The 195,078-nt window shown below is 50.5% G+C and carries 128 protein-coding genes and 4 pseudogenes; 107 read left to right on the forward strand and 25 right to left on the reverse strand.

What is annotated here, in order from left to right; genetic code table 11:
• Together ELY33_RS14235 and ELY33_RS14240 are read left to right on the forward strand one after the other, a co-directional pair.
• Positions 1–3,879, forward strand: a 3,879-nt coding sequence (locus ELY33_RS14235; protein WP_126948574.1) for a DUF5801 repeats-in-toxin domain-containing protein, incomplete at its 5' end; no start/stop codon positions are given.
• A 101-nt stretch (positions 3,880–3,980) separates the two neighbouring features.
• Entirely contained in the window at positions 3,981–4,301 is a 321-nt protein-coding gene (locus ELY33_RS14240; protein WP_126948575.1) for a tryptophan synthase subunit beta like protein, read from the forward strand.
• A gap of 25 nt (positions 4,302–4,326) precedes the next feature.
• On the opposite strand, the gene ELY33_RS14245 is transcribed toward ELY33_RS14240, so the two are convergent.
• From ELY33_RS14245 to ELY33_RS14255, 3 genes are all read right to left on the reverse strand, one after another.
• Positions 4,327–6,231, reverse strand: coding sequence for an EAL domain-containing protein (locus tag ELY33_RS14245; protein WP_126948576.1), 1,905 nt, complete (start codon positions 6,229–6,231; stop codon positions 4,327–4,329).
• 14 nt (positions 6,232–6,245) lie between these two features.
• A complete protein-coding gene (locus ELY33_RS14250) occupies positions 6,246–6,959 on the reverse strand; it encodes a transglutaminase-like cysteine peptidase (RefSeq protein WP_126948577.1) in 714 nt (237 codons plus the stop codon).
• Between the two features lie 120 nt (positions 6,960–7,079).
• A complete protein-coding gene (locus ELY33_RS14255) occupies positions 7,080–7,751 on the reverse strand; it encodes an arylesterase (RefSeq protein ID WP_126948578.1) in 672 nt (223 codons plus the stop codon).
• Here ELY33_RS14255 and ELY33_RS14260 point away from each other — a divergent pair.
• The 4 genes from ELY33_RS14260 (at position 7,750) to glyA (ending at position 14,005) form a co-directional block, all read left to right on the forward strand.
• Positions 7,750–8,583 carry an ABC transporter ATP-binding protein gene (locus ELY33_RS14260; protein WP_126948579.1) on the forward strand — a complete coding sequence of 278 codons (834 nt, stop codon included), beginning with the start codon at positions 7,750–7,752 and terminating at the stop codon, positions 8,581–8,583. The two genes, ELY33_RS14255 and ELY33_RS14260, sit on opposite strands and share 2 nt — an antisense overlap.
• Positions 8,576–11,140 (forward strand): ABC transporter permease, encoded by a 2,565-nt coding sequence (locus ELY33_RS14265; RefSeq protein ID WP_126948580.1) that lies wholly within the window; start codon positions 8,576–8,578, stop codon positions 11,138–11,140. The genes ELY33_RS14260 and ELY33_RS14265 overlap by 8 nt, the downstream gene beginning before the upstream one ends.
• Before the next feature lie 51 nt (positions 11,141–11,191).
• Complete coding sequence (locus ELY33_RS14270) at positions 11,192–12,583, forward strand: hypothetical protein (RefSeq protein WP_126948581.1); 1,392 nt, start codon at positions 11,192–11,194, stop codon at positions 12,581–12,583.
• 156 nt (positions 12,584–12,739) lie between these two features.
• Complete coding sequence (gene glyA, locus ELY33_RS14275; protein ID WP_126948582.1) at positions 12,740–14,005, forward strand: serine hydroxymethyltransferase; 1,266 nt, start codon at positions 12,740–12,742, stop codon at positions 14,003–14,005.
• A gap of 162 nt (positions 14,006–14,167) precedes the next feature.
• On the opposite strand, the gene ELY33_RS14280 is transcribed toward glyA, so the two are convergent.
• Positions 14,168–14,761, reverse strand: a complete 594-nt coding sequence (locus tag ELY33_RS14280) for a FlgO family outer membrane protein (RefSeq protein ID WP_126948583.1) — start codon at positions 14,759–14,761, stop codon at positions 14,168–14,170.
• 4 nt (positions 14,762–14,765) lie between these two features.
• Positions 14,766–15,476: a hypothetical protein gene (locus ELY33_RS14285; protein ID WP_126948688.1), complete on the reverse strand. Its 711-nt coding sequence runs from the start codon at positions 15,474–15,476 to the stop codon at positions 14,766–14,768.
• Positions 15,477–15,651: 175 nt separating this feature from the next.
• Between ELY33_RS14285 and ELY33_RS14290 the strand changes: the two genes are divergently transcribed.
• From ELY33_RS14290 to ELY33_RS14340, 11 genes are all read left to right on the forward strand, one after another.
• A complete protein-coding gene (locus ELY33_RS14290) occupies positions 15,652–16,671 on the forward strand; it encodes an OmpA family protein (RefSeq protein ID WP_126948584.1) in 1,020 nt (339 codons plus the stop codon).
• 348 nt (positions 16,672–17,019) lie between these two features.
• Complete coding sequence (locus ELY33_RS14295; protein ID WP_126948585.1) at positions 17,020–17,979, forward strand: HAD-IIB family hydrolase; 960 nt, start codon at positions 17,020–17,022, stop codon at positions 17,977–17,979.
• Positions 17,976–19,196, forward strand: coding sequence for a glycosyltransferase family protein (locus ELY33_RS14300; RefSeq protein ID WP_126948586.1), 1,221 nt, complete (start codon positions 17,976–17,978; stop codon positions 19,194–19,196). The genes ELY33_RS14295 and ELY33_RS14300 overlap by 4 nt, the downstream gene beginning before the upstream one ends.
• 280 nt (positions 19,197–19,476) lie before the next feature.
• Positions 19,477–20,343 (forward strand): MBL fold metallo-hydrolase, encoded by an 867-nt coding sequence (locus ELY33_RS14305; protein WP_126948587.1) that lies wholly within the window; start codon positions 19,477–19,479, stop codon positions 20,341–20,343.
• Between the two features lie 51 nt (positions 20,344–20,394).
• A complete protein-coding gene (locus tag ELY33_RS14310) occupies positions 20,395–20,586 on the forward strand; it encodes a YgaP family membrane protein (protein ID WP_126948588.1) in 192 nt (63 codons plus the stop codon).
• A gap of 18 nt (positions 20,587–20,604) precedes the next feature.
• Complete coding sequence (locus ELY33_RS14315; RefSeq protein ID WP_126948589.1) at positions 20,605–21,066, forward strand: YeeE/YedE family protein; 462 nt, start codon at positions 20,605–20,607, stop codon at positions 21,064–21,066.
• 10 nt (positions 21,067–21,076) lie between these two features.
• Entirely contained in the window at positions 21,077–21,499 is a 423-nt protein-coding gene (locus ELY33_RS14320) for a DUF6691 family protein (RefSeq protein WP_126948590.1), read from the forward strand.
• Positions 21,500–21,640: 141 nt separating this feature from the next.
• Positions 21,641–22,342, forward strand: coding sequence for a response regulator (locus ELY33_RS14325; protein ID WP_126948591.1), 702 nt, complete (start codon positions 21,641–21,643; stop codon positions 22,340–22,342).
• Positions 22,339–23,682 carry an ATP-binding protein gene (locus ELY33_RS14330; protein WP_126948592.1) on the forward strand — a complete coding sequence of 448 codons (1,344 nt, stop codon included), beginning with the start codon at positions 22,339–22,341 and terminating at the stop codon, positions 23,680–23,682. The genes ELY33_RS14325 and ELY33_RS14330 overlap by 4 nt, the downstream gene beginning before the upstream one ends.
• A 112-nt stretch (positions 23,683–23,794) precedes the next feature.
• On the forward strand, positions 23,795–24,490 hold the full coding sequence (locus tag ELY33_RS14335) for a c-type cytochrome (protein WP_126948593.1): 696 nt from the start codon (positions 23,795–23,797) through the stop codon (positions 24,488–24,490).
• Positions 24,487–25,542, forward strand: a complete 1,056-nt coding sequence (locus ELY33_RS14340) for a c-type cytochrome (protein ID WP_208644256.1) — start codon at positions 24,487–24,489, stop codon at positions 25,540–25,542. Before ELY33_RS14335 ends, ELY33_RS14340 begins: the two co-directional genes overlap by 4 nt.
• A gap of 110 nt (positions 25,543–25,652) precedes the next feature.
• Here ELY33_RS14340 and dsbG read toward each other — a convergent pair whose 3' ends face one another.
• The 3 genes from dsbG to ELY33_RS14355 all read right to left on the reverse strand — a co-directional run bounded on the left by dsbG (position 25,653) and on the right by ELY33_RS14355 (position 29,193).
• Positions 25,653–26,432 carry a thiol:disulfide interchange protein DsbG gene (dsbG, locus tag ELY33_RS14345; protein WP_126948594.1) on the reverse strand — a complete coding sequence of 260 codons (780 nt, stop codon included), beginning with the start codon at positions 26,430–26,432 and terminating at the stop codon, positions 25,653–25,655.
• Positions 26,433–26,501: 69 nt separating this feature from the next.
• On the reverse strand, positions 26,502–27,317 hold the full coding sequence (locus ELY33_RS14350; RefSeq protein WP_126948595.1) for a TlpA family protein disulfide reductase: 816 nt from the start codon (positions 27,315–27,317) through the stop codon (positions 26,502–26,504).
• 106 nt (positions 27,318–27,423) lie between these two features.
• On the reverse strand, positions 27,424–29,193 hold the full coding sequence (locus ELY33_RS14355) for a sugar phosphorylase (protein ID WP_126948596.1): 1,770 nt from the start codon (positions 29,191–29,193) through the stop codon (positions 27,424–27,426).
• 242 nt (positions 29,194–29,435) lie between these two features.
• Between ELY33_RS14355 and nrdR the strand changes: the two genes are divergently transcribed.
• The 12 genes from nrdR to ELY33_RS14415 all read left to right on the forward strand — a co-directional run bounded on the left by nrdR (position 29,436) and on the right by ELY33_RS14415 (position 44,383).
• Entirely contained in the window at positions 29,436–29,918 is a 483-nt protein-coding gene (nrdR, locus tag ELY33_RS14360; RefSeq protein ID WP_126948597.1) for a transcriptional regulator NrdR, read from the forward strand.
• A complete protein-coding gene (ribD, locus tag ELY33_RS14365; RefSeq protein WP_244208616.1) occupies positions 29,915–31,081 on the forward strand; it encodes a bifunctional diaminohydroxyphosphoribosylaminopyrimidine deaminase/5-amino-6-(5-phosphoribosylamino)uracil reductase RibD in 1,167 nt (388 codons plus the stop codon). Before nrdR ends, ribD begins: the two co-directional genes overlap by 4 nt.
• Before the next feature lie 73 nt (positions 31,082–31,154).
• On the forward strand, positions 31,155–32,321 hold the full coding sequence (ribBA, locus tag ELY33_RS14370) for a bifunctional 3,4-dihydroxy-2-butanone-4-phosphate synthase/GTP cyclohydrolase II (protein ID WP_126948598.1): 1,167 nt from the start codon (positions 31,155–31,157) through the stop codon (positions 32,319–32,321).
• 4 nt (positions 32,322–32,325) lie between these two features.
• Positions 32,326–32,814 carry a 6,7-dimethyl-8-ribityllumazine synthase gene (ribH, locus tag ELY33_RS14375; protein ID WP_126948599.1) on the forward strand — a complete coding sequence of 163 codons (489 nt, stop codon included), beginning with the start codon at positions 32,326–32,328 and terminating at the stop codon, positions 32,812–32,814.
• Complete coding sequence (gene nusB / locus ELY33_RS14380; RefSeq protein ID WP_126948600.1) at positions 32,811–33,314, forward strand: transcription antitermination factor NusB; 504 nt, start codon at positions 32,811–32,813, stop codon at positions 33,312–33,314. Before ribH ends, nusB begins: the two co-directional genes overlap by 4 nt.
• Before the next feature lie 35 nt (positions 33,315–33,349).
• Positions 33,350–34,327, forward strand: coding sequence for a thiamine-phosphate kinase (gene thiL, locus ELY33_RS14385; protein ID WP_126948601.1), 978 nt, complete (start codon positions 33,350–33,352; stop codon positions 34,325–34,327).
• The gene (locus tag ELY33_RS14390; protein WP_126948602.1) at positions 34,324–34,797 is read left to right on the forward strand and encodes a phosphatidylglycerophosphatase A family protein; all 474 of its coding nucleotides are present in this window, start codon (positions 34,324–34,326) and stop codon (positions 34,795–34,797) included. Before thiL ends, ELY33_RS14390 begins: the two co-directional genes overlap by 4 nt.
• Before the next feature lie 155 nt (positions 34,798–34,952).
• The gene (locus ELY33_RS14395; protein ID WP_126948603.1) at positions 34,953–36,206 is read left to right on the forward strand and encodes a DUF945 family protein; all 1,254 of its coding nucleotides are present in this window, start codon (positions 34,953–34,955) and stop codon (positions 36,204–36,206) included.
• 260 nt (positions 36,207–36,466) lie between these two features.
• Positions 36,467–38,926, forward strand: coding sequence for an endopeptidase La (gene lon, locus ELY33_RS14400; RefSeq protein ID WP_126948604.1), 2,460 nt, complete (start codon positions 36,467–36,469; stop codon positions 38,924–38,926).
• Between the two features lie 151 nt (positions 38,927–39,077).
• A complete protein-coding gene (locus ELY33_RS14405) occupies positions 39,078–41,240 on the forward strand; it encodes a methyl-accepting chemotaxis protein (protein ID WP_126948605.1) in 2,163 nt (720 codons plus the stop codon).
• Between the two features lie 136 nt (positions 41,241–41,376).
• Positions 41,377–43,221 carry a dihydroxy-acid dehydratase gene (ilvD, locus tag ELY33_RS14410; RefSeq protein ID WP_126948606.1) on the forward strand — a complete coding sequence of 615 codons (1,845 nt, stop codon included), beginning with the start codon at positions 41,377–41,379 and terminating at the stop codon, positions 43,219–43,221.
• 109 nt (positions 43,222–43,330) lie between these two features.
• On the forward strand, positions 43,331–44,383 hold the full coding sequence (locus tag ELY33_RS14415; protein WP_126948607.1) for an oxidoreductase: 1,053 nt from the start codon (positions 43,331–43,333) through the stop codon (positions 44,381–44,383).
• Positions 44,384–44,485: 102 nt separating this feature from the next.
• On the opposite strand, the gene nudE is transcribed toward ELY33_RS14415, so the two are convergent.
• Entirely contained in the window at positions 44,486–45,100 is a 615-nt protein-coding gene (gene nudE / locus ELY33_RS14420) for an ADP compounds hydrolase NudE (RefSeq protein WP_126948608.1), read from the reverse strand.
• A 70-nt stretch (positions 45,101–45,170) separates the two neighbouring features.
• Between nudE and yrfG the strand changes: the two genes are divergently transcribed.
• The 9 genes from yrfG (at position 45,171) to rsd (ending at position 55,058) form a co-directional block, all read left to right on the forward strand.
• A complete protein-coding gene (gene yrfG, locus ELY33_RS14425; RefSeq protein ID WP_126948609.1) occupies positions 45,171–45,848 on the forward strand; it encodes a GMP/IMP nucleotidase in 678 nt (225 codons plus the stop codon).
• Complete coding sequence (hslR, locus tag ELY33_RS14430) at positions 45,848–46,237, forward strand: ribosome-associated heat shock protein Hsp15 (protein WP_126948610.1); 390 nt, start codon at positions 45,848–45,850, stop codon at positions 46,235–46,237. The genes yrfG and hslR overlap by 1 nt, the downstream gene beginning before the upstream one ends.
• A gap of 58 nt (positions 46,238–46,295) precedes the next feature.
• A complete protein-coding gene (gene hslO / locus ELY33_RS14435; protein ID WP_126948611.1) occupies positions 46,296–47,171 on the forward strand; it encodes an Hsp33 family molecular chaperone HslO in 876 nt (291 codons plus the stop codon).
• 329 nt (positions 47,172–47,500) lie between these two features.
• Positions 47,501–49,057 carry a phosphoenolpyruvate carboxykinase gene (locus tag ELY33_RS14440; RefSeq protein WP_126948612.1) on the forward strand — a complete coding sequence of 519 codons (1,557 nt, stop codon included), beginning with the start codon at positions 47,501–47,503 and terminating at the stop codon, positions 49,055–49,057.
• Between the two features lie 136 nt (positions 49,058–49,193).
• Positions 49,194–49,691, forward strand: a complete 498-nt coding sequence (msrB, locus tag ELY33_RS14445; protein WP_126948613.1) for a peptide-methionine (R)-S-oxide reductase MsrB — start codon at positions 49,194–49,196, stop codon at positions 49,689–49,691.
• Positions 49,692–49,757: 66 nt separating this feature from the next.
• Positions 49,758–52,157, forward strand: a complete 2,400-nt coding sequence (locus tag ELY33_RS14450) for a Tex family protein (protein ID WP_126948614.1) — start codon at positions 49,758–49,760, stop codon at positions 52,155–52,157.
• 141 nt (positions 52,158–52,298) lie between these two features.
• Positions 52,299–53,939 carry a glutamate--cysteine ligase gene (gene gshA, locus ELY33_RS14455; protein WP_126948615.1) on the forward strand — a complete coding sequence of 547 codons (1,641 nt, stop codon included), beginning with the start codon at positions 52,299–52,301 and terminating at the stop codon, positions 53,937–53,939.
• Positions 53,936–54,436, forward strand: a complete 501-nt coding sequence (locus tag ELY33_RS14460; RefSeq protein WP_126948616.1) for a disulfide bond formation protein B — start codon at positions 53,936–53,938, stop codon at positions 54,434–54,436. Before gshA ends, ELY33_RS14460 begins: the two co-directional genes overlap by 4 nt.
• 133 nt (positions 54,437–54,569) lie before the next feature.
• On the forward strand, positions 54,570–55,058 hold the full coding sequence (gene rsd, locus ELY33_RS14465; RefSeq protein ID WP_126948617.1) for a sigma D regulator: 489 nt from the start codon (positions 54,570–54,572) through the stop codon (positions 55,056–55,058).
• Between the two features lie 93 nt (positions 55,059–55,151).
• Here the strand turns inward: rsd and ELY33_RS14470 are convergent, their stop codons facing one another.
• Positions 55,152–58,226: an efflux RND transporter permease subunit gene (locus ELY33_RS14470; protein ID WP_126948618.1), complete on the reverse strand. Its 3,075-nt coding sequence runs from the start codon at positions 58,224–58,226 to the stop codon at positions 55,152–55,154.
• On the reverse strand, positions 58,210–59,319 hold the full coding sequence (locus ELY33_RS14475; RefSeq protein ID WP_126948619.1) for an efflux RND transporter periplasmic adaptor subunit: 1,110 nt from the start codon (positions 59,317–59,319) through the stop codon (positions 58,210–58,212). Before ELY33_RS14475 ends, ELY33_RS14470 begins: the two co-directional genes overlap by 17 nt.
• Before the next feature lie 269 nt (positions 59,320–59,588).
• Between ELY33_RS14475 and ELY33_RS14480 the strand changes: the two genes are divergently transcribed.
• Entirely contained in the window at positions 59,589–60,563 is a 975-nt protein-coding gene (locus ELY33_RS14480; RefSeq protein ID WP_126948620.1) for a malate dehydrogenase, read from the forward strand.
• 115 nt (positions 60,564–60,678) lie between these two features.
• Here ELY33_RS14480 and ELY33_RS14485 read toward each other — a convergent pair whose 3' ends face one another.
• A complete protein-coding gene (locus tag ELY33_RS14485; RefSeq protein ID WP_126948621.1) occupies positions 60,679–61,335 on the reverse strand; it encodes a histidinol-phosphatase in 657 nt (218 codons plus the stop codon).
• Between the two features lie 237 nt (positions 61,336–61,572).
• Here ELY33_RS14485 and ELY33_RS14490 point away from each other — a divergent pair, with 237 nt between their 5' ends.
• Both ELY33_RS14490 and ptsP read left to right on the forward strand, forming a co-directional pair.
• On the forward strand, positions 61,573–62,070 hold the full coding sequence (locus ELY33_RS14490) for an RNA pyrophosphohydrolase (protein WP_126948622.1): 498 nt from the start codon (positions 61,573–61,575) through the stop codon (positions 62,068–62,070).
• 197 nt (positions 62,071–62,267) lie between these two features.
• Positions 62,268–64,529, forward strand: coding sequence for a phosphoenolpyruvate--protein phosphotransferase (gene ptsP, locus ELY33_RS14495; protein WP_126948691.1), 2,262 nt, complete (start codon positions 62,268–62,270; stop codon positions 64,527–64,529).
• 55 nt (positions 64,530–64,584) lie between these two features.
• Here ptsP and ELY33_RS14500 read toward each other — a convergent pair whose 3' ends face one another.
• Positions 64,585–65,352 (reverse strand): NRDE family protein, encoded by a 768-nt coding sequence (locus tag ELY33_RS14500; protein WP_126948623.1) that lies wholly within the window; start codon positions 65,350–65,352, stop codon positions 64,585–64,587.
• 164 nt (positions 65,353–65,516) lie between these two features.
• Here ELY33_RS14500 and ELY33_RS14505 point away from each other — a divergent pair, with 164 nt between their 5' ends.
• From ELY33_RS14505 to ELY33_RS14540, 8 genes and pseudogenes are all read left to right on the forward strand, one after another.
• On the forward strand, positions 65,517–66,686 hold the full coding sequence (locus ELY33_RS14505) for a response regulator (protein WP_126948624.1): 1,170 nt from the start codon (positions 65,517–65,519) through the stop codon (positions 66,684–66,686).
• Positions 66,683–67,480 carry a sulfite exporter TauE/SafE family protein gene (locus ELY33_RS14510; RefSeq protein WP_126948625.1) on the forward strand — a complete coding sequence of 266 codons (798 nt, stop codon included), beginning with the start codon at positions 66,683–66,685 and terminating at the stop codon, positions 67,478–67,480. Before ELY33_RS14505 ends, ELY33_RS14510 begins: the two co-directional genes overlap by 4 nt.
• Positions 67,481–67,531: 51 nt before the next feature.
• Entirely contained in the window at positions 67,532–68,320 is a 789-nt protein-coding gene (lgt, locus tag ELY33_RS14515) for a prolipoprotein diacylglyceryl transferase (protein ID WP_126948626.1), read from the forward strand.
• Positions 68,321–68,450: 130 nt separating this feature from the next.
• Complete coding sequence (locus ELY33_RS14520; RefSeq protein ID WP_126948627.1) at positions 68,451–69,281, forward strand: thymidylate synthase; 831 nt, start codon at positions 68,451–68,453, stop codon at positions 69,279–69,281.
• Positions 69,278–69,817 carry a dihydrofolate reductase gene (locus ELY33_RS14525; RefSeq protein WP_126948628.1) on the forward strand — a complete coding sequence of 180 codons (540 nt, stop codon included), beginning with the start codon at positions 69,278–69,280 and terminating at the stop codon, positions 69,815–69,817. The genes ELY33_RS14520 and ELY33_RS14525 overlap by 4 nt, the downstream gene beginning before the upstream one ends.
• 22 nt (positions 69,818–69,839) lie before the next feature.
• Positions 69,840–70,598, forward strand: coding sequence for a ProQ/FINO family protein (locus tag ELY33_RS14530; protein WP_126948629.1), 759 nt, complete (start codon positions 69,840–69,842; stop codon positions 70,596–70,598).
• A 263-nt stretch (positions 70,599–70,861) separates the two neighbouring features.
• Entirely contained in the window at positions 70,862–71,929 is a 1,068-nt protein-coding gene (locus ELY33_RS14535; protein WP_126948630.1) for a porin, read from the forward strand.
• 481 nt (positions 71,930–72,410) lie between these two features.
• Positions 72,411–73,523: pseudogene (locus ELY33_RS14540) on the forward strand (RNA-guided endonuclease InsQ/TnpB family protein).
• Positions 73,524–73,650: 127 nt separating this feature from the next.
• Here ELY33_RS14540 and ELY33_RS14545 read toward each other — a convergent pair.
• A complete protein-coding gene (locus ELY33_RS14545; RefSeq protein ID WP_126948631.1) occupies positions 73,651–75,033 on the reverse strand; it encodes an ATP-binding protein in 1,383 nt (460 codons plus the stop codon).
• Positions 75,034–75,222: 189 nt separating this feature from the next.
• Entirely contained in the window at positions 75,223–76,140 is a 918-nt protein-coding gene (locus ELY33_RS14550) for a hypothetical protein (protein WP_126948632.1), read from the reverse strand.
• A 1,100-nt stretch (positions 76,141–77,240) separates the two neighbouring features.
• Between ELY33_RS14550 and ELY33_RS18150 the strand changes: the two genes are divergently transcribed.
• The 11 genes and pseudogenes from ELY33_RS18150 to ELY33_RS14600 all read left to right on the forward strand — a co-directional run bounded on the left by ELY33_RS18150 (position 77,241) and on the right by ELY33_RS14600 (position 90,724).
• Positions 77,241–77,816 (forward strand): RNA-guided endonuclease InsQ/TnpB family protein, encoded by a 576-nt coding sequence (locus tag ELY33_RS18150; RefSeq protein ID WP_244208617.1) that lies wholly within the window; start codon positions 77,241–77,243, stop codon positions 77,814–77,816.
• Positions 77,817–78,568: 752 nt separating this feature from the next.
• The gene (locus tag ELY33_RS18330; protein WP_340148136.1) at positions 78,569–78,787 is read left to right on the forward strand and encodes a hypothetical protein; all 219 of its coding nucleotides are present in this window, start codon (positions 78,569–78,571) and stop codon (positions 78,785–78,787) included.
• Positions 78,787–79,029, forward strand: coding sequence for a transposase (locus tag ELY33_RS18335; RefSeq protein ID WP_340148137.1), 243 nt, complete (start codon positions 78,787–78,789; stop codon positions 79,027–79,029). Before ELY33_RS18330 ends, ELY33_RS18335 begins: the two co-directional genes overlap by 1 nt.
• A gap of 123 nt (positions 79,030–79,152) precedes the next feature.
• Positions 79,153–79,356 (forward strand): annotated as a pseudogene (locus tag ELY33_RS18340) (zinc ribbon domain-containing protein); the annotation flags it as partial.
• A 503-nt stretch (positions 79,357–79,859) separates the two neighbouring features.
• Complete coding sequence (locus ELY33_RS14570) at positions 79,860–82,733, forward strand: glycosyltransferase (protein WP_126948633.1); 2,874 nt, start codon at positions 79,860–79,862, stop codon at positions 82,731–82,733.
• A gap of 76 nt (positions 82,734–82,809) precedes the next feature.
• Positions 82,810–83,556 (forward strand): class I SAM-dependent methyltransferase, encoded by a 747-nt coding sequence (locus ELY33_RS14575; RefSeq protein ID WP_167470097.1) that lies wholly within the window; start codon positions 82,810–82,812, stop codon positions 83,554–83,556.
• Between the two features lie 137 nt (positions 83,557–83,693).
• Positions 83,694–85,430: a hypothetical protein gene (locus ELY33_RS14580; RefSeq protein WP_126948635.1), complete on the forward strand. Its 1,737-nt coding sequence runs from the start codon at positions 83,694–83,696 to the stop codon at positions 85,428–85,430.
• Positions 85,423–86,664: a glycosyltransferase family 4 protein gene (locus ELY33_RS14585; RefSeq protein WP_126948636.1), complete on the forward strand. Its 1,242-nt coding sequence runs from the start codon at positions 85,423–85,425 to the stop codon at positions 86,662–86,664. Before ELY33_RS14580 ends, ELY33_RS14585 begins: the two co-directional genes overlap by 8 nt.
• On the forward strand, positions 86,664–87,902 hold the full coding sequence (locus ELY33_RS14590) for a glycosyltransferase family 4 protein (protein WP_208644257.1): 1,239 nt from the start codon (positions 86,664–86,666) through the stop codon (positions 87,900–87,902). Before ELY33_RS14585 ends, ELY33_RS14590 begins: the two co-directional genes overlap by 1 nt.
• Before the next feature lie 45 nt (positions 87,903–87,947).
• Positions 87,948–89,330, forward strand: coding sequence for an undecaprenyl-phosphate glucose phosphotransferase (locus tag ELY33_RS14595; RefSeq protein ID WP_126948637.1), 1,383 nt, complete (start codon positions 87,948–87,950; stop codon positions 89,328–89,330).
• A 152-nt stretch (positions 89,331–89,482) separates the two neighbouring features.
• Entirely contained in the window at positions 89,483–90,724 is a 1,242-nt protein-coding gene (locus ELY33_RS14600; RefSeq protein WP_126948638.1) for an O-antigen ligase family protein, read from the forward strand.
• A 102-nt stretch (positions 90,725–90,826) separates the two neighbouring features.
• On the opposite strand, the gene ELY33_RS14605 is transcribed toward ELY33_RS14600, so the two are convergent.
• A complete protein-coding gene (locus ELY33_RS14605; protein WP_126948639.1) occupies positions 90,827–91,813 on the reverse strand; it encodes a site-specific integrase in 987 nt (328 codons plus the stop codon).
• Between the two features lie 346 nt (positions 91,814–92,159).
• On the opposite strand from ELY33_RS14605, the gene ELY33_RS14610 reads away from it, so the two are divergent.
• A protein-coding gene (locus ELY33_RS14610) for an IS3 family transposase (RefSeq protein WP_126948640.1) occupies positions 92,160–93,340 on the forward strand; the annotation gives its coding sequence in 2 pieces (ribosomal slippage) (positions 92,160–92,427 and positions 92,427–93,340; 1,182 coding nt in all).
• A 3-nt stretch (positions 93,341–93,343) separates the two neighbouring features.
• Here ELY33_RS14610 and ELY33_RS14615 read toward each other — a convergent pair.
• The 6 genes from ELY33_RS14615 to ELY33_RS14640 form a co-directional block, all read right to left on the reverse strand.
• Positions 93,344–94,636: a DEAD/DEAH box helicase gene (locus ELY33_RS14615; RefSeq protein WP_167470098.1), complete on the reverse strand. Its 1,293-nt coding sequence runs from the start codon at positions 94,634–94,636 to the stop codon at positions 93,344–93,346.
• Complete coding sequence (locus ELY33_RS14620; RefSeq protein ID WP_126948641.1) at positions 94,633–95,238, reverse strand: hypothetical protein; 606 nt, start codon at positions 95,236–95,238, stop codon at positions 94,633–94,635. Before ELY33_RS14620 ends, ELY33_RS14615 begins: the two co-directional genes overlap by 4 nt.
• A complete protein-coding gene (locus tag ELY33_RS14625) occupies positions 95,235–95,417 on the reverse strand; it encodes a hypothetical protein (RefSeq protein WP_126948642.1) in 183 nt (60 codons plus the stop codon). Before ELY33_RS14625 ends, ELY33_RS14620 begins: the two co-directional genes overlap by 4 nt.
• 376 nt (positions 95,418–95,793) lie before the next feature.
• Complete coding sequence (locus ELY33_RS14630; protein WP_126948643.1) at positions 95,794–98,130, reverse strand: site-specific integrase; 2,337 nt, start codon at positions 98,128–98,130, stop codon at positions 95,794–95,796.
• The gene (locus ELY33_RS14635) at positions 98,121–100,481 is read right to left on the reverse strand and encodes a hypothetical protein (protein ID WP_126948644.1); all 2,361 of its coding nucleotides are present in this window, start codon (positions 100,479–100,481) and stop codon (positions 98,121–98,123) included. The genes ELY33_RS14630 and ELY33_RS14635 overlap by 10 nt, the downstream gene beginning before the upstream one ends.
• A 3-nt stretch (positions 100,482–100,484) precedes the next feature.
• Entirely contained in the window at positions 100,485–101,258 is a 774-nt protein-coding gene (locus ELY33_RS14640; RefSeq protein WP_126948645.1) for a hypothetical protein, read from the reverse strand.
• A 1,020-nt stretch (positions 101,259–102,278) separates the two neighbouring features.
• Between ELY33_RS14640 and ELY33_RS14645 the strand changes: the two genes are divergently transcribed.
• Together ELY33_RS14645 and ELY33_RS17900 are read left to right on the forward strand one after the other, a co-directional pair.
• Complete coding sequence (locus ELY33_RS14645) at positions 102,279–102,782, forward strand: transposase (RefSeq protein ID WP_126948646.1); 504 nt, start codon at positions 102,279–102,281, stop codon at positions 102,780–102,782.
• Positions 102,783–102,944: 162 nt separating this feature from the next.
• Positions 102,945–103,289 (forward strand): hypothetical protein, encoded by a 345-nt coding sequence (locus ELY33_RS17900; RefSeq protein ID WP_167470099.1) that lies wholly within the window; start codon positions 102,945–102,947, stop codon positions 103,287–103,289.
• Between the two features lie 153 nt (positions 103,290–103,442).
• Here the strand turns inward: ELY33_RS17900 and ELY33_RS18410 are convergent.
• Positions 103,443–103,547, reverse strand: a pseudogene (locus tag ELY33_RS18410) (IS110 family transposase); the annotation flags it as partial.
• Positions 103,548–104,289: 742 nt separating this feature from the next.
• On the opposite strand from ELY33_RS18410, the gene ELY33_RS14660 reads away from it, so the two are divergent.
• The 26 genes from ELY33_RS14660 (at position 104,290) to ELY33_RS14785 (ending at position 140,766) form a co-directional block, all read left to right on the forward strand.
• On the forward strand, positions 104,290–104,715 hold the full coding sequence (locus ELY33_RS14660) for a DVU3141 family protein (RefSeq protein WP_126948648.1): 426 nt from the start codon (positions 104,290–104,292) through the stop codon (positions 104,713–104,715).
• Positions 104,715–106,439: a polysaccharide biosynthesis/export family protein gene (locus ELY33_RS14665; RefSeq protein WP_126948649.1), complete on the forward strand. Its 1,725-nt coding sequence runs from the start codon at positions 104,715–104,717 to the stop codon at positions 106,437–106,439. The genes ELY33_RS14660 and ELY33_RS14665 overlap by 1 nt, the downstream gene beginning before the upstream one ends.
• Positions 106,440–106,523: 84 nt before the next feature.
• The gene (locus ELY33_RS14670) at positions 106,524–107,333 is read left to right on the forward strand and encodes an ABC transporter permease (protein ID WP_126948650.1); all 810 of its coding nucleotides are present in this window, start codon (positions 106,524–106,526) and stop codon (positions 107,331–107,333) included.
• A 3-nt stretch (positions 107,334–107,336) separates the two neighbouring features.
• Positions 107,337–108,431 carry a KpsE/RkpR family capsule polysaccharide export protein gene (locus ELY33_RS14675; protein WP_126948651.1) on the forward strand — a complete coding sequence of 365 codons (1,095 nt, stop codon included), beginning with the start codon at positions 107,337–107,339 and terminating at the stop codon, positions 108,429–108,431.
• Positions 108,432–108,522: 91 nt separating this feature from the next.
• Positions 108,523–108,708, forward strand: coding sequence for a DUF2283 domain-containing protein (locus ELY33_RS14680; RefSeq protein ID WP_279629883.1), 186 nt, complete (start codon positions 108,523–108,525; stop codon positions 108,706–108,708).
• A 259-nt stretch (positions 108,709–108,967) separates the two neighbouring features.
• Positions 108,968–109,849 carry an ABC transporter ATP-binding protein gene (locus tag ELY33_RS14685; RefSeq protein ID WP_126948652.1) on the forward strand — a complete coding sequence of 294 codons (882 nt, stop codon included), beginning with the start codon at positions 108,968–108,970 and terminating at the stop codon, positions 109,847–109,849.
• A gap of 36 nt (positions 109,850–109,885) precedes the next feature.
• Positions 109,886–111,037: a dTDP-glucose 4,6-dehydratase gene (gene rfbB, locus ELY33_RS14690; protein WP_126948653.1), complete on the forward strand. Its 1,152-nt coding sequence runs from the start codon at positions 109,886–109,888 to the stop codon at positions 111,035–111,037.
• A gap of 189 nt (positions 111,038–111,226) precedes the next feature.
• Positions 111,227–112,120 carry a dTDP-4-dehydrorhamnose reductase gene (rfbD, locus tag ELY33_RS14695; RefSeq protein WP_126948654.1) on the forward strand — a complete coding sequence of 298 codons (894 nt, stop codon included), beginning with the start codon at positions 111,227–111,229 and terminating at the stop codon, positions 112,118–112,120.
• 126 nt (positions 112,121–112,246) lie between these two features.
• The gene (gene rfbA / locus ELY33_RS14700; protein ID WP_126948655.1) at positions 112,247–113,137 is read left to right on the forward strand and encodes a glucose-1-phosphate thymidylyltransferase RfbA; all 891 of its coding nucleotides are present in this window, start codon (positions 112,247–112,249) and stop codon (positions 113,135–113,137) included.
• Positions 113,138–113,302: 165 nt separating this feature from the next.
• A complete protein-coding gene (gene rfbC / locus ELY33_RS14705) occupies positions 113,303–113,851 on the forward strand; it encodes a dTDP-4-dehydrorhamnose 3,5-epimerase (protein ID WP_126948656.1) in 549 nt (182 codons plus the stop codon).
• 41 nt (positions 113,852–113,892) lie between these two features.
• Positions 113,893–115,467, forward strand: a complete 1,575-nt coding sequence (locus ELY33_RS14710; RefSeq protein ID WP_126948657.1) for a coiled-coil domain-containing protein — start codon at positions 113,893–113,895, stop codon at positions 115,465–115,467.
• Positions 115,464–116,993 (forward strand): hypothetical protein, encoded by a 1,530-nt coding sequence (locus ELY33_RS14715; RefSeq protein WP_126948658.1) that lies wholly within the window; start codon positions 115,464–115,466, stop codon positions 116,991–116,993. The genes ELY33_RS14710 and ELY33_RS14715 overlap by 4 nt, the downstream gene beginning before the upstream one ends.
• 79 nt (positions 116,994–117,072) lie before the next feature.
• Positions 117,073–117,363, forward strand: coding sequence for a hypothetical protein (locus tag ELY33_RS14720; RefSeq protein ID WP_126948659.1), 291 nt, complete (start codon positions 117,073–117,075; stop codon positions 117,361–117,363).
• Positions 117,364–117,465: 102 nt separating this feature from the next.
• Positions 117,466–118,581, forward strand: a complete 1,116-nt coding sequence (gene wecB / locus ELY33_RS14725; RefSeq protein WP_126948660.1) for a non-hydrolyzing UDP-N-acetylglucosamine 2-epimerase — start codon at positions 117,466–117,468, stop codon at positions 118,579–118,581.
• A 137-nt stretch (positions 118,582–118,718) separates the two neighbouring features.
• Positions 118,719–119,999, forward strand: coding sequence for a UDP-N-acetyl-D-mannosamine dehydrogenase (wecC, locus tag ELY33_RS14730; protein WP_126948661.1), 1,281 nt, complete (start codon positions 118,719–118,721; stop codon positions 119,997–119,999).
• 106 nt (positions 120,000–120,105) lie between these two features.
• A complete protein-coding gene (locus ELY33_RS14735) occupies positions 120,106–124,068 on the forward strand; it encodes a glycosyltransferase (protein WP_126948662.1) in 3,963 nt (1,320 codons plus the stop codon).
• Positions 124,061–124,846: a hypothetical protein gene (locus ELY33_RS14740; RefSeq protein WP_126948663.1), complete on the forward strand. Its 786-nt coding sequence runs from the start codon at positions 124,061–124,063 to the stop codon at positions 124,844–124,846. Before ELY33_RS14735 ends, ELY33_RS14740 begins: the two co-directional genes overlap by 8 nt.
• Before the next feature lie 2 nt (positions 124,847–124,848).
• The gene (locus ELY33_RS14745) at positions 124,849–126,450 is read left to right on the forward strand and encodes an aldolase catalytic domain-containing protein (RefSeq protein ID WP_126948664.1); all 1,602 of its coding nucleotides are present in this window, start codon (positions 124,849–124,851) and stop codon (positions 126,448–126,450) included.
• A gap of 57 nt (positions 126,451–126,507) precedes the next feature.
• A complete protein-coding gene (locus ELY33_RS14750) occupies positions 126,508–127,245 on the forward strand; it encodes a 3-deoxy-manno-octulosonate cytidylyltransferase (protein ID WP_126948665.1) in 738 nt (245 codons plus the stop codon).
• A gap of 12 nt (positions 127,246–127,257) precedes the next feature.
• Positions 127,258–128,076 carry a hypothetical protein gene (locus ELY33_RS14755; RefSeq protein WP_126948666.1) on the forward strand — a complete coding sequence of 273 codons (819 nt, stop codon included), beginning with the start codon at positions 127,258–127,260 and terminating at the stop codon, positions 128,074–128,076.
• A 1-nt stretch (position 128,077) separates the two neighbouring features.
• Positions 128,078–128,740 carry an HAD family hydrolase gene (locus tag ELY33_RS14760; protein ID WP_244208619.1) on the forward strand — a complete coding sequence of 221 codons (663 nt, stop codon included), beginning with the start codon at positions 128,078–128,080 and terminating at the stop codon, positions 128,738–128,740.
• A 15-nt stretch (positions 128,741–128,755) separates the two neighbouring features.
• The gene (locus ELY33_RS14765; RefSeq protein ID WP_244208625.1) at positions 128,756–129,664 is read left to right on the forward strand and encodes a sulfotransferase family 2 domain-containing protein; all 909 of its coding nucleotides are present in this window, start codon (positions 128,756–128,758) and stop codon (positions 129,662–129,664) included.
• 119 nt (positions 129,665–129,783) lie between these two features.
• On the forward strand, positions 129,784–135,096 hold the full coding sequence (locus ELY33_RS14770; RefSeq protein ID WP_244208620.1) for a glycosyltransferase: 5,313 nt from the start codon (positions 129,784–129,786) through the stop codon (positions 135,094–135,096).
• Between the two features lie 53 nt (positions 135,097–135,149).
• Positions 135,150–137,474, forward strand: a complete 2,325-nt coding sequence (locus tag ELY33_RS14775; protein ID WP_126948669.1) for a hypothetical protein — start codon at positions 135,150–135,152, stop codon at positions 137,472–137,474.
• Between the two features lie 57 nt (positions 137,475–137,531).
• The gene (locus tag ELY33_RS14780; RefSeq protein ID WP_126948670.1) at positions 137,532–138,212 is read left to right on the forward strand and encodes a hypothetical protein; all 681 of its coding nucleotides are present in this window, start codon (positions 137,532–137,534) and stop codon (positions 138,210–138,212) included.
• A 421-nt stretch (positions 138,213–138,633) separates the two neighbouring features.
• A complete protein-coding gene (locus ELY33_RS14785) occupies positions 138,634–140,766 on the forward strand; it encodes a heparinase II/III family protein (protein WP_167470101.1) in 2,133 nt (710 codons plus the stop codon).
• Between the two features lie 21 nt (positions 140,767–140,787).
• Here the strand turns inward: ELY33_RS14785 and ELY33_RS14790 are convergent, their stop codons facing one another.
• Positions 140,788–142,515, reverse strand: coding sequence for an SLC13 family permease (locus ELY33_RS14790; RefSeq protein ID WP_126948672.1), 1,728 nt, complete (start codon positions 142,513–142,515; stop codon positions 140,788–140,790).
• Positions 142,516–142,654: 139 nt separating this feature from the next.
• Between ELY33_RS14790 and ELY33_RS14795 the strand changes: the two genes are divergently transcribed.
• The 14 genes and pseudogenes from ELY33_RS14795 (at position 142,655) to ELY33_RS14850 (ending at position 163,410) form a co-directional block, all read left to right on the forward strand.
• On the forward strand, positions 142,655–143,437 hold the full coding sequence (locus ELY33_RS14795) for a helix-turn-helix domain-containing protein (RefSeq protein ID WP_167470102.1): 783 nt from the start codon (positions 142,655–142,657) through the stop codon (positions 143,435–143,437).
• Between the two features lie 113 nt (positions 143,438–143,550).
• Positions 143,551–144,453: a sulfate adenylyltransferase subunit CysD gene (gene cysD / locus ELY33_RS14800; protein WP_126948674.1), complete on the forward strand. Its 903-nt coding sequence runs from the start codon at positions 143,551–143,553 to the stop codon at positions 144,451–144,453.
• Positions 144,453–146,357 carry a sulfate adenylyltransferase subunit CysN gene (gene cysN / locus ELY33_RS14805; RefSeq protein ID WP_126948675.1) on the forward strand — a complete coding sequence of 635 codons (1,905 nt, stop codon included), beginning with the start codon at positions 144,453–144,455 and terminating at the stop codon, positions 146,355–146,357. The genes cysD and cysN overlap by 1 nt, the downstream gene beginning before the upstream one ends.
• Before the next feature lie 135 nt (positions 146,358–146,492).
• Positions 146,493–147,263, forward strand: coding sequence for a 3'(2'),5'-bisphosphate nucleotidase CysQ (gene cysQ, locus ELY33_RS14810; protein ID WP_126948676.1), 771 nt, complete (start codon positions 146,493–146,495; stop codon positions 147,261–147,263).
• Positions 147,264–147,481: 218 nt separating this feature from the next.
• Entirely contained in the window at positions 147,482–149,329 is a 1,848-nt protein-coding gene (gene glmS, locus ELY33_RS14815) for a glutamine--fructose-6-phosphate transaminase (isomerizing) (protein ID WP_126948677.1), read from the forward strand.
• 46 nt (positions 149,330–149,375) lie between these two features.
• Positions 149,376–150,719, forward strand: coding sequence for a phosphoglucosamine mutase (gene glmM, locus ELY33_RS14820; protein ID WP_126948678.1), 1,344 nt, complete (start codon positions 149,376–149,378; stop codon positions 150,717–150,719).
• An 89-nt stretch (positions 150,720–150,808) separates the two neighbouring features.
• A complete protein-coding gene (locus tag ELY33_RS14825) occupies positions 150,809–151,975 on the forward strand; it encodes a nucleotide sugar dehydrogenase (protein WP_126948679.1) in 1,167 nt (388 codons plus the stop codon).
• Positions 151,976–152,096: 121 nt separating this feature from the next.
• Positions 152,097–155,099 carry a glycosyltransferase gene (locus tag ELY33_RS14830; protein ID WP_244208621.1) on the forward strand — a complete coding sequence of 1,001 codons (3,003 nt, stop codon included), beginning with the start codon at positions 152,097–152,099 and terminating at the stop codon, positions 155,097–155,099.
• Between the two features lie 25 nt (positions 155,100–155,124).
• A complete protein-coding gene (locus ELY33_RS18155) occupies positions 155,125–155,502 on the forward strand; it encodes a glycosyltransferase family 2 protein (RefSeq protein WP_244208622.1) in 378 nt (125 codons plus the stop codon).
• Between the two features lie 25 nt (positions 155,503–155,527).
• A complete protein-coding gene (locus tag ELY33_RS14835) occupies positions 155,528–157,423 on the forward strand; it encodes an alginate O-acetyltransferase AlgX-related protein (protein ID WP_244208623.1) in 1,896 nt (631 codons plus the stop codon).
• 36 nt (positions 157,424–157,459) lie between these two features.
• The gene (locus tag ELY33_RS14840; protein WP_126948681.1) at positions 157,460–159,772 is read left to right on the forward strand and encodes a glycosyltransferase family 2 protein; all 2,313 of its coding nucleotides are present in this window, start codon (positions 157,460–157,462) and stop codon (positions 159,770–159,772) included.
• Positions 159,773–160,435: 663 nt separating this feature from the next.
• Positions 160,436–160,777: pseudogene (locus ELY33_RS18160) on the forward strand (glycosyltransferase); the annotation flags it as partial.
• The gene (gene pgm / locus ELY33_RS17905; RefSeq protein ID WP_167470103.1) at positions 160,769–162,475 is read left to right on the forward strand and encodes a phosphoglucomutase (alpha-D-glucose-1,6-bisphosphate-dependent); all 1,707 of its coding nucleotides are present in this window, start codon (positions 160,769–160,771) and stop codon (positions 162,473–162,475) included. The pseudogene ELY33_RS18160 and the gene pgm, both read left to right, overlap by 9 nt.
• 80 nt (positions 162,476–162,555) lie before the next feature.
• A complete protein-coding gene (locus ELY33_RS14850) occupies positions 162,556–163,410 on the forward strand; it encodes a UTP--glucose-1-phosphate uridylyltransferase (protein WP_126948683.1) in 855 nt (284 codons plus the stop codon).
• A 128-nt stretch (positions 163,411–163,538) separates the two neighbouring features.
• Here the strand turns inward: ELY33_RS14850 and ELY33_RS14855 are convergent, their stop codons facing one another.
• Entirely contained in the window at positions 163,539–164,513 is a 975-nt protein-coding gene (locus ELY33_RS14855) for an AraC family transcriptional regulator (RefSeq protein ID WP_126948684.1), read from the reverse strand.
• A 518-nt stretch (positions 164,514–165,031) separates the two neighbouring features.
• Between ELY33_RS14855 and ELY33_RS14860 the strand changes: the two genes are divergently transcribed.
• The 4 genes from ELY33_RS14860 to ELY33_RS14875 form a co-directional block, all read left to right on the forward strand.
• Positions 165,032–166,417, forward strand: a complete 1,386-nt coding sequence (locus ELY33_RS14860) for a TolC family outer membrane protein (RefSeq protein WP_126948685.1) — start codon at positions 165,032–165,034, stop codon at positions 166,415–166,417.
• Entirely contained in the window at positions 166,389–167,336 is a 948-nt protein-coding gene (locus tag ELY33_RS14865) for a hypothetical protein (RefSeq protein WP_126948686.1), read from the forward strand. The genes ELY33_RS14860 and ELY33_RS14865 overlap by 29 nt, the downstream gene beginning before the upstream one ends.
• Before the next feature lie 79 nt (positions 167,337–167,415).
• Positions 167,416–168,213, forward strand: a complete 798-nt coding sequence (locus ELY33_RS14870) for a SapC family protein (protein ID WP_126948687.1) — start codon at positions 167,416–167,418, stop codon at positions 168,211–168,213.
• 143 nt (positions 168,214–168,356) lie between these two features.
• The coding region (locus tag ELY33_RS14875) for a calcium-binding protein (RefSeq protein WP_136624670.1) at positions 168,357–195,078 on the forward strand (26,722 nt) is incomplete at its 3' end.

Genomic DNA, 195,078 nt, shown 5'->3' on the forward strand with positions numbered 1-195,078 from the left:
GTCAACACCATGCGCATCATCAGTGATGACGACACGGTGGATGGTCTGAATGGTAATCCTGGCGGTGTGGGTGACAGTCAAGAATACAACCAGAGTGGCACCTTGCAGTTCTCAGCGGGTGCGGACGGTGGCACGGTTGCCTGGGATCTGGTCAACACCTCGGTTGACGATGACACCGCCGGAATCAGCTTCAGCGTTAATGACGATGGCACGCTGATTCTGACCCAACAGCAAGGTGATCAAGCTGTTGATATTGCTAAAGTCACGCTGAATGAGACCACGGGCGACTATGTATATACGCAGACAGCGAACCTGCTGCATGTCGATGATGGCAAAAACGACGAGAATAACGCCGACTTTAAGCTTGGCTTTACCGTGACCGATGGTGATGGTGATACAGCCGATGGCAAACTGACGTTGCGGATTGATGACGACACACCGGTAATTACCAGCCAGCAACTCAACCTGCTGAGCGAGTCGTTTGAAAACTTTGCCCCTAACCTGTCAGGTAATAACTGGACGGTTGTCGGTGAAGGCGGCGGCACCATCATTGGTAACAACGGTACCGAATGGTCTGTCAACGGCGCAGGTATCGAAATTCAGTCCGGTAGCGTTGGTGGTGCCAGAGCCTCAGATGGCAATGTGCATGCTGAACTGGATGCCCATGACAGTAATCGTGACGGTGGTTTAACACTGACCGTTTTGTCGACAGACGTTGATTTACCGACTTCAGAAGCGACCTTGACCTTTGATTTCCAACCTCGCCCGAGTGATGTGGATGGTAGTGATATGGCGGTTTCGCTGGGTGGACAGACTGTTAACGTCAATGTTGATGGGGATGGTAATATCGATTTTGGCACTCTGCCAGACGGTGTTTCCGCGACGCAGTCTAGCGGCTCTGATGGTTGGACATCCATCACCCTGACTTTCACTGGTCTGGATACTAGCAGTGCGCAAACACTGAGTTTTGAAGGAATTGGCTCTGCAAACACGCTGGGTGCTTACATCGATAATATCAATCTGAACGCTGTTTCCAGCCTGACGGTTGATGAATCTGCTCTGGCGGATGGCAACGGTGAAACCGGAGCTTCTACTGCAGCAAGCTTTGACTTCAGTGGCTTCTTCACTGGTGAGTTCGGTGCTGATGGTCCTGCTGGTGAAGCCAGTGAAAGCTACAGTCTGAGCCTCAGTGGTGAAGATGTCGCTTCTGGTCTCTTTACAGTAGACAATACTGATACTGATTCAGGCGATGGTGATGGCTACGGTCAGGGCACAGAAATTGTACTTAACGAAGTCAATGGTGAAATTGTCGGCTCAGCCGGTGGTGACAATTACTTTACTATTAGCGTTAATGACGACGGTGAAGTGACGCTGACGCAGTTGGATAACGTCTGGCATGCCGATAACACAAACCCTGACGATAGCCAGGGTATGGTGTTGGATGCTGAGCTTTTGAGCCTGGTTAAAACTATCACAGATGCTGACGGCGACAGCACCAGCGCCACCATCGACCTGGGGGCGGGTGTGTTCAGCTTCCGTGATGACGCGCCAACCGCCCAAGACGACACCATCACCGTCAACATGAAAGGCAATGTCTTTAAGGATGGAGAGGTTAAAGATGTCACCGCTAACGATGACTTTGGTGCTGATGGCAAAGGCGGTGTCGTCGGGGTAGATGCTTCTGGAAATGTTACAGGTCAGTCGGCTGCAATAAACTCGGGTGTGGGTGACACGATTACAGGTGAGCATGGCTCGCTTGTTCTGAGATCTGATGGCACCTATACCTATACGCCGAATAATGATATCGCACCAACTACCGAAGGCTTGGTTGATACCTTCTTCTATACCATTGTTGATGGTGATGGTGATTTCAGTACCGCCAAGCTGGCGATCAATATTGATACCGCCCCTATCGCTGATCCTGTCAAGTCTTCAGCAAGTGTAGGTGAAGTGTCGTTTGAGTATTTTGATGGCAACGACACGACAATAATCAACCCGCTGCTTTCTCGTACGTTGAAGGTTGAAGGTCGCGTAGACCGTCTGGGTAACGGTGATTTTGAGACCACTCCAGAAGTTGCCGAACCCAATGGAGACCAGTCAACCCCGTCTCTAGGTGGTGAAGACAATAATACGTCTGAAGAAAACCTGACCTTTACCCTCACGTCTTTGCCAAGCTACGGCACCTTGTATATTGATGTAGATGGTAATGGAACGTTTGAAGTTGCTGAGGAGGACAATACATTCAGCACACAGTCGGATTTCTTCTGGGCATTCGATAGCAACGGTGTTGATGCGCTGGATTCGAAAACTATTACTTTCACATCTGAATCATACGACACCACTGGTTCCGTCAAACTTCATGCCTATGATTACGGTTTTGTCGCTGGAGATTTGACCTTCCAGACTAGTGGGGTTGGGGTTGAAGCAGATTCTGGTTTTCAAAAAGAGGTACCAGATCAACTCGGCTATCGTGAGGGGCAAACTCAAACCATCATCATGGACTTTGAGAACACGTCAACGGCTGCCAAGATTTTTGTTAACAACCTTGTTGCTGGAAAAGAAAGAGAAATCGGCAAGGTTGAAGCCTATCTTGATGGTAAATCGGTTGATAGCTGGACGTTCAGCGGCTTCGGCAAGGACGCAGCAGACTTACCAGTGAGCAACGGAAGCTTCTCGCTGCCGGAAGGCATTGTCTTCGATCAGCTACGCTTTACGGGAACAGGGCTTGCAGAGGGAGGCAAGGGAGCCTCTGATTCAGATGCAAGTGACTACTTCATTAAATCGATTGAGTTCAAGGAATTGCCAGCCTCTGAGTTCACTTACTCTGTTACCGATCAAGCAGGTAATGAAAGTGATAAGGTTATTGTCGAAGTAAGTCTAGAATCACAAACAAATGTGCCAAGTGATCTAATAACTTCACCAACAATCGACACTATTATCGCCGGTGTTGCAGCTCATACTAGCGGTAATGGAAATACCGGAAACTATGCCAATAATGGCAATGGTGGCCGACTTAAAGATGGTGCCATGGAAGGTAGCAGTTCGACTAAAGGCGTGAATATTGATTCAGAGGGTTATTATGGTGTCGAGCATAATGGCAATGGCAACGACAATATCTATAAAATTGATGGTAAAGAGGCTTTGTTGATTCAGACGGCAAAACCTCTGACAAGCATTACCTTTGCGATCAAGGGGGAGCTGAACGGTGCAACCTACTCACTCTTTGATAGCGACGATAAACGCATTGGCGACCCGGCGGAGGTCGACAGCGTAAATGGCCGCGTAAAGATCAGCAGTCAGGACTCTCCCTTTACTTACATCGCTTTCGATGGCAGTTCGAGTGACAAATCAGAATTTTCAGTTAAACCTATCGGTTACGAAACAGCGTTAGGTGATCAGTGGATAGAGGGAACGGATAATGATGATGAACTGCCTGGCGGACTTGAAGATGACATTCTGATCGAAGGCAACGACACTCTCATCGGTGGTGAAGGCAACGATCTGCTCTTCGGTGGCCTCGGCGCTGACACCTTTAAGTGGGAGTTTGGTGACCAAGATACAGCTAACAATGAGGTGGCAGTCGATAAAGTGATGGACTTCAACCTTGGTGTGTTTGGTACTGATTCTGACGCAGATAGATTGGATATTGCTGACCTCCTTCAAGGTGAAGAGAATGCGGATTTAGATCAGTACATTTTTGCTGAGCAAGATGGAGATAATACTGTGCTGCATATCAAGTCAGATGGTGGAATATCTGAAAATGGTGGTAACGCAGATCAGCAGATTGTCCTGCAAAATGTGCAAATGCCAGAAGGCGTGAATTCATCGGAGTTTATCCAGTCGCTGCTGGAAAATGATCAACTGAAAATCGACCAATAACCTCTACCCACTCAAATAGGCCGCCTACGGGCGGCCTTGTTGTATCCAAGGTCGAGTTACGTTCAGCGACACGTAAGTTTTTATTTACAGAGGAAGCCGCGATGCTTTACATCAAACGCAATACCCAAGGTGAGATCGTGATGCTCAGCAAGGAACCAACGTCTGAGTGCAGCGAAACGATCGCCCCTGATGCTCCTGAGGTGTTAGCGTTTCTTGCTGACCAACCCGGGTCTTCATCGCACTTTATTGCGTCTGACTTAGCGTTTGTCAGGGTCGTCGAGGATATTTTGGAGGTGTTGCTGGACAAAGGAATCATCACGTTTACTGACCTGCCGGAAGCTGCGCAGGCCAAAGTAATGGAGCGTAAGTCGTTGCGTTCAAAAAATGATGTGGGTTTACTAGGGGACGACGACACAATTTAAGTTCGCCGTCATTGGCGCCTATACGTTAGAGATGCACGCCTGGGCCGGTGGCTCCGTCAACGCCTACGTTGAAAAGGCTTTCCAATTCGGCCTGCTCAGTAACGCCTTCCGCAATCACTTGAATGCCTAAGGAGTGGCATAAGGTGGCCATTCCTCGCACGATGGTTTGCTGTTCATGAGAGGTATGAATCCCACCAATCAAGCTGCCGTCTATTTTTAGGTAGGCAAGCCCAATGTCGTGTAAATCGGCAAGCTTGGTAAATTCTGCCCCTACATGTTCAATCCCAAACTGACAACCTAACGGCCTTAGCGCACTACATAACCCGCGAAGGCTGCCGATAGCGTGCGTGTTCAACAGGGCGGGCACTTCAAAGCATAGCTGTTTGGCAAGTTGGGGTTGTTTTTCGAGCAGCATTCTTAACTCAATCACAAATTGGGCGTTGGTAATTGATGCAATCGAAAGGTTGATGCCAATGATGTGTGCTGGGTTGCCAGCGAGTTGTTCAAGCGCTTTCTTAACCACGGCAATATCTAATGCTGGTTCTAAGTGGAAACGCGAGATCCAGGGAATAAACATGCCCGCGGTTTGCCAGTGATTGGCAAGTTCCAAGCGCGCTGGGCATTCGTAGTGGAGTACGTTGTTATGGGCATCGACAACCGGAAAATAAGCGAGCTGAGGCCCTAGCGTAATGGCGCTATTCAGCGCTGAACGCCAGTCGGCATGGTTGCCAAACAGAGAGTTATGTCGGTGCTCGCGAGCAACGATCGTGGTGTGGGCGCTCGCGCTTTCGGCTTCCGCCAGAGCGTCATCTAGGGTAGCCATTAATTCGCCACGATTATCTTGAGGCGTGTAGGCAACCACGGCGGCTGGTAAGCGAATGCCTGTACCCGGCGCTTTCAGCACGATTGTTTCCAGTGCTTGGCGAAGGCGAGGTATCAGTGCTTGAGTATCCTCTTCTAACGGCAACATGAGTATAAAATCGCTGCCGTTCAAGCGCCCAACCAATGCTTCTTGTTGCGTGGGGGCTAGCTGAGAGAGTTGTGCGACTAACTCACTTAGTAGCTGATCGGTAGCTTGATGGCCTAGCTGTTCATTAAGTGTTTCAAGTGACTCGACTCGGGTCATTATCATCAGCCCTGTGGCGCGGGCGTCTTCACTACCCAGTAATGATGACAAGCGGCCCATAAACACGTCGCGATTGAGTGCCCCAGTGACGCGATCATGCTGCAGATGGCGACGTAACTCATCCAGCTTTTGGCTTTCCTGGCTGAGCATTTGGCGCACATTCGCCGACAAAACGTTCATTGCCTGGGCTACTTCACGTAGCTCTAATGTGCGGGGTTCTTTAATGGTGGTAAACCGCCGGGCACTGATGTCTTTTGCTTGGGCGACAACCCGCACCAGCGGATGCTTGATACCGCGCACAACCACCGTCGCGATGGCAAGGCTGATAGCGCCGGCTAGCAAGAACCAGCCGGCAAGCTCAAGCATAATGCGCCACAACGAGGCATAGGCGAAGCTGTGCTGGCTTTCGAGTTCAAGCGTGCCGAATTGACGCCAGCCGTCTTGAATAGTGGCCATGCCGACCGGAACATCGAAGTGAATAATATTGCGGAACCACGCGGGCACGTCGCCACGGTATTCGCTGGCTGAACGCTCAAGGAGTACTTGGCCTTCGGTGTCTCGTAGGGTAATGCGGCGATAATAGCCGGTATCAAACTGCGCTGAAATTAACAGCTCCAGCGTTACCACATCTTTTTCGAGCTGGCTCATGGAAAGTGCCAGTGCGGTGGCATTGTCTTCATTTTTAATGCGCACTTCCTGCTCGATATAGTCGCGGCCCGAGGTGATGCTGATCGCAAGGCTGCCGATAAACGAAAGCAATAACAGCGCAATAATGACCAGCCAGAGCTGTTTAATCAGCGACATAGTGCCTAATCCTCTTAAATAAAACCTTGTGATTGCATACGTTCAACGACATTGCGCCAGCGTGATAGCCGCGCTAGCGGGTCGGCGCGTGATTGCGTTGTGCCACCAGCCCAAAGGCCTTCGCTATTAAAACTGAAAACCGGGTCTAGGTCGGTGCGTTGAGAAGCCGGGGAAATAGAAGGGGCAATGTTATCAAGTACCAACGGCTCGGCGCTGGGCGTTGAATAGTAGCCAAGCACCATGTGTGCCTGGGTAATTTGGCTGCGGCCAATGCGCGCGCGAACATAGATCATTCGCAGACGTTCACCAGGAACATCGAGCTGCTTCAACGTGATGTACTTAGCGATAGAGTAATCTTCACAATCGCCTTGTGCTTTACCCATGGCTTCAAGAGGTGTCGCCCAGAAGTCCTCTTGTCCCCAGACACGAATATCGTCAACCCAGCGTATTCGACGGTTAAAGAAGTCGTTTACCTCGCGCAGTTGCGTTTGCACCTCTTGCCCACGCAAGCGTTCCAACATGGCAAACCACTCGTCTAAAACAGCAAGCCCACGTTGGCCATACTGTTGTTGCATGCTTTGCCGTAAACGTTGGGGGTTAAAGGCGGTTGCGGGTAAGGCGTGAAAGCCTAGTCCTGCGCCCAGCACAGTCGCGCCGACAGCCGTTAAAAACTGTCGACGCGAAAGGTGTTTATGTGGGGAGCGGGAAGAGGCAGGCATAAGCGCCATGAGCAATAGTTAATAAGCGTTAAGCCTACAAGCTACTACACAGAAGTGCTATCTCTGCTTAGTAATATCTCATCATTAAAACGTACCAGCAGTAAGCGACAAAGTAGGGTTGTCGTCGTCTTATTTAAGGGATGCTTGAAATACGTTGTCGAGCAGTGGCTCTAGAGCTGGCCAGACGTTGTCTAAAATGATCGGCTGTGCCTCGGCGGTAGGGTGAATGCCGTCGTTTTGCATCAGCTGCTCATTCAGCGCTATGTCTTCCAACAAGAAAGGGACGAGAGGAACGTCATACTCATCCGCCAGCGAATGGAACACGCCTGTGAAGGCGTCACGGTAGGCTTGGCCGTAGTTGGGTGGAATATCAATGCCGAGAAGCAGTACATCTGCGCCTGCCTGTTGGCTTTGCTCAATCATGTTGGCTAGATTGGAGCGCATTTGCGTAGGCGGGAGACCGCGTAATCCATCGTTGCCGCCGAGTTCTAACAGAACGATATCAGGCTGTCGCTGTCCGATAATGTTAGCTAATCGTTGTGCGCCGCCGGACGTCGTTTCACCGCTGATACTGGCATTGATAACCTGGGCTTCATTTTCTAACCGCTCAGCCAATAGCGTGACCCAGCCCAATTCCTGCTCTATGCCATAAGCGGCACTGAGACTATCGCCCATGACTAAAAGAGTGGGCCGTTGGTCTGCGTTGAGTGAAGACGCGCTAAAGATGACTACCAGTGCCAGCAACCCTCCGGTTACCATGCGGTTCAGTCTTTGCCACGTTACAGGGATGCCTTGCTTCATGTCTTACTCCTCTGATCCAAAAGCCAATTTGGACCCAACAGCTAATTTGCCTACCGATGATGCTTCTTTGCATCAGCCCACCACCGACACCATTACTGCCAGTAAGGTTCCTCACAAGCAAGCTCACCAGCCAGTACTACATGCTGAAAAGCTATCAAAGCAGGTGAGAAGCGGAGAGCGTTCGCTGACTATCTTACACGACCTTTCGCTCAGCGTGGCAGCGGGAGAAAGTGTTGCCATTCTTGGTAAAAGTGGGGCTGGTAAATCGACCCTGTTGGGGCTGCTGGCCGGATTGGATACGCCCAGTGATGGTGAACTCATGCTGTTTGGCCAGTCGTTAAGTCAAATGGATGAAGATGGGCGTGCCGCTTTACGTGCTGGCAGAGTCGGTTTTGTATTTCAAAACTTTCAGCTGCTACCGACCTTGAGCGCACTTGAAAATGTGCTGTTGCCGCTTGAGCTTTCACCCAGGGCAGGAGAGACACAAACGGCAGCGAAATGGCTGGAGCGAGTAGGGCTTGGTGAGCGTACAGAGCATCTGCCTAAGCAGCTTTCGGGAGGCGAGCAGCAGCGTGTTGCCATTGCACGGGCGTTTGTTACCGACCCTGAATTGGTTTTTGCTGACGAACCAACGGGGAATCTTGACCCTGATACAGGTGCACAGATTATCGACCTGCTTTTCACATTGAATCGTGAAGCGGGCACCACGCTTATCCTTGTTACTCATGATCACGCACTGGCGCGCCGCTGCGACCGATGCTTACGCCTTACTAATGGGCAGTTGGTGCCCTTTGAACCATCAGCTGCGGTCAGCGGGGGTGGCGATGAGTGATATAAACTGGCGGCTTGCTGCACGCAGTCTTAAACGCGATTTGCGTGCTGCTGATGTTCGCGCACTGTTTATTGCATTGGTACTCGCTGTTGCCGCTTCTACCATGATCGCTTTTTTTCTAGACCGCCTGGAACGTGGTTTAGAGCGCCAGGCTGGCCAAATGCTTGGCGGAGATTTAGTCCTTGAACAGCGTGAGCCGTTCTCTGAGGAGCTTCGCACGACCTTAGAGCAGGCAGGCTTTACGCTGAGTGATCAGGTTGATCTTGTATCAATGATTAGTCGTGGTGAGCGCTTTCAACCGGCTAGTCTGAAAGCGGTTGATGATGTGTATCCTCACTATGGCGTTTCCCATGTGGATCGCGGAAATGGGGTGGAGCAGGTTGCATCCGGGCCGCCGCCAGGAGAAGCCTGGGCAGATCCGCGCTTGGCGCAACTGATTGAGATTGCGATAGGCGATCGTGTTCAGGTCGGCCAAACTGAACTTCTGATTAGTGGAATTATTGAGCGAGAGGCGGACCAGTCTGCCGGTTTCGGTAATTTCAACCCACGTTTGATGCTAAACACTGCGGACCTGGAGGCAACGGGACTTGTGCAACTGGGGTCGCGACTCGAGTTCGAACTGCTTGCTGCAGGGCCTCCTGCGGCACTGGAGCAGGTGCAGAGCTTGCTGGCCGAACTACGCCGCGATGGGGTGGACGTACGTGATGTGCGTGTTGACCGTCCTCAGTTAGGCAATGCGCTTCAACGTGCTGAGAGTTACCTGGGGCTTGCCGGTTTGGCCGCCGTATTACTGGCGGGCGTGGCGGTGGCTATGTCGACTCGCCGCTACGTTGAACGCCACCTGGATACCGCTGCGTTGTTGCGCTGCTTCGGTGCTAGCCAATATCAACTGGTGACTATTTTTACCCTGCAGCTCCTGGGCTTGGCGTTGATGGCCGCGGTTATTGGTGCGCTGTTGGGGTTAATTGGTCAGGCCGTGTTGCTATGGTTGTTAACCAGTTTCCTGCCCATGACATTACCGCCCCCTGGCATCATGCCGCTCTGGCTGGGTATTTTTACTGCCCTTGCGGTGCTAGTCGGTTTTGCAGGGCCCACGCTTTTGCGTATTAAACGTGTTAGTGCGTTGAAAGTACTCCGCCGTGAACTTGATCCGTTGCCGCCTTCTGCTTTGTTAGTGATGGGGGTTGCGAGTTTAGTGTTTGGTGGCCTTTTATGGCTGTACTCAGGCAGCTTTTCGCTTGCTTTGGCGCTCCTCATTGGTGGCGCGGCCCTGTTAGGGCTTTTATGGATGGCTAGCACGCTGTTGCTAAATGGCCTGTTGAAAGCCGTTCAGCGGCTTTCCGGTGGAAGTGAATGGGGCCAGGCTTTTCGCTTGGGCGGAAGGCAGCTGGCCCGCCGGAAGCAGGCAGGGCTTGGCCAGCTACTGGCGTTTTCGGTCACGTTTTTTGCGATGGCAATGATTGTACTGGTGCGGGGTGATTTACTGACCACCTGGCAAGATCAGCTGCCGGAAAATACCCCCAATTACTTTGCTATCAACATTCAGCCCAGTGAACGGGATGCCTTTGAAGATGCCGTTGCCCCACGGGTGGAGACCCAAAGCACGCTGTACCCGATGGTGCGTGGAAGGATCAGCGCTATTAATGGTCAGCCGCCGATGGACGCCGTTCCGCCCGACGCCAGGGGCGATAACTCGCTACGTCGTGAACTGAACCTTACCTGGCAATCAGCGTTGCCTGAAGGTAACCAGGTTGTCGCAGGGCAGTGGTTTTCTCAATCGAGTGAGCCAAAGGGGTGGTTGAGCGAGGTGGAAGCCACGCCTCAGGCGGCGTCTAACGTTGTGCCGATCTCAGTGGAAGATGGCTTAGCGGGGCGCCTTGGCCTTGGGTTAGGCGACGAGCTAACGTTCTCAGTAGGGGGAGACACAATTACCACCCGCATTGAGAGCCTGCGCAGCCTTAATTGGGATAGCTTTAACCCAAACTTTTTCGTCATTTTCCCGCCGGGAGTGCTTGAAGCGTTTGGGCATAGCTTCATCACCGCATTTCATCTTCCAGAAGAAGAGCAGGGCTTAATCCGACAATTAGTCGATGATTTTCCGGGGGTTTCCCTACTCAATGTGGACGCTATTTTAGGCCAGGTGCGTGAGGTGCTTACCCAGGTTACCCGAGCAGTAGAGTTGGTGCTTATTCTGGTGCTAATGGCGGGTGTCAGCGTGTTATACGCAGCACTAACGGCCAGTCGGCCGGTACGCGCCCATGAAAGCGGCTTGTTGCGGGTGTTTGGTGCAGGTAGCCGAATGATTTCACGGGTACAAGGAGCGGAATATGCATTGCTTGGTTTTGCCAGTGGTTTAATGGGGGCTTTCCTTGCGGAGTTTGCCACCGCAGCGCTGTATCTCTACTGGCTTGATTTAACACCGCGCCTGCATGTGGGGTTATGGCTTGTTCTGCCCTTTGGGGGAGCATTGCTGATCGGCATTATCGGACATGCGCTTTCCTACAGCCTGCGGCGTCAAGCGCCTGCGGCAAGCCTGGGGTTGCTTGGTGAGGCTTAACAGCACGTTGCAAAGTGCTATGCTTGGCGCTTCTTACAAGGAGGTTATGAAATGTCTGTGTCTTTAGGTCATCGCCAGCTCACTGCTGGGCTTTCGCTGCTGTTTCTTTCCGGCGCGGTAAGTGCTTCACCCCAGCAGCTTGAAGCAGATCTTCGCGAGCGGCTGAGTGATGAAGCAAGCACCTTCACGGTTGCCCAAGTGTATGAGCAGTCTGAAACGTTTATCGCTGAAGACCTTGCTATCACCTATGCCAATGGCGATGTGTTGACTATCGAGCGCTACCTTGTGGAAGGTGACTATCATCGTCCTGACAATGTGCTAATTAACGGTATGGCTGTTAGCGAGACCGGTAGCTCGTTGCCTTTTTTCAGTATTAGCGCCATTGAATTGCCTAGTGCTGCACAAGCAGTGCCGTCTATTGATGAAATGAGCGCTGCTTTTGTCGTGTTGAATGCAATGAAGCCTCGTGATGTTGCGCTCAGCCGACAAGGAGAGGTGGCGGATGAGTTTTTTAGTGAGCTAGATTCCCCACCGTTTGAAGGGCAGCTGCATATTGAGGCGCTCACGCTCGAGGATGTCAGTAGTAACGCCATTGGTTTGTTCGATATGCAGGGTGTCAGCGCCGAGCTTAACGATGTAGAACGTGGTATTAGCTCGGTGTTTTCGCTTGCTAACCTGCGTATTGAGCAGTTAACCGGGATCGACACGCCTGGGGAGGAGCGTGTTGAACACGCCGCATTGAGTGGCCTCAACCTATCCGGCGATGGCTGGAGCATAGCGTTGGATAATGCCTGGGTAGAAGGCAATTCCTATGTGGGTAATGCAGGCTTCGAAGGGGCACTTTTTGATATTGGTGGGTTGCTGCCTTTGCTACCACTCGAGGAGCGACAAGAGTTCGAAACCTTTAATCAGATACTCACAGGGGGAAGTGGTCAGTTCCAAGCTGAAGGGCGCAGCCACTCCCGCTGGGAAGAAGAGAAAGAAACCGACCGTTTGGTCTCTGATGGTTACTTGCGCTTAAGTGGTGCCGCGGGAATTGAATACACGCTTGATATACCAATTACGTTGCCAAAAAATGTGTCTATCGAACAGGCAATGCAACAACCTGCGCTGTTTGAATCAGCAACATTGCATGGTGGTGACGTGGTAGTGGCCTATTCCGATGAGGGGTTGCTACCACGATTAGCCACCGAGATGGCGGCCAAAGAGAACATTACCGAAGCGCAGGCAATTTCCAGAGCCCTGGGGCAGGCCCGCGAACTTGAGCCGCTGCTAGGCGCACAAATCACCAAATTAATGACAGGATTGGTCGATATCATGGCTGGCCATTCCCATGCCTTAACGGTCAATGTGGCATTGCCTAATCCGTTTACTTTTAACCAATTCATGATCAATCCCATGGGGCATACCGAACGGTTTACGTTCACCTTTGAGCTAAAGTAGCGTGGTTGACTAGTTAGTCAGCTTTTTACTCGCCGCTACAACATGAAATACGCTCATGCAAGACCTGACGCGGATGCGATGAAAGTCGCGTCAGGCTGCGTTATGATAGTGGCCTAATTTCTCCATGATGATCCTTTTGTAACGAGGTTCCTGCCGATGTTCAGCCGCGATATGACAATTGCCGGATTCGATGATGTGCTTTTTGACGCGATGCAGAAAGAAGTTGCTCGCCAAGAAGCCCACATTGAATTGATTGCTTCTGAAAACTACGCTAGCCCCCGCGTACTGGAAGCGCAAGGCAGCCAGCTGACCAATAAATACGCCGAAGGCTATCCAGGCAAGCGCTACTATGGCGGCTGTGAGTTTGTTGATATCGCTGAAAATCTTGCGATCGACTATGCCAAGCAGCTATTCGGCGCCACCTACGTGAATGTTCAGCCTCACTCGGGTTCCCAGGCCAACAGCGCGGTTTTCCAGGCGCTAGTAAAACCGGGCGACACCATTTTGGGGATGAGCCTGGATGCAGGCGGCCACCTAACTCATGGTGCTAAGCCTAACTTCTCTGGTAAGCATTACAATGCTATTCAGTACGGTCTGAACGAGCAGGGCTTTATTGATTATGATCAAGTGGCTGAGCTTGCTCGCGAGCATAAGCCCAAAATGATCATTGCTGGCTTCTCGGCCTATTCGCAAATTGTTGATTGGGCGAAGTTTCGGGAAATCGCTGACGAAGTCGGTGCCTATTTGTTAGTAGATATGGCACACGTCTCTGGCTTGGTGGCAGCAGGTGTTTACCCAAGCCCGCTGCCCCATGCTCACGTGGTGACATCAACGACGCATAAAACGCTGCGCGGCCCACGCAGCGGCGTTATTCTCTCCGCTGAAAACGATGCGGATATTGAGAAAAAGCTGCAGTCGGCTGTCTTCCCGGGTGGCCAGGGCGGCCCGTTGATGCATGTAATCGCTGCCAAAGCGATCTGCTTTAAAGAAGCCATGGCACCTGAATTCAAAACGTATCAACAGCAGGTGGTCAAAAACGCCCAGGCGATGGCCAAGGTATTTATCGACCGTGGTTACGATATCGTTTCTGGGGGCACCGAAGATCACTTGTTCTTGCTCTCTTTGATCAAGCAGGGTGTGACCGGTAAAGATGCTGACGCTGCCCTGGGCCGTGCGCACATTACCGTGAATAAAAATGCGGTGCCTAACGATCCGCAAAGCCCGTTCGTGACCTCTGGTTTACGCATTGGTACGCCTGCTGTGACAACCCGTGGTTTTGGTGAAGATGAGTGCAGTCAGCTGGCCGTTTGGATTTGTGACATCTTAGACGTGCTTGCTACGGGCGATGACACCAGCTCAATCGAAGCCCAAGTGCTTGATAAAGTGGCACAGGTGTGTGGCCGTTTCCCAGTTTACAAGTAACGGTTTACAAGTAACGGTTTACAAATAACACGTGCCTGCGTTGTTGCCATGCCTAACAGCAGCGGCATGGCAACGTGAAAAGACATAACCAAACGTGCTAAAGAAAAAGCGCTAACCACCGAGAGGTTAGCGCTTTTTTATCGTGTGTCGCCGCGTTATTTTTTACCAGCCGCCTTGGCCTTCCAATAAGCTTCGAGTGTTATTGTCTAGCGGGAGTTTAAAGTCAGCGCTGCCAAGCACCATCGCGTCTCCGGTACGTACTACGCGGGCGCTAACATAGAGGTAGTCCTGGCCTTGTGCGTAGGTACCCATCAGTATAGAGCGTGCATCGTGCTGGGCACTAAGGCGTTGGACTTGGCGAGACAAAATTAATTCGCCAACCGTCTCTTCGATAAACATGCTGTCGCGCATTTTGACTTCGCGCACCTGCATGCCATGCCTTGCAAGGGCGGAAGCCATAATTTCAGAACTAATGCGACCAAACGTCGACGATTGACTTAAATTATCAATGCTCACAAAGGTAGCCGCAATCATGGGGCTACTGCGCGTAATATCTGGGTTGCTGGCAACCATTTGCGCTGCGGCTTCGTGCGCTAGTTCGGAAAGGTCTGGCTGAGGTTCGGCATTGCGCACGCTATTGTTATTGCCAAGTGCGGTGCAGCCAGCCAAAAACAGCATAAATAACGCAACGACAAATAAACGAGCACTAACGGCTAACCCGCGCAGCTGTAACAAGGGGGAAGAGTGTGAAAGCATATAATTACCAAGTATCGGTGATAGAAACAGTTGGGGTTGCAGGTGCTTGAGGGACGCGATGCGGCGCATAATGACGTCGGTCACCCGCGTTAATGTAATAAATGTTAGAAGAGGAATAGAGGATACGGTCATTATCAACGATCTGGGTGGTGATGATAACCTCTTCTTTGCCTTCATAGGTCCAACTGCCGCTGGTCGTATCCGCGACCAGCGCCGCAGGAATTAATGCCAGCGCAGGTTCGCTCCAGTTACCCAGTGCCATGCGAGCGACGGTAACTCCGCCTGCAAGGGCGGTATAAGCGCCAAACGGTGGGCGTATATAACCGCGGTCACGGTGTTCAACGACTTCCACATCGACATGAACGATGGCGCTGCCAGTGTTGGGTTGCGTTACCACGCTTCCACCACTCGACACCAGTTCGCTGGTTAATAGCGTACGAAAGCCGCGCTCAAACTCGCCGCCATGGTAGGTATTAACAGAAGCGTGCTCTTGCGCCGGGATATGTAGATCCCTAAAGCGAACTCGTTCACTGCGCAGAATTCCCGATGCTTCGTGTTGGGCTAGCACTTCCCAGTGCTGAGCCGCTTGCATACGTTGCTGCTCACTATAGGGGTAGGTAGTCGCAATGGGGGCCTGTGATGTGTTGGCATAGAAGCAGCCGCTTAGCATCAGGCTCGCCAGTCCAATACAGGCAGGGCGCAATAGTTGAACCATGGAGAATGGCATTGTCAGTGATGACTCTGTCGATAATGAAACAGTTCTTGATGACATAGGTCGGGTGCGCACCTGATAGTTCCTTCTCGCTACGAAACGGCTTTTGATAGACTAGTTTGTCACGCTTACCTTAAATCGGCCACGAGGTTAAAAACTTGAATGAGTGAGCACCCCCATGCTTGAAGACCACCGCGCTGGTCCGCGTCATGATTCATTGTTAACCGCTTATCCAGAAGACGATAGTAATAGTGGTTGGATGATTAGCTACATTGACGTCATGACGCTGCTAGTAGCGCTATTTGTCATTATTATTGCGGCGGCTAATGTGACAACCCCGTCTTTTTTCCAGCAAGAAGCGCGTGATGAGTACCGCTATGAGTTTTCGCCCGCTAGAGAAATACCACTGCCCGACGCGCTGGCTGATTTCCGCCAGCAGCGCACGGTACCTAACGTATTACCTATGCTTAGTAGTGATACGCTCAGTCCGTTCGCGATTAGCGCTGCGTTAGGCGTAGCGGGGTTACCTAAGGCTCGTTCTGTTGCTGTGGGCGTGCCGCCCTTGCTGGCGCGTATTGAAGAAGCGCCGGCGGATAACGAGCTATCGACTGTTGACATTAGGCTTCCGCAGTTGCTGTTGCCGACAAATGAGCGCCACTCTGTTTCTCCCTTGGCGAATTACATGGTTGTGCTTACCGATCGACCGCCAGTCAATGTACAAGAAGTGTCTGATGCGGCGATCAACATCGCATTAGCGCTCGATGAGAGAATGACTGAGCGGGTGGAGGCATCAACGTATTTACCTAACCTGGAAGGCGTTGAAGTTTCCCGTGTTGCAGAAGGTATCAGTCTGCGCGTACAAGATCGGTTGTTATTTCCGTCTGCCGATGCCGATTTAACCGAGGGCGGCTCATCGCTAGTGGGGTCGCTGATGGATACTATCCAACGCTTCGAAGGTGAAGTATGGGTGGAAGGACACTCCGATAGTCAATCTATCAATACCCCCGAGTTTTCGTCCAACTGGGCGCTTTCTAGTGCGCGTGCGATTGCAATTGTTGAAGCACTGGAAGCTGCCGGCGTCGCCCCCGAGCGTTTACGAGCAGTTGGTTTAGCAGCTACCCAGCCGCTAGAAGATAACGTTACGCCCGAAGGACGAGCCCGGAACCGTCGTGTCGAAGTTGTTATTCACGTGGACTAATGCACTGAACAAAAAAAACCCGCCGGGGGAGGCGGGCATGAAAGGGCTTGGCTCACTGCAGCCCACTGACATCAGGTGAGGGGTGTACAAGGTTGTCAGTGGGTACAGGGTTAGTATAGCTATTTGTGAGCTTTTGCCAAGGCCTTGTCGAATTTTTTTCAATTTGTTTGCGCGCTACTTTGGTGCGTCAAGATTGCTTTGTTTTGGTGCCTGTATGGAGGTGTTCGCTTTTTATAAGTTAAGCTGCTGATTATTAATAATAAAACTGTATTGGCATACAAACTGCTTTGTTGCTTATCTAAAAGTAGACGTGCGTGACGACTTTTAAGATTGCAAAAAGGTGGTGCTATGACCGAACACAATCGTACTGCGTTGCCCAGTGGTGCCCAGTCACCCAGTGACGTTGATCAAGCGCTTCAACCGCGTTTGGTCGTCACCGACTTAGACGGTTCATTGTTAGATCACCACAGTTACGATTTTTCACCTGCCAAGCCTTGGCTTGCCCGCCTAAAACAGCTGGGTGTTCCGGTTATTCCGGTCACCAGTAAAACCCGCGCTGAGCTAATCCCTCTGCGAGAAGCCCTTGGGTTAACAGCGACGCCCTTTATTGCCGAAAATGGTGCCGTTATCGGCTTGCCACCAGGCTGGTGTCATGCGCGCTTAGATCGTCCAGGCGATGGTCGGGATGGCGTTGTTATTAAACATACTGGTGTTGATAGTGGTTTTATCAGAGCGCGGTTAAATGTTTGGCGCAAGCGCCTGGGGGTTCGGTTTACTCGAATGGGGGACTTAAGCCTTCAACAGGTGATGGTGTTAACTGGCCTAGATGAAGCTCGCGCCAAAGCAGCGAGGCAGCGGGAGGGAAGCGAACCGCTTATCTGGGAAGACAATGCGGCCGCACTTGAAACGTTCCGTATTGCGCTTGAAGGCGATGGCCTTGAGCTCACTCAAGGGGGCCGCTTTTGGCACGTCATTGGTCGCTTATCTGATAAAGGCGGTGCCGTAGAGTGGCTAATTAAACGATTTACTGCGTTACGAGGCAGTCAGCCACTTTCATTGGGCCTGGGCGATGGCCCAAACGATATCACGATGCTGGAAACCGTTGATCAAGCTGTGGTGATTCGAGGTTGTCACGCACTCAATGTTGAGCCGCAAAACAGCGCGCTATATCGAACAAATGCCACTGGGCCAACTGGCTGGGCTGAGGGGGTGGCCCACTGGTGGGGGCGAGTTGATGGGCGTCTAAGCATGACGCCTGCAAATGAAGCCGCTGCATCGGTTAACAAGCCCCAGGAGGCAAGCGTATGAGTGATTTTCACCAAAATGGTGTGATTACTGATTTTCACAACTTAACGCGTCGGCCGGTCGAGGCTCTTGAACAAGAGCTTTGTCAGTTTGCTAAGCGTCGCCCAATGGGGCTGATTTTACCCTCGCTTTTTTCTGAACTGGAAGGGCCAGCACTGTCAGCGATTGTCGATGAGCTGGTGAAAGTGCCTTATCTCAATGAAATTGTTGTTGGTTTGGATAGGGCAGACCGTGACCAATTTTTATACGCGAGAGAGTTCTTTTCACGCTTGCCTCAGCACACCCGAATTCTATGGAACGACGGCCCGCGCTTACGCGCGATCGATAAGGAACTAGAAAGCCACGGTTTGGGGGCATTAGAGCCAGGTAAAGGAAGAAATGTATGGTACTGCGCTGGTTATGTGCTTAGTTCAGGTCGCTCCACCACTGTCGGTCTTCATGATTGCGATATTCTTACCTACGACCGAAGTCTTTTAGCACGCCTTATGTATCCCGTTGCGAATCCCCGTTTCAATTACAGTTTTTGTAAAGGATATTACCCGCGTATCGCCGAGGGAAAGCTTAACGGGCGAGTCTCTAGGCTGATGGTGACGCCGCTGCTGCGGGCTTTGAAAACCGTTTGCGGCCCGTCTCCTTATTTGGATTATTTAGACAGCTTCCGCTACCCCTTATCCGGCGAATTTGCCATGCGCAGCGATGTGCTTGAGGGCATCCGAATTCCTGCGGATTGGGGGTTAGAAATTGGCGTGCTGTCGGAGTTGCAGCGTAACTACTCCCACCGTCAGCTATGCCAGGTGGATATTGCCGATGCCTATGATCATAAGCATCAGCCTGTTAGTGAAGAGGATGCCAACAGTGGCTTGAACCGAATGAGCCTGGATATCGCTAAAGCGCTATATCGAAAGCTGGCTACCCAAGGGGTTAGTTTTAGCAGCGAGGATTTTCGGACACTCAAAGCGACCTACTACCGTTTAGCCTTAGACCTTATTGAAGCCTATGATCACGACGCGACGATGAACGGGCTAAGTTTAGATCGCCATTGTGAAGAGCAAGCAGTGGAGTTGTTTGCCAGCAATTTACTAGAAGCTGGCAATCTGTTTTTAGATAACCCTCGCGAGCGCCCCTTTATTCCCAGTTGGAACCGTGTACAAGCGGCGATGCCAGACGTGTTGGCCCGCATGCATGAAGCGGTAGCGCTTGATAACCAAGGTAAGGTTTAGCACCTCAACCCCTTGTTTTTCTGTAGAGTCTTTTGCCCCCCATTTAACCACTAGCGCCACACGTAATTACAGCACCGCGCAGGCAGCGTGGTGCTGTTTTTTTCTGCGAAACCCTATCTCTCGATACCTTTTTTTGTCTTAGAGGCTGTTTGTTACTGAGCAATATTGATCGTGCTCAAGAAATGGCTTTAAATTCCAAATAAGTATAAACATATAACCAATTATGGTCTATGATAGTGGCATAGCAGCATCACTACTTGCCATTGGCTGGAGGCATAGAATGCAACGCCCGATTGTTACTCATTTCTTTGATGAACCTACGAACACCTTTAGTTATGTCGTGCAGGATCCGGACAGTAACGCCTGCGCAATTCTAGATTCGGTGCTGGATTTCGACTATGCCGCAGGGCATACGGATGTTCGGTCTGCGGATGAAATTATTGACTTTATTCGCGATAACCAGCTTGAAGTGGCATGGATTTTAGAAACGCACGTACATGCTGATCATTTGTCGGCAGCGCCGTACTTACACGAGCAGTTAGGCGGTAAAACGGGGATAGGCGCACACATTGTCGATGTGCAGGAAATTTTTGGTAAAGCATTTAATGCGGGAACCGAGTTTGCTCGGGACGGCAGCCAATTTGATGCCCTGTTTAACGAAGGCGATACGTTCACCATTGGAAATATCCAGGGGAACGTGCTTCATACGCCAGGCCATACGCCTGCCTGCCTAACGTATGTAATCGGTGACGCGGCCTTCGTTGGCGACACACTGTTTATGCCGGATTACGGCACTGCACGCTGTGATTTCCCTGGTGGCGATGCGCGAACGCTGTACCGCTCCATTCAAAAGGTATTGGCACTGCCGACGCAAACGCGGCTGTTTTTATGTCATGACTATAAAGCGCCAGGGCGAGACGTCTATCAGCATGAAACCAGCGTGGCAGAACAACGTGACGCGAATGTTCATGTGCATGAAGGCATCACAGAAGATGAGTTCGTGAAAATGCGCACAGAACGCGATGCCACGTTAGGCATGCCTAAGCTCATTATTCCTTCTGTACAGGTCAATATGCGCGCGGGCGAAATGCCGCCTGCTGACGACAACGGCGTGGTGTATCTGAAAGTCCCTATCAATCATTTTTAACTGGTTTCTCAGCTGGTTTCTCAACTGATTTTGAAAATTAAGGAACAGAAAATGAAAGCAAACGTCGGCGGTATCGATAAAGTAGCGCGCATCGTTGTTGGTCTAATTCTAATCGTGCTGGCACTTACCGGCACCATTGGCGTATGGGGTTGGATCGGTGTCATACCGCTTGCCACTGGGCTGTTTAATGTTTGTCCGTTGTATTCTCTGCTGGGTATCTCAACCTGCAAAAACAAGCATTAATACAGTAAGGAGATCCCCATGGACTGGATAGCAAGCCTGCAAGGGCTCATTGGTGGTGTGTTAATTGGCTTATCCGCTGTGTGGTTGATGGGAGCTTTAGGGCGCATCGCTGGCATTAGCGGCATTATCGGAAACTTGATTACCCTGCGACCTAAAGGCGACAGCGCTTGGCGCTTGGCCTTTTTGGTCGGGCTGGTGAGTGGTCCGTTAGTGATCATGGCAATGGGAGGCGGGCTAGGCAACGTTGTCGATGCTCCCGGTGCGGTGATCGGTGCGCCAGCCGGTGGTGTGCCGCTCATGCTGATAGCAGGTCTGTTAGTGGGTTTAGGTACTGGGCTTGGCAGTGGTTGTACCAGCGGTCATGGTGTCTGTGGCTTAGCACGCTTGTCGACCCGTTCGATGGCCGCCACAGGCGTGTTTCTCATCACAGCGATAGTGACGGTGTACGTGACGCGACACATGATCGGAGGTGGCGTATGAGGTGTATGACATGAATAGCACAACCGTAAAAACCGCTGCTGGCTATATCGCTGGATTGCTCTTCGGATTAGGGCTGGCTATCTCTGGTATGACGGATCCGGCCCGTGTGCTTGGCTTTTTAGATGTGGCTGGCGCTTGGGACCCGACACTGATGTTCGTGCTAGGCAGTGCGGTAGGCACGACGTTTGTCGGCTATCGATTGGTATTTGCCCGAGGTGAGCCACTGTTTAGCGGTAATTTCCAGCTCCCGACTAAGCAATCGTTAGACGGAAAACTGCTGGGTGGCGCTGCGCTGTTTGGAATTGGGTGGGGGCTTTCTGGTTATTGCCCTGGCCCTGCTATTGCGTCTATAGGAGGGCTCTCGTTACCGCTAATAGCGTTATTGGTCGCGATGGTGGCTGGCTGGTTTATCGCAAGAAAAATTAGTTCGTAACGTATGCCAACCGAATGCTATCGCCCTTGCTTACATAAGCAAGGGCGTTTTTTTTTGATCAGGCTCATGTAACCCATTCGCTAAATTAACGCTGAGTTAATGTGCTCTTGTCATGCTAGTAGCACTAAAAGGAAAACCGCTATGCACGTCTTGCTCATTGAAGATGATCCACTTGTCGCATCAGGGATACGCTCCGGTCTAATGATGTATGACTTCGTTGTCGATCATGTTTCTACGATTCAAGCTGCGCGACAAACCCTTCAATCAGTCGCTAGTGACGTTGTCATACTGGATCGTGGCTTGCCGGATGGCGATGGCTTGCAGCTGCTGCAGTCATGGCGTGAACAAGGTATTGCTACCCCGGTGTTAATACTGACAGCGCGCGACGCGGTGCGTGACCGTGTTGATGGCCTGCAGTGCGGGGCCGATGATTATTTGGTGAAGCCCTTCGATCTTGACGAGTTAATCGCTCGTCTTCACGCGTTACTTCGGCGAGTATCTGGCCGTAGCCAGGGTCAGACGATACACGGCGCCTTGACGCTGGATCCCAATGCTCGTGAAGTGAAAGTTTCCGGGCAACTGGTGGCGCTGTCGCGCCGAGAGTTGGTGCTCTTGGAAACTTTTTTGCATTCGCCGCGCAGTGTGCTTTCTGCCGACCAGCTTAAAGATAGCCTTTATGGTTTGAGTGATGATGTCGAAAGCAATGCCTTGAACGTGCATATCCATCATTTACGAAAAAAGCTAGGCAGTGGGGTCATTGAAACGGTTCGCGGGTTGGGTTATCGGCTAGGCAAGCCTGAGGCTGTTCACATCCCCGGCACGCCTCATAAGGGGCAGCAATGAGTTTACGCGCCCGCTTATTGCTCACCTTAGGGGTGACGTTGGTGTTGCTATGGGGCATTGCGGCGGCCTGGTTGCTGAATGATTTAGAAAAAAAGTTCGTTGAAACGTTGGATCAACGTCTTGCTCAGTCAGCGCGCATGGTGGCAGGGCTTGTACTTCAACTCCCGGAAGATGTCTGGGAGCAACGTCAGACTCGCGCTTTGTCCATTCCTCCTATTGAGGGTCTGGCTTGTCAGGTTCATTCCCCGCGTGGCGATATTATTGCCCGCACCCATGCCAACATGGAGACCATACTGGCTCCGGGCGAGCGTGGTCACGCATACCGGCAAGAGGGTGATACTACCTGGCGCGTATTTACTTATGAACGGGGCAATCTTGTTATTACCACCGCTGACCGGATGGATGAGCGGGACATGTTGCTTAGTGACGTGGTTCGCGTCGCTGTCGTGCCGTTTGTGGTGGCATTGTCAGGAAGTTTGCTGGCGCTTTGGCTGGTTGTCTGGCGTGGTTTGGCACCGCTGTCACGGCTACGCGCATCGCTCGCCAGTCGTCATCCTGAAGCGCTGGCACCTGTGTCTACTTATGGTGTGCCGAAAGAGATCAAACCGTTGATTGATACACTTAATGGTTTACTGGTGCGAATTCAGCAAACCATTGTCCGCGAACAGCGGTTTACCAACGATGCTGCTCATGAGCTGCGCACTCCCTTAACCGCGATTAAAACCCATCTTCAGGTAGCGCAACGAGCCAACGGTGAAACGGCTAAAGAAGCCCTTGGTTACGCCGAAGCGGGAGTGATTCGGCTGGCGCATACGTTAGATCAACTACTAATATTAGCAAGGGTTGAAGGGCGAATGCGCTTTGACGATGGCGAACTAAGCCAAGTGGCTGAGATTGTCGAGGTCGCGGTCGCCGACAGCGTTGCCGCCGCAGGGCAGTGTCTGACCCCTGCGCATTTACCCCACGTATGCGTGGCCATGCCGAGAGAACTGGCAATTACCGCACTGCGCAATTTATTGGATAACGCGCTGCACCATGGGGCAAGCGATTTGCCTGTCGCGTTAACCGTGCAGTCTGCACCTGATCAGCGCCACGTAACGTTTACTGTTCATGACCAGGGCGGCGGCGTTGATGACGCGATATTGAAACAATTAACCCAACGCTTCTGGCGCGTAAGCAAGCAGCAGGGCAGTGGTTTGGGATTAGCGATTGTGGCGGCAATTGTTGAGCGGTTTGGTGGCTGGGTGAGTTTTGAAAATGTCGAAGCTGGCGGGTTCAGTGCTCACTTAACCATTCCCACTGTAGGCGATAACCAAGGGGAGATTGCAAAGGCTATTTGATAGCACTCACTAAGCCATCGCATAGCTGCAAGTGTGTAACGACGAAGATATCGAACGGTTAAGCGATAACGAATATAGATAAGCGAATAACGACCAGCAGTCAGGGGGAAATATGAACAAAAAACAGTGGGTTAAGTTTAGCTTGCTGATGGGGGTTAGCCTTGTAGGCGCTAGCTCTGTCGCAGGCACAGCCTTTGCAGAAACGGGTAATGCCGAGCGTGGTCAAATCGCTGCGGCGACCTGTACGGCATGCCATCAAGCAAATGGCAGCGGAATGAATATACCGGGAGGCGAATCTTGGCCGCGTTTGGCGGGACTTAATGCCGACTACATCGTCAAGCAGCTACACGATTTCAAACAGGGTCGTCGCCAAAACGCCACCATGATGCCCTTCGCTAGCATGCTCAACGATCAGCAAATCGTTGACGTAGCGGCTTACTACAGCCAAATGCCGGTGACTCCCGCGCAAGGCGGCGATGACGCGGATGCCGTGCTATTGCAGCGAGGTGAACAGCTGGCAGAGCGTGGCGATTGGGATGCCTACATTGTGTCGTGTAAGAGCTGCCATGGCCCAGGTGGAACTGGCGTTGGTGGGCAGTTCCCTGGTATTGCAAGCCAGCACGCAGGCTACATAAGCGCTCAGCTGCATGCCTGGCAAGATGATGAACGCAGTAATGACCCCCAACATTTGATGGGAGCCATTGCCAAGCGTATGAGCGATGAGGATATCCAGGCGGTGTCAGCGTGGTATGCCGCCCAAGATGTTAGTGACCAAACCGGTAGCGCAGAAGAGGAGACCACACAATGAGCTTGTCTAGAAAACATCTCGTGATAGCGCTAGCTGGCTGTTCGTTAGCTACCGGCATTGTGGTCAGCGCCTTCGCGGCTAATGATAGTGGCGCGCCAAGTGAAGCGCCTTACCAAGGGCTAGTGGAACTTGGCTTCCCTGCACCGCAAGAGGGTGAGCTGGTTCATGTTCCGCCGACCATGGCAGACCTTGAAGATGCCGACATTCATCCAGAGCTGAAAAAAGTCATTCGTTATGGTTATGACCTATTTACCAACACCCAGCAGCTACGTGGTGAATATGTTAATAACGATATGAACTGCTCCAGTTGCCATTTAGGCGAAGGGCGTCAGCCGTTTAGTGCGCCGGTTTGGGCGGCGGCGGTTACGCTTCCCGACTTTCGGGGTAAAAACCAGCACGTTAATAATCTTGAAGAGCGTATCGCCGGTTGCTTTGCATACTCGATGAATGGCACACCGCCTCAGTACGGCAGCGATGAGATGCTGGCACTGAGCGCTTATCACCAGTGGCTGGCTACGGGCGCGCCGATGTACCCAAGCCAACCTATTTATGGTCGTGGTTTTCCTGCGCCAGATGAGCCAGCAGAATCCCCTGATTACGCTCGCGGTGAAGCGGCATACCAGGAAAATTGTGCCATTTGTCACCAAGATGACGGCGCTGGGCATTATGAGAATGGCGAGTATGTGTTTCCCGCACTCTGGGGTGATGGCTCCAATAATTGGGGCGCAGGCATCGTCAGGGTTGATACAGCCGCAGGGTTTATTTACAACAATATGCCCCTAGGTCAGCCGCGTTCGTTAAGTGATCAAGATGCTTGGGATATTGCGTATTACATGAGTAGCCAAGAGCGTCCCCAAGACCCCCGTTACACGGGTGATGTTGCTGAGACACTTGAACGCTTTGGGCCTACTTTCCATAAGCGTTCGCTTTATGGCCAAACCCGCGAGCATGACGGCCACGTGCTTGGTGATCATGCTAACTTTGGTGAAAAAGGCAACGTAGAACCGTGGAATGTAGGAGTGCCACGTTTTGAGAGCTTGTCTAGCGAGTAAGCTTTCTAGCAAGTAACCCTCTAGCAAGTAACCCTTCTAGCAATTACTTGTAGTGACATTAGCCTGCGGTGGTATTCGCACCGCAGGCTAACTACTGGTAGTTGACTGCGCTAAGGTGATTCGTTGCCCATCATTTCAATTAAGCGCTCGTCGCTTGGTAGGCCCTGAATCCGGTCGATGCGTAAATTGCCACTCTCGGTTTCGCGCTGGAAGGCGCTGGTAGGCGTAGCGTACAGGCCTAGTTCCTCGAAAAGTTGGTTATTGGCGTACACTTGCTCTTCAATATCTCTTGGCTGGGCGCTCGCTGCAAGCATATCGCCTTTGCTGTGGTCATGTAGCGCGGCAGAAGGGTCCTCCGCACCTAGCAGAGTGGCCGCCAGGGCAGGGCTATTCGGCGCTAATATTCCCACCATAATATGGCGCAGCTGCACCTCACCTGCTTCTACCCAGGGGCGGCTTTGTTGCCATAGCTGACGACAGTAGGGACAGTTGGCATCGGTAAAGGTATAAATCACCCGAGGTGCATTCTCGTCGCCATCCTGAATCCAGTGGCTTTCTTCCAGTAATTCCCAGGTTTGCGCTTCCAGCGGTACTCGGACATGTTCATCTAGCTGTGCTTCGGTGAGATCGTTGCCCTGACCATCCATCAACGTGCCGATAATGGCATGCTCGCCATCAGGGGTTAAATAAATCGCCATATCCCGGCCCTGCACGCTAGCACCGTAACCGCGCATGCCCCCCGGTGCCTCAAATTGGTCGTGAATCGTCAGCCCCTGGTTAGCTAGCGCTTGAACCGGCGCAGGCAGTTCTTCGGCATAGCCCGCCGATGCAGTGCCAAGGCTCGTTAAGAGTAATAAACTGCTTACCCGAGATAGGGAAAAATATTTCATGGGTATGTCCTTATATAAAAGATACGCAAAGTTAACCACTGGTTTTATGAGCCAGGATAAGAGGCTGACTTAACGTAAACGTTCCAAGCCTTGTTGAAGGGTTGCTTTGGAAAGTTCGCCAAAATGCGTGTTAACGAGCTTTCCTTCCATGTTGTAAAAAAGGGTTGTTGGCATTGCGTGAGCGCCCGTCGCTTTACCCAATGCATTGCGTTGGTCAAGCCACACGTTAACCAGTGAAAGGTCGTACTGGTTCATAAATGTTTCAATATGTTGAGCGCTTTCCCCTTGGTTAACGAACACAAATGTGATGCCTTGTTCGGCGTTTTGAGCTTCCTCAAAAACAGGCATTTCTCGAATGCAGGGTGGGCACCAGCTCGCCCAGAGGTTCACAACCATAGGTTGCTGCTGCTGTTCAGAGAGCTGGGGCAAGCTAATAGGATTGCCGCTGCGGTCTGTGAGAATCATGCCTGGGAGGGGACGCGCCTGCTGGTCGATAAATATAGCGCTGCCAGCGATCAGCCCCCAAGTGAGGGAGCCTGCCAGCAACGCACCGCTTAAAGGCCAGCGTTGGCGAGAAGAACGCCATAGCACCCAGCTTGCATAGCCAAGTCCAGCAATGACACCGCCCGCTAAATCAAAGCCACCATCACGAATATCTAACCGTGAAATAATACCGTCATACGCACCCCAATAGCGCACTACAAACATGGCCCTAGCGGCGATGAAGGAAATGAAAAGTATCGTTATAAGCGTATCGCTAACTGCCGTATTGTATCGCCGCCCCAGTAGCGCACCCACCAGAAGCGCCATCAAAAAAGCCAGTACAATAACAAGTTGATGAACGCTAAAGCCCATGGGGCCAATCGCAATGCTTTGCTGTAGCATGATTAATGACTATCTCAGTCAGTGATTAGTCTTTTTAGTATCTCTGCCGAAGATTATTTGACGATTATATTGCCTGTTACTGAGACGTTATGCCGCAACGCATGCTTCATGCTTCTGTCACCATCCATCTTATTGCATAGGGTGGGAGCGCGGTTTCTTCCTCGGAATTTTGTAGATCTAAATCACGCCATGCGTGTTGGCTAAGTGCCTGCTCAAGGGCTGCTCCTACGTTATCTAATGGCAGCAGCGTATCGGTGACATTAAATAGGGCAAGTAGACGGCGTCCATCATGAAGTGGTCCTCGCTCAATGGCGAGCAGTTCAGGCGGCGTAGGCAGTACGCGTTGCGCGGCATTGGGGTGAAAGCAGGGTTCCGCACGTCTTAATTCAAGCAGCCGGCTGAGTGCACGAAACACATCGTGAGTTGGCGTTGAAGGGCTGTCAAGTAACACGGCTAACTCGTCACGTTGCCAGCGGCGACGATTGATTGAGCGTAAGCGACCGCTTCGTTCTACTCCTTCAACATCGTTTAAAGTACCCGTCAGGGTATGGATATAGAGGGCGGGAATGCCTTGTAGAGTGAGCATGATGGCTTGGCTACAAAGGAAACGGGCAATTTGCCAGGGATCTGGCCCTCTTCGTGTGCCACGCATGGCCTCAAACCACGTAATATTGATTTCGTAAGGCGAGTCACTGCCATCAGGGTTGCTTCGCATGCTGACAAAGCCCCCAAAGCGATGCATCAGTTCTAACAGTGCATCTCGCTCATGGTCGGGGAGTAATCCTTCCAAAGGGCGCACGCCAATACCATCATGGCTCGCGGTGAAGTTTAAATAGGTGCAGTGCTTGGGGAGTATTGGCAAGCTGGCCAGCCATGTCTGAAGAGTGGTGGCTTCACCGCGGGTAAGCGTATGCAATAACAGCGGAGGCAGGGCGAACTGATAGACCATATGAGCTTCGTCGGGTGCTCCTTGCGCTAGCCGTTCTAGGCCAAAGTAGCTGATGTTTTCTGCATGAGGGACATTGGTCTCGGTAATGATTAGCGTGCCGGGGGATATCTCATCCACAATGGCGCGCAGTAAACGGACAACTGTATGGGTTTCAGGAAGGTGGATACAGGGCGTTCCCAAACGCTTCCATAAAAACGCCACCGCATCCAAGCGAATAATGCGCACGCCCTGTTGGAGGTAAAACAGCAAAATGCCAACAAATTCTAGCAATACATCGGGGTTTTCAAAGTTTAAATCAATTTGATCTTCCGAGAAGGTCGCCCATACATGGCGAGTGCCTCGGCGGGTAGAAATGGGCACTAGCAATGGACTGCTGCGTGGCCGAATAACCTCTGAAACATCGGTTTCTGGGTCAACTTCAATAAAGTAATCGCGGCCTGGCAGGCTGCCGGTTAAATAATCCACAAACCACAATGACTCGCGAGACACGTGGTTAAGCACTAGATCTGCCATTACGTCATAATGGCTTGCCAGCTCGCGAATGTGCTCCCACTCGCCTAACTCTGGATTAACTTCTCGGTAGTGAATAACTGAGAAACCGTCATCGCTACTCCAAGGAAAAAAGGGCAGTACATGTACGCCGCTAATGCGCTCGCCCAGATAGCGTTGAAGAAATTCATTAAGCACCGCAAGAGGAGGCGCGTCCTCTGCCACAATCGAATCACCGTAACTAATGACCCATTGATCTTTTTCGCTCCACATTGGTGCGTTACCGCCTTCAGCCGTTGTGTTTTCTGTGCTGGCTGGCGCTTGTGACGCGTGGCGAAAGTGCTTTATGTGTTGTCCAAGGCGGCGCTGTACCTCGCTGGCGCGGGGGCCATAAAGGTGCGAAAGGAATTGCTGGACCGTCTGCTCAAATGGGGTCATAGGGGTGTCCTCTTAAACAACCTACGACAAACGCTGCAGCTTGTGTGCCAAATCGTTACAATGCTAGGTTAGCGCTGCGTTTAATGAAGCGACGATTTTTGTTTTTTGTTTGCAAGCGCCCATAAACTGCATGTCGTTGTAGCGTGTGTACTTCGCTGCTAATAATAGTTCACAACATGCTTATATGTGCCGTTATCCGCACAGACTGACACGCTGCACGTACTGACAACAGGTTGACTGCCATGCATTGCCCTTTTTGTGGTGCTAATGATACTAGAGTGACCGACTCGCGGCTGGTAGCCGACGGTGACCAAGTGCGCCGTCGCCGCCAATGCGTTAGCTGCAATGAACGCTTCACCACCTATGAAACTGCAGAACTTATTATGCCGAGGGTCGTTAAATCCGACGGTTCTCGCGAGACGTTTAACGAGAGCAAGTTGCGGGCAGGCATGTTGCGAGCGCTTGAAAAGCGTCCGGTAAGTGCCGAGGCAATTGAAGCTGCTGTCGAGCGCATCCGCCAATCGCTACGTGCCCGTGGGGATCGCGAAGTTAATGCGCGCGATATTGGTGAAGCCGTTATGAAAGCGTTGAGCAAACTTGATCAAGTCGCTTATATCCGTTTTGCGTCGGTATACCGGAAGTTTCAGGATTTAGACGAATTTCGCGCTGAGATAGATCGTCTTTCTCAAGACCCCGGCGATCAGCATCGCGGAGAAGGTTCATGAAAGAGTCGATGGAGAAGCGTTTTACTAGCGCTGATTATCACTTCATGGCGCGTGCCCTACAGTTGGCGGCAAAGGGGCTTTATACGGCAGACCCTAACCCCCGAGTAGGCTGTGTGATTGTTCGTTACGATCAGCATACTGAAGGGCAGGTGGTTGGCGAGGGCTTTCATCTTCGCGCAGGTGAACCTCATGCAGAAATTCACGCGCTTAACGCGGCTGGCGCAGCGGCTGAAGGCGCAACGGCTTATGTCACGCTGGAACCTTGTTCTCATACAGGTCGCACTGGCCCTTGTGCGGTTGCGTTAGCAGATGCCAACGTTGCTCGCGTGGTCATCGCAATGGTTGATCCTAACCCCTGCGTTAGTGGAGGCGGTATCAAGCGGCTACAAGAAGCAGGCATTCAGGTAAATGTTGGTTTGCTAGAGCAAGATGCACGTGCGTTGAACCCTGGGTTTATTTCCCGTATGCAGCGTAACCGGCCCTTTGTACGCTTGAAAATGGCCATGAGCCTGGATGGCCGCACTGCCATGGGCTCGGGGGAGTCGCAATGGATTACTGGCCCGGAAGCCCGTAGTCAAGTACAGCGCTTACGGGCTCGTTCAAACGCTATTTTAAGCGGCGTTGAGTCCGTTATCATGGATGATTCTCGGCTGACAGTGCGGGCTGATCAGCTGGCGCTTGATAATGCGGAGGTGATCACTCAGCAGCAGCCGTTGCGCGTTATTTTGGACTCGCGCTTGCGGTTACCGTTAGCAGCTGCTTGCCTTCGTGAGCCAGGTCGCACACTAATTATCACTACTGAACACCACAGTGAAGAAAAACGCCAAAAGTTGGAAGCCGCAGGGGCTGATATAAAGGTGTTGCCTGCGGATCAACAAGGTCGAATCGATCTTGTGAACATGCTGAGTTGGCTGGCTGAGCATGAGCAAATAAATGAGCTGCTTGTTGAAACCGGCGCAACTCTGGCAGGCGCGTTGTTAGATGCAAATATGGTGGATGAGCTGCAGCTATTTGTTGCCCCTACGCTTTTAGGAGGCGAGGCCAGACCACTGTTTGCGTTGCCTGGCATGACCCGCATGGCCGACCAAAAACGGGTGACTATTAAAGAAATTCGAGCCGTTGGGAGTGATTGGCGAATAATCGCTGAACCGCGTACCGACTAGCGCGCGAGGCCAGAGCAAGGTACCCTGACGCGCGAAATCGCATCTATTTGCGACCACTTATTTAGGAGATTCCATGGCGCATTCCTCTTCAGAAGGTTTGTCCCCTATCGCTGAGCTGGTGGAAGATATTCGCCAGGGCAAAATGGTGATTCTCATGGATGATGAGGATCGCGAAAACGAAGGCGATATCATCATGGCGGCCGAAAAAGTTCAGGCCGAGCATATCAACTTCATGGCGCGCTATGCCTGCGGACTCATCTGCATGCCAATGACCCGCGAGCGTTGTGAGCAGCTAAACCTGCCGCTTATGGTGCGTGACAATGGCTCTGGGTTCGGCACTAAGTTTACGCTCTCCATTGAAGCGACCGAAGGGGTGACCACCGGCATCTCAGCCGCTGATCGTGCGCGTACTGTTCAAGCGGCAGTCGCGACGAATGCCAAGCCGTCGGATATCGTACAGCCTGGGCATATTTTTCCGCTGATGGCTGAACCGGGCGGCGTTCTGCGTCGTGCTGGACATACGGAAGCCGCTTGTGATTTGGCCTCATTAGCGGGCTGCGATCCCAGCGGCGTCATCTGCGAAATTATGAACGACGATGGCAGCATGGCGCGTCGTCCTGAGCTTGAAGTATTTGCGAAAAAACATGGTATTAAAATTGGCACGATTGCTGATTTAATTCACTACCGAATCGTCAATGAACAAACGATTGATCCGGTTGAAACGACCAGCGTGATGACGACCCATGGGGAACTGGCACTGCATGTATTCCGTGACCGCATACAAGGTGCCCACCACTTAGCGTTAGTAAAGGGTCAGCCGACGCCTGAGCAGGCGACGACTGTACGTGTTCACTTAGCGGATACACTGCGTGATATCGTAGGGTTGATGAAAGGCGAACAGTGCCGCTGGGATTCACATCGTGCGTTGGAAGAAATCGCTAATGCATCTGCGGGTGTCTTTGTGCTGATTGATGATGGTCGTCCTCACCAAGACCTAAAAGATCAGCTCGATATTTTTCTGGATCGCGTGCGTCAACCGCGTACCAGTGATTCAGATGGGTCAGGTAACTACTTAACGATTGGTACTGGCTCGCAAATCCTACGCCGTTTAGGGGTAGGCAAAATGCGGCTACTCAGCTCACCGTGGAAATTTTCAGCGCTCTCTGGTTTTGATCTCGAAGTTGTCGAGCGTTTGGGGCCAAATGACACGGCGTATGAGCCAACTTCTCAGCAGGAATAAATTGATGCAATCCCTTTCGCAAGTTGAAGGCACTTTTGTGGATGTTGATGGCCGTTATGTCATCGTTGTAGGTCGTTTTAACCACCATGTGGTGGACAGTTTGGTGGAAGGCGCTATCGATAGCCTGACACGCCACGGCGTTGATGCGGATAATATTCACCTTGTCCACGTCCCGGGTGCTTGGGAACTGCCGCTGGCAGTAAAACGTGTACTCAAGGTCATGAAGCCCGATGCGGTTATCGCACTGGGTGCTGTCATTCGTGGTGGTACGCCGCACTTTGAATATGTGGCTGGTGGCTGCAACACCGCCATTAATCATCTCCAGCTTGAGTTCGATACGCCGATCGCAAACGGTGTATTAACCGTTGAATCTATCGAGCAGGCAATTGAGCGCGCAGGCACCAAAGCCGGTAATAAAGGCACAGAAGCTGCAATGGCAGCGATGGAGATGGTGTCGCTGCTACGTGCATTGCCGTTAGGAGATAACCAATGAGCGAACGTCGTGAGCGTAAGCCCTCTGCCGCGCAGCAAGGGCGTCACGCTGCGCGTGAGCTGGCGGTTCAGGGGATTTACCAGTGGCAAATGACAGGTAAATCAATCACCACTATCGAAGCTGAGTTTCGCAGCCAAGTAGCGGATGATGACCTGGAAGATTACGAAAACTGGGTGAAGGTAATGGAAATCGCCGATAAGGCGCTTTTTCATGAGCTGCTGCATAACACGGTCAGGTTCAAAGCAGAATTAGACCGGGAAATTTCGCCGTTGCTCGACCGTCGCCTAGAGGACCTTGATGCTGTCGAGTTAGCCATTCTTCGCTTGGGTGCCTACGAGCTATCTCGGCGGATGGAAGTACCTTACCGAGTAGTGATTAACGAAGGCGTTGAGTTGGCCAAATCTTTTGGTGCCACCGACGGCCATAAATACGTGAACGGCATTCTCGATAAGCTAGCAAACCGCTTACGTAGTGCCGAAGTCAGCGCTCGCCGTCTGTAAAGCGAGCCTCCTGATAATGCGTTTAAGGGGCCTTTGTGCTTGGCGAATTTGAACTGATTCAGCGTTACTTCATGCCGCTGCAGGAGGCGCACGCGACTGCTGGCATAGCGCTTGAAAATGGCGACGATGCAGCGCTTTTGGTGCCTCAAGCAGGTCAACAGCTTGTGGTCAGCGTTGATACATCGGTGAGTAACGTCCACTTCCCCCACGATGCCCCGGCACACGCGATAGGACATCGCGCACTGGCGGTGGCACTCAGTGATTTAGCGGCTATGGGGGCGACGTCTCGTTGGTGTCTGATGGCAATGACGCTGGATAAGCGTATCTTTAGCGGTCGTGCCACTGCTGAGCAGTGGTTATCAGGTTACGCTGAAGGGTTCCACGCGCTTTGCCAACAGCACGCCACTGCGTTGGTGGGTGGCGATGTCACTTCTGGGGCACTGACCATCGGTATCACGGTAATGGGCGAAGTGCCCACCGGCCAAGCGCTAACCCGAGCAGGCGCAAAAATTGGTGATGTTATTGCGGTGACGGGTACGCTGGGTGGCGCCGCGGGTGGCTTAGCGCTCTGGCGTCAAGGCGAGCGCGAGCTATCGCATCCGCTGTTAGCTCGCTATTTGTTACCTCAACCTCGTTTGGCTGCTGGTGTTGCATTGCGTGGCGTTGCGACAGCGGCATTAGATATTTCAGATGGCTTGTTAGCAGATTTAGCGCACTTGCGTAAGGCATCTAACGTCGGCTGTGCACTGGAGGCTGACGCGTTACCGCTAGCAGTTGGATTGCAAGAGACATTGGGCCATGATGGTGCGATTAAAGCCGCGTTGTCCGGTGGTGATGACTATGAACTGCTGGTGACCCTTACACCTAAGAATCTCGCTATTGCTCAGCAGCGGCTTGCCAATTTAGGCCTCTCGCTGACCGCGATAGGCCACTGTACGGAAACGCTAGGTGTCACTGGCGTCGCCGTTAGTGACTACGAAGGATGGCAGCATTTTAGCGGGGAAGCGCCATGAACCGAGCACCAGCGAGCGTTTGGCGTCGGCCAACCCATTTTTTTGCATTTGGCCTAGGCAGTGGTGCGGTGCCCTGGGCGCCAGGCACCTTCGGTACGTTGGCAGCCATTCCCTTTTACTGGATGATGGCCGACCTGCCATTGAACTGGTACCTGGGCATTGTTTTTGTTGCGTTTGTTGTTGGGGTTTGGTTGTGCGATAAAACCTCTCATGACTTAGGCGTACACGATCACTCCGGTATTGTTTGGGATGAGTTTGTTGGTTACTGGATAACCATGGCCGCAGTGCCTTTTTCATGGGAAGCGGCACTATGGGGGTTCATCGTTTTTCGTATTTTCGATGTCTTCAAGCCGTGGCCCATTCGCTGGGCAGACCGACGTGTTGCCGGCGGATTTGGCATTATGATTGATGACGTAATGGCGGGCATTTACGCGTGGAGTACGATGCATTTATGGTTTTGGCTTCACTAATAAGCTTTTCGTTCAGGTCTGTCGGCAGTAATAGCCAGAAATAGGCAGATGAGCTACCGAATACAATAAAGAATGGATCTAAATAATCATTAAAAACTGATCATGCAACGTCGGTGGCGAATGTCTCCAATCATGGGGGTGTTCAAGGAGATCGCATGCGCAAGGAACGACTGATCGTCCCTATTCTCGCGGCCTTAGCGGTGGCCTGGGTGGTGGCGCAACTGTTATCAAGCATTTTGTTTGAACGCAGCCTTCGCCAAGCATTAGAAGATTTGGAAGCGCGAGGGGAGTGGCGAGTTAGTCGGACAGAGAGCCGCCAAGGATGGTTAACGTCTCAAGGAAAATTACTGTTATCGCCTTTGCTAGGTCGGCCGTGGCGGTTGGAACTAACTTACCGTGCGCGTCATGGTGCGTTAAGTACCGACGTTGAAGGAACATTACTGCCTCGCTTAGATAGCGTGTTGCAAAAAGCAGTGGGCGAAGTTTCTGCACCCTCCATCCCGCGTTGGCAAGGGCGCTACCGTACGCTGAGTGGCCACAGTGAATTGCGTCTGGCACTTGCCCCTTTTGTGATTCAGCAAAATGGCCGTGAGTTATCTGTTCGTGGGGCCAGGATGCGGCTTGAAGGCGTGTTTGGTGATTGGCGATCGCGCGTACTGATCGACCAGCTCACGCTGACGGATGGCTTCGCTCAGTTGACGCTGGGGCCTTCGTCCCTTGAAAGCCGTTATACCTACATTGACGATGCTTATCACTTTGCGCAACGCGATCACCTGCATGTTGAGTCGCTATCGCTTCACTATCCCGCCTATGATATTAATCTTTCACCGCTTGATGTTCATAGCCACATGGTGCTTGACGAGCAAGAGCTGCGCCTAAACGGTGAACTGATCGTTGGTGAGGTGAGGATTCCTAGTGAAGCACCTGATACTGCTCTGTTAAGTGGTCGGATTGAAGCCGAGCTTTCGCGTTTGAATGCTGATGCAGTGCGCGCAACGATCTTAAGGCTGCGTCAAGAAGCCTCTTGGGGTGACGCTAGCCTACCGATGGCGGAAGGGCTGTTGGTTCGTTTAGCCCCTGATTTAATGGGTGTGTTAAGTGACTCACCCCGTTTAGACGTTACGACCATTGCGATTGAAAGCCCACTGCTTGGTATTAATGTTAATGCGGATGGTGCGCTATTTTTTGATGCTCGAAAGCTTGATGAACTGGCGATGACGGGGCTGGATAAACCAGAAGAGCGCGCTCGCTGGTTGAGTCGTGTTGATGGTGATTTCACTTGGTACGATGCGCCAACCGTCGCCGCGCTTTGGCTAGGCCTGCCTCTGGGCACTCGGGAGTTGGAGTTTGATGTTATTCGCGGCGAATTGCGTATTAACGGGCGACCCATGCCTCAGCTTTGGCCTTAATTGGGGTGAGCTTGATCTTTCTTTGATTAATTTTATTAGCGTAACCTTTCTGAACTAAGCCTCTCTAAGCTAATCCACTCTAAGTTAATCCTTTCTAAGTTAATTCTCTCTCAGCTTGCAGCGACGAGTTATTAAAACGTTACAAACCTTCGAATGAACTGCTACAAATCGTGCCAAGGGTTGAAGTTCCCCTTCTGTGCCCACATCCCCTAGTCATTGCTAAGCGGATTAATCCGCTAGCCACTGTTATGGGAGGGCGCATGAGCGACCAGGATTACGACAGCGATCACGAACACCTCGATTGGCAGATGGACGATGAGTCCGACGCACGGCAAGACGACACCGCGAACAGTGAAGAGCACCGTTCAGACGGCGAGAAAGTAAATTCGCTAGTGCCCGCCAGCGATATGCTCCCCGAGCGTATCTATCTTTTGCCGATCCATAATCGGCCATTTTTTCCTGCCCAAGTACAACCGCTGGTCATCAACCGCGAGCGTTGGGAAGAAACCATGCGTCGGGTAGGCAATACACCCCACCACACCATCGGTGTTGCCTTTGTTGGTGAACAAGGTGTTGAGGCGTTGGCCCATGACGATTTTCCCGAGATTGGTACTGCGGTCAAAGTACATAAACTCCAGAGTGAAGATCAGCAGATTCAGTTTATCGCTCAAGGGGTAAAGCGTTTTAAAATTCAGCGTTGGCTGTCTAAAGAGCCGCCTTACCTGGTCGAAGTAAGCTATCCCAAAGAGCCAGTAGACGCAGAAAATGAAGAAACCCGCGCCTATGCGATGGCCATTATTAACGGCATCAAAGAGTTGCTGCCGATTAATCCGCTTTATGGCGAAGAGTTAAAACACTACCTCAATCGCTTCAGCCCGCATGAGCCCGGCCCACTATCTGATTTTGCGGCCGCTATCACGTCTGCGAAGGGCCACGAACTGCAGGATGTGCTCGACACGTTGCCGGTAGCTGAGCGTATGCACAAAGTTCTGCCACTTCTACGCAAAGAAATCGAAGTGGCTCAATTGCAAAGCGAAATTAGTGAGCAGGTCAATGCTCAAATGCAGGAGCGACAGCGAGAATTTTTCTTGCGTGAGCAACTTAAAGTTATTCAGCGTGAGCTGGGTATTTCTAAAGACGACCGTGAAAACGATGTCGATACTTTCAGGAACCGCCTAGAGTCGCTGGTGGTGCCAGAGCGCGTTCAAGCGCGTATTGATGATGAGCTCAACAAACTCAGTGTGCTAGAAACCGGCTCACCGGAGTACGGCACTACCCGTAACTATCTTGATTGGCTCACCTCGTTGCCTTGGGGCGTCACCAGTCAGGATAAGCTCGACTTGGCGCATGCCAGGGAAGTGCTTAACCGCGACCACGACGGCCTACATGACGTGAAAGAGCGGATTATTGAGTTTCTTGCCGAAGGTACCTTTAAAGGCGATGTGGGTGGTTCGATTGTGCTGTTGGTAGGCCCCCCTGGCGTTGGTAAGACCTCTATCGGGCGCTCTATTGCTGAAGCACTAGGCCGTGAGTTTTATCGCTTCTCTGTGGGCGGTATGCGCGATGAGGCCGAAATTAAAGGTCATCGCCGCACTTACGTGGGGGCAATGCCCGGCAAACTGGTGCAGGCCTTCAAAGAAGTTGAGGTCGAAAATCCAGTGATCATGCTCGATGAGATTGATAAGTTGGGCCAATCGTTCCAGGGCGATCCCGCGTCAGCACTGCTTGAAGTGCTGGACCCAGAGCAAAATGTCGACTTCCTGGATCACTATCTCGATGTGCGGATGGATCTATCCAAAGTGCTATTCCTGTGCACCGCGAATACCTTGGATTCTATCCCCGGCCCGCTGCTTGACCGTATGGAGCAGATCCGCCTTTCAGGTTATATCGCGGAAGAAAAGCTACTGATCGCTAAGCACCATCTATGGCCCAAGCTGCTGAAACGCGACAACCTGCCTAAAAAACGTATTAACTTGACAGATGCCGCGCTCAAGCAGGTTATTGATGGCTATGCCCGTGAAGCGGGCGTACGTCAACTTGAAAAGCAGCTGCATCGCATTGTTCGTAAGGCAGCGGTGAAGCTTCTGGAAGAGCAGCTAGAGACGGTAAAGATTTCGGTCAAAAATCTGGAAGCGTTCCTGGGAGCGCCGCTATTCCGTAAGGAGAAAGTGCTGAAAGGCGAAGGTGTTGTTACTGGGCTTGCTTGGACGTCGATGGGGGGCGCAACGCTGCCTATTGAAGCAGGTAAAGTTCATGCGCTGGATCGCGGCTTCAAGCTCACCGGCAAGCTTGGCGATGTGATGAAAGAGTCTGCCAATATTGCTTACAGCTACACGCTGGGGCATTTGCAAGAGTACGGTGCTGATGCCGACTTTTTTGACTCAGCCTTTGTGCATCTTCACGTGCCAGAAGGGGCAACACCCAAAGATGGCCCATCAGCAGGTGTCACGATGACGACAGCGCTCCTCTCACTTGCTAAACATCAGGCGATCAATCGCCCCTTGGCGATGACGGGTGAATTGACGCTAACTGGCCAAGTTTTACCGGTAGGTGGTATCCGAGAGAAGATTATTGCCGCGCGTCGTAGCGATATTTTTGAAGTGATACTGCCAGAGGCTAATAAACGCGATTACGAAGAGCTACCTGATTATTTGAAGGAGGGCATGACGGTACATTTTGCAAACCGCTATCGTGACGTGGCCAACGTCGTCTTCACGTAGGCGTCTTATTCGAGCGTATAAAAAATCCGTTTAGTTAAAGCGCCGCACTGAAGAGTGCGGCGTTTTTGTATAGTTATTCAGAGGTTAAATTTCTTTGAAGCGCGTGATAATGGGAGCAAACCAAAATTAAAATCCCCTGGGGAGCTTCTGCATGCGCGATAACCAACCCGTCACTCAGCGTGAATACATGCTCGATGATGAGACAGTGCTGATTTCACGTTCAGACTTGAAGGGAAACGTGACCTACGCCAATGCGGCGTTCGTCGAAGTAAGCGGTTATACCCGCGATGAATTGATGGGAGCTCCCCATAACTTAATTCGTCACCCGGATATGCCGGAAGCGGCTTATGCAGATTTCTGGAAGACCATTCAGTCAGGCGCGACCTGGCAGGGTACAGTTAAAAATCGTCGTAAAAACGGCGATCACTATTGGGTCAGTGCCACGGTGGCCCCACTCCGAGATGGCGACCGCATCGTAGGATATACATCGGTACGTCGTAAGGCGCCAGCCCACAGCATTGCGCTGGCAGAAACTGTTTACAAAGAGGTGAGCCAAAAAGGCAAATCCCGCCGCTACACGCTGTCGCAAGGTGTGCTTAAACGCCGCGGGATGGGGGGCTTTTTTGCTCGTTTTAAATTTAACAGCTTAAAAGCAAAATTAACCGGCATGGTGGCGGCATCGCTTATTTTGCTGGCGCTAGCGGGCGGCTTGGGGGTGTATGGTTTGATGGTTTCTGGTGAGCGTCTGGAAACATTAAATCGCTCAGGGCTAGAAGCAGTCACCAATCTACAGCGAATAGAGCGTCAAATCGGTCAGGTAGTTACCCAATTGGAACCTGCTGTACGCAATCCACGTCGGGTTGATATTGAAGCTGTTTCTGCATCAGTTAACGAATACTCTCAGTCAATACAAACGCTTTGGAACGAGTACCTTACCGACAGCAATGCCAGTGCTGAGCGCCTAGAAGCTTTTGGTGCGGGATTAGTAACCTGGGGAAGCAGCGTTGATACCACTATTGCAGCAATCAGCGATGCAAACGGCTTTGCCGCTTTTGAAGCTTTTAACGACGGCGTACAACCCACCACTGAACAGCTAAGAGAGGGAAGTAGTCAATTAGTCAGCGATGAGCGGGCAAGTGCCGAAGCTCTGGTCGGTCTGGCGCAGCAGGGGCGTCAGCAAATGTTGATTGCTCAAGTCGTGTTATTGATTACTGGCTTGTTGATCATGGTCGGTCTTAGCAGCGTAATTTTAAGATCAGTGCTGCGCAGTGTGGAAGGGGCGCGGCATATTACCTTCCAAATTGCCGCAGGTAATCTGGCGGCACGCGAGCGCCGTGAAACCAACGACGAGCTGGGTCAACTGCTTTATTCGTTGGATACCATGCGCTTTAGCCTCGCAAGCATTGTGGGTGATGTCGAGCATCGTGTGTCGGTAGTCACACCTGCTGTTCAGCAAATTGCTGCTGAAAATGAAGAGCTTGCTTCACGTACCGAGCAGCAGGCATCTTCACTGCAACAAACGGCCTCAAGTATGGAAGAGATGACGTCCACGGTGCAGCAAAATACCGAGAATGCACGCCAGGCGACGGAACTAGCAGTGAAGAATGCCTCAAGCACCCGGGATACCCGAGAGCAAATGCATCAGCTGGTCGCCAGAATGCAGCGTATTGCCCAAAGCGCAGAAAAAATGACGGAAATGATTGGCGTTATTGATGGGATCGCGTTTCAAACGAATATTCTGGCACTCAATGCGTCGGTAGAAGCCGCCCGTGCCGGTGAGCATGGCCGAGGTTTCGCGGTTGTTGCTAGTGAAGTACGCAACTTGGCAAGCCGCAGTGCCGATGCGGCTCAAGAAATTCGCAAGATGATTGATAGTACGACGCAAGAAGTTAGCGGTGGACGCGGCGCGGTCGAGCAAGCTGAGCAAGCTATCGACAATGTGATGCAACAGGTCAGTCGTGTCAGCGAATTAATGGAATCCATTAGCAGCGCCTCAAGCGAGCAAAGCAGCGGCATTGGCCAAATAAATTCAGCGATTGCTGAAATGGACAATGTGACGCAGCAAAATGCTACCAAGGTTCAAAGCATCGCTGCCTCTGCAGATAATTTAGCGTTAGAAACGTTTGAGTTGGCGAATGTGGTTGATGCCTTCCGTCTGGAAGGTGCCCAGGAGGAAAATGTCCACGCTGCCCGGGAAAAACTACAGCAGGTTAATCATGCACAGCATAAGGCGTCACTGAGCTTGCCTTCAAAGAGAGACACTGGACGGGAGATGGCTAACCACGACCACTCAGAGCAGTGGGAGACGTTTTAACACCGGCGAATAAGGCACGGCTGTTGCTTCCACCATCTAGTCTCTACGATGCGCTCATGCCACAATCTAAGGCCGCTGGATTCATTTGCCTGTCGCCAAGAATGCGTCAGGCCACGATAAAGATGAAGAGGACACCATGCCTGAGTATCGCTCTCGAACGACCACCGCTGGCCGCAATATGGCCGGTGCCCGCGCCCTTTGGCGCGCCACTGGGATGAAAGATGACGATTTTCACAAACCCATTATTGCGGTTGCGAACTCGTTTACCCAGTTTGTGCCCGGCCATGTTCACTTAAAAGACATGGGCCAGCTGGTCGCGCGTGAAATTGAAAAAGCAGGCGGTGTTGCTAAAGAATTCAACACAATAGCGGTAGATGATGGTATTGCGATGGGGCACGACGGTATGCTCTATTCGCTGCCCAGCCGCGATATCATCGCTGATAGCGTTGAGTACATGTGTAATGCCCACTGTGCCGACGCGCTGGTGTGTATTTCCAACTGCGACAAAATTACCCCTGGGATGCTGATGGCCGCTATGCGACTCAATATTCCGGTGATTTTTGTCTCAGGTGGGCCCATGGAGGCGGGCAAAACCAAGCTGCTAGATCATGGCCTCGACTTGGTTGACGCTATGGTCATGGCGGCCGATGACAGTGTTAATGATGAAACCCTGGCAGAAGTTGAGCGTAGTGCTTGCCCCACCTGCGGCAGTTGCTCGGGTATGTTTACCGCCAACTCGATGAACTGCCTCATGGAAGCATTGGGTCTAGCGCTTCCTGGCAACGGCACCGTGCTGGCAACCCACTCAGATCGTCGTCGCCTGTTTGAAAATGCCGGTCACCGCATCGTCGAACTGGCCAAGCGCTACTACGAAGGCGAAGAAGCCCACCTGTTGCCCCGTGCCATTGGCAACAAAGCCGCCTTTAAAAATGCCATGACGTTAGATATCGCCATGGGCGGCTCGACCAATACGATTTTGCATTTGCTGGCAGCCGCCCAGGAAGCGGAAATCGACTTCTCAATGGCGGATATTGATCGGCTTTCCCGGGAAGTGCCGCAACTATGTAAAGTGGCCCCCAATACCCAGAAATACCATATCGAAGACGTTCATCGTGCAGGTGGCATTATGGCCATTTTAGGTGAGTTGGATCGCGCTGGTGTATTGGACACGTCAGTACCGACTGTCTACGGTGATAGCCTTAAAGCGGCGCTGGAAGAGTGGGATATTATGCGTTCGCCGAGCGCTGCGGTAGTTGAATTCTTCAAAGCTGGCCCGGGCGGTGTGCCGACTCAAACCGCTTTCTCTCAAAGCGCCCGCTGGCCAAGCCTGGACGGTGATCGTGCCACTGGTTGTATTCGTGACTTGGCGCACGCGTTCTCAACAGAAGGCGGCCTAGCCGTGCTTTATGGCAACATCGCGCTCAATGGTTGCGTTGTCAAAACAGCGGGCGTTGATGACTCGATTTTAGTGTTCGAAGGCAACGCCCACGTGGTTGAATCCCAAGACCAAGCAGTGGCCAATGTGTTGGATGGTAAGGTCAAAGAGGGCGATGTGGTGGTCATTCGCTACGAAGGCCCTAAAGGCGGCCCTGGTATGCAGGAAATGCTCTATCCCACTTCGTACTTAAAATCTAAAGGGCTGGGTAAAGCCTGTGCACTGTTGACGGATGGCCGTTTCTCCGGCGGTACCTCAGGGCTCTCCATTGGCCACGTTTCCCCCGAAGCGGCGGCAGGCGGCGCGATTGGTTTGGTCGAGCAGGGTGATACCATTCTGATTGATATTCCCAACCGCACGATTAACGTGCAACTGCCTGATGCCGTGTTGGCGAAGCGTCGCGAAGCGATGGAAGCCAAAGGCAAAGACGCCTGGAAGCCCGTTGAACAGCGTCCGCGTAAGGTAACTCCCGCCTTAAAAGCCTACGCATTACTTGCCACGTCTGCAGATAAAGGCGCGGTTCGTGATCTTTCCAAGCTTGACTAGGGTTTAGGACACTTTAAAACGGCTCGTGTAAAACGGGCTGTTTTATGTGCCCTTTTTTCTGCGAACTGTTTATGCCCAATGCAAACCGTCAAAACGACTAAGGAATGAAATGAAGGCGATTATCAACGTTGGCCTCGTTGGCTATGGATTTGCGAGTAAAACGTTTCATGCGCCACTCATTCAGGCAACGGACGGCCTAGATTTGGTCGCAGTTTCCTCTAGCGATGCCGCCAAAGTGCAGGCTGATGTAGATGTTGAGGTTGAAAGACAGGCGTTGGCGCTATGTCAGCGTAGCGATATTGACCTTATCGTTATTCCAACGCCCAACAATACGCACTTTTCGCTCGCTAAGGCAGCGTTGATGGCGGGTAAGCACGTGGTGGTCGACAAGCCATTTACCGTCACGCCCTCAGAAGCAAAGCAGCTGAAAGCGTTGGCGATTGATAAAGAGCGTCTAGTGTCGGTGTTTCACAACCGCCGCTGGGACAGTGATTTCCTGACCATTAAAGCGCTGTTAGAAGCCGGCACGTTAGGTCGTGTTAGCGGATTTGAATCGCGGTTTGATCGTTTTCGACCAGAGGTGCGCGACCGCTGGCGCGAAAAAGCCACGCCGGGTGGTGGCATTTGGTATGACTTAGGCCCGCACTTACTCGACCAGGCTTGTGAGCTGTTCGGAATGCCGAATGCCATACTGCTGGATTTGGGTGTGCGCCGAGACGATGCAAAAGCAGACGATGATTTTCTAGCGCTGTTGGAGTACGACGGCTGCAGAGTCAGCTTAAGTGCCGGCACGCTAATTGCTGAATCAACACCGCGTTTTCGCATTAATGGAACGAAAGGCAGCTACCTGAAATACGGCCTAGACCCCCAAGAGGATCGCTTAAAAGCGGGTGAAGCGCCTACGCCACACTGGGGCAATGACACTCCGGGAACGCTGACCCTTCGCGAGGGTGACGGAGACGATGCACCGTTGGTTCGCCGCGAGCACGCCACCCAGGCGGGTAACTACCACGCCTATTATCAAGGCGTGGCCGCCTCTATTCGCGATAAAACACCACTGCCTGTTGATATTGACGATGCGCTACGCAGTATGGTGCTGTTAGAAGCTGGCTTAGACAGCCACCGCCAACGGCGCTGGATACCGCTTAAACACCATTTGTGAGCAAAACCAGGGCGGCTTTGCAGCCATTGAGTTTAATGGATTGTAGGGTGTGGTCAGCGAAGCGCATCGGCGGCCGTGCTGCGGGCGGTGGTCGTTAACGTTTTATAGTAAATTCATGGCGTTATTACGCTTTTCTTCGCGCAGCTTGTCTCGAGCGATATAGAGCGCGGCGATAGCGCGGGCTTCGTGGAAGTCTTCCCGTAATAGCAGTGCCGGTAATTCTTCAATGGCGTGGGTTTCGACTATCAACGGCTCTGGCTCGTCGCCTGGCAGGCGTTTGGGATAAAGGTCGGTGGCCATTAGTACTTGCATACGGTGACGCATATAGTTAGGCGCAAGCGACAGCTCTACCAGCGGCTCAATACGATGCGCGCCAAAGCCACACTCTTCCATTAGCTCACGGTTGGCAGCGGTGACAATATCTTCGCCAGGGTCTACCAGTCCTTTGGGTAACGTCAGTACATAATCTTCAAAGCCGGCGGCATATTCTCGAATCAGAAGGACGTGCTCTGGGTCGGGCATGGCAATAATCATGACCGCACCGCGGTCTGCGCCGGTTAGGCGTTCAAACTGTCGCTCTTCACCGTTAGAAAAGCGCAAATCAAGCGACTCAATATGAAATAGACGACTCCTGGCGACGCTCTCCCGTGCCAAGATTTGCGGCTTTCGTGGGTAGCCGGTAGACGTGTCGTTGGGTGACGATTCGTGGTTAGACATCATGCCTCCGTGGCTGCAAAAAACGGGTTACGCTACAATAGCATGCTTACTCATTCAGACTGGAGCGGCAATGATTGATTGGCGCGAGATCGATACTGTCCTACTTGATATGGATGGAACGCTGCTGGACCTGCACTTCGACAGTCATTTCTGGCTAGAGCATCTACCGAAACGCTATGTCGAGCTTCACCAACTGGATATAGCGAGCCAAGACGCGCTGCGCGCGCGCATTATCGGTGAGCAGGGTACGTTGAACTGGTACAGCCTTGCGTACTGGAGCCGCGAACTCGGTGTGGATATCGTGGCACTAAAACGCGAAGTACAGCACTTGATTGGCCTGCGTAGCGATGCGCTAGACTTTTTAATCTGGCTGAAGCAAGCCCATCCCCGTGTCATTTTAGCGACCAACGCCGACCGTGCCAGTCTCGCGCTAAAATTACCGCTGACAGGGTTGGAAAACTACCTCGATGCCATCATTTCATCAGAAGACGTCGGTGCTGCTAAAGAGGAGCAGGCTTTTTGGTTTGCGCTTCAAGAGCGAGAGCCGTTTGACGCAGCGCGCACTCTGTTCATCGATGATAACGCGCGCGTACTTGAGAGCGCCCGTGAGTTTGGTATCAAACACTTGCTAGGCATTAAGCAACCGAACAGCCAGCGGCCTGAAAAAGAATTACAAGCGTTTATCGCCCTAGACCGATTTGCCCAACTGCTGCCAGACAATTTGCCAGGGCAGCGAGGAGAGCGTTAATGAGCGACAGTGTTCGCTTAGATAAATGGCTGTGGGCCGCGCGGTTTTTTAAAACCCGCGCCTTGGCTAAAAAAGCGATAGAAGGCGGCAAAGTTCACTATGACGGTGCCCGTGTAAAAACCAGCAAAAATGTCGAACTTGGGGCGCTTGTTCGTGTGCCTCAGGGGTGGGATATTTTTGAGGTTGAAGTGGTCTCGCTATCGGATCAGCGTCGTGGTGCGCCAGAAGCGCGCAAGCTTTACGCTGAAACTGAAGAAAGTACGCAGCGTCGGGCAAAAGAAGCTGAAGCTCGTCGTCTCACTAATGAAGCCATGCAGCACCCGCTCAAACGCCCTGATAAAAAGCAGCGGCGTGATATCCAGCGTTTCCAGCGCCAACAGGGCGATTAAGCACGCGTTTATTCGTCATGGCGGTAAGCCTTCTCTCTATTTCTCTGGCGGTTCCCTTATGTCTGATCAAATTCAACGTTTTATGTTTGACCAAACCAATGTGCGAGGTGAGATCGTCACGCTCAGCACTGCCTATCATGAGGTGCTAGACCGTCACGCCTACCCACCAGCGGTTAATGAATTGTTGGGTGAGCTGTTGGCCGCGGTTGCTTTGCTAACCGACACTGTGAAGCTAGATGGCACGTTAAGCATTGAAGTGCGCGGGCAAGGCATGCTTTCACTACTAATGGCGGAGTCCAATCCTGGTGGTGAACTGCGTGCCATCGCGCGCATTGCGGAAGATGCGGTGCTTCCCAGCGAGCATGCTAGTTTTCGCGAGCTGGTGGGCGAAGGCCAAATTGTGATTACCCTAGACCCACGGGAAGGGCATCGTTATCAGGGTATTGTTGCGCTTGACCACGATACATTAAGCGGCTGCCTGGAAGCCTACTTCGGCCAATCAGAACAGCTGCCGACCCGCCTTTGGCTAGCGGCAAATGGTGAACGAGCAGGGGGGCTGTTGCTTCAGCGCCTGCCTGATGCCTCGCAAAATCAAGACGTTGATGCCTGGGAGCGCAGCGTTCATCTCGCTGACACGATTAAAACAGAAGAGCTTCTGGGGTTAGAGCAGCGTGAAGTACTTTATCGGCTCTATCACGAAGAGACCGTTAGGGTGTTCGAACCAAAAGCACTACGTTTTGGCTGCACCTGCTCACGGGAGCGAATGAGCCATGCGCTTTACACGCTTGGCGAAGCGGAGCTGCGTGACATTTTGCGTGAAGAAGGCGCAATTGATACGCAGTGCCACTTTTGCCACACGAAATATCACTACACAGCCGCAGATATTGAAATTTTATTAGAAAATCCGGACGCGCCACCCCCTGTGATTCATTGATTGTGTAGTCGGGGCCGATGATATGGGCGCTAACGTTCTTTATGTACCACGCTAGCCATAGCAAAGCCCATAGGCTGCCTGTCGAACGATTGTTTAAAAAATTACTGCGCTGCAACGCAAAATGTAGTGCCATTGTAGTAGTATAACTACAAGATATTTGATCAAAGCCCCCGTTTCGCAGGGGCTTTCTTTTTGCCATAATGCCCCCCACTTCAGCGCACTCAGCCCCCGGCTATTGGAAATAACCATGGCCATCGAAACTTCAAAGGGCTGAGATGATTTCTCAAGGCGTCGGTGACGCCCGGTAAATTCGAGACCCAGGAATCGACATGACCACGACTCAAGCCGCTCCCCAAACCCACGTTAATCTTAGCAGCGCCGAACTGATCGAGCGCGCCGTGGCCCGTGGTGAAGGCCGCCTGTCGGCTAACGGTGCGCTGGTGGTAGACACCGGTCTACGCACAGGGCGTTCACCGAAAGATCGCTATATCGTTGACGAGCTTTCCACTCGCGATAGCATCGACTGGGGTAGCGTGAACCAGCCATTTGATGCTGAAAAATTCTCAGCGCTTTGGGCACGAGTAGAAGATTATCTAGGTAGTGGTGAGCAGTTCGTGGCTGAGCTGCATGTTGGCAGTGACAACGCACATTACCTGCCCGTTCGTGTAAAAACAGAGACTGCTTGGCAAAACCTATTTGGTCGCACCATGTTTGTCCGCCCGCAGGCTTATAACACAGCGGCCAGAGATGAGTGGACGATTCTGAACGCCGCGGGTTTCGTGTGTGACCCAAGCCGCGACGGCACCAACTCTGACGGCTGTGTCATCATTAATTTTGCCGAACGCAAAGTGTTGATTGCTGGTATGCGCTATGCCGGTGAAATGAAGAAAGCAATGTTTTCGGTGCAGAACTACCTGCTGCCAGATGCTGACGTTTTGCCGATGCACTGCTCTGCAAATGTCGGCGAAGACGGCGAAACCTGCTTGTTCTTCGGTCTTTCAGGCACGGGTAAAACTACCCTATCCGCTGACCCAGCACGTTATCTGATCGGTGATGATGAGCACGCGTGGGGTGATGGCATTGTCTTTAATATGGAAGGCGGCTGCTACGCCAAGTGCATTGATCTTTCTGAAAAGAATGAGCCGGTTATTTGGAATGCGATTAAGTTCGGCACGGTGCTAGAGAATGTTGTTCTTGATGACCGTCGCGAGCCGGATTATGCCGACGACAGCCTGACCCAAAACTCGCGTGCCGCCTACCCGCTAGAACATGTTGAAAAGCGTGTACTGGAAAACTTAGCAGGCGAGCCTAACGCGATTGTCTTCCTGACCTGTGATATGTCTGGCGTTCTACCGCCTGTATCAATTCTTTCTAAAGAAGCCGCCGCGTATCATTTCCTATCGGGTTACACGGCTAAAGTGGGCTCTACCGAAATGGGTTCTTCTGAAGGCTTAGCAGCTACATTCTCTACTTGTTTTGGTGCGCCGTTCTTCCCGCGTCCTGCGCGTGAATACGCTGACCTGCTAATCAAGCGGGTAGACAAGCAAGATGCCCAGGTTTACTTGGTCAACACCGGTTGGACAGGCGGTGCTTACGGTGAAGGCGGCTCGCGTTTCTCTATTCCGACCACCCGCGCGATTATCAGTGCCATCCAGTCTGGCGTACTGCGCGATGTTGAAACTAAGCACATCGACGGCTTGAACCTGGACGTACCCGTAGCGGTACCAAGCGTAGATTCCAGCCTGCTCAATCCTCGCGAAACGTGGGCTGACAAAGAGGCGTATGATCGTCATGTGCAAGATCTAGCCACCAAATTCGTCGATAACTTCAAAAAGTTCGAAGGCGTCAACGCGGCAATTACTAAAGCCGGCCCACAGTTAGCCTGATATGCACAACAGGGTGTAAGTGGTCGAACATTTAGACCGTTAAGTAGTCAGAATGGGGCAGCGCAAAGGCGCTGCCCCATTTTTGTGTGTATGTAATTAACAATCATGTTCTTAACGTGTTGAAGGGGATACGCAAATGAAGCGTCGTCATTTTTTGGGCCTTGCTGGGCTAACAGGGTTGGCCAGCGCTATTCCTGGTGTCTCATTTGGTTTTCCACGTCTAGACCTTAAACCAGCCCCCAACCTTGAAAAGCTTGAACTAAGCAAAGATGAATGGCGGGAACGTTTGTCTGACGAAGCATTCAACGTGCTGCGTGAAGAAGGGACTGAGCGTGCATTTTCAAGCCCCCTAGACGGTGAGACTGGAGAAGGTGAGTACCGCTGTGCAGGATGCGATCTGTTGCTGTTCACCAGTGCAATGAAGTACGACTCAGGCACCGGATGGCCCAGTTTTTTCGAGCACGTCGAAGGTCATATGTTAACTAAGCTAGATTTTAAGCTCGTATGGCCACGTACCGAATACCACTGCGCTCGTTGTGGTGGCCATCAAGGCCATGTGTTTGAAGACGGCCCCGATCCTAGCGGCCTTCGTTGGTGCAATAATGGCGTCGCATTGCGGTTTGTGCCCGCCTAGGGCGTTCATGCAGCGATTGTGGTACCTTGTCGGCACCTTGAATGCTGCATGAGTTAGTTGCACGTTATGGATGTCAAACAACGCATTATTTTACGCTTAGCCACTGAGCTAAACGTACGACCTGAACAGGTCTCCGCAACGGTAGAACTTCTGGATGGTGGTGCTACCGTGCCGTTTATTGCCCGTTACCGTAAAGAAGTAACGGGTGCCCTTGATGATATTCAGCTGCGTCAGCTTGATGAGCGCCTGCGCTATTTGCGCGAGTTGGAAGAGCGCCGGGAAGCCGTGCTGGCGGCTATCGATGAGCAGGGTAAGCTAGATGCTGCGCTGAAAACGAGCATTGATGCTGCTGAAACTAAGCAGCGCCTAGAAGACTTATACCTACCGTTTAAGAAAAAACGCCGTACGAAAGCACAAATCGCCCGTGAGGCGGGACTAGAGCCACTGGCTGACGCCTTATTGGCCAATCCGACGCTGACCCCTGAAAGCGAAGCGGCGCAGTATCTACGTCCCGCAGAAGGCGATATTCCCGCGATTGAAGACGCCAAAGCCGCGCTCGATGGTGCTAAGCAAATTCTCATGGAGCGCTTTGCCGAAGACCCCGAGCTAATTGGCCGACTACGTGAACGGTTATGGCAAGAGGGCGAATTAAGCGCCCGCCTGCTAGACGGAAAGCAGCAGGAAGGCGCGAAGTTCTCTGATTACTTTGAGCACGATGAAAAGCTGGCCAACGTGCCTTCCCATCGGGCTCTGGCGATGTTCCGTGGTCGAAACGAAGGCATTCTAAGTCTGGCGATTCGCTTGCCTGGTGAAGAAGACGCGCCGATTCATCCAGCCCAGGTCGCGATTGCCAAACAAGTGGGTATTAGCGATCAAGGCCGTGCCGCTGACAAATGGCTGGGTGAAGTCGTTCGCTGGACGTGGCGTGTAAAGCTCTACACTGCGCTTGAAACCGAGTTATTGGGTCGCCTTCGCGAACAGGCAGAGCTTACCGCTATCGAGGTGTTTGCCGCCAATCTGAAAGACCTTTTGTTGGCAGCACCTGCTGGGCAAAAAGTGACACTTGCGATTGACCCAGGTTTGAGAACTGGCAGTAAGGTGGCGGTGGTGGATGCGACGGGTCAATTCATCGATCAAGCGACAATTTACCCCCATGCACCGCAAAACCGCTGGGACGAATCGCTCAATGTGCTCGCCAAGCTGGTTAAACAGCATGGTGTTCAGCTAATTGCCGTCGGCAACGGTACTGCCAGTCGAGAAACCGACAAGCTGGCAGGCGAATTACTTAAGGCGTTAGCACCCGAACATCATTTGAGTAAAGTGATGGTATCTGAGGCAGGTGCTTCGGTTTACTCTGCGTCGGAATACGCCTCCCGCGAGTTGCCAGATCTTGATGTCACTGTGCGCGGCGCTGTTTCTATTGCCCGTCGCCTGCAAGATCCGCTCGCGGAGCTGGTGAAAATCGAGCCGAAATCCATTGGTGTTGGCCAATATCAACACGATGTTTCCCAGTTGCAGCTCTCAAGAAGTCTTGAAGTTGTCATAGAAGACTGTGTTAATGCGGTTGGCGTCGACCTCAACACCGCGTCTAGTGCGTTGCTTTCACGCGTTGCTGGGTTGAGCGCTGCTATTGCGGAAAACATTGTTGCCCAACGCAACGTTCAAGGGGCGTTTAAAAGCCGTAAAGAGTTATTAGAAGTTAGCCGCCTTGGGCCAAAAACGTTTGAGCAGTGTGCTGGCTTCTTACGCATCAGCAACGCCGAAAACCCGCTAGATGCCAGCGCTGTTCACCCCGAGGCTTACACCCTGGTAGAGCGTATTGCCAAGCAGAATAGCCGAGATATTAAAGGGTTGATTGGTGATAGTGCGACGCTTAAAGCGCTTAAGCCAGCTGATTTCGCCGATGAGCGTTTTGGTGTGCCCACCGTTAGCGATATTCTTAAAGAGCTGGATAAGCCTGGACGTGACCCGCGCCCCGAGTTTAAAGCCGCTGAATTCCGTGAAGGGGTCGAAACGCTTAAAGACCTAAAGCTGGGTATGGTGCTGGAAGGCACCGTCACTAATGTGACCCACTTCGGTGCTTTTGTGGACGTCGGCGTCCATCAAGACGGGCTTGTGCATATTTCAGCGCTTTCCGACCGCTTCATTGATGACCCGCGTACTGTGGTGAAAGCAGGTGATATCGTCACCGTTAAGGTGATGAGTGTTGATATACCCCGCAAGCGGGTTGGGCTTTCGATGCGTTTGGACGATGAGCCAGAACAAGCGCAAGCAGCATCCAGTGCCACCAACGACCAGCCCCGCAAACCTGCGCGCAGTCAGCGTTCGTCTAGCGCTGGGCAGAACAGTCGTGGAGAGGGTGGTCGTGGAGAGAGCGGTCAACGCCAAGGCAGAAAGTCTAACGAAGCAGCCGCACCAATGGGGGCGCTCGGCGCAGCACTGCTTAAAGCAAAGCAGGGCAAATAGTCGCGTGTCTTGAATATTTAGCGGTTGCCGCCATATCCTGCCATCTGTTCTCGGTAAAAGACGTGATGATCCCTATGGCGATGCCAACTGATTTCAACAAAGCCTGCTTCAAGCAGGCTTTACTAACAAGGAGTGTTCACCTTGTCTGAACCTCTCACTGTGCCATCCACGCTAACCACCCAGGTAGAGCGTTTACTTCCTAGTGCGCGCTTAGGACGCCTAGGACGCCTGCGTCGTGGGTTGGAAAAAGAGGGCTTACGCGTTGACGCAAACGGCCATATTGCTCAAACGCATCATCCGTATGCGTTAGGTTCAAAGCTTACCCATCCGCATATCACTACTGACTACTCCGAAGCGTTATTAGAATACATCACGCCGGTGTATTCAGAGCCTAAGGAGGCGTTAGCATTTTTATCCGATTTGCATACGTTTACCTATCATCACCTAGAAAATGAGTGGATCTGGCCGGGCAGCATGCCGTCGCGGCTTTCCGGTAACGATAGCGTGCCGATTGCCGACTACGGCAGCTCCAATGTTGGCACCATGAAGCATGTTTATCGTAAAGGGCTGGATGTGCGCTACGGGCGCATTATGCAGGCCATCGCCGGGGTGCATTACAACGTATCGTTGCCAGATGATATGTGGCACGCCCTGCGTGAACTTGAAAAAGCCACCAATATCCCTTTTAACGATTACCGCTCAACGCGCTACTTTGGCATGATTCGGCATTTTCGTCGTCATAGCTGGTTGCTGCTCTACCTATTTGGCGCGTCACCGGCCATCGACAAAAGCTTCCTGCCGACTGGTAAAGTGCCTGAAAAGCTACAGTCACTAAGCGATGACACTTATTACGCCCCTTATGCGACCACACTTCGCATGTCGGATTTGGGCTATCAGAACAAAGTGCAGTCGCAGCTTAAAATCTGCTTTAACTCATTGTCTAACTACGTCAACACCCTGCGTCATGCTATTTCAAGCCCTTGGCCCGATTACGAAAAACTGGGCGTGAAGAACGGCGATAACTGGCAGCAGTTAAACGCCAATATTTTGCAGATTGAAAACGAATACTACAGCGATATTCGCCCTAAACGAGTCGCCAAGCACAACGAAACGCCTAGTCAGGCGCTTGAGGCGCGTGGGGTGGAGTACATCGAAGTGCGCTGTTTGGATCTTAATCCATTCGATCCGCTAGGCGTCACCGAAGACCAGATGCGTTTTGTTGATACCTTCTTAATGTGGTGTTTGTTAAGCGACAGCCCGTGGATTTCAGACGAAGAGTGTGATCGCTTAGATGATAATCGCCGCCTGGTTGTGGAGCGTGGGCGCGACCCAGCGTTGAGCCTGATCAACAACGGCCAAACGACGACTGTGCGGGAGTGGGGTGAGCAGATTTTTGCGGAAATGGCTGAAGTAGCACGCCTGCTGGATGCGGTAGAAGAGGGTACTCCTCATGCAGCGGCACTTGCTGAGTTGGCACCGCGGTTACAAGACCCTTCTCTAACACCCTCTGCTCAGCTGCTAGCCCGCCTGGAGGCTGGGAATGGCTCGCTCAGCGATACGTTGTTGCAATTGGCTCAGGAACAGGCTGACAAGCTTAAATCCACGCCTATGCTGCGCTCTCGTGAAGCACTGCTTGCTCAGTTGATCGAAACCTCACATCAGCAACAGCATGATATTGAAGCGGCCGATCAAGAGAGCTTTAGCGAGTTTTTAAACACTTATTTTGCCAAAGCGCGTGAGTCTAGGGCACTGTCTGCTATTTCACCAGAGGATGGTCAATGACGTCACTAGCCGTTCGCCCCATGGCGTTAGCAGGCTTCGCCTTTTGTGTACTGATGATGGCGGTAGCCTTGGGTCTTGAGCATATTATGGGTCTTGAACCCTGCCCACTGTGTATCTTTCAGCGGGTGGCGGTGATTGCCGCAGGGTTAGTGTTGGGTGTTGCGGCCCTGCATAATCCCAGTGGTAAGGCAGGCAACATTATTTACGGTTTGCTGGGGTTAGCTGCAGTAGGTATCGGGGCTTTTATTGCAGGAAGGCATGTATGGCTTCAAGGCTTGCCCGCTGACGAAGTGCCGAGTTGCGGCCCTGGCCTTGAGTACATGATGGATATTTTGCCGATGCAAGAGGTGGTTGCCATGGTGCTTACAGGTTCAGGGGAGTGTGCTGAAATCGATTTTATGTTCTTGGGCTTATCCTTGCCTGCGTGGACCCTGATCGGTTTTTTATTGCTCGCGATCGCACCTCTGCGTATTCTGTGGCTTGTAAAAAATAGTTAAATAAGTGATAAGGTTTACGCTAATTGATTGCTCTAATTTAATTAAGTAAACCGTACCCACTAGGATTGACAGGTGTTTACGGACGCGCGAGTCTAGTTTGGTTGGAAACGGCTATCTGTAAGGAGAAAGCCCCATGCTCGAAGATTGCAAAAATGCCCTGGAGCGCTGGGGGGGCGTGCATAGCTTAATTGATCGCTGGCTTGATCAGCGCCGCTCGCTGTTAATCAGCTTTATTGAGCTGAAAGAGGCCTGTGATGCTGAGCTGGAGGAAATTAGCAAAACGCGCGTTGATACGTTTAGTGAGTTACTGATGGACTACATCAGTGCTGGGCACTTCGAGATTTACCCCCAGCTTGCTGAAGAAGCAAAGGCCTTCGACGATGACAGCGCGCTGAACATCGCGGCAAAGCTTTTTGAACGTTTAGAAATGTCGACGGCCATGGTGCTGGAGTTTGATGAAGACTTTGCTTCGCCGGTGCGTTGCCAACAGAATCTAGTGCGTTTACCCGCTTGGATCGACCGCTTATCGAAAGGATTAGCAGAGCGCTTTGCCCTCGAAGATAAGCTGATCGCCCGTCTGCACGCCGCCCACAGCCCTCAGCAAATGAAGTCTCCTGCGTAATCTATCCGTCCTCCATCGCAGGTTGTGCTGTAGAGCTGCAGAGAAGGAGCTTCAACTCGCGATGATTGAAGCTCTCATCTCGAAGCTCTCACCTCATGCCTCATGCCTTAGCTTCCCGCCTATCACTAACATGCAGGGGGTGAGCAAGAGTGTTAGGGCGGTGGCGAAGGTGAGGCCACCAGCAATCGCGCTGGACATTTGTGTCCACCACTGAGCGGAAGGGGCGTTAAATCCTAACGCGGGAGCAAACAGGTTAACGTTGATGCCTAATACCATCGGCATTAGCCCCAGTACGGTGGTAATAGCGGTAAGCAATACGGGGCGCAGGCGCAGGGTGCCCGCTTCTAGTGCTGCTTCTGCCGGGGCCATACCTTGGCGACGCAATTCGTTGTAGGTATCGATCAAGACAATATTGTTGTTTACCACAATACCCGCCAGGGCGATAACGCCCATGCCCACCATGACAATACCAAACGCTTGGCCCGTAATCAGCAGCCCCATCAAAACGCCCGCAGTGGAAAATACGATAGCCGATAGCACTAACGCTGCTTGGTAGTAGCTATTGAACTGTGTCACCAGAATCAGTGCCATTAAGCCAATGGCGATCAAGAAAGCGCTGATCAAAAACCGCATCGATTCTTGTTGATCTTCTTGCTCGCCTGCCACGTTAACCATCAAGCCATCGGCTAGCTGGCCTTGGCCTGCATCCAGTAGCGCCCGCAACCGCTCATCGGCTAAATAGCCTGGTGCTAAATCAGCCTCAATGGTGATAGCGCGGCGTCCATCGATTCGGTTCAGGGTGCCTACTTTGGGGGCGGGCGTAATGTCTACGAAGTGAGCAATAGGCACTTGGCCCCGGTTGGTGTTGATCGTCAGTCGTTCGAGTTGGTCGAGAGTTCGCCAGTGCTTTGGTAACCGCACGCGAATATCGACCTCGTCGGTAACAGTGGGCGGGCGGTAGTTAGCAACTTGAAGGCCGGTGGTGAGTAGCTGTACGGCACTGCCAATGGTGGTGACATCGGTGCCCATGCGGGCAGCTGCCTCTCGGTCAACTTTTATCTGCCACTCAACCCCTGGCAAGCTGCGGTTATCCTGTACATCGGTAAAGCCGCCTAGCTCGCGCATTAGTGCTGTAATTTGGTCAACACCGGTATTAGCGATGTCTGGATCGGTGGCGCTAACTTCCAGCACAATCGGCTTACCGCCACCAGGCCCCATTTCCTGTTCGCGAAACTCGAGCGTGATGCCGGGTAGTTCTTGGGTGCGCTCGGCCATGTCAGCCAAAATCGTGTTGGCAGGACGGCGCTGATACCAGTCTACAAATTGAAACTGCAGCATCCCGATCACATCATTGCCCATTTGCTGGTTAGGCACAGCAAAAGAGCGCGCATAAAGGGCTTCGACTTCGGCCATGTTGCCCAAGCGGCTCTCTACCCGCTGTAGAATGGCATCGGTTTCGTCAGCGGAAAAATCGCCTCGTGCACGCACCAGAACCTGCGCGCTGTCGGGTTCTACACTGGGAAAGAAATCAACGCCATGGTTAAAGCGCGCATAGCCAGTGTACAGCAGTGCAATTAACAGCACCGCAAACACCAGTACCCAGGCAGGATGCTGCAGCAAGCGCCCTAGTACGCGGCGATAGCCACGTCCCAGGGACGTGCTTTCATCGATAGGGCCAGCGCCAGCAGTCGCTGTATGGGATGTGCGGGTAAACAGTCGACCCAGGGTGGGCAGAAACACCAACGCCATGGCGAGCGACGCAAGAAGGCATAGGATGACGGTGGCAGGCAGGTACTTCATAAACTGGCCAACCACGCCAGGCCAAAACAGCAGCGGCAGAAATACCGCAAGCGTTGTCGCGGTAGACGCAATAACCGGCCAGCTCATGCGTGTTGCCGCATTCAGCCACGCCTGATGGGGTGTTTGCCCTTCATGCAAGTGGCGGTCAGCAAGTTCACTGACCACAATTGCACCATCCACTAGCATGCCAGCCACTAAAATCAGCGCGAATAGCACCACAACATTGAGTGTAAAGCCAAACGCCCAAACGAGTAGAATGCCGGTTAAAAACGCGCCAGGTATGGTTAGGCCTACCAGCAGGGCCATGCGCCAGCCCATGACCGCCACCACGACAATCAATACCAGTACCACGGCGGTTAGCACGTTATTTAATAGCTCAGAGAGCATGTTTTGAACCGTTACCGACTCATCCAAAATCGTAGTGATGCGCAGTTGTTCCGGCAGCAGGTCGTCTGCCTGGGCAAAGCGATCTTTTACCGCGTCAATGGTGGCGATGATATTCGCCCCAGCGCGTTTGGAAATTTCCAGCACGACCGCAGGCTGGCCATCGATACGGGCAAACCCTTCAGGGTCTTTGTAGGTCGGCAAAATCCACGCAACATCGCCGAACGTGACCACTTGATCACCGTCAACTTTGACTGGCATGTCCATGACATCGTCTAACGATTCGATAATGCCCGGCACTTTTAGCGCCAACCGCCCGGCTCCTGTATCCAAACTGCCAGCAGCTACTAAGCGATTATTGCGTGAGATTTGATTAAACAGCATATCGAAATCAACGCCGTAGCTTTCCAATACCAGCGGGTCGACGATGATCTCAAGTAAGTCCTCGCGGTCACCGGCAATGTCGACCTCTAGAACGTCGGCAATGCCTTCTATTTCCTCTTTCAAGCGACGTGCAATGGTGACACGTTCGCGGGTATCCAGTTCGCCAGATAGGCCGATGCTTAGCACCGGAAACTCGGAGACGTTAACTTCCATGACTCGCGGTTCATCCGCTTCATCCGGTAAGCTGCTGCGTGCAATATCCACGCGTTCACGCACATCGGAGAGCGCTGTGTCCGGGTCAAAACCAGGGTCAAACTCCAACGTTACCGAACCATGCCCTTCGCTGGACTGGGCGGTAAACTTGCGCAGTCCTTCTATACCGCGCAGTTCCTGTTCCATTGGCCGGATCAGCAGGCGCTCTCCATCTTCCGGGCTGACCCCTTCCAGCGAAAGTGCGACATAAATAATCGGGATGGTGACGTCTGGGTTGGCTTCTTTCGGAATCATCTGCCAAGCGGTTGTACCCGCCAGAAACAGGCCAACCAGCAGTAGCAGGGTGGTTCGTGTATGGGTTAGCGCCGCATTAATTAACTGACGCATGACCACCTTCCTGAGTAGCCCTGCCTTCCTCGGTAAACACAGGTGTTACGGTTTCGCCAGGGCTGACTAAGCCTGCGCCCAGGGTGATCAACTGCACCGGGTTGGGCAAGCCGGTAACATAAGCGCGCTCGGTATCAGCACTCACCAGTTCAATAGCCGTTTGGGCGACGCGGTTATTATCAACCACGTGTTTGATGGATAATTGTCCCTGCTCATCTAGGCTAAAAAGGGCAGGTGACAAGGTATGCACCAGACGAGGTTGCAACGTTACGGTGAATTCAGCGCTACCGCCTGCTAAACGTTGTCTTTCAGGGTTGTCGAGGGTTACTTCGAGATAGAACGTGCGGGTGGCTTCCTCTGCACGGTTGCTAATATAAGATACTTCGCCAGATAGTGACTGGCCATTTAGCAGTCGCGCGCTAACCGGTAAACCAACGCTTAATTTGCCGATTTGTTGTTGAGGCACCCACGCTGTTCCGGTTAAACGCCGGTCGTCGATCAGTCGTGCCCACTCTTCACCCGGCTGCAGTAAGTCGCCTAGTTCTACTTGAACGCGGTCCAGCACTCCCTCAAAGGGCGCGGTGGGGCGCGTGTTGCTTAACTGCTTTTCTAATTGAGCAACCTGGGCAGCGCTGGCGCTTAACGCACTTTGTCGGCGCAGCAATTCGGGTTGAGAAATCAGCTCGCGACGACGTAGGTTTTGAGCGCCTGCGTATTCCGCTTGAGCAAGCGCTAATTCATCACGTGCCTGCTGTAAACGTTGCGGCAGGGCGTCGTTATCCAAAACCAGCAGGGTGTCTCCTTGGCGAACCGATTCTCCCTGAGCCACTGGCTTTTCTGTGACATAACCTGTCACGTTGGCGCGCAGTAGAGCTTCTCTTTGCGCCGTTAACTGGCCTTGCAGCACGTATTTGGGAATATAGGGTGTGCTCTGTTGGGTAACCACTTCTACACGGGGTGTTGCGTCGCGTTCAGTGGTATTTGCTTCAGGCGGCGTGCTTTGGAACCGCTGGAAATCGCCAACGGCTAGCCATATCACAAGCGCCAGAACCAGCAGGCTAGCAAGCGCGTAAGAGTAGGGAATTCGTCGCATGGGGTGTTTATATCCGTATTAACCCAAAAAAAATCACACAAGATAAGATATGCTGAGAGGATAGATATGCTAAGAGCCAAGGCTTAGCGACCCACACACCTTAGCGCAACTGGTGTCTGGCAGCGAGTCCCCTGCCGCTGTGAGGGCGGGTAGTAGCCTCATGTATGATTGAGTTTTTGTACATCTGGGCATACCATCTTTGCATCTTGAGTTCCGTCGACTCACTTTCAGGCGAGAACTCTTCCTAGGCGAACCATCAAGGAGCAATGATGAAAGATCCTGTACGTATTGCGATTACCGGCGGTGCCGGCCAGATTAGCTATTCTCTTATTTTCCGCATCGCCGCTGGCGATATGCTGGGGCCGGATCAGCCCGTCATTCTCCAGCTTCTCGAAATTCCCCAAGCCATGGACGCCCTGAATGGCGTTGTCATGGAAGTTAACGACTGTGCCTTCCCGCTGGTACAAGAAATTGTTGCCACTGATGATCCGAACGTTGCATTTAAAGATGCCGATTTTGCCTTACTGGTAGGTGCACGTCCGCGTGGTCCGGGTATGGAGCGTAAAGATCTGCTGGAAGCTAACGCCGCGATCTTCTCTGTGCAAGGTAAAGCAATGAACGATCACGCTAGCCGTGATGTGAAAGTGCTGGTTGTTGGTAACCCGGCTAACACCAACGCCTTGATTGCTTCTTGCAATGCACCGGATCTTGACGCAGGTCAGTTCACTGCGATGACGCGCTTGGACCACAACCGTGCGCTGACGCAGCTGGCTCAGAAAACCGGCAAGCACGTCACCGACGTTGACAGCATGATTATCTGGGGCAACCACAGTGCTACCCAGTACCCGGATCTGGCGCAGTGCAAGGTCGACGGCAAAGCCGCCTTTGATCTGGTTGAGCGTGACTGGTACGAAAACGACTTTATTCCAACGGTACAGCAGCGCGGTGCGGCGATCATCAAAGCACGCGGCGCGTCTTCTGCGGCATCTGCAGCGTCTTCAGCCATTGACCACATGCGTGATTGGGCGCTAGGTTGCGATGGTATCGTCAGCATGGCGATTCCGTCTGACGGCAGCTACGGCATTGAAGAAGGCATCATCTACTCCTACCCGGTTCGTTGCCAAGGTGGCAAATATGAAATCGTTCAGGGCTTCGAGCTAGACGCCTTCAGCAAAGAGAAGATGCAGGCTACCGAGAAAGAACTGCGTGAAGAGCGCGCGGCTGTTGAGCACCTGCTCGGCTAATGACGCTGGCTAGCGTTCTTTGAGCAGTTTTAAGAACAATGCCCAGTAATACGAAACCCCGGAAGCTTAATGCTTGCGGGGTTTTTTAGTTGGCGGTTAGCGCAACAAAATGAAGTCAATCCCGCAGGCTCATAATCCGCCACTGCCGCTCTTCGGCCACTTGGCGCAGAGTCTCGTCGGGGTCGACGGCAACCGGGTGTTCTACTTGTTCAAGCAAGGGGAGGTCATTGTGAGAATCGCTGTAAAACCATGCGCCATCCAGCGTGAACTCCTGGCCCTCAAGCCACTGCTTTAAGCGGGTCACCTTTCCTTCACGGTAGCTTGGGATGCCAGCCACACGGCCGGTATAGCGGCCATCTACTCGCTCTGGGTCAACGGCAATCAAGTCATCCACGCCCAAACGCTCGGCGATGGGAGCGGTGATAAAGTGATTAGTTGCGGTAATGATTAGCAGCGTATCGCCTCTGGTGCGATGACGAGCCAGCAGTTCCTCTGCTTTAGGCAAAATATTCGGCTCGATTTTGCTGGCCATAAACTGCTGATGCCAAGAAGCTAACTGCTCTGGTGTGTTGTCAGCCAATGGCTTCAACGCCATTTCCAGAAAAGCCGCCATGTCTAACGTGCCCGCGTTGTAGTCCGCCATAAAGCGCTCATTGGCCTCGCGGTAGGCAATGGGATCAACGGCTCCCTGTTCGAGCAAAAACTCGCCCCAGGCATGATCGCTGTCGATGGATATCAGCGTATTATCCAAATCGAAAATAGCCAGACTCACGGCGCTCCCCTTATCATTATGTTGGTCTTAAATACAATTAACTTGGTCTTAAATACAGTTATTTGGTCGTTGATGCAGCTAATTTGGTTGTGAATATTGCTCGTTAGCGATGTTTCGCGAAGCGCCGGATTATCGCAGAGTCACCTTGGTTTAACCACTTAGCGTTATATTGTATTGATACGCTTGTCTCCCTTGTGGAAAAATGGGGACAACTAAAAATTTATTAAGGTGATGTCCGTGATCGACGCTGACGGCTTTCGCCCCAATGTTGGCATTATTATTGCCAATAGCCAGGGGCAGCTGCTTTGGGCGCGTCGTGTAGGGCAAAACGCGTGGCAGTTTCCCCAGGGAGGCATCAAGGCAAACGAAACACCACAACAAGCGCTTTTTCGTGAGCTTTTTGAGGAGATCGGCTTAACCGCCGACGATGTTGATATTGTCGCCTGTACCCGGGGATGGCTGCGCTACCGTCTGCCACGACGCATGATACGCACCCACTCGTGGCCGGTTTGTATCGGCCAAAAGCAGAAGTGGTTTTTACTCAAGATTCGCTGCCATGAAAATCGAATCTGTATGACGGCAACGCCTAGCCCCGAGTTTGATGGTTGGCGCTGGGTAAGTTACTGGTACCCACTGGGGCAAGTGGTGCCGTTTAAACGTGAGGTATATCGGCGTGCGCTGCGGGAGCTTTCTCCTCGCGTTCAGCGCTTGGCGCAACAAGGTAACGATGGATAACGTGCATTCCACTGATTTGAGTAGCTGTTCTGGGGAACTGTTCTAAGCAAGATTTGCTAAGCAAGCTGTTCTAAGCAAATTGTTCTAAGAAAAACGTGCTAATGAAACGGTTCAAAGTAGACAGCTCCCAGCAAACAGTGAAAGGGTGGCCGAAAAATCCCTCAGCGAGGCTAATAATAGTGAATAGTAAAACGTCCATGCTTGAGGTGCTGCGACGCGTTATTCAAGAAGTGAATGGCGCACGAAACCTCGACGCCGCGCTGTCAACGATGGTACGACGCATACGCAAGGCTATGCAGACTGACGTGTGCTCTTTCTATTTATATGACAAGGAGCTTGAGTCACTTGTATTAATGGAAACGATTGGCCTTCGCACCCAAGCGGTAGGTCGCGTCGTGCTTCCGCTAGGCGAAGGTCTGGTAGGTTTAGTGGCAAAACGCAGTGAACCGCTTAATTTAGAAGATGCCCAGTCTCACTCCCACTTCCGCTATTTTGAAGCAACCGGTGAGGAGCGCTACTCAAGCTTCTTGGGAGTGCCAATCATTCATCAGCGCCTCATGTTGGGCGTGTTGGTCGTACAGCAAGCTGAAAAACGCCAGTATGACGACGAAGACGAAGCATTTCTTGTCACTATGGCTGCTCAGTTGGCCGGTGTGCTGGCCCATGCTCTTGCCACTGGTAACCTTGCTAGGCCTGCGCTTCCAGGTGGGCAGGCCATGTTCAAAGGTGTGGCGGCTTCCCCAGGTATGGCAATGGGAGAGGCGGTAGTGATAACACCGCCCGCTGACCTGAACAGCGTACCCGATCTTATTCCTAGAGACCAAGACTACGAAGTCGCACGGTTAAAAGAGGCCATTGGTAAAACACGTGATGAAATCCGCGCAGCGGCAGAGCGCTTGGTTAACCGTATTTCTGCTCAGGAGCTGGCGCTATTTGACGTTTATCAGCAAATGCTTGGCGAAGCGGCGCTCTCTGAAGAAGTGGAAAAGCGTATTCGTGAGGGGCAGTGGGCGCCCGGCGCGTTGGCCGATGTCGTCCGCCGCCATGTGCAATACCTTGAGCGCGTAGACGACGACTATTTGCGTGAACGGGCGGCCGATATCCGCGATCTTGGTCGCCGTGTGCTGTCGCACCTTCAAGAAGACACGCCTTCCACCCCGGAAACCTACCCAGACAATGCCATTTTGGTAGGCGATGAAATTAGCGTTGCTATGTTGGGTGAAGTACCCAGAGACAAGCTCAAAGGACTGGTGTCAGTCCGCGGCTCGAGTACGTCGCATGTTGCTATTGTCGCTCGTGCCATGGGTATCCCTACGGTACTTGGGATGGTAGATCTGCCTTTGCCGCGCTTAAACGGCGCCCCCGTAGTGCTTGATGGCCACCGAGGGCGGCTATTTGTACGTCCAGCTGCAGAACTAAGAACACGCTATGAAAGCCTGATTGCTGAAGAAGCAGCGCTGAGCGAGCTGCTAGAGCACGAGCAAGACCTGCCCAGTGAAACGCCGGATGGCCATACTATACCGCTAATGGTTAACACGGGGTTGGCGGTAGATGCATCGGCATTGCTTAAAAGTCGTATTGGCGGTGTAGGGTTATATCGTACCGAAGTGCCGTTTATGATTACCGAGCGCTTCCCTGGTGAAAAAGAACAAATGCGCATGTATCGCGAGCAGCTGCAAGGCTTTGCGCCACTGCCAGTCGTTATGCGAACGCTGGATATTGGCGGCGATAAAGACCTTCCCTATTTTCCTATTGAAGAAGCAAATCCGTTTTTGGGTTGGCGAGGAATGCGAGTAACCCTCGATCATCCCGAAGTATTGATGGTGCAACTGCGTGCCATGCTGAAAGCATCGCACGATTTGAATAATCTCTACGTGCTGTTCCCGATGATTACCAATGTGGAAGAGGTCGACGAAGCAATTCGTCTGCTGGATCGCGCCATTCTTGAGCTAGGCGAAGAGGGTATTGATGTCGAACGGCCTAAAGTGGGCGTGATGATTGAAGTGCCTGCCACTATTTATCAAATGGATGCACTGGCGAAGCGGGTCGATTTTTTCTCAGTGGGCAGTAACGATCTTACGCAATATTTACTGGCAGTGGATCGCAACAATCCGCGCGTGTCTAGCCTGTACGACGCGCTACACCCAGCGCTATTGGGCGCGCTGCAAGAGCTTTCTCAGGATGCCATTCGCTTAGAAAAGCCGATATCGCTTTGCGGCGAATTAGCGGGTGACCCCGCGGGTGCACTGCTATTGATGGCCATGGGATTTAACAGCCTATCAATGAATGCCCCTAGTTTGCCTAGAGTGCGGGCTGCTATCCGCCGCGTGCCAATGCAAGATGCGCAAACACTGCTTAAAGAGATCATGACGCTGGATACCCCTGCATTGGTACATGAGCATCTTAATCATCGTATGGATGACTGGCAGCTTTCGCACTTAATGCCGCCACGGGATTAAATAGCGGTGCTACTTGTGCCAGTACCAGTTGTCGGTATCAGTTTCTAGTACCAATTCAGTGCCTGGGCGTCGTCAATATAGTTTCTCCTTCAAAACGACCGAGTGGCCCGAATCGCTGCTCGGTTATTTCTACTTGCCCTTGATGGTTGAGCGTTAACCACGTGGTTGCTCGGGTGCCGTACTGTTCACCAATAATAAACGCTGAAGAAAGCTGGCGCTCTAGCGTTAACCCTACCCCCGTATCCGGTAGCTGCTCATCCGGTGCGGTATGCGAGCTGTGCAGCGCATGTTGCGTCGCGGACTGCCACTGTTCGTGGGCGCTGTTTAACAAGGCGTCGCGAACCAGGTTCAATTTTGGCCAGGGGGTATTAAGGGTGGCGTTTGATAAGCCGTGTACCCCTGGTGGCACGTTAGAAAGGACTACCCCATGGCGGCCGCGGTGCAAGTGCCACATGCATTGTGGGGTGGCAACCAGTAGGTTAAACCCCGCATAGCGTTGGGCGGTCGTGCTTTCTTGTGCGTTAAGCCATGCTTCTACATCGTCGCTTTGTAAGACACTAGCAACAAGTTCACCTCGGCTGGGTGCATTGGCAGGTGTTGCCAATAAGGGGTCGCGCACATTGGTCAACGCTGCGATAACGCCTTGGTCGTTGGCGGCCAACCACGTCCCCCCGGCTTCCAAGTCGCGTCCTCCCAGCATGGTGGGGTGCTCTTCCCAGTAAGCCAGAGGCGCAGTTGGCCGCTGATGGAATTCATCTCGGTTACCTGCCAAGCGTAAAGGGATAGAAGAGCCTGGGGCCCACGAAAAGGTGATTAAACACATAATGATGGCTCACGAATAGTGACAGGAATTTAATCAGCCAGCTTGGCATGACAGTATTGAGGCGTAGACATACGCTTAACATTAATATAAACATGCCTAGCCATGCTATGGCTGCCAACATGTTAAGGCGCAACATTTAAGAAGCCACTTTGGAAGCGCACACTATGCAACGCAATCAGCGAGAGCACTTCTGGAATGCGATTGTCTGGCCAACTCTGTGGCCTCTTTTACTCATTCAGGCGGCCTTGGTAGTGCTTGGCATGTTGGTAGGGCTGGTAGTGTGGGGGCTTTCTCCTAGTCAAGCGACGTGGAGTACTACCCTCTGGCTGACCCTTGCGTTGCTACTCGGCAGTGGTTTGAACGTTAGCGTTTTTTTGATGCTAGTAAAAAGTCGTGCAAAGCAAAAAGACGCCCATTTCATACAAGAGCTGGCTGAGTTAGAACGCCAAGTCAACACGTTGACTAATCGGCAACCGGAGCCGGCTCATACGCAGGTAAATAAAACGGGTGAAGAATTGCCACTTACCCGTTTAGTAATGGTCAATAAGCGGTTGACGGATGTCATATTCGCGGAAGAGGATGCACAGCACCTCGTTTCTTCAAGCGAGCTAGTCAGGCCCGATCAAAACTTGCTTGATGACCTCCATCATCAGCAAAAACAATTACAGCACCTTGTCGCTGGTCGTGACCGAGCGCGGGAAGAGTCACGTTTGAAATCTGGGTACCTCACGTTACTTCAGGGTGAAGCCGACGGTCTATTCGACTATTTAGGTAATATGTTGAAAGCAGATAATTCAGAAACCTGTCATCAACATATTAACCACGTGCGGGAACGACTCGCAGATATACGCGCGTTGCTTACTAATTTTGTCCAGCAAAGTGCCAATGAAACGGATGCTTATGAACAATCGCTGCCTGTTTCTTCTGATCGCAAGCTGCGCATTCTGGTGGTAGATGATGGTCCCGTTAATTTAATGCTGGCGCGTCAAATGCTAGAAACCCAGGGGCTTCAAGTAGATGGCGTCAGCAGTGGCGAGGAGGCCTTAGAGTGCCAGCAAACAGTCTTTTATGATCTGGTGTTTATGGATATTTTTATGCCGACTTTAGATGGATTAGAAACGGCTCGCCGTTGGCGAACGTCTGAGCGTCTTAATGGTGGTCAGCGACGCAGTGTCTTGATTGCTCTTACTGCGAATGTTGATAACGCAGGCCATGGCGCTTATAACGCTGCTGGTATGGATGACGTGCTAGCCAAGCCCTACAAACCCGAAACACTGCTCAGCATGATTACTCAATGGGTACCCGGTGCGAATAATCAGGTGCAAAATAAATGACAGTATTGAGTATTTTGGCAGGGTATTTGTTGCTAGGGGCAGTGGCAGGCACCATGGCGGGTTTGTTTGGAGTAGGGGGTGGTTTAATCATTGTGCCTGCGCTTGTCTTTGCGTTTGGCTTACAAGAGGTGGCTCCTGAAATCACCATGCACCTTGCAGTAGGTACCTCCCTTGCCACCATCGTCGTTACGGGGGCTTCGTCAGCCTTAGGGCACTTCCGAAAAGGCAGTATTCATAAACCATGGTTCATGGCGCTGCTGCCCGGGCTTATGTTGGGGGCGATAGGAGGGGTGTTTATCGCAGACAACCTTTCGGGCACCGTTTTAGGAACATTATTCGGGGTGTTTGTATTGCTGCTGGCAGTCAAAATGGTGTTTGGACTTTCGCCAAAGCCCGGTAGTGCACCACCGGGGAGTGTGGCAATGGCCATTGCTGGCGGCGTCGTGGGTGCCATTTCTGCACTGTTTGGAATCGGCGGAGGGGCTATGACAGTGCCCTGGCTTTCACGCTGTGGGGCGAGCATAACCCAAGCGGTGGGAACCTCTGCTGCTTGCGGCTTACCAATAGCCACGGTGGGGGCGATAACGTTCATTGTTGTGGGGTGGGGTAATCCGCTTCTCCCCCAATGGGCGACTGGCTTTGTCATGTGGCCAGCCTTTATCGGCATTGTGCTAACCAGCGTACCGTTTGCACGGGTTGGCGTTCGTCTGGCGCATATCCTTCCAGCCACTGTGCTGAGGTTTTCATTTGCAACGCTGTTGGCCGTGGTGGGCATGCGCTTCATATTGGCGTAATTCACGTCTGCCACGCTGCTATTTTCTTCCTGTTTGCTTTAGAGATTCTCGATGATTAATTACCCAACGATTGACCCTGTAGCGATTTCACTTGGCCCGCTGCAGGTTCATTGGTACGGCTTGATGTATGTGGTGGGGTTTGTTGCGGCATGGTGGCTAGGGTGTAAGCGGGCGCCACGTATTGGGCTTACAAAAGACGATATCGGTGATTTGCTGTTTTACTGCGCCATTGGTGTGGTGGTGGGCGGGCGGTTAGGTTATGCACTGTTTTACGGCTTAGGGCAGTGGGCGGCTGACCCGCTATGGGTGTTCCGCGTATGGGATGGCGGCATGAGTTTCCACGGTGGCTTATTGGGAGTGCTACTTGCCGCATGGTTATTTGCACGTCGCAAGAAACTGGCATTTATCACCCTTGCCGACTTTATTGCCCCGCTGGCACCTATCGGTTTAGGCGCAGGCAGGATTGGTAATTTCATCAACCATGAGCTGCCGGGACGTGTAACGTCGTTACCGTGGGGCATGCCATTTCCTGGTATGGGGCCAGAGCCACGCCATCCTTCAGCGCTTTACGAAGCCTTTCTGGAAGGTATCGTACTGTTTGTCATTTTGTGGTGGGTGTCTGCCCAGCCACGCGCCAGGGGTTTTTTATCAGGCTTGTTCCTATTAGGTTACGGTGTCTTCCGCTTTTTGGTTGAGTTTGTGCGTATGCCGGATGCCCACATTGGCTATCTCGCTTTTGGTTGGTTCACCATGGGCATGTTGCTTACCCTCCCGATGATTGCGCTAGGCCTTGTATTTATCGCCTGGTCACGTAATCAGCCAATCGATGCCAAGATTTAAAGGGTGAGGAGTGATTGAGTGAGGAGTGATGAGTTGGGCCAGGGGCAAATAGTGAAAAGAATGCTTCTGGTCGACCGATGCTTACGCGTATAGACTATGTGCCCAAATTGATTTTTAATCTGGAATTTCTGTGACTGCAATAACGCCCACGCCGAAAGACGCGCTTGAACAGCCGTACCTAGACCTAATGCGCACCGTGCTAGAGCAGGGCGTTGACCGGAATGACCGCACTGGCGTTGGTACGCGCTCAGTGTTTGGTCATCAAATGCGTTTTGACCTTTCTCGTGGTTTTCCGCTGCTAACCACTAAAAAGCTGCACTTGCGTTCTATCATTCATGAGCTGCTGTGGTTTCTCAAAGGTGATACCAATATCGGGTATCTCAAGGAGAACGGCGTACGCATTTGGGACGATTGGGCCGATGAACACGGTAACCTTGGGCCTGTTTACGGTTACCAGTGGCGCAGTTGGCCAAGCCCCAATGGTGGTAGCGTCGACCAGATTTCTAATGTATTAGAGCAAATTCGTACCACGCCCCAATCGCGGCGACTGATTGTTTCTGCCTGGAATCCAGGTCAAGTTGATGAAATGAAACTGCCGCCTTGCCACTGCTTATTTCAATTTTATGTGGCCAATGGGCGTCTCTCATGTCAGCTTTACCAACGTAGTGCCGATATCTTTTTGGGTGTGCCGTTCAATATTGCAAGTTATGCGTTGTTGCTCAGTATGGTGGCCCAGGTAACCGGCCTGGAACCCGGCGAGTTTGTCCATACGCTGGGTGATGCTCATCTTTACAGCAATCACCTAGAGCAGGCTCAGGAGCAGTTAAGCCGCACGCCTAAAGCGCCGCCACGTCTGGTGCTTAACTCCCGGGTAACTAATTTGTTTGATTTCACTTTTGACGACATCCACATCGAAGATTATGAATCGCACCCCCACATCAAAGCGGAGGTAGCCGTATGAGTCAGCAGCAACATGTGTATGACCCTTTGGTACCAATAGCGATGATTGTGGCGATGGCCAAAAATCGAGTGATCGGTGTAAACGGTAAGTTGCCTTGGTACCTGCCGGAAGATTTAAAATTCTTCAAGCGTATGACGCAGGCTAAGCCCCTTGTCATGGGGCGCAAAACCTTTGCATCCATAGGTAAGCCGCTACCTAATCGTCTCAATATTGTGGTAACTCGTGATGCAGGCTTTACCGCCGAAGGCGTGCGGATATGTCATGAGCTACCCGCAGCATTGGCATTGGCTGATCAACAGGCCACGATTGAGGCCGCCGAAGAAATTATGGTGATGGGAGGAGGCGAGATTTATCGACAAGCGCTTCCCCATGCTCAACGCCTTTACATCACTGAAGTGGATATAGATGTTGATGGCGATGCCGTTTTCCCCGAATTCTCTATGGAAGAGTGGCAGGAAGTTCAGCGTGTGGCGGGCAAGCCGGCAGAAGGGCAGCCCCAGTACGACTTTGTAGTTTATGAGCGGATCGCCGACTGATCAGCGCAAAGGAGGAGGGGTTATGGCCGCAACAGTATTGGCTCTGTTAGAGACATTAGAAACGCACCTTGAGCAGACCAAGGCCGAACTGAACGCGTTGCGTGAAGAGAATGAAATGCTCAAACGGCAGTTGGCTGACCAAGCACAAAATCCCCAGCCGTCTTCGCCGCCGATACAAAATCCAGTTCAGCCTGAGCCATCTGTTGCTGAAACGTCTGCAGATGATGCAAAGCCTTCATCAGGCGTGCCTGACACTCAAACAACACCGCAGCCGCCTTCTCCTCAAGCACTTTTGAACCAATGGTACAAACGCTACCCGCAAGCGTTTTTCACAGGTCATACGAAACCCTTAAAGGTGGGCATTCACCAAGACCTAGCTCAGCAGGAACCCTGGTCAGGGAAGTTGATTCGCAGAGCGCTAGCTAACTATGTGAATTTACCTCGCTATGTGAAATCCATGCGAGAAGGCGCTGAGCGAATCGACTTAGATGGAAAGCCAGCAGGCAACGTCGATAAAGAAGCGGCGCGACACGCTAGTGAGCGGCGAAAAGATAAGCAGGATAGTGATGCACCAAAGCAAACGCAGTCTTCAGAAAATAGAAAGCCGCAACAGGCACCCAAACAAGCCGCTTTAAAATCACCCAAAAAAGCTGCCCCTACACCTGTGAAGCCACCTGTGCAGGTCGATAGAGAAGAAGCGACTAAAAAAACAGAAACAGCGAAACCGCTTAGCTTGGAAGATAAACTAAGGGGGCTTCAGCAAAAATTTACCGGCCGCTGAGACCCGTCAGTTGCCCATGGGTTCCTTAAAAAAACGCAAATCGTAAAAAAACACTGTTTTTTTCTATTGCGTTCACTTGAATCCCGGTATAGAGTTTGACCTGCGAGCATTGGACTATAACAAGGCTTAGCTGAGGACATGCCGCATACCACCGGGAAAAACCGGAGGATGGCACAAAGAGCATGGCCCGCAAGCCAACTGTAAACTTAATAATAAGTTTGCAGAAACGATCGAAACAGTAAGTTAGTTAAGGAACCTACATCATGAAAAAGACACTTTTAGCGACTGCTATTATCGGCGCCCTCGGTGCCTCTGCTGCCGCTCAAGCAGCTACCGTCTACGACCAAGACGGCACCAAGCTTGACGTCTATGGCCGTATCGCCATGGGTATCGCTGGTGGCGGCCCCGAGTACAACTCAAATGACGAACTGATCGACAACAGCGAAGAGTTCGTTGACGTCTATTCTCGTCTTGGCCTGCGCATGAGCCATGAAGTCAACTCTGACCTGACCGCTTTCGGTCGTTTAGAGTGGCGCTTCTCCGGTGACGAGCGCACCGGACCTTCAGGTAACGGTAAGACTGGTTTCAACGAAGTTCGTCAGAGCTACCTGGGCGTTCAAAGTAAGCAGTACGGTACGTTCCAAGCTGGTAACTTCGACAGCTTCTACAACCAGTTTGTTTCTCTGCCGTTCGATGTCTACATCGATCGTGGTCTAGAGTTCTCAGGTCACCCGAAACAGTCTCGTGGCGACTCAATCGGTTACTACACGCCTAACCTAGAAGGCTGGACTGCATTCCTGCAGCTGAAGCACTACAGCGAACGTGGCGAACTTGAGCCGGTTCGTGATGAAGGCAACGTTGTTGCTGCTCAGGGTGGCGTTCAGTACGAGCAAGGTCCGATCACTGTAGGTCTGGGTTTTGTTGACGACGTAGTACGCGGCGGCGGTAACGGTGAGATGATGGGCGGTCTGATCGGTTCTTACGCCGTCAACGATCAGTTCTCAGTTCGTTTAGGCTACGAAGGCCGTGAGCACAGCGATACTCTGGGCGGCGGTTACGATACTGTTGGCCTAGGTGGTACTTACACCACTGGTCCTTGGGCATTCGCTGCCGACGTCTACAATGTAGAAAATGATGGCGAAGACGACAGCCGTACTGCTTGGTCTCTGGGCTCTTACTACAAAGTTTCCAGCAACTTCGACGTATTTGTCGAGTTGAACCAAGCTGACCAGCAGTCTATCAGTGTGAATCTTGATGGTCTGGATTCCAGCGTCGAGAATGCTGACGGCGACGACGTATACTACCTGACAGGCGCACGTTACCACTTCTAAGCCTGGCCTTATCGCCATGTTTAGCAGGTAACCCCTGTAGGTAAAAATAGAACCGGCCCCAAGGGGTCGGTTTTTTTGATTTATTGATTTCATAATAAACAGTTTTCGATAAGCGATGGTTATCGTAAATCGTTTAAAATCAAAGAGTTATGTTTTTAGGGTTAGTAATTTTGCAGGTGAGTATTGCAAAATTGCAGGGCTTTTTATGAAATGCTTTTTCTTGCAAAATTGCATACTTCCGTGGCTACACGCTTTTCATAGAATGCATTTTTGCACGTCTGCTCTGCAAAAATGCAGGAGCTGAATCGCGCGGCATGTCGTGTAAAATTGCAGGTATTAATATGCTTGCTAACTACTTGGTTTGTCGAACAGCGCGGAATACTCCACCCAAGCCACCGCATTGTGTGGCGATGGTTAGCGCAGCGTCCGCAGTACGCTTTGTGCCTTGACCTCTTACGTAAAGCCGAATGAAATGTAAGCAATGAAAACCGAACGCGCCTACAACTACCGCTTCTACCCAACGTCTGAGCAAGCCACCCTGTTGGCGCGGACGTTAGGGTGCGTGCGATATGTTTGGAATGCGCTATCGCGCTACCGCACCGATGCGTTCTACGAGCGTCAGGAAAAGATTGGTTACAACGACGCCAGCGCGTTCTTAACGCAGTTGAAAAAAACAGCCGGATACCGCGTTTTTGGCTGAAGTCAGTTTGGTGCCGTTGCAACAGTGCTTGCGCCATCAACAACGCGCGTTTAAGCATTTCTTTGCCAAGCGGGCGCGCTATCCCAGTTTCAAATCCAAAAAGCACCGCCAGTCAGCGACGTTTGCCAGATCGGCATTTGCGGACTGTGACGGTCAGATTACGCTAGCCAAGTGCAGCGAGCCGCTTAACATTCGCTGGAGCCGTGACCTGCCATCGGCACCTAGCTCCGTGACGATATTCCAAGACCGTGCCGGCCGGTACTTCATCAGCTGCCTGTGCAAGGTCGAGCCCGAGGCGCTGCCGATCACGCCTAAAATGGTTGGTATTGACCTGGGGCTGAAAGATTTGTTCGTGATCAGTGATGGTCAATGGGTCAACAACCCGCGTCATACAGCCCGCTATGCCCGCAAGCTGGCAAGGGCGCAGCGCCAACTCAGTCGTAAGCAGAAAGGTTCGAACAATCGTGCAAAAGCACGGTTAAAGGTCGCTCGCTGTCACGCCAAGATCGCTGAGACGCGACGCGACTATCTCCGCAAACTCACCTGCTAGATCGTTAACGAGAACCAAGTGATCGCAGCGGTGAGTTTGCAGGTTAAGAACATGGTCAAAAATCGTCATCTTTCCAAAGCCATCAGTGATGTTGGTTGGGGAGAGTTGGTGCTACAAAGCGGGCTGGGCTGGGATGGCAGTTCGTCCAGATCGACCGCGGGTATCCGAGCAGCAAGCGCTGCCAAGGCTGCGGCTTTGTGATGGAATCGCTGCCGTTGAATGTCCGCACCTGGCCCTGTCCTGGCTGCGGCACCCAAGGCATCGACCGCGATGTACGTGATGTAAATGCTGCGCGTAATATCTTGCAAGCAGGCACCGCGCTGTTAGCCGGTGCTGAGAGTTGAAGCAACTAACGAAGGGCATTCGGGACGTTACGCCTGTGGAGTTTGTGTAAGGCCGACAATGCTAAGGCATTGAAGGCAGCGAACACTGAAGCAGGAACCAGGAAGGCAACGGCCTGGGAATCCGCCACTATAATCTCTGTTTTAATGGTCGGAGCATGTCAATGGGGCCGAGTAGGGACTCGCTAACGCTCTCCAACCCGATCCTCAGCGGTAAAAACTGAGTAAAGTACAGGGGCATGACAATATTAGTTTGTTCTAGGGCCGAGGAACCCTGCGTGCCCGTTAGCTTAAATGTTTTGTTTGGTGAGCATTTTTCAATGTAGGACGTCAGTGATTTTGCTCGCGTGCGTTTTCCACTTTTGACTTCGACTGGGACAATACTCCCTTCGTCCGTTGCTAAAATAAACTCAATTTCGGCGCGTGCATCATTCCACGAATAGCTTGGATCGACGCCAATTGCCGTGAGCTCTTGTTGTACAAAATTTTCTGCCACATACCCTTTGTACTCATAGTGTTGTTGTTTGATCTCTTTGTAACTGCTACCCAGCATGTGGTTGAGCAGCCCGACATCAAACAGAAAGAGTTTCACCATATTTGCTTTTTTATAAGCCGCCAGAGGTGATCTTGGTTGCCCTTCAATGGGATAGTTCGCCAAGGCCAGGCGGCAGCATGTTAACCAGTGGATTGCGGTCTCAAAATCGCTATAACGTGATTTGCGCTCATGAACATGTTTAAATTTAAAGCGTTTAACTGACGCATCGGCAACCTGAGACAGCTGTGACGGTATGCTATTGAACACTGATTCAATTAGCGTTGCATCGACTTTGCCCGCATATTTGCCAAAATCGCGACGATAGCCTTCGACTAAATCAGCATGAATTTTAGACACCTTTTCAATGCGTTCTAAAATGCTCGATTCTTTATATTGATACCAAGTAGCTACCGCTTCCGGCATGCCACCAGTAAAAAAGTAGTCTGTCAGTTTATCCATCAATTTAGTGTGGACGGCAGGTGTGTTTGCTTGGCTATCAAAGGCTTTGATCAGCGCCTGTTCCTTTGATGCATAAATAAATTCTTGGAAGCTTAGTGGGCGTAAATTGTATTGTTCTACCTTGCCAACAGGAAAGGTGTTGAGCAAACCAATGTTAGAGCCACTGGCCGCGATAAAATAAGACGGCGCTTTTTCGGCAAAATACTTCAGTGCTGTAACGGCACGTTCACATTCACCAATCTCATCTAAGATCAGTAGGTCAGTTTTTGGGTTGAATGTTTGGTTGGTCAGTAGCTCAATGTTCATCAGTAGATCGTCAGGTGACAGTGAGCCATCAAACGCTTCTTTATAAGCGGGGTTTTCCAGGAAGTCGATACGGAGGACGTTGATAAAGGTGTTGCCAAATAATTCCTGCAGCAAGAAAGTTTTACCCGTTTGCCTCGCGCCATCAATCAGTAATGGCTTACGCATAGGTTGATTTTTCCATGCTACTAGGGTGCTGAGTAAAGTACGCTGCATAGTATTGTCCTGCTAATAAGACTGTTTGCGGGTATATACTATAGGTTAGGTAACACTTTTATGCGCATAAAGAAGTTGAATAAAACACTTTTATGCGCATAAAAGTGTTTTATTTTCGCTTTATCGAACAGCGCGGAAGTGGTGTAGGAGGACGGGGGCTAGCTCCCCTCCGACCCGATAAGCCATACACTAGAAGCCTGGGAGTGTCCCCGGCACTGCCATCCGTTGATTAATGACTTGATCTTTACTGTTGCTCTGTAAGCTATACACGCCACCGTTGTAAATAAACTGACTTGGGAAAACGTCGGCGTTACCGTAAAAAGAATAGGGTGTGCTATGGAAAGCGTGCTTCAGAGCAATACCAAAATGGGTGTCTTCGATCTTTTTGCGGACGGCGGGATAGTAATAATTGTGCTCTTCTTGATAATTGAAGACGAGCTTTCCCGACTCGTCATAAAGAGGGTCGGTGTAAAACATGGTAGCAAAGGTATTCCCTTCATCGGTTTTCCACGTAGGCTGGAAGCCGAGAAACGCACCGATCGGGTCGGAAGGATCAACGGGGGTGATATGTGAAACCTGAACACGCATCACCACCTCATCGGGTGAGTAGATGTAGGGATACGAAAGCGGTGCATCGCCAGGATTGCGCAACACATAAATGACGTTGGTACTTCCAGGCTCACAGCCAAACTCGCATACTGCTTCCCATCCTAACGATGCCGCAATGGCGTCGGCACGTGAGGTAATGAGCTCATGGAAGGCCTCACGCACCTTTGCTTCGTTGGCGTCATCGCTAGCCATCTCCGGCGTGAGAAAGGCTTGGCTTACTCGGTCCATGCTGCCATCAAACATTTCACCAATAAGCAAGCCAGCGCCGAATACAGCGAGCCCGGCATCACGGCCCAGCACTGATCCCAGCTGCTGCTGGTGTAGATCCGCTCCCATCGAAGCGAGCGTACTCATGTCGGATGCCAGCCAACGTTTTACATGTGGGGAGTCACCAATAGAGGCTTCTAGCGATCGACGGTTGTCACTTTCTGCCATGTAGCGAGCCAGATAGCTGACCTGAAGCCGTAGCTCGTTATCAGTCAGCGGTGATCGCTCCAATGATGTAAATCTGTCCTTTACATAGGGATCGCTACTTGTGGTGGCGCATCCTGAAAGCATCATCAGGGCCGTCAGACCGCTTGTTAACAATAGCCGTGAATTCATTGCTGCAGTTTCCTTCGTTTAGTCGTTTGGAGCGGATTTTTAAACTTTCGACGCCATTTACATGAAGTAGCAGTGCTACCGAGCAGTATCCGCCAGGCTAGACGTCAGTGGAGGAGTCGTAAGAACACTGATAGGCGGGGTAATGTCTTTGGCCTTTCGTATAAATTTGGCGTAAGGCTTCGCTTGATACGTACCGCACTCACTTAAGGTGGTCCTTTGTTTTATTCTGCATTGTCAGAATGGGCCGTTTGCGGCTTAGCTTAGTAAAGCCGCAGCTTAAAAATATATTACTAATTTTTCTTTTGCTAATATTTTAATAGGATAAAAAGCTATAGGTGGGTTTTGATTCGTCTAATCCTAGGATGCTTTGTTTAGGGATTGATCTGGACTCTGGCTGATACTTTCCATGTCTATACCTCTTCTTTGGTTCAATCGTACGTCACCCTGTTTGCAGCCAATTAGTTGTAAGCGTCCTCACGTCGACCGCGTGACCTAGCTTTATTTCGGTTAATTTTTTGCGACAGGCGCCAATTCACACGACAAGGCAGCAACGTTTCCAATGCCTATAGGGAATGAACGGTGGCGATACTTTTTAGCACTTAGTGAATATAGGAAGCAGATTCCAAGCTGCTGGCTTTAGCCATTTCGATGAGTGAGTAGCAGGGGACACTAGCGCTCCTGGAGAGATATCAGCGAACAACAAGGCTTTTCGGCTAATGGCGAACGAACAGCGTTTTCTGGCAGTACGTTACTGATGTGCAGGGTCGCCGCGCTTGCAATCGACGATGAGGAAGTCTGATTGGTCAGCCTATACTCCATCGCCTGTCGCGACAGAGAACTTACTTTGACTTCCTCACTGCCCTGAGACGGTGATTCGTGCATGTCGCCTTTCAGGTTCCTGCTTCACCGACCGTTGCCCTTGGTGATGGCCCCGCAGGTCTTAGGTAGGCTCCACAGGCTTAACCTCCCGAAAGTCCCTCGGAAGTTGTCATTCCATGTTGGCGCAGCTTGTCAGCGCACGCCAGTATCGCCTTGCCCGACTGCAATATGTTGCAGGCGGCGTTTACGTCGCGGTCGATGCCATCCATAAAGTGACACGCACACTCGTTAGAAACCAAGTCATCTGCGTCGAGTCGCTGAACATCACCGGCATGACTCAGGACCGTCATCTCGCCAACGCCATTAGTAATGCGGGTTGGGGCGAGTTTGTCCGCCAGTTCACCTATAAGGCTGAATGGGCGGGACGCCAGGTGGTCAAAGTGAGCCAGTGGTTCCCCAGCAGTAAGGTGTGCCATGGTTGTGGGCACAGGGTCGAGACGTTGCCGTTATCGCAGCGCCATTGGCACTGCGACGGCTGTGGCGAACCGATAGATCGGGACATTAACGCGGCAAAGAATATTCAAACCACCGGACTGGCGGGGTTAGCCATTGGAGCGAAGGGAGTGGGGCAGCGGCCTAGTGAAAGCGTGCCGAAGCATGAAGGTTGTGGGGGTGACTCAGGAACACTCGCCCAACGGGTGGGAAGTGTCAGACAGCGAATAATATTCGAAACGCTGGGCGACACTGTGTAGATGCCAAGCCAGATAGTTTTTTTAAGTGTCATAACGTAAAATGTTTCTGCTAATAAAACTTTGTCTTAAGTAAAAAGAGCTTATTGCTGCCTTGTTTAAAAGCGTCCCGGCGCATTCAGTCTCCTTAGGACACGGGAATGCGTCCGTAACCCCCGTGCGGTAGCGTGTCTAAAAAGTCGCTCGTCTGTGTTCTAGAAATGGGGACGAACCACTTAAAGGTCTTCTTACGTTACCTTCGAGGTGCTCGAGGATTGCCTTTGGAGTGATGACTGCTGGTAGTGCCTGCCCCCTGTTAAGCTGAGTATCCCATTCATTTACCTACTAGCGCGTAACGCATCGCACTCGGGCGGTGATACAAGCGCGCGCCTCGCAGCGGTGTTGTATTGATGTTGGTGTAAACTTCTGCCCCTAATATTTTTCCAGTATTAAAAAAACGTGCTTAAAAAGAACGCTTTCATCCCTCTCCCCAACAGGCTGAGCTGATGCCGCCGTCGCTCGTTTTGTCTGGAGCAATACGCTCGCGTACCGCACCGACCCCTACCAGCAGCACGGCGAGTGGGTGTCGCATCCCACAGCGGAAAAGCGCTTGGTTGCATTGAAGACTGAGTTTCCGTGGTTAAAAGAGGGATCAAGCGTCATCCTGTAGCAAACCCTGCGGAATCAAAAAGCCGCCTTCGACAATTTTTTTCAATCCGAAACTCAAAGCGCGCTATCCGCGTTTCAAGAAAAAGGACGGCCGCCAGTCAATCCGCTTGACCAAAGCCTCGTTCCGTTTTCATGACGGCGAGATAACTATTGCCAAGTCCAAGGTGCCGCTGCCAATCCGCTGGAGCCGTCCGCTGTCTAGTGAACCTTCCAGCATCACGATGACGCTAGACCGCGCTGGCCGCTATTTCATCAATTGGCTGTGTGAGTTCACGCCGAATACGCTGCTGACCACACCGCTAACGGTGGGGTTGATCTTGGGCTAATGAATCTATTTATCACCAGTGACGGCGCAAAATTTGACAATCTGCGCCACCAGAAGCGCTACGAAGCCACGCTGGCGTACCTGCAACGTCGGTTGGCGAAAAAGCAAAAAAGCTCAAATAATCGGGCAAAAGCGAAGCAGAATGTGGCGCGACTGGATGCCAAAATCGCCGACTGCCGCCGCGATGCTATCCACAAAGCGACACGCACCCTCGTTAACGAAAACCAAGTGATGTGTGACTAGACGCTGAACATCATCGGCATGGTTAAGAACCGTCATCTTGCCAAGGCTATCAGTGATGCGTGATGGGGCGAATTTGTCCGCCAACTCACTTATAAAGCCGACTGGGAAGGACTCCAAGTTGTCAAGGTAAACCAATGGTTTCCCAGCATTAAAACGTGCTACGGCAGCGTGCACAAGGTTGAAAAGCTACCGCTGTCGCAGCGCCACTGGCACTGTAAAAGCTGTGGCGCACCGATAGACCGAGACGTTAACGCGGCAAAGAATATACGAACCGACGGGCTGGCGGGGTTAGCCTGTGGAGTGACTGGAGCAGGGATAGCGGCCTAGCCGCTATCTAGTGAAGGCGTGGTGAAGCAGGAAGGTTCTGGGGTGACCTAAGAACCCTCACCTAAAGCGCGAAGCGCGGCGGGCGTGGAATGTCAGAAGCTGATTGCACAGGTCTGACTAACTATGTGTTTTCCTGTTAAGTACGCTAGAATAAAATCTGATTTTGAACGTCAATATTGCGTACTAGTTTGGCCTACTCCTCATCGTCAGCGAGTATTCGCTTTTCAAATACCACTCACCGTCTATAGATAGATGGATAATTCATTATAATTATTTTCACGGATAGTGATGAGGCAGCGTTAGGTTTAGTATGTAGCATTTATAATTAAGCACACTATGATGCTAATTTATGAATAGTGCTGATGGTTTGTTAATAAATATGAACCATTGAGGTGTGACTTTTTTAAGTACGAAATGAGTATAATGCCTGAACTAAATTTTTACTGTTATCAAAATTTTTTAAGTAAATGAGCTCTAGTTAAATAACATATTTGAGAAAATTTATGATAGGACCAGGAAATCAAAATGATGTTGATGAATATAAAAAAACTGATTTTATTTATAAGAAATTAGTGGAAGAAAGAAAGCTGAATAGTGAGCTTCGCGAAAAAATAAGCCACTTAGAAGCTCAAGTCTCCTCGTTGCAAGCTAGCCTCTCTGGCTTGAGAGAATCGACTACATATAAAGTTGGTTTGGCTATTTCGAATTCACGCTCTCTACGTTCTTTTATAGATTTGCCAATAGAGTTGTATAAGATATTTCGTTCTTATAAGAAAAAAACTAAAACGCTAAAAAATCATGTTAAAGAAAACGAGTTGGCGGTGGCGAATGCCAATGTTGTAACGGATAATAGAAAAGATTCTGATAAGATTTGGATCGTACCAGCCAATTTTTCAAAATTTGATAATAATTACAACTTCGAAGTGCAGGGAAGTGGTAGCTCAGTGCTACATGCTGAAATTCCAGTTATAAGTGCTACAAGAATTGTTTTGGTTACCAATAAAATTACAGAGTGGGGGTTAAGACACTTAGCTTCAGATATTTCTATTGTGATTGAACAGATGTCTGGAGAGGGAGCGTGTATCTGGACTAAAACTCTTAAAGCTCCAGTGTGTGAGATGTATGATGACGGCGCGCTTGATGAACACTCTTTGGCCTTTTCGCTTATTACAAAAGATACGGCCGAGTATGTTTCCATAACGCTTTATGATGAGCTCGGGCTGTGTATTAATTTAATCGATAGCTTGAATGTTATGAGTTTGGCGTCAGGTGTCAGCGTAGTTGTTCCTACTTATAAGGGAGAGGAGCACCTAGGGGAATGTTTGACCTCTTTAGCTCGACAAACGTTGTCAAAAGATAGGTTTGAGATCATTATTATTATTAATGGTGAGCCTGGCGGTATTGAGAAGGTAATAAATAGCTTTCAGAAAAACTACCCCGATGTTGATTGTCGTACTATTAAAGAGCAGGTTGCAAGTGCCTCTTTAGCCAGAAATATTGGTATTTATAACGCAAGCAAGGACCATATTACTTTCGTAGATGATGATGACCAGTTGTCAGAGGTGTTCTTAGAAGAAATGTATCGCTTTGCTGCTTCTGATCCAAACCATCCTGTCGCGCTTTCTTCGATTCGTGATATTTCTGATAATACTATCTTAGAGAACTCGATTAGTTATCAAGTCGATAGAGCGATCAAAAAAAGTAAACTATCATATACTGATGTTACTTCGTTGCTTACCATGAATGCTTGTAAGCTTTTCCCAACATTTTATATTAAACAGCTGAGATATGAACTGTCGATGAAAAGCGGTGAGGATGTCTGTTTTTTTACTAGGTACTTTATCAAATATAGCCCTGAACTTTCTTTAGTTCCCGCATCGAAAGGAGCTATTTATTACAGAACACTTCGTCAAGGCTCTGTCTCTAGAAAGGCATCTTCTTTTGATTTTAATGTTAAGCAACGGATCGATGTAATAAATAGTATTAATTCATCGGCTCTTTTGCTTACTGATAGAAGTAAAATTGAGTTTGCGGCTAGCAAAATTAATGCGCAGTCAGAGTTTGTGCTTCGCTACGTCAGTGATAATGTAGAATGTTATTCTGAATATGTCGATTTGCTTGAAAGTAAAAAATATATTGTTCCTTTTTACGAACGTATTGCGTCTCAGTTATCGACTACATTGATTTACTCATATTGCTTTATCCCTTATGTGGATACTGCTGCCGTTGTTATGGCCAAGCGGATTAGGGAACTGGCTATTCCCGTCGATGTGATATTTAATAATATGTCTAAAGTAAGGGCAAAAAACGTACGTTTAGAGGAGATTGCTAAGGGGTTTGTTGGTGAGAAAGTAGAGATTAATTCACCTGCCTCTTTTTCTAATTGGAAATCCATCGAAAAATTTGTAACTCTCGCTAACCGTGAAGCAATGGCATTATGCAAAAAGCGAGGTGCAGGCTATTCAACAATATATAGCAGGGTAATGTGGCCTGGTTCACATTTTGCTGCTTTGCTACATAAGATAAAAGACAAAGATACTAAATGGACCGCTGAGTTTTCAGATCCGGTGTTAAAAGATATTCATGGAAACAATCGTGAGGCTTCGATAGATCCAAAGTGGCTAGAAAATAACCATGTAATCGCTAAGGTGTTTGAGAAAGGCTTTACCGTGCCATCCACCACTAATTTGTTCTTCTGGTGTGAATATATCGCGTTCATATTCGCAGATGAACTTATTTTCACTAATATGAATCAGCTGACTTATATGGTTAGTTATGTTGATGACGATGATATTAAGGCGCTTATCTATGCTAAAAGCGTAATCTTGCCGCATCCAACGCTGCCTGAATCTTACTATTCTCTATCATCACCTGATTATCAAATTGATGAAGAAAAAGTAAATTTTGCATATTTTGGTAATTTTTACGCTACGAGAGGTATGTCGTATATATTCCAGGCTATAGCTTCGCTACCGAATGACCTTAAAAGTAAATGTCAATTACATATTTTTACTAACAGTACCGATGACCTTATCAATCAGATAAAAAGCTATGGTCTATCTGATGAGGTTGTTATTAATGATTACGTTGACTATTTGGATTTCCTTGCACTGTCAAATAAGATGGACTGCTTGATCGTCAATGACGCATTAACCGAGGGGGTGAAAATTGTTAATCCATATCTTCCTTCTAAGTATAGTGATTACTTAGGTGCCTCTGCTAAGATTTGGGGTATCTGTGAAAGAGACAGTGTGCTCCGGTTTAAATTGTCTGATGATAATACTGGTAGGACATTAATTTCCTATATAGGTGATTATGACTCTATTTATAATGCGCTTACAGAAACAATGTTAAGTAAATCAAGTGAGGTGCTGTAAGTGTATGTATATTTTTATTTTTATGCTGCGGGCTGTTTGTTGTTAGATGGATATGCCTTGAAAACATAGGATGTTTATGATTGAAAATATAAACTCAGCATTGGATTCGCTCGGGGAAATTTTGTCTAAAGAACAAAAGAAGCATTTTGATAAAGTTACAAGCGATCTCATAATTGTTCAAAATCGACTGTATCAGCAGTTGGAGAGCCTGTCCTGGCTTCAGCGCCGGTTATCAATTAAAGGAAGTTTGCCTCCGCTGCGAGGTTGGGCGATGTCTCCCGATATTTTGTTGCGGCTGCATACACACATCATGCAGATACAGCCTAAGCTGGTCGTTGAGCTAGGGTGTGGTGCCTCTACGGTGGTCATCGCAGATGCACTACGTCAAAATGGCTGTGGTAAACTGATTTCTTTAGAGCATTTGCAGGATTATGCTAATTCAACGCTTTCCATACTGGAAGGTGAAGGGCTGTCACCTTGGGTCACTATTCGTGTGGGGCAGCTTGAAACGTGGAAAGGTGAGCACTTTAATACGGATAAGGATGATTCTTCTTGTTACTGGTATTCACCTGAAATAACTGAACATATAAGTGAAATTGACTTGCTAGTTGTTGATGGTCCTCCCGCAGCGACTTGTCAATACGCCCGCTATCCTGCTTTGCCAGCACTGAGCGATTTACTTTCTCCAGACGCAGAAATATGGGTAGATGATACGATTCGGCAGGAGGAGCAGGACATTTGTAAACAATGGTCTGAGCGGTTTGATTTCATACTTGAATTTTACGCTTTAGAGAAAGGGTTAGGTATTCTGCGCCGACATTAACTCTTAATTTTTTTTGGTAGTGACCGGTGAAACTCTACTAACGATTATGGAAAGATCCTTTTTCTGATTTTGGTTTATTTGAGTTGCTGTTGTAGAAAACTCCTTATTTTAAACGAAAAAAGCGTAGGCTATTTGTTATGTTTGTTAATCTTGTTAATGTATTTCGCTGGAGTGCTTCACTGGGCGTGAAGTTTCTGCAGGTTGTTTCGCTCCACACGGCGTTGATAGTTATTTTTACACTTGTTTCTCAGGTGTCTACGCTTCTTGCCTCGTTCATGCCTTTAAAAGTCGTTATCCTTTTAGGGTCTGAGGGTATTCCGAGTTACTTTCCTGGTTTTCTTACTAGCTTCAACCGCGATGCTGTTATCGTGGGACTCAGTATTGCGACATTAGGTTTTTTTGTTCTTCACTTATTTGCGGAACGCCTGGTCAGCTGGTCAACACGTAAAGGTACGCATCAGTTGTTAGATAAGAGCCATAAGATGGTCCTCTTCGAGAACCAAGATATAATCGCTGCTGGTGGATTTCAGCAATATTCGCGTGCTCTGGCTGGCGGTGTTTTTATTATGTTGTCGTTGTCGGGGTTGGGGTGGTTTTATCCTGAAATGGCCTTGGTGATCATAAGCTATACAGTGTTAACTTTTTGCATTTTAGGTTTGCTTCATCGGCATTCTGTCTCATTTCGTGAGCAACTCAGGACGAAGCTGCGTGATCTCCTAAATGTCGTGTCTGGCATCGGTTTTTTCGTCGCATTTGGCTATTTGGTGATGGACTTTATCGTATGGAGTAACCCAGGGGTCATTATTGCCATAGTGACATTGGTACTGTGTCGACAGATGATGGCTAGAGTCACTGGGTTGGCGATGGATCTTGCGTCGCTTTATCAGCAAAAAGTAAAGCTTGATGCCCTCTTTTTTCACGGCAAAGTGCTGTTGTCGGAATCCACACATCATAGCCGCTCTATATGGCCCCTATTGCAACCAACAGCACGCCCCGAATGGATACGTGGGGTGTTGAAAGAATTCACTAACGATAAGGTAGACAGGCTACGCTGTACATGGCATCAAACTGGCATAGTCAATATTGCAGCTGTAAGCGTTGAAACGGATACTGGCCTCTATTTTATAAAGCTTTTTGAGAAGAACCGTAGTTCATTTGCACTACATGAATCGACGTTAATGGCTGAAAAAGTATCCAAGCTACCCGCTGCTCACTTTCTAGGCGCAACGCAGATACAAGACTATCAATGCCTTCTCTATCAATTGCCGAACGGACGGTCACCTCTCGCCAGTGAAGTTCTTCCCCATATTCAACCTTTGCGTCGGAAGCTGCTGGCGGTAGAGCTCCCTGTAGCGCTCTGTCAGCGTTATCAACGCTCACGTCCCATGCTGTGGCAACGTTTGAATGTTGACTTACTTAATCACCTGCGTATGGCGATTACTTCGGATGAACAGCTTCACATGCTTGAATGGCTTATTCGGCACTTGGCACAGCTGAATGGTATCCTTCAAGCTTTGCCGGTAGTTCTTCATCAACCTGATTTCACCGCGGATGCTATCTGGCTAACGGATGAAACCTCGCCGATTGCTTTAAACTGGGGACAGTGGTCCCTTGAGCCGCTTGGGGCTGGTTGGCCTGAAGGGGAAAAGGGCTTGGAACAATTGGCGCCCGCTGTGCAAGAGGCTTCACAGGGGCGGTCTGCGTTGTGTCACGTCGCGATTCATGAGGCGGAGTTGTCGGCTTTGGCGTTTGCGTTGGAGCGTGATTGCAATCGTCAACGTTATGTTCAAGCTTTAGAGCTTTTACCTGCGATGCTCGAACGCATGACTGTCACCACAAGCTCATCTAACGGGAAAGGAGTCGTGAATGAGTGATGGGCATAAGCCGTTACCACCAGAGAGTCCTATCAAGGTGGCCATGCTGGTTTGCAATTCCTTTCTGAATGACGCGCGTGTTCGTAAGGAAGCCGAAACGCTGGTAAATGCAGGTTTCCAAGTAACCGTTCATGCGCTGGCTGTACCAGGATGTCAATCGCGTTCAGACGTATTGAGCAGTGGTATACGGGTTCGGCGTCATGGGGGCGATCAGACTACTAAGAAGCCATCACCTGGTAGCACCAAGCGCGAGCGCTCCAAACTAGACGTACTTGCACTTATTTTGTCACGTGTCAGGGCATTACTAAGTATGGGGTGGACGACGTTTCGTTCTCGCCCCGATATTGTTCATGCTCATGATGTCAATATGTTACCGACAGCCTGGTTGGCTGCTCGCCTGGCTAAAGCACCGTTAATTTATGATGCTCATGAAATCAGCACTGATCGGGAAGGCTATCAGTCTTTTCGCGGCTTGGTAGGCTGGGTTGAGAAGCAATTGGTGCCGGGTGCCGCTGGTATGATTACAACCACCGATGCCCGAGCAAAATTTTTCGCACGTGCGTACGGTGTTTCTCGACCGCTGGTACTTCAGAATCGGCCTCGCTTTATAGAGGTGAGTCGTTCAAACCGTATTCGTGAGGAGCTGGGCCTTAAGGAGTCCTGGCCTATTGTGCTTTACCAAGGCGGATTGCAGCCGGGTAGGGGGCTTGATCGGCTGGTCAAGGCAGCCGTTAACGTGTCCGACACTTATTTTGTTTTTATTGGTGGAGGCAGTCAGGCCGGGGACCTTAAGCGGCTGGTCGGTGATTTAAACCTGGGACAGTCTGTCTATTTTATTGATACGGTGCCCCTTGACGAGCTCCCAAGCTATACGGCATCGGCTGACATCGGTATTCAACCGATTGAAAATACTTGCCTAAATCACTTTACTACTGATTCGAATAAATTATTCGAGTATGTCATCGCAGGGCTGCCGGTTATCGCGAGTCAGTTACCTGAGATTAGCAAAGTCGTTCGCCAGCATGATCTTGGTTTATTAGTTCCGCCCGGGAACACTGAGGCATTAGCGTCCGCTATTGTTGAATTAGTAAAAGATTCGAGTAGGCGGACGCATTACCAGATGAATGCTAAGAAAGCAGCGAAATTACTAAACTGGGAAACACAGGAGGCCTCTTTGCTAGCGCTCTATCATCAAGTCCTAGGCAACCATAACCCCTTGGGGCCAAGTGACTAATGAAACAACCTCGTATACTGCTTCTGACTTTTTATTATCCACCCGACCTTGGCGCAGGCTCGTTTCGTAGTCATGCGATGGTCGAGGCGCTATTGAAACGTCTCCCCGCTAATGCCCATATTGACGTGTTAACCACAGCACCTAATCGTTATGCAGGCTACTCTTCAGAGGCACCGCAGTGTGAAGAAGATGAAACGGGTCGGTTAATGGTGCGACGCTTGGCGCTCCCAAGTCATCATAGCGGTATCCTGGATCAGTCGCGTGCCTTTATCTCTTATGCTAATCAGGTGAGGCAATTGGTTCGTGGAAAGCACTATGATTTGGTCATTGCGACGTCGTCGCGCTTAATGACAGCCGTGCTAGGTTCCTACGTTGCTCGACAATGCTCGGCCAAGCTGTATTTAGATATTCGGGACATCTTTGTCGAAAACCTTCCTTTTCTGTTGCCAAAAGGTAGCCGTTGGATGGGGATCAGATTTTTCTCGGCGCTGGAGCGTTGCGCTATCAATCGAGCTAGCCGAGTCAACCTTGTATCCGAAGGGTTTGAGGCTTACTACCGTCCACGCTTTCCTAAGCAAACTTTTTCATGGCACAGTAATGGGGTAGATCGGCTTTTTATTGATGCATTTGCAGAGCAGGCAAGTGTCCAGCGTTTCATAGAGACGCCATTGGGTGATCCACAACCTGGTTCGCGTCGTTTACGAATTCTTTACGCTGGCAATATTGGCCAATGTCAGGGACTTGACGTCATTTTGCCTGGGTTAGCGAAGCGGCTTGAGAAAGAGGCAGACATTGTCGTTATAGGTGATGGTGGAAGAAAAAAGGCATTGGCGAACACGCTTAGTGAGCTTAACATTAGCAATGTCGAACTTAGAGGGCCTGTTGAACGTCACCAGCTGATCAAAGAGTATGACAAAGCAGATGTGTTGTTTCTTCATTTAAACGATATGCCCTGTTTTTCTAGAGTTATCCCGTCTAAATTGTTTGAGTATGCTGCGACTGGCAAGCCAATTTTGGCTGGGGTTAGGGCGTTTCCTGCGACGTTCTGTGCGCAGCAAATCACCAATACCAGTGTCTTTGAGCCATGCAATCCTGACGCAGGAGCAAGGGCGCTTCGATGTTTAGAGATAGTAGATCGGTCACGAGAAACGTTTGTTGATCAGTTCCGGCGTGATCGCATCATGTCAAAAATGGCTGATGATATTGCTGAGCTTGTTGATCAAGCAAGTGTAAGTTAAGTATTTTGCGGGGAGTTACCGCTGCACTGTAAACAGTTAGGAAATATGAGTACATCGTCTACGGCCTTTTCAGAGCGTTATCCTGCCAAACTCGTCGTGCCTGTTGTTGACGCGCTGGCGTTAGTGGTTGGTGGCGTTACCGCGTATTGGATGCGTTTCGACACCGTTGCCCTGCATGAGCGTTATACGCTGGCGATCGCCATTATGATGCTTCTCATCATCCTTTTGAATGTTATGCAAGGGGCGTACACACGGTGGCGCATCACGCGAATATCCACCTTACTAGGCAAGCTTTTACTCGTTTGGTTGATCGTTGCGATTCTCGCGGCCTCCATTATCTATTTTGCGCATGCGGCTGATCGTTATTCACGCCTTTGGGTAGGCTACACGCTGGTCATTTCCTTTTTGATCTGCGGATTAGCGCGTGTGTGCGCGCAGCTTATGCTACGACAAGCCAGAAGGAGGGGGATTGCGCGTCGTCCTGTCTTCATGATTGGACCAGGTGAACAACTCATTCGTGTCGCCAAAGGCATGCGAGCCTCTCCAGCCGAAGGATACTCCATCGCCGGTGTGTCGCGCCTGAACGGTGAGGTCGATGCAGTCTATTATCAAGAGTTAAGTGAGCGAGTGGCACGAAGTGGCGCGCGTGAAGTATGGATATGTGTGCCGCTCGAAATGGGCAATGTGGTACGTAAAATTTTGTTCTCACTTCGCAATCTTACTGCTGAGGTTCGTTTCATTCCCGATTTTCAAGATATGCAGCTGCTTAACCATCAAATGAGTGAAGTGGCTGGGCGCCTTTCTATCGATCTTAGCGTAACGCCCATTAACGGCATGGCACGGATCACCAAACGCCTTGAGGACATAGTGTTGGGGTCTGTTTTTCTCATTTTCTCACTGCCTGCTTGTCTCGTCATTGCTATTGTTCTGAAAATACAATCGCCTGGCCCCATACTTTTTAAGCAGTATCGAACTGGCGTAAATGGAAGATGTTTTAAAGTTTATAAGTTTCGTTCTATGGAAGTTCATGACGAAAAAAGCAATAAAGTCACCCAGGCCTCTCGGGGAGATCCTCGCGTCACTCGATTTGGGGCATTTCTGCGCTCTACGTCTCTCGATGAATTACCCCAATTCTATAATGTTCTACAAGGGCGAATGTCTATCGTGGGGCCCCGGCCTCACGCTCTTGTGCACAATGACTACTATAAAGAGTTGGTGGAATCTTACATGAAACGGCACAAAGTGAAGCCTGGGATCACGGGCTGGGCCCAAGTTAATGGTTTTCGCGGCGCTACCGAAACCATTGAAAAGATGGAAAAGCGCGTCGAGCACGATCTCTGGTATATTGATAACTGGTCGATATGGTTAGATCTTCGCATCATTGGCCTGACGATTGTAAAAGGGTTTGTGAACCCAAACGCTTATTAGGGGGTTGATACCTTGGATTGGTATCAACGATGGTTATCGTATCCCCTTCTATGAATCTTGGCCGTTACCCCAGCCCCTGCTATTAATGTTAGCGTGGTTTTTTTTATGGCCACTTTAGCTACAGTGTTTCTTTTTTGAGTGCCTTCTTCATCATGATGTCTCACCACTTGCTCGAATTATCCGCACGTTTACGCCTATATAATACCTGTGCGGTTTTCTTATTTGGCGCCCTTGCCTTAGTCGTCCCTTCTGGCTATTCGGTCGGTGTCGTTATGCTTTTGCTAGGCAGTGGTGTATTGCTTATCAACCGTCCACCCCTAAACCTAACCCGCCAAGATAGGTTGATAATAGGGGTGATGGTGGTATACGCCGTCGTCAGTATGGCGTGGGCTTGGTGGGATGGGCAGGGAACTCGTGGTTTCGATAAACCGAGTCGTTTTATCTTTGCGGTGCCCGTTGTGCTTACCATAATTGCTTACCCACCTCGCCTTTCTAGTCTTTGGGCGGGGTTGGCGGTAGGCGCTATTGGGGCAGGGGGGTGGGCAAGTTGGCAAAAATTAGCAGAAGGGGCGTGGCGAGCAACGGGATATACGCATGTCATTCAGTTTGGCAACCTGAGTATGCTCATGGGGATTCTGTGCTTGGCTGGCCTAGGGTGGGCATCGTGCCAACCACGTCGTCTACCTTGGTTTGTCTTCATGCTGCTCGGTGCATTCATGGGCATATTAGGGTCGTTGCTGTCGGGTAGTCGTGGAAGCTGGCCCAGTCTACCGTTTGTATTAGTCGTGCTTTACATCAGTTATGGCCGCCAATTGCCAGGCTTGATCAAAGGGGTATTATTGATCCTGCTGGTCACTGTCGGGACGTCGGTCTACATGGTGCCCCAATTAGGCGTTCAATCACGTGTTCATCAGGCATATGATGATGTGGCTCGCTATGCGTCGGGCGAGAACCTCAGAAGCTCTGTTGGCGATCGTTTTGAGATGTGGAAAGGCGCCTCTCATTTGATCCAGGAAAAACCATTCCTTGGATGGGGGCAAAACGGCTATCAAGACGGCATGCAGTCATTAGCGGATAGTGGTGTGATCAATCCTTATGTTACTGTTTATGGTCATTCTCATAATGATTTTATCGATACTTGGGCTAAGCGTGGCCTCGTTGGGCTCATTGCGTTACTAGCTCTTTATTTGATTCCTCTCCGGCTGTTTTTTGGTCAGCTTAATCATCCCAACCATGACCTTCGCTCATTGGCGGTCGCAGGCGTGCTGCTGCCAGTTGCTTATATCAACTTTGGCCTTTCACAAGCTTTTTTGGCGCACAACAGTGGAGTGATGATGTATGCCTTTTTGCTGGCGGTGCTGTGGGGATGTTTCACGGTACGTGCAAAGACATAATTAAAAACAAGCCACGCACTTTCGGCTCATGCGTGGCTTAGTTAGGCTAGTTAGCAGAGGACGACAGCGTATGAATGTCGTCAAGCTAGTTGGCCAAACGTATCATAATGAAAAGAAATCCCCGGCATTGTCCTCAAATTCGTCGGCGATTCGAATATAACGCTCAAAAGTATTCTGGTCGCGATGGCCACTGACACGTTTGATTTGTAGGTCGCTTTTACCACGCAGGTGCGCTTCGGTTATAAATCCGGCTCGAAAACTATGGGGCGTATAGCCGTGCGTTGTTAGTCCCGCTTTTTCCAATGCCTTTCCCATTCTTATATAAAGTGTTTGGGCGACCATTTGTTTAGCGCCTAGTTTGCCACGCGAGCTAATGCCGCGAAAGAGCGCCCCCTCGGTAATGCCCGAGACGGTTAGCCAACGCTCTAGCAGAGTGACGGGACAGTAGCGGCTTCCTGACGGTGCTCGCATCAAACTCTTTGTTTCAACCCTGCTCGAGCGATTGGTCTTACTGTGATGTAGAGTGATCACTATCCCTTCAGGACGCCATTCAATATCTTGGTAAGCAAGTACCACAACTTCACTACGTCGAAATGCGCCATAAAAGCTCAGTAAGAACACCGCGCTATCTCGCAAGCCATGCAGCGTCTCGCGATCTAATGTGTCGAGTAGGTGATGCAACTCCTTGAGACGTAGAGCAGGCGCTGAGGTTTGGCGCATACTTCGACTTTTCTTTATACCGCGCAATACGTTACGGACGGCGATTGTTTTCACGGGTGAAGGTAGGTTGTGGTAGCGATGCCACATATGGAGCGAGTTAGCATAGCGTTCTAGCGTGGCTGGTTTCTTGCCCAGCGCATTTTGCGCCGACAAGTAGTTAGCGATATCGATCTCAGTGGCTGGCAGGACGCCACCGGCTTTTTGATAGACGCTCAAATCGGCACGCATGGCACGCACTGTATTGGGTGAAACGCTTTCTGACAGCAGACGCTTTGCTTCACGTGACAAGCCAACGTGATTGCTGGTTACTTCATGATGGTGTGAGAGGTCGGATGCCGGGTCGAGTGGATGATCGTGTCGTGGTTTCATCGCAATATCCCCCCTTAGTCCGTAAGGCGTAAGGCAATGAGGCGTTCATAAAACGCCTGTGAAAACGCCACATCTGTCTCAGTGCTAGTGATATGGCTATGATGAGGGGCTTGAAAAGACAGTGTGATGCCGCTCGAATCAGTGGCACGCGCTTCACTCTTTTCGGAGGAGGGCGTAAATGCTTGAGTGGGGATGGAGCTGTTGTGCGCGATAGCGTCGACATTAGGGAAATGTGGCACGTCGTCGGCGGGGCGGTTTTTATTACCCGTGCTCTTGTAGTGGCATAGTGAATTTGGCCACCTAATTAGAGGTGCTAATATGCACCAAGACATCACTAGGTGGCAGCATGGCAACAAGACCAAAACGTAACTTTAGCCCTGAATTCCGGCTCGAAGCAGCACAGCTGGTCGTCGATCAACACTACACGGTTCGAGAAGCGGCTGAGGCCATGAATGTGGGGCATTCGACCATGGATAAATGGGTGCGTCAGTTACGCCAAGAGCGTGTTGGCCAAAGCTCTAAAGCAACGCCCATGACGCCTGATCAGCTCAGGATTCGCGAGCTTGAAAAGCGCATTCGTGACATTGAGATGGAAAAAGACATCTTAAAAAAGGCTACCGCTCTCTTGATGTCGGACTCCCTGAACACTTCTCGCTAATCGAGAAACTCAAGACGAGCTACCCGGTAAAAAAACTGTGTGACGTGTTTGGCGTGCATCGCAGCAGCTTTAAATACTGGAGACAACGTTCAAAAAGACCTGTGTGTGCCACGAAAGCCAAGGAAATAGCCAAGGTCAGAGAACTATTTCGCGAGAGCGAAGGCTCTGCAGGTGCGCGCAGCATTGCAGAGATGGCGACAAGGCAGAATATTCCGTTAAGCCGCTATCGCGCTGGCCGCTTGATGGAAAAACTTGGTTTAGTTAGCTGCCAAGTTCCTGGGCACACCTACAAGAAAACAGGTGATGAGCATGTTGAGATACCGAACCACTTAGAGCGACAGTTTAACGTCGAGGCACCCAACCAGGTTTGGTGTGGCGACGTCACGTATATCTGGACTGGCAATCGCTGGGCTTATCTAGCCGTTGTCATGGACTTATTTGCTAGGAAAACGATTGGCTGGTCAATGTCGTTGTCACCCGATAGCGAACTCACCAGCAGTGCATTAAAAATGGCTTATGAGGGTCGGGGGCGGCCAAAAGGGGTTATGTTCCACAGCGATCAGGGCAGTCATTATACGAGCCGCAAGTTCCGTCAGACGCTCTGGAAATGTCAGATAAAACAAAGCCTAAGCCGACGTGGGAACTGCTGGGATAATGCGCCAATGGAGAGGTTCTTCAGGAGCTTAAAAGTTGAATGGGTGCCAACGTATGGCTATTGCTCATTCTTGCAGGGGCAGCACCATATCGTGAACTATTTAATCGGGTATTACAGCCAGCTTAGGCCTCACCAACATAACGGTGGTATGAGTCCAAATCAGGCAGAGGAAAAATACTGGGTTAACTATAAACCGGTGGCCAGTTTTACTTGACCACTACATCTCGACCTTGGCTAACTCATCGGGAAGGTCGTCAGTCAGTCGTCGAGCAAACCGGCGCAAAAGAGGTTCATTAAGCGCGTAGAAATAGCAGTGCCCATCATGACGGGTTTGGCGGCGAATAATGCGTCCGAGTACCTGACGAAAGAACTGTTCCGTTCGCACGTGGCTGAGATAGCAGCAAACTCGTAGCCGAGGCAGGTTAACCCCTTCAGTGACCATCCCAACGGAGACAATCCAGGCGGTGTCGGCGTCCCGGAAGGTTTCTAATTGCGTATGCGCCGTTGGATCATGACTGGTGACTAAACAAACCGTTTGGTGTGCATCTTCTAAACGCTGCGTAATCTCCTCGGCATGCTGAATGCTAGCAGCGACCACTAAGCCACCTGCTTTCGGGTCGTGTTGGCGGAGGGTGCTTAAGCGGTTGATGCCGAGCGTTAATACATGCTGAAGCGGAGCATCATCGTGCAGAAGGGCGGCATAGTGTACGCCTGGATGCTTGAGCAGTTGCGGAATGCTTGCATACTGACGTGCTTCCTTGCGCCCAGTCCTGGGATGCGTTCTTGTTATCCCGATAGAGTGGTTATCGACAAGCTCTATCGTTGGATAGCGGCATACGCCGTCTTGAATGGCTTCTTTTAAGGTATACACGTAATCAGGTATTAAGTGCTTTTGCGTCGGTACGCGGGGGAGCGAGTCACTAGAATTGCTTGGTAGGTCGGTTGCTTCAACATAGCGTAGTAACGGTAAACAACTGCCATCCGTCCGCCAGGGCGTCCCTGACAAAGCCAGCGTAAAGCGTACATGCCGCTCTAGCGCAATGAGTGCCAGCCCCCATTGGTTGGCTTGATGTACTTGGCCGCCTGGGGCGGAGGCATGATGACTTTCATCCCAGATCAGAAGTACATGGCCGTTCTGGCCTAGCTGTTGTAGAGAAACCAAACGGTTGGAAAGCGCGTGGTACGTTAATGTCACGCCAATGGATCCCAGCCGACCATCAAGCGAGCGGTTGAGTACTTTTTCTAGTGTACGACGCGCGTCATTTACCACTGCTCGCGTGGGGCCAAGATAAACTACATAGTCAATATCACCCCGTTTTATTAGCGCCTCGGTGAGCACGGCGGCCAGCAACATTTTTCCTGCCCCTGGCGTGGCTTGGCAGAGAAAGTGCGGCATTTTTGATGATAGCTGTATGAGCGCACGTTCTAAGCATTCTGTTTGCCACTGACGTAACATCGGGATAGATGCGTTGGTGTGATTCACTTGTTGCGCAGGAGAACTGGAAATCATGAGCGCAACTCCTGACTTGTCAGCTGAGAGCGCAAGGTGAGGTTAGCGTCCCACTTGCCTTTTAGATGATTGCTCTTTTCTGTCGCAGCTTGAAGTAGGGGGATAATGCGCGCTTTTTCGGTGGGGTATTGGTCGAGGATTTTCTTGTAATACTCAGCTTCGCTGATCGCGATATGCATGCAAGTGTTGAGATGCTGACGGTCTTTTTCAAGAAAGGTAAGGAGATCGTCGTTCGTGCTAAGCCGCGCTGAAACCGGTGATGTATCGTCGGTTGTTGGTTGTTCACATACCGTTTCTTCCACATCAAAATGTAAGCGAAAAATAGCGCGCTTTTTATCGACCATTCCTACGCGAGTCGCAAGTCCTAGACGTTCTAGTGCATGTACGCGATCGCGAACATAGTAGCGCAACCGTGTTTTGTCGTAGTCGGCAAACTCTGGCAAGGCGTGCAGGACGTTTCGTACGTCTGGGATAGTGAATTCAGTATTGGTGTAAGCGTAGTGGAGCAGCTGGTTGTCTAGTGCCTCTGCGATCATACGCCCCAGTGGATTATTGTGACGTGGTTTACGAGGTGGTAGTGAGGAGGAGGTTATTTGGCTCATGAGCGCACCTCCTGAACACCATCTGCTGGCGCAAAAAAAGCAACGCAACAATTAAACGTGGAAGTACGCAGTGCTGAAATACGTGAAAAGTGAGAACAAGCGGGGTAGGAATTAACGATAAACGGGGCAGAAGTAAGTGTCTGCTGATAATGAAGGGACGTGATGATACACAGTGCCATGGGTAAGCTCCTTGGATATTAGAGCCATCCCCTCTGTCGCCAAACAGTATGGGGGCGGCCGTACGCAGGTTGGCGAACCGGCATCCAAGAGAACCGGCAGACTTAGGAGTCTCCCACGCACGACCGCCATAATTTGGCGTAACGATATATGCTAGCCATGGCAGTAGCGCTGAAGCGCCTTGGATTTGTCAGGTCGCCAAACCTGGTTAAGACAATTATCTTAACAGCTGTAAAAATATCAGGGCTTTTTTGACTTGTAAAGGAGTTGTGCTTTTCTTCGGTCAGAGGCAAGGCCTAGTGGGAATGCGGGGAATGTCATAGTAGCTGCCCTAGCAAGTAGGATGCCAGGGCAGGCATGGGTTTCAGTGGGAGGCTTTTAGCCTTTTAGTTTGGTTTTTGGTGCCAGTATATCGCTATGAATGAGGCCAAGTGTGTGTGCATAGTTTTCTAGCAATGTGCCAGGCTCGCGATGGCCTATCCATTTCGCTACTTGTAAGAGCAAGGTGCCCCTCGATAGTGTGTCACTCCCTTCAGCACCGCAAAAGTGCTGCAGTATTAGTTGCAGTGGTTGTGGTTGAAACATCCAGTGATACTGGTGCTGGAGTGTATTTCTAAAATGGGGGAATTGAGCAGCATGCAACCTGAGTAGTGTCCATGAGACTGCGGCGTGGCGTAGGCCATGAAAATCAATGTCATCGCCGAGCATGTGGCGCATCCACTCGATAACTGGCTGAATTAACGATGATCGCATATAAGTCTCTGGGGAGTGCCGAGGACCGAACAGCGCTATCTCTTTGAGTGGCAACGTTGAACATTCGAGACGTCGTGTTTTTACCCATGTATAAAAAGCGTTAACGATTGAGGGTGGAGCCATGATATGCAGTGCCACCCGTCGTCTCGCAGCGGCCGTTTTTCCACCCAGAATCTCGACCCAGCAGTTGCGATACCCTTGTTCATTCGCATCGCCAAAAACGATGGAATTTAGTGTGAGAGATTCGACTTCAGAGGCGCGTAAACCACCGTAAAACCCTAATGCAATCACCAGCCCCATCATTTGGCGTGGATCGCCGGGCGGCGCATTATGTGTCAGCGTATTCCATAGCAGCTGCATATAATCCGGTGATATAATGCGCGTTCTTAACACGCTGGGGGCGAGTGATCCGGATTGCTTTTTTGGGATGGAGACATCTTCGAGCACCCCATATTGCTGACAAAATCGCATAAATTGGCGGAAACTTTCGTTGAATTTTTCTAGCGTGCTAGTAGACCATTGAGAGCCTGATTGAGCCTCTATCTGTAGCTCTAGGACTACGTCGTCATCCCAGTCGCTCAGATCGAGCACGCCGTCATGAAGCAGCATGCTCATAGGCGTCAATCTAGAGAGCAGTGTGCGTGCGGTACTGAGCTTATTGCCTTCGGTTCGCAATTGATAATACAGGAACTGCAGTACCCACCCTAGGTAGTGGCCCCGATGTCCTATGAGCCTATCTAATTTTTTTTCGTAGCGAACCAGTAGCGTCGGCATATCTTTTTTATGTTTCTTCGCTGTCACTTTTTTCGGATTTAGCTGTTTAACTTCAACTAAAAACTGTTGCAATAGGTTTTTAGCCCGACGCTGCCAATCAATTGGCAGATGCTCGATGTGAACAGAGGAAATACCTGCTTGGCGTGTTTTTTGTCCAGCCTCAGGAAATGACGCTGGTCTAGAAAGAGGCTTCGAGGTTCTCTCTGGTAGGCGCCCTTCGCTCTCCCCTGGTGCGTAGTAGTGAGCGCAACCGCTTTTCGTGAGAAGCGGCACGGGTGTGCATGTTGGTAGGGGGTATTTTCGGAGCAACGTTGCCCAAACTGGCGGTATGCCTCGCATGACCGCCATGTGTCGGCTCGCAAATACTACTGAGGACCATCTCTTCAACGATTGCCACTGGTAGCTGTCAGGGTGCATGCGGAGTGATGTCAGGCACTCTTTGGTGATTGACGTTAAGCGTTGGCGTAACAACAGGCGTCGAGCTTTATGCGTGAGGTTGTCGCTATCGTTTTTTCCTAATAACCAACCTGCTGCGTTAGTATATTTAGTCAGCGTTATGATGGCCCTCAATGGCACCCAAATATCGTCATTTAAACTTATCCGATAATGGCCATCTGCAGGCCACTGTGCGTTTGGCGAGGAAGGAATAGATAATTCTCTTCCATTGATATGTTCCGGTGAGATCATGGCTAGTGTGCCAATCATCACGGTCTCACTCATACCCAGGCGGGACATGAGCCGGATAGCTAGCAACATCAGCCATGCATCATGGCATTTATGTTGTCGGCACCAAGGTGATAAGTGCTTTTCCAGAGCCTGCATCTGCGCGTGCATCGAAAACATACGGGGTGTCGTTGGCAGAGCAGACGGTCGATGTACAGCAATGGGTTCTGGCATCAACACGGCACGCATGCCTGGGACGGTGTTGATTGCCGTCATTACTCGATTAACGCGCTCTAGTGCTTGTCGACGCGTAACTGCACGTCCGGCAGCTTGCCGCCAAGTAAAAAAAATATCTATCAGAGTTTGTACATCGTTCTGATCAAGTGTCAGCTTTTGAGTTGGTTTTTTATCCTCTAAAATAGTACTCAATATCAACGTCGTGTCAGCGAGTTTTAATGAATGAACCAGAGGATGCTTTTCTTGTTTCCAGATGCTTATTAATTCCTCCGCATTTATCAGTTCCACGGCATGTGACTCCAATCGAGAGGCTGATAACCACATGTTTTTAACCATGCTTGTAATGTATGTCGCAGCTGAGATTGCTCGTTAATCGCTGGCATTGTATCCGCGCGAGGTGAGGATAAACTGCGACCATAACTGGCGTGTCCGAGTAACGCATCTACCTGGGCATCAGAAACGTGGCTGCGAAGGTGGGTCGCGAGTGAGTGGCGGGTAACATTGCTCGGCCAGCCAGATAAATTCGGCAGGCTGAGAGCTGATAAATCGGACCATCTCATGTCGCGAATCACAACTTGCTGGCCGCGTTTTGCTCGAAATAGCCATCCGGGGGTGTCCAATCGTCCGTTTCGCTGATCATCGATAACGACGCCGGCTGAGTTAGCAACGGAGATGAGTGACGCGTACCATCGCTGTAGCGAGCACAAACTGTTGCGAATACTAGTGAGCAGTGGAACTACTCGCGACTCGATCCCGCGTGCCGAGTCCTTATCATGAATCCATTGATGTTTTTTACCGATACGGTTTTCGCTGCTGGGTCCAATCGGGCGGGCTCCCGACGCGAGTTGCCACCCGAGCAGTTCATGCGCTGACACTAGCTGAGATAGACTGATTAATGCATCGATAGGAAACGGTTTTGTCAGCCACCATCCGCTCATTTGAGCGTGTGGTTCGCGCATAACCTCACGAATCTTCTCAAAAATTGGTTGAAAAAATTCGGCTGACTGAGCGATCGCTGAACCAATCGTGGTTGGTGTGCTAAGAGTATTAATACTCGCTTTGATAGGCGAAATAAACTCAGTAATACCCAGGTGTTTCAGCGTTTTATTAAATAGTTGCTGACATTCAGCACGTTGCAGTTGGCGATATGCCGCTGGTGCTGCTAATCCCAGCCTAAACTGTCCCGATAGTGTGGCGGCTGACACGTCATCAATTGCGTGTGGTCGTCGATAGAGCCAGCTACTAGCACTCAAGCGGTTAGCCGTCGGCATAGTGCCTGGTTTGTTCTGAAAGTGTCTTTTTAGCTGACGATTAAGATGCCCCCGAGCGCCGCGAAAGGGGCGCTCATATAATTCTAAGCTATTGAAAAATTGAGCCATTCCGTGGGGGAGTGTAATTTTAACCCACTGGTTTTTTGGATTATTATGATACGCTGAGGGACCATCTAGCAGTCGGTAACACAGCATACTCTCAGCGATACACCAATATGGGCGTTCATCTTCTTTATCGCTAGTGACGGCGTTGGCATGTTGACTGATGGTGAGTCGCATCAATCGCTGGGGTGGTAATCCGAGAGATAGCAATAAAATAGCGTACTGCTCTAGTGTTCTATCTAGCGGCAACCCCAAAATCTCATAGATAGTCTCATCCGTTAATCTAGCTAGATCGGTAACGGCCGCTAGCGACGAGGCCGGTGCGTGTCGGGTAAAACGGCGTACTAGTTGCTGGTCATCTGCCCGAGTGAGCATGTTAGGAGTTGATCGCTGGAGAGTAATCTCCTCACTCACCTCTTCAAGACCATTGTTTTTTTTATTGCGATTATTGTTTTGGACGATCTCCATTTCAACGCCAATAATGTCTCTTTGACCGACGCTTGAATCGTATTGGTCAGAAAGTTCGTTGCGAATTAAGATGCGTCGCGGCGAAGATACACTGGCTAGCATTGATAAATGTTGGTTATGCCAGGGATCATTTTTAATAGTATTACTATTACTATTACTATTACGGGAGCCCTTGATCTGGTAGTTTCGTAATTGTTTCCCCGGACTAATCTTCTTTGTTGCTAACATGGTAAAGATGTCGACTTTTCCTTTTAAGCTATTTCTCTGTGCATATAAAGAATCACTATTAATAGCGTCAAGGAGCTTTTTTTCAATAGGCTCTTGGGTGCCAGTGATATTGTAATCAGACTTAAGGATGGCGCAAATAACATCTCTCGATGCGATCACGTGATCGTAAAATTTTCTTGGGGAAATTTTTTTATCTTTAGCTACGCTGGCGAATAAATGACTAAAATACCGTTTTGCTCTTATAGTAAAAGCGTTAGAGTTTCGTGGGAATTGGTGTCTGTTGGTTAGAGCATAGTAAACCGGGTAGTGAGTGCCGATTAACTGTGGCGCAGTGCGGCCAATCAGATTAGTTTTCTGTAATGCTATAATTGTCGAATTAAATTCACGTGCATGAATATCACTGGCATATAAAGCAGCTGCCGTTTCTAACGTCTCAAACGATAGGGGTGGTTGTGCGTAGCGAATAATATCATCGGCATATCGTTTCTCTATGGCCGAGAGAGATGATCTGTTCATAATCGACCACCATTCTTTACGAATTTCATCGGGGTAAGGTAATCCATTAAGCATTTGTTATTTGTCCTTTTTAATGGCATTAATTTCAGCTTTTTCGGCGGCACGTTTGATGTTGGATAACGTTTCTTTAATATCAATTGCTCTTTGTTCATTTCTTTTATTTCTAGCATTGCTTGAGAGCGAAGTTTGGTTGTTCGGTGCTGGGGTCATAATCGAATTATTAGGGTCGTTGCTTTTGTTAGTGTCTAATTGTAGGTTTCTTGTCTTCTTTTTAATGTGGCCTAGTTCGTGTGCGATTGAGCTATCAGAAAGATTGGCAAAGCTTAGTAATTTTTTTAAATGGCTTACAGATAGCTCATCACCATTGAGTAGTGTGTTTTCTATACACTCATTTAGAGCTGTGTTTTCAAAGATATCGTTTATAATTTTTTTCCAAATAAGGCGACCTTTCGAATCTTTCTTTGCGTAATTAAGCCGCTGAATGGGGCCGAAAAGAAATTTCGCAAGCATAATTAAATCACCATTAAGAGTTTTTTCGTCGATATAATAAACAATCAGGCTGCTGGGTAGATGAATGTTATTTTTTTGTGATTTTTTGCTAAATTTTAATTGTGCCTGTAATGACATTCTATTCACTAGTGACTGACCTCCACCCTCGTGAACCAATAAAATGGGAGGATGTGTCAGTAATATATTGTGATCGCCATTCAAGGCGGCACGCTGATAGTTTTGGTTTTCTGTCAGATTGAGCAGTTCTAGCGTTGATTGAGTCGCCATACGCGATTTAATGGTAAACGTGAGATTTGGTAATGGCTGTAGATATATGTCCAAAGTGTGCGCTCCTGCTGATTTTGTGGCTGCTTGACTGATAGTTGGGTGTGATTATCTGTGTGCCCCAGCCGCTAGGAGCGTTTTAAAAATTCAAGGCGGCAATCAGCGCACACCACCCATATAGCGGGCATGCGAATGCCATTTCCCCAATGCTAAGCATCAGAAAAGTGGCGTTATAAATTAAAATCAGTAAGGTAAGCCCAGCACGGGAAGCCAAATTTAGTTAGGCAGTGGTGCTAAAGCGTTAATGATGAACAAGAGAGTCAATGCTACCTAAAACTCACCGCAACCACTCTCAGCCACAGCAATAGCTGACGTAACCCGCAGTCTGAGTAAGCATGCAGTAATGATGGGCAGTTAATGTTCATTTTTAGGAGTAGAAATGTGTTGAGGCCAGAGGCGTCCAAGAAATTTGGACGTGACTCCCATCGTATAGGCACATTTATGTTGGGGGACTCAATTCACCCGATTTTTTAAAATGCCGAGTGAGAGCCGGTTAGAAAAGTGGGACATAATAGTAATCCGCACTTGGGTAGAATGCTGGTGTTCTCAATCAGCTGTTTAGCAATCAAGAACGTTAGCTAGCCTTTATGCTAACTCAGAATAAAGTACCAAGCCAAGTGTTTTTGTCCTGCAAATCTAAGCGTACATCGTGAAAAGCTCAGCGCGTTGTGATCCTGCCCAGTAACAGTGGGCACCCACTGTTCCACGCTTTACTAATCGATGCTTACCCAACAGCGCGTAAAGCATCGCCCACTCGAGGGTGTCGCGAAGGGCCCTGATATATCATGCTAGTTGTACGCTAACCGCTTTGAGCAAGCCAATGGGTAAGAATAAAAGCCAGTACTGCTTTCAGAAAGCCAATTTACGTTGTTTGACGCGCCTGCTGCCGGGCAGCTGGAGCGTTAGCCAACGCCTGTTGCCTGTCAAACGGGGCGCCGTTTCCTGCGAGGTGACCCGGCGGCCCTCTTTATCGGCAACCGTTCAGTTAAAGCGCACCTTAAGCAGCTTGGCATCCAAATGCCGTTTGCTGTCGCCGACATTCTAGATGCTCAGGACTGGCAATCTTTCGAAGCTCAGTATGCATCGACAGGCCGAGCACTCTATGCTCCGCGCTCCATGATGGGATTAATTCTCCATGGGGTGATGCAAGGCATTTCTTCTTTGCGAGGTATAGAACACCTGGCGCGTGTTGATGTGGCTTGCATGTGGGTCACCGGCGGCATTACCCCGGATCATGCCAATATCGGGCGTTTTATCGCGCGTCATGAACATCAACTGACGCACGGCTTCTTTGAAGCCGTTACCCGCACGGTTCTACATCGCATGGGGTCAAAGAGTGATCGGTTGGCGGGAGATGGCACGGTGATTGAGGCCGCCTGTTCGCATTACCGGCACCTCAAAGCAGAAGCGGTAAATGCCTGGGTGCAACAGGCAGAGCAGGAGGTTGAAAAAGCCGTTACCCATAACAACGCGCCTGCAGAGCAGGCAGCCCATAAGCTGGAACAAGCCCACCATTGCTAGAAAGTACTCCATGAACGTCAGCAAGCTCGTCGGAAATGGGGAAAATCAGAGGAAAGCTTAAAAGTAAGCTCGACCGAGCCCAAGGCTGCCATACAGAAGCAAAAGCGAGGGCGTAGGTTTGCAGCGGCCTACACGCCTTCGGTTCTTGCCAATGAACACCGTGTGATTATCGCTTATGTCGTTGATGTCATGTCTGAGACACGCGTAATGCCGACCTTACTTAATCAAAGTGACTGTGTGGTACCTAGCCAACAGCGTCAGCTGTTATTGGATACGGGATATTTTACCGATAGCGTCATCCATCAGGCACTGGCACGCGATATCGATTTATTGTGTTCTCCAAAGAAAAGTACGATGGGCGCACCTTATCATAAAAAACAATTTCACTACGATGAACAAGCCGATGTTTACCATTGCCCTGCAGGGGAACGTCTTCACCGTATCAGCCATATCCAAAAGTCAGAGCATTCCCGCGAGGCTTCACCACACGCGTTTTGCGATGAATAACTGTTGGTGGCACAAGCAAGGCTTCCGTGGTGTACGCTTTTATATGGATCGGTGGTTTGTGAACACTTGACCAACCGCCGTGGTACGTATGTGGAGTCCTCCTCGTTAGCAAGCATGGGGCACGATCGGCGTTAGGTACGACTGCACATGTATGACGTAGGGTTTGACGAACTGTGCGGCGATCAGTTTGACGTGATAACCGCGTGCCTGCAGCTCACACGCCCAGTGGTGGGCGGAGGCACACGCCTCCATGCCGATCACGCCGATCACGGTCCCCGTGGGGGGGCGCTTGACGATGGCATCAAGCCATTTGTCGCGCTTGTACTTACCGCGCCACTCGACCTGGTCATGACAATAGACGCCGTGAACATGAAAGACGGATTTAGCAATATCGACGCCACCGCGTGAAATGCTCATGGGGTGCTCTCCTCAGCTGGTGACCTCACCCTCTCAGTATGGCGCATGGCGACGACTTGGGTGAAAAGGGCTCCATCCCATTGGATCCATACGCCAGGTGGTGTATGCGGACGGGGGCTAGCTCCCCGCCGACACGGTCGAGTTCGATCAATTGCTACCGCGAGAGTGTTGCTCCTGGGCATCTTTATCAATTTTGGCCTGTCCCAAGCGTTCCTGACTCATAGCAGCGGCGTGATAATGTATGCTTTTTTACTAGTTTCGTTTTGGGGTATCTATGCAAATCTTACGAGGGTAGGAGTTAATGCTAATGGTTAAAATTAATTGTTAAATCATTGATCCCGTGCTGAAAAAAGTAAGCTTTCACAAGGCTATCTCTCTTTATGTTCGTCAATGTTAATGTAGCAAAATTTAATAAATAGATTGTATAGGGTTTGTCAACGTAGAGCCTTACCATTTAATCCCTTACAATGGCATCGCTTCAATAGTACAGGTTAACCATTTTTTAAATCCGCACAGCGTAGGGCAAGGGAATGCGTCCGTTATAATCCCTGGGCGGTAGCGTGCCTTTTTACTGGAAATTATCATGTCAAATACTCAATTTTCTCTAACGCGGTCAGCTCGCATGCTGTTGTCCGCGTTAAGCGTTGCCGTAGTAAGCGGCTGTGCTACCTACCCCAATAGCACACAGCAACAAGCCCAATACGTGTTGAATACCGACTCAGCCAAATTGCTGAGTGACGACAACCTCAACGGCTTTTTATCCCAAGCACCCGCCGGTGCCGTTATTAATCTTGCGCGTAGCCCATGGGGCGATAACGTTGAAGTCATTGCTGATGCCCCTTATCTAGCGGCGAGCGGCAGAGAATGCCGGCAGCTGCGGGTAGTAGAAGCAGGAAGTGGCGCTGCCCGCACCGCACTCACCTGCGAAACTCCTAACGGCTGGGTTAATCAGCGGGTGCTGAGTCAAAGCACCTCCGTTACATCCACTGCAGCACAAGGGCGCTACTAATGAACGCTATTCGTCTTCTTAAACGGCTTTCGTTTAAACGCCCCCTAGCCGTTGTATCTTTTATTGTGGTCAGTAGTGCCATGAGTAGTGCGGGTTGGGCGCAAAGCATTAGCTTGCCTAATACTATTTTGCCAGAAGAGCAGGCCCGCGAGCAGCAAGAACAGGTAGATGACACGCCCCGTGCAGATTGGCGTAGCGGTACTTACGGGCCCGTCAGCGCACAGCCGCAAAATCCTAATGCGCTACCGCCTTTCGGTGCCAATCTTTTTAGCGGTGGTTTTCGTGGTGCGATGGGCGATGGCTTGAACGCTAGCTACCAAGTAAAACCCGGCGATCAAATTACCGTTCGTGTCTGGGGCGCATTTGAGTTTGAAAAAGTGCTGCCCGTGGATGCCCAAGGCAATATCTTTATACCTGGTTCTGGCCCGTTAAATGTAGAAGGCCAAAACAGCCAGCAAGTAGAAAGCAGTGTACGCGGTGCCATTATGTCGGTGTATCCAGAAAACGTACAGGTCTACACCAACGTACAGGGCGTTCAACCCGTTGCCGTTTTCGTGACGGGCTATGTTGAAAATCCTGGCCGCTTCGCAGGCACGCCAAACGATTCAGTGCTCTATTTTCTTGATCAAGCTGGCGGCATCGACCAAGACTTGGGCAGCTATCGACAAATTCGCGTAATGCGTAACGACCGCACTGTTGTAACCGTCGATCTCTACGACTTTCTTATCAATGGCTCTATTGCCCGCCCGCAGTTTCAAGACGGCGATACCATTGTGGTTGAAGAACGTGGTCCCGCGATTGCAGTGGGTGGCGATGTCCACCGTGAACATCGTTATGAATTACTGGGAAACCAGTTAAGTGGTGCTGAACTCGTTAACCTAGCGCGGTTGAGAAGCGGAGTTTCCCATGTGCTTCTGCGCGGTAACCGGGAAGATGGGCCCATTGCACAATACTTCCCGATTGATATGTTCTATGGTCAGACCATTCGCAGCGGCGATGACGTGTTGTTCAGCGCAGACAAGCGCAGCGAAACCATCGTGGTTGAAATAGAAGGGAGCTACTATGGGCCTTCACGTTACGCGCTACCTCGCGATGCTCGCTTAAGTGAACTACTAGATGCTATCCCAGTGCCGGAAAACATGACCGCGGTACAAAGTATTTCGCTGCAGCGTGAAAGTGTTAGGCAGCAACAAAAGCAGTCGATGGAAGATAGCTTGCGTCGTTTAGAAACGACGTACTTAAGCGCCGAATCCAGAACTAACGAAGAAGCGCAAATTCGTGCCCAAGAAGCCGAACTGATTCAAAACTTTATTGAGCGCGCCCGCGAGCTAGAGCCCAGCGGCCGTTTGGTGGTTGCCTACAACGACCGCATTTCTGATATTCGTTTGCAAGATGGCGATGTCATCACTATTCCTGAATTAAGCGATTCCATGCTTATCAGCGGTGAAGTGCTAGTGCCCCAGGCAGCGGTGTTCCGTCCGGGTATGAACGTGATTGACTACATCGAAAGTGCCGGTGGCTTTACTAACCGCGCTGATGAAAATCATATCCTAGTGGTTCGTCAGAATGGTGCGGTAGAAAACGCCCGCAACGTCAATCTGCGCCCAGGTGATGAAATTCTTGTCATGCCCGCCGCACCTACCCACAACCTACAGCTAGCCTCTACGCTGACGCAGATCCTATTCCAAATCGCCGTCGCCACCCGCGTCGCAGTTGATTTGTAAATAGTGAAGTGTGAGGTGTGAGGGGTAATACCACTGACACCTCACAACTCACGCCTCACATCTCACTTATTTAAAAGTAGAGCTATGGCAAATGTAAAAAGCGCGCCGAAGGGCGCCCGCACGCCTTGGCAAGTTACCCGCAGCGTTTGGTACGCCATGTTCGTGCGCGAGGCACTCTCGCGCACGATGGGTGACCGCATGGGCTGGTTCTGGATGATATTTGAACCCGTCGCCTTCGTAGGAATTATGATTGCGGTTCGCAGCTTTATTCGCGGTGATCGATTTATCGCAAATGCTGACTTTATACCTTGGCTAATCGCGGGTTTATTAGGGTTTACCCTAGTACGTGAAGGCATGATGCGCGGAATGGGGGCAATTGATGGTAACAAGGCTCTCTTTGCTTACCGGCAAGTGCAACCGATTGACCCAGTATTAGTGCGTAATTTTCTGGAAGGTGCGCTACGTAGTTTGGTATTTCTGATCTTTATTGGTGGCGGACTAATGCTGGGTTTGGATATGTACCCAGATAACGGCATCCGTGCAATTGCCGCCTGGTTATCACTCTGGAGCCTAGGCCTAGGGGCTGGATTAGTTACTTCAGTGGCAGCAACATTAGTTCCTGAAATAGGCGTAATCATTCGCATGATTTCGCTGCCCTTATTAATTGTTTCTGGCGTTATTTTACCGCTCAATAGCCTGCCTCACTGGCTGCTGGAATACCTAATGTGGAACCCGATCCCTCATGGGTTAGAAACACTTCGTTTGGGCTTTTTTGAAAACTATCAGGTGGTTCACGGCACCAGCATGCTTTATATGTGGTTGTTCACTTTCACGTTAATTTCGCTAGGGCTACTGATGCACCTGCGCTTTGTTGATAAGTTAAAGGCAAAATAATTCATGCAAGTTTCCTTACGTCGATTTGTAAAAACTTCTCCCCATTGGGCGTTAGCATTTGTCGCTATTGTGCTGGTGTCCTTTTATTGGTTTGTATGGGCAGAAGAGCGCTATGTGTCCCGGGCCACGGTGGTGCTAGAGAGTCCTCAGGTAGCCACGCCGGAATTCAGCTTATCCTCACTAATGGGCGGTGGCGGAAATACAGCTGATCTTCTATTGCTGCGTGAGCATTTGCTGTCTGTTGATATGCTGCGTTTACTAGATGAACAGCTCAATATTCGCCAGCACTACAATGAACACGGCGATATTTTTGCCAAATTACGCGATCCCAACGTGCCCATTGAAGACCTGCACAAATACTATCTGCGCCGGGTAGAAGTAGAGCTAGATGAGTATGCCGGCGTGCTGAATATTCACGTTCAAGGCTACACGCCCGAATTTGCCCGAGATATGGCAGCATTGCTGCTAAGTGCGGGTGAAAACCACATGAATGAAATGGGCCATCGCTTAGCAGAAGAGCAAGTGCGCTTTTTAGAACAGCAGATGATTCGTTTGGAAGATCGCTTCCGTGACACACGAACAGAGTTGCTCGATTTTCAAAACGAATACGGCTTAGTATCACCCACCTCAACGGTTGAAAGTATTAACCAGGTAGTCGCGACGCTAGAAGGCGACCTAGCCCGCCTGCAAGCGCAACGTAATGCCTTAGCAAGTTTCCAAAGCTCACAATCAGCTGAACTACGACAAGTGGAGCGCAGCATCACCGCGCTGCGCGACCAAATCGTTGAACAGCGTGACCGTTTAGCACAAGCAACCGGTAACTCGTTAAACCGCGTATCGGCTGAATATGAAACGCTGGAGCTTCAAGCCCAGTTTGCCCAAGAAACCTACTCAAGTGCGTTAGCGGCATTGGAAAACACCCGATTAGAAGCCGCCCGGCAGCTTAAGCAGGTTAGCGTGTTGCAAAGCCCGTTATTTCCTGAGTACCCAACTGAGCCAAACCGGCTCTACAACAGCAGCGTGTTCGCCATTATCACAATCTTCCTAGCCTTCATCCTCAGCATGATCATCATGATCGTGAAGGATCACAGGGATTGAGGGGTAAGGTGAAAGTTGGCTGCCAGAAATATAAAAGACGATGAGTTAATTGAGTTGATAGAGAGCGGCAAGGTTAGAAATAATAATTCGAATTACTTACGATGAGGCAGATGACATTTTAGTACTTCATTTGTCGGAAAAATCTACTGTTAAAGAAGTGTCTCAAGACTGGAATACGCACATTAGCTATGCAGAGGACGGGACGATTACTGAAATCGTTATTTTAGATGCCTTTAGGCAGGGAGCTTGGCCGTTGTTAAAAAGTCAGGCCGCTTAAAGGCTAACGCTAAATGCGTCCCGTCGCGGGTGCGCTTCGCTTACCACGTGCTATAACACCAATAAGTGCAAACGCTGGCCCCGCACCATCCTCCTCGTCCACGGTGAACAAACCGCCAAACACGCACTCAAAACTGAAGTAGAAGCGCTTTATCAGCGTAAAGGTAAAAAAGTGAGGTGTGAATAGTGATTGGTGAGGCGTTTTACTTTCACCCCTCACAGCGAAGCACTCACACTTCACCCCTCACAAAGCAAATCAAATGATTGAAATCAAACACCTCTATAAGCGCTACCACAATCATCATGGTAGTAATTGGGTATTAAAAGACGTCAATTTCACCATTCCTATGGGCGTTAGTGTGGGCTTGATAGGCGCGAATGGTGCTGGTAAATCGACTCTTCTGCGTCTTATTGCTGGAATGGACACCCCAGAACGCGGTGAAGTCATTCGTCACAGCCGTGTTTCCTGGCCAGTGGGACTTTCTGGTGGCATGCAGGGGAACATGACGGGCCGACAGAACGTTAAATTCGTGGCCCGCGTGCAAGGCAGTGACCCCGATGAAGTTAAACGGGTGATTAAATTTGTAGAAGAATTCGCAGAGATTGGCCCAGCCTTTGATGAGCCAATTCGCACATACTCATCGGGTATGAAGTCACGTATTTCGTTTGGTTTATCGCTTGCGTTTGATTTTGATGTTTATATCTCCGATGAAGCCACCGCCGTTGGTGACAGGGCATTCAAAGCCAAAGCAAAAGCATTATTTGAATCGAAGACAGGTCAAGCCTCTCTGATAATGGTGTCTCACTCGGAAGGCATTTTGAAAGATCTCTGCCAGGCAGGGGTTTATCTCAAAAAAGGCAATGTTTTTTGGTACGACGATATTAACGATGCTATTGCTGCCTATCACTCCGATGTCGATCAAAAGAAACGCCATGCCGATTTACCAAGCGATGTGGTTGGTGCTCGAAAATATCTCCAAGCCTGCCACGCTGATTTAAAAGCCGCGCAAGAAGCACTAACCGATGCCAAAGAGCAAGCAGACCAAAAGGCACTCGCTGCAGCGAAAAAGGCGGTTCAAGAAGCCAGTAAAAGAGCCAAAGAAGCGCGGGCAAATTTAGAGTTACGACAAAGCGAGCGCTAGTGACAGCGTCATTGAGGCCGTTAATGAGATGCAAGTATGCGTGAAACGTTTTTAATTACCGGCGGCGCAGGCTTTATTGGCTCGGCAGTTATTCGTGAATTAATCCAACACACCAGCCACCGTGTTGTGAATGTCGATAAACTCACTTATGCAGGCAACTTAGAATCGCTGGTAAGCGTGGCTGATAATGAGCGCTACACCTTCGTGCAAGCAGATATTTGTGACGCACTCACCATGCAACAACTATTTGAACACCACCAGCCCGATGTGGTGATGCACCTAGCTGCAGAAAGCCATGTAGACCGCTCCATCGACGGCCCCGCTGAGTTTATTCATACCAATGTGGTAGGCACCGCCGTGTTGCTAGAAACTGCCCGTGCTTATTGGAAGAGTTTGCAGCAACAAGATACCGCTAAATCAGAAGCGTTTCGTTTTCATCATATCAGTACGGATGAAGTGTATGGCGATCTCGAAGGCGCCGACGATCTCTTTACCGAAACCACGGCTTACGCGCCCAGTTCGCCTTATTCAGCAAGCAAGGCCAGTTCAGACCACTTGGTTCGCGCTTGGCAGCGCACCTACGGCCTGCCCACGCTGGTCACTAACTGTTCAAATAACTACGGGCCTTATCACTTTCCGGAAAAGCTAATTCCGTTGATGATCCTCAACGCCCTGGCTGGAAAGCCGTTACCGGTCTACGGCAACGGTCAGCAAATCCGCGACTGGCTATATGTAGAAGATCACGCCCGTGCGCTCATTAAAGTAGCCAGTGAAGGTGAAATAGGCGAGACCTACAATATTGGCGGCCATAACGAACAAACGAATTTGCACGTAGTAGAAACCATCTGTGAGATTTTGGATGAGCTAATGCCAAGTGGTATGAGAGGAGTTAGGAGTGAGAGATTAGGAGTGATGAGCAACCCCTCACCCCTCACAAGCCCGCAGGGCGCTCACCCCTCGCTAGCGCGGCGCTCTTACAAAGAACTCATCACCTTCGTCACCGACCGCCCCGGCCACGATATACGCTACGCCATCGATGCCAACAAAATAGAACGCGAACTCGGCTGGACGCCAGAAGAAACCTTCGAAACGGGCCTACGTAAAACCGTACAGTGGTACCTCGCCAACGAAACCTGGTGGAAACGGGTACAAGACGGCAGCTACCAGCGGCTGGGTACGAATACGTAGCGCGGCGTAAGCGTCAGCGCACCCGCGGGTGCATCGCGAAGCGGTGCTGTTTTGGCACCATCGGCCTTATGGGGCGGCTTCGCCGCCGTTGCAGGTGCCTCGGTTTTGCTCGTACCTCAAGACCTCGTTGCACCGCACTACGATGTGCCACCCTCGGTGTTGTAACGCATGCCAAAACAAGGCTTTACCATGAATATTCTTATCACCGGTGGCAATGGCCAAGTGGGCTTTGAACTCCAGCGCCAGTTTGCTCCCTTAGGCACTATCCTGGCCCCAACCCGCCACGAACTCGACCTAACCAGCGCCGAAGCCATTGATGCTTATCTTCAACAACACCAGCCCAGCTTACTACTTAATGCAGCGGCGTATACCGCCGTTGATAACGCAGAGAGCGAGCCAGAACAGGCGAAACGCTTAAACGCCGAGCTGCCCGCGCAATTAGCGGAATATGCCGCGAAGCAGGACATCCCGTTGGTTCATTACTCAACGGATTACGTTTACCCAGGCAACGGTGAAACCCCTTGGCAGGAAGACAGCCCGACAGGCCCGCTAAGCGTTTATGGACAAACAAAACTAGAAGGGGATGAATCGGTTGTTAAAAGCGGAGCCAGCTACCTGATTTTTCGCACCAGCTGGGTGTACGCCGCTCGTGGCAACAACTTCATGAAAACCATGCTGCGCCTAGGCCGTGAACGTGACGCCCTGAACATCGTTAACGATCAAATCGGCGCGCCCACCCCAGCACGCCTAATCGCTCAAATCACTGCCTTGTCTTGTACCATTCACCATTCACCATTCACCATTCACATCCCCCCGGGCATCTACCACCTAGCCCCCAATGGTGAAACCAGCTGGCACGGTTTCGCTAGTGAGATTTTTAACCAAGCCCGAAAAGCAGGGCAGCCACTGGCGATTACGCCTGAAAAAACCGCAGGCATCCTTACGTCAGAGTACCCAACACCCGCCCAACGCCCGCTGAATTCGCGCATGGCACTGGGCAAGCTAGAAAACGCACTTGGCATCACCCTGCCAACGTGGCAAAGCCAGCTAGCCCTTACACTTATAGAACATTTAGAAAGTTAAAATAAACCGAATTAGCCACAGACCACACGGACGGCACGGACAAAAGCACAAGATTTTTGTTTTTGTCTTTTTCCGTGTTTTCAGTGAGTGTCCGTGGCTAATAGTTAAACGATTAAAGAGACCCCAATGAGTCGAAGTGCACCAAGAAAAGGCATCATCTTGGCTGGTGGCTCGGGCACGCGGTTACACCCCATTACCCGTGGCGTATCCAAACAGCTCCTGCCGATTTACGACAAGCCGATGATCTATTACCCGATCTCGGTGCTTATGCTGGCAGGCATTCGCGATATTTTAATTATTTCAACGCCGGAAGATCTGCCCCAGTACCAAAACCTACTGGGCTCCGGCGAAGACTTTGGCATTCGCCTGCAATACGCCGAGCAGCCTAGCCCTGATGGCTTAGCCCAAGCGTTTATTATCGGTGAAGAATTCATCGGTGACAGCCCAGTTTGCTTAGTATTAGGCGACAACATTTTCCACGGCCAACACTTTTCCGATCAGCTAAAACGCGCCAGTTCGCACACCTCGGGCGCAACGGTATTTGGTTATCTCGTTAAAGACCCCGAGCGCTTCGGCGTGGTGGAATTTGATGAGCAGGGCCACGCGATCTCCATCGAAGAAAAGCCGAGAAAGCCCAAGTCAGCTTATGCCGTTACCGGTTTATATTTCTACGATAATGATGTTGTTGAAATCGCCAAAAACGTAACCCCTTCAGAGCGTGGCGAGCTAGAAATTACCAGTGTGAACAACGCCTACTTAAAGCGAGACGATTTACGCGTAGAGCGCCTTGGCCGCGGGTTCGCTTGGCTGGATACCGGCACCCACGACAGCCTGTTAGAAGCCAGCCAATACGTCCAAACGATTGAACACCGGCAAGGCCTTAAAATCGCCTGCCTGGAAGAAATCGCCTGGCAGCAGCAGTGGATCAGCGACGAACACCTAACCGAACTCGCCAAACCACTCGCCAAAACGCAATATGGCCAATACTTACAGCGTCTTGTGGCAATCAAACGATAATTTTTTTGCCACGGACTACACGGACAGTACGGACAAAAACAAAAGATTCTTTTTGGTTTTGGTTTTGGTTTTGGTTTTGGTTTTGGTTTTGGTTTTTGCCCTTGTCCGTTTTTTTTCAGTGAGTGTCCGTGGCCAAAAAAACTGGCAATGGCTTAAGGATGTAAAATGCAATACGAAAAACTCGCCATTCCCGATGTGGTGTTGTTAACCCCGCAAGTCTTCGGTGATGAGCGAGGTTTCTTCATGGAAACCTTTCGCCAACGTGAATTCGAAGCCCACTGCGGGCACCACACCTTTGTGCAGGATAACCACAGCAAATCCGCCCATGGTATTTTGCGGGGGTTGCATTACCAGCACCAACAGCCCCAGGGCAAGTTAGTACGGGTTACCCAAGGGGAAGTATTCGATGTGGCAGTTGATATGCGCGCAAGCTCGCCAACCTTCGGCCAATGGGTAGGCGCAACGCTAAGCGAACACAACAAACAACTGCTATGGGTGCCGCCAGGCTTTGCCCATGGCTTCTATGTCACCAGTGACGAAGCCGAATTTCAGTACAAATGCACCGATTACTACGCCCCGGGGGATGAAGTATCGCTGCGTTGGGATGACCCCACCCTGAATATTCAATGGCCCTTGGTAAACAATCACCCCCCGACACTTTCAGCCAAAGATACACAAGGCCTAAGTTTGCCAAGCGCCCCGCGTTTTAATTAAAATTAATGATTGCAAAAGAAGAGAATGGAGCTGCTCTCACCATGTCCTTAGTCGTGTACGTAGGAATAGATAAATTCAAGGCCGAATCAGGCGCCCACGTGCGCGAGCAAAATGCAACTGAACTAACGTTAAGCGATATCGTGAAGGGGCTGCCCAACACGGATGAAGCCAATGCCGCTGAAGGCCATCCGGTTGTGCTTGATACGTTTAGTGAAGAAGCGTTAACGGCACTTAAGAACTGGTTAAAAGAAAAGGCAGCGCGTAAGTGCATCATCGCGTGGCCACAGCCTAATGCATGGCTAGCGGCTAGCCTGGCAAGCGGGGTAAAAGGCGAAGACGCGCTTAATGATTGGGTGGCGCAAGCCAAACGCTTACTGGCACTGTTTCGCTCAGCGCGCCGCCAAGTAACGCTGGCAGGCTATTTGCCTGGTTGCGAATTAACAGTGGTGAAAGCACCCGTGTTAGAGCGTGCTGAAAATGCGATTTATCAGCTAGCCGCGGCTTACTTGAGCAGCCAATTTCACGCATTAAAAGAGACCCATGCCTATCTGGTAGCCAGCAGCCAAGAGTGTTCGGTTGAGGAAAACCGTGAGATAGCGGTGACCCAAGCGGCACTAAGCGAATATCACGCTCGCCGAGCAGAAAGTGAAAAAGGGCAGCGCAACGGGCGAGCACTACAAGAGGCAGAAGCCGCTCAGGAACGCCAGCAGCAGCATATTGCCCGCCTGAAAGGTGAATTGAGCAGGGCTCACGATGAGCATGCACTGGTATTACAACAACTTCAAAGCGCGCAGCAGATTGTGTCTGAACGAACAAATGAGCTGAACGCACAGCGCGAACAAGCCAAGCAAGATACCCAACGCCTGCAAGAGTTGGAGCAGCAGCTTCAAACGCTGAAAAAAGAAAACGAAGCACTCAAGCAAGCATTTGAAACCCGGCGCAAAGAGACTGAGATTGACAAGCAAACTCTGGTCACCGTGCAGAAAGAGAATGCGCAGTTGCTGAGTACATTGCAACAGGTTCAGCAGGCATTTGAATCACTAAGTACTGAACATCAAGCACTATCCGAACAGGTATCTACGGAATATCCGCAAAACCAACAAGAGCTTGTGAAAAGCGCTTCAGATCAAGTGTATCTCCGTCAGCAGTTAGAGAAACGCCAGTCAGAGCTCAATGTGCTGCGCACGGAAAGTGAACAGCGCATACACCGCCTGGAACGTTTGGTGCAGTGGCTACGGGTGCATGCCCAGCGCCATGCATCAACGGCATATCGCGAAAGCCGCAGTTACAAAAAGGCATTGCCCAAACAGGTAGCCATGCTGGAAGCCAGCCCACTCTTTGATACCGAGTGGTACTGCAAGCAATACCCCGATGTGGCTCAGGCCAATATCAAACCCGCCGAGCATTTCATCAAGTTTGGTGCTATTGATGGCCGCCACCCAGGGCCGCTGTTTAGTACTGATTTTTACCTTACCCACTATGAGGATGTCGCCGCTTCTGGCCAGCATCCTTTACTGCATTACCTTCGCTATGGGAAAGATGAAAATCGCGAGATACATCCACCCCAATACCAATTGTCAGCGCTGCAAACAATAGCGAAAGGGGCGAAAGCATGAGCCAGAAGGTTGACCTGCTAGTACACATTGGCCCACTTCGTGAAGAAAGCGAAACGCTGCTCAAACATGTGAACCACGTGACACTGGTGGCAGCGCTTTCTTCATTGCCAGAGCGGCAACAGACGTTAGCGAAAACCTTGCCGGCGTTGCACCTTGCGGAACAGCCGGTAACGCCGCCGGGTGGCGAGGCCGTGTGCTATGCCTATACGCTGAAAGACTTCAACAGCTTGGCCCCCGCCAGTGAGCTAACCAGCCTCTATCCAGGGCTTGGCAATGCTCGCCAACAATCAGTGGATACCCAAACGCTGCCGCAGGCGCTGGCACAGGCTGGCCTTAGCCAAGCAACGCTCACTCATTTAATTATCGAACAACCGGAAATCGCTCTAAGCTTGTTGCAAGCGTTTAACCATGCCGGTTTGCTAAATCAGTTAACCCATTTATGGGTGCGTACCAGCCCGTTGCGCCTGTATGAAGGAATGGCGACCACCGATGAGCTAACACAATGGTGCGAGCAGCATGGCTTTGAAGTGGCGGCTCAGGAAGCAGAAGACCCAGATTTTTTCTTGCTGGGGTTTGCTCGCAACCCCCTTTATACCCAACTAAAAGATGCCCAGTCTCAACTAGCGGAAGCTCAGCAGCAGATAACTGAAAAAGACGCCACGATCAGCCAGTTCAGTCAACAGCTAGCTACGTTACAGCAAAGTAACGAACGTTTTGGGCAGCTAGAAAGCAAGCTGGAATCACTGTTTGGCGAACAGCGCAGCTATATTCAGCAAACGACCAGCGCGCTTGGCCAGCACGTTACCCGTAGCGCCCGCCAGCAGCGTGATGAACAGGCGCTGACACACTATCTGCAATATGGGCAGCGCCCTGTGAGTACCCAGCTTGCGCCGGGTTACGCCATGGCGTTGCTAGAACACTATGATACCCACCGTCATGATGTGGTAGTGATTTTCGGTAGTGGGAACACGACAGAGTTACTTGCCCAGAGCATTATCAATGCACGGGCCGAACAGCCACGGCTTATTAAGCAAAACGGCCAGCATCAGGAAGCTCATCATGAAGTGACGCTTTCCCACGATGATTTGCCGCAAACCATTGTCAGCCTTCAGCATCAGAAAACGGCCAGTGATGAGCTCAAAGAACGGTTAAATAACAAACGCCTTAGTCACGCGGTGAATGTGGTTTACGCCCCGTGGTGGGAGTGCCAAGCCAATGATCAAACAGCACTGTTTTACGCAGCAGACACAACGCTGCAACGCTTAAACCAATGGTTACCTGAAGATGCCCGCGTATTGGTCATCGTTGGAGAAACACTGCCAGAAGCAGGCCACAGCCGAGAAGTGGCACTGCCGCAGTTATTAAAGCAACTACCTACCCAGCGGCTAGATATCGTGCTGGAAGGTAACAGCTACCCTCAGGAGAGCGAGCTAACCACCTGTTGGAATACGCTACTCGAAACCCGTCAACGTCCCTCCCAGTGGCTAATCCTGCCCAATGCACACAGCCTGAGAATCGAAGGCTAGTTAAAAATAAATGGAAAGGAGCTAGGCCTGCGCCCCTCATGCCTTACTCCGCACACCTCATAAACTACGAGCCAATCCCATGGAAAAAGATCTCGTCAAACGCGCGCACGACGCCTTCAATCAAGGCGACTACCAACACGCGATAACACTGTATCAACAGGCGGCCTTTCAATACGGGCAACATCTTTTTGATATAAACATTAGTATTTGTGAACAGCGGTTGCAGAAGCCTAATCAAGTTATCAAAAGTGCACCTAAAAGCGCTGATGCTGTTCCCGTTGCTCAGCAACTGGTAGAAACCCAAGAGCTATTGGAACATTACTACCGACGCTGTCAGGAACTGGAATACAGACTGCAAGGCGCAAGCTAGGCGTGGCACAAGTAGTAAAAGTGGCAAGCTAAAACGCCATAGAGCTGTTAAGGCATGTCACTTAGTCCAACATTGGATCAAAAATTGAAAAGAAGGTAGGGAATGAAAGTACTCACAGTATTCGGTACACGCCCAGAAGCTATTAAGATGGCACCGCTTGCACTGCAGCTAACCATGGATAAACGTTTTGACGCTCGTGTTTGCGTCACTGCCCAGCACCGTGAAATGCTGGATCAAGTGCTTGCCCTATTCGAACTGACGCCTGACTATGACCTGGACATCATGAAGCCAGGGCAGGATCTTAATGACGTTACCTGCGGTATTCTTCAAGGCCTTAAGCCAGTACTAGAAGACTTCAAACCTGATATCGTTCTCGTGCATGGCGACACCGCCACCACATTTGCAACGACCCTGGCGTGTTACTACCAGCAGATTCCCGTCGGGCATGTTGAAGCAGGCCTGCGTACCGGCAACCTTTATTCTCCATGGCCGGAAGAGGGCAACCGTAAGCTTACCGGCGCGCTGGCAGCGGTTCACTTTGCGCCCACAGCCACCTCGCAACAAAACTTGCTTAATGAAGGCATTGACCCAGGGACTATTCACGTAACGGGCAATACCGTCATTGATGCGCTGCTGGAAGTGGCTAACAAGCTGGAAACTAATCAGGCGCTAGCCGCTGAACAAACAGAGCGGTTCCCGATGCTGGATGAAAGCAAACGCCTAATTCTAGTTACCGGCCACCGCCGAGAAAGCTTTGGCGGCGGGTTTGAGCGTATTTGCCAAGCCCTAGCCGATACCGCAGAGCGTCATCCGGATACGCAAATTCTCTACCCCGTACATCTCAACCCCAACGTACGCGAGCCGGTTAACCGCTTGTTAGCCACTGTCGATAATGTTCACTTGATTGAACCGCAGGACTATCTGCCGTTTGTTTACCTGATGAACCGGGCTCACATTATCCTCACGGACTCTGGTGGCATTCAGGAAGAAGCGCCTTCGCTAGGCAAACCCGTACTGGTTATGCGTGATACCACCGAACGCCCGGAAGCGGTTGAAGCAGGGACCGTTAAATTGGTAGGAACCGATGCAGCGACCATTACCAGCGAGCTAACCCGGCTATTAACCGATAACGACGCCTACACCGCCATGAGCTACGCCCACAACCCCTACGGCGACGGCAACGCCTGCCAACGTATCCGCGATATCTTAGCTAACTAAGCGTTTGGCGGCGGCCTTCTTTTGCCACGGAATCCACGGAAAACACGGAAAAAAATGATCATGTATTTTGTTTTTGACCTTTTCCGTGCTTTCAGTGAGTGTCCGTGGCCCAGTAATCAATTAATTAGAGAAAGCAAATGACCTTCGACACTATTTCCATGATCGGCTTGGGCTATATCGGCCTACCGACCGCTGCTGTTTTCGCTTCCCGCAAGCAAAATGTTATCGGTGTAGATGTTAATCAACACGCTGTTGATACGATTAATAACGGTGAAATTCACATTGTTGAACCAGAGCTGGACATGATTGTTCACGCGGCAGTGAAAGAGGGGTATCTGCGTGCGACGACGACGCCAGAGCCTGCCGATGCGTTTCTGGTTGCGGTTCCCACACCGTTCCATACCGATGAAAACGGCCAGAATCACAAAGCAGATTTAAGCTATATCGAAGCCGCCAGTAAAGCAGTGGCCAAGGTACTTAAGCCTGGCAACCTAGTGGTGCTGGAATCTACTAGCCCTGTGGGCGCTACTGAGCAAATGGCTGCGTGGTTGGCTGAAGCCCGCCCGGATCTAACTTTCCCCCAAACTCACGGTGAAGCATCAGATATTCGCATTGCCCACTGCCCGGAACGCGTATTGCCCGGTCACGTTATTCGTGAGCTGGTTGAAAATGACCGCGTGATTGGCGGTATGACGCCTAAGTGCGCAGAGGTGGCCAGTGCGCTTTATAAAATCGTGGTAGAAGGTGACTGTGTAACCACCACCGCCCGCACCGCTGAAATGGCCAAGCTCACTGAAAATAGCTTCCGTGATGTGAATATTGCCTTCGCTAATGAGCTTTCCACTATCTGTCATGAGTTAGACATTAATGTATGGGAACTGATTGCCCTGGCCAACCGTCACCCACGCGTTAATATCCTTTCCCCGGGCGCCGGTGTTGGCGGCCACTGTATCGCCGTAGACCCCTGGTTCATTGTCGATTCCTGCCCCGAACAAGCGAAAATCATTCGCGCTGCACGTGAAGTAAATGACGACAAGCCCCAATGGGTATTGAGCCGCGTGAAAGAAGCGCTAGATTACTACCACCAGCAAAACCCAAGTGCCACGCGCAGTGACTTAACTGTGGCTTGCCTGGGCATTGCCTTCAAACCGGATATTGATGACCTACGCGAGAGCCCTGCCTTGGGCATTGCACAGCAAGTGCAGCAGCTAGGCTGCCACCTGCAAGTAGTAGAACCCAATATCAAAACGCTACCGAAAACACTGCAAGGTGAAAACACCACGCTGGCCACGCTGGAAGAAGCACTTACCCTAGCGGATGTGGTGTGTGTTCTCGTCAAGCACAAGTCGTTTATCGTTAGTGCTGAAAAAGTACGTGCCAAAGAAAGCGTGATCGATGCAGTAGGCCTATTAGGTTAAAAGGTAAACGCTCCGAGCATGTAAATGATAAGTAGGGGGAGCTAAAACCTCACTACTCAACATCTCGCTATTCACTATTCACCACCTATTACTCACGGCCAGATACATGGATGACTTGTTACACCACGCCCAACAGCTTGCGAGCCAAGCTCAAAAACCCATTGCCCAGCCGATAGAAGGGCGTGTCGCTTATGTAGTGAGTCATGCCAATGCGAACGATGGTTACTCAATACGCACACATGGCATAGCCAGGGCACTTAACCAATGTGGGCTTGAGGCACTCTGCTTTGTCGGGCCTTACTGCCCAAGAGAGTTAGCAAAGACTTCTCCAGAGTCATCATATGAAGAAGTAAGGTATATTCACAGCCGTTGGCCACATAGCGCTGTGCGCAATAACGAAAATGCTGAACTCGATGCCAGTGTTGACTATTTTTTAACGCTATTCAGTGTCTTTCGACCCAGCGCAGTGTTGGCAGAAACTAGCTGGTTAATTGGCCTACCAGCTTGGATTGCTGCTAAACGACTAGGGTTACCATTTTATAGTGAGGTGAGAGGATTTAGGGATTTGATTCGTGATAAAGCCGAGCCGATCCATAGTGAACTTTTTGAGCTTAAGCAAGTAGCTGATCGTGAAACGTTCCTAACTAAACAATCTCAGAGAGTTTTTACGCTTAACCAGCTAATGAAAAACGAGTTGATTAAGCGAGGAATAAAGGCAGACAGTATTGCATTAGTGCCTAATGGAGTGAGTCAACTACCAGCTATCAAAACGGTAAGCCCAACGCTTAAAAAAAGGCTGGGTATTGGTGAAGGCGAAAAAGTAATTGGATATATCGGTAGCTTCAGCCCCTATGAAGGTCTGGATGTGCTGCTACAAGCCTGCACCGAGCTGGTGCAAAAGGGCGAAAAACTCAAGCTGCTACTGGTGGGCGATGACCAGCCCCTGACGTTAAAAAACAAGAGCGGCGCTTCAGCTGCCGACATAGCCGACACCGGCCTGACGGATACCCCTCCCTGGCTGATTCAGGTCGGTCGCGTGCCCCATGAGCAGGTCGCGGGCTACTACGCGCTGCTGGATGCGGTGGTGATCCCCCGCAATCCCCTGGCGGTGTGCCAACTCGTGCCGCCGATGAAAGCCGCCGAGGCGTTGGCCTATGGCAAGCGGCTGGTGGTCTCCGATGTGGCGCCCCTGGCGGAATACGCCCAGACGTATGAGGGCGTAGTGACGTTCGAGGCCGGTAATGCTACAAGCCTGGCGACAGCCCTTCAGGGGTCACTGAAGCTGCCTGCGCCAAAGCCGAGTGCCAAGCTACTGTTCTCGGCGCACACCGAGCCGATGGTGAGGGCATTGAAGGGGAAGGAGAGTGGGTCTGCTACCCAGCCAATTCTTGGACAGTCGGTCCAGCTGATGGCTACAAAAAGCATTGCTAGTCTGTCTGCTGGATCAGATCCCAAAAATGCTGAGTCTCTAACTAAGCTTGCAACTAAGAGTGCCGAAGAGCTCCACGAAAAAGTTGAATGGGAAAATTACGATCTTAATGAAGGAGAGATATTATCTCTCTCTGGCGAGGTGATAGGAAAAGGTGTCAAGGGAAGAAAGTCAATTCTTTTGGTTGAAGCCAAAAGCGCTTTAGGTGAAGTGCTTGACCTTTCAAAGTATGGATATTTGTGGTCCGGTAACTTCAGTCATTGGTTTAAGTACTTGTATCCCAATGAGACCACGGGGAATTTTTTTGAATTTAAGAATGATGACGGAGAAGTAAAAATATCGATATCTTTGCTTAAGTTTGGCTGTAAAAGTGGGGAGAGAGTATTTATAAAAAATAAGAAAATAGAAAAGACAACAGCTAATGGGATTGAAGAGTCGCTGCAGCGATTTTTGATTAATCATCCATCGTTGCTGGACGTAGAATGCCTGCTTTATGCTGATATTACACTTAATGTCATTGATGGATCTTCTATATGGCTATCATCAATGGCGCAAATTTTAGCATCACAACAAAAAACCATACTTTTCATGAAAGAAGGTGTTCGGAACTTTCAGATATTTGACTCTTTGAAGTCCGTTGATAATCTAATTATTCTCCAGCCTTCTGACTTTTTAGGAGAGGGAGCCATTGCTCTGGATGTTATGCAGTCTATCCAATGCTTGCGTATTATAGATAATTATCTTCCGACTATAAAAAATGTTGTTATAAGAGGGCTGTCGGCAGCAGTAGAACTACATAGAACGAGACAGTTCAAGCATCGTTCCTTTGTATACCTGACTGATTTTTACAGCTACGAGAATAATTTGTTAACCATAACACGTGAGCAGGAACATTCTGTTAAGCAAATTTCCAGGCAAGTGCACGAGTTTTTTGTGCAAACTCCTGAAATTAAGGAAAAGCTTAAAGAGTTATCTGAATTCGACATTAAAACAACACTTATTCCGCCTCCCTTGCCGAAAATCGAATTCAGGCGCCCCAAAGCCATTGAAGGGCAGGAAGTGAATATTGTCTATGCCGGAAAAATAACCCCTGCATGGGGTGTTATTGAACTTTTTAATTGGACTGAAAGGCTTAAGGAAAAAGGATTCGATATAAAGCTTACGGTAATTGCAAATAAAATATCAGCTCCCGGTAATAATGTGAAAGAGTTTAGAAATTTAATTCAAAAAAGATTCAAAGAGTTAAGTGTCTGTCATATACCAGGATTGCCAAGAGAAGAGGTGTTAGAGCACCTTGCTGCAGCTGATTTCGTATGGTGCTATAGACCCAAAGAACTCGAAGAATCTGTTCTTGAGCTTTCAACTAAGCTAGTTGAAGCCGTTGCTTGTGGTGCTCGAGCGATCAACTACCCTAGCTTGATCCATCAGAATTTGTTGGGGAAAGATTACCCATTTTTTGTTTCATCTGTCGATGATTTTGAAAAACTTATAATGAATTCGAAAGCTTTAGATGCTTTTGACACTTCAGTAATTGCTCAGAAAGTATTAAGTAATCACTCAATTACAGTTGCCTCAGTTAAAGTTGGTAAGGTTATTAATAGAAAGTCTTCTTTTGATGAAAAGAAAATAGTCTTCGCAGGACATGATAGAAAATTTATTGACGCGTACTATAGTTTCTTAAAGTCAAAGGGTGCCCATGTTAGGTTCGATGAATGGGAGTGGGGGAGTCCTGGAAACGAGAAAAGAAGCAAAGAGTTTCTTAGTTGGAGCGATAAAGTCTTTTGTGAATGGGGGTTGGCTAATGCAGTTTGGTACTCTACTAATAATGTTGAACAAAAACCTTTGTTCGTTAGGGTTCATCTTCAAGAGATAAATCCGAGAGCCAAAAAGTTTGGTAAAAAAATTGAGCAAAGTAATGTTACCCAATTTATCGTTGTAAGTGAGCGTGTTAGACAAGAAGCTGAAAAAATATTTGGCTGGGCTTCAAGTAAATCTGTTCATATACCAAATTTTGTTTTCGATGATGAGTTTACTATTTCGGAAAGTCGAAAAAATAGTAATAAAGGAAAGATAGTGCTTGGAATGGTTGGTATCGTCCCGCAAAGAAAACGTTTTGATAGAGCTATTGATCTTTTGCTAGCGCTAAGACAGGATGGGTACAATGCAGAGTTAGTAATCAAAGGGCCGAGACCAGAAGAATATGATTTTATGCATTCGGCTAGCCGCTCTCCTGAGCTTGAGTATTATAATAGTTGCTACGATAAAATAAATAGTGAACCCTTGGTAAAAGACAAAGTGAGTTTTGCCCCTTGGGGAAACGATATGCCGCTTTGGTATGAGGGTGTGGATTATATTCTTTCACCTAGTGACTTTGAGTCATTTCACTATGCGGTAGCAGACGGAGTACTTTCTGGATGCTATCCAGTGATTTGGCCTTGGGAAGAATCTGAGAGTATTTACTCTGAGTGTTGGAAAGTCAAAAATGCTCATGCTGCTAAAAAAATAATCGCCGCTTTTAAAAGTTTGGATTTGGAAGAAAGAAAAGATGAGCTTATGGCGAATAGGACGCTCATTTACTCTAGGTATGGATTCGATAACGTTGCTGAGAAGCTAGATGGAAGGTTGCTGCGAAATGAATAAAGCAGAAAAGTTATATAGGGAAAATATATTTAACTCTAAGCGAGTCTTGTCAAAAAATGAAGTTAGCGAAATTTGCGATGAGATTCTATCTTCAAGTGTTAGTTTAGAGGTTTTTTCTTCTACATTATCTGTTTATACATATAAGAAAATAGAGATGAGCGATGCTTCGCATCCTCATTTTATTTATTATGAGTCATGTATTCAAAAACTTTTGGATCGACTAGAGATTGACTCCGAGGCTAAATTTAAAGATAAGAACGTTCGTCAGGATGAGTTTCAGCTTGTCATATCTTTAATTACATCCAGGTGGCATTGGTTGATTTTTTCTGAGCACCCTTTGCAGTTATTATTGAGTGATCTTGAAAAAGATTTTAATATTATTTCTGCAGCCGGTTATCTTAAAGAATCCTATTCACTAAATATATTTAAGACGCTTTTGTTTTTGTCTGCAATTAATTTTGTGTGTGGCAATTATTCTCGTCAGTTAGATGTTGCTAGTAGTGGGATTGCTATATATAAGAGGATTGTGGAAAATATGGAGAGGGGGAAACTACCCAGCTCATCTCACTTTTCAGATTTGGCAAGTGCTAATAATGCTATTGAAGTTATGCTTTCAGGTGTTGAGTGGGTTAATGGTGAGAGGTTTAGGAAAGAGAGATGGAATCCATCTAGAATCATGCACGCATCATCGAGAATTAACTTGACGAAATGCCCGGGTTTTATGGATAAGGGACTGAAGATTATCAGCTCTTCCGGTTTTAATGAGGTGGGTTTATAGTTATGAATTTTTTACTTGACTGCACTTTTCGTGATGGCGGCTACTATAACGCCTGGGATTTTCATCCCGAGTTGATCCACCAGTACCTCGATGCCATGCAGGCCGCAGGAGTAGACGTAGTGGAACTGGGTTTTCGCACCTTGAAAAACCAGGGCTTCCAGGGACCCTGTGCCTTCACCACCGATGAGTTTATCCGCAGCCTGACGATTCCTTCTGGTTTGACTGTGGGCGTGATGGTCAATGGTAACGAACTGGTGAGCGAAGTTCCCCAGCAAGAGGCGCTGGAGCGCTTGTTCCCCAATGCGGCGGAAGACTCTCCCGTAGTTCTTGTGCGTATTGCCTGTCACGTGCATGAATTCGAGGAGGCGCTTCCCGCCGTGACGTGGCTGAAGGAGCGTGGCTATCAGGTCGGCTTCAACCTGATGCAGGTGGCGGATCGCACCGAAGAAGAGGTGAAGGCACTCGCCCGTCTGGCCAATGCCTACCCGATGGATTCACTCTACTTTGCTGACAGCATGGGCAGCATGAGTCCTAACCAAGCGGCGCAGATCATCCAGTGGTTCCGCAGCGAGTGGAAGGGCGCCATGGGTATCCACACCCATGATAACCTGGGTCTGGCGCTCTCCAATACCCTACGTGCGCTGGATGAAGGCGTGACCTGGGTTGATTCCACCGTCACCGGCATGGGTCGAGGGCCGGGCAATGCCCGCACCGAGGAGTTGGCCATTGAGATGGCAGAGCGCCGCGGCAAGCCAGTCAATATGGTGCCGCTGATGGTATTGCTGCGTGAGCACTTTAAGCCTATGCAGGCCCACTACGGGTGGGGTACTAACCCTTACTACTACTTAGCGGGCAAGTACGGCATTCACCCCACCTACATCCAGGAGATGCTCAGCGACTCCCGCTACAGTGAGGAAGATGTGTTGGCGGTGATTGAGCACCTGCGGGTAGAAGGGGGCAAGAAGTTCAGCCTCAACACCCTGGACGCGGCACGCCATTTCTATCGCGGTGACCCTACCGGCCAGTGGTCACCCAAAAAGCGCTTTGCTGGGCGCGACGTGCTGCTGTTGGGCACCGGCCCCGGTGTGGCTCGCCACCGCGAAGCGCTGGAGCGCTATATCCGTGATTGCAAGCCGCTAGTGCTGGCTCTCAATACCCAGAGCGCCATCGATGCCGAGCTGATCGACCTGCGGGTGGCATGTCATCCGGTGCGCTTGCTGGCGGATTGCGAGTCTCATACGCGCTTACCCCAACCGCTGATCACCCCGTACTCCATGCTGCCGACGGATGTGCGCGACTCGCTGGGAAATAAGGAGGTGCTAGATTTTGGCCTCAATGTCCAAACGGATAGCTTTGATTTTTCAGAGATGCACTGCACCACACCGACCTCGCTTGTTGTTGCTTATGCTTTGGCGGTTGCGACCAGTGGCGAAGCAAGCCGTATCCTGATGGCTGGGTTTGACGGCTACGGTGCCGATGACCCGCGAAGCCGCGAAATGCATCAGCTGCTGGAGCAATACCAGGCGGCTGAGGGAGCACTGCCGATGATCGCCATTACGCCGACCCGCTATGGGTTACATAGCGAGTCGGTCTACGCTCTCTGAGTTCGCGTGTTCCCGTCGGCTCTTTTCCTTTCCTCTTACACTATGAGTGAGGCCGCTATGCGCAGTGTGGTCATGATTCCCGCCCGATATGGGTCTAGTCGCTATCCGGGCAAGCCGCTGGTGCCCTTGCTGGGCAAGCCGATGATTCTTTGGGTCGCCGAACTCTCGGCCCGTGCCGTTGGCGCCGAGAATGTCTATGTTGCTACCGAAGACCAGCGTATTGCTGAAGTCGTTGAAGCCGCCGGCTTTCAATCGGTGATGACCACCGACGACGCCCTGACGGGAACTGACCGCTTGGCTCAGGCCGCGGAGCAGATACCGGCAGACCTCTATATCAACGTCCAAGGCGATGAACCGCTAGCCGATCCCGCGGATATTCTTAAGGTGCGCGATGCTAAGCTGGCTCATATGGATGCCATCATCAACGGCGTTAGCTGGGTGGGCGACAACGAAGATCCCCACAGCATCAATATCCCCAAGGTAATCACTAACGAGCGCGACGAGCTGGTCTACATGTCGCGTGTTGCGCTGCCAGGATTCAAGGATGCCAAGTGTGCCCCAAAGCGCTATAAGAAGCAGGTCTGCATTTACGCCTTCACTCGCGACGAGCTAGCCGCCTTCCAAGGCTTTGGTCGTAAGAGCGAACTGGAGCACGCGGAAGACATTGAGATCCTACGCTTCCTGGAGTTGGGTAAGGCCATTCTCATGGTGGAAACTCAGCCCGGCAGCCTGGCGGTAGACGTGCCCGAGGACGTAGTTAAAGTTGAAACGGCTTTAGCAAATAATTCTTATTAAAGGCTTCCCTGTATGCATTATGACGTTTGGTTGTTTTTTGGGCTTCAGCGCAGCGGTAATCATGCGGTGATTAACTGGTTGGCAGGGTTGTCTCCAGACGACCTTTTAATTTTTAATAATGTTAGGCCTGGAGGACCTCTTTTAAAAAACAGGTCAGGAGTATCATTTCCTACTGAGGTAAAGGCTTATGCTGAGAGAATTGATGGGAAAATAGTAATTAATGAAGAGTATGTTGATTTTTTCAAGAGTATAGGAGGTCGCCTTCTGGTTAGTTCTGAAAATTATCCAGTCAGGCGTTTTAACGAAGAGTCAATTTTGAATCCCATTGTTTCTGTTTTTGGCCCTCCGCAGAAGTGCCTAAAGTTATTTGTTTTGAGGAACCCTATAAATATGCTGCCTTCTGCAGAAAAGATGCTCTGGAAGGAGATGAAATATAAAAAAGAAAATGATGACTGGGTTTACTCTACGTTGAAAAAAAGGTTGTCTAACTGGAAAAGCTATGCGTTTCTAACTTCTAATCCATCTTCTATAACTAGGGGTGAATTTTTCCCAGTAATTTTTGATAGATGGGTTAAAGATAGAGAGTATCGAGATGCTCTGGCAAAGTCTTTAGGTTTCATAAACAGAGATAAAAATGTCGACTTTGTGTCAGATGCAGGTAAAGGAAGTAGTTTTAGTGGGCTGGAAATTGATGAGCGTGAATCTGTTTTGCAGCGATGGAATGAATCAAGTGATTTCTGCAGAGAGATTATAAAAAATGACTCCGAAGTTTTGGACTACATCGCTAGTATTTTTGGTGAGAGTTCGTTGCCTGATTTTTTTAGGAGTTAGTGTGCGTCTAGGTAAATATCATTCGTTAACCTTTGACTGCGATGGCGTAGTGCTCGACTCCAACAAGGTCAAGACTGAGGCCTTCTACCGGACTACCTTGCCTTATGGCGAGAGCGCTGCGCAGGCCATGGTCGACTACCACGTTGCCAACGGCGGGATATCACGTTACAAAAAATTCGCTTACTTTCTGGAGCAAATTGCCCCGACTCATGCCAATCTGCAGCAGGGCCCCTACCTGGAGGAGCTGCTGCAGGTGTATGCCGACCATGTTCGCGAAGGTCTGCTGAGCTGTGATATGGCCCCCGGCCTGGAAACGCTGCGCCAGCAAACACCCAATGCCCGCTGGCTGATAGTTTCCGGTGGTGATCAAGCTGAACTACGCGACGTGTTTGCCCAGCGTGGTATCGTCGATTGGTTCGATGGCGGTATCTTTGGCAGCCCGGATACCAAGGACGAGATCCTGGCCCGTGAGCTGGTTTCTGGCAACATCCAGCAGCCGGCACTGTTTCTGGGTGACAGCAAGTACGATTATCAAGCGGCCAGTGTCGCTGGACTGGATTTTGTTTTCTTGAGTGGTTGGAGTGAAGTTGATAATTGGCAAGTATGGGTGGCCAGAATGGGTCTATCGCATGCTGTATCAATTCAATGCTTGCTGCAGCCATAGGTGAGGTTTTTGCGCGTGATATATAAATCAAATAATCCAATAAACAAAACGAACTTTTCTCCGGATTTTTTTTTTGAAGCCGAAGACGTTTCTTTTTTTTTCACCTATATCCGGAAGAACGCCTCCACCTCGTTTAAGAAGTTGTTTCAGTTGCTGTACCCTGGTGCCTGCTCCGGTGACCTTCCCTCTATCCACTGCCTGATAAAGCATGCCCAAGTTAAAGAACTGACGCCTGAAGAGATAGACAAGCGCTTTAGCACTAAGTTGTTTGTCTACCGAGACCCGGTTGACCGGGTTTTCTCGACCTACAAGAATAAAGTCATACAGCAAGATGGAGCAGAGGATTTGCTCAGGCGGTTGGAAAAAGTAGTGGGACGTGATCCGGCGTTGCTGACGTTCGACGAGTTCGTTCAAGAATACGTCGTGTTGCTGAAGACCGAGCGTTGGGAAGAGGTTGACGGCCACCTCTACCCGCAGGTTTGGCATCTGTTGCCGATTACCTATAACAAGGTGATCCGCATGGATAATGTCTATCATGAGATGTGCGAACTGCTGCCTGCCGAACTGTGCGATCGGGTATTCAAGGAGCCCACCAACAGCACCACCAAGGGTAGCGTGCCGCTGGCTTGGGCCGATCCTGACTGCCCGGCGATCTACTTCCGCAAGAAGTATGCGCGAGGCAAATTATTGCCGTCACTGAGCCAACTGCTAACGCCTGCTACGGAAGCTCGGCTGCGAGAGGTCTATGCAGATGACTACCGTATGATCGAAGAGATCGAAGTCGAGCCTGATTCTTTCATGCTTACCGAGTCATCTCAGCCCGCAGGTCTTAACTTCAGTATACCGGCCGCTGTGAATGGGGTAGCCCCCGAATGCGCTTTAGGGCTAGATTTCTCCCTGCTAGAAAAGCGCAGCAGAGGCTGAGAGCATGTTGAATCGGCTGGATACGATCTCTTTACTGTTATGTCATGATATCTGTTGAGGATTAAACGAAATAAAGCACTGTTATAGTAAGTAATTTTCACTTTTTGACCAGGTATTACATGGACGCCCTGATTAAGCACGCGGAACAGTTAGCGCAGCATCGCCTTACCTCAATTGCTAAGCCGATTGCTGGGCGGGTGGCTTACGTCGTCAATCATGGCCAGTACGACGCGACCCATGGTGAGGCGGTTCGCACGCAGGGAATTGCGGAAGCACTGAACCATCAGTGGTTAGAGGTGTTGTGCTTTGTTCGCCCCGGGTGCCAATGGGCGTTTTATGCTAAACGCGATCTCTCGCCCGACGTCGCGGTGAACGGGGTAACCTACGTTCATTCCCGCTGGCCTCATGGCGTGGTGCCGCAGGGTCAGGTGGCTAATTTAAATGCCAGCGTTGAATGTTTTGTCGAACGCTTTCGGGTGTACCGTCCTGCGGTTGTCGTGGCGGCGTCTAACTGGGTGACCGCGCTGCCTGCCTGGGTAGCGGCTAAGCGGCTGGGGTTGCCGTTTTGTTTTGAGGCGCGGGGGTTTGGGGAGCTTGCCACCGATGCCCGTGAACCCGGGTATGCCCACACGTTAAGTTTTCGGGAAGAAGCGGCGCGGGATAGTTTTATTGCGCGTGAAGCCACCCAGGTATTTACCCTTAATGCCCCGATGAAGGCAGAACTGATCAAGCGTGGCGTTCAGCCAGGGCGTATTAGTGTTGTGCCGAATGGCCTGCGTGAGTTGCCCACCCTTCAACCTATCGACCCCGCGCTGAAGCGTCGGTTGGGAATCTGGGAGGGTGATAACGTTATTGGTTACATAGGCAGCTTTCATGCTTATGAAGGGTTGGATGTGCTGTTTCAAGCTTGTAAAGCGCTGGTAAACAAAGGCATTAATATTAAGTTGCTGCTGGTAGGGGATGAACAGCCGTTAACAAACACTGTAAGTGATCAACAGCGTGATGCTGATAAGCCGTGGCTTATTCAGGTAGGCCAAGCGACTGGTGAGCAACTGGCAACGTATTACGCGCTGATGGACTGTGTGGTTATTCCGCGCAAGCCGCTGCCGATATGCGAGCTGGTGCCACCCACAAAAGCATTGGAAGCGCTGGCGTATGGCAAGCGGCTGGTCATGTCGAAGCTGCCTGCGTTAGAAGCTGCCTGCCCGGTAGTCAAAGGCGTTAGCTTTGCCAAGGCGAATGATGTTGGGGCGTTAGTCGCAGCCATGGCCCAGGTGCTGGAAGATGTCCGCGTTGAGCAACTAAGCAACGAACAGAACACTGAACAAGCGAGCGTGCAGGGTAATGCTGTTCTTCAAGGGTTAGACCCTAATGTACTGACGTTTAGCCGCCTGACCCAGGGAATGGTAGAAACCCTGGCGTCGGTCGCGCAAGGCACACTACCTGCGCCTGCATTGCCGCACCCCCTGCAAGGGGTGGAAGTGCTAGAAGAGGTTGATTATTCCACTGCCAGCCAGTGGTTTTATAAAGAAGGCCGTTTAACCGATACGCTGCTGGCGCTAAAAAGCCTGCAAGCTCGAGGGGTTAAATTTGATAAACCCAAGCGCGATTTCGAGGCTTTTGTCGCGGGTTTAGCGCACCTTAAAGGTGGGGTGGCGCTGCCGCCTCGCCAGCCCAACGCCGGGCTAATGAGCCGCCGCCAACAAGTGTTGTACTGTTTACACCAGTCGGTTCCCCACGCCACTAACGGCTATTCGACTCGCTCTCATGGTATTGCGGTGGGTTTACAGGCGTCCGGCTGGAACGTTCGTGCGACGACGCGCCCTGGTTTTCCGTGGGATGGGGGCGCTAAGGGGTTGGCCCGTGGTTACCATGAAACCACGGTTGACGGCGTAGCGTATGCGGCGTGTGCTGGCTGGGATCTTGCCAAAACCCCGTTGGATCTCTACCTCGCAGAGGCGGCAGACCACTATCTGCGTGAAGCGCAAACCAGCGGGGCGGAAATGCTGGTGGCAGCCTCAAACCATATTACGGCACTGCCGGCCTTGATGGCGGCGCGCCGCTTGGGCTTGCCGTTTGTGTATGAAGTGCGCGGGCTGTGGGAAGTCACGCAAGCATCGACTCAGCCTGAGTGGGCAGGCTCTGAACGTTACCAGCTGATGCGTGAACTGGAACAACAGGCTGCCCTAGAGGCAGATCTTGTCATTACCTTGACCGAAGAGTTGGCCGATGAACTGGCCAGTTGGGGCGTCGCGCGTGAGCGTATTACGGTAGTGCCTAACGCGGTGAATGCCGAGCGCTTTACCCCCAGGCCTGCAGATACCGATGTAGCGCGCCAACTTAAGCTGCCTGCAGAGGTGCCGGTAATTGGTTATGCAGGTAGCGCAGTTGCCTATGAAGGGCTAGAGCTGCTGCTGGAAGCGTTAGCCAAATTGAAGGAACGGGGGCAGGACTTTGTTTTTGTGCTGGTGGGGGATGGCAAGGTTATTGATACCGTTAAAGCCACCGCTAAAACCTTAGGCATTGAAAATCAGTGCCGCTTCACCGGGCGGGTAGCGTTTGAGGAAGTGCCACGTTATTTATCGTGCATGGATATCATGCCAATACCGCGGCTTTCTTCGGCAGTTACCGAAATGGTGTCGGCGCTCAAACCGCTTGAAGCCATGGCAATGGGGAAAGCGGTGGTGCTTTCCGATGTATCGCCCCATCACGTCATGGCGGGGCCAGGGGGCGAACGTGCACGGTTGTTCGAAAAAGACAACGCAGCAGCGTTAAGCGATGCCATTGAAGCGCTTATCAGCAACCCCGCCGAGCGTGAGCGCCTGGGCAACGCGGCGCGTGCATGGGTTGATCGCGAGCGTACCTGGAATCACGTCACCAGTATTTATGCCCGTAGCTTGCAGCAGTTGCGTGAATCCGTGGTGGCGCGTCCACACAAACAAACCGCTAAAGGTGAAGTGAAGGCTAAAACGTTGGCGCAGCTAACCCTGGGGTTAATTGGCGATACGTTTACGACCGACACGCTGGCCAGCGCCGTCAAGGTGGTGCCGCTTTCACCGGATAACTGGCGTGAGCAGATTAAGGCACAACCGATTGATGCGTTGTTTGTTGAGTCTGCCTGGAAGGGCAATGATTGGCAGTGGTTCCGTCAAGTTGGGCACTACAGCGTGCATGAATTTGCAGCGCTAGATGCCTTGCTGGCGCATTGTCGGGGCAAAAGGATTCCGTCGCTGTTCTGGAATAAGGAAGACCCGGTTCACTTTGACCGTTTCCGCGCAACCGCCGCTAAGTGTGATCATGTGTTTACGACTGACAGTCGGCGGATTATTCCTTACCTCACCACGCCTGATGCGCTGACGCAAACCGCCAGTAGTGCACCGTTCTATGCCTCCCCGAAAATCCATAACTTGCTGCCGTCTACTCGTGAATGGCAGCCAACGGCCGCGTATGGCGGTACGTATTATGGCAAGCGCTACCCAGAGCGCACCGAGTACATGGACAAGATCATGAGCGCGGCAGCGCCTCTAGGCCTAACGCTCTATGATCGCCAGCATGATGACCCCGCATCGCCCTATAAATATCCCGGCGGCCTGGGTAACTATGTGGCAGGTAGCCTCAGCTATGAAGAGATGATTCAAGCCTACAAAGCGCACCCGGTGCAAATTAACGTCAATTCGGTGTTAGATTCCCCGACGATGTTTTCGCGGCGCGTGGTAGAAACCGCGGCCTGTGGGTCGCCGTTGATTTCCGGCCCGGCCTTGGGTATGAACCGCTATCTGGAAGGGGTTGGGCATGTGGTGCGTACTGAAAGCGATGCCGCCCAGGCACTTGAAAACCTGATGCAGTACCCTGCGTACCGCTGGCGTGTGGCGCTGAAAAGTGCCCGTGCAGTCATGCGCGCCCACACCACAGAGCTACGCCTGACCCAGATGCTGCGCACTGCCGGTATGGTTATTCAAGCCCCCGAGCCACCGGCTTATTCCTTATATACATCTGAAATCACCCCGGCTAGCGCACAGCGCGTGTTAGCTCAGACGGTTCGCCCGGCGAGTATTATCAGCCGTGAATGGCAGGCAGGCACTCGCGCCCAACTAGAAGCAGAAGGTATTCGCTGTGCAACGCCGGATGGCGAGCGCGCGGCGCCTGGGTCGCTTTGGTTACTGGCCAACCCCCGTGCATTGGAAGGGTTGGAAGCAGAAGACCTGGAAGACCTTATCTGGCCAACCTTTTATGCCCCGCATAAACGAATTGCTTTCAGCCGTAATGCGGTGCTTGAAGAAGGTGGCTGGCCGGGGGTAGCGGTGGAAAATTCTTCAATTGATACGTCGTTACAGTTACTTCGCCCAGACACGGAAATGGTACTTTCCAAGCTACAGCAGTGGGCATCGCGTCAGTCAACCTTAACGCTTCGCAAGCCGCCTCAGGTGCATGCCCAGGCACCCGATGTGCCGCCGAAGAAGACCATCGTGATTGCCGGGCACGATCTCAAGTTTATCAAGCCGTTTTATCCATACTTCACGAAAGCAGGGGTGCGGATACTGCTAGATTTCTGGACCGGCCATAACCAGCACAACGAAACCACCAGTAAACGCTTGGTGCGCCAAGCCGATACGGTCTTCTGTGAATGGACCCTGGGTAACGCTATTTGGTATGCCAAGCACAAAGTCAAAGGGCAACGATTGGTAGGGCGGTTACACGCTCAGGAACTGCGCAATGTGTTGTTTGACCAAGTGCCCTTCGATGCGTTTGATAAGGTGATATTTGTAGGCCCGCATATGCTGCGTAACGCCCAGCAGCGTAACCCTGCACTGAAGAAAAACGGTGTAGTAATTTACAACGGCGTTGATATCGACGCCATGCAGGCGGTGCCGCGTCAACCCACCAATGGCAAAGTGTTAGGCTTGGTTGGTATGGTGCCACAAAGCAAACGCTTAGACCGGGCGTTAGATATCCTGAAAGAACTGCGCAAGGAAGATACCGGTTACACCTTACGGGTGAAAGGGAAGCGGCCGGAAGACTTTGCTTGGATGGTAATGCACCGGCCCGAAGAAATGGCTTGGTATGAAGAGCAGTATCGTCGCTTACAAGAGGACCCGCTGCTTCAAGATGCCGTGATCTTTGACCCGCATGGCAATGATATGCCCCAGTGGTACGCAGGGGTTGATTTCATTCTTTCAGTAAGCGATCACGAAAGCTTCCACCTAGCGGTAGCCGAAGGCGCTGCCAGTGGCTGTACCCCCATTGTATTGCCATGGGAAGGCGCGGATGAGATTTATCCGAAAGAGTGGATCTATACAAGTACTAATGTCGTTGTAGAGGGCATAGCGGCTAATAGCTGCAATGCAGAAAAAGTTTTTAGTTTTGCTAAAGATTACTTTGATATTGACTTGATAGGAAAAAAATTAGTGGCAGTTGTTGCAGCTCAGGGGTAAATATGAGCTAAATATAGTTGTTGTTTAAATATATAATATTTAGGATGAGGTTTGTGAAAAAAAATATTCGCCATGGTTATAGTTCGGGAAAAGTTTATCCAGATTTTTTAAGCGCTTATAAGGAAGTTAAAGATGGCGAGTTCTTTATATACCTGAATGGAGTAATATACCCATTTAAATGGAATTTGACAGACGAATTTCATTCTCCTGTTGTTTTTTTTACTCCAGGGCGAACTATAAGAGGTAAGTCTGTTCCTATATTTCAAAGATCAAAGTATTTTGGTTTTTTAGAAGACTATAACTGTATTTCATGTTTTGATCCCACATTGTTTAAAGATAGTGAAATGAATCTGGCTTGGTTTCAAGGTGAAAGGGGGCGTTTTTATGCTTTGGAAGTCGCGAAATTATGGGGAGAATTCGTAAAAGAAATTCAAATAAATCCTGCTAAAATTCTTTACTATGGAACTAGTGGAGGCGGTATTCTGGGTTTTTATCTTGCTAAGGTTACCCCGAAATCAACGCTTTATATGTCAAATGTTCAAACTGATATTAGGAATTACGATGCTAAGACATTACAGAAATTGGTAGACGTATCATTTTGTGGTGATTTTGATTATGTGAAAAATGCTGGTGAAACTCAGAATCGATTCACCATAAACGGGCATAGTGGTGCATTTAATTTAGTATATGCACAAAATAAGGTCGATGATTTTCATTACTTCAATCACTACAAAAAGTGGAGAGAAAAAACGGATTTGACTTATTTTGAAAGTGTTAAATTTATTGAGTATGACGATCCTATTAGTGGGCATGGTCCTCTGAGCGCTGAATCAGAGGTGAAAATAATCCGCGGAATTCTAGATCAAAAAAATTACGAAAGTGTTTTTCCGAATGTCGATATCGAGAATGTATTTCCTAAAAAAAAAGATGAGGTATCAAGCAAAAGTTTTTTTTTAAAGCACAGTGCATTTCCTTCTAGGGAAATTATTTTTCCGATTAATTGGAGCCAAGACCCTTACAAATCAAAAAATTGGCAGCATCATCTTAATAGCTTGAGATGGCTTCCATCATTGGAAAAAAAATTACAAAAAGATATTGTTGTTGATTTTTATAATTATCATCTTAGAGATAGAAAAAAGAATAAATATTACAATACTAGAACTGGGGATCACACTACAGCTATAAGAATTGATGTGCTAAAAGATTTAAAGAAGAAATTTAAAATAGATAATATAGTGTTGGTAAGCCTTTCTAATATTTTAGAAGAAGATATAAAAACGCTCCTTTCGGATCATGTTTATCAAAATAACAATCATGGATTGATGGCTGATGTTGCTATTATAAAAGCACTGCGCTCCGAGTTTTCTTCTAATCGTTTAACGCTAAATAAAGTTTTTAAAAGACTTGGTGAAACTCTTCAAAAAATGTACGACGGTGAGGGCGTGTGTTTAGAGCACTCCGTTTCATATCAAGAATATAATTTAGAAATCATTTCTGAGATTAAGTTGCTACTGCCTAAAGATAGTCGTTTGAATTATATTATAGATAATATCGTGATAAAAAGTAAAGAATTTTTAGGTTTCTTTTTGTTGAATAATGGACAGTACATCCCCTTAGGTGACTCATTTCGCCTTCCTAACAAAAGAATATTACATAAAGTATACGGTCATGAGGATCCCAAAGAAGCATTGTCTCCTTTTTCAAATATGTCAGGTAGTTTTTATTCTAGAGCAGGGTATTTTTCGTATAGATGGCCAACTAAATTGACCCATTTATCACTAGTGTCGGGTTGGCACTCTCATGTTCATAAACAAAATGATGAGCTTTCAATATTTCTTTTTCATAAGAATTTTATTGTTTTTGACGATCCGGGGTATACCGATTTTAAAACATGGGAAGAAATAAAAAAATTTAAATCAGAAAGGTGGCACTCCAATTTTTGGATCGAAAACCATGAATGGTCTGATGTGTGTGACCATCCTTCCGGCTCTGATTTAAAAGTGCTTAGCACCGATTTTGTAAGCGTTGTAGCAAAAAGCGCTAGACAAAGAGGTTTCACACTAGCTCGTGAAGTTGTAATTTCACAAAATAAAATTTTGATATCAGACTCTGTTGAAGGAATAATAAAAGCTGTTTCTAAAGTAAGGCATCAATTTCTTTTGTCCGATGTTTATGCTTTGATAGAGGGTCAGGTCGTTTTTTTATTTTCAAAGGTTGGTAATCAAAAAATTGTAAAGGTTGAAGTGACTGGCTCCGGAGAATGGATAGTGGAAGAATCTTATCGCGTTAATGAAGATCGTAGAGCGGTCGGTCATGCTGATTTGCTTGTGTACATGTCGAGTGATAAAAAAACTGACTTTTCGGTTTATCTTTTGTAATTCTAAAAATTAACAATCATTGATAGTGTTTTAAAAATAGAGACGTTGGAGCCCTATATGAAAAAAGTTCAAATACTCGGCCCATCTTATTCTGGAACCACTGTTCTAGGATATATTTTAAACACTTCGGATGGATGGTTTTTTGGCTCGGAAGTTCACAGGCTTTTGTATAGTTATGTTGAAAAATATGGTGCTAAGAATAAGAATATAGCGAATCCTAAGTGTGATTTCTGTGGCATGGACTGTAAATATTGGACAAGAAATCTTCTGATGGAGTTGAAAGATAATAAATCTGATACACTTCAAGATATATATGATGTTTTTCAAAAGCATCACCCTGAAATATCTACCTTTGTAGATAGTTCCAAAAAGCTAGAATTTTTCCATGATACAAAAATTGATTATACATTAATTGCCTCTAAACATCCTGTACGATTGCTGGCTTCACGGTTTTATAACAAGCGCGAGTCTTTAGGAGTCAACAGCGAAGCACTTTCTTCAGTATTTAATGCCATCCAAGGTGATAAGGCTAAATTTTTAGATTATGCAAAAGAGGAAGTTAATTATTTTTATCTTACCTACTCCGATTTTTTTAAAAATTCAGCGAATGGCATGCTGATTAAAATGGACGAAATTGTTTTTGATGAGAATCATAAAAATAATTTTTTAAATTTTTTAGATTTATCTTATGGTAACGTTCCTTTGATAATTTTACAAATTATGAGGTTCACTCTATAGGGGGAAATAAGGCTCCTTATTGGGCAAGACTAGAGAAGAGTACAAATAAATTAGTCAACAACCCCAGGCATGAGTATTATAAAAGTGCTGAATCAGTCGGGGATTTTAAAGTGGATAATAAGTATAAAGAAATTTTCAATATTGAATTTTTGACCGAGCTCGAAATGCTAAAAGGATATCAAGATCTTCTAAAGCTACTAGGATATAAAAAAATAATTATTTAGTCACTGTTTATCTATTAAATATAAATTATTTTTGATTGTTAAGATATCTAGGGATTTGATTATTTATGGTGATTGATGTGGCTGCTAGTCCGGACTCTGTTCTGAAGTTAGAGAGCAGTGTTACTGATAAGTTGATATATGTTTTAAATGCATCTAGAAATCATACTCTGGGAAAGGACCTGTTCGTCAGCAGAGTTTTGACACTAGGCCCTTTCAAGCCAGTTAACTTCACTCGTTGGGGCAGTTGGGAACAGAACCCTCTTGATAACCGCAGTTGGCAGTGGCGTCTGAATTGGTTGTCGTTTTTATCTTATTTGATGGCTTATCACCATGCCTCTGAGAATGATGCGGTGCTGGACTTCGCCCGCGAATCAGTTGAGTCGTGGTTAGATACTTACCTGGAAACCGATACAACGTATCCATTTGAGTTCATCTGGCATGATCATGCGACTGCCCTTCGAGCCGAACAGCTGGTATTGCTAGCTTATTACAGCCGCCGCTATGCGCCTAATTGGGCAAAACTAAACGCTAAGTTTTTAGTGTATGTGGAAAAGGCACTTAAAACACACGGCAATTGGCTAGCCAAAGACAGCTTTTATTCTGAACATACTAACCATGGGCTTGAGCAAGCCCGGGTATTACTGTTGCTTGGCACTGTGTTTGAAGGTGAGCAGGCTAAGCAATGGCAGCAGATTGCACAGCAGCGAATCAGCAGCGAACTGGAATTTTCATTTACTGATGAAGGCGTCCACGTTGAAAACAGTCCTGCTTATCACATTTTTGTGTTCAAGGTTTTTCTGGGAATCATCAAAGACTATCCCAAAGAGGTACTAGGGGGGCTATCGAGTCAGTTCGATGTGTTTGCCCACAAGGCACTGCGCTTTATTACCCATATTCTCCGCCCAGATGGTCTTTTACCGCCGATTGGTGATACAGAGCAGCTGCCTACGTCTAATATGTATCGCGATGCTTTCGGCCACATGCCGGAATATCAACACCTGTTATATGCGCTGACGAACGGGAAGCAGGGGGAGCGACCGCCAGAATCTAACGTGGTTTATCCCCATTCTGGCTACGCGGTGTTTCGTGATTTATGGCCTGGTCAGGAAGATTATCGCAACGCACTTCACTGCATCGTGAAAGTAGGTTGTTCTAGCCGGTATCATCACCAGCAGGATGAGGGGCATATTAGTCTTTATGCAGGCGGCGAAGATTGGTTGATTGACTCTGGTCTCTATAATTACAGCGGTAAAGACCCAGTGCGCCGTTATATGCGCAGCCGTTCAGCGCACAATATCCCTCTGGTGTCGGATGCTGGTTATGATGCGGACTTTGAGCATCGTCTGAGTGCCTGGGAAGTAACGACGTTTGATGACTCGCCATCTCTTCCTTTTGTAGAAATGGCCTTAAACGTTCTGCCTCAAGTGGCACATAAGCGCCGCGTAGCCCTAGATTCAGCACTGCACGAGTTAAGTGTGGTTGACCAATTCCACTGTAACGATGGGCAGCCTCGTGAAGTAATTTTGCAGTGGCACTTTCCACAAGATAAGCAGATCAGCATTCAAGGTAACCGGGCGATCATCAGCAGTGCAACCGGCAGTCAGCTGTTAATGGACATTCAAGGCGCGCAGCCGGATAGCTTATCAGTAGTGAAGGGGCGGCAAGGCGAGCGTGTATTTAGTGCCTTTTCTGCTAAAGCAAACCAATTTGAGTCTAGCCAGTTGTTAAGAGTTGTGTTTGCTCCCAGCAGCGCATTAGAAGTGACGAGTCGGTTTCATCTTGCATTATCGCCGCAACGAAAACTTGCTGCCTCTCATGCCCGATTGGTCAAAGGAGAGTCACTTGAAGCACTAACTGCTTTGATGGATCGAAGTGGTATATGGCAACACACGTTGGTGCTGGGTAATACATCTTTAGTTTCCCGCCTTGGTAAGTTGCATCAAGACAAAGGGTGCGGCTTTGTGTCTGTTTTAACTGATAATGACAGGGCCAGCCAGCACTTAGATGATCAGCTAGAAGACGAAGGGTTGAAGCTTTGGGCACAATCTCTATCGCTAGCAGGTTCAGCCAGTTGTGATGCAGTGGCAGGGGATGTATCAGACCATGCCTTAAGGGGCCTTAAAGGCATCAGCTTGTTGATAATTGGTGCGTCGGATTTTTCAGATAGGCACCTAGAAGCGTTGCTGGGTAAGCTTTTACCCATGCTTCTGTCACGCTTGGCACCTACCGCTCAGGTGTGGCTGACAGCTGACATGAATGTATCCTTAAAAGCTTTGTGCCAGCAGTGGGCAGATCGGCATGGCCTCAAAGTGGCTGAGCTGGCTTTTTAGGTGCTGCGTTCCATAGTGCCCCTAAAAAGGAAACACCATAGGTGTTATAACCAATACCGCAGCCGAGTAAGTGATACTGACAGGTAAGCCGATCTTGAAAAAATCAGTAATCTTGTAGCGCCCTGGTGAATACACCATCAGGTGCGTTTGATAGCCAAAGGGAATTAAAAAGCAGGCGCTGGCACCGTAGGCAACCGCCATCACAAATGGCATAGGGTCAACACCAAAGGCTTGGGCGGTGCTCCAGGCAATCGGAAAAGCTAGCGCGGCAGCGGCGTTATTGGTGACTGTTTCGGTGAGCAGTAGTGTTAGTAAGTAGCAGCCAATAAAGGCAGCGTAAACGCCATAACCGCTAAACATCCACTGCATTCCCTCTGCTAACACAGCAGCAGCTCCAGAGTTTTCCATTGCTTGAGCTATGCCAAGGGCAGAGCCAATGATTAGCCAAAGCTCAAACGGAAAGCGCCTGCGTAATTCTGCCAAACTAATCACTTTTAATAGCAGTAGGCCGCCTAATAACAGCAGTAACCCATGGAACAGCGGCAGCAAGTTAGCAGTCGCCAGTGCAATAACGCTGGCAAACCCACCTAGCGTCATAACACTTTCATTTTTCGTAAGCTGAGGACGTTTGAAGCTGCCGCTGAGTAGATGGAAGTTGCGGTCTATGTTTCGGTGTTGGCGAAAGTCTGCACTTACGGCTAAGAGCAAACAGTCACCCACTCGCAGGGGGATTTTTCCAAGCTGGCCTTCTAGGCGTTTACCACCACGGCGTATACCGACCACGCCAGCGCTAAACATACTTCGGAAATCTACGTCTTGTAGTGTTTTGTCGGAGAGCTCTGACTCGTGAGAAATGACCACTTCTACTAAGTTGGTGGCGAGTAAATTATCAGCTTGGTGGCCAAATAAATTGAGTCCTGGGAAGCGCTGCAGCGCCTGAACCTTGCTTACTTCTCCTGTAAATACCAGCGTATCGGCGGCTTGAAGCCGTTCATCTGGCGCGACGGGGCTGATTAGACGTCCTTGGCGTTCAATTTCTAATAGATAAAGCCCATTTAAGCTTCTAAGGCCGTTTTCCTCAATGCTTACACCAATCATCGGTGAGTCGGCTTCTACATCGGCGGCAAGAAAGTAGGAGAGTTTCTCGTCTGTGTCTTCCAGGCGGTGGTGAGGCAGAGCGTTCGCGCGCCACAACAATACGCATAGTGTAATCAATGCAACGGGTATCCCCACTAGGCTGAATTGGAACACGCCAAGTTCACTACCACTGGCGCTGAGATTAAATGAGTTCACTACTAGGTTGGTGGATGTGCCTACCAGCGTGGTGATTCCTCCTAAAATCGAGGCGTAGGAAAGCGGAATTAATAGCCGTGATGGCGCAATGCGCTGTTGACGTGAAATAGCCCCTAAAAAAGCCGCAACGACCGCTGTGTTATTTAAGAAGGCAGAAAGCACCGCAGTACTGCCCATTAGCCGGGCCGTGGCTAAACGGGGATGACCTTTAAGTAAGTGGCGGGAAAGCCAGTCCAGTAAAGGCGAGCGTTCTAGCGCGAGCGATACCATTAGCAGCAAAAGTAATGTCGCGAGTGCAGGATTCGTGTATTGCATCAGCAGCGTACTGGTATCCACAAATCCAAAAAGCAAAAACAAGCCTGCAAGTGTTACAAAGGCAATCGCAGGTTTAACTTTTCCGCTGATTAACAGTAACAGTAATACAGCAATTGAAAATAAAACGGCCCAAGGGGTCATGTGAATCCTTATAAAACATAAATTATGTTAGAAACTTGCTGGATTCTACGCGGGCTTTTATGATGGTGTCTAATAATTGCCAACGATAGCATTATGTTATGTTTTTTAACTATTTATAATCAAAGGTTTATGCTCAAAATTGGCCACTAAACATTTATCGCCTGAAGTGCTGAATGAGCGCCGTAAACAGGCCGTTAGGCTTCGTTTGGATGGCTATACCGTTGCAGTAGCAAGCCAACAAACTGGGCTTTCCGCGCCCACTGTTTCAGCCGCTTGGAAAGCCTTTCGCGAGGGTGGATGGGCGGCGGTGCCGGTAAAGCCGCGTGGGCGGCTAAAAGGTCAGGCAAATGTACTCAGTGCGGACATTCAAGCTTTACTTTGGCAGATGCTTTATCAGGAGCCACAAGACAACCTATTACACACAATGCCAGGTTGGGGCAGTGCAGATTTAGCTGAGTGGCTTAATACATATCATGCTGTCGAACTTTCTCAGCGTGCCATTGAGCACTGGTGGGAGGCGGAAGGGCTGAAACATGAACCTTGGAGGCTCAATCACTTCGCAAAACAGCGTTCTCAAGAAGGCCGTTGGTTTCGGAAGTCGGTATTGCCGCGCTTTGCACAGTTGAAAGATGCAGATCAGCGTTGGCAAGGTGGCGTTCGCCGGGTTGCGCATCCATCCGGTTCGATTTACCAGATTTATTTGCATGGCTCCAGGGGGCGCTTATTGATGCGCTGTTTTAAAAAGCCACCTGAAGCCAAAGCCTACGTAGCAGTATTCGAGGCATTAGCTTCACTGGGTGCCGCTGCCTTGGTATTTCATGGGGCTTTGTTTTCAGCAAGCCCGGAAGTGACCGCATGGTTAGATCAGCAACCTTCATTTTGGTTAGTGCCTGTACCTGCTGATTTGGTATTGGACGAGTAGTTAAACCAGATATGCAGATTTTGATATTTGATCTTTTTGGTACTCAGGGTTTTTAAGCTGGTGTCGCAATCGGCCACTTAAGAACAAATTTACACACAACATTGAGAAAGATGATGACATCACTCACCCATCTGCAGCGCCTGGAAGCAGAAAGCATCCAGATTATGCGCGAAGTGGTCGCCGAGGCTGAAAACCCGGTAATGCTGTATTCCGTCGGTAAAGACTCTGCGGTCATGCTGCACCTAGCGCGCAAGGCGTTTGCGCCCGGACCACCGCCGTTTCCATTATTGCATGTGGATACGCGCTGGAAGTTTCGCGCTATGTACGAATTCCGCGACAAAATGGCAGAAGATATCGGCATGGATCTTCTGGTGCACATCAACCCCGAAGGTGTTGAGAAAGATATCAACCCGTTTACTCACGGTTCGGCAATTCATACCGATGTAATGAAAACCGAAGGCCTGAAGCAAGCGCTTGATAAGTATGGCTTCGATGCTGCCTTCGGTGGTGCCCGTCGTGATGAAGAGAAATCGCGCGCGAAAGAGCGCATCTTCTCTTTCCGTTCTGCTCAGCATCGTTGGGATCCTAAAAACCAACGTCCTGAACTGTGGAAGCTGTATAACACGCGCAAGAACCCTAAAGAGTCGATTCGGGTTTTCCCGATTTCCAACTGGACGGAGTTGGATATCTGGCAATACATCCACCTGCAAAATATCCCTATTGTGCCGCTTTATTACTCTGCAGAACGCCCCGTGGTTGAGCGCGATGGCGCGCTGATCATGGTGGACGACGAGCGTATGCCGCTTGAGCCGGGTGAAGTGCCAATGATGCGTAAGGTGCGTTTCCGTACGCTGGGTTGCTACCCGTTAACCGGTGCGGTGGAATCTGAAGCCGATACGCTTCCTGCCATCATTCAAGAGATGCTTCTGACCAAGACGTCAGAGCGTCAAGGCCGCGTGATCGATCACGATAGTGCCGCCTCCATGGAGAAGAAAAAGCAAGAGGGCTACTTCTAATGTCGCATTCATCTGAACTTATTGCCGAAGACATCGAAGGCTACCTGAAAGCCCACGAACACAAAGGCCTTCTGCGTTTTATTACCTGCGGCAGTGTTGATGACGGTAAAAGTACCCTGATTGGCCGTTTGCTGTTCGAGTCCAAGCTGTTATTTGAAGATCAGCTGGCTGCTATTGAAGCTGACTCTAAAAAGTACGGCACTCAGGGCGGCGAAATGGACTTTGCCCTGTTAGTTGATGGTTTGGCAGCAGAGCGCGAACAAGGCATTACCATCGACGTGGCTTATCGCTATTTCTCTACCGAGAAGCGCAAGTTCATCGTTGCTGACACGCCTGGGCATGAGCAATACACCCGTAATATGGTAACCGGTGCTTCTACAGCAGACGCCGCCATTTTGATGGTTGATGCGCGTCACGGAATTTTGACTCAGACACGCCGCCATAGCTATTTGATGTCGCTGATTGGGATGCGGCATGTCGTCGTTGCCATCAATAAAATGGATTTAGTGGATTACTCTAAAGCGCGCTTCGATCAAATCGTTGAAGAGTACCGCACGTTTGCTAAACAGCTTGGTTTGGAAAACATTACGTTTATCCCTATGTCAGCACTTAAAGGCGATAACGTTATTGAGCCAAGCCCTCAAATGCCTTGGTATCACGGCACCACGTTGATGGGCTATTTGGAAACCGTTGAGCTGGATGCTGAGCATTTGCAGCGCTCTCCCTTCCGCCTACCGGTGCAGTGGGTGAATCGTCCTAACTTGGATTTCCGTGGTTTTTCGGGGATGGTGGCCAGCGGGGTTGTTCGCCCAGGTGACCAGATTCGAGTTCAGCCTTCTGGCAAAATCAGCACGGTGTCGCGTATCTACACCCTTGATGGTGATTTGGACGAGGCGGTGGCAGGGCAATCGGTAACACTGTTGCTGGAAGATGAAATTGATATCTCCCGCGGCGATGTGATTTCCGGTGTGGAGCAGCCTGCGCACACGGCTGACCAGTTTGAAACCACATTGGTGTGGATGCATGAAGCGCCACTGCTGCCGGGCCGCCCTTACTTAATGAAGTTGGGCACGCAAATGGTGTCAGCGACGGTGACCGATATTAAATATCAGGTTAACGTTAATACGCTGGAACACATGGCTGGCAAGCAGCTCGACTTAAATGGCATTGGTATCTGCACGATTAGCCTTAACCGTGCTGTCGCTTTTGATGCTTATAAAGAGAACCACGATACCGGCGGCTTTATCCTGATTGACCGTATGACAAATAATACGGTTGGTGCCGGTATGCTGCATTTTGCGCTTCGTCGTAGCCAAAATATTCATATGCAGCATGTGGATATTGATAAACAGGCGCGTGCGTTGGCGAAAAGCCAGAAGCCAGCGGTGTTATGGTTTACTGGCCTTTCCGGCGCGGGTAAATCAACCATTGCTAACCTAGTTGAGAAGAAGCTGTTTACCCAAGGCCAGCATACGTACTTGTTGGATGGCGATAACGTTCGTCATGGACTAAACCGTGATTTAGGCTTTACTGATGCTGATCGCGTTGAAAACGTGCGTCGCGTCGCGGAAACCGCCAAGCTGATGGTGGATGCTGGGTTGATCGTGATGTCGGCGTTTATTTCGCCTTTCCGCAGTGAGCGTCAATTGGCGCGAGATTTGTTGGAAGCGGGTGAGTTCATCGAGATTTTCGTCGATGCGCCGCTTGATGTGGTGGAAGCTCGCGATCCTAAAGGTCTTTATAAAAAGGCACGCCGCGGTGAGCTGAAAAACTTCACAGGCATTGATTCAACGTATGAAGCACCTGAGTCGCCAGATATTCATCTGAAAACATCAGTGATGAGTGCCGAAGAAGCAGCTGATAGCGTAATTAGCGCATTGCGTGAGCGTGGGCTAATTAGCTGATCACTCATAACCATGCATGTTAAACGCAAAATGTATGTTAAATGCGTAATGCATGTTGAATGAGTAATTAAAGTATCGATAAGCCATCAAGCAGCCAGCGGCTGTTTGGTGGCTTAATCACGAGGGAATGACAGTATGATTGATCAAGCGTTATTGGATTCTGTCGAGCGTATTGCTCGTGAAGCGGGCGATGCCATCATGGCGGTTTATGCGCGCGAATTCAGTGTAGAAGAAAAAGAAGATAAAAGCCCTCTGACTGAAGCCGATAAAGCTGCCCACGACATTATTATGCGCGGCCTTCAGGGGCTTTCTTTACAGTTGCCTATACTCTCTGAAGAAGACATCGATGGTTTTGCCGGAGCAGACAGCGATGGCCGCTATTGGCTGGTAGACCCACTGGATGGCACTAAAGAGTTTATCAAGCGTAATGGCGAATTCACCGTGAATATCGCGCTGATTGAACACGGTAAACCGATCTTGGGCGTTGTTACTGCGCCTGCGCTTGAAACTGCTTATGTTGCCGCTGAAGGGTTAGGCGCATTTAAGGTGGAAGCGGATGGTCAGCGTCATGTCATACATGTTGCGGGTCAGCCGGATGCTAACGCTGCTTGGCGTGTGGTAGGTAGCCGCTCGCACCCTAGCCCTGATCTTGCCGCGTGGCTTGAAACGCTAGGTGAACACGAAATGTTACCCATGGGTAGCTCTCTTAAACTATGTTTAATTGCAGAAGGCAAAGCGGATGTTTACCCTCGTTTAGGGCCAACTTGCCTTTGGGATACCGGTGCTGCCCATGCGGTTGTGCTTCAAGCCGGTGGCCGGGTTGAAACGCTAGTGGGTCAGCCGCTTAACTATGCTAATCCTAGTGAGAAGCTCAACCCGTATTTTGTTGTTTGGGGACAAGCGTGAAGACCGCGCTTTGAAGGTTCACCCAGAGGGAGTGTAAGATATTCCCTTGAAGAGGCCGTTCATTGGATACTTTCTTCTTACAGCTTTTTTGTGGTTGATTTCGTGGATAGCCCATTGCAAATAGTCTCTTGCTAATTGTTTTGCAAGCATTTTCATAATGGCCTGCTGTTTATGAAAAAAAGCCATCGTCGTTTTGAGTCTTTGTTAAAGGATTGAGTATGTGCGGAATCGTCGGCGCCGTTGGCGCAATGGAATGTACCCCGTTTTTGCTTTCAGGCTTGAAGGTGCTTGAATACCGCGGCTATGATTCCGCAGGATTAGCAGTGCTGAATGCGTCTGGTGAGCTGATCCGTGCTCGCGCCAAGGGCCGAGTCTCGGAGCTGGAAGCCCGGGTTGCTGAGAAAGGGGTCGAGGGGAAAGTGGGCATTGCTCATACCCGTTGGGCGACCCATGGTGTTCCTGCTGAGCGTAACGCTCACCCGCATATTTCGAGTGGGTTGGCGGTGGTTCACAACGGCATCATTGAAAACTACGAAGCCCTGCGCGAGCAGCTTCAGGGGTTGGGGTACGAGTTCACTTCCGATACCGACACTGAAACCATTGCTCACTTGATTCAAGCCTGCTTCAAAGGCGAGATTGGCGAGCCAGCGGAAAACCTTTTTTCTGCGGTGCGTTGCGCCGTGGCGCATTTGCATGGTGCTTTCGCTCTGGCGGTGGTTAGCGAAGATGAGCCAGATTGCTTAGTGGTGGCCCGTGAGGGGTCACCCTTGATGTTGGGTATTGCTGATAATGGCCACTATGCCGCGTCAGATGCCTCGGCACTACTATCTGTTACTCAACAGATGATGTATCTGGAAAATGGTGACGTGGCACGCTTGACCAGTGATTCGATCACCTTGGTAGATGCCCTTGGCCAACCCGCTCAGCGTGACGTGATTACCTCTAGCCTTTCTGCGAATTCGGTAGAGCTGGGTGAGTTTAATCACTACATGCAGAAAGAGATGTTTGAGCAGCCCCAGGCATTAGGTAACACGCTTGAAATGCTGAGCGGCGCAGGTCAGCTGCAGCCGGGTATTTTTGGTGCAGAAGCGCACGCTGTTTTTGAACAGGTGGATTCTGTTCTGATTCTGGCATGTGGTACGTCCAGCTATGCGGGTATGACCGCGAAGTACTGGATGGAGCAAGTGGCGGGTATTTCGTGCAATGTTGAGATTGCCAGTGAATATCGTTATCGCCAAAGCGTGGCGAATCCTAACCAGCTAGTGGTGGTGATCTCACAGTCGGGTGAAACTGCTGACACGCTTGCTGCTTTACAGCACGCGAAGTCAATGGGCCACACCCATACGCTTGCGATTTGTAACGTACCTGAATCTGCCATTGTGCGTGAAACGCTGCTGCGCTTTATTACTCGCGCTGGCCCGGAAATTGGTGTTGCGTCCACGAAAGCTTTCACTACTCAGCTTGGCGCGCTGTTTTTGCTGACGCTTTTATTGGCCAAAGCGAAACATCGTTTAAGTGAAGTAGATGAAAAAGCTTACCTGGATGAACTGCGCCACTTGCCCATTGCGGTTGAAAAGGTGCTGGCATTAGAGCCCAGCATTAAGGCGTGGGCGAAGCATTTTGCCAATAAGCATCATGCGCTGTTCTTGGGTCGTGGCCGCCACTTCCCGATTGCACTGGAAGGTGCGCTGAAACTAAAAGAAATTTCTTATATTCATGCCGAAGCTTACCCAGCAGGGGAGTTGAAGCACGGCCCGCTAGCCCTGGTCGATGCGGAAATGCCGGTAGTGGTAGTAGCCCCCAATGACGAGCTGTTAGAAAAGCTAAAAGCCAACATGCAGGAAGTGAGCGCTCGTGGCGGTCAGCTTTATGTGTTTGCTGATGGTGGCAGCGCTGTGAAGCCAAGTGAAGGCGTCAATGTACTCGTGATGCCAGAGCACTACGGGTTGCTTTCACCCGTGCTACATGTGGTAGCCCTTCAGTTGCTGTCCTATCACGTAGCGCTGGTCAAAGGTACCGACGTAGACAAACCCCGTAACTTGGCGAAAAGCGTCACGGTGGAGTAAAACCATTCACTCCTCACTATCTACTCCTCACAATCCAGGTTTTAACATGCGACAGTATTTTGGTACCGATGGCGTACGTGGACGTGTTGGCGAATTCCCCATGACCCCAGACTTTGCGATGAAATTAGGCTGGGCGGCAGGCAAAGTGCTGGGGGCTGAAGGTATTAAAGAAGTGTTGATCGGTAAAGATACCCGCGCCAGCGGTTATATGTTGGAGTCTGCGCTGGAGGCGGGCTTTTCAGCGGCGGGTGTTAATGTGGCGTTGGTAGGGCCACTGCCAACACCCGGGGTGGCTTATCTCACTTCTACCTTCCGTGCGGATGCTGGGGTGGTCATCAGCGCCTCACACAATCCCTTTGACGACAACGGTATCAAGATTTTTGGCCAAGGTGGCTACAAGCTGACCGATGTTCAAGAACAGGAAATTGAGAATAAACTGCATATTGCGTTGGAAGGCGGTATGGAGTGCGTAAGTTCAGAAGCATTAGGCAAAGCACGCCGTGTAGAAGATGCCGCCGGACGTTACATCGAATACTGTAAAGCCGTACTGCCCAGCACATTAAGCTTGAGCGGGCTGAAAATTGTGGTAGATAGCGCCAATGGCGCGGGCTACAGAGTGGCGCCCGCTGTTTACCGAGAGTTGGGTGCTGAGGTTGTTAGCATCCATGACCAGCCTAGCGGGGTCAACATTAATGCGAACTGCGGTGCGACCTCCATGCGTAGCCTATGCACAGCAGTGCTAGAGCACGAAGCCGACCTTGGGATTGCGCTGGATGGCGATGCCGACCGTCTTATGATGGTTGACCACACGGGGGCTGTAGTCGATGGTGATGAGCTGCTGTTTTTGCTGGCGAAAGATGCCAAAGCGGCGGGCTATACGGGAGGCATTGTTGGCACCCAGATGAGCAACTTGGGGCTTGAACAGGCATTGACTGCCATTGACGTGCCTTTTGTACGTGCCAAGGTAGGCGACCGCTACGTGATGGAGCAGTTAAAAAGTACGGGGTGGCGCTTAGGCGGAGAAGGCTCCGGTCACTTGCTGACCCTGGACCATGCCTCTACCGGTGATGCGGTGATTGCATCGCTTCGTGTGTTAACGTCATTGCTGAACCAGGGCACCACGCTTTATATGGCTAAGCAGGGCATGAATAAGCTCCCGCAGGTGCTGGTCAATGTGCGCTTCAAAGCCGGTAAAAATGAAGACCCGCTCGACAGTGAGACGGTTCAGCAAGCGGTCACTGAAGCAGAAGATAAGCTCGCTACTAATGGGCGAGTGCTGCTTCGCAAATCCGGCACCGAGCCATTGATTCGTGTGATGGTGGAAGCCAGCGACGCTCAGCTTGCTAAATGGTGTGCTCAGCACATTGCTGATGCGCTACCCTCTCTCTAATCTGTTGGCTTTGCAGATGATCGTTGTTAATTAATAAGTTGCTATCACATGCATTTGTTTATGCATGTGATGACTTTAGGTGAGGATGGATGAAAATTGCAGTCGCTGGCACGGGCTACGTGGGCCTTTCAAACGCGATGTTACTGGCGCAGCACAACGAGGTGGTGGCTGTTGATATCGTGCCTGAAAAGGTTGAAAAGCTAAATAACCGTGTTACTCCAATAGAAGATGCTGAGGTCTCGGCGTTTCTAAAAAGGGAAGACCTGCACTTTACGGCTACTCTGGATGGTGAATCCGCCTATCAACAGGCGGATTTCGTCATTATCGCCACGCCAACCGATTACGATCCTGAAACCAATCACTTCAACACCACAAGTGTTGAGGCGGTGATTAATCAGGTAATGCGCGTTAACCCTGACGCGGTCATGGTGATTAAATCTACCGTGCCGGTAGGTTATACCACCGAGGCCGCTGAGCGTTTTAATACTCAAAATCTGCTGTTTTCCCCAGAGTTTCTGCGTGAGGGTAAGGCTCTGTACGACAACCTTTATCCTTCGCGAATTATTGTTGGTGAGCGTTCCGAGCGTGCGGCGCGCTTCGCGGGCCTGCTTGAGCAGGGGGCAATCAAGCAAGACATTGATGTGCTACTGACAAACAGCACTGAAGCTGAAGCTATCAAGTTGTTTGCCAATACCTACTTGGCAATGCGTGTGGCGTATTTTAATGAGCTGGATACTTACGCAGAATCTCATGGGCTAAATGCGAAGCAAATTATTGAAGGGGTTGGCTTAGACCCACGTATTGGCAAGCACTATAACAATCCAAGCTTTGGTTACGGCGGCTATTGCCTGCCGAAAGATACCAAGCAGTTGCTGGCTAATTATCAAGATGTGCCTAGCAACATGATTCAAGCCATCGTCGAGGCAAACCGTACCCGCAAGGATTTTATCGCCAAATCCGTTATGCGCCGGAATCCAAAAGTGGTGGGTGTGTATCGACTAATTATGAAAACCGGCTCTGATAATTTCCGTGCCAGCGCGATGCAAGGTGTGATGAAACGCCTGAAAGCGCGGGGCATAGAAGTGGTGGTGTATGAGCCGGTGCTTGATGCCGACGAGTTCTACAATTCGGAAGTGATGCGCGATTTTGATGCGTTCAAACAAAAATCCGATGTGATTCTGGCGAACCGCATGGTCGATGAGCTGCAGGATGTTGCGGATAAAGTGTATACCCGCGACCTGTTCGGTAGCGATTAAGTGTTGTGTGTCTTGATAACAGGTTTCCATGTTCTCTTTTTTAGCTAAATGGTGGCGTAATCCACGTGTTGTTGAATCACCTGCAAGTGCCACCATTACAAGTGCGCCTAAGAACGAGTTCTTGGACGACGCCGCTTTTGATGCTCAGTGGTATCTTGCTACTTACCCCGATGTGGCAGACGCCGGTATCGACCCTTGGAGGCATTATCTGCAACACGGTAAAGCAGAAGGGCGTTTGCCGTGCCGCAACCTAGCCATTGGCTGGGGGCACGCGTTGTGGCGGGGGGCAGAAGCGGTTGTTTTGCCCCGCTTACAGCGGTTATTGACGGCCAAAAATGTCACGCCAGTTGAACAACTGACGGCGCGTTGGGAGCTTGCCCGGTGGTATGCCTGGCAGGCGAACTGGCCTGCCGTGTTAGCGGTTCTGCTACCGGAAGGGAAACTTGCTAGCTTCAACGTTCCTGGCCCAGCGTTGCTAGTCGTTGACGCTTGCTGTCAGCAATCTGAAGACTTCGCCCAGGATGATGACGCGTTAGCGCAAGCGCTGGCATTTTTAGAAACGCATTACCCGAACCATGCCGATACGGCGCTGGCAAAGGCAAATGCACTTAGTCTATCGAAAGCGATTGCACCGCAAGGTACCAACCTAGACCTGGAACGGTTGGCTTTGATCAATCGTTATTTTCAAGCTCAACGGTTGCAGCCAATTACCTTGGCTGACCCTAAACAGCCGCTACATTTGTATAACCTTGCGCCTGACAATTCTGACAATCTTTCTGACACCGACTTCGACGAAGGCTTACCACGCGTTAGTAAGGCTATTCCTCATTCCTCACCATTCACTCCTCACCCCTCACCGCTCACCCCTCACGCTTCGCTGCCTTTTATCAGTGTCATCATTCCGCTCTATAACGCGGAGCGTTCGATCACGATGGCACTCAACAGCCTGCTTTGTCAGCAAGGGGTGCGTTTAGAAATTATTGTGGTTGACGATGCTAGCCCCGATAACAGCGTTGCCAAGGTGGAGCAGTTAAAGGCCAATGCGCCGCCGCATATCGAGTTGGTGCTGCTTCGCCATTCTCAAAACCAAGGGGCTTACGCTGCCCGCAATACGGGGATGGCAGCGGCCACTGCGCCGTTTATTACCACCCACGATAGTGATGACTGGTCGCATCCTCAAAAGCTTGTTCTGCAATGCCAGGCATTAATAGCACAGCCAGCCATAAAAGCTTGTTTGTCTCATTGGGTGCGGGCAACGCCTGAACTTAACTTTCACCGCTGGCGGTTGGACGAGTACGGTTGGGTCTACCCGAATATGTCGTCGTTGATGTTTCGCCGTGAGGTGTTTGACGCTCTTGGCTATTGGGATAGGGTGAGCATTAATGCAGATACCGAATGGCGTTGGCGGGTAGAAGCGGCCTTCGGTGCGGGCAGCGTTAGTGACGTGCTGCCAGGCGTGCCGCTTTCCTTTGGGCTTGCCGATGGTGGGTCGTTAAGCCAGCATGCCTCGTCTCACTTAGTGAGCCAGTTCACCGGCAACCGCTTTCGCTATATGCAGGCTGCACGTCGCTGGCATCAGTCGTTGCCTAGTGAATTAACCATGCCTGTTGCGCCTAAACAGCGCTTATTTAGTGCACCGAAAGGCATGCTGCGTGGCATCGCGCCTCCTAATCCTCCGCCGAGTGAGTTTGAGCTGATTAGTGAATCTGGCTTTCTGGAGGCGGGCTGGTACCTAACCCGCTACATAGATTTGCAACAGACCCCTGTTGAGCCGTTAAACCATTATGTGGAAACCGGGGCAAGCGAAGGGCGTGATCCTGGCCCCAGCTTTTCGACGTCAGGTTATGTGCGCCGTTATCCTGAGGTGGCAGACACCAAGATTAACCCGTTGGCCCATTTTCTGAGCGTGGGGCAGGCAAAGGGATACCAGCCATACCCTGAATGGCAGGGTGAGCGAACGTTTGCAAACCGTCCTACCGTGATGCTGTGCGCTCACCAAGCGGGCAGCACACTGTTTGGTGCGGAACGTAGCCTGCTAGATGTGCTGGAAGCAATGGGCGAACTGCGCTGGAATGTGGTGGTGACCCTGCCGGAAGCCAACAACGTGGCCTATGAACAGGCGCTGATAAAACGTTGTAAAGCACTGGTTGTGCTTCCCTATGGTTGGTGGCAGGTGGGTAAACACGCCGACGAAACAACCGTGGCGCAGTTTGAAGCGCTTATTGCCTGCTACGATATCAATGCACTACATGGCAATACGGCCGTGCTGCATGAGCCATATATTGCCGCGAAGCGGGCGGGCATTCCTTCGCTCGTCCATGTCAGGGAGTTACCCGCTTTTGATGAAAGCTTATGTGAACTGCTCGGAGCGGCGCCCGATGAGTTAGTGAAGCACGTCCACCAACAGGCCGATATTGTTGTGGCTAACTCTCAGTGCGTGGTCGATGCGTTTGCGTTGCCTGATTCGTCGTCGCGCCTTGCAATTGTGCCCAATACGATTGATATGTCGCCGTTGCTTGCACTGCCAGAGGTGAGCTTCACACCGCAGGCCGGCGTTCGCGTGGGGATGCTAAGTAGCAACGTCGCTAAAAAAGGGTTGAAGGATGTAGAGGAAATGGCCAAGCATCTAGACACCTTGGTACCCCGCGTTGACGTCGTGCTATTTGGTGCGCAAACGCCGGCTATCGATGACTTGCTTCGCCGCCAAACTCAGGGCAAAGCGCCCAGCAACATACGTTTTGCAGGTTATGTCGAAAATCCTGGGGCGGCCCTGGCTCAGCTGGATATCGTGGTGAACCTATCCCGCTTCCAGGAGTCTTTTGGACGTACCGTGTTAGAAGCGATGGCAGCGGCTCGGCCCGTTGTGGCTTACGACTGGGGGGCGTTAAGTGAGCTGGTCGTTACCGCTGAAAATAGCGATGCTAGCACGGGTCTATTGGTACCCTTTGGTGACTCATTCGCGGCTGCCGAGCAGGTGGCGGCATTGGCGAATGATGCTGCTCTTTGCCGTCGATTGGGGCAAGCTGCCCGTCATCGAGCGCAAACGTGCTTTGGTGCGACTGAGCTGCAAAAAGCGCTGATGAAGGCTTACGGCCTCACACAGCGCGATGAATTTTCCTCATAGGAAATCGAAAGATTAAGGGTTTTATTTGAAGCTTGCGATTGCTGCCATTGTTAAAAATGAACTAGATAGTTTGATCGAGTGGCTGGCATTCCATCTTGCGGTGGGAGCCAGTCATTTTTTAATGGCTGATAACGACAGTACCGACGGCACTAACGAATTCTTGTCGCTGCTAGCTGACCAGGGGTTAGTAACGCTGATTACGGTGCCAACGGGTAAGACGCCTCCTCAGTTGTCTGCTTACCAAACGCTGTTGTCAAAATGCCCTAAAGACATTGATTTAGTTGCTTTTATTGATGCTGACGAGTATTTATTACCCACGCTTGAAGGGCAGTCGTTACTGGCGTGGCTAGAAGAAAGGTTTTCATCGTCTGACGTTGGGGCATTGGGCGTGCTTTGGTTCTAACGGAGCAAAGTTTCGTGAGGAGGGCTTGGTTATTGAGCGCTTTACCCAGCGTGCCAATCAAACCTTCGGGCCTAATCATCATTTCAAAAGCGTGGTTCGCCCCCGTTATGTTAAGCGTTTTGACAATCCTCACTATGCACGTTTAAAGCGAGGTCACTATATTAACAGCCTGGGTCAACCTCTGGTGCCACGTAAGAAGCAGCAAGGAAAGCCGTGGTATGGGTTAAGTGAGCATGTTACCTGGGAAGGTGCACGTGTTAATCACTATTTGGTGAGATCGGTTGAAGAGTTTGTGTTGGGCAAGTCCAAGCGGGGCAGTGCGACAACAGCTAACTATTACAAGCAGCGCGACTATTTTATGCGCCATGACCGCAACGATACCGCGTGTCATTTGGCCGCTGAACTCGCGCCTAAGGTCAAAGAACACATGAAATGGTTGCAGCAGCTTGCTGATAAAAAGCAGGCTATGAGCGGCTCGAAGACCAACGAGCAGGCCAATAAAGCATCTTCCACCGAGTCGTCTTCGGGCTCGGAGTTAACCCGCTGGTTTAAGCGCCGATTAAAAGAGCTTTCTTCTACAGCAACAAGTGGGCAGCCGCCCATCGAGCGTTGGGCGTTGGACTACCCTTCGGAGCAGCGTGGTGCGCGCTTTCTACCTTCTGGTCGCGTGGTGCAAGGTTGGCTGTTACTGACGGAAGAGCTAGCCGACATGCAGTCGCAAGTTCGCATTGTGGCTGAATGGCACTCGGCCTTTGAGCTGTGCCACCCTTTGGATGTTGATCGCCCGGATGTTATCAAAAGTATTTTTTCAGTGCCCGCGGAAACCCATCCCCAGCGCACGTGTGGTTTTCGTTTTACCGTCCCTCCCAAGCTGGGTAACTTCCGCTTATGGCTAGCGCTTGATGATGCACGTTGGTTGTTGCATGAGGTGACGGTTGATACTCAGGATGTAGAAATCGCAGAGCAGCTAAAAGTATTACAAGGCAAGCAAGGTTGGCTGTTTTTGGATAACGATACGAACGGTAGCGTTGACCAGTTCATGGGGCGCATGCGTCTAACCAAGGCCGGTATAAAAGGGTGGGATAACTATCTTCACCAGCTTGAAAATGCCGCTGGAAACGTTCCTTGGGCGTTATTGGTAGCCCCCTCTAAAGAGAGCGTAATGGGGGCAAGCTATCATCCTCGAGAAGAGGGTGTTTCCGGCCCTATGCATCAGTTGCTTAACCTAAGCGCTTCTGCTGGTGTGGTTTATCCTGTTAAAGAACTGAAAGCCCTGGGTGACGGTGCGTTTATTCCTACGGATACCCACTGGACCCATCATGGGGCGTTGGCTGCCACCATAGCGCTAGCGGTAAAGCTGGGTGTGGGGAAAAAAGCCTGTATGGCGCTGTTTAAAAAAGATCGCTATAAAAATAAATCCATGGGCGGTGATCTTGGTAATAAGCTCACCCCGAAGCAGACCTCCAGTGTTGATGTGTTGGTTTCTTTTGGTCATACGCGCTACAAAACCTACGATAATGGCTTGCCCAACTTTGGCCGATTGTTGGTGATTGAGTATCCAGAGGCGTTAATGTCAGGCACGTGTTTGATATTCGGCTCTTCCTCTAGTTATTCCATGTTCAATTATTTATGCCGTGTGTTTCAGCGGATTGTGTTTGTGCATAGTGCGGGAAATGTTGATCCTGAGTTGGTTAAGGCGGTTGCACCTGCGTATCTGGCCACTCAGACCAATGCTCGGTTCCTAGTGCAGATACCCACGGTTACCCATAGTTTGGATGAGGTGATTCACCAAAAGTGTGCACAACTGGATGAGAAGGCGTTTGAAGACGTTCATGAAAAGCGTATCATCGCACCAGATGACTACCTTCAAACCTTGGGATTGCTGCGCTGGGAACAGGTCGCTAGCAGTCTTCTTGTGTAAGTGTTGCCTTGGTAACAGAATGGGTTAAGGATGGCGATGAGGCAGCATATTGTCAGTTTAAAAGAAATGATGGCTGCCATTGGGAGGCACAGCGGAGTGCCCCCATTCTGGCGGCGTAACCCCAGTATTTGTATAGCAGAAGCACCTGCTTTTAAGAGCGAAGTTGCAGCAAACGTCAATACAGCCGTTAAGGCGAATACCTACTGTGTTAGTCATGGGGAAAAACCACTTCCCGGCTGGAACATGCTGGAACTGGATGGGCTAGGGGCGGATGCTCATGGCGCAGCCACGATTTTTTTCTATACCCGTAAGGGCATCATCGAAACCTCGGTGTCGTTGCGCCCGGGTAAAACGACTAAGCGAATTCTTTGGGTGCCGCGAGGCGTAAAAAAAATCGCGTTCTCTTTTTTGGCTAGCGAAGCCGCTTTGGCCCATTTAACTGTTGAATGGGTTTGGCTCACGCCTTGGTTTGCCCATAGCCGCTTAGCGCGTCGTTTGATTAACAATCATGCCAGTTATAAAGGTATGAGAACGCATGACGTTGTGCGTTATCTTCACAGGGAATCGGTTGCCCAAGCGCGTAGCTGGCGCAGCATCGCCCAGGAGGAATATAACCAAACTCACGCAAAACAGCATGTGTCTGAAGATTACGCTCGGTGGGTTAGCACAACAGAAACAGAGGCTATCGAAGATCCTCAGTCGATTATTGCAGGCCTAAAAACAGCGCCGCTGTTTTCAATTATCATGCCGGTAACGCTGAGTGATTTGGAGCAGGGTGAAGCATCTTTTATTGCGACCATTAACTCTTTAAAAGCTCAAAGTTACTTCTTTTGGGAAGTGTTCATCGTGCTCTCCGCTGACATTACCGATAAACAGCGAACAGTGTTAGAGCGCTATATCCCTACGACTAGCCGCATCAATCTGATCCATAGCTACCACCGCACGTTGGCAAAGTTAGATCATCAGGGGTTTATTCAAACCCAGGGTGATGGCGTCATGCGCATTAGCTGGGGCGACCAGTTAGCGAAAGAAGCATTATGTCAGTTGGCGAAAGCATGGAATGATCACCCAGAAGCCCAGCTGTTCTACAGCGATGAGGATGTACTAGGTGCCGATGGTAAACGGTGTCAGCCAAACTTTAAGCCGGAATGGAATCCGGACTTGTTGCTTTCGACCAACTATATCGGTCGCGTTGCTCTGTATAAGCGGCGGTTGCTTTGGCAACTGGAGTCTGAGCAGGCTGATTTGCTTTCTCATTTGACCAGCCGGGCCGCAGTAGATTATGCGCTAGCGCTCACCTTTATGATGTGGAAAGTAACTCACGGCAACGCAAAGTCAGTGTGTCATTTGCCTGCTATGTTGTATCACCGTAATGAAGACTTTCCCCATCCGCTTCATCAACAGGATGCTGTTTCGCTGGTTAGCAGCGTATTGAAGCAGCAAGTGGCCAGTGCAAAAGCGGTGGTGCATCCTGGGTTGCTGGAAAGCGCAGTGCGAATTGAGTGGCCAATTCCACACCCTGCGCCGCTGGTAAGTTTGTTGGTGCCTACCCGCAATGGTGTTGATATTTTGCGGCCTTGTGTGGACGCCATTTTAGAGCGCACGGCTTACACCCATTTTGAGCTGCTGATTCTGGATAACCAGAGTGATTGCCCGGAAACCATCGCGTACATGGATGACGTGGCAAAGCGAGACCCGCGTGTTCGTGTTTTGCATTGGGATCATCCGTTTAATTATTCAGCGATCAATAATTTTGGCGCGGCGCAGTCTCATGGCAGCATTATTGGCTTGATTAATAATGATGTAGAACCGGTAAATGAACACTGGCTAACTGAGATGGTTAGCCAAGCCTGTCGCTCTGAAATTGGCTGTGTGGGAGCCAAACTTTATTACCCTAATGGCATGTTGCAGCATGGTGGGGTAATACTCGGTTTGGGCGACGTAGCGGGTCATGCGCATCGTTTCTTCTCGCGTGAAAGTGATGGTTATACGGGACGCTTGAAGCTGGTTCAGAACTTATCTGCGGTGACAGCGGCGTGTTTGCTGCTACGTAAAAACGTGTTCAATAACGTGGGCGGTTTAAATGAACAGAAATTAAGCGTGGCCTATAACGATGTGGATTTATGCCTAAAGGTTAGACAAGCGGGTTACCGCAACTTGTGGTCTCCGTTTGCTGAACTCTACCATCATGAATCTATCTCTCGCGGTGCCGATGATACGCCTACCAAACGCGCCCGCTGGCTAAGCGAAGTTGCTTACATGCGCCGCACTTGGGGTGAGCATCTAGACAACGACCCGGCTTACAATCCTAATTTGACTCTTGTGCATGAAGATTTTTCGCTCAAGTGAGGATAAGGTGAGAAAGTGAGGGGTAAGGCGAGAAGTAGCCAAGTGCGCTGGGTCGTTGTTAGCGATGGTGGCCTGCCGACTGAAGACATCTACTTTCTAGAATCTGCAGCGCCCACGCTGCGAAGCCAGGGGGTAACGATTGAACGCGTTGTTGCCTCACGCTCTTTTGGTGCGGCTTGGCGTCATGGGCGCTCTTTTTTGCGCCAATATGCTGGGGCAAATATAGTGCTGTGCCGCTCGTTACCCTTAAGTTGGTTGCGTTGGCTAGAACGGCATCGCCAAGCCTTTGGCTATATCGGTTACTTAATTGATGATGATATTGAGGCGGCTGTCAGCGATCCAACGCTACCGCCTGCCTACCGAAAGCGAATGGCGGGTATTGCTAAGCGTCAGCCCCGTCTTCTGGCAATAAGTGATGAAGTGATTACTTGTAGTGATTCACTGGCTGAGCATTTTCATCCTTACCATCCTTGTGTTTCAGTACTAACGCCGCCTCTTATCGCTAAGCTGCCAGTAAAAGATCACTTTGAATCCTTCCCTTCATCTTTGATGCCTTGGCGAATTGGCTTTCATGGTACTCGGGCGCACTTGTCTGATTTGATGCACATTGCCCCTGCGTTGCAGGCTCTTCAGCGAGCGCGCACCGATACGCAACTTGAGCTAATGCTGGGGAAGCACACCCCCAAAGCCTTGACGGAATTACCCAATGTTTTGGTACCAGATCCGCTACCTTGGCATGCTTTTCGCAGCTATCAGGCTAAGTGCAGTCTGCACATTGGTTTGGCACCATTGTTAAAAACACCCTTTAATCAGGGTAAGTCGTTTATAAAGTTTCTGGATATTGCTGCGATGGGTGGCGTGGGCGTCTACTCTAATCGTTACCCTTATACCGAAGTAGTTAATCATGGGGTGAATGGTCTGTTGGTAGAGGATTCCCCTGAAGCTTGGCAGGCTGCCATTGAGCAGCTGCTCAATAATCCAGCCGCGACTGCTAAGATGGCGCAACAGGCTGCAAAAGACGCCGGTAAAATTGGTAACCCGCAGCGTGCAATAAGGTTTTGGCAGACGCGTGTGACCCAGCTAAATGTTAATAAGGAAGCTAATAGAATGGATGCCATTGTTAAGGCGTTTTTTGATGAAACCCCAGATGCCAATGTTGTAAAAGAGCGTGTGGCGTTCGGTACGTCTGGCCATCGGGGGCGCGCCACTGAACGCACCTTTAACGCGGCGCACATTTATGCGATTACTCAAGCGGTGGTTGATTACCGCACTGAGGCAGGTTACCAAGGGCCTATGTTTCTCGGCGTTGATACCCATGCGCTTTCAAAGCCTGCCTGGGAGTGTGCCTTGCGGGTGCTGGCTGCTAATAAAGTGCCCGTGTTCGTCGAAAAAAATCACGGTATTACTGCCACGCCACTGGTCAGCCGTGCGATTTTGCAGCATAACCGTCCTCACGATCAGGTAACGCACGATGCGGCATTGGCCGATGGTCTGATTATTACGCCGTCCCATAATCCTCCGGAAGATGGCGGTATTAAGTACAATCCGTCTCATGGCGGGCCGGCTGATACGGAAGTAACCCAATGGATTGAGCTTCGTGCCAATGTCTATTTGCTAAGACAGCTAGGTGATATCTCCCTAGTACCGTTAGAGCAAGCGTTAGCTCACGCTCAAGAGTATGACTTTACTGCCCACTATGTGGCTCAACTTAGCCGGGTTGTGGATATCACCGCCATCCAAAAAGCTAATCTCACCCTGGGCGTCGACCCGATGGGCGGTACCGCGCTACCGGTATGGCAGGCAGTGGCCGAACACGTTGGCTTGAATCTTGAAGTGGTCAATACCTCCGTAGATGCCTCATTCAGCTTTATGCCGCCGGACCATGACGGCAAAATCCGCATGGATTGTTCTAGCCCTGATGCCATGGCTAACTTGCTGAAAATTAAAGATCGCTTTGATATTGCGTTTGGCAACGACCCGGATGCAGATCGCCACGGCATTGTGGATGCCAACGGCTTGATGAACCCTAACCACTTTTTAGCCGTGTGCGTGGATTACCTACTCAGCCACCGGCCTGAGTGGTCAGAAACACTCAAGATCGGTAAGACACTAGTGTCTTCTTCGATGATTGATCGGGTAGTGGCTTCCCACCGCCGTGAACTTTATGAAGTACCGGTGGGGTTTAAGTGGTTTGTTGAAGGCTTACATGATGGCTGGTTAGCCTTTGGGGGCGAAGAAAGTGCAGGGGCTAGTTTATTAACCCGTGATGGCAAGGCGTGGTCGACTGATAAAGATGGCATTGCGCTGTGCTTGCTAGCCGCTGAGATCACCGCTGTCACCGGTAAAACGCCCAGTGAATACTATCGTTCGTTAACCGAGCGCTTCGGCGAGCCGTTTTATAAGCGTGTCGATACCGCCTGTACTACTGACGAAAAAGCGGCCTTCAAGCAACTCAGCGCAGACAGTGTGACTGACAACACGTTAGCGGGTGACCCTATCACGGCAGTGTTGGTCAAGGCCCCTGGTAACGGTGCGGCTATTGGCGGCTTGAAGGTAACGACCGAAAACGGTTGGTTTGCCGCTCGCCCCAGCGGTACAGAGTCGCTATACAAAGTGTATGCGGAGAGCTTTAAAGGCCCTGAACATTTAGACGAGTTAATTGAAAGTGCCACCGCGCTGCTCGGTGGCATTTTGAAAGCGTGATGTTTGGAAATTACGTAAATAGCCTGGTTTTGTAGCGCGGCGTATGCGTCAGCGCATCCGCAACAAAAAGGACGTTAATGATGACCCAAGTGCGTAAAGCAATTATTCCTGTCGCCGGTTTTGGCACACGTCTGTTGCCCATCAGCAAGGCGATCCCTAAGGAAATGGTGCCCGTTGTAGATCGTCCACTTATTCAGCACGTGGTGGAAGAAGCGCTAGCGGCGGGGATCAATGAAATCATTTTGGTAACGCGGGCAGGAAAATCTGCCATTGAAGACCATTTTGATGCGCACTTTGAACTTGAGCACTCACTGGCCAGCAAGGGCAAGAGTGCATTGCTAGAAACCCTATCGGCTATTTCGCCGAAAAAACTTAAGGTGACTAGCGTTCGTCAGCCTAACGCCAAAGGTTTGGGCCATGCGATTTTCTGTGCCGCGCATTTGTTAGATAAAGACGAGCCGTTTGCGGTCATTCTTCCGGATGTATTGGTCAAGCCACAGGTTGGAAGCACGGCTTGTGACCTGGGAAGCATGGTAGAACGCTGGGTTGCTAACGATGCGTCGCAAATCATGGTGGAAGCGGTGCCCCGCGAAGAGGTTTATCGTTATGGCATTGTTGACTGTGACGAGCCTGCGGCGGGCGAGAGTGCCACTATGCGGGGGGTTGTAGAAAAGCCCACGCCTGAAGAAGCGCCTTCACGACTTTCGGTGATTGGTCGTTACGTACTGCCGTATCGCATTATGGAGCTGCTGAGTGATCAACCACCTGGCGCGGGTAACGAAATTCAGCTGACGGATGCCATCGACCGCTTGATGCAGGAAGGCAAAACGGTGCAAGCCTTCCGCATGCATGGGCGCACCTTTGACTGTGGTCACATTGAAGGCTGGTTGAAAGCCAATACCACGCTTGCCCGCGAAGCCGGTTACGACATTTAGCACCTATATTAATCAAGTACCAACATACGAAAGTCGCTCAGTTCACTGCAGCGGCTTTTTTTTTGCTTTGTAAAAAGTGGAAAGGGCCGACTGAACGGCTACAGCATAGACCTGGCGGGTGTGCGTTGTTAGAGCTGCAGGATATCCATAGGCGCAAGCTCACGCGCTTCGCCGGGTGTCACACCAAAGCGTTCTTTGAATGCGTTATAGAACCAGGAAAGATTGTTAAATCCAGAACGGTAAGCCACTTCTTGAACATAGGGTGGTGTTAAAGAGGTGCGGGTGAGCTCATTAAATGCGCTATTTAATCGTTTATCTAATAAGTAATCCGTAAATGAGGTGCCTTCGTCTCTGAAAAGAGACCGAATATAACTGGTTGATACTTTATGTCGCAACGCTAGGTCATCTAGTGATAACGGGAGCCTAAAATGAGTATTAATATCAATTTTGATCGCTTTTAACCGCGCCTGCTTTAGGCTACTGCGGCTGGCTCGGTAACCGACACTCCGTTTAGCCCCTAAGGTCAGGCAGGCAAGGTCAAAAAGCTGGCTAGTAACTTCTAGCGTGGTGGCGTTATCAATGTCGTTACGTTGCTGGGTGAGATCAAGCGATATGCGCGTGATGTGGTTAAGCGTCTCGCTATGATGCAAAAGGTGGTCGTAGAGCTTGTTAGAGTCTTGTAAAAAAGGAGCCAGCTGGTTGCGTGAAAAGGCAACACTCAAAAACTCCACGCTATCGCCCTGAAAATCAACGCTGCCTGACTGGTAGTTCATAACAACACGCGCTGATCCTGGCTTACATAAAAGTGACGGGTTCGACTGTAAGTTGGATTGCCAAACTCCCGAGCCACCAGGGTGAATAAGAAACGTAATATCGTCATTACCATCTGTCACCTGTCTTGCTCCACGCAACGCTTTTAACGTGGACGTGGTGACATGGGCAATGGAGACCCCGGGAAGCAATCGAACCCTTGTTTGAATATTGGGCGGTGTGTTTTTTTCAGCGTGAAGCTCAACGTTCGCCATTGCGCCATAAGCTTCTTGAGCGGCTTCTAATCTATCCTCTGGGTCAAACTGGTTAGTTGAGAATGAAATATACGCCATGGTTTTATTACCTATCCGCTAACACTATGTTGGCTGTTTTAATACTTATACAGCAGCCATAGTGCTGATGTTTCCTATTACCGAAGAAGCAGGTACGCGGTCAAGGATGGTGCCGTTGGCTGACAATCTGTGCACGCGTCTATTGGCTCTTCATCCCGCCCCTCGTCTCGTTTTGCTTGTACTTAAAGTTCTAATTCTTTTAGAAATTTAGTCATTCATTGTACCGAGGTAGTTCTTTAAGTCAGAAGCCTAGTTCCACGCTCATTAAACTAAAAATTATCAATTCGGTAGCGCTGAGTGGAAGCCGTAACTAAGACGTTAATGCTAGGGTGAATTTTAAAATAATATAGCAGTGATGTTGCGAGGGTTCATTTATTGCCAAGATGTAGGCGATTTCTAGCAGAGGATGTTGTTGCAGGTGTTAGACGGTTGAGGCCGGACGGGAAGCGTGGTGGTGAATTAGCAAAATAGGCTGCTCGTTGAGATGAAAGAATAAATATCAGATGTAGGGGAACATAATGTCCGTCGTGCGATACATGCATTCAGTGACCAGCACAATAACGATTTTTTTTGTTGTGATGGCGTCAGGCGCAACATCCAACCAGGCCCACGGTGGTTTATTAGATATTTATCTACTGGCGAAAGACAACGATCCCGTCTACCGAGAGCAGTTTTACGGCAAACAGGCAACTGATGAACTTTACTATCAGGCGCGCTCCGCTCTTTTGCCTCAGGCGTCGGTCACGGCAAGTCAATCTCAAACCTATCAAAATATCAGGCAATCGGATAACCAAAGTTTTGATGCGGGCTCTGTTTCATACCCTTCAACACGCTATGGCGCGTCTATTTCACAATCAGTCTATGACTACGCACGCTGGTCATCCTTCGCTCAAGCGAAAGAAGAAATCCGTTTGGCAGCGTCAGAGCTAGAAGCGGTGCGCCAGAACTTGCTATATCGAGTCGCAGAGCGCTATTTCAACGCCTTATCTATTTACGAAAACCTTTCTTATCTGCAGGCTGAAAAAGAGTCCGTTGAAGCCAACTACGAAGAGGTGTTTGCACGTTTTGAAGACGGCCTGACACGCTCAGAAAATATGTTGGACGCTAGGGCCCGCTTAGAGCAGGTGCGGGCGCGTGAACTCGAAGTTCAAAACGCATTGCGTGATGCCATCGAAGCACTAGCTGAAATGACGGGTGCACCGCCACAGCAACTCGCGTTGCTTGGTAGCGATTTACAGCTCTCACGTCCAGATCCCGATTCCCAAGAAGCATGGGAGACCTTAGCTACCGAACGCAGCCCTCGGCTCAGGGCAGCAGAGCTGGCCACAGAAGTTGCAAGTAGGTCGATAGATGTTAGAAGAGGCGGTCACTTTCCAACGCTGGATCTACAGCTGAATTATGATTTTGATGATACTGACGGCTCCCTATTTGGTGGCGGCAGTGATGTCGAAACACAAGAAATAGCATTACGCCTTAATGTGCCGGTGTACAGCGGCGGACGAACCTCTTCAGAAGTGCGTGAAAGTGTGAGTCTCTTAGAAGCCAGCCGCTCTCAGCTAGAAGGCGTGATGCGTGAACTTCGTCGTGAGGTTAGATCGAGTTATCAAAGTATTCTTTCAGCGAAAGCACGTGAGCGTTCTTTGCGCCGCTCGCTTGAAGCCAGCGAGCAAGTGGTTGAATCACGGCAGCTGAGTGTCGACACGGGGATTGTGCCTTTACGCGACCTGCTGGATGCCGAAAGAGATTTGTTTTTTGCGCGTAGTGAGCTAGCCGCTGCCCGTTATGACTACCTGATCAACGTACTGAGGCTTAAGCGTGCGACGGGCGTGATTAACATCGATGACCTTCGCGAAATTGACGAGAGGATGAATGAGCATGTCAGCATCTCAAACATCTTTTATTAAAACGTCGACCGATGTTTCAACTAAACAGCCGACTTCACATGCACCACCAGGCATGACGACGGGTAGTGTTGTCACTGATTTAGAGGCACTGGTGAAAGGTTTGGGTGTTTCTTATCTCGTGGAGCCTTCTGCAAAGTTTCAGCCGGATCAGTGGCGAAGTGATCGGTGCCTATTGGGCATCGACGTGAACACCTTAACAGCGCGGCAGTGGCAAACACGCCTACCGCCTGTGCTAAAGCACTTAGGGATGTTAGGTGAGGGTCAGCAGTCGTTCATGCATCTACTGTCCGCACCCGACGCCGAGCAAAAAGCGGCACCTCATTATCTGCTTATAGGATTGGAAGGGCAGACCAGTAAAGTTTATTGGGAGCATTCCCTAGCTGAGCTGCGCCACCATGACCCCAGCACCCCCCTCGTGCTCTACAGCGCATGGAAGTGGAAAGCTGAGCATCCGGCGCTTATTACCGACTACGTGATGGCACCGGATGCACAGCAAGCAAACCTGCTTATACAGCGTGAGCTTCAAAAGCTGCCCCCCGTGGTAGAGGACTTGCTGGAACAACTGGAAATCATTGCGGCTTTAAAGAATACGCCATGGCCACCCCTCACCGTTGACGTGATTGAGCGAGCCCCATCACCCTCGCAGGCTAAGGAGTCGTCGACATTTGATGACCGCACACAGCGTTGCTCTATCAACTTACATTTACATCACTTTGCACCCCGGCTAGGCGATATCGCGGCACCAATTTTTACTCTTGCGCGGGAGTGGCTTAGTGCTGAACGCGACGAGCTGAGAGATTGGCTAGCGCAATATGGCGATCAGATGCTGAGTAATGTGTCTTTAGGTGTTGACCAACATGCAAAGCCTTTTATGACCTTTTATTACGGTGGGGAGGTGCGGACACCCTCAAAGCGGTGAACTCGCTATTTCTACCAACGACGCCTCGCGCGGGCGATACCTTTAAGTACTTAATAATGCATCATTAGGAGAACCGTATATGTCTACCCAACTGCTAATTTATCGTGACATACAACCGATTACTCGCGACAAACATAAAGAACGCTATCTAAAAGTTAGTCGCGACTTCCGCTTTGCGAGCACCGTCAATTCTGTTCCGCTCATGGCAGCTGAATTTCCTGCCGCCGCCACCGATCTGCCGATTGTGTTTACCACGTCAGAAGATGGTGGTGTGTTACCGGTGGCGATCTTGGGCTTACAGCAAGATGAAAACTACCTGGTGGATGATGATGGGCAGTGGCGTGGCGAATATGTGCCTGCGTTTTTCCGCCGTTATCCCTTTGTGTTTGCGTCCAGCGAGTCGGGAGATACGTTTACGTTATGCGTCGACGAAGCGTATGAAGGCCTCAATACGGACGGTCGCGGCGAGCGGTTTTTTGATACTGATGGTGAGCAAACTCAGTATTTAGAGCGAATTTTGAGCTTCTTACAGGACTATCAAGCTCATTTCCAGCGCACGCGGGCCTTTGGTAAGCGTCTTGTAGAGCTGGATATTCTTGAGGACGTTCAGGCGCAGGTTAGGCAGTCTGAAGGTAGTCCGCGAACCTTAACCGGCTTTAAAGCTGTGAACCGTGAAAAATTGAAAGGATTGGATGAGCAAGCACTGCAGAAAATGCTGGCGACAGATGAGCTAGAGCTGCTGTACATCCACTTACAGTCAATGCGTAATTTTAATCGTCTAAACCGCTTATCGGCAGGCGGCGAGCATGTTGATGCTCAGTCCAAAGGCGACCCTGCTGATGAGGGTATGCCCAGTGATTCAGATCCTGTGCACTAAGTAGACGTTATGTTGTAGCCCCTATGAACGTTTCACGTTTAAAAAAAGACACATAGGGGCACTTGACGCTTTGTTGAGCGTGCACGTGCCAAGCCACTGTCCATCCCCCGCTAAACAGTGGCTAATCTAGTAGGAGTTTTCTTATGAACCGCCCTTTCCAGCCAACGCGTAAAATGCTTTCTACCTTAGTAGGTCGTTTGTCACGCAGTGACAAGACGCAGCGTGCGTACGCGACTAAGTCCCGCTTTATTTTTGAAGGCTTAGAACAGCGAGTGCTTTTATCTGCCGACCCGTTTACAGCGGCGTTGGAAGGGGGCGGTGATTTTGAGCTTCGAGTGGCCGAGGAGGAAGGCGAGCAGCAACTAATAGTGATGCAGCTGACCGATGAGGGTGATGAGCTGGTCGAGAAGTTCCAGATTGATAAAGCTCGCGAAGAAGGCACAGTGACGCTGAAGGCTGATGATGGCGAGAATATTGAGACAAACCTTTCCTTCTTGCTGGGTAATCACGCAGATGAAGTGAATGGTATCGAGTTCGTCTTTCTCGGGGGAGAGGGCGACGAGACGTTAGATATTAGTGATGCGGGCGGCGTCACAATTGATTTTCTGGCAGGTGATGGCGATGACCGTATTATTGATCAGGGGAGCGATGATGGACGCTGGGAGATTGACGTTGACGAAGGAGCCGGTAAGCGAGATAGCTGGCTGTCGTTTTCTGGCGTAGTTGATGTTGAGCTCGCTGAAAGTAATGGCCAGCACACGCTCAGCAGTGTTGAAAACACAGCCGCTACATTTTCTGTATTCGATCAGTCGCTGGTACTGATCGGCACCCACGACGACTCTCCAGAGGAGCGTGAAGGAATTACGTTTGACGGTGTGGCGACGCTTGAAGGACGCCATGAAGACACGCTCAGCTATGCCACGTATTTCGACGGTGTCGACGTTGATCTTTCTCAGAGCACAGCTACTGCACTAAACAGTATCTCAGGCTTTGGAGTACTCGAAGGTTCGAACGCTGACGATGTTCTGATCGCAGATGATGAAGGCATTACGCTGCGCGGCTTGTCGGGTAATGACATCCTCCAAGGCGGCAGCGGGAATGACACCCTGATAGGCGGCCCTGGCGATAATCTGCTGATTAATACGGGAGGGACAGACACCTTTGTTAGTGATACAGAGGGGGGTGATGCTTTTCTCATAGAGCGCAACGAGGATGGTGCTGTCCTACGTCTTAGCAGTGATGAGAACGGAAATGCTGAAGTTGTCCTGAGTCACAGTGACGAAGGCAGTAATGAAAGTACATTATTGCGTTTTGTCGCTCCGCCTAGCGAGATCATTTTAGGGGCCGGTGCCGATAGTCAAGATATGACGTTAGATGCCAGTGGCTATGGCCTCGGCAGTGTCACTTTTCAGATACAAGGCCGAGATGTAACGGCCACCGGCAGTTCAAGTGATGACTTGTTTGTGTTGTCGCCAAACGGTAGTGGCACCCTAGACGGCGGTGGCTTCAACGATGAAGGTGATCTGCTCCAGTTGGAAGTAGATCAGAATATGGTCCTGGACGAAGACACCCTGTCGGTGTCTGGGGCCGCGCGTTATACCTTCGAGAATATGCAAGCCGCGATTCTTACCGGCGGCATCAGTGATAATACGCTAGATGCTTCTGGTTTTGAGGGCAGTGTACGGCTGGAAGGCGTTGCAGGCGAAAACGTACTAACAGCTAGCCAAGATGACAGTGTTCTCGTTGGTGGCAGTGGTAATGATGAGCTCATTGGCGGCGCGGGTAATGATGTCTTGACCGGTGGTGGCGGAAACAACGAGCTTGACGGTGGTGGCGGTACTAACCAGGTGTTTGGCCAAACCGCACATCGGCTGACCCTAAGCGATAGCAGCTTAATACGCGGTGACCAGGAAGAGATTGTCAGGCTTACCTGGGACGGCAGCCAGGATGAACAGGTTCGCTTCTTCTACGGCGAGGATAATGATTTTGATCGCAGTGTAGCGCTGGCTGCCAACGCAGAAGCGCTGGAAGTGCAATATGCGCTGGAACAGCTCGACGGTATTGGACGAGGCAATGTCCAGGTAGATCGCGAGCTATCTGATCAAGATGGCGTGAAGTGGTTGGTGCGTTTTGTTGGCGACTTTATGTCGGCCGATGCGCAAGGTAATGCCAGCAAAGAGCTTCTCACGCTAGGTGCGGCTGCCGCTTCGCAAAGTGCGCTTAGTGTGCAGGCGCAACGCGAGCAGGCGCGCCGTTTCGGTGTTGATTCCCTCACCAATATTCAAGGCGGTCTACTACAAGCTCTGGAGTCGGGCGACGTGCGCCTTGACGCCAGTGCCTTTAGCGGTGATGTCTACTTTGAAGGCAGCGGCGGCCAGGATACGTTTATTGGAAGCCTGGGGGATAACACCTTCAATGCCCTGGCAGGTGATAACCGCATTATTGCGGGCCAAGGGGTCAATACAGTGACAGGGGGGACGGGGACTGATCATCTGATCCTGAACCTGTCCAGCGATACTTCCGATGTCACTCTGGAAGGCAGTGAATTTCGTATTACCGCCGATGGCAATGTAGTGACGTCGTCCTACCAAGATATTGAGCGTGTCTCAGTCAATAGCGCTAACGACGGTGGTGCCCTTAACGTCGTCGCAAGCGACTACCACGGTGCATCGCTCTCGACCCGCTTAGCGGACCTCGTCAGTGACACTGTATTGAATACCATGATTGCCGAGGAAGAGAAGGGCGGCAGTATTAATGATGAGGGCCAGATTATTGACCCGCTGCGTCTGGGTGTTCAGGTAGGCGGCGGTGTTCAACAAGCAATCTCTTTTAGCGGCGCACGCCAGCTAGAAGATGTTGTAAATCAGCTGAATAACCTCGATGACGTTGAGGCAGAGTTTGACGCCTCATCGGGTCGTATCAGTGTGACAGCGACCGGCGACCTAACGCTCAATGCCTTGGGTAACGCCAACCAACAAGCAGCGCTTTCATCGCTGTTTAATGCACTCGGAATGCCGCTAGAAAACGTATCTGCCAATGAGTGGGAAAGTGACCGACTCGCTGCCAGCGGTATCAGTGTGGTGATGGCGGCCGATGCGGCGTTAACGGCAGTAGGTAGCCAAGGTAACGACCGTTTCCAGGTTAATCACGCTCAGGCACACAGCATTGATGGAAATGGCGGTGCGAATACGCTTACGGCGTTCTATGCCGGTGACATGAAGCTTAACGACGCGTCGCTGACCTACGACTTTAACAACGTTGTAACAGACGAAGACGGCGAGATTACAGCCGATCAGCGGATTACTGCTGATCTAGCCAATGTGCACAATGTGACACTGACCGTAACTGATGATCCCACCGGGGCGCATATCGATGCCACTGACTTCAGCGGTCATCTTGTCCACATAGCCACCCATGTAGGTGGTTCCCTAATTGCTGCAGAGAGCGATAACACCCATACGCGGTTTGATGTCACCACCGATGGCCTCGCCGTAGACGCGGTCAACATTACGACCCATTCCGTGACACAGACCAGCCAAGTGCGTGCGTTCTCTAGCAATGTCGATACGCCTACGCTCGAGGGCCTTAAAGCCGTCAGCATTGATGGGTCTGCCGATCTTGTATATGCCTGGAATGGGGATGTAACACTGCAGGGACAGCCGGATCAGGAGCTTGAGATTGATCAAGCGATCACCCTGGCGGCGGATGGTGTTCTGACGCTACAAAATTTCTCAATCAAGACCACCAGTAACGATCTACTGTTAACCGGTGATGCGGTTCGCGTTGAGGGCGGCGAAATCTCCACGGGTGGCGGTAATCTAACCATCGAAGCGGCTGCTATTTATGTTGGGGAGGCCGCTGAACTCAATACTCGGGGTGGCTCAGAAGATGGTCAGCTGTCTTTGAATGCTCGCCCAATGGGCTTCCTCAATGGTGGCCCAACCAATGGGTTTGTGGACGTTGGGCTGTTTGACCTAAGTGTTGTTATTGAAGAAGCCAAACTCAAGGCGGGAGATATCAATGTAGATGCCCGCATCATTGATCCTGATCGGTCTTTAATCCGTTTGGACAGCGGCAATGCCACGGTTAATAGCGGTATTGACGCCGCCGTTGGTTTTTTAGAAGGACTATCGCTGTTCGGAAGTATTTCTGTCTTGTTGGCAAGCGCTGATATTGAGATTGGTGCCGGTGCCGAGCTAATTGCAAGCGGCGATATTAAAATTGATAACGAAATTGAATTAACCGCTTCCATGGAACCCACCATGGCGTACGGCATTGGTGTATCTGTGGGCGTATTGACCGCGTATGCCAATGTCAATGTCCACGGTACGTTGACGGCGCAGGGAGACGTCGTCATCAACACGCGTGTTTCTACCACACAGGCGGCTACCGCCAATCCTTCGGGTATTAAAGGGTTTGCAGGCTCCGCTGCAGTCACGGTGTTGAAAACAGAGTCACGCGCTATGGTGTGGGAGGATGCCAAAATCACTGCTGGGCGCGACGTTATTGTTGATGCTCGTACCATAGACAGAGGTGCTGTATCGGCAACCTCTAGTGTTGAGAAGGGTAAAGTGGGTGTCGCCATCGCCGTTGCAGTGGAGAACGGGCTGACGGAAGCGCAGCTAGCTGGCAACGTCTCGGCTGACGGTGCTATCAAGGTTAATGCGAGTACACAGCGCGAAAGTATCAGCGGTTCACGGTTTATTTTCCTGCCCACGTCTTCTAATGGCGTCTCTGCTTCGGCGGGTACTGCCGAGCCAACACCGGGTAGCGTGATTGACGGTATTAGCGATAGCACCGAGGATCTGGCCAAGTCGCCACTGACGCTGCTTGACCCGCTAAAAGAAAAAGTAGGCGGCTGGGCAAGCCAGTTAGGTGAAAAGCTAAAGGTTGATCAGCTCAGTGAAAAGCTGTCGTTTGGTGGCGGTGGTGATGGCGAAAAGCTTGATCTTGCTGCCGGTATTGCAGTGATGGTCGATATCAACGTTGCGGAAGCTCGCTTGGGCTTGAAAGACGGCCTTGACCGAGAGGGCAAAGCGACGGCGGTGCGCTCGCAGATCGCCGCTGGCGGTGCGGTGGACGTCACGTCGTTGAGCCAGCATCGCCCGAGCGTGAGTGCGTCGGGTTCCGCAGCCAAAGATGGTGAGGCAGGCAAGGAAACCGACAATCCATTAACTCAGGCTATCAAGAAGCGTCTGGCTAAAAAGTCAGACAGTAATGCCAGTGCAGCTGGCAGCGCCAAAGATAAAAAAGACGAGAAGAACAAAAAGTCAGAAGAAGATCAAACCGCCACCGTGGCGATCTCAGGGGCGGTGAGTGTCAGTGTATTGGACAACCAAGCACATGCCACGATCGAGGGGAATGTTGACCTTGATGCAGGAACGGATAATAACCAAGACGACCGCGCCATTCGTGTCGATGCCCAGAGCATCAATGCCTTGGATCTTACCAGCGTTTTCGGTGCGAACCTGGTCACTAGTATTATTGACTTGGTCAATGCAGAAGACGGCAGTGACTTTAGCAGTGATGACGGTGAGAAGCGTCTAGATAAGGGCAACAAGGTCATCGTCGCTGACGACCATACCGTCGGTGGCGACGCAGGCCATGTTTATGAATTTCTGGGAGACAACAATACGCTCATTGATCTGGCGGATGAGAACTTTGATAACCCAGATCATTGGGAAAGCCTAGGCACCCCACTAGAACAGCAAATTCCGGCGTTGATCGACACGGTTGCAGGGTATTTCTCCAGTAACTTCGGTCTTAACGGCAGCTTTGATACCTGGACGATGGCAACGGCTTCCGGCGAGAAGCTTGCCTTGGCCGGTGCAGGTACTGTCTTTGTTTTAGATCAGACCAGCGATGCGCGTATTCGTGAAGGGGCACGTATTAACGTAGACGGCACCGATAGCGTCTCGAACATTGACGTGGACAGTGGCCGATCGGTCAGCGTGACGGCGAGCTCGCAAAACGACGCATTGAGCGCGGTAGGCAACATCAAGCTACCTGGGCTTACCGCTCCAGGTAGCTTTAATCTTGAGCGCTGGAAAGAGTCGTTCAGCAAGGACAAGTTCAATCCAAAAGAAATAGGCAATAATTTCCTCGCCACCCAGGCGGATTCCGTGGCGATTGGCGCAGCATTTACCGCCAATATTCTCGGCAGCCAGACGCGCGCTGAAATTGAATCCGATGTCGTGCTAATGGCAGGCAGTCTTGACGTTAGCGCCGACCACCAGTCGATTGTGTTGGGCGTTGGCTCATCCGGCGGTAAGTCTCAAAAAGTGGCATTTAACGCGTCTGCGGTTGCCAATGTTGTTCAAAACACCACCCAAGCTTGGATCGCTGATAACAGTTTCATCCGGGTGGGCAGTGGCTCTGTCGATAGTGATGATAACGATAGCCCCGCCTTGCGTGTAAGCGCCAATGATGCAACTTACATGATTAACCTGACTGGCAGCTTCAACACAGGCGGTAAGGCGGCTGTGGGTGCATCAGCCGGGGTTAGCGTACTTGAACGAGACACTCGTGCCATGGTGGGCCGTGAAGTCAGCGGCTCTTGGGATGACAGCTCGCTGTCTAATCTACAGGGTTCCCTCGTTGTAGGCGGAGATGCCCAAGTAGCGTCAACCAACAGTGGTGTTGTGATCGACTTGGCCATCGCGGGCAGCATCGCAGGTAAATCCAAATCGGGTGCCAGCAGCAGCTCCTCAACGGCGCCAGCTAAAGACGACCCCGGTAAGTGGCCTAATAACCAAGCAAACTATGACAACGTTCTTGGTGATATGCAGGGCAAGCTGGGCAGCGGTTCGGGTGGTTCGGGTGGTTCGTCTAGCAGTAGTTCCAAGATAGGCGTCAGTGTTTCAGGCTCTGTGGTTGTGCATGTGGGTAACGATAACACCACTGCGACAGTCCGTGGACTGGACACGATGGAGGTTGATGGCCGCGTCGATGTGGCCGCAAACGATGCCACGCAGATGGGAATGTTTGCCGGTGGTGCGGTGATCTCATTAAGTCAAAAGAGCGTTGCGGTCGCCGGCGCTGCGACTATCGCTGTGCAAAGTGGTTCGACGCAAGCAGGCGTTGCGGACATTGATTACTGGCAGAGTGGCGATGTGGCGATTATTGCTCAGCGCGAAGGTTGGAGTGTGTTAGGTGCTGCTGCCATTGCGGTAGCAAAAGGCGCGAAAGGCGCAGGGGTCGCCGGCTCAGCCAGTGCATTAGTATCGACACGTACGGTTGATGCACGACTGCTGAATATTCGTTCTGGCAGCGCGGGGCACTTGAACGTGCAGTCACAAGACGCTGCCAACACCATTTTGATCTCAGGGGCTGTCGCCGCCAGCGGGATGGCGGGTGTCGGGGCCTCTGCGGCCGTCAGCTATATTGAGCATGAGGTCACTGCACTCGCTAGGAACGTAGGTGATGGTGATATCTCTGGTACCGCTTTTGGCGCTGAGAGCATCAGTGTCATGGCTGATAACGATGCCTTAATTATCTCGGTCGCGGCATCTCTGGGTATTGGCGGGGGCGGTAAAGGTTTCGGTATTGCCGGGACGGTCGGGGTGAATATAGTCAATAACACGACTCTAGCCGCCCTTGAAGACAGCAACTTGGATCTTGGGGGCGCCAGTGATACCAACGTCCTTGTAGACGCGACGGATTCAGCGAGTGTGTGGAGCCTGGCCGGTGCCTTAGGTTTTGGTAGTAAAGCAGGCTTTGGTGTCGCGATCGGTATCAATACGCTGACGAATAGTACCGAAGCGCGCTTGGCCGATACGCGCATCAACCACGCTGATAGTGTGACCGTCGATGCGTCAGCCAGGGGGATTATTCGCTCAGCTGCCGTTGGGGTTGGTGTTAGCTCAGCCGTTGGCGGTAGTGGCAGTGTGTCGGGCAATATCATTGTCAATGAAATCAACGCTAACCTCACACGCGCTCGTTTAGAAAACACCTCCGGTGATGTGGCTGTCAGCTCTGACAACCAAGCCGTGGTTTTATCCTTTGCGGGGGCCGTTGCCGGTGGCACAAAAGCCGGTGTGGCGGGCAGTATCGCGGCTAACTTTGTCATTTTTGACCAGTCGGCTCTGGTGCATGGTGGTGATATTAATGCCAGCGCGCTTAAGGTATCCGCCATTTCCGATACGCTCGTTTTCTCTGTTGGATTTGGTGCGGCGGCGGCCGGTAAGGGTGGCTTCGCAGGTGCCGTCACGATTTCGACGATCGCTGGGCAGACCTTGGCTGAAATTGGAAGCGGTGCCACGGTGTCAGTGGACGGAGATATTGATGTTGAGGCGCAGGATATAACGCGTGTCGCGGTGATTGCCTTTGGCGCGGCTGGAGCGAGCGCGGTCGCCGGTGGTGGCAGCCTGAGCACCACGATTCTGGATAATGCAGTGCTCGCGAGAGTGGCAGGTGACGCTGATTTAGATGCGGACGGTGGCATTAACGTTTTTGCTGGTCTGTCGGAAGAGAGTCAGCCGGTGCTGAGCTTACGCCAGCTTGGTATTGATGTTGACCTACAAGAATATGGAACCGGGTCGAGCGATACTGACGACCCGGGAGAAGCAGGGTTGGCCGCTCGTTCAGACGAGTTTGATTTGTCTGCTGGGGTTATCAATATTAGTTTTGCCGGGGCCGGTGCTGGAACCGCTGCCGGCGCCGGCGCCGTTGGCCTGAACTGGCTGAGAAGCTCGGTGCGTGCAGAAGTTTCCGGTGGATCAACAGACCTTGATGCAGCCGGCGACATTAAGGTCATTGCGAAAGATCAATCTGCTGTGATTAACGTGGCCTTCGGTGTGGCCGGTGCCGGCACCGTGGCCGGTGGTGCAGCGATTGCATTCAACTATGTGGGCGGAGACCCAACCAACCCGTCTCGCAGCTTACAGTCTGAGGACGATATTGATACGTCTCAGGATCTGCTCATTACCAATGTGCAGGACGATAATGAGCGTGAATTCGTTGCAGGTGAAGTCGCGGCTGTCGTTAAAGGGGCTGCGCTTACCGCAGGTGGGGAGATCACCGTAGATGCCCAGGCCGAAAGTATCTTAGCGAACTTGACCGCCGGTGGAGCAGCCGCAGGCACGGTGGCGTTATCTGGATCTATTGGTATTAACTTTATTCGTCACCAGGTGGTTGCTGATATTAGTGACGGTGCGCAAGTCCTGGGTGACACCGTGCGGGTCAAGGCGGGCCTTGCGCCGATTTCGATCAATATTGCAGGTGCTGCCAGCGGTGCTGGCACAGTGGGCTTAGCTGGGGCGTCGGCCACCACGGATATCAACACCGCAGTAAAAGCCTCGATCAGGGGCAGCGCGACGTCTGTCACGGCTAGAGAAGGCGATGTGGTGGTTGAGGCGTTGATGCGTCGAATTACTGATGGGGCTTATGAAGGTCTAAAAGACCGTGATATTGCACAGGCTGATGTTGATAACACCGATCCTAACGCTGATGTCGAAGATGAAGATGACGATAAGTCTCCCCTCAGCGTGCTTGAAAGTGTGGGTCTTGTGGATACTGACGAGGCTCCCGACCTGCCAACACCCACCCAAGCGGGCGATCAAATCTTCACCGCTGCCATTAGTGGTGCTGGGTCAGGCACAGTATCGATTGCCGGCGCCTTATCACTGAACTGGATGCGCAGTACAGCGGAAGCTGTCATCGAAGGCGCAACAGTAGAAGCTGAAACAGGTGATGTTGTTGTCAAGGCTGAAGACCGCCTGGGCATGAATGCGTTTACGATTGCCGCCGGTGCGTCGGGTGCTGTCTCAGCGCTGGGTTACATGTCGTATAACTATATTGGTGGAAACCCCGGTAGCAGTGGCGATGATGACACCAATGTTGTCCGTGCGCGCATTGATGATGCCAACGTCACCGCCAACAACATTGATGTTCAAGCGATCTCTGACTCGGCGATCAGCTCCTATACGGTAGGTGCCTCGGTCTCCGTGTATGCCAGCATGGTGGGGTCGGTTGCACTTAACTTTACGTCAAAAGTAGTGGAAGCCCATGTGACGGGCTCTGAGCTGTTGGCGCGCGACGGCGATATTGTTGTCAATGCCCAAGACACCAGCACCATTATTTCGGGTGCTGTCCAGCTGAGTGTAGCGGTCTACGGGGGCAGTGTGGGTGTCACCGTGTCGCTCAATGACATTACGAATACCATTAGTGCAGGGGTTGAGGAATCAGAACTCACCGCTGAAAACGGCGGTAGCATTATTGTGACGGCGGATGCGTCAGCCATCACTATGAACGTTGTTGGCGGCGTGAGTTTTGGCACCTTTGTGAGTGCCGCTGCCAATGCTGCGGCGACGGTAGGCGGTAATACGGTTGATGCTTATATTAAGGGACGCAGCAGTGATGCGAACTCCGACGATATCGTAGCCGATGGCCATGTGCTGGTTCACGCCAACAGTAATGATCGTAATTTTGTAATTGCCGGTACCGTATCAGCAGGTCTAGTAGCTGGCGGCATTGCTGTAGGCGTCAACCTGATGGGCACCGATACGTCGGCGACCGTTGCGGATGAGGTCAGGGTGCTGGCTAAGGGCAACGGCAGTGAAGTTAACATCCTCGCCGGATGGGACAGCGATAAGGGTGAGTTTGAAACGGAGTCAAACCGTGGCGTGGCGGTTCTAGCGACTAGCCGTATGCGTTACACCCACTATGCTGTCGCTGCAGGAGGTGGTGCAGTAGGCCTCGGCGCCAACCTGTCCGTTGATTCGATGGGAGGCTCCACGAGTGCCCGTGTTGAAAATGCACGTATTACCTCTGATCAAGATGTCACTGTGCGTGCGCTCCACGCTACCCAGGCTGATAGCGGCGGCGGTACTTTAGCCGGCGGTATCTTTGCAGGGGCCGCGGCTATCGACACGTCACTGGCCTCTCACCGAACACTGGCTGAAATTGTTGGTAATCGCAGTGATGTGATCAACGCTGATGGTGATGTGCGGGTTGATGCTCAGAGTGACGTGCGTCTTGAGACATCTGTAGTGGGTGTCAGTATAGGGTTGGTGTCAATTGCGGGCTCAGCCAGTGCACTGGACGTCTCCTCATCGACGTCGGCGCGAATCATTGGTGTTGCAGTCGATGCTGACAACATCTTGGTCCAGTCCAAAAGCGAAACGTTGTTAACCTATATTGTTGGGACTGGAGCCGTAGGCATTTCGGCCAGTATTGGTGCTTCACTATCCGTTGGCTTACTTAATCCTGACACCGTTGCCGAAGTGTTAGGCGCGAAGCTGACCGCCAGCGGTGACATCACAGTGGCTGCCGATCAGCGCGCTGCTGTTGAAGTCTCTATGGCTACTGCTTCCCTTGACGGCCTAGCGGCGGTAGCGGGCTCCGTCTCAGTATTAACTTCTGATGCGTCAGCCAGTGCTTTTGTCGGTGATTTGTTAGATACCGATGGGAATGTTGTCGCTAATAGTGTTTTAAAAGCTGACGACGATATCAATATCACGGCAGTAAACCGAACGATCATTAATCCCTGGGAAGAGTTCGCGGCTAATTTTATTGGCACGCTGGGTGCCGGTGGTGTGGCGGGTGCAGGGGCGTCCGTTGATGTCATGGTGCTGCGAGAAACGGTGTACGCCACCATTGGCGATAACACCACACTTCTGGCAGGTAAGCGGATTAACATTGATGCCCACCTAGAGCGTGACTTGACGTCACTGGTGATGGGGTTTTCTGCATCGGTTGGGGCTGCGCTGACCGGCTCAATTTCTGTCCTTAGCCTGGGTCAAGGGCTACGTGATGGAACCCGCGATACGTTTATGGACGAGGACAACGACCTTAGCGAGCTATTCAGTGACAGCTTTGGTAACGCGGACAGCTATCAACTCAATAATGATCGTCAGCAAGACGTCGACGACGTGCGTGTTGAGGGAAGTAATGATCCAGATGCTATTAACGCGCCTGTTGGCAGCGAAATCGATAACCCCAATGCTGACACTCAAGCTTCTCGTGATCGCGTCAATAATGGTTTGCTTGCCAATAATCTGAGTCCAGAGCTCCCCAGAACTAACCTTTTAGAAGGTGACATCACTGTTGGCGATGTGGGTGCCACCGTCGGCCGAAATGCGATCTTAACGGCAGGCACTGATATTGATGTGTCTGCCAGGGAAACGCTGGACGTTGACGTTATTGTAGGTTCCGGCGGTGGGGCTTTAATCGGCGCGGTGGGGGCGTCAGTCTCAACCGTGGATAACGCTACCGCGACGACTGCAACGGTTTCTAGCAAAGCTGAACTACGCGCTGGCGATCGCATTCGTGTGGCAAGTGACTATGATGCCAGCGTGAGCCAGGGCGCTTACGGTGGCCAACTCGCGCTGGGACTAGCGGCCTCGGGCCAGGTGGCTGTTCTTTGGGATGCCACACAGCAAATTGCGTCCGTAGAAGACGGTGCCCAGATTGCTGAGGCGAGCCACCTAGACATTATTGCCAATGCAAACCGCCACTACGCACTCGAATCGGCGGGCGGCGCGATTGGCATTGTGGGGATAGGGGTATCGGTCGCTACAGTTGAGCTAACCGGTTCGACCCGCGCTTATATCGGTGAAGGCGCCATGATCGGCAATGCCAGTGATGTCGGCTCTGCCGATAATGAAGGAGCACTCTCTTCAATTATTGATAATGTCAGCCTGACCGCTTCATCCAATGACAATATCGACATTTATGCTTTATCTGTTGGTGGCGGGATTGCAGGTGGTGCCGGCGTTGAGGTTACCGCCACACTTGAGAATAACGTAGACGCCTTCATTGGCAGCGGTACTCAGGTGTTGGCAGGCAATGTGTTGCTTAATGCGACACAAACGCCCGTCATCGTGACTGACACCGTTGGTGTGTCAGCGGGTGGTGTGGCTGTCGATGTCACAGTGACTGAGATTACACTCGGCGCGGACATCATGGCGACGTTAGGGACGATTACCAATGATCGTCAAGTTAATGGCGAAGACCTTCATATTACCGCTGAAACGCTGGGCGTGCAGGCGGCTCTCTTGCGTGACGAACACGACAGCAGTGTTAGCAGTGAAGGAACGGGCGCCAGCGGTTCAGTCATCGGAGTGTCAGCATCGGTACTGGACATTATTGATCGCACGCGTGTTATTGCTGAGGTGGGTGCATCAGCGGCTGTGACGTTACAGGTGCTTCCGGCATTTCAGACTCAGCGTTTGCAAAAACTTAGAGAGGAGACTGCTGAGGGAGGGCTAGACGAAGAGTTATGGAGCGGCTGGACGGTTCCTGATGTAAACAATGCAGAATCACTGACCCTTGCGGATCTGCCATTCCAAGATGTGTGGTTTAACGTTGATGCGCGTCAGGAATCTCGTATTGATGCAGACATGGGCAGCTATGCCGGTGGTGGTATTGTTGTGGGTGTCGCCATTGCGCGCCTTAATCAGACGACCAACACCTTGGCTAGCGTTGGCGATGATGTGCGTATCGATATAGAGCGTGGCTATATTAGTGATGCTAGCGAAAACGCCGACCAGGTGCTGTCTGTGAGGTCTGTGACTGAGCAGGTAGCACGTCTTAATACCGAAGCTGTTGCCGGTGGTCTGGCAAGCGGGGCAGGCGTTGAAGTATCTATTTATAGTGAAAATAGTGTGCATACCAAGGTTGGCGATTCCGCTGAAATTGTAGCCTTTAATACGGATGCAACGCTGAACCTCTTGGCACGTCAAACGTTAGATGTGGATGGTACCTTGTGGGCATTGGGGGCTGGTCTTCTATCGGGCGCTGGTGCGCAGGCAAACTATGCATTGACTCCGGACACTCAGGTCATCATTGGTGAGGATGCGCTCTTAGATGCCGATGCGATTGCCGCACGCGCTACGACAGAAGTGTTCAAACGTGATGTAGTGCAGCGGGACTCCGGTGAAAGCTACAACATACAAGGGGAAGCCTACGGCCTTGTTTCTGGAGCGGGTCTCGGGTCTAACATCACGCTATCAATTGCGACCGCAGTGACGGTACTCGACAACGCTCAATTAACGGCCCGCGGTGAGTTTAATGCGGCGGACGGTAGCGGCGATATTAATCTGCGTGCCTTTAACAACCTCGATATTCGCGATCAATCTTCGATTCTGGCAGGTGGGTTGCTGGCAGGTACGGGGGCGACATCATCGTTTTTTGGAGTGGACGTTGAGGCCTCGGTTACCGTGGGTGCCAGTCATATTGATGCCCGTCGTGACCTTTACTTGGCGGCCAACACCCAGGCCAATATTGCCATTGTTCTCTTCCTGGATGCTTACGGCGCGGTAACCGTGACGGCTGGCACATCAGAAGCGTATCTCGCACCAACGAACAGCGTGACGCTTTCCCAGTCAGCTCAGGTAGAGGCAAGCGGTAATATTTGGCTTCTGGCGGGACGCGACAGTAATCGCATTGGGGATGCTTATCGCGTGGTATCGACCGTCGATACGCTGTCGGGCAGTCTGGCACCGGTTGACGTAGTCGACGCTCAAGCCATCCTTCAGCGCAATAACCTAATCACCGTCGAGCGTGACGCTTATGTGTCAAGCCTTGGTGATATCACAATATTGGCTGAAGATTTTGACGGTGCGGCGATGCTGGCCCGTGCGAAGGCGGTCAATTGGATTAATGCGGCACTGGGCGGCATCAACTCAGCGCTGGGTGGCACAGAGGCCCAGTCGGGTAACAGTACGGCTTCATCTAACGGTATCGTGACCATTGATGGTCTTCTGGAAACTGGTCGTGAGCGCGTGCAGCGCCTGGTGATTGACCTTGCCGACGGATTTTCTATTGACGATTTGGATAATGCCGATCGCCCCCTGGAAGACATTTTTGTCGCTTGGGATCAGTTTAACGATATTGGTTTTACGCTCCGCCTTGGCAATGTTGAGACCAACCTGTTTGAGGAGTGGAGAGAAGCCAAATCACGCTTGGCAGAATACCGTGGCGTTGGTTCAAATAATGTCATTTCCAGCCTCCGTGACGAAGTGTCGCGTATTGAGGCCCGTCTTGAAGATCAAGGTTTCATCGATCCTGTCAGTGGAGCCGTCAATGATCCTGGGGTGATAGAGATTGTGCTTGATGATATTGATGCAACCGCTGGTCGCATCGATATCTTTGCTGACTACTTAGGGGGCAGCGGCGACTTTATTTCACCACGTGGCTCCGATGTCACTATCGTGAACAAAACCCCCGCATGGATTGTTGTTAATGACATTACGATTGATGACGGTCAGTCAGGCTTTTTCTATAACGGTTTGCAAGTTGAAAACGACACAGATATTGAAGATTTCAATAGAGAACCTAGTGTAGAAGTGTTGGCGTTTTTAAATCTGTCGTTGAGCAATATGACGCTTGGCGATACGGCCATATTGAACGACGTAGCTTTTGGTTATTCGAACTCATCAGGCGATGAGGACGACGCAACGATCACTATTGCCAACACCTACTCAAACCCTGATGCAGTCCTAGCTACGCTTGCCGCGTCGTTGGGACTCGAGAATACAGAAACCAATCGAAATAGCTTAGTGGTACAAGCGTTTGATCGTACGACCGTTGCGTCTAGCATTGCGGTGCGTGGTGCTATTTATGCGCCATTAGCGGAAGCCGTTATCTTTGCGGGTAAAGACTTTGATTTAAGTACTGATGCGAACGGCCTAACGCAGGGTCAGGCGGCGTCGATTAACGTTGCGGATCTGGTTCTTTCTGCTCAAGACTCGATTAACATTGGTGGTGTTTCACGTTTCACACTGGGTGAAGCGCCCTATCTCACCATGAGAGGTTTTACGAGTAATTGGACGTCCGATGCTGATCTTAGTGGCGGCAACCCCTATACAGATGAATTCATAGCAAACCAGCCTGATTTTATGGAGGCTTTTTATAAAAGCTTGCAAAGCCTCTATAACGACTTGGATCGCACTAATGGGATGCTCAACGCTCTTAAAAACATCGATAATTCGACCCCAACGCAAGCGCGACGTATCAATATCCAGGCCGATGTTATTAACTTAAATGGCCGTATGGTAAGCGGGGTTGGTGAATACGACATCCAAATTAACAAGAGTGATGAAGCCTTTATTGAACGCCAGCTGAGCCGCGGCATTAGCAACACGTTTAGGCTCGGTGATGCCAGTAACCGAAGTGGTGTGAATATCGGTTTTAATCCTGACACTATGCAGATTGAAGTGCAGGATACCGTGATTGGCGGTGGTGATGTCACCATTGATGGGCACTTAATTAATACCGGCAGTGGTGAAATCGATATTTTTGCTGGCTACGGTGATATTAACGTCGACAATCGCACACGTTTTGCCATTTCCTTGGCAGACTTAGATGTATCCACACCCGGGCGTGGCTCACTCAGCATTACCGACCGAGATCTGTGGTCGGGTGATGATGAGCGCGACATAACGCTAGGTGATCAGGTTGACCAGGTCATCATTCAGCGCAATAGCGATGGTCAATTCGACGTTGACCATAGCGGTCGGAGCGCTAATGCAAACAATTTCAATCAAGGCACGCTCTCCCAGCAAGCACTGATTAACGGTGACTTCACTTATGCCATTGCTGAAAACCGCCGTTATGCATTTGAAGTGGCACAAGTACAAGAAAAAAGAACTGAATATGTGTTAAGGACATCAAGCTGGCTTGGTATTGATGCATTTGCATCAGATCCCCCTGATGAAAGTTCGAAAGACACACGGACGCTGTCAAAGCGGCTGCTGCCGGTCGGTTCGGGCGACAAAGGGATTGTCTATACCAGTGATGGGTCATTAGATCGCTATGATTACGATAGACAAAGGACGAATAGTTCAACAGAACCCGGCAACGCCAATGGAGCTGGCGTCCTTAATGTTGGCAAAAATAAGATTAAGTTTGATAAAGATAGCTATGTTGACGCGGGTATTTACTTTACGTCCGGTGCCGAGCTGGTCGAGTCGACTTGGTATGGGAAGAAAACCTATGAAATCACACTAACCCAGCGAGAAATCACTTCCACACGACATCGCCACGACATTCAAGCCGATAATGACGTTAGCATCAATTTCTGGGGACAAGAAACTGGCAGTATCACTGTTGATTCGGTAGGCGATATTGTTATTGATGGTGCTATGTCGAGCGCCAATGGCGATGTCTCACTATCCACACAAGGCAGTATTCGCAATGGTTCAGCCGAGATTGGCACGCCTCGTATCGAAGGCATCAATGTAACGCTGGATGCGGTAGACGGCATCGGCAGTGAACAAGCAGACGGCACACCGGATCCTATTCAGGTCAGTTTGGTTGAGTCAGAGGGTGTGCTGAACGCTGAAACGACCCGCGGCGATATCCTGCTTGCTGGTGGTGCTAATAATTCACTCTCAGTCGGCCAAGTGACAACGGGTTCAGGTGATGTCTGGATAGAGTCTGCGATAAATCTTCATGCGGTTAACAGCAACTCGCTTGTACAAGGTCAGGCAATTACGCTGACGGCAGGTTCTGATATCGGTAGCAGCGAGCAATCGTTGCGTATCGATACGAGCAATCGAGATGAGAATAGTGCTGAAGCTCAACGGCGTAATGATGTCTTAACGATTAATAATGGCGACAGTGGCCGTGATGTCTTTATTGAAGAAATCTCTGGCGACTTACGTCTAAAGGAAATCATTACGGGCGGCGATGTCTTTATTGAAATCAATGAAGGAAGCCTGCTGGATGCCAACACGGAGTCCAAGCGCGATGAACGTACCTATGAAGAACTGAGAGATGGCGTTTGGTCAGCACTTTCACTTACTAACGAAAATCGTGTTGTTGAAGCTATTGAGCGCCTAGAGGCTCGCCGCAGTGCAGAGTACAGCGGTTACTGGCATGAGCGCCTTCAGTTGTCTGACGATGAGTTGGGCACGTTGGAAAATGAGACACGCTATCAGGTGTTCATGCTTGATGAGCATAACGCTGTCTTACTAGAGCTTGGCACCGACGATAACGGTGATGAAAAACTTGTTGGTCTGGCTGATTTAGCCCCTCAAGGTAGCGAGGGGGCTGAGCATCGCCTATATACGTCTGTCGACGATTTCGAAACCGTATCTCGCAATCAGGTAGAACTCGTTGATAGTGACGCCGTTGAAGGTATTGATCTTTCTGAACTCGATGACGCCCTTGCCGATGTGCTGAGTCGACTTGTGGAACAGGGTGGTTATGTCATTAATACCAGTGGCATTGCGCTGGGTAATGAAGACAAAGTAACTTACCGTCGCTTCGTAGCGTATGACGAAAATACCCAAATTACCCTAAGCGATAATGAGAAGGCCGGATTAGACCAAGACCGAGTTGATACGTTGGAAACAACGCGTACAGAGCGCTTCCATCAGTTGCATGCGACCTACGGTAATGAGACGAATGTCTTCCGCAGCGATCATGTCATTGTTGTCAGTGAGGCTGAGAAAGATGAACTCCGTGACAACGTCAAAGTTTGGACAGAGGAAGAGCTGTTAAGTCTTGTCGGTGAAGGGCTGTTAAAAGAGACGACTGATACGCGCTTTGAGATTCAGGCACCCAATATCAACGCGGGTGGCGCGATCACTATTTTAGCGCGTGATGGCAGCGTGGGTTCTACGGATGCTTATACGGTTATTACGCTCGAATATGAGACTGATAGTGACGGTGGCGAGCGCCTCAAAACATTAAGCGACGATGATCGCGTACAGCTTTCGGCGTCTGAACGGAACGACATTTCGTATATACGCGATGGGCTTTTAGAGGACGTTAATGTTGATTTTGAGGTCAGTGATGACGACGGACAAAATACTCTGACGGCTATTCTCCGCGGTGGAGAAGATAACCTCGACGATTGGTCGCACTTTAACGTGGGCGACATGCTCTACCTGAACGGTAGCAGCACACTTAACTTTACCGAAAATGCTCGATATCTCACGGTGACATCTATTGATGGTAATCGGCTTGAGATGAGTGCAGAAGGTGACATTGTTAGTGAAACGGACCGAGACATTGAGCTAGGTCGTGTGGTGCTGGACCCTCTAAACGTAGAAGAAGGTGTGCGCTTTACACACATCGTGATTGACCAGCGTAGCGATGTGAACATCTCCCAACGTGATACGTCTGCCGGTATCACCATCGAAAGCGGCGAGTCGCTATACCTTGGCTCTGATGGCGATATTGTGATTCGCTCGCTTGATGTAGGGGCAGATCTACGTATTAAAGTTGACGGCAGCATCTTGGCCGATGGAGCGGTCATCAATGCAACTGACGCTATTCTTGAAGCCGCTACTGGAAGTATCGGTTCGGAAGGCAGTGCCATCGAACTGCAGTTAGATAGCGATGGTCTTATCACTGCACGTGCCCGCCAGGATATCCACCTAATGACAACGGAAGAACGCGATGCGCGTATCGCGACTCTGTTTTCAAGCGGTGGCGACATAGTGATCAATTCTGACGGCAAGATTGTAGATGGCTTAAGGCACGATCTGGTTAAAGTACTAGCCAGCAGCGGTGAGGTTATTCTTAATGCGAAAGCGCGTATAGGCGATCTGGCAAACGATAACGTTCTGGAAGTTCGTGCTGCCGAGGGTGTTACGGCGACCTCTCAAAACGGTGATATTGCTCTCGATAGTGTTGATGGAAACTTGGTGGTGAACCAAGTTGAGGCACAAAACGCTAGCGTTTGGTTGGCTGCTGAGGGCTCCATTCTTAACGGCTTAAGTGGCGATCCCATGACTGCTAACGTTACTGCAGGGGGGTTGCAGCTTCATGCGCGTTTTGGCGGTATCGGTAATATTGAGCGCGATTTACTCACTCAACTGAGTGGACGCTTGGACGTTGATAGTTTTGACTCTCTATTCCTAACAGATCGGTCAGACGTGCTAAACCTCGGTACGGTGCGTGCCGGTAGTGAGACGAGTGATCGACTTGCCTTTATCACCTCGTTTGGGGCGATACGTAGTGCGCTATCGCCGGATGAACAAGAGAACCTTCTTTCTGCCAATGTTCATTTGATTGCGACTGACGACATCGGTGAAGCAGATAACGTTATCACCACCAGAATTGGCGATCTGCAAGGGCAGTCGATTAATGGCAGTGTCTTTATTGATAACCAGGGTGCGATGGCCATAACCAGTGGTCTTGAGGCCGCCAACGATATCAATCTTATTGTTAATAGCCCGATTACTATCGACAACTCCACGATTCGCAGTCAGGGCGACATCGTCATTACATCCAATGCGAGCAACGATGACATCGTTACGTTCACTAACGGTGCTCAGGTTATCGCTGAAGATGGCAGTGTTATTGTTAATTCTGCTGAAGGTATTGTGATCGATGACAGTGGTGTACTCATCAAAGCCGCCTTTGATGTTGCGTTTAATTTACAGGTACATGAATCCAGTCAAAAAGAGGGATTTGCGCAGCTAAGCACGGGTCGTATCGAAGCAGGTAATACGTTCCTAATGAAAGGAGGTGACGGCCTTCAAATTTGGACGCTGGGTAATGAGCTGATTGTTGAGGCAGATGACATCAAGATTACTTCGCTTCAAGGAGATAATGTTTATCTGTTGGGTGGAGCGCTAAACGCGAACCGTTTGGAATTTACGGGTGGTGCACAACAAGACACGCTTGTTTTCCAGGGGGACCATACGCTTGGTGACGTAGACCTTTCATTAGGTGGCGATAGCAATAGCGTACGTTTTGACGGCTCTCTTAACGCTACGTCCCTGGTGTTGAACGTCAGCGACGGTAATGACCATGTGGTCTTTGATGGCAACCATACGCTTGATCGTTTAGACGTCCACCTTGGGGCCGGAGACGACACATTACGTGTACATGGCACTATTCATGCTGTCGATGGGATGCGCTTTGATGGTCAATCCGGTGATGATGATCTGTTGTTCCATGCTGATGAGCTCATAGGGCCAACCGAGGTATTGGGCGGCGAAGGCGATGATGTGATTACTGTCGTTGAGCTTAATAGCCGCAACGAGCTCATGACCCTAGATGGCGGTAGTGGTAGTGACATTTACCGCATCATAACGCGCCAAGATGCCAATGCTGACTATGAAATCACCGTTGCGGACAGTGGTGCTGCTAACGACGGTGTTGATTATCTCTTCATCGAAGGGCGTGGCTACGATGCTTACGAAGGCTCAGTCGAGGCCAGTAGCTTAAATGCGGTTTCCAATGACGCTGAAGACTTGTTTTTAATACGTCGTAACTTCATTGCGCGACTGGAAGGCGATAGCACGCAAGGTGTTTCTGGCGACAATGTCGAGCGCATTAACTACGATCAAAATCTTAATGGCCGAGTCAGAATTAACGGCCATGAAGGTAATGATGCCTTCATTGTAGATGACGCCTCCGCGGTGATGACGCTTGACGGGGGGAAAGGAAATGACCGTTTCCAAGTCGGGCAGATTTTTGCCGAAGACCCTAATGCGCCTGAAAACCTGTTTAACGGTGTTTACGTCAATTCAGGCGTTCGCGCAGGCGATGAAATTGAAACCACCAGGACAACGCAAGGCTTCTTAAGCAGTGGTAACCGTGAGTCTATGGTTATTTATGGCGGCATTGGGGCCGATGAATTCGTTGTATACAGTAATAAAGGCCTGCTGCGGATGGAGGGCGAGCGCGGCAATGATAGTTTTGTCGTTCGGGCCTTTATCGTTGAAAACGACATCCAGGTTCGTGGTGGCGATGACGATGACTTGATTGAATACAACATCAACGCACCTGTCGATATTGATGGGGGCGGTGGTTTCAATACGCTCGTAGTGTTGGGCACAGAGGTCGATGACAACTTTGTTATCACGCGTGATGGTGTGTTTGGCGCAGGGCTTAATATTGGCTTTGATCGTATTCAGGCCGTTAATGTTGACAGTCTAGAAGGCGACGATACGTTCTATGTCTTATCAACAGCATTCGATGTTGTTACCCGTCTAGTAGGCGGCCTAGGCAGCGACACGTTCCGTATCGGTGGTGATGTCACCGGTCGCGTAGTGGCCTCTGATGTGGAAGGTCGCAGCAGTCTGATCACTCATGGTGTCAATAGTGCGGATAGCGCTTATGACAACTTGCTCGTTGATGGCGTCCCCGTCTCTATCGCTGATGAATCTAGTGGTGCAGTCACCATTGATCAGGGTAGTGGCACCCGCATCCTAGAAGGTGGGGATATTGCGAGCTACTTATTAGGTCTTGCGTTGCCCACCGATATGTCTATTGCTGACGGGGCTATGGTTACGCTAACAGTGTCAGCGGCCATGTCGTCAACAACTGATCGTACACGTGCTCAGGATGGCAAAAAGCCTCAAACCGTATTGTTGTCCAAAGAAGAGAACGGTGAGTTTACCAATGCATTAACAGTCGATTTTGTCTTTGACAGCCAAGATGGCTGGGGAAGTGATCAGGAAATTTTTGTTAAGGCACCTGAAGATGGTGTTGTTGAAGGAACGCGTAATGTTGCCGTGAGTCACCTTGCCACGATTACTATGCCGAACGGCGAACCTGTCCCGGGTGTATTGGCGCAAATTAAGGATCAAGCGATCGGCAATGCGATGATTACCGTTTCTGACCGTGATCAAGGTGATATTTTCATTGAGCAAACGGAATCTCGTTTAACGGTAATCGAAGGAGATGCTGACAATGGCCAGTCGGATACCTTCTCCTTTAAGCTGACAACACCGCCCGCCGAAAATGAGATTGTCACGGTTTCGCTGTCTTTTGATGACCGTTTAGCAGTTGATCAAGATACCTTTACGTTCAATGCAGATAACTGGCAAGAACGTCAAGAAGTGGCCGTGTCGATGGTGAAAAGCGATGCGGTATCAAACCGGTTGGATACCCGTATCAACTTTGATATTACCTCTAATCAGAATGACTCGGTATATCAAAACACTCAGCCAGGCTCTGTGCTTGTTAGCGCCTACGACAATAACAGTGCGGATGTGGTCGTTCAGGAAACAGGCGACGGTACCAGGGTTGACGCTAGCGGTGGCACTGATACTTACACGCTCCGGCTGACAAAAGCCCCTACTGATGATGTGCTTGTTCGGCTCAATAGCGATGGTTTCAGTGATTTTGATCTCGATAACGAGCGTATTGTTCTAGATACCGTGGTTGATGAGTCCTTAGAGGTCGATGTGCTTGATCCGGAGGAGTCCGGTCCGCGGCTGGTTCTTCAGGATGGGCGTACGTGGTCGTCGCTCGGTGTTTCAGTAGGCATGATACTGACCACTGAAGATGACCAGCAGTTTAAGGTCAATAACCTCTCTAGGGATGGCAGCGAATTAAACCTTACGAAAAGTGCGAAAGGTTTAGCACAAGATACGCTGACGATTAACCGCATATCTACGCCAGCCGTTGTCTTTACTTCCGAAAATTGGTTTGAGCAATTTTCTGTCGAAGTAAGCTTAGATGCAGATTACGTTGCGGCGATTGGTAGTGAAAATGATCGGCAGTTCCCTCCTCAAGACAACGTGCTCGATCGTATTCAGGGACCGCTAATTTTAGAGGGTGGAACCAGCGATACAGATCGCTCTATTGCTGATGCTGTGATGCTGCCTTACGAAGATGATGGCGAGCGTGATGAGCTTGTTATCGTCACACCGGAAGAAGCGGCTAAACAAGACACCAATTCGCTCATTATGTCAGCGGATGCCAGTGTTGGTGATCTTGACGGTATGTTGACCAGTAATCACGTCACTGGGTTAGGGATGAACGAAGGGGTACTTACCCAAGATAATGGTTTCGGTGACACGCTTGATACTCCCCTGGGAATTACCTATTACGGTTTCCATGCGGTTGAACTGCGTATGGGGAGCGGTAATGACCATCTAACTATCGACGCGGATCCTATTAAGTTCACTGGCGTAGACGTTAATGTCCGCGCTGTGGGCGATACTGTTCGACTTGAAAGGCAGGATGATGGCAGTTGGTTTGAAGACGGTTTCCGGCGCGCGGATGAAGTCTTCGTCAATGGACATCGTGCGGTGGTGGGTGAAGTGTCTGCAGGCCAAGCGACATTAATACTGCTGTCATCGCTTACCGTTTTGGATATTGAAGTCGGCATTCAGAACATAGATGTTATCCGTGAAATGCCGCTTACCGTCGTTCATGGCGGTGGCAACAGGGTCGATGATGATGTACGTGGTGGCGACCACATCGTCGTTAAAGGGGGCTACGATGCTCAAATGCCACTCATTGTGTTTGGCGATACGGCTAGAAACGGTGGTCCCTATATTGCAGAGGGTGGCGCGCTCACAGATTTAGCGCAGCGCTTTGGAGAGTTTGGTAATAATACCCTGAACGCTTCTCAAGCAGTTGGTGGCGTTGTTCTAGTCGGTGGGCGTGGTGAAGATACTTTGATTGGTGGCCTAGGCGATGATCAGCTCTTCGGTGGCGGTGGTAATGACACGATTGATGCAACGCGTGGTGGCAACAATCACCTTTATGGTGATGGCAGTTTAGATGTCTCGATCGGTCAACGTCTGCGTCAGGTTGATAGCGTGATGACGCTTTATCATGCGAAAGGTGATGTGGATGTAGAAACCGGCGACCGGTTAGTCGCTGGCAATAATGACCTTATGGGTGGAGATGGTGATGATGTACTGATTGGCGATCAGGGCATCGTAACGCTGAGTGCTGTCGACGACATGAGTGGCATACGGTTACTGAATTCCCAGCGTGTTGTGAGCATAGAAACGAAGAATCCAGAAAACTACGGCAATAACACACTAAACGTTATCGGTGGTAACAATGTGTTGTTAGGTGGTTCTGGAGAAGACAGCCTATACGGTGCAGATGGTAATGACATTCTCATGGGTGATCATGGCCTTATTGAGTTAGCAGATGTCAACGCACTAGATAACCCGGCTCGGATAGTGTCACGCGACGAGCAGTATGACGGTAACGACACCTTAGTAGCTGGAAACGGTGACGATGTCATCATTGGTGGTGGGGGGCAAAATGCCCTCTATGGAGGTACGCAAAATACTCATCAACATAGCGGGAATGATGTGTTGATCGGTGGTTATGCTGAACTCACCTTTGCTGATGGTACCTTGCGCCAACTTAACTCTTTGTACCGTGAAAATGGTGATGGAGACATTATCTACACAGGCGACGGTGACAATGTTGTCGTTGGAGGTGAAGGTAGCAATGAGATCGTTGCGGCAGAAGGCGCCACAAGCACGACAGTTCTTGGTAACAGTGGTCGTTTGGAATGGAATGCTGACGGTCGCTTGACTGCTTTGCAAACGTATGTCACTGATTTTGATGGTGACGACTCCATAACGATAGCGACAGGTGACGTAATTTGGGCCGGTGGTCTAGGCAGCGACATTCTGAATATCACTGAAGCAGCTCACGATGCCCAGCATGTGCTGATGGGTGATAACGCCCAACTGGGTTGGGCCGATGAGGGTGTCTTAGTAAGTGCCGAAAGTCTTGCGCCAGAGGCTGGTGGCAACGACATTGTCTCGGTTAACGCGGGTAATGTTACCTGGATCGGCGGTGTAGGTAACGATGTCTTAGACATCACTGAGGCCGACCAAGCCAGCGAGCACGTCCTGATGGGTGATAACGCCCAACTGGGCTGGGCCGACGAGGGTGTCTTAGTAAGTGCCGAAAGTCTTGCGCCAGAGGCTGGTGGCAACGACATTGTCTCGGTTAACGCGGGTAATGTTACCTGGATCGGCGGTGTAGGTAACGACGTCTTAGACATCACTGAGGCCGACCAAGCCAGCGAGCACATCCTGATGGGCGACAACGCCCAGCTAGGTTGGGCTGACGATGGCGTGCTGATCAGTGCCGGAAGCCTGGAAACCGACACCGGCGGCATTGATTCGATGTCCGTCAATGCCGGCAACGTCACCTGGATTGGTGGCGGGGTTGATGACACCCTCGAGGTCACCGACGCAGACCAAGATAGCCAACACGTTCTCATAGGTGATAACGCCCAGCTGGGTTGGACTGATGACGGTGTGCTCATCAGCGCTGAGAGCCTCGCATTTGAAGACGGCGGTGACGATGCGGTATCTGTCAACGCCGGTAACGTCACCTGGATCGGCGGTTTGGGTGATGACACCCTCGAAATCACCGAAGCCGATCAATTCAGCCAGCATGTGCTGATGGGCGACAACGCCCAGCTAGGTTGGGCTGACGAGGGCGTCTTAGTCAGCGCGGAAAGCCTAGCCACTGATATTGGCGGCGATGATGACGTCTTCATTAACGCGGGCAACGTCGCCTGGATCGGTGGCGTGGGTGATGACACCCTTGAGATCACCAACGCAGCCCAAGGTAGCGAGCACGTCTTGGTGGGTGATAACGCCCAACTCGGCTGGACGAATAAGAATGTACCGGCTAGTGCTGAAAGTTTGGCAACCGACATCGGCGGCGATGATGCGATGTCCGTTAATGCGGGCAACGTCACGTGGATTGGTGGTGTGGGTGATGACTCATTAGATATCACCGACGCAGTTCAAGGTAGCGAGCACGTCTTGATGGGCGATAACGCTCAGCTCGGTTGGACTGAGGGTGGCGTGCTAATCAGCGCCGAAAGCCTCGCCTTTGAAGAAGGTGACGACGACACCGTGTCGGTTAACGCGGGCAACGTCACTTGGATTGGTGGCGTGGGTGACGACTCACTAGATATCACCGACGCAGCTCAAGGCAGTGAACACGCCTTGATGGCCGATAACGCCCAGTTAGGCTGGACGGATGACGGTGTCCTCATCAGCGCTGAAAGCCTAGCCACTAATATTGGTGATGATGACGTCTTCGTTAACGCGGGCAATGTCACCTGGATCGGCGGTGTGGGTAACGACTCGCTTGAAATCACCGACGCATTTCGAGGTAGTGAACACGCCTTGATGGGTGATAACACCCAGCTGGGCTGGACGGATGAGGGCG

The organism is Vreelandella andesensis (assembly GCF_003989795.1).
In the GTDB taxonomy this organism is placed as follows: domain Bacteria; phylum Pseudomonadota; class Gammaproteobacteria; order Pseudomonadales; family Halomonadaceae; genus Vreelandella; species Vreelandella andesensis.

Coding starts and splice junctions, on each gene's coding strand:
- ELY33_RS14240 (WP_126948575.1), top strand. CDS start 3,981: ATGCTTTACATCAAACGCAATACCCAAGGTGAGATCGTGATGCTCAGC.
- ELY33_RS14245 (WP_126948576.1), bottom strand. CDS start 6,231: ATGTCGCTGATTAAACAGCTCTGGCTGGTCATTATTGCGCTGTTATTG.
- ELY33_RS14250 (WP_126948577.1), bottom strand. CDS start 6,959: ATGGCGCTTATGCCTGCCTCTTCCCGCTCCCCACATAAACACCTTTCG.
- ELY33_RS14260 (WP_126948579.1), top strand. CDS start 7,750: ATGTCTTACTCCTCTGATCCAAAAGCCAATTTGGACCCAACAGCTAAT.
- ELY33_RS14255 (WP_126948578.1), bottom strand. CDS start 7,751: ATGAAGCAAGGCATCCCTGTAACGTGGCAAAGACTGAACCGCATGGTA.
- ELY33_RS14265 (WP_126948580.1), top strand. CDS start 8,576: ATGAGTGATATAAACTGGCGGCTTGCTGCACGCAGTCTTAAACGCGAT.
- ELY33_RS14270 (WP_126948581.1), top strand. CDS start 11,192: ATGTCTGTGTCTTTAGGTCATCGCCAGCTCACTGCTGGGCTTTCGCTG.
- glyA (WP_126948582.1), top strand. CDS start 12,740: ATGTTCAGCCGCGATATGACAATTGCCGGATTCGATGATGTGCTTTTT.
- ELY33_RS14280 (WP_126948583.1), bottom strand. CDS start 14,761: ATGCTTTCACACTCTTCCCCCTTGTTACAGCTGCGCGGGTTAGCCGTT.
- ELY33_RS14285 (WP_126948688.1), bottom strand. CDS start 15,476: ATGGTTCAACTATTGCGCCCTGCCTGTATTGGACTGGCGAGCCTGATG.
- ELY33_RS14290 (WP_126948584.1), top strand. CDS start 15,652: ATGCTTGAAGACCACCGCGCTGGTCCGCGTCATGATTCATTGTTAACC.
- ELY33_RS14295 (WP_126948585.1), top strand. CDS start 17,020: ATGACCGAACACAATCGTACTGCGTTGCCCAGTGGTGCCCAGTCACCC.
- ELY33_RS14300 (WP_126948586.1), top strand. CDS start 17,976: ATGAGTGATTTTCACCAAAATGGTGTGATTACTGATTTTCACAACTTA.
- ELY33_RS14305 (WP_126948587.1), top strand. CDS start 19,477: ATGCAACGCCCGATTGTTACTCATTTCTTTGATGAACCTACGAACACC.
- ELY33_RS14310 (WP_126948588.1), top strand. CDS start 20,395: ATGAAAGCAAACGTCGGCGGTATCGATAAAGTAGCGCGCATCGTTGTT.
- ELY33_RS14315 (WP_126948589.1), top strand. CDS start 20,605: ATGGACTGGATAGCAAGCCTGCAAGGGCTCATTGGTGGTGTGTTAATT.
- ELY33_RS14320 (WP_126948590.1), top strand. CDS start 21,077: ATGAATAGCACAACCGTAAAAACCGCTGCTGGCTATATCGCTGGATTG.
- ELY33_RS14325 (WP_126948591.1), top strand. CDS start 21,641: ATGCACGTCTTGCTCATTGAAGATGATCCACTTGTCGCATCAGGGATA.
- ELY33_RS14330 (WP_126948592.1), top strand. CDS start 22,339: ATGAGTTTACGCGCCCGCTTATTGCTCACCTTAGGGGTGACGTTGGTG.
- ELY33_RS14335 (WP_126948593.1), top strand. CDS start 23,795: ATGAACAAAAAACAGTGGGTTAAGTTTAGCTTGCTGATGGGGGTTAGC.
- ELY33_RS14340 (WP_208644256.1), top strand. CDS start 24,487: ATGAGCTTGTCTAGAAAACATCTCGTGATAGCGCTAGCTGGCTGTTCG.
- dsbG (WP_126948594.1), bottom strand. CDS start 26,432: ATGAAATATTTTTCCCTATCTCGGGTAAGCAGTTTATTACTCTTAACG.
- ELY33_RS14350 (WP_126948595.1), bottom strand. CDS start 27,317: ATGCTACAGCAAAGCATTGCGATTGGCCCCATGGGCTTTAGCGTTCAT.
- ELY33_RS14355 (WP_126948596.1), bottom strand. CDS start 29,193: ATGACCCCATTTGAGCAGACGGTCCAGCAATTCCTTTCGCACCTTTAT.
- nrdR (WP_126948597.1), top strand. CDS start 29,436: ATGCATTGCCCTTTTTGTGGTGCTAATGATACTAGAGTGACCGACTCG.
- ribD (WP_244208616.1), top strand. CDS start 29,915: ATGAAAGAGTCGATGGAGAAGCGTTTTACTAGCGCTGATTATCACTTC.
- ribBA (WP_126948598.1), top strand. CDS start 31,155: ATGGCGCATTCCTCTTCAGAAGGTTTGTCCCCTATCGCTGAGCTGGTG.
- ribH (WP_126948599.1), top strand. CDS start 32,326: ATGCAATCCCTTTCGCAAGTTGAAGGCACTTTTGTGGATGTTGATGGC.
- nusB (WP_126948600.1), top strand. CDS start 32,811: ATGAGCGAACGTCGTGAGCGTAAGCCCTCTGCCGCGCAGCAAGGGCGT.
- ELY33_RS14390 (WP_126948602.1), top strand. CDS start 34,324: ATGAACCGAGCACCAGCGAGCGTTTGGCGTCGGCCAACCCATTTTTTT.
- ELY33_RS14395 (WP_126948603.1), top strand. CDS start 34,953: ATGCGCAAGGAACGACTGATCGTCCCTATTCTCGCGGCCTTAGCGGTG.
- lon (WP_126948604.1), top strand. CDS start 36,467: ATGAGCGACCAGGATTACGACAGCGATCACGAACACCTCGATTGGCAG.
- ELY33_RS14405 (WP_126948605.1), top strand. CDS start 39,078: ATGCGCGATAACCAACCCGTCACTCAGCGTGAATACATGCTCGATGAT.
- ilvD (WP_126948606.1), top strand. CDS start 41,377: ATGCCTGAGTATCGCTCTCGAACGACCACCGCTGGCCGCAATATGGCC.
- ELY33_RS14415 (WP_126948607.1), top strand. CDS start 43,331: ATGAAGGCGATTATCAACGTTGGCCTCGTTGGCTATGGATTTGCGAGT.
- nudE (WP_126948608.1), bottom strand. CDS start 45,100: ATGTCTAACCACGAATCGTCACCCAACGACACGTCTACCGGCTACCCA.
- yrfG (WP_126948609.1), top strand. CDS start 45,171: ATGATTGATTGGCGCGAGATCGATACTGTCCTACTTGATATGGATGGA.
- hslR (WP_126948610.1), top strand. CDS start 45,848: ATGAGCGACAGTGTTCGCTTAGATAAATGGCTGTGGGCCGCGCGGTTT.
- hslO (WP_126948611.1), top strand. CDS start 46,296: ATGTCTGATCAAATTCAACGTTTTATGTTTGACCAAACCAATGTGCGA.
- ELY33_RS14440 (WP_126948612.1), top strand. CDS start 47,501: ATGACCACGACTCAAGCCGCTCCCCAAACCCACGTTAATCTTAGCAGC.
- msrB (WP_126948613.1), top strand. CDS start 49,194: ATGAAGCGTCGTCATTTTTTGGGCCTTGCTGGGCTAACAGGGTTGGCC.
- ELY33_RS14450 (WP_126948614.1), top strand. CDS start 49,758: ATGGATGTCAAACAACGCATTATTTTACGCTTAGCCACTGAGCTAAAC.
- ELY33_RS14460 (WP_126948616.1), top strand. CDS start 53,936: ATGACGTCACTAGCCGTTCGCCCCATGGCGTTAGCAGGCTTCGCCTTT.
- rsd (WP_126948617.1), top strand. CDS start 54,570: ATGCTCGAAGATTGCAAAAATGCCCTGGAGCGCTGGGGGGGCGTGCAT.
- ELY33_RS14470 (WP_126948618.1), bottom strand. CDS start 58,226: ATGCGTCAGTTAATTAATGCGGCGCTAACCCATACACGAACCACCCTG.
- ELY33_RS14475 (WP_126948619.1), bottom strand. CDS start 59,319: ATGCGACGAATTCCCTACTCTTACGCGCTTGCTAGCCTGCTGGTTCTG.
- ELY33_RS14480 (WP_126948620.1), top strand. CDS start 59,589: ATGAAAGATCCTGTACGTATTGCGATTACCGGCGGTGCCGGCCAGATT.
- ptsP (WP_126948691.1), top strand. CDS start 62,268: ATGCTTGAGGTGCTGCGACGCGTTATTCAAGAAGTGAATGGCGCACGA.
- ELY33_RS14500 (WP_126948623.1), bottom strand. CDS start 65,352: ATGTGTTTAATCACCTTTTCGTGGGCCCCAGGCTCTTCTATCCCTTTA.
- ELY33_RS14505 (WP_126948624.1), top strand. CDS start 65,517: ATGCAACGCAATCAGCGAGAGCACTTCTGGAATGCGATTGTCTGGCCA.
- ELY33_RS14510 (WP_126948625.1), top strand. CDS start 66,683: ATGACAGTATTGAGTATTTTGGCAGGGTATTTGTTGCTAGGGGCAGTG.
- lgt (WP_126948626.1), top strand. CDS start 67,532: ATGATTAATTACCCAACGATTGACCCTGTAGCGATTTCACTTGGCCCG.
- ELY33_RS14525 (WP_126948628.1), top strand. CDS start 69,278: ATGAGTCAGCAGCAACATGTGTATGACCCTTTGGTACCAATAGCGATG.
- ELY33_RS14530 (WP_126948629.1), top strand. CDS start 69,840: ATGGCCGCAACAGTATTGGCTCTGTTAGAGACATTAGAAACGCACCTT.
- ELY33_RS14535 (WP_126948630.1), top strand. CDS start 70,862: ATGAAAAAGACACTTTTAGCGACTGCTATTATCGGCGCCCTCGGTGCC.
- ELY33_RS14545 (WP_126948631.1), bottom strand. CDS start 75,033: ATGCAGCGTACTTTACTCAGCACCCTAGTAGCATGGAAAAATCAACCT.
- ELY33_RS18150 (WP_244208617.1), top strand. CDS start 77,241: ATGTTGGCGCAGCTTGTCAGCGCACGCCAGTATCGCCTTGCCCGACTG.
- ELY33_RS18335 (WP_340148137.1), top strand. CDS start 78,787: ATGAATCTATTTATCACCAGTGACGGCGCAAAATTTGACAATCTGCGC.
- ELY33_RS14570 (WP_126948633.1), top strand. CDS start 79,860: ATGATAGGACCAGGAAATCAAAATGATGTTGATGAATATAAAAAAACT.
- ELY33_RS14575 (WP_167470097.1), top strand. CDS start 82,810: ATGATTGAAAATATAAACTCAGCATTGGATTCGCTCGGGGAAATTTTG.
- ELY33_RS14580 (WP_126948635.1), top strand. CDS start 83,694: ATGTTTGTTAATCTTGTTAATGTATTTCGCTGGAGTGCTTCACTGGGC.
- ELY33_RS14585 (WP_126948636.1), top strand. CDS start 85,423: ATGAGTGATGGGCATAAGCCGTTACCACCAGAGAGTCCTATCAAGGTG.
- ELY33_RS14590 (WP_208644257.1), top strand. CDS start 86,664: ATGAAACAACCTCGTATACTGCTTCTGACTTTTTATTATCCACCCGAC.
- ELY33_RS14595 (WP_126948637.1), top strand. CDS start 87,948: ATGAGTACATCGTCTACGGCCTTTTCAGAGCGTTATCCTGCCAAACTC.
- ELY33_RS14600 (WP_126948638.1), top strand. CDS start 89,483: ATGATGTCTCACCACTTGCTCGAATTATCCGCACGTTTACGCCTATAT.
- ELY33_RS14605 (WP_126948639.1), bottom strand. CDS start 91,813: ATGAAACCACGACACGATCATCCACTCGACCCGGCATCCGACCTCTCA.
- ELY33_RS14615 (WP_167470098.1), bottom strand. CDS start 94,636: ATGATTTCCAGTTCTCCTGCGCAACAAGTGAATCACACCAACGCATCT.
- ELY33_RS14620 (WP_126948641.1), bottom strand. CDS start 95,238: ATGAGCCAAATAACCTCCTCCTCACTACCACCTCGTAAACCACGTCAC.
- ELY33_RS14625 (WP_126948642.1), bottom strand. CDS start 95,417: ATGGCACTGTGTATCATCACGTCCCTTCATTATCAGCAGACACTTACT.
- ELY33_RS14635 (WP_126948644.1), bottom strand. CDS start 100,481: ATGCTTAATGGATTACCTTACCCCGATGAAATTCGTAAAGAATGGTGG.
- ELY33_RS14645 (WP_126948646.1), top strand. CDS start 102,279: ATGCCGTTTGCTGTCGCCGACATTCTAGATGCTCAGGACTGGCAATCT.
- ELY33_RS14660 (WP_126948648.1), top strand. CDS start 104,290: ATGTCAAATACTCAATTTTCTCTAACGCGGTCAGCTCGCATGCTGTTG.
- ELY33_RS14665 (WP_126948649.1), top strand. CDS start 104,715: ATGAACGCTATTCGTCTTCTTAAACGGCTTTCGTTTAAACGCCCCCTA.
- ELY33_RS14670 (WP_126948650.1), top strand. CDS start 106,524: ATGGCAAATGTAAAAAGCGCGCCGAAGGGCGCCCGCACGCCTTGGCAA.
- ELY33_RS14675 (WP_126948651.1), top strand. CDS start 107,337: ATGCAAGTTTCCTTACGTCGATTTGTAAAAACTTCTCCCCATTGGGCG.
- ELY33_RS14685 (WP_126948652.1), top strand. CDS start 108,968: ATGATTGAAATCAAACACCTCTATAAGCGCTACCACAATCATCATGGT.
- rfbB (WP_126948653.1), top strand. CDS start 109,886: ATGCGTGAAACGTTTTTAATTACCGGCGGCGCAGGCTTTATTGGCTCG.
- rfbD (WP_126948654.1), top strand. CDS start 111,227: ATGAATATTCTTATCACCGGTGGCAATGGCCAAGTGGGCTTTGAACTC.
- rfbA (WP_126948655.1), top strand. CDS start 112,247: ATGAGTCGAAGTGCACCAAGAAAAGGCATCATCTTGGCTGGTGGCTCG.
- rfbC (WP_126948656.1), top strand. CDS start 113,303: ATGCAATACGAAAAACTCGCCATTCCCGATGTGGTGTTGTTAACCCCG.
- ELY33_RS14710 (WP_126948657.1), top strand. CDS start 113,893: ATGTCCTTAGTCGTGTACGTAGGAATAGATAAATTCAAGGCCGAATCA.
- ELY33_RS14715 (WP_126948658.1), top strand. CDS start 115,464: ATGAGCCAGAAGGTTGACCTGCTAGTACACATTGGCCCACTTCGTGAA.
- ELY33_RS14720 (WP_126948659.1), top strand. CDS start 117,073: ATGGAAAAAGATCTCGTCAAACGCGCGCACGACGCCTTCAATCAAGGC.
- wecB (WP_126948660.1), top strand. CDS start 117,466: ATGAAAGTACTCACAGTATTCGGTACACGCCCAGAAGCTATTAAGATG.
- wecC (WP_126948661.1), top strand. CDS start 118,719: ATGACCTTCGACACTATTTCCATGATCGGCTTGGGCTATATCGGCCTA.
- ELY33_RS14735 (WP_126948662.1), top strand. CDS start 120,106: ATGGATGACTTGTTACACCACGCCCAACAGCTTGCGAGCCAAGCTCAA.
- ELY33_RS14740 (WP_126948663.1), top strand. CDS start 124,061: ATGAATAAAGCAGAAAAGTTATATAGGGAAAATATATTTAACTCTAAG.
- ELY33_RS14745 (WP_126948664.1), top strand. CDS start 124,849: ATGAATTTTTTACTTGACTGCACTTTTCGTGATGGCGGCTACTATAAC.
- ELY33_RS14750 (WP_126948665.1), top strand. CDS start 126,508: ATGCGCAGTGTGGTCATGATTCCCGCCCGATATGGGTCTAGTCGCTAT.
- ELY33_RS14755 (WP_126948666.1), top strand. CDS start 127,258: ATGCATTATGACGTTTGGTTGTTTTTTGGGCTTCAGCGCAGCGGTAAT.
- ELY33_RS14770 (WP_244208620.1), top strand. CDS start 129,784: ATGGACGCCCTGATTAAGCACGCGGAACAGTTAGCGCAGCATCGCCTT.
- ELY33_RS14780 (WP_126948670.1), top strand. CDS start 137,532: ATGAAAAAAGTTCAAATACTCGGCCCATCTTATTCTGGAACCACTGTT.
- ELY33_RS14790 (WP_126948672.1), bottom strand. CDS start 142,515: ATGACCCCTTGGGCCGTTTTATTTTCAATTGCTGTATTACTGTTACTG.
- cysD (WP_126948674.1), top strand. CDS start 143,551: ATGACATCACTCACCCATCTGCAGCGCCTGGAAGCAGAAAGCATCCAG.
- cysN (WP_126948675.1), top strand. CDS start 144,453: ATGTCGCATTCATCTGAACTTATTGCCGAAGACATCGAAGGCTACCTG.
- cysQ (WP_126948676.1), top strand. CDS start 146,493: ATGATTGATCAAGCGTTATTGGATTCTGTCGAGCGTATTGCTCGTGAA.
- glmS (WP_126948677.1), top strand. CDS start 147,482: ATGTGCGGAATCGTCGGCGCCGTTGGCGCAATGGAATGTACCCCGTTT.
- glmM (WP_126948678.1), top strand. CDS start 149,376: ATGCGACAGTATTTTGGTACCGATGGCGTACGTGGACGTGTTGGCGAA.
- ELY33_RS14825 (WP_126948679.1), top strand. CDS start 150,809: ATGAAAATTGCAGTCGCTGGCACGGGCTACGTGGGCCTTTCAAACGCG.
- ELY33_RS14840 (WP_126948681.1), top strand. CDS start 157,460: ATGAGGCAGCATATTGTCAGTTTAAAAGAAATGATGGCTGCCATTGGG.
- pgm (WP_167470103.1), top strand. CDS start 160,769: ATGGCGCAACAGGCTGCAAAAGACGCCGGTAAAATTGGTAACCCGCAG.
- ELY33_RS14850 (WP_126948683.1), top strand. CDS start 162,556: ATGACCCAAGTGCGTAAAGCAATTATTCCTGTCGCCGGTTTTGGCACA.
- ELY33_RS14855 (WP_126948684.1), bottom strand. CDS start 164,513: ATGGCGTATATTTCATTCTCAACTAACCAGTTTGACCCAGAGGATAGA.
- ELY33_RS14860 (WP_126948685.1), top strand. CDS start 165,032: ATGTCCGTCGTGCGATACATGCATTCAGTGACCAGCACAATAACGATT.
- ELY33_RS14865 (WP_126948686.1), top strand. CDS start 166,389: ATGTCAGCATCTCAAACATCTTTTATTAAAACGTCGACCGATGTTTCA.
- ELY33_RS14870 (WP_126948687.1), top strand. CDS start 167,416: ATGTCTACCCAACTGCTAATTTATCGTGACATACAACCGATTACTCGC.